At 49.9% G+C, this 230,686-nt stretch carries 212 protein-coding genes, 2 tRNA genes, 1 other RNA gene, 9 pseudogenes and 1 other annotated feature (2 of these 225 running past the window's edge); of the genes and pseudogenes, 104 read left to right on the top strand and 120 right to left on the bottom strand.

The features are described 5' to 3' along the window. From FFT88_RS05565 to FFT88_RS05540, 6 genes and pseudogenes are all read right to left on the bottom strand, one after another. Nucleotides 1-206, bottom strand: partial view of a CDP-alcohol phosphatidyltransferase family protein gene (locus FFT88_RS05565; protein ID WP_135404322.1) — the beginning only. It extends 400 nt beyond the left edge of the window; the window shows 206 of its 606 coding nt (coding positions 1-206); it begins with the start codon at nt 204-206; its stop codon lies beyond the left edge, outside the window. A 73-nt stretch (nt 207-279) separates the two neighbouring features. Next, the gene (gene pdxI, locus FFT88_RS05560; protein ID WP_135404321.1) at nt 280-1,131 is read right to left on the bottom strand and encodes a pyridoxine 4-dehydrogenase; all 852 of its coding nucleotides are present in this window, start codon (nt 1,129-1,131) and stop codon (nt 280-282) included. 207 nt (nt 1,132-1,338) lie between these two features. Then, nucleotides 1,339-7,210, bottom strand: a pseudogene (locus FFT88_RS05555) (autotransporter domain-containing protein). A 483-nt stretch (nt 7,211-7,693) separates the two neighbouring features. Then, the gene (locus FFT88_RS05550; RefSeq protein WP_135404468.1) at nt 7,694-8,017 is read right to left on the bottom strand and encodes a YdbL family protein; all 324 of its coding nucleotides are present in this window, start codon (nt 8,015-8,017) and stop codon (nt 7,694-7,696) included. Between the two features lie 7 nt (nt 8,018-8,024). Next, nucleotides 8,025-8,210 (bottom strand): YnbE family lipoprotein, encoded by a 186-nt coding sequence (locus FFT88_RS05545; protein ID WP_000706310.1) that lies wholly within the window; start codon nt 8,208-8,210, stop codon nt 8,025-8,027. Next, nucleotides 8,207-10,846 (bottom strand): YdbH family protein, encoded by a 2,640-nt coding sequence (locus tag FFT88_RS05540; protein ID WP_135404320.1) that lies wholly within the window; start codon nt 10,844-10,846, stop codon nt 8,207-8,209. The genes FFT88_RS05545 and FFT88_RS05540 overlap by 4 nt, the downstream gene beginning before the upstream one ends. A 207-nt stretch (nt 10,847-11,053) precedes the next feature. On the opposite strand from FFT88_RS05540, the gene ldhA reads away from it, so the two are divergent. Then, entirely contained in the window at nt 11,054-12,043 is a 990-nt protein-coding gene (gene ldhA / locus FFT88_RS05535) for a D-lactate dehydrogenase (protein WP_064527367.1), read from the top strand. 157 nt (nt 12,044-12,200) lie between these two features. Next, nucleotides 12,201-12,623: a heat shock protein HslJ gene (gene hslJ, locus FFT88_RS05530; RefSeq protein ID WP_130208751.1), complete on the top strand. Its 423-nt coding sequence runs from the start codon at nt 12,201-12,203 to the stop codon at nt 12,621-12,623. Here hslJ and FFT88_RS05525 read toward each other — a convergent pair. Continuing rightward, on the bottom strand, nt 12,620-12,886 hold the full coding sequence (locus FFT88_RS05525; RefSeq protein WP_064527363.1) for a DUF333 domain-containing protein: 267 nt from the start codon (nt 12,884-12,886) through the stop codon (nt 12,620-12,622). The two genes, hslJ and FFT88_RS05525, sit on opposite strands and share 4 nt — an antisense overlap. 271 nt (nt 12,887-13,157) lie before the next feature. On the opposite strand from FFT88_RS05525, the gene nifJ reads away from it, so the two are divergent. The 4 genes from nifJ (at nt 13,158) to ttcA (ending at nt 19,852) form a co-directional block, all read left to right on the top strand. Next, nucleotides 13,158-16,682 carry a pyruvate:ferredoxin (flavodoxin) oxidoreductase gene (gene nifJ / locus FFT88_RS05520; protein WP_135404319.1) on the top strand — a complete coding sequence of 1,175 codons (3,525 nt, stop codon included), beginning with the start codon at nt 13,158-13,160 and terminating at the stop codon, nt 16,680-16,682. A 366-nt stretch (nt 16,683-17,048) separates the two neighbouring features. Next, on the top strand, nt 17,049-18,167 hold the full coding sequence (gene ompC, locus FFT88_RS05515; RefSeq protein ID WP_135404318.1) for a porin OmpC: 1,119 nt from the start codon (nt 17,049-17,051) through the stop codon (nt 18,165-18,167). A gap of 139 nt (nt 18,168-18,306) precedes the next feature. Then, nucleotides 18,307-18,741 (top strand): universal stress protein UspF, encoded by a 435-nt coding sequence (uspF, locus tag FFT88_RS05510; RefSeq protein ID WP_130216116.1) that lies wholly within the window; start codon nt 18,307-18,309, stop codon nt 18,739-18,741. A gap of 175 nt (nt 18,742-18,916) precedes the next feature. After that, nucleotides 18,917-19,852: a tRNA 2-thiocytidine(32) synthetase TtcA gene (gene ttcA / locus FFT88_RS05505; protein WP_130216114.1), complete on the top strand. Its 936-nt coding sequence runs from the start codon at nt 18,917-18,919 to the stop codon at nt 19,850-19,852. Between the two features lie 126 nt (nt 19,853-19,978). On the opposite strand, the gene dbpA is transcribed toward ttcA, so the two are convergent. From dbpA to zntB, 3 genes are all read right to left on the bottom strand, one after another. Continuing rightward, nucleotides 19,979-21,352, bottom strand: coding sequence for an ATP-dependent RNA helicase DbpA (gene dbpA / locus FFT88_RS05500; protein ID WP_135404317.1), 1,374 nt, complete (start codon nt 21,350-21,352; stop codon nt 19,979-19,981). Nucleotides 21,353-21,381: 29 nt separating this feature from the next. Beyond that, nucleotides 21,382-21,555 (bottom strand): protein YnaL, encoded by a 174-nt coding sequence (gene ynaL, locus FFT88_RS25810; RefSeq protein WP_276319618.1) that lies wholly within the window; start codon nt 21,553-21,555, stop codon nt 21,382-21,384. Between the two features lie 274 nt (nt 21,556-21,829). Continuing rightward, on the bottom strand, nt 21,830-22,813 hold the full coding sequence (gene zntB, locus FFT88_RS05495; RefSeq protein WP_130208765.1) for a zinc transporter ZntB: 984 nt from the start codon (nt 22,811-22,813) through the stop codon (nt 21,830-21,832). A 256-nt stretch (nt 22,814-23,069) separates the two neighbouring features. Here zntB and FFT88_RS05490 point away from each other — a divergent pair, with 256 nt between their 5' ends. Further along, entirely contained in the window at nt 23,070-24,302 is a 1,233-nt protein-coding gene (locus tag FFT88_RS05490) for a sensor domain-containing diguanylate cyclase (protein WP_135404316.1), read from the top strand. Nucleotides 24,303-24,332: 30 nt separating this feature from the next. Here FFT88_RS05490 and smrA read toward each other — a convergent pair whose 3' ends face one another. After that, on the bottom strand, nt 24,333-24,896 hold the full coding sequence (smrA, locus tag FFT88_RS05485) for a DNA endonuclease SmrA (RefSeq protein ID WP_130208769.1): 564 nt from the start codon (nt 24,894-24,896) through the stop codon (nt 24,333-24,335). Nucleotides 24,897-25,180: 284 nt separating this feature from the next. On the opposite strand from smrA, the pseudogene FFT88_RS25915 reads away from it, so the two are divergent. The 5 genes and pseudogenes from FFT88_RS25915 to uspE form a co-directional block, all read left to right on the top strand. Continuing rightward, nucleotides 25,181-25,273 (top strand): annotated as a pseudogene (locus FFT88_RS25915) (AraC family transcriptional regulator); the annotation flags it as partial. A gap of 274 nt (nt 25,274-25,547) precedes the next feature. Next, nucleotides 25,548-25,678, top strand: a pseudogene (locus FFT88_RS25255) (AbgT family transporter); the annotation flags it as partial. A 27-nt stretch (nt 25,679-25,705) separates the two neighbouring features. Next, nucleotides 25,706-26,221: a methylated-DNA--[protein]-cysteine S-methyltransferase gene (ogt, locus tag FFT88_RS05475; protein ID WP_130208908.1), complete on the top strand. Its 516-nt coding sequence runs from the start codon at nt 25,706-25,708 to the stop codon at nt 26,219-26,221. A gap of 194 nt (nt 26,222-26,415) precedes the next feature. Then, nucleotides 26,416-27,168 (top strand): fumarate/nitrate reduction transcriptional regulator Fnr, encoded by a 753-nt coding sequence (fnr, locus tag FFT88_RS05470; protein ID WP_000611911.1) that lies wholly within the window; start codon nt 26,416-26,418, stop codon nt 27,166-27,168. Between the two features lie 150 nt (nt 27,169-27,318). After that, nucleotides 27,319-28,269, top strand: coding sequence for a universal stress protein UspE (uspE, locus tag FFT88_RS05465; RefSeq protein ID WP_130208771.1), 951 nt, complete (start codon nt 27,319-27,321; stop codon nt 28,267-28,269). Between the two features lie 50 nt (nt 28,270-28,319). On the opposite strand, the gene FFT88_RS05460 is transcribed toward uspE, so the two are convergent. Then, complete coding sequence (locus FFT88_RS05460; RefSeq protein ID WP_135404315.1) at nt 28,320-28,577, bottom strand: DUF2534 family protein; 258 nt, start codon at nt 28,575-28,577, stop codon at nt 28,320-28,322. 243 nt (nt 28,578-28,820) lie between these two features. Here FFT88_RS05460 and ynaI point away from each other — a divergent pair, with 243 nt between their 5' ends. Further along, nucleotides 28,821-29,852, top strand: coding sequence for a low conductance mechanosensitive channel YnaI (ynaI, locus tag FFT88_RS05455; protein ID WP_135404314.1), 1,032 nt, complete (start codon nt 28,821-28,823; stop codon nt 29,850-29,852). A 57-nt stretch (nt 29,853-29,909) separates the two neighbouring features. Here the strand turns inward: ynaI and FFT88_RS05450 are convergent, their stop codons facing one another. The 3 genes from FFT88_RS05450 to mppA all read right to left on the bottom strand — a co-directional run bounded on the left by FFT88_RS05450 (nt 29,910) and on the right by mppA (nt 34,719). Next, complete coding sequence (locus FFT88_RS05450) at nt 29,910-31,835, bottom strand: GH25 family lysozyme (protein WP_135404313.1); 1,926 nt, start codon at nt 31,833-31,835, stop codon at nt 29,910-29,912. A gap of 3 nt (nt 31,836-31,838) precedes the next feature. After that, complete coding sequence (locus FFT88_RS05445; RefSeq protein WP_130216102.1) at nt 31,839-32,825, bottom strand: GH25 family lysozyme; 987 nt, start codon at nt 32,823-32,825, stop codon at nt 31,839-31,841. A gap of 280 nt (nt 32,826-33,105) precedes the next feature. Continuing rightward, nucleotides 33,106-34,719, bottom strand: a complete 1,614-nt coding sequence (mppA, locus tag FFT88_RS05440) for a murein tripeptide ABC transporter substrate-binding protein MppA (RefSeq protein ID WP_130222734.1) — start codon at nt 34,717-34,719, stop codon at nt 33,106-33,108. 182 nt (nt 34,720-34,901) lie between these two features. On the opposite strand from mppA, the gene mpaA reads away from it, so the two are divergent. Continuing rightward, nucleotides 34,902-35,630 carry a murein tripeptide amidase MpaA gene (gene mpaA / locus FFT88_RS05435; protein ID WP_064527321.1) on the top strand — a complete coding sequence of 243 codons (729 nt, stop codon included), beginning with the start codon at nt 34,902-34,904 and terminating at the stop codon, nt 35,628-35,630. On the opposite strand, the gene ycjG is transcribed toward mpaA, so the two are convergent. Next, nucleotides 35,605-36,570 carry an L-Ala-D/L-Glu epimerase gene (gene ycjG, locus FFT88_RS05430; RefSeq protein WP_135404312.1) on the bottom strand — a complete coding sequence of 322 codons (966 nt, stop codon included), beginning with the start codon at nt 36,568-36,570 and terminating at the stop codon, nt 35,605-35,607. The genes mpaA and ycjG overlap by 26 nt on opposite strands. A gap of 118 nt (nt 36,571-36,688) precedes the next feature. Here ycjG and tpx point away from each other — a divergent pair, with 118 nt between their 5' ends. Continuing rightward, nucleotides 36,689-37,195 (top strand): thiol peroxidase, encoded by a 507-nt coding sequence (gene tpx / locus FFT88_RS05425; protein WP_130216094.1) that lies wholly within the window; start codon nt 36,689-36,691, stop codon nt 37,193-37,195. Between the two features lie 44 nt (nt 37,196-37,239). Here the strand turns inward: tpx and tyrR are convergent, their stop codons facing one another. From tyrR to pspA, 8 genes are all read right to left on the bottom strand, one after another. Beyond that, nucleotides 37,240-38,781, bottom strand: coding sequence for a transcriptional regulator TyrR (tyrR, locus tag FFT88_RS05420; protein ID WP_130258940.1), 1,542 nt, complete (start codon nt 38,779-38,781; stop codon nt 37,240-37,242). Nucleotides 38,782-38,927: 146 nt separating this feature from the next. Next, entirely contained in the window at nt 38,928-39,989 is a 1,062-nt protein-coding gene (locus FFT88_RS05415; RefSeq protein ID WP_135404311.1) for a YcjF family protein, read from the bottom strand. Continuing rightward, nucleotides 39,986-41,383 (bottom strand): YcjX family protein, encoded by a 1,398-nt coding sequence (locus FFT88_RS05410; RefSeq protein ID WP_130208791.1) that lies wholly within the window; start codon nt 41,381-41,383, stop codon nt 39,986-39,988. The genes FFT88_RS05415 and FFT88_RS05410 overlap by 4 nt, the downstream gene beginning before the upstream one ends. A 118-nt stretch (nt 41,384-41,501) precedes the next feature. Continuing rightward, nucleotides 41,502-41,816: a thiosulfate sulfurtransferase PspE gene (pspE, locus tag FFT88_RS05405; protein WP_135404310.1), complete on the bottom strand. Its 315-nt coding sequence runs from the start codon at nt 41,814-41,816 to the stop codon at nt 41,502-41,504. A 74-nt stretch (nt 41,817-41,890) separates the two neighbouring features. After that, a complete protein-coding gene (gene pspD / locus FFT88_RS05400) occupies nt 41,891-42,112 on the bottom strand; it encodes a phage shock protein PspD (RefSeq protein ID WP_096839698.1) in 222 nt (73 codons plus the stop codon). An 8-nt stretch (nt 42,113-42,120) separates the two neighbouring features. Beyond that, on the bottom strand, nt 42,121-42,480 hold the full coding sequence (gene pspC / locus FFT88_RS05395) for an envelope stress response membrane protein PspC (protein ID WP_000907386.1): 360 nt from the start codon (nt 42,478-42,480) through the stop codon (nt 42,121-42,123). After that, the gene (pspB, locus tag FFT88_RS05390) at nt 42,480-42,704 is read right to left on the bottom strand and encodes an envelope stress response membrane protein PspB (RefSeq protein WP_001274965.1); all 225 of its coding nucleotides are present in this window, start codon (nt 42,702-42,704) and stop codon (nt 42,480-42,482) included. The genes pspC and pspB overlap by 1 nt, the downstream gene beginning before the upstream one ends. A 53-nt stretch (nt 42,705-42,757) precedes the next feature. Continuing rightward, nucleotides 42,758-43,426 (bottom strand): phage shock protein PspA, encoded by a 669-nt coding sequence (gene pspA / locus FFT88_RS05385; protein WP_000511019.1) that lies wholly within the window; start codon nt 43,424-43,426, stop codon nt 42,758-42,760. Nucleotides 43,427-43,592: 166 nt separating this feature from the next. Here pspA and pspF point away from each other — a divergent pair, with 166 nt between their 5' ends. After that, the gene (gene pspF, locus FFT88_RS05380; RefSeq protein WP_001602351.1) at nt 43,593-44,570 is read left to right on the top strand and encodes a phage shock protein operon transcriptional activator; all 978 of its coding nucleotides are present in this window, start codon (nt 43,593-43,595) and stop codon (nt 44,568-44,570) included. 130 nt (nt 44,571-44,700) lie between these two features. Here pspF and puuE read toward each other — a convergent pair whose 3' ends face one another. From puuE to puuD, 5 genes are all read right to left on the bottom strand, one after another. After that, entirely contained in the window at nt 44,701-45,966 is a 1,266-nt protein-coding gene (gene puuE / locus FFT88_RS05375) for a 4-aminobutyrate transaminase (RefSeq protein ID WP_135404309.1), read from the bottom strand. Between the two features lie 37 nt (nt 45,967-46,003). After that, nucleotides 46,004-47,284, bottom strand: coding sequence for a gamma-glutamylputrescine oxidase (gene puuB, locus FFT88_RS05370; RefSeq protein WP_000134843.1), 1,281 nt, complete (start codon nt 47,282-47,284; stop codon nt 46,004-46,006). 1 nt (nt 47,285) lies between these two features. Beyond that, nucleotides 47,286-48,773, bottom strand: coding sequence for an aldehyde dehydrogenase PuuC (gene puuC / locus FFT88_RS05365; protein ID WP_135404308.1), 1,488 nt, complete (start codon nt 48,771-48,773; stop codon nt 47,286-47,288). 149 nt (nt 48,774-48,922) lie between these two features. Next, a complete protein-coding gene (puuR, locus tag FFT88_RS05360; protein ID WP_001278727.1) occupies nt 48,923-49,480 on the bottom strand; it encodes an HTH-type transcriptional regulator PuuR in 558 nt (185 codons plus the stop codon). A 25-nt stretch (nt 49,481-49,505) separates the two neighbouring features. Beyond that, complete coding sequence (gene puuD, locus FFT88_RS05355) at nt 49,506-50,270, bottom strand: gamma-glutamyl-gamma-aminobutyrate hydrolase (protein ID WP_135404307.1); 765 nt, start codon at nt 50,268-50,270, stop codon at nt 49,506-49,508. 211 nt (nt 50,271-50,481) lie between these two features. Here puuD and puuA point away from each other — a divergent pair, with 211 nt between their 5' ends. The 9 genes from puuA to sapF all read left to right on the top strand — a co-directional run bounded on the left by puuA (nt 50,482) and on the right by sapF (nt 59,563). Further along, nucleotides 50,482-51,900 (top strand): glutamate-putrescine ligase, encoded by a 1,419-nt coding sequence (gene puuA / locus FFT88_RS05350; protein ID WP_130216076.1) that lies wholly within the window; start codon nt 50,482-50,484, stop codon nt 51,898-51,900. 148 nt (nt 51,901-52,048) lie between these two features. Then, complete coding sequence (locus tag FFT88_RS05345) at nt 52,049-52,213, top strand: hypothetical protein (RefSeq protein WP_122992123.1); 165 nt, start codon at nt 52,049-52,051, stop codon at nt 52,211-52,213. Beyond that, nucleotides 52,203-53,588 (top strand): putrescine/proton symporter PuuP, encoded by a 1,386-nt coding sequence (gene puuP / locus FFT88_RS05340; protein WP_000996861.1) that lies wholly within the window; start codon nt 52,203-52,205, stop codon nt 53,586-53,588. Before FFT88_RS05345 ends, puuP begins: the two co-directional genes overlap by 11 nt. Nucleotides 53,589-53,722: 134 nt before the next feature. Continuing rightward, on the top strand, nt 53,723-53,968 hold the full coding sequence (locus FFT88_RS05335; protein WP_130208809.1) for a YmjA family protein: 246 nt from the start codon (nt 53,723-53,725) through the stop codon (nt 53,966-53,968). Between the two features lie 312 nt (nt 53,969-54,280). After that, nucleotides 54,281-55,924, top strand: coding sequence for an ABC transporter substrate-binding protein SapA (gene sapA / locus FFT88_RS05330; RefSeq protein WP_130208811.1), 1,644 nt, complete (start codon nt 54,281-54,283; stop codon nt 55,922-55,924). Further along, nucleotides 55,921-56,886 (top strand): putrescine export ABC transporter permease SapB, encoded by a 966-nt coding sequence (sapB, locus tag FFT88_RS05325; RefSeq protein ID WP_135404306.1) that lies wholly within the window; start codon nt 55,921-55,923, stop codon nt 56,884-56,886. Before sapA ends, sapB begins: the two co-directional genes overlap by 4 nt. Next, nucleotides 56,873-57,763, top strand: coding sequence for a peptide ABC transporter permease SapC (gene sapC / locus FFT88_RS05320; RefSeq protein ID WP_130208813.1), 891 nt, complete (start codon nt 56,873-56,875; stop codon nt 57,761-57,763). The genes sapB and sapC overlap by 14 nt, the downstream gene beginning before the upstream one ends. Next, nucleotides 57,763-58,755, top strand: a complete 993-nt coding sequence (gene sapD / locus FFT88_RS05315) for a peptide ABC transporter ATP-binding protein SapD (protein ID WP_001128856.1) — start codon at nt 57,763-57,765, stop codon at nt 58,753-58,755. The genes sapC and sapD overlap by 1 nt, the downstream gene beginning before the upstream one ends. Nucleotide 58,756: 1 nt before the next feature. Then, on the top strand, nt 58,757-59,563 hold the full coding sequence (gene sapF / locus FFT88_RS05310) for a peptide ABC transporter ATP-binding protein SapF (RefSeq protein WP_000573415.1): 807 nt from the start codon (nt 58,757-58,759) through the stop codon (nt 59,561-59,563). Between the two features lie 52 nt (nt 59,564-59,615). Here the strand turns inward: sapF and FFT88_RS05305 are convergent, their stop codons facing one another. The 5 genes from FFT88_RS05305 to FFT88_RS05285 form a co-directional block, all read right to left on the bottom strand. After that, nucleotides 59,616-60,779 carry a multidrug effflux MFS transporter gene (locus FFT88_RS05305; RefSeq protein WP_130216074.1) on the bottom strand — a complete coding sequence of 388 codons (1,164 nt, stop codon included), beginning with the start codon at nt 60,777-60,779 and terminating at the stop codon, nt 59,616-59,618. Between the two features lie 8 nt (nt 60,780-60,787). Further along, nucleotides 60,788-62,161: a TolC family protein gene (locus FFT88_RS05300; protein WP_135404305.1), complete on the bottom strand. Its 1,374-nt coding sequence runs from the start codon at nt 62,159-62,161 to the stop codon at nt 60,788-60,790. Between the two features lie 3 nt (nt 62,162-62,164). After that, a complete protein-coding gene (locus FFT88_RS05295) occupies nt 62,165-65,272 on the bottom strand; it encodes an efflux RND transporter permease subunit (RefSeq protein ID WP_167851607.1) in 3,108 nt (1,035 codons plus the stop codon). Next, complete coding sequence (locus tag FFT88_RS05290; protein ID WP_135404304.1) at nt 65,272-66,393, bottom strand: efflux RND transporter periplasmic adaptor subunit; 1,122 nt, start codon at nt 66,391-66,393, stop codon at nt 65,272-65,274. Before FFT88_RS05290 ends, FFT88_RS05295 begins: the two co-directional genes overlap by 1 nt. Before the next feature lie 150 nt (nt 66,394-66,543). Continuing rightward, nucleotides 66,544-67,107, bottom strand: coding sequence for a TetR/AcrR family transcriptional regulator (locus FFT88_RS05285; RefSeq protein ID WP_130208821.1), 564 nt, complete (start codon nt 67,105-67,107; stop codon nt 66,544-66,546). A 514-nt stretch (nt 67,108-67,621) separates the two neighbouring features. Here FFT88_RS05285 and fabI point away from each other — a divergent pair. From fabI to FFT88_RS05265, 3 genes are all read left to right on the top strand, one after another. Further along, a complete protein-coding gene (gene fabI, locus FFT88_RS05275; protein ID WP_000506490.1) occupies nt 67,622-68,410 on the top strand; it encodes an enoyl-ACP reductase FabI in 789 nt (262 codons plus the stop codon). A gap of 143 nt (nt 68,411-68,553) precedes the next feature. After that, nucleotides 68,554-69,681, top strand: coding sequence for a CMD domain-containing protein (locus FFT88_RS05270; RefSeq protein ID WP_135404302.1), 1,128 nt, complete (start codon nt 68,554-68,556; stop codon nt 69,679-69,681). 67 nt (nt 69,682-69,748) lie between these two features. Beyond that, a complete protein-coding gene (locus FFT88_RS05265) occupies nt 69,749-71,683 on the top strand; it encodes an exoribonuclease II (RefSeq protein ID WP_135404301.1) in 1,935 nt (644 codons plus the stop codon). Nucleotides 71,684-71,746: 63 nt separating this feature from the next. Here FFT88_RS05265 and FFT88_RS05260 read toward each other — a convergent pair whose 3' ends face one another. Next, complete coding sequence (locus FFT88_RS05260) at nt 71,747-71,869, bottom strand: hypothetical protein (protein WP_130208829.1); 123 nt, start codon at nt 71,867-71,869, stop codon at nt 71,747-71,749. Nucleotides 71,870-71,922: 53 nt separating this feature from the next. Between FFT88_RS05260 and pdeR the strand changes: the two genes are divergently transcribed. The 4 genes from pdeR (at nt 71,923) to osmB (ending at nt 75,558) form a co-directional block, all read left to right on the top strand. Continuing rightward, nucleotides 71,923-73,908: a cyclic di-GMP phosphodiesterase gene (gene pdeR, locus FFT88_RS05255; protein ID WP_135404300.1), complete on the top strand. Its 1,986-nt coding sequence runs from the start codon at nt 71,923-71,925 to the stop codon at nt 73,906-73,908. 148 nt (nt 73,909-74,056) lie between these two features. Then, complete coding sequence (gene yciZ / locus FFT88_RS05250; protein WP_130208833.1) at nt 74,057-74,230, top strand: protein YciZ; 174 nt, start codon at nt 74,057-74,059, stop codon at nt 74,228-74,230. A gap of 93 nt (nt 74,231-74,323) precedes the next feature. Further along, nucleotides 74,324-75,073, top strand: a complete 750-nt coding sequence (locus FFT88_RS05245; protein WP_130216058.1) for a DNA-binding transcriptional regulator YciT — start codon at nt 74,324-74,326, stop codon at nt 75,071-75,073. A 266-nt stretch (nt 75,074-75,339) separates the two neighbouring features. Further along, on the top strand, nt 75,340-75,558 hold the full coding sequence (osmB, locus tag FFT88_RS05240) for an osmotically-inducible lipoprotein OsmB (protein ID WP_000498252.1): 219 nt from the start codon (nt 75,340-75,342) through the stop codon (nt 75,556-75,558). A gap of 125 nt (nt 75,559-75,683) precedes the next feature. On the opposite strand, the gene yciH is transcribed toward osmB, so the two are convergent. From yciH to pgpB, 5 genes are all read right to left on the bottom strand, one after another. Continuing rightward, nucleotides 75,684-76,010: a stress response translation initiation inhibitor YciH gene (gene yciH, locus FFT88_RS05235; protein ID WP_064527234.1), complete on the bottom strand. Its 327-nt coding sequence runs from the start codon at nt 76,008-76,010 to the stop codon at nt 75,684-75,686. Beyond that, complete coding sequence (gene pyrF, locus FFT88_RS05230) at nt 76,010-76,747, bottom strand: orotidine-5'-phosphate decarboxylase (protein ID WP_130208839.1); 738 nt, start codon at nt 76,745-76,747, stop codon at nt 76,010-76,012. Before pyrF ends, yciH begins: the two co-directional genes overlap by 1 nt. A gap of 193 nt (nt 76,748-76,940) precedes the next feature. After that, a complete protein-coding gene (gene lapB / locus FFT88_RS05225) occupies nt 76,941-78,110 on the bottom strand; it encodes a lipopolysaccharide assembly protein LapB (RefSeq protein ID WP_135404299.1) in 1,170 nt (389 codons plus the stop codon). Nucleotides 78,111-78,116: 6 nt separating this feature from the next. Further along, nucleotides 78,117-78,425 (bottom strand): lipopolysaccharide assembly protein LapA, encoded by a 309-nt coding sequence (gene lapA / locus FFT88_RS05220; RefSeq protein WP_130208843.1) that lies wholly within the window; start codon nt 78,423-78,425, stop codon nt 78,117-78,119. Between the two features lie 148 nt (nt 78,426-78,573). Next, nucleotides 78,574-79,338 (bottom strand): phosphatidylglycerophosphatase B, encoded by a 765-nt coding sequence (gene pgpB / locus FFT88_RS05215; protein WP_130222773.1) that lies wholly within the window; start codon nt 79,336-79,338, stop codon nt 78,574-78,576. Nucleotides 79,339-79,507: 169 nt separating this feature from the next. On the opposite strand from pgpB, the gene ribA reads away from it, so the two are divergent. Further along, nucleotides 79,508-80,098, top strand: coding sequence for a GTP cyclohydrolase II (gene ribA / locus FFT88_RS05210; protein WP_064527224.1), 591 nt, complete (start codon nt 79,508-79,510; stop codon nt 80,096-80,098). Nucleotides 80,099-80,160: 62 nt separating this feature from the next. Here the strand turns inward: ribA and acnA are convergent, their stop codons facing one another. From acnA to topA, 6 genes are all read right to left on the bottom strand, one after another. Then, entirely contained in the window at nt 80,161-82,836 is a 2,676-nt protein-coding gene (acnA, locus tag FFT88_RS05205; protein WP_135404298.1) for an aconitate hydratase AcnA, read from the bottom strand. 163 nt (nt 82,837-82,999) lie between these two features. Next, complete coding sequence (gene ymiC / locus FFT88_RS05200) at nt 83,000-83,095, bottom strand: small membrane protein YmiC (RefSeq protein ID WP_130208851.1); 96 nt, start codon at nt 83,093-83,095, stop codon at nt 83,000-83,002. 115 nt (nt 83,096-83,210) lie between these two features. Continuing rightward, nucleotides 83,211-83,402, bottom strand: a complete 192-nt coding sequence (locus tag FFT88_RS25250) for a hypothetical protein (RefSeq protein WP_167851606.1) — start codon at nt 83,400-83,402, stop codon at nt 83,211-83,213. Continuing rightward, nucleotides 83,384-83,524, bottom strand: coding sequence for a YmiA family putative membrane protein (locus tag FFT88_RS05195; protein ID WP_214251104.1), 141 nt, complete (start codon nt 83,522-83,524; stop codon nt 83,384-83,386). The genes FFT88_RS25250 and FFT88_RS05195 overlap by 19 nt, the downstream gene beginning before the upstream one ends. 319 nt (nt 83,525-83,843) lie before the next feature. Further along, nucleotides 83,844-84,818 (bottom strand): HTH-type transcriptional regulator CysB, encoded by a 975-nt coding sequence (cysB, locus tag FFT88_RS05190; RefSeq protein ID WP_064527218.1) that lies wholly within the window; start codon nt 84,816-84,818, stop codon nt 83,844-83,846. A gap of 209 nt (nt 84,819-85,027) precedes the next feature. Next, nucleotides 85,028-87,625 (bottom strand): type I DNA topoisomerase, encoded by a 2,598-nt coding sequence (gene topA, locus FFT88_RS05185; RefSeq protein ID WP_130208855.1) that lies wholly within the window; start codon nt 87,623-87,625, stop codon nt 85,028-85,030. Between the two features lie 379 nt (nt 87,626-88,004). Between topA and FFT88_RS05180 the strand changes: the two genes are divergently transcribed. Continuing rightward, nucleotides 88,005-88,256 (top strand): YciN family protein, encoded by a 252-nt coding sequence (locus tag FFT88_RS05180; protein ID WP_130208857.1) that lies wholly within the window; start codon nt 88,005-88,007, stop codon nt 88,254-88,256. A gap of 35 nt (nt 88,257-88,291) precedes the next feature. Here FFT88_RS05180 and sohB read toward each other — a convergent pair whose 3' ends face one another. Further along, nucleotides 88,292-89,341, bottom strand: a complete 1,050-nt coding sequence (gene sohB / locus FFT88_RS05175; RefSeq protein ID WP_130216044.1) for a protease SohB — start codon at nt 89,339-89,341, stop codon at nt 88,292-88,294. Between the two features lie 218 nt (nt 89,342-89,559). Here sohB and FFT88_RS05170 point away from each other — a divergent pair, with 218 nt between their 5' ends. Beyond that, nucleotides 89,560-90,318, top strand: coding sequence for a YciK family oxidoreductase (locus tag FFT88_RS05170; RefSeq protein ID WP_064527203.1), 759 nt, complete (start codon nt 89,560-89,562; stop codon nt 90,316-90,318). Beyond that, nucleotides 90,315-90,905: a cob(I)yrinic acid a,c-diamide adenosyltransferase gene (gene cobO / locus FFT88_RS05165; protein ID WP_135404297.1), complete on the top strand. Its 591-nt coding sequence runs from the start codon at nt 90,315-90,317 to the stop codon at nt 90,903-90,905. Before FFT88_RS05170 ends, cobO begins: the two co-directional genes overlap by 4 nt. A 51-nt stretch (nt 90,906-90,956) precedes the next feature. Here the strand turns inward: cobO and FFT88_RS05160 are convergent, their stop codons facing one another. From FFT88_RS05160 to rnm, 6 genes are all read right to left on the bottom strand, one after another. Next, entirely contained in the window at nt 90,957-91,265 is a 309-nt protein-coding gene (locus FFT88_RS05160; RefSeq protein ID WP_135404296.1) for a hypothetical protein, read from the bottom strand. A 10-nt stretch (nt 91,266-91,275) separates the two neighbouring features. Then, complete coding sequence (locus FFT88_RS05155; RefSeq protein WP_135404295.1) at nt 91,276-92,277, bottom strand: hypothetical protein; 1,002 nt, start codon at nt 92,275-92,277, stop codon at nt 91,276-91,278. Between the two features lie 169 nt (nt 92,278-92,446). Next, nucleotides 92,447-93,322, bottom strand: a complete 876-nt coding sequence (gene rluB / locus FFT88_RS05150) for a 23S rRNA pseudouridine(2605) synthase RluB (RefSeq protein WP_001291217.1) — start codon at nt 93,320-93,322, stop codon at nt 92,447-92,449. A 212-nt stretch (nt 93,323-93,534) separates the two neighbouring features. Next, complete coding sequence (locus FFT88_RS05145) at nt 93,535-95,418, bottom strand: DUF2207 domain-containing protein (RefSeq protein ID WP_135404294.1); 1,884 nt, start codon at nt 95,416-95,418, stop codon at nt 93,535-93,537. 27 nt (nt 95,419-95,445) lie between these two features. Continuing rightward, nucleotides 95,446-96,066 carry an L-threonylcarbamoyladenylate synthase gene (locus FFT88_RS05140; protein WP_001516499.1) on the bottom strand — a complete coding sequence of 207 codons (621 nt, stop codon included), beginning with the start codon at nt 96,064-96,066 and terminating at the stop codon, nt 95,446-95,448. Beyond that, nucleotides 96,063-96,944, bottom strand: coding sequence for an RNase AM (gene rnm, locus FFT88_RS05135; protein ID WP_001285663.1), 882 nt, complete (start codon nt 96,942-96,944; stop codon nt 96,063-96,065). Before rnm ends, FFT88_RS05140 begins: the two co-directional genes overlap by 4 nt. Nucleotides 96,945-97,081: 137 nt before the next feature. Here rnm and trpL point away from each other — a divergent pair, with 137 nt between their 5' ends. The 6 genes and pseudogenes from trpL (at nt 97,082) to trpA (ending at nt 103,747) form a co-directional block, all read left to right on the top strand. Then, the gene (trpL, locus tag FFT88_RS05130) at nt 97,082-97,126 is read left to right on the top strand and encodes a trp operon leader peptide (RefSeq protein ID WP_001386774.1); all 45 of its coding nucleotides are present in this window, start codon (nt 97,082-97,084) and stop codon (nt 97,124-97,126) included. Then, nucleotides 97,103-97,196, top strand: a sequence feature (Trp leader region). It overlaps the preceding gene by 24 nt. 21 nt (nt 97,197-97,217) lie before the next feature. Further along, nucleotides 97,218-98,779: pseudogene (trpE, locus tag FFT88_RS05125) on the top strand (anthranilate synthase component I). Next, nucleotides 98,779-100,374, top strand: coding sequence for a bifunctional anthranilate synthase glutamate amidotransferase component TrpG/anthranilate phosphoribosyltransferase TrpD (gene trpD / locus FFT88_RS05120; protein ID WP_000763524.1), 1,596 nt, complete (start codon nt 98,779-98,781; stop codon nt 100,372-100,374). The pseudogene trpE and the gene trpD overlap by 1 nt, the downstream one beginning before the upstream one ends. Next, complete coding sequence (trpCF, locus tag FFT88_RS05115; protein WP_171026926.1) at nt 100,375-101,736, top strand: bifunctional indole-3-glycerol-phosphate synthase TrpC/phosphoribosylanthranilate isomerase TrpF; 1,362 nt, start codon at nt 100,375-100,377, stop codon at nt 101,734-101,736. An 11-nt stretch (nt 101,737-101,747) separates the two neighbouring features. Beyond that, nucleotides 101,748-102,941, top strand: coding sequence for a tryptophan synthase subunit beta (trpB, locus tag FFT88_RS05110; RefSeq protein WP_000209509.1), 1,194 nt, complete (start codon nt 101,748-101,750; stop codon nt 102,939-102,941). Then, nucleotides 102,941-103,747, top strand: coding sequence for a tryptophan synthase subunit alpha (gene trpA / locus FFT88_RS05105; protein WP_130258917.1), 807 nt, complete (start codon nt 102,941-102,943; stop codon nt 103,745-103,747). The genes trpB and trpA overlap by 1 nt, the downstream gene beginning before the upstream one ends. A 51-nt stretch (nt 103,748-103,798) precedes the next feature. Here the strand turns inward: trpA and ompW are convergent, their stop codons facing one another. Continuing rightward, a complete protein-coding gene (ompW, locus tag FFT88_RS05100) occupies nt 103,799-104,452 on the bottom strand; it encodes an outer membrane protein OmpW (protein ID WP_135404293.1) in 654 nt (217 codons plus the stop codon). A 201-nt stretch (nt 104,453-104,653) separates the two neighbouring features. Between ompW and FFT88_RS25530 the strand changes: the two are divergent. From FFT88_RS25530 to yciA, 4 genes and pseudogenes are all read left to right on the top strand, one after another. After that, nucleotides 104,654-104,868 (top strand): annotated as a pseudogene (locus FFT88_RS25530) (YkgJ family cysteine cluster protein); the annotation flags it as partial. Between the two features lie 27 nt (nt 104,869-104,895). Next, on the top strand, nt 104,896-105,639 hold the full coding sequence (locus FFT88_RS05095; protein WP_130208877.1) for a YciC family protein: 744 nt from the start codon (nt 104,896-104,898) through the stop codon (nt 105,637-105,639). A gap of 29 nt (nt 105,640-105,668) precedes the next feature. Continuing rightward, nucleotides 105,669-106,208 carry a septation protein A gene (locus FFT88_RS05090; RefSeq protein WP_000808667.1) on the top strand — a complete coding sequence of 180 codons (540 nt, stop codon included), beginning with the start codon at nt 105,669-105,671 and terminating at the stop codon, nt 106,206-106,208. Nucleotides 106,209-106,312: 104 nt separating this feature from the next. Beyond that, nucleotides 106,313-106,711, top strand: coding sequence for an acyl-CoA thioester hydrolase YciA (gene yciA / locus FFT88_RS05085; RefSeq protein WP_130208879.1), 399 nt, complete (start codon nt 106,313-106,315; stop codon nt 106,709-106,711). A gap of 40 nt (nt 106,712-106,751) precedes the next feature. Here the strand turns inward: yciA and tonB are convergent, their stop codons facing one another. Next, nucleotides 106,752-107,471 (bottom strand): TonB system transport protein TonB, encoded by a 720-nt coding sequence (tonB, locus tag FFT88_RS05080; protein ID WP_064528843.1) that lies wholly within the window; start codon nt 107,469-107,471, stop codon nt 106,752-106,754. A 223-nt stretch (nt 107,472-107,694) separates the two neighbouring features. On the opposite strand from tonB, the gene FFT88_RS05075 reads away from it, so the two are divergent. Both FFT88_RS05075 and kch read left to right on the top strand, forming a co-directional pair. Beyond that, the gene (locus FFT88_RS05075; RefSeq protein WP_000967595.1) at nt 107,695-107,991 is read left to right on the top strand and encodes a YciI family protein; all 297 of its coding nucleotides are present in this window, start codon (nt 107,695-107,697) and stop codon (nt 107,989-107,991) included. A 327-nt stretch (nt 107,992-108,318) separates the two neighbouring features. Further along, entirely contained in the window at nt 108,319-109,572 is a 1,254-nt protein-coding gene (gene kch, locus FFT88_RS05070; protein WP_130222791.1) for a voltage-gated potassium channel protein, read from the top strand. A 54-nt stretch (nt 109,573-109,626) separates the two neighbouring features. Here kch and FFT88_RS05065 read toward each other — a convergent pair whose 3' ends face one another. Beyond that, nucleotides 109,627-109,800: a YciY family protein gene (locus FFT88_RS05065; protein ID WP_122983112.1), complete on the bottom strand. Its 174-nt coding sequence runs from the start codon at nt 109,798-109,800 to the stop codon at nt 109,627-109,629. A gap of 142 nt (nt 109,801-109,942) precedes the next feature. Between FFT88_RS05065 and cls the strand changes: the two genes are divergently transcribed. Both cls and FFT88_RS05055 read left to right on the top strand, forming a co-directional pair. Continuing rightward, nucleotides 109,943-111,403 (top strand): cardiolipin synthase, encoded by a 1,461-nt coding sequence (gene cls, locus FFT88_RS05060; protein ID WP_130208884.1) that lies wholly within the window; start codon nt 109,943-109,945, stop codon nt 111,401-111,403. Nucleotides 111,404-111,437: 34 nt separating this feature from the next. Then, nucleotides 111,438-111,767: an HI1450 family dsDNA-mimic protein gene (locus FFT88_RS05055; RefSeq protein ID WP_000366958.1), complete on the top strand. Its 330-nt coding sequence runs from the start codon at nt 111,438-111,440 to the stop codon at nt 111,765-111,767. Nucleotides 111,768-111,819: 52 nt separating this feature from the next. Here the strand turns inward: FFT88_RS05055 and oppF are convergent, their stop codons facing one another. The 6 genes from oppF to ychE form a co-directional block, all read right to left on the bottom strand. Next, entirely contained in the window at nt 111,820-112,824 is a 1,005-nt protein-coding gene (gene oppF / locus FFT88_RS05050; RefSeq protein ID WP_130216026.1) for a murein tripeptide/oligopeptide ABC transporter ATP-binding protein OppF, read from the bottom strand. Next, nucleotides 112,821-113,834, bottom strand: a complete 1,014-nt coding sequence (gene oppD / locus FFT88_RS05045) for a murein tripeptide/oligopeptide ABC transporter ATP-binding protein OppD (RefSeq protein WP_135404292.1) — start codon at nt 113,832-113,834, stop codon at nt 112,821-112,823. Before oppD ends, oppF begins: the two co-directional genes overlap by 4 nt. An 11-nt stretch (nt 113,835-113,845) precedes the next feature. Continuing rightward, nucleotides 113,846-114,754, bottom strand: coding sequence for an oligopeptide ABC transporter permease OppC (oppC, locus tag FFT88_RS05040; protein ID WP_135404291.1), 909 nt, complete (start codon nt 114,752-114,754; stop codon nt 113,846-113,848). A 14-nt stretch (nt 114,755-114,768) separates the two neighbouring features. Then, on the bottom strand, nt 114,769-115,689 hold the full coding sequence (gene oppB, locus FFT88_RS05035) for an oligopeptide ABC transporter permease OppB (protein ID WP_135404290.1): 921 nt from the start codon (nt 115,687-115,689) through the stop codon (nt 114,769-114,771). Nucleotides 115,690-115,774: 85 nt separating this feature from the next. After that, on the bottom strand, nt 115,775-117,406 hold the full coding sequence (gene oppA, locus FFT88_RS05030; protein ID WP_135404289.1) for an oligopeptide ABC transporter substrate-binding protein OppA: 1,632 nt from the start codon (nt 117,404-117,406) through the stop codon (nt 115,775-115,777). Between the two features lie 726 nt (nt 117,407-118,132). Then, on the bottom strand, nt 118,133-118,780 hold the full coding sequence (gene ychE / locus FFT88_RS05025) for an NAAT family transporter YchE (protein WP_000616766.1): 648 nt from the start codon (nt 118,778-118,780) through the stop codon (nt 118,133-118,135). Nucleotides 118,781-119,257: 477 nt separating this feature from the next. Here ychE and adhE point away from each other — a divergent pair, with 477 nt between their 5' ends. Next, a complete protein-coding gene (gene adhE, locus FFT88_RS05020; RefSeq protein WP_135404288.1) occupies nt 119,258-121,930 on the top strand; it encodes a bifunctional acetaldehyde-CoA/alcohol dehydrogenase in 2,673 nt (890 codons plus the stop codon). Nucleotides 121,931-122,248: 318 nt separating this feature from the next. Here adhE and tdk read toward each other — a convergent pair whose 3' ends face one another. Continuing rightward, the gene (tdk, locus tag FFT88_RS05015; RefSeq protein ID WP_130208894.1) at nt 122,249-122,866 is read right to left on the bottom strand and encodes a thymidine kinase; all 618 of its coding nucleotides are present in this window, start codon (nt 122,864-122,866) and stop codon (nt 122,249-122,251) included. A 601-nt stretch (nt 122,867-123,467) separates the two neighbouring features. On the opposite strand from tdk, the gene hns reads away from it, so the two are divergent. Continuing rightward, nucleotides 123,468-123,881, top strand: a complete 414-nt coding sequence (gene hns / locus FFT88_RS05010) for a histone-like nucleoid-structuring protein H-NS (RefSeq protein WP_105289150.1) — start codon at nt 123,468-123,470, stop codon at nt 123,879-123,881. Between the two features lie 143 nt (nt 123,882-124,024). Here the strand turns inward: hns and galU are convergent, their stop codons facing one another. The 3 genes from galU to rssA form a co-directional block, all read right to left on the bottom strand. After that, nucleotides 124,025-124,933, bottom strand: a complete 909-nt coding sequence (gene galU, locus FFT88_RS05005) for a UTP--glucose-1-phosphate uridylyltransferase GalU (protein WP_130208896.1) — start codon at nt 124,931-124,933, stop codon at nt 124,025-124,027. 201 nt (nt 124,934-125,134) lie between these two features. Then, nucleotides 125,135-126,148 carry a two-component system response regulator RssB gene (gene rssB / locus FFT88_RS05000; RefSeq protein WP_130216020.1) on the bottom strand — a complete coding sequence of 338 codons (1,014 nt, stop codon included), beginning with the start codon at nt 126,146-126,148 and terminating at the stop codon, nt 125,135-125,137. Nucleotides 126,149-126,234: 86 nt separating this feature from the next. Next, a complete protein-coding gene (gene rssA / locus FFT88_RS04995) occupies nt 126,235-127,146 on the bottom strand; it encodes a patatin-like phospholipase RssA (protein WP_135404287.1) in 912 nt (303 codons plus the stop codon). Nucleotides 127,147-127,258: 112 nt separating this feature from the next. On the opposite strand from rssA, the gene FFT88_RS04990 reads away from it, so the two are divergent. The 5 genes from FFT88_RS04990 (at nt 127,259) to FFT88_RS04970 (ending at nt 129,150) form a co-directional block, all read left to right on the top strand. Then, nucleotides 127,259-127,717 carry a YchJ family protein gene (locus FFT88_RS04990; protein WP_130208902.1) on the top strand — a complete coding sequence of 153 codons (459 nt, stop codon included), beginning with the start codon at nt 127,259-127,261 and terminating at the stop codon, nt 127,715-127,717. A gap of 49 nt (nt 127,718-127,766) precedes the next feature. Continuing rightward, the gene (gene purU / locus FFT88_RS04985; protein WP_130208904.1) at nt 127,767-128,609 is read left to right on the top strand and encodes a formyltetrahydrofolate deformylase; all 843 of its coding nucleotides are present in this window, start codon (nt 127,767-127,769) and stop codon (nt 128,607-128,609) included. Nucleotides 128,610-128,769: 160 nt separating this feature from the next. Next, nucleotides 128,770-128,854: transfer RNA gene (locus FFT88_RS04980), tRNA-Tyr, on the top strand. A gap of 33 nt (nt 128,855-128,887) precedes the next feature. Then, nucleotides 128,888-128,972, top strand: a tRNA-Tyr gene (locus FFT88_RS04975). 46 nt (nt 128,973-129,018) lie between these two features. Beyond that, a non-coding RNA gene (locus FFT88_RS04970) (RtT sRNA) lies at nt 129,019-129,150 on the top strand. A 25-nt stretch (nt 129,151-129,175) separates the two neighbouring features. Here FFT88_RS04970 and FFT88_RS04965 read toward each other — a convergent pair. The 12 genes and pseudogenes from FFT88_RS04965 to narK form a co-directional block, all read right to left on the bottom strand. Then, a complete protein-coding gene (locus FFT88_RS04965) occupies nt 129,176-130,258 on the bottom strand; it encodes an acyl-CoA desaturase (protein ID WP_135404286.1) in 1,083 nt (360 codons plus the stop codon). Next, nucleotides 130,245-131,369, bottom strand: a complete 1,125-nt coding sequence (locus FFT88_RS04960; protein ID WP_135404285.1) for a sterol desaturase family protein — start codon at nt 131,367-131,369, stop codon at nt 130,245-130,247. Before FFT88_RS04960 ends, FFT88_RS04965 begins: the two co-directional genes overlap by 14 nt. Next, nucleotides 131,362-131,964 carry a phosphatase PAP2 family protein gene (locus FFT88_RS04955; protein ID WP_135404284.1) on the bottom strand — a complete coding sequence of 201 codons (603 nt, stop codon included), beginning with the start codon at nt 131,962-131,964 and terminating at the stop codon, nt 131,362-131,364. Before FFT88_RS04955 ends, FFT88_RS04960 begins: the two co-directional genes overlap by 8 nt. Then, nucleotides 131,961-133,247, bottom strand: coding sequence for a F390 synthetase-related protein (locus tag FFT88_RS04950; RefSeq protein WP_135404283.1), 1,287 nt, complete (start codon nt 133,245-133,247; stop codon nt 131,961-131,963). Before FFT88_RS04950 ends, FFT88_RS04955 begins: the two co-directional genes overlap by 4 nt. Beyond that, nucleotides 133,244-134,050, bottom strand: a pseudogene (locus FFT88_RS04945) (MBL fold metallo-hydrolase). The gene FFT88_RS04950 and the pseudogene FFT88_RS04945 overlap by 4 nt, the downstream one beginning before the upstream one ends. Then, nucleotides 134,028-135,044, bottom strand: a complete 1,017-nt coding sequence (locus FFT88_RS04940; RefSeq protein ID WP_135404282.1) for an NAD(P)-dependent oxidoreductase — start codon at nt 135,042-135,044, stop codon at nt 134,028-134,030. Before FFT88_RS04940 ends, FFT88_RS04945 begins: the two are co-directional and overlap by 23 nt. After that, nucleotides 135,041-136,048, bottom strand: coding sequence for a 3-oxoacyl-[acyl-carrier-protein] synthase III C-terminal domain-containing protein (locus FFT88_RS04935; RefSeq protein WP_135404281.1), 1,008 nt, complete (start codon nt 136,046-136,048; stop codon nt 135,041-135,043). Before FFT88_RS04935 ends, FFT88_RS04940 begins: the two co-directional genes overlap by 4 nt. 235 nt (nt 136,049-136,283) lie before the next feature. Further along, a complete protein-coding gene (gene narI, locus FFT88_RS04930; protein WP_001160110.1) occupies nt 136,284-136,961 on the bottom strand; it encodes a respiratory nitrate reductase subunit gamma in 678 nt (225 codons plus the stop codon). After that, nucleotides 136,961-137,671 carry a nitrate reductase molybdenum cofactor assembly chaperone gene (narJ, locus tag FFT88_RS04925; protein ID WP_000571678.1) on the bottom strand — a complete coding sequence of 237 codons (711 nt, stop codon included), beginning with the start codon at nt 137,669-137,671 and terminating at the stop codon, nt 136,961-136,963. The genes narI and narJ overlap by 1 nt, the downstream gene beginning before the upstream one ends. Continuing rightward, a complete protein-coding gene (gene narH / locus FFT88_RS04920) occupies nt 137,668-139,206 on the bottom strand; it encodes a nitrate reductase subunit beta (RefSeq protein WP_046082940.1) in 1,539 nt (512 codons plus the stop codon). Before narH ends, narJ begins: the two co-directional genes overlap by 4 nt. Next, nucleotides 139,203-142,946 (bottom strand): nitrate reductase subunit alpha, encoded by a 3,744-nt coding sequence (locus tag FFT88_RS04915; protein WP_135404280.1) that lies wholly within the window; start codon nt 142,944-142,946, stop codon nt 139,203-139,205. Before FFT88_RS04915 ends, narH begins: the two co-directional genes overlap by 4 nt. A gap of 394 nt (nt 142,947-143,340) precedes the next feature. Beyond that, entirely contained in the window at nt 143,341-144,732 is a 1,392-nt protein-coding gene (gene narK / locus FFT88_RS04910) for a nitrate transporter NarK (RefSeq protein WP_135404279.1), read from the bottom strand. 338 nt (nt 144,733-145,070) lie between these two features. Here narK and narX point away from each other — a divergent pair, with 338 nt between their 5' ends. Then, nucleotides 145,071-146,867, top strand: a complete 1,797-nt coding sequence (gene narX, locus FFT88_RS04905) for a nitrate/nitrite two-component system sensor histidine kinase NarX (RefSeq protein WP_135404278.1) — start codon at nt 145,071-145,073, stop codon at nt 146,865-146,867. Beyond that, on the top strand, nt 146,860-147,510 hold the full coding sequence (gene narL / locus FFT88_RS04900; RefSeq protein ID WP_000070491.1) for a two-component system response regulator NarL: 651 nt from the start codon (nt 146,860-146,862) through the stop codon (nt 147,508-147,510). Before narX ends, narL begins: the two co-directional genes overlap by 8 nt. Here the strand turns inward: narL and FFT88_RS04895 are convergent. Then, nucleotides 147,511-148,904, bottom strand: a pseudogene (locus FFT88_RS04895) (YchO/YchP family invasin). It abuts the gene before it with no gap. A 184-nt stretch (nt 148,905-149,088) separates the two neighbouring features. Between FFT88_RS04895 and ychN the strand changes: the two are divergent. Beyond that, nucleotides 149,089-149,442, top strand: a complete 354-nt coding sequence (gene ychN / locus FFT88_RS04890; protein ID WP_064528737.1) for a DsrE/F sulfur relay family protein YchN — start codon at nt 149,089-149,091, stop codon at nt 149,440-149,442. Between the two features lie 51 nt (nt 149,443-149,493). Here the strand turns inward: ychN and chaC are convergent, their stop codons facing one another. Then, complete coding sequence (gene chaC, locus FFT88_RS04885) at nt 149,494-150,192, bottom strand: glutathione-specific gamma-glutamylcyclotransferase (protein WP_135404277.1); 699 nt, start codon at nt 150,190-150,192, stop codon at nt 149,494-149,496. Between the two features lie 157 nt (nt 150,193-150,349). After that, on the bottom strand, nt 150,350-150,580 hold the full coding sequence (gene chaB / locus FFT88_RS04880) for a putative cation transport regulator ChaB (RefSeq protein ID WP_130216000.1): 231 nt from the start codon (nt 150,578-150,580) through the stop codon (nt 150,350-150,352). 268 nt (nt 150,581-150,848) lie between these two features. Here chaB and chaA point away from each other — a divergent pair, with 268 nt between their 5' ends. The 3 genes from chaA to FFT88_RS04855 all read left to right on the top strand — a co-directional run bounded on the left by chaA (nt 150,849) and on the right by FFT88_RS04855 (nt 152,999). Further along, nucleotides 150,849-151,949, top strand: coding sequence for a sodium-potassium/proton antiporter ChaA (gene chaA / locus FFT88_RS04875; RefSeq protein WP_064528732.1), 1,101 nt, complete (start codon nt 150,849-150,851; stop codon nt 151,947-151,949). A gap of 408 nt (nt 151,950-152,357) precedes the next feature. Further along, the gene (locus tag FFT88_RS04865; protein WP_064528728.1) at nt 152,358-152,465 is read left to right on the top strand and encodes a type I toxin-antitoxin system toxin Ldr family protein; all 108 of its coding nucleotides are present in this window, start codon (nt 152,358-152,360) and stop codon (nt 152,463-152,465) included. Between the two features lie 426 nt (nt 152,466-152,891). Continuing rightward, nucleotides 152,892-152,999: a type I toxin-antitoxin system toxin Ldr family protein gene (locus FFT88_RS04855; protein WP_016265910.1), complete on the top strand. Its 108-nt coding sequence runs from the start codon at nt 152,892-152,894 to the stop codon at nt 152,997-152,999. Nucleotides 153,000-153,148: 149 nt separating this feature from the next. Here the strand turns inward: FFT88_RS04855 and kdsA are convergent, their stop codons facing one another. From kdsA to hemA, 6 genes are read right to left on the bottom strand one after another with little or no spacing between them, the layout of a single operon-like run. Then, entirely contained in the window at nt 153,149-154,003 is an 855-nt protein-coding gene (gene kdsA / locus FFT88_RS04850) for a 3-deoxy-8-phosphooctulonate synthase (protein WP_000811058.1), read from the bottom strand. Nucleotides 154,004-154,038: 35 nt separating this feature from the next. Further along, nucleotides 154,039-154,848: an invasion regulator SirB1 gene (sirB1, locus tag FFT88_RS04845; RefSeq protein WP_001764444.1), complete on the bottom strand. Its 810-nt coding sequence runs from the start codon at nt 154,846-154,848 to the stop codon at nt 154,039-154,041. A 3-nt stretch (nt 154,849-154,851) separates the two neighbouring features. After that, nucleotides 154,852-155,244: an invasion regulator SirB2 gene (gene sirB2 / locus FFT88_RS04840; RefSeq protein WP_135404276.1), complete on the bottom strand. Its 393-nt coding sequence runs from the start codon at nt 155,242-155,244 to the stop codon at nt 154,852-154,854. Then, complete coding sequence (gene prmC / locus FFT88_RS04835; RefSeq protein WP_130258900.1) at nt 155,241-156,074, bottom strand: peptide chain release factor N(5)-glutamine methyltransferase; 834 nt, start codon at nt 156,072-156,074, stop codon at nt 155,241-155,243. Before prmC ends, sirB2 begins: the two co-directional genes overlap by 4 nt. Then, entirely contained in the window at nt 156,074-157,156 is a 1,083-nt protein-coding gene (gene prfA, locus FFT88_RS04830; RefSeq protein ID WP_130205673.1) for a peptide chain release factor 1, read from the bottom strand. The genes prmC and prfA overlap by 1 nt, the downstream gene beginning before the upstream one ends. A gap of 40 nt (nt 157,157-157,196) precedes the next feature. Beyond that, nucleotides 157,197-158,453, bottom strand: coding sequence for a glutamyl-tRNA reductase (gene hemA, locus FFT88_RS04825; protein ID WP_130205671.1), 1,257 nt, complete (start codon nt 158,451-158,453; stop codon nt 157,197-157,199). Nucleotides 158,454-158,666: 213 nt separating this feature from the next. Here hemA and lolB point away from each other — a divergent pair, with 213 nt between their 5' ends. From lolB to dauA, 4 genes are all read left to right on the top strand, one after another. Continuing rightward, a complete protein-coding gene (gene lolB, locus FFT88_RS04820) occupies nt 158,667-159,290 on the top strand; it encodes a lipoprotein insertase outer membrane protein LolB (RefSeq protein ID WP_130205669.1) in 624 nt (207 codons plus the stop codon). Continuing rightward, nucleotides 159,290-160,141 (top strand): 4-(cytidine 5'-diphospho)-2-C-methyl-D-erythritol kinase, encoded by an 852-nt coding sequence (ispE, locus tag FFT88_RS04815; protein WP_130215991.1) that lies wholly within the window; start codon nt 159,290-159,292, stop codon nt 160,139-160,141. Before lolB ends, ispE begins: the two co-directional genes overlap by 1 nt. A 150-nt stretch (nt 160,142-160,291) precedes the next feature. Further along, a complete protein-coding gene (gene prs, locus FFT88_RS04810; RefSeq protein WP_001298109.1) occupies nt 160,292-161,239 on the top strand; it encodes a ribose-phosphate diphosphokinase in 948 nt (315 codons plus the stop codon). A gap of 124 nt (nt 161,240-161,363) precedes the next feature. After that, nucleotides 161,364-163,043, top strand: a complete 1,680-nt coding sequence (dauA, locus tag FFT88_RS04805; RefSeq protein ID WP_135404275.1) for a C4-dicarboxylic acid transporter DauA — start codon at nt 161,364-161,366, stop codon at nt 163,041-163,043. Between the two features lie 59 nt (nt 163,044-163,102). Here dauA and ychH read toward each other — a convergent pair whose 3' ends face one another. Continuing rightward, nucleotides 163,103-163,381, bottom strand: a complete 279-nt coding sequence (ychH, locus tag FFT88_RS04800; protein WP_064528711.1) for a stress-induced protein YchH — start codon at nt 163,379-163,381, stop codon at nt 163,103-163,105. Between the two features lie 277 nt (nt 163,382-163,658). Between ychH and pth the strand changes: the two genes are divergently transcribed. From pth to FFT88_RS25245, 3 genes are all read left to right on the top strand, one after another. Next, nucleotides 163,659-164,243 (top strand): aminoacyl-tRNA hydrolase, encoded by a 585-nt coding sequence (pth, locus tag FFT88_RS04795; protein WP_000152933.1) that lies wholly within the window; start codon nt 163,659-163,661, stop codon nt 164,241-164,243. A gap of 116 nt (nt 164,244-164,359) precedes the next feature. Beyond that, entirely contained in the window at nt 164,360-165,451 is a 1,092-nt protein-coding gene (gene ychF / locus FFT88_RS04790; RefSeq protein WP_000505866.1) for a redox-regulated ATPase YchF, read from the top strand. Between the two features lie 189 nt (nt 165,452-165,640). Next, nucleotides 165,641-165,817, top strand: coding sequence for a hypothetical protein (locus FFT88_RS25245; RefSeq protein WP_165383448.1), 177 nt, complete (start codon nt 165,641-165,643; stop codon nt 165,815-165,817). A gap of 37 nt (nt 165,818-165,854) precedes the next feature. Here FFT88_RS25245 and dhaR read toward each other — a convergent pair. After that, nucleotides 165,855-167,773: pseudogene (dhaR, locus tag FFT88_RS04785) on the bottom strand (dihydroxyacetone kinase operon transcriptional regulator DhaR). 227 nt (nt 167,774-168,000) lie between these two features. On the opposite strand from dhaR, the gene dhaK reads away from it, so the two are divergent. From dhaK to FFT88_RS04735, 10 genes are all read left to right on the top strand, one after another. Further along, nucleotides 168,001-169,071: a dihydroxyacetone kinase subunit DhaK gene (gene dhaK, locus FFT88_RS04780; RefSeq protein ID WP_130215987.1), complete on the top strand. Its 1,071-nt coding sequence runs from the start codon at nt 168,001-168,003 to the stop codon at nt 169,069-169,071. 10 nt (nt 169,072-169,081) lie between these two features. Next, nucleotides 169,082-169,714, top strand: a complete 633-nt coding sequence (gene dhaL, locus FFT88_RS04775; RefSeq protein ID WP_130259701.1) for a dihydroxyacetone kinase subunit DhaL — start codon at nt 169,082-169,084, stop codon at nt 169,712-169,714. 10 nt (nt 169,715-169,724) lie between these two features. After that, the gene (gene dhaM, locus FFT88_RS04770; protein WP_135404274.1) at nt 169,725-171,143 is read left to right on the top strand and encodes a dihydroxyacetone kinase phosphoryl donor subunit DhaM; all 1,419 of its coding nucleotides are present in this window, start codon (nt 169,725-169,727) and stop codon (nt 171,141-171,143) included. A gap of 121 nt (nt 171,144-171,264) precedes the next feature. Then, nucleotides 171,265-172,962, top strand: coding sequence for an alpha,alpha-trehalase (locus FFT88_RS04765; protein WP_135404273.1), 1,698 nt, complete (start codon nt 171,265-171,267; stop codon nt 172,960-172,962). A gap of 337 nt (nt 172,963-173,299) precedes the next feature. Next, complete coding sequence (locus FFT88_RS04760) at nt 173,300-174,322, top strand: iron ABC transporter substrate-binding protein (protein WP_135404272.1); 1,023 nt, start codon at nt 173,300-173,302, stop codon at nt 174,320-174,322. After that, complete coding sequence (locus tag FFT88_RS04755) at nt 174,322-175,302, top strand: iron ABC transporter permease (protein WP_135404271.1); 981 nt, start codon at nt 174,322-174,324, stop codon at nt 175,300-175,302. The genes FFT88_RS04760 and FFT88_RS04755 overlap by 1 nt, the downstream gene beginning before the upstream one ends. Next, nucleotides 175,299-176,057: an ABC transporter ATP-binding protein gene (locus FFT88_RS04750; RefSeq protein WP_130222833.1), complete on the top strand. Its 759-nt coding sequence runs from the start codon at nt 175,299-175,301 to the stop codon at nt 176,055-176,057. The genes FFT88_RS04755 and FFT88_RS04750 overlap by 4 nt, the downstream gene beginning before the upstream one ends. Nucleotides 176,058-176,066: 9 nt before the next feature. Beyond that, nucleotides 176,067-176,879: a class I SAM-dependent methyltransferase gene (locus FFT88_RS04745; protein ID WP_130215975.1), complete on the top strand. Its 813-nt coding sequence runs from the start codon at nt 176,067-176,069 to the stop codon at nt 176,877-176,879. Further along, nucleotides 176,876-177,730, top strand: a complete 855-nt coding sequence (gene modD / locus FFT88_RS04740; protein WP_135404270.1) for a ModD protein — start codon at nt 176,876-176,878, stop codon at nt 177,728-177,730. Before FFT88_RS04745 ends, modD begins: the two co-directional genes overlap by 4 nt. A 25-nt stretch (nt 177,731-177,755) precedes the next feature. Further along, nucleotides 177,756-179,726, top strand: a complete 1,971-nt coding sequence (locus tag FFT88_RS04735; RefSeq protein ID WP_135404269.1) for a TonB-dependent receptor — start codon at nt 177,756-177,758, stop codon at nt 179,724-179,726. Nucleotides 179,727-179,775: 49 nt separating this feature from the next. On the opposite strand, the gene FFT88_RS04730 is transcribed toward FFT88_RS04735, so the two are convergent. Then, nucleotides 179,776-180,030: a GlsB/YeaQ/YmgE family stress response membrane protein gene (locus FFT88_RS04730; protein WP_000511315.1), complete on the bottom strand. Its 255-nt coding sequence runs from the start codon at nt 180,028-180,030 to the stop codon at nt 179,776-179,778. Nucleotides 180,031-180,227: 197 nt separating this feature from the next. Between FFT88_RS04730 and FFT88_RS04725 the strand changes: the two genes are divergently transcribed. Then, the gene (locus FFT88_RS04725; protein ID WP_130222841.1) at nt 180,228-180,962 is read left to right on the top strand and encodes a flagellar brake protein; all 735 of its coding nucleotides are present in this window, start codon (nt 180,228-180,230) and stop codon (nt 180,960-180,962) included. A 1-nt stretch (nt 180,963) separates the two neighbouring features. On the opposite strand, the gene emtA is transcribed toward FFT88_RS04725, so the two are convergent. Next, entirely contained in the window at nt 180,964-181,575 is a 612-nt protein-coding gene (emtA, locus tag FFT88_RS04720) for a membrane-bound lytic murein transglycosylase EmtA (protein WP_130205637.1), read from the bottom strand. A gap of 99 nt (nt 181,576-181,674) precedes the next feature. Here emtA and ldcA point away from each other — a divergent pair, with 99 nt between their 5' ends. Together ldcA and FFT88_RS04710 are read left to right on the top strand one after the other, a co-directional pair. Then, nucleotides 181,675-182,589, top strand: coding sequence for a muramoyltetrapeptide carboxypeptidase (gene ldcA, locus FFT88_RS04715; RefSeq protein ID WP_135404268.1), 915 nt, complete (start codon nt 181,675-181,677; stop codon nt 182,587-182,589). 94 nt (nt 182,590-182,683) lie between these two features. After that, nucleotides 182,684-184,420, top strand: coding sequence for a potassium/proton antiporter (locus tag FFT88_RS04710; RefSeq protein WP_064528688.1), 1,737 nt, complete (start codon nt 182,684-182,686; stop codon nt 184,418-184,420). A 56-nt stretch (nt 184,421-184,476) separates the two neighbouring features. Here the strand turns inward: FFT88_RS04710 and dadX are convergent, their stop codons facing one another. Then, entirely contained in the window at nt 184,477-185,547 is a 1,071-nt protein-coding gene (gene dadX, locus FFT88_RS04705) for a catabolic alanine racemase DadX (protein WP_135404267.1), read from the bottom strand. Nucleotides 185,548-185,556: 9 nt separating this feature from the next. Continuing rightward, a complete protein-coding gene (dadA, locus tag FFT88_RS04700) occupies nt 185,557-186,855 on the bottom strand; it encodes a D-amino acid dehydrogenase (RefSeq protein WP_135404266.1) in 1,299 nt (432 codons plus the stop codon). Between the two features lie 329 nt (nt 186,856-187,184). Between dadA and FFT88_RS04695 the strand changes: the two genes are divergently transcribed. Then, the gene (locus tag FFT88_RS04695; protein WP_130205627.1) at nt 187,185-188,717 is read left to right on the top strand and encodes a SpoVR family protein; all 1,533 of its coding nucleotides are present in this window, start codon (nt 187,185-187,187) and stop codon (nt 188,715-188,717) included. Between the two features lie 51 nt (nt 188,718-188,768). Here the strand turns inward: FFT88_RS04695 and fadR are convergent, their stop codons facing one another. Further along, complete coding sequence (gene fadR / locus FFT88_RS04690; protein WP_130215962.1) at nt 188,769-189,488, bottom strand: fatty acid metabolism transcriptional regulator FadR; 720 nt, start codon at nt 189,486-189,488, stop codon at nt 188,769-188,771. Between the two features lie 221 nt (nt 189,489-189,709). Here fadR and nhaB point away from each other — a divergent pair, with 221 nt between their 5' ends. Further along, the gene (nhaB, locus tag FFT88_RS04685; protein WP_130215960.1) at nt 189,710-191,251 is read left to right on the top strand and encodes a Na(+)/H(+) antiporter NhaB; all 1,542 of its coding nucleotides are present in this window, start codon (nt 189,710-189,712) and stop codon (nt 191,249-191,251) included. A 145-nt stretch (nt 191,252-191,396) separates the two neighbouring features. Next, nucleotides 191,397-191,927 carry a disulfide bond formation protein DsbB gene (gene dsbB, locus FFT88_RS04680; RefSeq protein ID WP_130215958.1) on the top strand — a complete coding sequence of 177 codons (531 nt, stop codon included), beginning with the start codon at nt 191,397-191,399 and terminating at the stop codon, nt 191,925-191,927. A 45-nt stretch (nt 191,928-191,972) separates the two neighbouring features. Here dsbB and umuC read toward each other — a convergent pair whose 3' ends face one another. Beyond that, nucleotides 191,973-193,241, bottom strand: a complete 1,269-nt coding sequence (gene umuC, locus FFT88_RS04675; RefSeq protein WP_135404265.1) for a DNA polymerase V catalytic protein — start codon at nt 193,239-193,241, stop codon at nt 191,973-191,975. Next, nucleotides 193,241-193,660: a translesion error-prone DNA polymerase V autoproteolytic subunit gene (locus tag FFT88_RS04670; protein WP_130205617.1), complete on the bottom strand. Its 420-nt coding sequence runs from the start codon at nt 193,658-193,660 to the stop codon at nt 193,241-193,243. Before FFT88_RS04670 ends, umuC begins: the two co-directional genes overlap by 1 nt. 906 nt (nt 193,661-194,566) lie before the next feature. Between FFT88_RS04670 and FFT88_RS25525 the strand changes: the two genes are divergently transcribed. Next, nucleotides 194,567-194,713 carry a hypothetical protein gene (locus tag FFT88_RS25525; protein ID WP_240731058.1) on the top strand — a complete coding sequence of 49 codons (147 nt, stop codon included), beginning with the start codon at nt 194,567-194,569 and terminating at the stop codon, nt 194,711-194,713. 668 nt (nt 194,714-195,381) lie between these two features. Here FFT88_RS25525 and FFT88_RS04655 read toward each other — a convergent pair. The 3 genes from FFT88_RS04655 to FFT88_RS04645 all read right to left on the bottom strand — a co-directional run bounded on the left by FFT88_RS04655 (nt 195,382) and on the right by FFT88_RS04645 (nt 196,943). Next, the gene (locus FFT88_RS04655; RefSeq protein ID WP_205712849.1) at nt 195,382-195,828 is read right to left on the bottom strand and encodes a YcgN family cysteine cluster protein; all 447 of its coding nucleotides are present in this window, start codon (nt 195,826-195,828) and stop codon (nt 195,382-195,384) included. Between the two features lie 90 nt (nt 195,829-195,918). Beyond that, complete coding sequence (locus tag FFT88_RS04650) at nt 195,919-196,578, bottom strand: fumarylacetoacetate hydrolase family protein (protein WP_135404263.1); 660 nt, start codon at nt 196,576-196,578, stop codon at nt 195,919-195,921. 71 nt (nt 196,579-196,649) lie between these two features. Further along, nucleotides 196,650-196,943, bottom strand: coding sequence for a YcgL domain-containing protein (locus FFT88_RS04645; protein ID WP_130205736.1), 294 nt, complete (start codon nt 196,941-196,943; stop codon nt 196,650-196,652). 125 nt (nt 196,944-197,068) lie between these two features. Between FFT88_RS04645 and minC the strand changes: the two genes are divergently transcribed. The 5 genes from minC (at nt 197,069) to FFT88_RS04620 (ending at nt 200,008) form a co-directional block, all read left to right on the top strand. Then, nucleotides 197,069-197,764 (top strand): septum site-determining protein MinC, encoded by a 696-nt coding sequence (gene minC / locus FFT88_RS04640; protein WP_130215951.1) that lies wholly within the window; start codon nt 197,069-197,071, stop codon nt 197,762-197,764. A 23-nt stretch (nt 197,765-197,787) separates the two neighbouring features. Beyond that, on the top strand, nt 197,788-198,600 hold the full coding sequence (gene minD, locus FFT88_RS04635; protein WP_064528664.1) for a septum site-determining protein MinD: 813 nt from the start codon (nt 197,788-197,790) through the stop codon (nt 198,598-198,600). A 3-nt stretch (nt 198,601-198,603) separates the two neighbouring features. Then, nucleotides 198,604-198,870 carry a cell division topological specificity factor MinE gene (gene minE / locus FFT88_RS04630; protein ID WP_001185664.1) on the top strand — a complete coding sequence of 89 codons (267 nt, stop codon included), beginning with the start codon at nt 198,604-198,606 and terminating at the stop codon, nt 198,868-198,870. A 454-nt stretch (nt 198,871-199,324) separates the two neighbouring features. Continuing rightward, nucleotides 199,325-199,669, top strand: a complete 345-nt coding sequence (locus FFT88_RS04625) for a YMGG-like glycine zipper-containing protein (protein WP_064528662.1) — start codon at nt 199,325-199,327, stop codon at nt 199,667-199,669. Between the two features lie 3 nt (nt 199,670-199,672). Further along, entirely contained in the window at nt 199,673-200,008 is a 336-nt protein-coding gene (locus FFT88_RS04620) for a YmgD family protein (RefSeq protein ID WP_074399524.1), read from the top strand. A 57-nt stretch (nt 200,009-200,065) separates the two neighbouring features. Here the strand turns inward: FFT88_RS04620 and FFT88_RS04615 are convergent. The 4 genes and pseudogenes from FFT88_RS04615 to FFT88_RS04600 form a co-directional block, all read right to left on the bottom strand. After that, a pseudogene (locus FFT88_RS04615) lies at nt 200,066-200,209 on the bottom strand (autotransporter outer membrane beta-barrel domain-containing protein); the annotation flags it as partial. A 48-nt stretch (nt 200,210-200,257) separates the two neighbouring features. Next, entirely contained in the window at nt 200,258-200,476 is a 219-nt protein-coding gene (gene ymgF / locus FFT88_RS04610) for a cell division-associated protein YmgF (RefSeq protein WP_135404262.1), read from the bottom strand. 130 nt (nt 200,477-200,606) lie between these two features. Continuing rightward, the gene (locus FFT88_RS04605) at nt 200,607-202,130 is read right to left on the bottom strand and encodes a cyclic diguanylate phosphodiesterase (protein WP_135404261.1); all 1,524 of its coding nucleotides are present in this window, start codon (nt 202,128-202,130) and stop codon (nt 200,607-200,609) included. Nucleotides 202,131-202,407: 277 nt separating this feature from the next. Continuing rightward, nucleotides 202,408-202,785 (bottom strand): DUF302 domain-containing protein, encoded by a 378-nt coding sequence (locus FFT88_RS04600; RefSeq protein ID WP_135404260.1) that lies wholly within the window; start codon nt 202,783-202,785, stop codon nt 202,408-202,410. Nucleotides 202,786-203,239: 454 nt separating this feature from the next. Between FFT88_RS04600 and FFT88_RS04595 the strand changes: the two genes are divergently transcribed. After that, entirely contained in the window at nt 203,240-203,569 is a 330-nt protein-coding gene (locus tag FFT88_RS04595; protein WP_130205601.1) for a YkgJ family cysteine cluster protein, read from the top strand. 405 nt (nt 203,570-203,974) lie between these two features. Here FFT88_RS04595 and FFT88_RS04590 read toward each other — a convergent pair whose 3' ends face one another. Then, nucleotides 203,975-204,691 carry a YebC/PmpR family DNA-binding transcriptional regulator gene (locus tag FFT88_RS04590; RefSeq protein WP_130205599.1) on the bottom strand — a complete coding sequence of 239 codons (717 nt, stop codon included), beginning with the start codon at nt 204,689-204,691 and terminating at the stop codon, nt 203,975-203,977. A 332-nt stretch (nt 204,692-205,023) separates the two neighbouring features. Between FFT88_RS04590 and FFT88_RS04585 the strand changes: the two genes are divergently transcribed. Further along, nucleotides 205,024-205,365, top strand: coding sequence for a DHCW motif cupin fold protein (locus FFT88_RS04585; RefSeq protein ID WP_130222855.1), 342 nt, complete (start codon nt 205,024-205,026; stop codon nt 205,363-205,365). A gap of 188 nt (nt 205,366-205,553) precedes the next feature. Here the strand turns inward: FFT88_RS04585 and icd are convergent, their stop codons facing one another. Next, entirely contained in the window at nt 205,554-206,804 is a 1,251-nt protein-coding gene (gene icd / locus FFT88_RS04580) for an NADP-dependent isocitrate dehydrogenase (protein WP_000444487.1), read from the bottom strand. A 171-nt stretch (nt 206,805-206,975) separates the two neighbouring features. On the opposite strand from icd, the gene rluE reads away from it, so the two are divergent. From rluE to roxA, 8 genes are all read left to right on the top strand, one after another. Continuing rightward, a complete protein-coding gene (gene rluE, locus FFT88_RS04575; protein ID WP_135404259.1) occupies nt 206,976-207,629 on the top strand; it encodes a 23S rRNA pseudouridine(2457) synthase RluE in 654 nt (217 codons plus the stop codon). Nucleotides 207,630-207,638: 9 nt separating this feature from the next. Continuing rightward, entirely contained in the window at nt 207,639-208,100 is a 462-nt protein-coding gene (nudJ, locus tag FFT88_RS04570; RefSeq protein WP_000476093.1) for a phosphatase NudJ, read from the top strand. A gap of 53 nt (nt 208,101-208,153) precedes the next feature. Continuing rightward, on the top strand, nt 208,154-209,260 hold the full coding sequence (gene mnmA, locus FFT88_RS04565; protein WP_130222859.1) for a tRNA 2-thiouridine(34) synthase MnmA: 1,107 nt from the start codon (nt 208,154-208,156) through the stop codon (nt 209,258-209,260). Nucleotides 209,261-209,295: 35 nt separating this feature from the next. Continuing rightward, nucleotides 209,296-209,937, top strand: a complete 642-nt coding sequence (hflD, locus tag FFT88_RS04560; RefSeq protein WP_001297479.1) for a high frequency lysogenization protein HflD — start codon at nt 209,296-209,298, stop codon at nt 209,935-209,937. Nucleotides 209,938-209,940: 3 nt separating this feature from the next. Next, nucleotides 209,941-211,311: an adenylosuccinate lyase gene (gene purB / locus FFT88_RS04555; protein WP_135404258.1), complete on the top strand. Its 1,371-nt coding sequence runs from the start codon at nt 209,941-209,943 to the stop codon at nt 211,309-211,311. 162 nt (nt 211,312-211,473) lie between these two features. Next, complete coding sequence (gene phoP / locus FFT88_RS04550) at nt 211,474-212,145, top strand: two-component system response regulator PhoP (protein WP_130205589.1); 672 nt, start codon at nt 211,474-211,476, stop codon at nt 212,143-212,145. Continuing rightward, complete coding sequence (gene phoQ, locus FFT88_RS04545; RefSeq protein WP_135404257.1) at nt 212,145-213,605, top strand: two-component system sensor histidine kinase PhoQ; 1,461 nt, start codon at nt 212,145-212,147, stop codon at nt 213,603-213,605. The genes phoP and phoQ overlap by 1 nt, the downstream gene beginning before the upstream one ends. Before the next feature lie 75 nt (nt 213,606-213,680). Beyond that, complete coding sequence (gene roxA / locus FFT88_RS04540) at nt 213,681-214,802, top strand: [50S ribosomal protein L16]-arginine 3-hydroxylase (protein ID WP_130205585.1); 1,122 nt, start codon at nt 213,681-213,683, stop codon at nt 214,800-214,802. Nucleotides 214,803-214,850: 48 nt separating this feature from the next. Here roxA and pepT read toward each other — a convergent pair whose 3' ends face one another. Next, nucleotides 214,851-216,077, bottom strand: coding sequence for a peptidase T (gene pepT, locus FFT88_RS04535; protein WP_130205583.1), 1,227 nt, complete (start codon nt 216,075-216,077; stop codon nt 214,851-214,853). 249 nt (nt 216,078-216,326) lie between these two features. On the opposite strand from pepT, the gene potA reads away from it, so the two are divergent. Continuing rightward, on the top strand, nt 216,327-217,463 hold the full coding sequence (gene potA, locus FFT88_RS04530; RefSeq protein ID WP_130205581.1) for a spermidine/putrescine ABC transporter ATP-binding protein PotA: 1,137 nt from the start codon (nt 216,327-216,329) through the stop codon (nt 217,461-217,463). Continuing rightward, on the top strand, nt 217,447-218,310 hold the full coding sequence (gene potB / locus FFT88_RS04525; RefSeq protein ID WP_135404256.1) for a spermidine/putrescine ABC transporter permease PotB: 864 nt from the start codon (nt 217,447-217,449) through the stop codon (nt 218,308-218,310). The genes potA and potB overlap by 17 nt, the downstream gene beginning before the upstream one ends. A 233-nt stretch (nt 218,311-218,543) precedes the next feature. Here potB and FFT88_RS04520 read toward each other — a convergent pair whose 3' ends face one another. The 14 genes from FFT88_RS04520 to FFT88_RS04455 all read right to left on the bottom strand — a co-directional run. Next, nucleotides 218,544-219,107 carry a DUF4376 domain-containing protein gene (locus FFT88_RS04520; protein WP_135404466.1) on the bottom strand — a complete coding sequence of 188 codons (564 nt, stop codon included), beginning with the start codon at nt 219,105-219,107 and terminating at the stop codon, nt 218,544-218,546. Then, the gene (locus FFT88_RS04515; protein ID WP_135404255.1) at nt 219,107-220,723 is read right to left on the bottom strand and encodes a prophage tail fiber N-terminal domain-containing protein; all 1,617 of its coding nucleotides are present in this window, start codon (nt 220,721-220,723) and stop codon (nt 219,107-219,109) included. Before FFT88_RS04515 ends, FFT88_RS04520 begins: the two co-directional genes overlap by 1 nt. A 47-nt stretch (nt 220,724-220,770) precedes the next feature. Then, nucleotides 220,771-221,202 (bottom strand): tail fiber assembly protein, encoded by a 432-nt coding sequence (locus FFT88_RS04510; RefSeq protein ID WP_135404254.1) that lies wholly within the window; start codon nt 221,200-221,202, stop codon nt 220,771-220,773. 2 nt (nt 221,203-221,204) lie between these two features. Next, complete coding sequence (locus FFT88_RS25520; RefSeq protein WP_167851605.1) at nt 221,205-222,326, bottom strand: hypothetical protein; 1,122 nt, start codon at nt 222,324-222,326, stop codon at nt 221,205-221,207. Further along, nucleotides 222,313-222,903 (bottom strand): putative phage tail protein, encoded by a 591-nt coding sequence (locus FFT88_RS04500; RefSeq protein ID WP_135404253.1) that lies wholly within the window; start codon nt 222,901-222,903, stop codon nt 222,313-222,315. Before FFT88_RS04500 ends, FFT88_RS25520 begins: the two co-directional genes overlap by 14 nt. After that, nucleotides 222,903-223,985, bottom strand: coding sequence for a baseplate J/gp47 family protein (locus tag FFT88_RS04495; protein ID WP_135404252.1), 1,083 nt, complete (start codon nt 223,983-223,985; stop codon nt 222,903-222,905). Before FFT88_RS04495 ends, FFT88_RS04500 begins: the two co-directional genes overlap by 1 nt. Further along, nucleotides 223,978-224,391: a phage GP46 family protein gene (locus tag FFT88_RS04490; RefSeq protein WP_135404251.1), complete on the bottom strand. Its 414-nt coding sequence runs from the start codon at nt 224,389-224,391 to the stop codon at nt 223,978-223,980. The genes FFT88_RS04495 and FFT88_RS04490 overlap by 8 nt, the downstream gene beginning before the upstream one ends. A gap of 5 nt (nt 224,392-224,396) precedes the next feature. Continuing rightward, the gene (locus tag FFT88_RS04485; protein ID WP_135404250.1) at nt 224,397-224,930 is read right to left on the bottom strand and encodes a phage baseplate assembly protein V; all 534 of its coding nucleotides are present in this window, start codon (nt 224,928-224,930) and stop codon (nt 224,397-224,399) included. Then, nucleotides 224,930-225,985 (bottom strand): phage baseplate assembly protein, encoded by a 1,056-nt coding sequence (locus tag FFT88_RS04480; protein WP_135404249.1) that lies wholly within the window; start codon nt 225,983-225,985, stop codon nt 224,930-224,932. Before FFT88_RS04480 ends, FFT88_RS04485 begins: the two co-directional genes overlap by 1 nt. Beyond that, nucleotides 225,982-227,373 carry a DNA circularization N-terminal domain-containing protein gene (locus FFT88_RS04475; RefSeq protein ID WP_135404248.1) on the bottom strand — a complete coding sequence of 464 codons (1,392 nt, stop codon included), beginning with the start codon at nt 227,371-227,373 and terminating at the stop codon, nt 225,982-225,984. The genes FFT88_RS04480 and FFT88_RS04475 overlap by 4 nt, the downstream gene beginning before the upstream one ends. Before the next feature lie 15 nt (nt 227,374-227,388). Then, nucleotides 227,389-229,338 (bottom strand): phage tail tape measure protein, encoded by a 1,950-nt coding sequence (locus FFT88_RS04470; RefSeq protein ID WP_135404247.1) that lies wholly within the window; start codon nt 229,336-229,338, stop codon nt 227,389-227,391. A gap of 84 nt (nt 229,339-229,422) precedes the next feature. Next, nucleotides 229,423-229,752: a phage tail assembly protein gene (locus FFT88_RS04465; protein ID WP_135404246.1), complete on the bottom strand. Its 330-nt coding sequence runs from the start codon at nt 229,750-229,752 to the stop codon at nt 229,423-229,425. Continuing rightward, nucleotides 229,752-230,108, bottom strand: a complete 357-nt coding sequence (locus tag FFT88_RS04460) for a phage tail tube protein (protein ID WP_001062340.1) — start codon at nt 230,106-230,108, stop codon at nt 229,752-229,754. Before FFT88_RS04460 ends, FFT88_RS04465 begins: the two co-directional genes overlap by 1 nt. Next, nucleotides 230,108-230,686 carry the 3' end of a phage tail sheath subtilisin-like domain-containing protein gene (locus tag FFT88_RS04455; RefSeq protein ID WP_135404245.1) on the bottom strand. It continues 918 nt past the right edge of the window, so the window shows 579 of its 1,497 coding nt (coding positions 919-1,497); the start codon falls outside the window, past its right edge; its stop codon occupies nt 230,108-230,110. The genes FFT88_RS04460 and FFT88_RS04455 overlap by 1 nt, the downstream gene beginning before the upstream one ends.

The raw sequence follows: 230,686 nt of genomic DNA, 5'->3' as shown, positions 1-230,686 counted from the left end.
TTAAGCGCCATTCGGACAAACAATACGACGGGCAGTAGCAGAAACAACATCGGCTGTGGCAGTAGCGTTAACAGCAATCCGGTAAGAAGAGAAAGTGCCAGCGCAGCAAGAGTAATATAATTTGCTGTGACGTGACGCTTATGAAGCCAAAACATTACCGGTCTTAACAACGAATGGAAGAGCGGTTTAACCTGATAGAGCGTCATTATCAATCCTTGTTTTAAACATATGCTCTCCATGCAGTAAAAAAGGGAACCGGAATGTTCCCCCTGTTGTTTGTTAAATACTATCCAACGTAGACAACACTTCCTCAGAAAGATGCAATTTTTCAGCAGCCATATTCTCCCGTAAATGCGCTACAGAAGACGTCCCTGGGATCAACAAAATATTCGGTGAACGCTGTAACAGCCACGCCAGCGCCACCTGCATTGGTGTTGCGCCCTGGCTCGCTGCTACATCCGAAAGAGTGGAGGATTGCAGCGGCGTAAAGCCTCCGAGCGGGAAGAACGGCACGTAGGCAATGCCATCTCGGGCCAAAGCATCAATCATTGCGTCATCAGCACGATGAGCAATGTTGTATTCGTTCTGCACACAGACGATTTCGGCAATCTTGCGCGCCTCTGCAACCTGCGTCGGTGTGACGTTGCTCAGACCAATATGTTTCACCAGACCTTGTTGTTGCATCTCCGCCAGCACGGTCAGGCTGGCTTCAATCGATCCTTCCGCTGGGCCGTGACCATCGCCAAACATTACGCGTAGATTTACTACATCCAGTACGTCCAGGCCGAGATTACGTAGATTATCGTGCACCGCTTTTTGCAGCTCCGCCGGAGAAAATGCGGGCAACCAGGAAGCATCCTCACCACGCCGCGCACCAATTTTAGTGACAATTGTCAGGTCGTCAGAATAAGGATAAAGCGCTTCGCGGATAATCTGATTGGTGACGTGCGGGCCATAAAAGTCGCTGGTATCAATGTGATTGACGCCCAATGCCAGCGCCTCGCGCAGCACAGTTATAGCAACATGGCGATCTCTGGGGGGGCCGAAAACCCCTGGCCCTGCCAGTTGCATTGCGCCATAACCAAGACGGTTAACGGATTTTGTACCGAGAGTAAATGTGTTGCTGCTCATCGCACCCTGCCCTGTAATAAAACGGATTAAGAAAATCAGTATAGAAATGAAAAGAGATAAATAATGCGAAGGCGTAAACAAGATTACTGGATGAGTTGCTCTATTGTCCTGAAAGACACCAAAACAAAACGCGTCAAGCGCCGCATTCGGCAATAAAAAAACCGCAACCTGTATCAGCGTTGCGGTTTATGTATCACATGCTAAAAATTAGAACGTTTTCTTGAAGTTCAGCATCACACCTTTGTCGCTGATGCCGTCCTCTTTCCAGTTGTACGCATCCAGATTCAGTGAACTTTCTTTGCTGCTGTACTTCACGCCGACGCTTGCCAGGCTGTTGATACCGCCGCCCTTCTGCCCGTCATCGACGTTAAAGTGCTGGCTGCCAGCGCCTGCCAGGCTTGCCGTGCGCTGGCTCTTCGCGTAGCTCAGGTTTGGCCCGCCTTCCAGCGTAGCGCTCGCACTCCAGCCGTCTTTTCCTGCGTAGTCCAGTTTCAGCCCGACGATGCTGTCTACCGCCGTTTCGCTGCCGCTGTTCATGCTCAGGTTAAAGTCTCCGGCATTGCGTTCCTTATAGCCACCTTCCAGTGTGTGACGCAGTTTTACACCCGCATATGGTGTGATCTTCAGCCCTTCGCTCGGTTCGAAAGTCTTCGCCCCTTCGCTGCGGAGCTCCAGGTACTGCTGCTTCACGTCGGTATCAGCCGTTTTGTTCGTGTTGCTAAATGCAATCGAACGGCTGCTGTCAAGGTTGTGAACGTCATAACGCAATGCGTTATTCCAGTTCATGCCATTGTCGAAGGACATCTGGTGCTTCAGGCCAAAGAACTGGCTGTAGCCGCCGGTCACACCGTTGTCGCCTGCTTTCTGCGCACCATCGCCATCGAGACGCGCGATACCGTACTCCAGACTCATCGTCTGGCTTTCGCTCAGGTCGATGGTTTTACGCAATGCCAGCATGTCGTATTCGGTATTATTACCTAACTCGGCACGCGGATCGCCTTTCGCTACAACGTTGAACGCCAGACCGTTACCCACTTTCGGCGCGGCATCCGCCAGCATACTAAAGCGGTTGCTTAACACGCGCGCTTCCCGGAATACCGTGGTCGCCTGGCTGCCACTAATTTGCTTAAGTGCGCTGTTCAGTTCGGCAGTCGTGCCGACGTTCAGGCTGGTAAACAGTTCGTTGTTGGTGTAACCCGCATCCAGTGCCTTCGCGACATCATTCACCGAAGAATCAGTTGCTACCTCGGTGTAGGCGTTTTTACTCATGGTGACGTCAACGTTGCCGTTGGCATCGGTGCTGCCCTTAGCGTTCCAGACAACTGTGGAGGAAGTGATATTCTCCACGCCGCTGATATTTTCACCTTTGAAAACATCATCAATCACTACGCTGGTATCAGCAGTACCGGCACTGAATCCAGTATTAACCGTGACGTTGTCACTTATGACCAAATTATTGGCTTTCAGCGTGCCGGAACTTCCGTCACTGTTGGTACCAATGGTGTAATTGGTGAGTTTTTGCTGGGTAACTGACTCAACAGGCGCAGCAGGTACGTTGCCCTGTCCTGGTGTCGCAGAAGCATTCGGTACAGTGATATCAACAGTACCATCATGATCATTTCTCGTCCCTGTTGTATTTGGTGCATAAATATCGCAATCAATATTACACAGCAGGTTGATAATCCCATTATTCACAATCGCTTTAGTCGAGCCACCAAACGCCCATGAATTATCTGCGTAAACATTAATAACGCCCTCTTGAGTATTATTAATCGTCGTTGCAGAACCATTTCCTTTGATACCAATCAGCCCCTCACCATTAGTTCCATCAGCCTGACCCTGCTCGGTGCCGACATTAATCGTACCACTGTTCACCAACTGGACAGTATAACTGGTCGTTCCGCCGCTAATAGCAACTGCCCCATCACCCTGAATATTGATTACCCCGGCATTTGCGAAATTATACCCACGGCCTAAATCAATCAACGGAGCATCTGGATTAATACCATTAATAACACCTGTTTCCGTATTCCAGATCCATTTACCGTTACTGTTTGATCCTGTACTTGCTGTTTTAATAGCACTGTAACCGTTAGTGGCGGTAATCGTGCCACGGTTAACCTGCGCAAGCGAGTCATTGGGGCGAGTCACATTAACAATGGTGTTTTCACCTCCTGCAATAGCATTTCCGCTATTACTGAGCGTTGAATCTGCTTCGTTATACAGTACGAAACTGCCATTCATTAATGATTTACCATCAGCAGTAACTGCCATTTCGCCAGTGTTGACAATGTTTTGTCTGTAACTGGTTCCCTCAATAACACCGCTGAATTTCCCTTCGTTGTAGAAATTAATTCCACCATTCAGGGTCAGCAGATCAGTTGTCATGCTTGCTGTCGCACGATTGTAAATACTGGCGTTGGCATTAATGGTATCAGAATCCAGCACTCCGCTGTTTTCCAGCCCTTGTACAATATTCAAATCACCATTAATTGTCAGACTGGCATTATCTTCATTGTAAAGCCACTTCGTTGCTTTTAAATCGCTGTTAATAGTTTCATTGCCGTAATTGGCTAATGAATTTGTAGTAATAAATCCATCTCTGGCTGATGTCTTCGTGACCGATTCACCACTATCACTCAACTCTGTTAATAGATCGCTATTGTCTGTTGCCGCGCCCATATGCGGATCAGTTTCATCTATTGGAGTACCGAACAGATTAATAGAACCGTAATTCATAATTGTGCCAGTGCCATCGTTATAGAATGCCTGGCCGCTATCAACATTAATATTAATAATGCCTGTCTGGTCATTAATGGCAGTACCATTATCATAAACAGCCATCCCTACCAGGGTATTTGCTCCCAGAGAATCATCATAATATCCATTTTTCTCCAGGTTAATCGTACCCTGGTTAATAACAGTATTACTGATCCCATAGGCCGCCATACCTGCCCCAGCATTATAAATAGTAATAATGCCGTCCAGTTTGTTGATTGCTGTTGAATTTTTCCCTGGTGAAGGATAGCTATCAGTACCAACGGCCATACCTGTACCGAAATCAATAGCGCTGCTGGTCGCGATATCATCTCGCAGTACAGTCGTGTCGTTTGCATCTACCCACAGAGAATCCAGTGTAATTTTACCCTTATTTTCCGCTGTTGATTCTATCATAGCGAGCATGCCGACACTTCCACGCCCATATAAATCAATAATGCCACTGTCACTATTAATAACTGTGCTATTTGATTGAGCAACCAATCCTGTCAGGCTACTGACATCATTATTGAAGATATTTTGGTTAGATGTACCTGTTAAAAATTTATTAAATACACTGTGCTGCTCCATTACCTTACCAGTAATGGTGCCTTCATTAGTGGCACTACTATTATTGGTGGCCAGTAAAACAAAAGGTGATGGTGTTGGATCTTCATCATTTTGTAATAACAAGATCGTACCACTATTTATACCTGTTGTGTTTTCACCATTAACAAATGCAAAACCTAGATTCTGAATTTCCACAGTGCCTTTATTAACAATTTTCGCACCAGATTCAGCATATATAAGTTCCGGCGTTCTTGTCGCATAATGCTCAAAACTGTCAATATCCTGCATTTTTAACGTAGCACCACTGCCAATTTCCAGTAGCGCTTTATTATATAACTGGATAACGCCAGCGTAGCCCAGAGGAAATTCTCCGCTGATTGTTGTATCACCATTTAGATAAACTGATGATTCACCATTAACGACAATAAGGCCAGTAAAACTATAGCCCGTGCGCAAGGACGCAATCTGCGAACCATCCGTAAGCGCATTTTTCTCCCCTATCAGCTCAATACCGCCATTCATATTAACGGTATTGCCATTGCCACTGACAATCAGACCTGACGCTTCCTCTGCACTGCCATCAAATGCATTATTCTTACGAGAAGTCAGTTCGCTGTCTGAAACAACCGTTAACTTACCGTCCAGTGTTACAGTATTATCATGGCCATAGACATTAATACCCACGGATGGATCGTAGAAATAATCTGCCGCATTGTCTGCAGTTTGATCTTTATCAACCAGAACGTTACCCGTGATATTCAGCGTATTTGCATTACCTGAAACGTTCACACCCGTCGCTTTCTGCCCGATTACATTTAGATCTTTTGTCGCCAACGTCACGCTGTTACTATTGCCGTTAAGATTGACGCCGGTCGAGAAATCGCCAACCTGCATACTCCCTGCGAGAGTAATATTCCCTTCATCAGTTTTGAAATTAAACCCGGTAGCCGAATTACTGACATCAACATTGCCCGTATTGGCAAACGTTGCTTTGTCTCCGTCAATAAATATGCCAACCGAATCCTGATCCGTAACGGTAATATTGCCTTTGTTATCCACCGTCGCGCTGTCACCGATGATATCAATGCCGTGAGCGCCGCCACTGACATCCAGATCGCCGTCCTGAATAACGGTGCCGTTATTACCGTTGATTTCCGTGCCGGTGGAATCCTTGCCATCAACGGTGTTTTTACCGCCGTTATTCGCCGTGGCGCCGTCACCGTTAATCTGTGTGCCGGTGCCACCGTTGGTGATGGTGCTGTCGCCTTCGTTATTGACAACCGCCTGGTCGCCGTCAATCTGGATACCGATGGACTCCGGATCGGTAACGGTCATGKGCCGTTGTGTCCACCGTCGCGCTGTCGCCGGTGATATCAATCCCGTGTGCGCCGCCGCTGACGTCCAGATCGCCGTCCTGGATAACCGTGCCGTTATTGCCGTTGATTTCTGTACCAGTGGCGTCTTTACCGTCAACGGTGGTTTTGCCGCCGTTATTCGCCGTGGTGTCGTCACCGCCGGTGCCACCGTTGGTGATGGTGCTGTCGCCTTCGTTATTAACAACTGCCTGGTCGCCGTCGATCTGAATACCGATGGATTCCGGATCGGTCACGGTCATAGTGCCGTTGTTGTCCACCGTCGCGCTGTCGCCAGTAATATCAATGCCGTGACCGCCGCCACTGACGTCCAGATCGCCGTCCTGGATAACTTTCCCGTTATTGCCGTTGATTTCCGTACCGGTGGAATCCTTGCCATCAACGACTGTTTTGCCGCTGTTGTTAGCGGTGGCGTCGTCACCGTTAATCTGTGTGCCGGTGCTGCCGTTGGTGATGGTGCTGTCGCCTTCGTTATTGACAACCGCCTGGTCGCCGTCAATCTGGATACCGATGGACTCCGGATCGGTAACGGTCATGGTGCCTTTGTTATCTACCGTCGCACTGTCGCCGGTGATATCAATGCCGTGACTGCCGCCGCTGACATCCAGATCGCCGTCCTGAACAACTTTCCCGTTATTACCGTTGATTTCCGTACCGCTGGAGTCTTTACCGTCAACGGTGGTTTTGCCGTTGTTATTTACTGTGGCATTATCACCCGTAATAATGAGTTCACCATTGTGATTATATTGCCACGTTATTGCGCCATCTGCGCTCACCCCTTCAAGGGCTACGGTATTATTTGCTTCATTAATCTGCCAAAGATCAATCGTTGCCTTACGCCCATTGCTATCTTGCAGAGAAATAGTCCCATCGGCATTCTCGCTATAAGTAAAAACGGTATCGCGAATCGTTAACGTTTTTGCTGTTTTATCGAAGATAACGTCATTATTAAACGAAATGGGTTTGGGGGGCTGCGGGGGATCATCTTGACCATCGTCCGGGATTATATCATCTCCGCCAGGCGTTGGGGGTACTGGAGTATCGCCTGAATCATCATCGGGTGGTGTCGGCGGTACAGGGGCATTGTTGCCATGATGATGATTACCATCGTCGTTTAGTTCGACGACCGCCAGCGCGGTGATTAACGCAAAGGCACCAGAGGCAACCCACGGCATAAGGTTTTGTTGTACTTGTGGAGAACATTCGGGAGGGATTTGCTTTAACGCTTCCGGAGTCAGCTTGTCAGGGTCTGCCGGACAAGTCACATTGGTATTTTTCTTTTCGCCTGTGGCCGTTTCTGTCTCTGTAATATCAGCCGCCCAACCCTGACCACTCAGAGCTAATGCAATACAGGCTGATAATAGGGTTTTCCTTTGCATAATAAATCCTTCTGACAAATATAAAGAATGCCAGAATTCATAAAGATCATTGAAATCAACAACCCTTACAAATATCTGACTGTAAAATATTCAAAAAATATATGAGAGGCATTCTATATTGTCAGCAGTACATTATTCAACCTATTTTGTTGGCATTACCTAAATATAGATACAGTGAATATATAACAACATAAGAACAATATTTATATATGATTAAAAATCTTCTCAATACAATAATGATTTCGATATTAAATTCACGTAGAGAATATTATTAATGTTGATTATTTGTTGGGATTATTTATTTGATGAGCAGCAATTCACTAGAGTTGCGAACGCCTCTCTTTTAAGACATTCATCTTTTTCTCAGGAATGCCGGTGTAATCGGTGTTTTCCTTTGCAGCAACACCTGCACTATGATCTTGTGAACTAATACCGTATTTTTCACCGACTACGACCAAATGGTGTTTGAACTACCGTTGCATGTTATTTCCGTATCCACATACCATTTATGCCCTGCACGTATTCACCGAGTTTTGCCTTTTCCACCAGCTTCGCCCCTGCCAGATTTGCCACTTCTTCCAATGGGATATTATGGCTTTCAGCGAGCTTCTGATAACTCTCTTTCCGTGCCTGGTTGATATTTGCTACCAGCTCGCGTGTTTCCGGATCAGGGCTTATAGCCGCAAGGTAGCCATTATGCCTTTCACCTACCCGCCCCTGACTTCTGGCTTCATTCAGGGTTAATGCCATCGCACTACTGCTCACCAGGCCAATAATCCATACCGCTATGAGTAATGTTCTTTTCATCATTACCTCAAAAAAGATCGCTACGGGTTTTGAGCAAATCTTCAACATCTTTGTCCGCCTTGATGATGATCTCATGCTCAATTTTAACGTTCATATTAATGGTGATTGGCTCTTTCGGTGCAGCCACTTCAATGCGCGGCGTACAACCAACCAACATAAAAGAGGACGCGAACGCGGCTATCACTATTTTCATTGTTTTTCCTCACACTCTTTTCCTGATGGGCAGCCAGTTTCCGGGAGTCGGGCATTCTGTTCCAGCCATGCCTGGAGATTATCGCCAAAGCGTAAACTGCGCCACAGCGTGAAAATATTCTCTTCATGGCTGTAATTGAGATTTACCGTACCGGTTTTACCATCGACGCGACTATTACCACTGATCGTCGCCTGCATGGTTAACACGCCGAGATTATCTAAATTAATTTTTGTCGATGAACGGCTAATTTCCATATAGCGCAACCAGTTGATGGCAGTTCCAGCGGTCATATTGTCTTTTGCTACTGCATCGGCGGTGTCTTTATCCAGGCGCAAAGTCATGGGACCTGCGTTTGCCAGCCAGCCATCTTTCACAATCCATTTTTCATTATTAAGCCATAGCGGCAATGCACCACTAAATGCCCCTGACATAGCGAATTGCTTCGGATTGACGGCGCTAACCAGCTCACTGGAAGAGAGATTATTCAGTCGCAACAGCGCCGGATCGTGTTGCGGCATACGTAATTGTTTCATCAGCACGTTACCGCCCAAAACATCAACACTCACATCGGTCAGTAACAAGGGTTCGTCTTCGGTCCACGGATAACGGCCCTGAAGATCGGCAGTGATATTTTTTGCCGTCACCAGGTTAACCACCTCAGCAATACGTAATGACACAGGCCGCCGCGTTCCCAGGTGCCACGCACCGTCGGCAAAACGAAATGGCAAAACAAAGTCGACACCGTTGACCTGGTTGTCTGGCATCCACGCGCTGCCACCTTTCAACACGCCATGCCCACCCGCACGGAAACCCTGCTCAGGCGCAGCAGAAAATGCCACCTGGGCATACAACTCGCCATCACGTAAGTTCATCTTCCAGTCTGGTGGCACCAGCGGCTGGAATACGGTCAGTGATTGTTTTGGCCACCAGGCGTTGCCGCGCAGGCGAATACCGTCCCAGCGACCATTCACCCGTACCGGACCAATCTCACCAGCATGTAAATCCCCTTTGAAGAGGAAATACGTCGGATCGCGTCCATCGACACTAAATTTTAAAGTTGATGGCGGTAACACACTACCGCCCGTGAAAAGTGTTTGTCCTGCATCCAGCGAAAGCGCCCCTCGAAACGAAGGTTTCTGTGGGTCACGTACCCAGACGACGGGCTCGTCGAGAATCAATCGCGGATTTTCTACCGTCATTGTGCCATATTGCAACTGATCGAAACCGGTCGAGAGGTCGGTCAGCGTAATCGTGCTGTCCTGCCACTCACCTTTTCCTGCAACATCCCAGGTGGCGTGCATTGGGGTAAAACTGCCCTTGCCCCAGTAACGCCACTGCCAGCGGCCTGCGTCAGGGAGAAAATCATTCGCCAGCCCATCCATATGCAGCACAAAGTCGCCCAATTCATTTTCATGAGCCTGCAAAATGGCCTGCAAGCGACCGTCCACACCACGTTGTGTCACTTTAACACCTGCTAACGGCCAGCGGATTTCGTCAATGTCCAGCGAATCGATGACTCTCCCTTTAGAGCGTAATAATGCGCCCGGTTCAAAGGCCAGCGTTGGGTCAGCCAGACTTCCACTTAAGTGAGCAGGTAAGCGAGCATATAAAATGAGATCTGCCTGTTTCGCTTCACCGGTCAGTTGCAGCGGCATCTGACTGTTATCCATGCTTAATTTTCCTGGGCCGAAATTAAGCACCGCGTTACCCTTACCCGCTTGCCCCTGGGTCAGCACACTCAGTCGACCACTAACCAACGCGTTCTCAAGCCCTGCCTGCCAGTTGTCGACTTTGATACCCAGCCGCCCACTCAGGGGAAAACCTTCATACGGCCAGCTCCAGCGACCATCGCTAACGGTCAACTGTTGACGGGTAATTTCCCACGGCAAATCGAGCAACGGATCGCCGTTATCTCGAGCCATTACAATCAATTGCCCACTATTTTCCTGCCACTCCAGCTCGGCATCCACCAGTGACGGCTCCTGCGGCAGGTTCAACGTTGCTGTAGCATGACCACTTACCGGAAGCCCATCCGGCACAAGCGGCATGGTAAATTCTCCCACCAGTTTTACTGGCGGCTGATTTGCAAAGGCGGCAACATCCAGTTCACTGACCGTGAGTTGCTGCCCTTTAAGTTGGCCTTGAAATTTAACTTTTTCGCCCTGATAACGGAGTTGCTGGATATCGGAGGTCAACGATAGAGAGAGTTTTCCCTGCCATTCCTGCCAGGGTGAAAAAATCAGTTTATCAATATTGATCCAGGTGTTAGGCAGCATGGATTGCCACTGCGCAAGAGTTTTCGGCGCGGCTGGCGAGGGTTCTTCCTGTGGCAATTTCGCCAGGCAAGTGGAGTCAAGTTCTACTGTACCGACGTTCAATAACCAGCGGCTGGGATGCGAAAGGCTGGCATCGGTGATATGTGCCAACTGGCAATCCGCCACCAAATAACGAAGATCGGGAATAATTAAACCTTTACGCGTAATGCGTGGACTTTCATCCAATGCAATGCGTGTACCAAGCGGTAGCCAGATACCCGCCAGCGTGGGAACCCACAGCCCGAGCGTCATCAGCAGCGTCAACGGCACAAGAATAATCAGTAATAGTAGCGCGAGAACGGCTTTATATTTACCCAACATGGGTAGTTAATATCCTGATTTAGCGAAAAATTAAGCAGTCAATACAGGTATTGTGGCATGTTTAACCGTTCAGTTGAAGGTTGCGCCTACACTAAGCATAGATGTTCCTGGAATTTTCAATATCGCCATAACTTTCAATTAAATTTTAAATTTTGTAAAATATTTTTAGTAGCTTAAATGTGATTCAACATCACTGGAGAAAGTCTTATGAAACTCGCCGTATATAGCACAAAACAGTACGACAAAAAGTACCTGCAACAGGTGAACGAGTCCTTTGGCTTTGAGCTGGAATTTTTTGACTTTCTGCTGACGGAAAAAACGGCAAAAACCGCCAATGGTTGCGAAGCAGTATGTATTTTCGTAAACGACGACGGCAGCCGTCCGGTGCTGGAAGAGCTGAAAAAGCACGGCGTTAAGTATATCGCCCTGCGCTGTGCCGGTTTCAATAACGTCGACCTCGACGCGGCAAAAGAACTGGGGTTTAAAGTGGTGCGTGTCCCGGCTTACGATCCGGAAGCCGTCGCTGAACATGCGATTGGTATGATGATGACGCTGAACCGTCGTATTCACCGCGCGTATCAGCGTACCCGTGACGCCAACTTCTCTCTGGAGGGGCTTACTGGTTTTACTATGTACGGTAAAACGGCGGGGGTGATTGGCACCGGTAAAATCGGTGTGGCAATGCTGCGTATACTGAAAGGTTTTGGTATGCGTCTGTTGGCATTCGATCCGTATCCAAGTGCGGCGGCGCTGGAACTCGGCGTGGAATATGTCGATCTGCCGACCTTGTTCTCTGAATCAGACGTTATCTCCCTGCACTGCCCGCTGACGCCGGAGAACTACCACCTGCTGAATGAGGCGGCGTTCGATCAGATGAAAAATGGCGTAATGATCATCAACACCAGCCGTGGTGCGCTGATTGATTCACAAGCCGCGATTGAAGCACTGAAAAACCAGAAAATTGGCTCGCTGGGAATGGACGTGTATGAGAATGAACGCGATCTGTTCTTTGAAGATAAATCCAACGATGTGATTCAGGATGATGTTTTCCGTCGTCTGTCAGCCTGCCATAACGTACTGTTCACCGGACACCAGGCATTCCTGACGGCAGAAGCCCTGACCAGTATTTCCCAGACAACGCTGCAAAACTTGAGCAATCTGGAAAAAGGCGAACCCTGCCCGAACGAACTGGTTTAATCTCACCGCTCCCCTGTCATACAGGGGAGCTTATTCAGATAATCCTCAAAGATATTTGATCTTCTATTCTTAAAATATGTTTTAAGGACGGATAAGACGCAATCAGCGTTGCATTCGGCAAACAGCACCAAATTTATACCTTAAGTAGAGAACTAAAATGAAGAAAGTTGCCGCGCTAGTCGCGCTAAGCCTGCTGATGGCGGGATGTGTAAGTAATGACAAAATTGCTGTAACGCCAGAACAGTTACAGCATCACCGTTTCGTACTGGAAAGTGTAAATGGTCAACCTGTTGCCAGCGAGAAAAACCCGCCAGAAATCAGCTTTGGTGAAAAGATGATGATTTCTGGCAACATGTGCAACCGCTTTAGCGGCGAAGGTAAACTTTCGGACGGAGAACTAAAAGTTAAAGGACTGGCAATGACTCGTATGATGTGTGCCAATCCACAGCTTAACGAACTCGATAACACCATCCGCGAAATGCTGAAAGAAGGTGCGCAAGTGGATCTGACCGCGAATCAGTTAACGCTGGCGACCGCAAAACAGACATTAACGTATAAGCTGGCGGATTTAATGAATTAATAACTGCCACAACTTCCGGCGGCAAGCGACTGTTCGCTACAGCGTTTGCCGTTGGGCAATGCACACATCCCGATCGCTGTACCATCCAGTTGACGGGCAACGGAAAGCGAACCGCCAATCATTGCACAATTTGCCTCTCCACTACTCGACATTGACGCTTTTAAACCTGGGGCCACATGCGCCGCGGTCGCCTGCTGAACAGGTTCACTACTACACGCCGACAACAATAAAACGGCAGCCCCTACGCACAACATTACTCGCATCTTTACTTCCTCAAATCTTTAAGTCCAACGAAACCGCCGTAATAATAGGCAGCTCAGGCGGCTACGTCGAGAACTGTATGTGAATTGCAACGTTTTTTTACTATTTTGTGGCTATTTTTTTGCCCGGGATTTGATCAAAACATTCATTACGCTGATATAGAGAACACAAAAGCGAAAATGCAGCAGAAAGCCATTTGCTAAAATTAAAAGATTATTACTGGGCGCGCAGCTTTTTCGTGCGCCCCTCATTTGCGCAATGTAAGGGTGTCGTATGATCACAATTGACGGAAATGGCGCGGTAGCTTCGGTGGCATTTCGCACCAGTGAAGTTATCGCCATTTACCCTATTACCCCGAGTTCCACGATGGCTGAACAGGCTGATGCCTGGGCCGGAAACGGCCTGAAGAACGTATGGGGAGATACACCTCGTGTGGTTGAAATGCAGTCAGAAGCTGGCGCTATCGCAACTGTGCATGGTGCTTTGCAAACAGGCGCTCTTTCGACATCATTTACATCGTCGCAGGGTTTACTGCTGATGATCCCGACGCTGTATAAACTGGCAGGTGAGCTGACGCCGTTTGTACTGCATGTGGCAGCGCGTACTGTGGCCACTCATGCGCTCTCTATTTTTGGCGATCATTCAGATGTGATGGCGGTACGTCAGACTGGCTGCGCCATGCTGTGTGCAGCAAACGTGCAGGAAGCCCAAGATTTTGCTCTCATTTCGCACATCGCAACGCTGAAAAGCCGCGTACCATTTATTCATTTCTTTGATGGTTTCCGCACTTCCCACGAAATCAACAAAATTGTCCCACTGGCCGACGACACTATTCTTGAGCTAATGCCCCAGGCAGAAATTGATGCTCATCGCATTCGCGCACTTAACCCGGAACATCCGGTAATCCGCGGTACGTCGGCTAATCCGGACACTTACTTCCAGTCACGTGAGGCCACTAACCCGTGGTACAACGCGGTCTATGACCATGTTGAACAGGCGATGGCTGATTTCGCTGCCGCTACAGGTCGCCAGTATCAGCCGTTTGAATATTATGGTCATCCGCAAGCGGAACGGGTAATTATCCTGATGGGGTCGGCCATCGGCACCTGTGAAGAAGTCGTGGACGAATTGCTGACCCATGGCGAAAAAGTGGGCGTACTAAAAGTGCGACTTTACCGCCCTTTCTCCGCCAGACACTTACTGCAAGCATTGCCGAACTCTGTACGTACTGTGGCGGTGCTGGATCGCACCAAAGAGCCTGGTGCGCAGGCAGAACCCCTGTATCTGGATGTAATGACGGCGCTGGCTGAAGCCTTTAATAATGGCGAGCGCGAAACACTGCCACGCGTCATTGGCGGGCGCTATGGTCTTTCATCCAAAGAATTTGGCCCAGACTGTGTACTGGCGGTATTCGCCGAACTCAACGCAGCTAAACCGAAAGCGCGCTTTACGGTTGGTATTTATGACGATGTGACCAATTTGTCGCTGCCATTGCCGGAAAATACTCTGCCGAACTCCGCAAAACTGGAAGCTCTCTTTTACGGGCTGGGTAGCGACGGCAGCGTTTCCGCAACTAAAAACAATATCAAAATTATCGGTAATTCCACGCCGTGGTACGCACAGGGCTATTTTGTTTACGACTCCAAAAAGGCGGGCGGCCTGACGGTTTCTCACCTTCGCGTGAGCGAGCAGCCGATTCGTTCCGCTTATCTCATTTCCCAGGCTGATTTTGTTGGCTGCCACCAGTTGCAGTTTATCGACAAATATCAAATGGCTGAGCGTTTAAAACCTGGCGGCATTTTCCTGCTCAACACGCCGTACAGCGCAGATGAAGTGTGGTCGCGACTGCCGCAAGAAGTTCAGGCTGTGTTGAATCAGAAAAAAGCGCGTTTCTATGTGATTAACGCGGCGAAAATCGCCCGTGAATGTGGGCTGGCAGCTCGCATTAACACCGTCATGCAGATGGCTTTCTTCCACCTGACGCAAATTCTGCCTGGCGACAGCGCCCTCGCAGAATTGCAGGGCGCCATTGCCAAAAGTTACAGCAGCAAAGGCCAGGATCTGGTTGAACGCAACTGGCAAGCTCTGGCGCTGGCGCGCGAGTCCGTTGAAGAAGTACCACTGCAACCGGTAAATCCGCAAAGTGCCAACCGTCCACCAGTGGTATCTGATGCCGCACCTGATTTTGTCAAAACGGTTACCGCTGCGATGCTCGCCGGACTTGGCGACGCCCTCCCCGTTTCAGCGCTACCACCAGACGGCACCTGGCCGATGGGAACTACTCGCTGGGAAAAACGCAACATTGCCGAAGAGATCCCTATCTGGAAAGAGGAACTCTGTACTCAATGTAACCACTGCGTCGCCGCTTGCCCACATTCCGCCATTCGCGCGAAAGTCGTACCGCCCGAAGCGATGGAAAACGCTCCGACCAGCCTGCATTCACTGGATGTGAAATCTCGTGATATGCGCGGGCAGAAATATGTGTTGCAGGTCGCACCGGAAGATTGCACCGGTTGTAACCTGTGCGTAGAAGTTTGCCCGGCGAAAGACCGACAAAATCCAGAGATCAAAGCCATCAATATGATGTCGCGTCTGGAACATGTGGAAGAAGAGAAAATCAATTACGACTTCTTCCTGAATTTACCAGAAATCGACCGCAGCAAACTGGAACGTATTGATATTCGTACTTCGCAGTTGATCACTCCGCTGTTTGAATATTCTGGCGCTTGCTCCGGTTGTGGTGAGACGCCGTATATCAAATTGCTCACTCAGCTCTATGGCGATCGGATGTTGATTGCCAACGCTACTGGTTGTTCTTCTATTTACGGCGGCAACCTGCCCTCCACGCCATATACCACTGATGCCAACGGTCGTGGACCGGCATGGGCGAACTCGCTATTTGAAGATAATGCCGAATTCGGCCTTGGTTTCCGCCTGACGGTCGATCAACACCGTGTCCGCGTGCTGCGTCTGCTGGATCAATTTGCCGACAAAATCCCTGCTGAGTTACTGACTGCGTTGAAATCAGACGCCACGCCAGACGTTCGTCGCGAACAAGTCGCTGCTCTGCGCCAGCAACTCAAAGATGTGGCTGAAGCGCATGAACTGCTGCGTGACGCAGATGCGCTGGTGGAGAAATCAATCTGGCTGATTGGTGGTGACGGCTGGGCTTACGACATCGGCTTTGGCGGTCTGGATCATGTGTTGAGTCTGACGGAAAACGTCAACATCCTGGTGCTGGATACGCAATGCTATTCCAATACCGGTGGTCAGGCGTCGAAAGCTACCCCGCTTGGCGCGGTAACTAAGTTTGGTGAACATGGCAAACGCAAAGCACGCAAAGATCTTGGTGTTAGCATGATGATGTACGGTCATGTTTATGTCGCGCAGATTTCTCTGGGCGCACAACTCAACCAGACGGTGAAAGCGATACAGGAAGCGGAAGCGTATCCGGGGCCATCGCTGATTATTGCTTACAGCCCATGTGAAGAGCACGGTTATGACCTGGCATTAAGTCACGACCAGATGCGTCAACTCACCGCAACGGGCTTCTGGCCGCTGTATCGCTTTGATCCGCGTCGAGCCGATGAAGGTAAACTGCCGCTGGCGCTGGATTCCCGCCCGCCTTCAGAAGCTCTGGAAGAAACGCTTCTTCATGAGCAGCGTTTCCGCCGTCTGAACACGCAACAGCCGGAAGTGGCAGAACAGTTATGGAAAGATGCCGCCGCTGATTTGCAAAAACGTTATGACTTCCTGGCACAAATGGCCGGAAAGGCGGAAAAAAATAGCACCGAGTAACCTTTCTGGATAACTATTATCCAATTAAAAAAAAAAGCCCGAACGAAAGTTCGGGCTTGTCTTTTTATTCGTTGGAAAAACATTAGTAATGCAATGACCCAACCGAAAATAAAATCTGTGACAATAAAGGCATATAACCCGCGCAGAATAACCCATGCTTTATTAAATGTATAATTTTTATTTTGCATGATTCCCCAGCAACACATTCATCAAACTTATTACTATTTCCATAGAATTATTTGATTAAGGTTTTACTTAAGGCGTAACAAATGATATTTATCTGCTAACTGAACTTCTCCTTTAGGATGTTTTCATTCCCCAAACAGGGGAAATTAAGTCAAATAAAATAACTAAAGGATTTATTCAATGAAAAGCAAAGTACTGGCGCTCTTAATCCCTGCCCTGCTCGCCGCAGGTGCTGCACATGCAGCAGAAATTTATAATAAAGACGGCAATAAATTAGACCTGTACGGCAAAGTCGATGGCCTGCATTATTTTTCTGATAATGCGAATAGTGATGGCGATCAAACTTATGTACGTTTTGGTTTTAAAGGCGAAACTCAAATTACCGATCAACTGGTTGGTTATGGTCAATGGGAATATAACGTTCAGGCTAATGGCTCTGAAAATGATAAAGGCGACTCCTGGACTCGTCTGGCATTTGCCGGTCTGAAATTTGGTGACTTCGGTTCATTTGACTATGGTCGTAATTATGGTGTGATGTACGACATCGAAGGCTGGACAGATATGCTGCCTGAATTCGGTGGCGACTCTTATACCAAAGCCGATAACTATATGACCGGTCGTGCAAACGGCGTCGCGACCTACCGTAACACCGATTTCTTCGGTCTGGTTGATGGCCTGAACTTTGCGTTACAGTATCAGGGAGCGAACGAAAACCAGGTTAGTCATGAGCAAGAAGGTACTGCAAACGGTGGCAGTCGTAATATTAAGAATGCCAATGGCGACGGTTTCGGTATCTCCTCTACCTACGACTTAGGTATGGGGGTGAGCATTGGTGCTGCGTATACCAGTTCTGATCGTACCAACCAACAGGCTGAATTCTCTACTGCAAAAGGCGATAAGGCTGACGCATGGACGGCAGGGGCAAAATACGATGCTAACAATATCTACCTTGCAACCATGTACTCTGAAACCCGTAACATGACGCCTTACGGCAATTCAGCAAATACGATTGCCAACAAAACCCAGAACTTTGAAGTTACTGCCCAGTATCAGTTTGATTTTGGCCTGCGTCCGGCTGTCTCCTTCCTGATGTCTAAAGGCAACGATTTGGTCGGTACTGATGGCGATAAAGATCTGGTTAAATACGCCGACGTTGGCGCAACATATTATTTCAACAAAAACATGTCCACCTATGTTGATTATAAAATCAACCTACTAGATGAGGATGACAGCTTCTACGCTGCGAACGGTATCTCTACCGATGATATCGTTGCTTTAGGTCTGGTATACCAGTTTTAATCTTGCCTGCCCGCCGTTTGGCGGGCATTTTCTTCATATTTATCCTCCCTTGATCTAAATTAAAAATGTGAACTCCGTCATTACACAAAATGAGTCATCTGGCGTTACACTTTATGCGGATACTAAAACAGGAGGTTTTATGAACAGAACGATTCTTGTCCCTATCGATATTTCAGATTCAGAATTAACTCAACGTGTGATTAGCCACGTTGAGGCAGAGGCAAAGATTGATGATGCAGAGGTTCATTTCCTGACGGTAATACCTTCGCTACCCTACTATGCCTCTCTGGGATTAGCGTATTCCGCAGAGTTACCGGCAATGGATGACCTGAAAGCGGAAGCCAAATCGCAACTGGAAGAAGTCATTAAAAAATTCAAACTGCCGACTGACAGAGTGCATGTCCATGTTGAAGAAGGTTCGCCAAAAGACCGTATTCTGGAAATGGCGAAAAAAATCCCTGCTCACATGATAATCATTGCTTCTCATCGACCGGATATCACCACCTACCTGCTCGGCTCTAACGCCGCTGCCGTAGTACGTCACGCAGAGTGCTCAGTGCTGGTCGTGCGCTAACACTAACGCCCGCAGACCGCTGCGGGCTTTTTGATTCATTTCGCAAATGTGCTGACATTTTCCCCTCTAATCCGTACCATACACGCCACAGTTTTTATATCAGATTTCTTATGCTGGGCGTTCCGGCATGACGCATACTTTTCTGATGCCATATAACGAATTGAGTCGCTATTAAATGTCGCAAAATCAAGAAATTAGTAAGAAAGAACAATACAATCTCAACAAATTGCAAAAACGTCTGCGTCGTAACGTGGGCGAAGCCATTGCTGACTTCAATATGATTGAAGATGGCGACCGCATTATGGTTTGCCTCTCCGGGGGCAAAGACAGCTATACCATGCTGGAGATCCTGCGTAATTTGCAGCAAAGCGCGCCAATCAATTTCTCGCTGGTTGCCGTTAACCTCGACCAGAAACAGCCAGGTTTCCCGGAACACGTCCTGCCGGAGTATCTCGATAAGCTGGGCGTTGAGTATAAGATTGTTGAAGAGAATACTTACGGGATCGTAAAAGAGAAAATCCCTGAAGGAAAAACCACCTGCTCGCTCTGCTCTCGTCTGCGTCGCGGTATCCTTTATCGCACCGCAACAGAACTGGGAGCCACGAAAATCGCACTGGGTCACCACCGCGACGATATCCTGCAAACGCTGTTCTTAAATATGTTCTACGGTGGCAAGATGAAGGGGATGCCACCGAAACTGATGAGCGATGATGGCAAACATATCGTGATTCGTCCGCTGGCCTACTGCCGCGAAAAAGATATTCAGCGTTTTGCCGATGCGAAAGCGTTCCCGATTATTCCATGTAACCTGTGCGGTTCACAGCCTAACCTGCAACGTCAGGTGATTGCCGATATGCTCCGCGACTGGGATAAGCGTTATCCGGGACGTATCGAGACCATGTTCAGCGCGATGCAGAATGTGGTGCCGTCTCATCTGTGCGATACCAGTCTTTTCGATTTCAAAGGCATTACCCACGGTTCAGAAGTGGTTAACGGCGGTGATCTGGCGTTTGATCGCGAAGAGCTCCCACTACAACCGGCGGGCTGGCAGCCTGAAGAAGACGAAAATCAGCTGGATGAACTGCGCCTGAATGTGGTTGAAGTGAAATAATCAGAATAGCGCCCGATACGCAAGCTTATCGGGCTACTCATGTAGGCCGGATAAGACGCGGTCCGCGTCGCATCCGGCAATGCCGAAGAAGATGTTTATCCTTGCATCAGGCAATTCAACATTTCGTTATTTTAACAGCCGTACCCGGCAAGTTTTTCCTTTAATCTTGCCGCCCTGTAACTGCTTCCATGTCTTATGAGCAACCGCCTGTCGCACTGCGACATAGACATGCGCTGGGTGCACGGTGATTTTGCCAATATCCGCACCATCAAGCCCGATATCTCCTGTCAGCGCGCCTAATACATCACCCGGACGCATTTTGGCTTTTTTCCCGCCATCGATACACAACGTTGCCATTTCTGCCTCCAGCGACACAATGTCCCTGCTGGCTGGTAACGTTTGCCAGTTAAGTTTCATCTGCAACATGTCGGCAATGATATTGGCGCGCTGTGCTTCTTCTGGCGCACAGAAACTGATTGCCAGACCGCTATTCCCGGCACGCGCCGTACGCCCGATACGATGCACATGAACTTCAGGATCCCACGCCAGCTCAAAGTTCACCACCAGCTCAAGCGATTTAATATCCAGACCACGCGCAGCGACATCGGTCGCTACCAGCACACGAGCGCTACCGTTGGCAAAACGAACCAACGTCTGGTCGCGATCGCGCTGTTCCAGATCGCCATGTAACGACAATGCACTTTGCCCTACTTCATTCAGCGCGTCACACACAGCCTGGCAATCTTTTTTGGTGTTACAAAACACCACACAAGACGCTGGCTGATGCAAACTTAATAACCGTTGCAACAACGGAATTTTGCCCTTGCTGGATGTCTCATAAAATTGTTGTTCAACAGGCGGCAGAGCATCTGTTGTGTCTATTTCAATCGCCAGGGGATCTCGTTGTACACGACCGCTAATCGCGGCGATCGCTTCCGGCCAGGTGGCAGAGAAGAGAAGCGTCTGGCGAGAAGTTGGCGCAAAACCGATGACTTCATCAATTGCGTCGCTAAACCCCATATCCAGCATACGGTCGGCTTCATCCATGACCAACGTATTCAATGCATCTAACGAAACAGTGCCTTTTTGCAGGTGATCCAGCAAACGCCCCGGCGTTGCCACGATGATATGCGGCGCGTGTTGCAGTGAATCGCGCTGAATGCCAAACGGCTGACCGCCGCATAAGGTCAAGATCTTGGTATTTGGTAGAAAACGCGCCAGCCGACGTAACTCCCCTGCGACTTGATCCGCCAGTTCACGAGTCGGACACAGCACTAAAGCCTGAGTCTGAAACAGCGACGCATCAATTTGCTGTAACAACCCGAGGCCAAATGCCGCGGTTTTTCCGCTGCCGGTTTTCGCCTGCACGCGAACATCTCTTCCAGCAAGGATCGCCGGAAGTGCGGCGGCCTGCACCGGTGTCATGGTTAAGTAACCCAACTCATTAAGGTTAGTGAGCTGGGCGGGAGGGAAAACGTTCAGGGTAGAAAAAGCGGTCACAATCTATTCTCGTGGTCATCAGCGCAAAGTTAGCAGGCGCGTATCCTCGCAGATCTACGCTCACGTTGCGACAATTTAATCGGTTCTTCATCGGGCGGCGGGTCGGGCATAGGTTGTGGACGAGGGATTGGATCGGGGACTGGGACGGGATCGCCAGGAATCGGTTCAGGGACAGGAATTTGCAAATAAATGAGTGTCATCATATTTCCCTTTGGTCATTGGGTAGACTCTTAAAGGGTAGACGTTGACAGATAACAGACAAAAAAAAGCCGACTTATCTAAGTCGGCGTCGTACGAATCAATTGTGCTATGCAGTAATTCAAAAAAGGAAGTAAGACAATATGGAGCGCAACGCCCATCGCTTGACGTTGCATTCACCTGCGTGAAAGATATTGCCCTGAATGGGTAGAGAGTTTATTGACCTCGCTCAAATTTTACGGCGTTTTTGTATACAGAAACCCGGTGAAATTGCTTTTGTTACAACCATTTACTACGATGCAACCATAAAGCAACACCACCAATAAGAACAACTAACAGAATACAAAAAAGCGAAAAACCAAATTGCCATCCTCCACCTGGAATACCGCCGAGGTTAACGCCAAATAACCCGGTTAAAAATGTACTGGGTAAAAAGACCATTGCCATCAATGACATTGTGTAAGTACGGCGGGCTAAATTTTCCTGCATCACTTGGGCGATTTCGTCCGCCATCACGCCAGTTCTCGCAATGCACGCGTCAATCTCATCCAGACCGCGCCCAAGACGGTCAGCAATATCCTGCATTCGGCGCCGTTGATCGTCATTCATCCAGGGCAGGCGCTCACTGGCAAGGCGAGCATAAACATCTCGCTGCGGCGCCATATAGCGACGCATAACAATGAGTTGTTTCCGTAGTAGTGCCAGGAAACCGCGCGGCGGAATTTGTTGATCAAGTAAATTATCTTCCAGGTCGATAATTTTATCGTGCAGTTGCTCTATAAACTCATTGGAGTGATCGGTTAATGCATCACACACATCCACCAGCCAGCCTCCGCAATCAGTCGGGCCGGTCCCCTCTTCCAGATCGCTAACTACATCGTCTAACGCCAGTACTTTACGTTGTCGGGTCGAGACAATGAACCGACCGTCCATATAAACACGCATGGCAACCAGCTGGTCGGGACGTTCATCAGTACTGCCATTAATGCAGCGCAACGTAATCAACGTCCCTTCACCAAGACGGCTGACTCTGGGCCGCGTGCTTTCCCCTGCCAACGCGTCACGCACGTTATTTGGGAGCAATGGCGTCGTTGCCAGCCACTGCGCGCTGTCATGGTGCACATAATTAAGGTGGAGCCAGCAGGGATGCTCTTCATCTATCTCATCTGTATTTTCCAGCGGTTTAACGCCGCCTTTACCATCCAACATCCAGGCAAATACTGCATCCGGTACATTTATGTCCGCTCCCTTAATCGTTTCCACAGTGCCTCCATTATCAATGCTTTATTTTGTAGTCTAGTCTTCTGGTTATCTTACGCAACATCTCCTCACCCCATTACCCTGAAATGATTAATAAAATCCTGTCAAAACTAAATACAGAAAGCAAAATACTTTTCATGATTAGAAAAGGGGTAAAGTGTTAAATAGCGTCTATCATTATCAGAATTATCTGATCATTTGTGGTGGCATTTTTGCGATCAGATAACAATAGAAAATTGATAAAAATAACGGGATTTCAATGACTACGCACAACTTCAATACCCTGGACTTATTAACCAGTCCTGTCTGGATCGTTTCCCCCTTCGAGGAACGGTTAATTTATGCCAATAGCGCTGCGCAACTGTTGATGCAAGAACTCACTTTTAGTCAGCTACGAACCGGCCTCTATTCCGTCTCCTCCCAAAACGAACTACCAAAATATCTCGTAGACCTGCATAACCAACTCGATATTGTAGAAATTCTCACGGTCAAGCGTAATGGTGAAGAGACAGCACTAAGCTGTCGGTTAACCCTCAAAGAGATTAGTGATACTGGGGAAGTGATCATATTTGAAGGGATGGAGACACCCGCAAGTCTGGGCTTAAAAGCCAGCCGATCTGCAAATTATCAGCGTAAAAAACAAGGGTTTTATGCGCGTTTTTTTCTGACTAATTCCGCGCCAATGCTGTTGATAGATCCCTCGCGTGATGGCCAAATTGTCGACGCCAATGTGGCCGCACTCAATTTCTATGGCTATAACCATGAAACAATCTGTCAGAAACACACCTGGGAAATTAATATTCTTGGGCGTCGCGTGATGCCTGTCATGCATGAAATTTCACGTTTACCCGGCGGACATAAACCTCTTAACTTTGTCCATAAGCTGGCAGATGGTTCCACTCGCCATGTGCAAACTTATGCCGGGCCAATTGAGATTTATGGCGACAAGTTAATGTTATGCATCGTGCATGACATTACCGAGCAAAAAAGGCTGGAACAACAACTGGAACACGCGGCTCACCATGACGCGTTGACGGGGTTACTTAACCGCCGACAATTTTATCACATCACCGAGCAAGGCCAGATGCAGCATCTCGCAATCGCTCAGGATTACAGTTTGCTGCTTATCGACACCGATCGTTTTAAGCATATTAATGACCTGTACGGTCACCAGAAAGGTGATGAAGTTTTATGCACTCTGGCTCGTACGCTCGAAAACTGCGCTCGCAAAGGCGATATGGTGTTTCGATGGGGAGGTGAAGAGTTCGTCTTGTTATTACCCAGAACTCCGCTGGATACCGCAATTTCTCTCGCTGAAACTATCCGATTGAGCGTGGCAAAAGTGAGTATTTCTGGCTTACCGCGTTTTACGGTCAGCATTGGCGTGGCACATCACGAAGGCAATGAAGGCATCGATGAACTGTTTAAACGCGTAGATGATGCGTTGTATCGGGCGAAAAATGACGGACGCAACCGCGTACTGGCGGCTTGATATTTTCAATAGCGCGGAAGCGTCAATGAATTATCGACTGCGTTTAGCGTGACGCTCCCAGTTTTCTTGTTTCGCCTGCGCTGTTTTACGCAGTGCAACGTAACACGCCCCGCTGCCGCCATGATGCGGTAGCGCGGTGCAATAAGCCTGTACATCATCAAACTCTGTCAGCCAACGTGCGACATAACTACGGACAATGTTGGCGTGAGACTTATCTTCTCTGCCTTTGCCGTGAATAATAAGTACATTACGCAAACCATCCGCCCGCGCCTGATGAATAAAACTAAACACCATTTTGCGGCACTCTTCCACCGACTGGCGAAGTAAATTCAGGCTAGCCTGTTGCGGATATTTGCCGCTGCGTAGCTTATCGATCACCCCATGTTGCAAACCTTCCCGACGAAATTCCAGGGGCTGATTTAGCGGGATGATGTCGAGAAATCCTGTGGTGAGGAAATTATCAAGTTGCAGCGTGTCTATACGCTGTGGCGCGCGTTGGTTACGCACAGGATGCCAGTGGACATCAGTAGCGCGTTTCAGTGGTTGGACATCTTCCATGGCGTCAAGAAACAGCGATTTGTCGTCAAGGTTCATGTAACCTCCTATGTACCTTCGCACGTCGTGATCCAGACGGGTTAATTGTTCATATATCTGATGCTTGCTGCATTGTTCACTTCGCAAGTTGAAGCAACATCTTGCTCCATACAGGCTAGTGTCCCCGCAGGCGGGGCATTTTATACCAGCCTGGTTGCAGTATCGAACAGTTTAGGCCGGGAGTGAGCCTGCACAGGCCCTAATTAAGGCGATTTGTCCATCAAAGCAACCAATATATGATGACGGTAATTTGTTGCACGTCGCCTGAAATATACTTAAGCACGTCATTCTGCAATATGTTTAAACGCCGCACAGGTTAATCACCCGCTAAATTCACCTGTCGATTAACGATGCATGATTATTCAATCACGAGATGAACGTTTTAACTTATATTTTCGTGAAATCTGTCACTGAAGAAAATTGGCAACTGATGGGCAAAACCGTTATAACACTGTCACCGGCTGACAGGAAGCAGGCCGGATTCAAGACGCGGATGCACTGCTGTGTGTACTGTAGAGTCTGGCGGATGTCGACAGACTCTATTTTTTTATTCATTTGTCTGCATTGCAGAAAACCACATTCTCGCTGGTGTCGGGAGAAGTAACGAAGCGGCAGACGCATTTAGCCCGGAAATCCACTTCAGCGCTATCGTTCAAACCGGAAACTAATCCAGGTACCTACTATTCATTAGTCGTACCGTACCCTCTTATCTTCTTGTGGTATGGCTGCTAATGTTGCTTGCGTGGTATCTTGTCGGTCTGCTGATTTGTCCGGGGGTGTTTACCCATATTTATCTTAAGAGAGAACGGATGCTGAGATTACTTGAAGAAAAAATTGCCACGCCACTGGGTCCTCTGTGGGTTATTTGCGATGAACAATTTCGTCTGCGGGCGGTTGAGTGGGAAGAGTATAGCGATCGCATGGTGCAATTGCTGGACATCCATTATCGCAAAGAAGGTTATGAGCGTATTTCCGCCACCAATCCCGGCGGGTTAAGCGATAAACTTCGTGATTATTTTGCCGGTAATCTAAGCATTATTGATTCCCTACCCACTGCCACCGGCGGTACGCCATTTCAACGGGAAGTATGGAAAACGCTACGCACTATCCCGTGTGGACAGGTAATGCATTACGGTCAACTGGCAGAACAACTAGGCCGCCCAGGGGCCGCGCGTGCCGTCGGCGCAGCCAACGGTGCAAACCCGATCAGTATTGTGGTGCCTTGTCACCGGGTCATTGGCCGAAACGGCACGATGACAGGATATGCAGGCGGAGTGCAGCGAAAAGAGTGGCTATTGCGCCATGAAGGTTATCTTTTACTGTAAACATTAAGCAATTTGTGCCTGCGTGTTCACAGTTTTACGTAAAGTTACCCTTAACAATCTAAGGTTTTTCAATTAGATAGACATAAATTTACATCTATTATCGGAATTCTCCGCTGTTAAGGTTTGCTTAGACTTACTTGCTCCCTAAAAAGATGTTAAAATTGACAAATATCAATTACGGCTTGAGCAGACCTATGATCCCGGAAAAGCGAATTATACGGCGCATTCAGTCTGGCGGTTGTGCTATCCATTGCCAGGATTGCAGCATCAGTCAGCTTTGCATCCCGTTCACACTCAACGAACATGAGCTTGATCAGCTTGATAATATCATTGAGCGAAAGAAGCCTATTCAGAAAGGCCAGACGCTGTTTAAGGCTGGTGATGAACTTAAATCGCTTTATGCCATCCGCTCCGGTACGATTAAAAGTTATACCATTACAGAGCAAGGCGACGAGCAAATCACTGGCTTTCATTTAGCAGGCGATCTGGTGGGTTTCGATGCCATAGGCAGCGGTCATCATCCAAGCTTCGCCCAGGCGCTGGAAACCTCGATGGTGTGTGAAATTCCGTTCGAAACGCTGGACGATCTGTCCGGTAAAATGCCTAATCTGCGCCAACAGATGATGCGTCTGATGAGCGGCGAAATTAAAGGCGATCAGGACATGATCCTGCTGTTGTCGAAGAAAAATGCCGAAGAACGTCTGGCCGCGTTTATCTATAATCTGTCCCGTCGTTTTGCCCAACGCGGCTTCTCCCCTCGTGAATTTCGCCTGACGATGACTCGTGGCGATATCGGTAACTATCTGGGCCTGACAGTTGAAACCATCAGCCGTCTGCTGGGGCGCTTCCAGAAAAGCGGCATGCTGGCAGTCAAAGGTAAATATATCACCATCGAAAATAACGATGCGCTGGCCCAACTAGCCGGTCATACACGCAACGTCGCCTGATTTTTCCGCATAACTCACTATCCTTCTGTCATATCATTAAATTTTTCTCATTTATTGATCTGGCAGAAGGTTCATCACTGTTTCATTCACCAGATCTAGGTTACTCTTTTAATACAAACTGCATTGACAGTTGTTGTAAGGAGACTCTGTATGGCTATGTATCAGAACATGCTTGTTGTTATCGATCCTAATCAGGACGATCAACCCGCATTACGGCGAGCTGTTTATTTGCATCAACGGATTGGTGGCAAAATTAAAGCCTTTTTGCCTATTTATGACTTCTCTTACGAGATGACTACCCTACTCTCTCCGGACGAGCGGACCGCCATGCGTCAGGGCGTCATTAGTCAGCGTACTGCGTGGATCCACGAGCAGGCGAAATATTATCTTAACGCTGGCGTTCCCATTGAAATTAAAGTGGTCTGGCATAACCGTCCTTTCGAAGCCATCATTCAGGAAGTACTTAGCGGTGGGCACGATCTGGTGCTAAAAATGGCGCACCAACATGACCGCCTGGAAGCGGTGATTTTTACGCCAACAGACTGGCACCTGTTACGCAAATGCCCGAGCCCGGTGTGGATGGTGAAAGACCAACCGTGGCCGGAAGGGGGTAAGGCACTGGTGGCGGTGAATCTCGCCAGCGAAGAGCCGTATCATAATGCGCTCAATGAAAAACTGGTGAAAGAGACGATCGAACTGGCGGACCAGGTCAACCACACCGAGGTACATCTGGTTGGTGCTTATCCAGTAACCCCCATCAATATTGCGATTGAACTGCCGGAATTTGATCCAAGCGTTTATAACGATGCTATTCGCGGGCAACATTTACTGGCGATGAAAGCCCTGCGGCAGAAATTCAGCATTGACGAGAAAATGACGCATGTCGAAAAAGGTCTACCGGAAGAAGTGATTCCCGATTTAGCGGAGCATTTACAGGCAGGGATTGTGGTTCTGGGAACCGTAGGACGCACTGGTATTTCTGCGGCATTCCTTGGCAATACGGCGGAACAAGTGATTGATCATCTTCGCTGCGACCTGCTGGTGATTAAACCCGACCAATACCAGACACCTGTCGAACTGGATGACGAAGACGACGATTAATCGTTCGTCACTTGCTTTCAAGGCCCGAAGTTACGGGCCTTTTCTTTTACTTACTTTTCCTCTCCACCGAGGAAATAAATACCCAGCGGGATTGCCAGTAATACGGTAAAGACCAGACTATAGACAAAAATCATCGATGACTGAATCACATACATTGATGTCGTCCATTCGGACAGCGGGATATTGTATTGTTCAATAACACCACCGATAGTCGCGCGAGTCACTACCGACGCCGCAATAATGAAAACCGCCAACAAACCTATGAGAAACTTTCTCCCCTTCGCTGACTTCAGTTTCGCCATGACCATAATATAATCCTTTTGCAGATAAACCATTTGTTACTTGTGTGTAACAATACCATGACATTTTGGTGTTGTCTGCCCTGAAAGCAATAGATTGTCGCGTAACATATCATCAACTCGTTGATAAATTAGCTAATATTGCTACTTCCTTCCCTGTCTATTGATGATATGCATGAATTATCGCGATAAAATAACCCCGCCAGGGGTTTCCGGCATGACGTCAACAATCTGGAGGAGCCTGATAAAACAATGATCGCTGAACTGTTTACAAATAATGCGCTTAATCTGGTCATTATTTTCGGTAGCTGCGCAGCATTGATTCTTATGAGCTTTTGGTTTCGCCGTGGAAATCATAAAAGAAAAGGATTCTTATTCCACGCAGTGCAATTTTTAATCTACACCATAATTATCAGTGCTGTCGGTAGCATCATTAATTATGTCATTGAAAATTACAAACTCAAATTTATCACACCGGACGCTATTGATTTTATCTGTACGTCCCTGATAGCCCTTATCCTGACGGTTAAGTTATTCCTTCTAATCAATCAGTTTGAACGGAAGCAGATTAAAAAAGGCCGCGATATTACCAGTGCACGGATTATGTCGCGTATCATTAAAATCAGCATCATCGTCGTCATTGTTCTGCTCTATGGCGAACATTTCGGCATGAGCCTTTCAGGCTTGCTGACTTTTGGTGGTATTGGTGGCCTTGCAGTGGGTATGGCCGGCAAGGATATTCTGAGCAACTTCTTTTCCGGCATTATGCTCTATTTTGATCGCCCCTTTAGTATTGGCGACTGGATCCGTTCTCCTGATAGAAATATCGAAGGAACGGTGGCAGAAATTGGCTGGCGAATGACTAAAATCACCACATTTGATCATCGTCCGCTGTACGTGCCGAACTCACTGTTTTCGTCTATCAGCGTTGAAAACCCCGGTCGAATGACCAACCGTCGTATTACTACGACCATTGGTTTACGTTATGAAGATGCGGCTAAAGTGGGCGCTATTGTCGAAGCGGTACGCGAAATGCTTAAAAATCATCCCGCCATCGACCAGCAGCAAACCCTATTGGTTTATTTCAACCAGTTTGCCGATTCGTCGCTAAATATTATGGTTTATTGTTTTACCAAAACCACGGTTTGGGCCGAATGGCTTGCCGCCCAGCAGGACGTATATTTGAAAATTATCGATATTGTACAGTCGCATGGTGCGGATTTTGCGTTCCCCAGCCAGACGCTGTATATGGATAATATTACACCTCCCGAACAGCTTAAATAACACTCAACAAAACCGGATGACGATAATAATATTCGACATCCGGTTTTATTTATTACCTCAATTTACCGCAGCCAGAGCGACATTATTCTCACCCGCTTTAAACTGGGCATACTGTTCTTCAGTACCAAAGAAAACTTCTGACTCTGTGCTGTGACCAATGCCCGGCACCTTTTCGTTTCCTGAATATTGCCAAAGTGTCCAGGGATTACGCCCCTCGAGTTTCACACCAGCTTGTCCCCAATACCCCATCCACACCATATACTGGTCGAACCGACTATCCATGAAATGGGACAAATTATTATGATTGCCATAAAATATTGGTATTTTATGGTAATTTTTATACATCAGGGCAGCAAAACGTAAAATATCATTCCGTGCATTCACCATTCCAGATTTTTTAAAACAAGCCAGTTGGGTTGAATCTTCACCTTCTGGATTCACCAGTAAAATACCGGGAGGCAACATTTTCGGGTCTTCAGGCAGCAGGCTTTTTGCTGTTTCCAGTTGCGCCTCAGGAGTGCGGCAAAAATCAAATTTAAAATAGCCTCCGCGATCAAATTTTGAATCTGCTAATTGCTTCCAGTGAGCCTTAAACGACGGGTCTGGCCCTCTCCAGCCAACCACTCTCACGTAGACAAAACGCGCAGGTGATTTCTCCTGAAACAATTTCCAGTCGATTTCGCCATCGTTAGACGAGATATCATGGCCACTGATCGGGTAAATATCCGGTGTTTTGAAGATACGGATATCAGGTCGGTTGGGAATTGCACTCACGGGGCCATAAGGAATTTCAATAGGAGTTATATCTTTGTTCTTCGGTTCATCTGGCGCAGTAGGCGGTTCTTTAATAGAATATGCGGTCTTATCAACATTCGTAAATTCATCTGCATTCCCGGCTGATAATTGTGTTTTTTTATCCAGACGACTGGCCGCAGGATCGTTAATAAAGAAGAATCCACCCGGTCCGGCTGGTTTTTCTGTTGCTCCTATCCAGGCATCACTGAGATGTATTCCTCTCCCTTCCTCGTCCAGTTTTTCATTGATTTTTATATATTGGTCGTTCACATAGATAAACAAACTTAATGTTCGGGTAATGCCCGCGTAGTATTCCTTTTTACCATCAATTTTTACCATATACGATTTCCCGAAGCGTTCATCGGCAACGCCATCAGCAACTCCTTTTATAAGGGTATCAAAAAATACACTGCCTTTGTCTTTTTCAAGGGAATAAACTTCTGTTTTATCATCACCAGCGGCTATCGCATACGCACCTGGTTTACTATACGCGTTTGAATTCCCGGCGCCATCTGTCATGCCAAAAAGACCTGAACCAAAACAAGCATTGACTAAAGTCAAAATATGGAAATAACGCTTTGCCAGAATGTTGAGTTGAGCATTCAAAGCTGGCATTTCATACATCCCTTTTGAACCATCGATATCCGTAGCATTACTCAAAACAAATGCCGGTGCCTTATCAGAATTACCATTTTGAGTGCCAAATCGCCCATGACCTGAATAAGCAATTAACAAACGAGCTTTCTTATCAAACATCATCCCTCTGGCAGGGAGATATTCCTTTAAAAAATAATTAATATTATCTAATGAAGCTTCCTGATCTCTCAGTAAAATAACCTCATCAAACTTCTGTCCGTTGATCAGAAATTCAGCCATTCTTTGTCCATCCACCGCGGCTGCCGGAATATCTGCGTGTAATAGTGGATATTTTGAAATTGCAATAATCAACCCGATGGAACGCGTTTTCGCTGCATCCTGATCGGGTATTTTTAACGCATCACTGATCCGGATATCCAGTTTCCCTGGGTTCTCTGGCCCATAGTGGACAAAAAAATGACAATATTCATCAGGGACCATTGCGCCATTTTTGCAAATGTCATCTGCGCGGACATCATTCATTCCCAGTGATATTCCTGCAATTAACAGCCCCAGGACCGTTTTACATAAATTTGGCCATCGCCTGTTCATGATTTAAAACTCCTGCACACCCAGAGTGGAATAAAACTCAGCGGTCGGGCCCTTGTATATACTGGCATCGAATTTCTGACTTGATCCCAAATTAAGCTGCGCAGCATCGGTAAACTGCCAGATTGCCCATTTTGTCTGGTTAATTGAACGCGGCGTTTCGCTGGCCTGTGCCTGATTAGAATAATCAGCCAGCCACAGATTATGTTCTGCAACCTGGGCAAAACTTTTTTCTCCGCCGACGGCATCTTTCCACCACGCCCGCGCAGTGTAGATAACCGGTTTACGCCCTAAATCGGCTTCTACCTGCGCGGTGAATGCCTTGATCATCGTGATTATTTCAGTGGGTTTACGCTTCTGCCAGCGGTCCTTACCTGTTGATGAATCTACATCCCACTCAACATCCACCGCCGGTGGCATATCTGTCGCCCTTAACCCACCGTTGGCTTTAATAACTTTAACAAACGTCATTGCCTGCTTGCGTCCCCACAATTCCGCGTCGTCTGCCGGTGTGCCACTGGAAAGAAAGTGGTAGGCCCCACGGTGAAGTTTTATCCCTCGCTCAGTATCCCCAGCCCGCTGCCAAAAACCGGCGAATTCAGGATCAACATAACGCGTTCCTTGACTGGACTTCATATACAAGAACACAGACTTATTTTTTGCCAACAGTTCGATCGGGAAGTTTTTACCGTTATGATGGCTGATATCCACACCAAATAAAGAACTGGGTCGTGGTTGATTCAATACCGAATCGTAAGCGACATCAGCCGGAAATTTAAAATATTTTTTTACCGCAAAGGAATCAAACTCTTTATCACGAGATGGATCCGATTCCAGTATTTTTACAAACAATTCTTGTCGTGAGAGATCATTCGTTAAGTTTTCCAGCCCCAACGACGTGGCATCGGGCAGTGATTCTGCGGCCAGGCTTAAAGAAGGATAATGAAGGAGTAATAACGAGATAACTAAAGGAATAGCTAAGGATTTTTTCATTTTACCACCCCATTTTAGCTGTGTGTCTGTTTGCGAATGAAAATTTTTACAAGGAACGCAATACGTCTTGCGTTGTAAAGAAAAGTAAAGCACAGCTTATATTGGGAGTATGTAATACACCTTTTAAATAAAATATTTGATTATTATTTATGCTGGACATTGGCAGAAAAATTCAAATAATTATCTTGGGTGTGATTTTTATAGGGGGGATTTAAAAAAAGAAGGTATTTTATCGGGGTTGTTAAATCTGGCGCGCATAAACGCGCCAGATGACATCATATTAATGCTTCACAATATACATTGTGCGGCTATAGGCCACATCTTCCGGGTTATTAATTGGATAACCTTTCAACCACGGTTTGATTAATCTCCCATTGGTATACTGGTAAATCGGTGCAATAGGCGCTTGTTCTATGAGAATTTTCTCTGCCGCGTTGTAATCGGCATTGCGCGCTTTAACGGTATTTTCAGTCGATGCCTGGGCCAGCACTTTATCGTATGCCGGATTATTAAACCGTGAAATATTTCCCGAGTGCGTTGACGTTAACAGCGTCAGGAAGGTAGACGGTTCATTATAGTCCCCTACCCATGATGCGCGGATAACGTCAAAATTACCGGTGTTACGGCTATCGATATAGGTTTTCCATTCCTGATTTTGCAATTTGACGTCCACACCAAGATTCTTTTTCCACATCGACGCTACGGCAATCGCAATTTTCTGATGGTTTTCTGAAGTGTTATACAAAAGCGTCAGCTTCAGCGGTTTTTGCGGACCATAACCGGCTGCGCTCAACAAAGTTTTTGCCTGCGCATTCAGTTCTTCCTGACTCATTTGTTCAAACGGCGAAGGCTCCGGCGTAAATCCGGCAGTAACATCTGGCGTAAAATGCCATGCTGGTTTTTCACCGGTGCCTAATACTTTTTCCGTCATCAGGCGGCGGTCAATCGTCATACTTAATGCTAAACGAACGCGTTGATCTGCTGTCGGCCCTTTTTGCGTATTGAAGGCATAATAATAAGTCCCCAACTGCGGCGGTGTATAAACCTGCCCAGGAATATCCTTCAACAGCTTTTGGTACATATTTTTCGGGAAGGATTCAGTGATATCAATATCACCTGCAAGATAACGTTTCGTGGCAGCGGACTCCTGGTTAATCGGCAGGAAAGTCACTTTTTGCAGTACCGTTTTTGCGTTATCCCAATAATGGGTATTCGGTACAACCACCAGCTTTTCATTCACCACGCGTTCTTTAAGCACATATGCGCCGTTGCCGATAAGTTTCCCTGGTTTTGTCCAATCTTTACCGCTTTCAACGTTGGCTTTTTGCACCGGGAAGAAGGCAAAGTTGGCCGTCAAATTAACAAACCACGGCAATGGCTTATCAAGCTGGATTTTCAGGGTATGGGCATCAACGGCAGTGACGCCAAGTTGGTCAGGCGTGGCTTTACCATCAATAATCGCCTGAGCATTGTTTACCCCCGCCAGCGCGGCAAACCAGGCAAATGGGGACAACGTTTTCGGGTCTACCAGACGTTGCCAGCTATAGACAAAATCCTGCGCTGTAACCGGTGTGCCATCTGCCCATTTAGCATCATCGCGCAGGGTAAAGGTCCAGATACGGTTGTCATTACTTTTCCACCGGGTGGCGACGCCGGGGACAATCTCCCCTTTTTCATTCTGATTCACGAGTCCTTCAAACAAATCGCGAATCACCTGAATCTCCGGCAAACCAACCGCTTTCGCGGGATCCAATGATGCAGGCTCATCCTTAATATGACGCACCAGCTCCTGCTTGTCTGCCAGTACTGTGCCGCTCGGAACATCAGCAGCATACGAAAGAGAAATGCTGCTGACTAACAGCGCACAACAAGTTACTGAAACAGAGTGCTTCATAAGTTACCCTCAAACCGACGTTAATATTGATGCGTAATTATTTGTTTCTCCTTGAAGAAATGCAAATAACTTCCGGCAAAAAAGTGATAAAAGATCGATAACATATCGTTGTCGAAAAGGATTTGATAATCCACAAAATTTGCACAACACTGCCTGTAATACTTCTATTGTCAGAGACGATTATGACCGTGACTCGCCCACGCGCCGAACGGGGCGCTTTCCCCCCAGGAACTGAACATTACGGACGTTCATTATTGGGTGCGCCGCTGCTCTGGTTTCCCGCCCATGCCGCCAGTAGCGAAAGTGGTTTGATTCTTGCTGGTACCCACGGCGATGAGAATTCTTCCGTCGTCGCCCTCTCCTGCGCATTACGCACATTAACACCGTCTCTGCGCCGCCATCATGTTGTGCTGTGTGTGAATCCCGACGGTTGCCAGTTGGGTCTACGTGCCAATGCCAATGGTGTGGATTTAAACCGAAACTTTCCCGCCGCCAATTGGAAGGAAGGAGAAACGGTATATCGCTGGAACAGCGCCGCCGAAGAGCGCGACGTTGTTTTGCTGACCGGAGATAAACCAGGCTCCGAACCTGAAACCCAGGCGTTATGCCAGCTCATTCATCGCATTCAACCCGCCTGGGTCGTCTCGTTCCACGATCCTCTGGCATGCATTGAAGATCCCAGACACAGCGAATTAGGTGAATGGCTGGCCCAGGCGTTTGAATTGCCGCTAGTAACCAGCGTCGGCTACGACACCCCCGGTTCCTTTGGCAGTTGGTGTGCAGACCTGAACTTACACTGTATCACTGCAGAGTTTCCCCCCATCTCCGCCGATGAGGCCAGCGAAAAATATCTTTTTGCGATGGCGAATTTACTGCGCTGGCATCCTAAAGATGCAATTCGCCGGTCGTAAACTGAAGAGCCGGTTCCACATCCACCGCCAGCCAGGTCGGCCCGTCGAGATCGGCGAAGCTGACCTGCGGCGCCAGCGGTAATGCCGCGCTAATGGCGCGTGAGGTGCATAACATGCAGCCCAACATCAGGCTGAAACCTTGTGCACGCGCTTCTGTTGCCAGCGCCAACGCTTCCGTCAGGCCGCCGGTTTTATCAAGCTTGATATTAACCATCTCATAGCGCCCTTTAAGCGCCTTCAGGTTGCTACGGGTATGACAACTTTCATCTGCGCAAATGGGCAATGGATGAATAAAATTCTCCAGCGCCGCATCGTCCTGAGCCGGCAGCGGTTGCTCCAGCATTGCGACGCCTAAATCGGCCAGTAGCTGGCATCGCGCCGCCAGTCCTTCCGCACGCCAGGATTCATTAGCATCAACAATTAACGTCGCATCCGGTACTGCCGCGCGAATCGCCACCATCCGCTCGCTGATAAGATGATTATCCAACTTCACTTTTAGCAATTTCGCGCCTGCCTGCCAGAGTGTTGATGCACTATTGGCCATCTGATCAGGCGTACCGATCACTACGGTCTGCGCAGTGGTGATCGTTTCAGGAAGAGAGATACCGGTAAATACAGCCAGCGTCTGCTGCTGTTGTCTTGCGGCCAGATCCCACAGCGCACAATCCAGCGCATTACGCGCCGCACCGGCAGGCAGAACTTTTTGCAACTCTGCGCGCGTCAGCCCTTTTTCCAGTTGTGGGACTACGCTCATTATTTGCGCCATAACTGAGGCATCACTTTCGCCATAGCGCGGATAAGGCGTACATTCGCCCGTACCTTTGACGCCATCTTCTTCCAGTTCAACCACCACCACGCGCGCTTCACTGCGGCTTCCCCGCGCAATAACAAACGGGGTATGTAACGGCCAGGCTTCCTCAAATACCTTAACGGTTCTCATCTTTACTCCTTGTTGCCGCGGTGGTCTGCGGATTAAGCGCAAATAGCGATTGCTGTGTTATTGACAGTTAGCATAAACTAGGCGTGACGTTAACTATATGTAAACAGGAAAGATAATCATGTCACAAATCGTTCATTTCCAGGGCAACCCGGTTACAGTCGCCAATTCCATCCCGCAAGCGGGTAGCAAAGCGCAGACTTTTACTCTCGTGGCAAAAGATCTGTCTGACGTCACCCTCGGTCAGTTTGCAGGTAAACGCAAAGTGCTGAACATTTTCCCGAGCATTGATACCGGTGTTTGCGCCGCATCAGTACGTAAGTTTAACCAACTGGCAACCGAAATCGACAACACGGTTGTGCTGTGCATCTCCGCCGATCTGCCGTTTGCCCAGTCTCGTTTCTGCGGCGCGGAAGGTCTGAACAACGTTATCACTCTCTCCACTTTCCGTAACGCTGAATTCCTGCAAGCTTACGGCGTTGAGATCGCTGAAGGTCCACTGAAAGGTCTGGCGGCACGTGCGGTTGTCGTAATTGATGAAAATGATAATGTGATTTTCAGCCAGCTGGTAAATGAAATCACCACCGAGCCGGATTACGAAGCAGCTCTCTCGGTATTGAAAGCGTAAATTATTATGCCTGATGGTATTGCGCCATCAGGCATTTATCTCACTTATTCTTCGTTCTTCTTCTGGCTCAATCCATATTCCCGCAATTTATTGGCAATCGCGGTGTGTGAAACGCCCAAACGTTTTGCCAGTTTGCGCGTACTGGGGTAATTGCGATAAAGCTGGGTTAATACCGAACGTTCAAAACGGCTGGTGATTTCGTCCAGCGAACCTTCCATTGCATCTTCACCAACGGCTACAGTTGCAGCGTCATAATCCGGCAGCAAAATATCCTGCGGACGCAGTTCATAACCTTCCAGTTGCGTCAGTGCGCGGTAAATGGCGTTTTTCAACTGCCGCACGTTACCCGGCCATGCATAACGTGTAAGCACGGTATTCAGGTCAGCGGCCAGTTTCGGACGCGGCACGCCCTGCTCGTCGGCAAAGCGTGCGACGAACAGCTCGGTTAACGGCATGATGTCCTGCGGACAGTCACGTAGCGGCGGCAGATTTAACGTCAGCACGTTCAGACGATAATAGAGATCTTCGCGGAACACGCCTTTTTGCACCAGCTCGACCAGATTCTTCTGCGTCGCGCAAATTACCCGCACATCCACATGCACTTCGTGGTCTTCCCCTACGCGACGGAAAGTGCCATCGTTGAGAAAACGCAATAATTTTGCCTGCATTCGTGGCGACATCTCGCCAATCTCATCCAGCAAAACCGAACCGCCGTTCGCCTGTTCAAAGAATCCTTTTTTCCCCTCCGGCGCATGCCCGAAGAGTTCGCTCTCAACAGCATCTTCTGGAATAGAAGCACAGTTCAGCGCCAGATAAGGTTTACTCGCACGCGGGCTTGCCTGATGACAAGCGTAAGCAAAGAGATCTTTACCTGTGCCGGTATCACCCGTGATCAGCAGCGGTGCGCTTAACATTGCTAACTTTTGCGCCTGCTCTACCGCATGCTTCATTTTAGGACTGATGGCGACAATCTGACTGAAGGCGCTGACATCCTGGGCGGCCACATTTTGCAACTGACGGCCCATACGGATTGTTGAGCGCAGCATCACTACCGCACCGGTCAGGACATGCTGGTCGTTTTCATCCTGAAGATAGACTGGCGTTATCTCCATCAGAAAATTTTGTCCATTAATCACTACATGTTCGTTATGTGAATCCTGCGGGTCGCTCTCAAGCCAACGTAAAAAATTAAATCCGTTAATCAATTGCGCAGCGGTATGATTGCGTAAGCGATCCAGTTTTTGCCCGAATAGCTGACAGCTCGCCGGGTTTGCCATGTCCACCTTGCTTTTCATATCGACAGAAAGCACGGGTTCAGGCAATGCTTCAAGCAATGCGCTCAACGCCTGATGTTCTCGCTCGGAAGGCATCCACGGCACAGTGCGCACATCGGTAACGCCCGCAATACGGCGTATTTCCGCCATCAAACTGCTGAAACTGTCAAAATCCAGTTCGGCAAAATTCAGGTAAATCCGCCCGATTGGGTCAATCTCAATACCGCGTAAATCGATGCCTCTTAACACCAGTAGGTCGAGCAATTCGCGGGTCAGACCGAGTCGGTCTTCACAAAAGACTTCCAGACGCATGGGAACCTTCACATGAAAAAGAACAATAAATATGATGATATGACACTATTCGAGTAGCAGGAAGGTTTCTGTCAACAAACATTGACACAACGATGGATAAACGGGCACTTCGGCGTAAAGCTATCCGATCAGCGCCCGAATGTGCACTATTTTTCGCCGGACGTTTTGCTCTTTTGTAACGTCTCTTTTACCTGACCGATGAGCTGACGACGGAAATCACCCAAACGTGGTTTGTCATTGTCAATCCACGGCAGCGGGCGGCAAAGTTCCATCGCTTTGATCCCCAGTCGTGCGGTCAGTAACCCGGCACCTATTCCCTGAGCGGCGCGAGTAGACAAGCGCGCGGCGAGATCCTGCGACATCCAGTCCATCCCCACTTCACGCACCAGTTCGCTGGCACCCGCGAAAGCGATATTCAGCAAGACCAGTTTAAACAGGCGCAGGCGGCTGTAATAGCCAAGCTCGATGCCATACAAAGTGGCGATGCGATTAATCAAACGCAGATTGCGCCAGGCGATGAAGGCCATATCCACCAGCGCCAGCGGGCTGACCGCAATCATCAACGTCGATTCCGCCGCCGAACGGCTGATTTCGCGCCGCGCCTGGGCATCTAAAATCGGCTGGACCAGGTGAGCATACAAACTAACCACTTCACGATCGTTCTGCGTTTCATGGATTGAGGCATACCAGCGTTGCAGCGCCGGATGTGACTGATCGATTCCCGCCTGCTGCGCCAGTTTTTCGCAAAATGCGCGGCCTTTACCCGTGCCGTGGCTGTGCAACAAATCGCGCGCTTCGTCGCGTTCATGAGCACGCTGGCGCAAGCGCCATAAGCGCCGCCATTCTGTTACCACAGAACCCACGCCAGCGCCGATAATCAATGCCCCAGCGGCACAACCGCCCAGCGCCACCCAGTCCTGAGTTTGCCAGGCGTTCATCGTCCACTGCACACCCTGACCAACAACGCTTGCGCCAAACAGCGCCAGCCCGCCCATCACCATTTTGCGCCACAGACTGCGTTTCGGACGTAACGCGGCGTCCATTACCGCTTCAACTTGCCCCTCTTCTTCCTGCGCTTCGTCGAGCGTGGCCGGGGCAAAATTTTGCGCCTGACTTTCGTCAAAGGTCTGCTGCGCCCTGAATTTTGGACTCTGATCGACCTCCAGCGGACCGTCGAAATCAATACGTGGTTTTAACGGTTCGGTCATCGCAATTTATCTCCTATTAAAAATTCCAGCGCAGCATCAAGACGAATATGCGGTAGCGGTTTGTCGACATCCATTACCTGCGGACGAAACGCTTCAAACTGGAAGCCTTGCTTATCCCAGAACGCCTGACCGGGCAAACGTGCGGGAACTTCGCCAGGATAAACAGTGAGCGGTGCGCCATCGCTGAGTCGATTACCGCGCAGCGCCGGGATTTTCTCACCGTTAACATCAATAATGCCGCTGGTGGTCGCCTGAACTGACGCCAGCCCCAGGCAGTCCATGCTGATCCCTTCGAACGCCGCATTTTGCCAGGCATCCTGAATCAGTTGTTGCAGTAATGAAACCATATTGGCGTGCTGATCGATGGTCACATGGTCCGCTTTAGTGGCAGCAAACAATAGCTTATCGATAACCGGCGAAAACAAACGCCGGAACAGGGTACGCTGCCCGTAGTGGAAACTTTGCATCAGCTGCGTCAGCGCCAGACGCATATCATTAAATGCCTGTGGCCCACTGTTGAGAGGTTGCAGGCAATCCACCAGCACAATCTGGCGGTCAAAGCGCAGAAAATGATTCTTATAGAACCCTTTCACCACCTTCTCACAGTAATAATTAAACCGCTCGCGCAGCATTCCGGCGTTGGTGTGTTTATCGGCCTGCGCCAGTTTGGACTCTCCCCAGGCATCGACATCTGGCCATGGGAAGAATTGCAGCGCGGGCGCTCCTGCCATATCGCCAGGCAAAACAAAGCGCCCTGGCTGAATAAAGTGCAGCCCCTGCTGTTTACACTGGTGGAGATAATCGGTCCACGCGGCGGCAATGTCTGCCAGTCGGTTTTCGTCGGCAGGCGCTAACGGATCCAGCCCTTCGCACATCATTCGCCATTTCGCCGACCATTCGCCGCGCTGACCATTAAGTAAGCCCGTCATCTGGCGCGACCAACTTAAGTAATCCTGCGCCAGCATCGGCAGGTCGAGCAGCCATTCGCCGGGATAATCCACAATCTCCAGATACAGCGTAGAGGTATCTTTGAAGTGACGCAGCAGTGAATCATTCGATTTAAAACGTAGCGCCAGGCGGATTTCACTGACGCCGCGCGTTGGCGTCGGCCAGGCGGGAGGATCGCCATATAACTGCGCCAGCCCTTCATCATAGGTGAAGCGCGGAATGCCAAAGTCACGCTGGGGAATGCGTTTTACGCCCAGCAGGCGCTCTTCACGCACCGCACTTAATAGCGGCAAACGTGCTCCGGCATGAATATTGAGCAACTGATTTACCATCGCGGTAATAAACGCCGTTTTGCCACTGCGGCTAAGTCCGGTTACAGCGAGGCGCAGATGTCTGTCGACACCCCGATTCACCAGCGCATTAAGTTCATTTTTAAGTCGCTTCATTGCTGTCCTGTGCCAGAAAGCCGTAGAAAGGATTAGATACTGGAGATAATAATGTGGGTTAATTTTGATTTATCAAATGAATAAGCGGCGTTATTTACACCGCTCAGGCAATAATTTATTAACCGTTGACCTTCGGCATTTCGATATCTTTCAGGCCACCGACGTTCTCAACGTGGGTATATCCCATCTCGTTGAGGATCTCTTTTGCCTGCCCGGACTGGCGTCCGGCGTTGCAATACACTTTCACGGTGTCGTTTTTATCCGGAACGGCGGTGGCAATGCGCTCTTTCACTTCCTTCAGGGGAATATTGATGGCCCCCTGAACGTGCTCTTGCTGATACTGCTCTGGAACACGAACATCTATCCAGTGTTCAGCGGCGAAAACAGGCAGTGAAAACACCAGAGTCAGAGCAAGTAAGCCTTTTTTAAACATATAAGTATCCTTCTATGGATGAAAATTGCCATCCATTATACGCCTGAGATCTAACAATTTTTGCGGAACTCCCCTCACCTTTTATAACGCTGCGCCAGTTTATTGGCAGCCCGACTTAACAGCGGTTCCAGCGCCACAGCCAGCAACATTTTCAGCGGTCGGCGAGCAACTGATTTTATCGCCCAACCAGCCACACCCGCCGGGCCATAGCGCAGTGCGGTAAGAAGTACCAGCTTGCCTGCTAATTTGAAACCAGGCTTCATCTTTTGCCCGGCCTGTTGCCAGCGAGTATTCATAACTTTCCTCACAGTTGACGGAAACGGCTACGTAACGTGAAAGTATCGGAAGTGACATAACGTTCCATCTCGCGTAAACGCGTTTCACTGGCCGCCAGTTCACGGTCGACGTCATCCAGCAATTCGCTGCTGGAAGGTAGCTGCTCACCAAAGGCCATGTTGTCAGGCATTGGATCAAGCGCAAATGACAAAATGATGTAAGCAACCAGGGTAAACAGCGCCAGGCCGAAGAAAATCGACAGCACCACCAGAATACGAACCAGTTTTACCGGTACATCAAAATAGTTAGCAATCCCGGCACAGACCCCGCGAACCATGCCCTGTTGTGGAATACGCCATAATTTTTTATTGAGATTAATACCCGCCATTAGCGATCCCTCCAGTTCGGATGTTCAGCATCAAGAATGGATTCCAGCGCCTGAATACGCTCGCGCATCCGTTTTGCTTCATCAGCCAGTTGCGCTAATCGCTGTTGTTCGCTTTGCGAAAGCTCTCCACGACTGGAGCGGTTGCTGTAATGCAGCCATAACCAAATCGGTAAAACAAACAGCACAAAGATGGTTAACGGAATAGCCAGAAATAGCGCGCTCATAAGTACTCCTTAAGGGATGAGCGGCGGCGTGTTCGGACGCCGCCTGGATGTTATTATTGATTGTCTTGCTTCATTTTGGCTTTTAATTGTGCCAGTTGCTCGCTGATTGCATCATCAGCTTTCAGCTCGGCAAACTGATCATCCAGCGATTTTTGTTTGCCGAAACTGTGGCTTTCCGCTTCGGCTTCCATCTGGTCGATACGGCGCTCGAAAGATTCGAAACGGGCCATCGCTTCATCCAGTTTGCCACTGTCCAACTGACGACGCACATCGCGCGACGAGTTTGCGGCCTGATGACGCAACATCAATGCCTGCTGGCGAGCACGAGTTTCGCTCAATTTGTTTTCCAGCTCGCCAATCTCTTTCTTCATACGCACCAGCGTATCGTCCACCAGCGTCACTTCATGTTCCAGGGACTTAATCAGATCGGTCAGTTTCTGTTTTTCAATTAACGCCGCACGCGCCAGGTCTTCTCTATCTTTCAGCAGTGCCAGTTCGGCTTTTTCCTGCCACTCAACTTCACGCGCCGACGCTTGTTCAATACGGCGAGTCAGCTGTTTCTTTTCCGCCAGCGCACGTGCCGAAGTAGAACGCACTTCAACCAGCGTGTCTTCCATTTCCTGGATCATCAGACGCACCAGTTTCTGCGGATCTTCCGCTTTCTCTAACAGAGCGTTGATGTTGGCATTCACGATGTCGGCAAAGCGAGAAAAAATACCCATAATGTTGTCCTCTTGATTTCTTCGTTCAGGATTGTCCTGCTGAACTGTTAATACAATTTGCGTGCCAATTTTTTATCTTTTTGATTTATAAAGATCTGATTGAAGAATCAACAGCAACATGCCAGGATGAATTAGCGAATTACACTAACAAGTGGCGAATTTCATCATGGCAGAATACAAAGATAATTTACTCGGTGAGGCGAACAGCTTTCTCGAAGTGCTGGAACAGGTTTCGCATCTCGCACCGCTGGACAAACCGGTGCTCATCATCGGCGAGCGCGGCACCGGTAAAGAGCTGATCGCCAGCCGTCTGCATTATCTCTCCTCCCGTTGGCAAGGGCCGTTTATTTCCCTTAACTGCGCGGCGTTAAATGAAAATCTGCTGGATTCCGAACTGTTTGGTCACGAAGCTGGTGCGTTTACCGGTGCGCAAAAACGTCATCCAGGGAGATTTGAACGTGCCGACGGCGGTACGCTATTTCTTGATGAACTCGCTACAGCACCGATGATGGTGCAGGAAAAATTATTGCGCGTGATTGAGTACGGTGAACTGGAGCGCGTTGGCGGCAGCCAGCCATTGCAGGTGAATGTGCGGTTGGTATGCGCGACGAATGCCGATCTCCCGGCGATGGTCAATGAAGGTACTTTTCGCGCGGATCTGCTTGACCGCCTGGCTTTCGATGTAGTGCAACTGCCACCACTGCGCGAGCGCGAAAGCGACATTATGTTGATGGCAGAACACTTTGCCATCCAGATGTGTCGGGAAATCAAGCTGCCTCTGTTCCCGGGTTTTACCGAGCGCGCCAGAGAAACGTTGCTGAACTATCGCTGGCCGGGAAATATTCGCGAATTGAAAAACGTGGTGGAACGTTCGGTGTATCGCCATGGCACCAGCGATTATCCGCTTGATGACATCATTATTGATCCCTTTAAACGGCGCCCGCCTGAAGAAGCCATCGCCGTTTCAGAAACCACCTCGCTTCCGACGCTACCGCTGGATTTACGTGAGTTTCAGATGCAGCAGGAAAAAGAGTTGCTGCAACTCAGTTTGCAACAGGGGAAATATAACCAGAAACGCGCGGCTGAATTGCTGGGGTTAACCTATCATCAGTTCCGCGCGTTGTTGAAAAAGCACCAGATTTAGCGGAGTTGGGCAATACAACTTGCCGGATACAGCGTGAACGCCTTATTCGGCCTACATAATCAATACGTCGTTTGTAGGCCTGATAAGCGCAGCGCATCAGGCCTTATTGTGTTGACCCTGCTTATGCGTATTAATCTCTCAGCGCATCCTGCAAAATTTTCATTGCCGCATCGAATTGCGCATCCGGGATGGTTAGCGGATACAGGAAACGAATCACGTTGCCATACGCGCCGCAGGTCAGCAGTAGCAGCCCCTGCGCCAGCGCGCGTTGCTGGATTTTCTGTGCAATTGCCGCGGACGGTTCGCCCGTTTGCGGATCGTTAAACTCTGCCGCAATCATCGACCCCAGACCGCGTACCGCCGCGATGGCCGGAACGGTTTCTTTGGCATCAATCAGCGTTTGCGTCAGGCGCTGGCCCAGGTGATTCGCGCGTTCGCAAAGGGATTCTTTGTCGATAATGTTGAGCACCGCATGCGCGGCAGCCACCGCCAGCGGGTTACCGGCGTAGGTGCCGCCAAGCCCGCCCGGCGCGGGCGCGTCCATAATATTCGCGTTACCGACCACGCCCGAAAGCGGCATGCCACCCGCGAGGCTTTTCGCCATCGTCATTAAGTCTGGCTTATCGGCGTAATGATCCATCGCAAACAGCTTACCGGTACGCGCAAAACCGCTTTGCACTTCATCGGCAATCATCACAATGCCATGCTCGTCGCACAGGCGGCGAATGGCGGCAACTAGCTCTTTTGGTGCAACGTTGAAACCGCCCTCGCCCTGCACCGGTTCGAAAATAATCGCCGCCACCTGCTTCGCTTCAATGTCCGATTTAAATAAGCGTTCGATGGCGTCGAGGGAGTCCTGCGTTGAAACGCCATGTAAATCTGACGGATAAGGCACGTGATACACCGAACCGGGGAACGGGCCGAAGCCGATTTTGTACGGCGCGACCTTTCCAGTTAACGCCATAGTCATATACGTACGACCGTGGAAGCCGCCGCTAAACGCAATCACGCCAGGGCGTCCGGTATGGGCGCGGGCAATTTTCACCGCGTTTTCCACCGCTTCCGCACCGGTGGTGAAGAACGCGGTTTTAGCCTGCCCGCTCACCGGGGCAAGGGCGTTAATTTTCTCCGCCAGGGTGACGTAGCTTTCATACGGCACAATCTGGTAAGCGGTGTGGGTAAACTGTTGCAGTTGCTGCTCCACCGCCGCGACCAGTTCAGGGTGGCGATGCCCGGTATTCAGCACCGCAATGCCTGCGGCGAAATCGATGTATTCGTTGCCTTCAACATCCTTCAGCGTGGCGTTTTCAGCCGACTGGGCGAAGAAGTTACACATCACGCCAACCCCGCGCGGGGTGGCAGAAAGACGACGCTGATGGAATTCATTGTTGCTCATGTTTCACACCTTTTGACTCTTCACTGTTAATCGGAAATTAAACGCCCAGACGATCGCGCAGGCTATAATAAGCCGCGCCCATCGCGGTAAACGGCACGCGCAGCGTGCGCCCGCCGGGGAACGGGTAATGCGGCAGATTGGCGAAGGCGTCGAAACGCTCGGCGTCGCCGCGCAGCAGTTCGGCAATCAAACGCCCGGCGAGATGGGTACAGGTCACACCGTGGCCGCTGTAGCCCTGCATGTAATAGATGTTGGTATCGAGGCGACCAAACTGCGGCATACGCGACAGGGTCAGCAGGAAGTTGCCCGTCCAGCGGTAATCAATTTTCACGCCCTTCAGCTGCGGGAAGGTTTTCAGCAGTTTCGGCACCACAAGACGCTCAACGTCATCCGGGTCGCGCGCGCCGTAGACCACGCCGCCGCCGTACAGCAGGCGGTTGTCGGCAGTCAGACGGTAGTAATCAAGCAGATAGTTACAGTCTTCAACGCAGTAGTTTTTCGGGATCAGCGAACGGGCTAAATCTTCTGACAGCCGCTCGGTGGTGATCACCTGCGTACCGCACGGCATGCTGCGTTTCGCCAGCTCCGGCTCCACTTTATCGCCCAGGTACGCATTCCCGGCGACAATCACATACTTCGCCGTTACCTGGCCTTTGGCAGTGCGCACAACGGCTGGCGTGGTGTGCTGGATCTGCGTCACCGCAGAAAGCTCATACACGCGCCCGCCGTTCAAACGAATAGCGTCGGCTTCACCAATGGCGAGGTTCAGCGGGTGAATATGCCCACCGCTGTGATCCAGCAGCGCACCGGTATAGCGATCGCTGGCGACTTCACGACGAATGGCGTTGGCATCCAGCAGCTCCAGCTGTTTATTGCCGTAACGTTCCCAGTTCTCTTTCTGCTCTTCCAGAGTCGCGAGCTGTTTATCATTCATCGCCACAAACAGGCCGCCGGGGCGGTAGTCGCAGTCAATCTGATAACGTTTGATGCGCTCGCGAATGATCTCCCCGCCTTCAAACATCATGCTGCCGAGCATACGGGCAGTGTCCATGCCATAGCTTTTTTCGATGACGTCGATGTCGCGGCTGTAGGAGTTCACAAGCTGCCCGCCGTTGCGCCCGCTGGCGCCGAAGCCGATGCGTGAGGCTTCGAGAACCACCACGTCAAAGCCCGCTTCTGCCAGATGCAGCGCGGAGGAAAGCCCGGTATAGCCGCCGCCGACCACGCAAACGTCGCAGGAAATCGACTCATTCAGCGTGTCGAAAGGCGCATATTTATTCGCACTGGCGGCGTAATAACTGCTGGTATGTTCGGTCATTTCAGGCCTCCAGGCTTATCCAGATGGTTTTCAGTTCAGTGAATTTTTCAAGGGCATGCAGGGATTTATCGCGACCGTTGCCGCTCTGCTTATAGCCGCCAAACGGCACGGTCATATCGCCGTCGTTGTAGTTATTGACGAAGACGGAACCGGCTTTCAGGCGGCGGCTCATGCGGTGCGCGCGGGAGAGGTCGCGCGTCCACACCGCCGCGCCGAGCCCGTACTGGCTGTCGTTGGCAAGCTGTAGCGCCTGGTCTTCTGATGTGAAACGCGTGACCACCAACACCGGGCCGAAAATCTCTTCGCGACTTAAGGACGCATTCGGGTCTACATCCACAAAAATGGTCGGGCCGATGGCAGCAGCCAGTTCGGCATTACGACCATCCAGCAGCAGTTGCCCTTTACCTTCGCCTTCACGAATAAAGGTGTGTACCGAGTCGGCGTGAGCGCTGTCGATTAAGGTGCCCATGGTGGTCGCGGGATCAAGCGGATGGCCCGGCTGCCAGTTTTGCGCCTGCTGTTTTAACAGGGCTAAGAATTCATCGGCGATGCTCTCTTCCAGCAACAAACGCGTTCCAGCGATGCACACCTGGCCCTGGTTGTAGAAGATACCTGCGGCTGTTGCGCTCGCGGCTTTTTGCAGATCCGGGCAATCAGCGAAAACGATGTTGGCGCTTTTGCCACCTGCTTCCAGCCAGACGCGTTTCATGTTGCTGTCGCCAGCATCTTTCAGCAGCTGTTTCCCGGTGCGGGTTGAACCAGTAAAGGCAATGGCGTCGATATCGTTATGACGCGACAGCGCCTGCCCCGCTTCATGACCAAACCCCGTCACCACGTTCAGCACGCCATCCGGCAGACCTGCTTCTTTCGCCAGCCCCGCGAGACGAATCGCACTGAGCGGTGATTTTTCAGATGGCTTTAGAATCACGCTGTTTCCCGCCGCCAGCGCCGGGCCAAGCTTCCAGCAAGTCAGCAACAACGGGAAGTTCCACGGCACAATGGCGGCAATTACGCCGACCGGTTCACGCACGATCATCGCCAGCTCATGGCTACTGGTGGTCGCCACTTCGCCATACACTTTGTCGATTGCCTCGGCGTACCAGCGAATGGAGCGCGCCGCGCCGGGAATATCATCACGCAGACTGTGACGAATCGGTTTGCCGGTATCGAGAGTTTCCAGCAGTGCCAGCTCTTCGGCGTGGGCTTCCATTAAATCGGCGAGTTTATTCAGTACCGCTTTACGTTTAGCCGGAGAAGAGAGTGACCAGTCGCCGCGTTCAAATACGCCGCGTGCAGCGCTCACCGCACGGTCGATATCGGCGCTCTTGCCGCGCGCGATATTCGCCAGCGGTGCCTGGGTGACCGGATCAACGGTTTCAAAGGTTTCATTTTCCGCCGCAGCGGTATATTCACCGTTAATAAATAAGCGGGTTTCAATGGCGAGACTTAACGCTTTATCCTGCCAGTAAGCCAGATGATGAAAATTCATTATGACTCCTGTTTCACGTCTATCAGATATATGCAGTTTGTGAACGTCAGGGCGCAGAGATCCCCGGGCCGCATGCCCGTTTATTTCTGGCGACATTCTTTATGGATTGCCGGGCGCATTGCGCTTACCCGGCTTACAGAACAAAAAGATTAAAACGTGGTGGGCGTATGGGCGCTGATAATTCGGCAAATGCCTGCCGACGTATTACTGAAACTGTGCGGGATGCCGGTATTAATGGCATAACTTTGCCCCGCGACGAGGTGGTAATCCTGACCATTAATGGTCAGAACAATTTCACCTTCCAGTACAGTGCCTATTTCCTCACCCTGATGCTTAATTCTTTCCCCAGTGGTTGTGCCCGGCTGGTACGTTTCAAAGATCATCGCCAGCGTGCGATTCGGGTTACCGTTATGCACCAGCTTCATCGACACACCCTGACTGCCCATTTCAATTAAGTCGTCCTGATTAATGACGACCTGCGGTTCATCAGGTTTTTCCGGCTCGGAAAAGAATTCCGAGAGTGACAGACCATACACCTTCAGCAGCTTTTGCAGCGTACTGATGGCAGGACTGACTTTATCTTGTTCTATCGTACTGATAGCACTGTGAGTCAGCCCGGAGAGTTCGGCGGCACGACGTTGTGAAAGCCCCTGCTGCTGGCGGATTTCTGACAAGCGTTTTCCTGGCGCCAGTCCCTCATCACTCATATTTGCATTTCCTTAACTGTAGTGGTCAGAGTCGCTGTTTTTCAGCGATATGGTTCTGACAAGCGGTGATAAAGCCCTCGAACAATATACGCGAAAGCGCGTACCCGCTACTGTTCCATTCCGGGTGCCACTGTACGCCCAGCGCGAAAGGATGATTGATGACGCTCACCGCCTCAACCAGGCCATCCGGCGAGCGAGCTTCAACACGCAACTGCGGGCTAACGACCTTCGCCCCTTGTCCATGCAGAGAGTTTACCCAAAAGTTGCTACATTCAGGTAACAATGCAGACAGTAATCCCCCCTCTTCAACCTGAACTTCGTGCGACGGCGCATATTGCTGCTCCACCGGCAGTTCGGGATCTTCACGATGTTCCAGCAATTCAGGCTGTTCGCACAGTTTGCGATGCAACGAACCACCGGTTGCTACCACCAGTTCCTGTAACCCCCGGCAGATGGCGAAAATGGGGATGCGCCTTTCGAGTGCGGCATTAATTAACGCCATGCTCAGAAGATCACGCCCGGGATCGGCGTCAGGCTCATCGCCGTTTTCACCATATAGGTGCGGCTGCACATTGCTGGGACTACCTGGAAGATAAATGCCATCGAGTTTAGGCAGCAGTTCTTCAAGTAATGACGGTTCCGCCAGCGCATGTGGCAGCGCAATCGGCAAACCGCCCGCGTGGATGATGGCATTCAGGTACTTTTCTTGCAGAGTCTGGGTCGTATGACCCTTAAGCCTGTTCCTGCACATTACGACACCGATAACAGGATTGTTCATTATATTTTCCATGCTCAATCTCACAAAGTGGACTAAATTATCGCCATTACTGCGGTTTAAATGACCTTTATGTTCAATATTTTTTCAATCTAGCAGTGGGTTTTCATTTTTGCAAACTCGATTTAACATTTGACAAACATTTAGTTTGCATACAGATTCGAATAGTGGTCATTATATTTTACGCTTTGCTAACGAGCGGAAAACAAACCAAAGGCGAAGAATCATGGAAACCAATATCGTTGAAGTAGAGAACTTTGTTCAGCAGTCAGAAGAGAGGCGGGGTAGCGCCTTTACGCAGGAAGTGAAACGCTACCTGGAGCGCTACCCGAATACGCAATATGTTGATGTTTTACTTACCGATTTGAATGGTTGTTTCCGTGGGAAACGCATTCCTGTTTCAAGTCTGAAGAAGCTGGAGAAAGGGTGTTATTTTCCGGCTTCGGTGTTTGCAATGGATATTCTGGGCAATGTAGTAGAAGAAGCGGGCCTGGGTCAGGAAATGGGTGAACCAGATCGTACTTGTGTGCCAATACTCGGTACCTTAACCCCTTCTGCCGCCGATCCAGAGTTTATCGGTCAGATACTCCTGACCATGGTCGATGAAGATGGCGCTCCCTTTGACGTTGAGCCGCGGAACGTACTTAACCGCCTGTGGCAGCAGCTACGCCAGCGCGGATTGTTCCCGGTTGTAGCGGTAGAGCTGGAGTTCTATTTACTGGATCGTCAGCGCGACGCTGAAGGGTATCTGCAACCGCCCTGCGCGCCCGGCACCGATGACCGCAATACACAAAGCCAGGTTTACTCGGTTGATAACCTCAACCACTTCGCCGATGTGCTCAATGATATTGATGAACTGGCGCAGTTACAGTTAATTCCCGCCGACGGTGCGGTCGCCGAAGCCTCGCCGGGTCAGTTTGAAATCAACCTTTACCATACCGATAACGTGCTGGAAGCCTGCGATGATGCGCTGGCGCTAAAACGCCTGGTGCGCCTGATGGCAGAAAAGCATAAGATGCACGCCACTTTTATGGCGAAGCCGTATGAAGAGCACGCGGGCAGCGGGATGCATATCCATATCAGTATGCAAAATAATCGTGGCGAGAACGTGCTTTCTGACGCAGAAGGCGAAGATTCGCCGCTGCTGAAAAAGATGCTCGCCGGGATGATCGACCTGATGCCGTCATCAATGGCGTTGCTGGCGCCGAACGTGAATTCCTATCGCCGCTTCCAGCCAGGCATGTATGTGCCAACGCAGGCGTCGTGGGGCCATAACAACCGCACCGTCGCCCTGCGTATTCCGTGCGGCGATCGTCATAACCACCGCGTGGAATACCGCGTGGCGGGTGCCGATGCCAACCCATATCTGGTGATGGCGGCGATTTTTGCCGGTATTTTGCATGGCCTTGATAACGAACTGCCGTTGCAGGAAGAAGTAGAAGGCAACGGGCTGGAGCAGGAAGGCTTACCCTTCCCGATTCGCCAGAGCGATGCCCTGTGGGAGTTTATCGAGAACGATCATTTGCGCCGCTATTTAGGCGAGCGTTTTTGCCATGTGTATCACGCCTGTAAAAATGATGAGTTGTTGCAGTTTGAGCGCCTCATCACAGAAACCGAAATTGAGTGGATGTTGAAAAACGCATAGTACCCCTTGCGGGGTTGTTTCATCGGCCTGAGCGGAGCCAGGCCTGACATTTGCTGGTAATCCAGACATTTCCCGGATGTCGCGTTATGGAGCGCAGGCGGCAACGGGCTTCCGTTAACGATTAAGACTGTGACGAGGAAATGAGATGATGCCGATGATTAAATCCCCGCATGGCGAGGGAGGCTGCGTGTGCGCCCTCCCTGCGACTGACTGGACTCCGCCCCCTTTGCTTCCCTTGCTAAACAGGTTTGATTTCAGGTCGACACGACCGCAAACCTTATTACGCAGGGGAGGCAGCAATTATGGCTATTAATTCACCACTGAATATTGCTGCGCAACCTGGCAAAACCCGTCTGCGAAAATCACTGAAGTTGTGGCAGGTGGTGATGATGGGTCTGGCCTATCTCACGCCAATGACCGTGTTCGATACGTTTGGCATCGTTTCCGGTATTAGCGACGGTCACGTTCCGGCATCTTATTTGCTGGCACTGGCGGGCGTACTGTTTACCGCTATCAGCTACGGCAAACTGGTTCGCCAGTTCCCGGAGGCCGGTTCGGCCTATACCTACGCGCAAAAGTCGATTAACCCGCACGTCGGTTTTATGGTCGGCTGGTCATCGCTGCTGGATTACCTCTTTTTGCCGATGATCAACGTCTTGTTGGCGAAGATCTATCTCTCCGCCCTCTTCCCGGAAGTGCCACCGTGGGTGTGGGTGGTGACGTTCGTCGCCATTTTAACCGCCGCGAACCTGAAGAGCGTTAACCTGGTCGCCAACTTCAATACCCTTTTTGTGCTGGTGCAAATCTCCATCATGGTGGTGTTTATCTTCCTGGTGGTTCAGGGGCTGCATAAAGGAGAAGGCGTTGGCACCGTCTGGTCGCTACAGCCGTTTATCAGCGAGAACGCGCATCTGATTCCGATTATTACCGGGGCGACGATCGTCTGCTTCTCTTTCCTTGGTTTCGATGCAGTGACCACACTTTCGGAAGAGACACCAGACGCCGCACGCGTGATCCCGAAAGCCATCTTCCTGACGGCGGTATACGGCGGCGTTATCTTTATCGCTGCGTCGTTCTTTATGCAACTGTTCTTTCCCGATATCAGCCGTTTTAAAGACCCGGACGCCGCACTGCCTGAAATTGCGCTGTACGTCGGCGGCAAGCTGTTCCAGTCGATATTCCTCTGCACCACGTTTGTGAACACGTTAGCGTCTGGCCTTGCTTCACATGCCAGCGTGTCGCGTCTGCTGTATGTGATGGGGCGTGACAATGTGTTTCCGGAGCGCGTGTTTGGCTATGTGCATCCGAAATGGCGGACTCCGGCACTGAACGTCATTATGGTCGGAATTGTCGCGATGTCGGCGCTGTTCTTCGATTTAGTTACCGCCACAGCGTTAATTAACTTCGGCGCGTTGGTAGCGTTTACCTTCGTTAACCTGTCGGTGTTCAATCACTTCTGGCGGCGTAAAGGAATGAATAAAAGCTGGAAGGAACACTTCCACTATTTATTAATGCCGCTGGTTGGCGCGCTGACGGTAGGCGTGCTGTGGATTAACCTCGAAGCCACCTCGCTGACGCTGGGTCTGGTATGGGCTTCGTTAGGCGGCGCATATTTGTGGTATCTGATCCGCCGCTATCGCAAAGTGCCGCTGTACGAAGGTGACAGAACGCCGGTGAGCGAAACGTAATATCCAGGATGCGTGGCGCATTATCCTGCCTGAGGGTAATGCGCCGCGCCATTAACTATAAAAAGATGTATGACCCGGATCACGAGTGCTATCATCCGCCCTTATGCTTAGCGCATTAACTCCAGGGGCAAACAATGAACCACGATATCCCATTAAAATATTTCGATATTGCCGATGAATACGCGACTGAATGCGCAGAACCTGTCGCCGACGCAGAACGCACACCGCTGGCCCACTACTTCCAGTTACTACTCACCCGTTTGATGAACAATGAAGAGATCAGCGAAGAAGCCCAGCATGACATGGCCGCTGAAGCGGGGATTAATCCCGCGCGCATTGATGAAATCGCAGAGTTTTTGAATCAATGGGGTAATGAATAATTATTTAATTGCAGACGCTCGGTCTGTATCGTTGCCCGGATAAAGCGTTCACGCCGCATCCGGCTAAAAATGACACGCACTGCAGCCTGCTTTAATGGGTTTCTCACGATCGTACCGCTCTGCTCTTCGCTAAGTTGTTCTGTGAGTTATAGTTATAGAGAAATCACGGGTACGAATGTTGAACAGATGGCGACGCCACCTGTTCAACGACCAACCACACGGCCCTCATTACGACCCCTGAACACAAACGGTAATGGCAAATGTCATTAAATATTAGTAAGATAGCCTCTTTACATAAAATCCCTTAATATTATGCGCCAGGTATTATCGTCTCTTTTGGTGATTGCTGGACTTGTGAGTGGTCAGGCAATAGCCGCGCCTGAATCCCCCCCGCATGCTGATATCCGCGACAGCGGTTTTGTCTATTGCGTCAGCGGGCAAGTCAACACCTTTAACCCATCCAAAGCGAGCAGTGGGTTAATTGTCGATACCCTTGCCGCCCAGTTTTATGATCGACTGCTGGATGTCGATCCGTATACCTATCGCCTGATGCCGGAACTTGCCGAAAGCTGGGAAGTGCTCGACAACGGCGCGACCTATCGCTTCCACCTGCGTCGCGATGTCCCGTTTCAAAAAACCGCCTGGTTTACTCCCACTCGCAAAATGAATGCCGATGATGTGGTGTTTACCTTCCAACGGATTTTTGACCGCAATAACCCGTGGCATAACGTCAACGGCAGTAACTTCCCCTATTTCGACAGTCTGCAATTTGCCGATAACGTTAAAAGTGTCCGCAAGCTGGATAATCACACCGTTGAGTTCCGTCTCGCCCAGCCGGATGCATCCTTCTTATGGCACCTGGCGACCCATTATGCGTCGGTAATGTCTGCCGAATACGCCCAGAAATTAGAGAAAGAAGATCGCCAGGAACAACTCGACCGTCAACCGGTCGGTACCGGGCCGTATCAATTGTCGGAATACCGCGCCGGGCAATATATTCGCTTACAACGTCATGATGAGTTCTGGCGTGGCAAACCGTTGATGCCGCAGGTGGTGGTGGATTTAGGCTCCGGCGGTACCGGACGATTGTCGAAACTCCTGACCGGTGAATGCGACGTTCTGGCCTGGCCTGCCGCCAGCCAGTTATCCATTTTGCGCGACGACCCGCGTTTGCGTTTAACGCTGCGCCCGGGGATGAACGTCGCCTATCTGGCATTTAACACCGCCAAACCGCCACTAAATAATCCAGCTGTCCGCCATGCGCTGGCACTGGCGATCAATAACCAGCGCCTGATGCAATCCATCTATTATGGTACGGCTGAAACTGCGGCCTCTATTTTACCGCGCGCCTCGTGGGCTTATGACAACGAGGCTAAAATTACTGAATACAACCCAGCGAAATCGCGCGAACAACTGAAAGCGTTGGGGCTGGAAAACTTAACGCTGAAACTGTGGGTACCGACACGATCGCAGGCATGGAACCCCAGTCCGCTGAAAACCGCCGAACTGATTCAGGCGGATATGGCGCAGGTTGGCGTGAAAGTGGTGATTGTGCCGGTAGAAGGTCGTTTTCAGGAGGCGCGGTTGATGGATATGAGCCATGATCTGACGTTATCTGGTTGGGCGACGGACAGTAACGACCCGGACAGTTTCTTCCGTCCGTTACTGAGCTGCGCGGCTATTCACTCGCAAACCAACCTTGCCCACTGGTGCGATCCGAAATTCGACAGCGTGTTGCGTAATGCCCTCTCCTCGCAGCAACTGGCGGCGCGTATTGAAGCTTATGATGAAGCGCAAAGCATTCTGGCGCAGGAACTGCCCATTCTGCCGCTGGCCTCATCACTGCGCTTGCAGGCCTACCGTTACGATATTAAAGGTCTGGTACTGAGCCCGTTCGGTAACGCCTCCTTCGCGGGGGTGTATCGCGAGAAGCAAGAAGAGGTGAAAAAACCATGATTATCTTCACCTTACGTCGTATTTTGTTATTAATCGTCACCTTATTCCTGCTGACCTTTGTTGGCTTCAGTTTGAGCTATTTCACGCCACACGCGCCGTTACAAGGCGCGTCACTGTGGAATGCCTGGGTGTTCTGGTTTAATGGCCTGATCCACTGGGATTTTGGTGTTTCCAGCATTAACGGCCAGCCTATTGCCGAACAGTTAAAAGAAGTCTTTCCGGCAACGATGGAGTTGTGCATCCTCGCTTTCGGTTTTGCGCTGATTGTCGGGATCCCGGTGGGCATGATTGCCGGGATTACACGCCATAAGTGGCAGGATAACTTGATCAACGCCATCGCCTTGCTGGGCTTTTCCATCCCGGTGTTCTGGCTGGCGCTTCTGTTGACGCTGTTTTGTTCACTCACGCTAGGTTGGCTGCCCGTTTCAGGGCGTTTCGATCTGCTCTATGAAGTGAAACCGATTACCGGCTTTGCGTTAATTGATGCCTGGCTTTCGGCCTCACCGTGGCGGGACGAAATGATCATGAGCGCACTTCGCCATATGGTGCTACCGGTGATTACCCTGTCGGTTGCGCCAACAACTGAAGTGATCCGATTGATGCGTATCAGCACCATCGAAGTCTATGACCAAAACTATGTGAAAGCGGCGGCGACTCGCGGTTTGTCGCGCTTTACTATTTTGCGTCGCCACGTGCTGCATAACGCGTTACCTCCGGTTATTCCTCGCCTGGGCTTGCAGTTTTCCACCATGCTGACGCTGGCGATGATCACCGAAATGGTTTTTAGCTGGCCGGGTTTAGGGCGCTGGTTAATTAACGCCATCCGCCAGCAGGATTACGCAGCCATTTCCGCCGGAGTGATGGTGTGCGGTTCATTGGTCATTATTATCAACGTGATATCTGATATTTTGGGTGCCATGGCTAACCCTCTGAAACATAAGGAATGGTATGCCTTACGATAGCGTATACAGCGAGAAGCGCCCGCCGGGCACGCTGCGTACTGCCTGGCGCAAATTCTATGGAGACGCCGCTGCGATGGTCGGCCTGTACGGCTGCGCGGGGCTGGCGGTGCTGTGTATTTTTGGTAGCTGGTTTGCGCCTTACGGCATCGACCAGCAATTTCTTGGTTATCAATTGTTGCCGCCGTCATGGTCACGCTATGGCGAAGTCTCGTTTTTCCTTGGGACCGACGACCTGGGACGCGACGTTTTAAGCCGTTTATTGAGTGGCGCAGCACCTACCGTGGGGGGCGCATTTGTGGTGACGCTCGCCGCGACGATTTGTGGTCTGGTACTTGGCACCTTCGCCGGGGCAACGCACGGCCTACGCTCAGCGGTGCTTAACCATATTCTGGATACTTTGCTGGCGATTCCGTCCCTGCTGTTGGCGATTATCGTAGTAGCATTTGCCGGACCGAGTTTATCGCACGCCATGTTTGCCGTCTGGTTGGCACTGCTGCCGCGTATGGTACGTTCGATTTACAGCATGGTTCATGACGAACTGGAAAAAGAGTACGTTATCGCCGCCCGTCTGGATGGCGCAACGACGCTGAATATTCTCTGGTTTGCGGTGATGCCTAACATCACCGCCGGACTGGTCACCGAGATCACTCGCGCATTGTCGATGGCAATTCTCGATATCGCCGCGCTGGGCTTTCTTGACCTCGGCGCGCAACTCCCCTCGCCTGAATGGGGCGCGATGCTTGGTGATGCGCTGGAACTGATTTATGTCGCCCCGTGGACCGTAATGCTTCCTGGCGCGGCAATTATGATTAGCGTGTTGTTGGTTAACCTCCTTGGCGACGGCGTTCGTCGTGCGATTATTGCGGGGGTGGAATAATGCCATTATTGGATATTCGTAACCTGACCATTGAATTTAAAACCGGTGATGAGTGGGTTAAAGCCGTCGACCGCGTGAGTATGACCTTAACCGAAGGCGAGATTCGCGGTCTTGTTGGCGAATCCGGCTCCGGCAAAAGTTTGATTGCGAAAGCGATTTGTGGGGTGAATAAAGATAACTGGCGTGTTACCGCTGACCGAATGCGTTTTGATGATATCGATTTGCTGCGTCTCTCCGCACGCGAACGGCGCAAATTGGTTGGACACAACGTGTCGATGATTTTCCAGGAACCGCAATCGTGTCTTGATCCATCGGAACGTGTGGGTCGCCAGTTGATGCAGAACATCCCGGCCTGGACCTATAAAGGCCGTTGGTGGCAGCGTTTTGGCTGGCGCAAACGTCGCGCCATTGAGTTGCTACACCGCGTGGGGATTAAAGATCATAAAGATGCGATGCGCAGTTTCCCGTACGAGTTGACCGAAGGTGAATGCCAGAAAGTGATGATTGCCATCGCACTGGCGAATCAACCGCGTCTACTGATTGCCGACGAACCGACCAACTCGATGGAGCCAACAACGCAGGCGCAAATTTTCCGCCTGTTGACGCGTCTCAACCAAAACAGCAACACCACTATTTTGCTTATCAGCCATGACTTACAAATGCTTAGCCAATGGGCGGATAAAATCAACGTGCTTTATTGTGGCCAGACAGTGGAAAGCGCGCCAAGTAAGGAGTTGGTGACAATGCCGCATCATCCTTATACCCAGGCACTAATCCGTGCAATACCGGACTTTGGCAGTGCGATGCCGCATAAAAGCCGCCTCAATACCCTGCCGGGCGCAATCCCGCTGCTGGAACAATTACCGATTGGTTGTCGTCTGGGACCGCGTTGCCCTTATGCACAACGAGAATGCATTGTAACGCCGCGTCTGACGGGAGCGAAAAATCATCTCTATGCCTGTCATTTCCCGCTGAACATGGAGAAAGAGTGAGATGATAGAAACTCTGCTCGAAGTGCGTAATTTAAGCAAAACGTTCCGCTACAGGACCGGTTGGTTTCGCCGTCAGACAGTCGAAGCGGTAAAACCCTTGAGCTTTACGCTGCGTGAACGCCAGACACTGGCGATTATTGGTGAGAACGGTTCCGGTAAATCGACGCTGGCAAAGATGCTGGCAGGAATGATTGAGCCAACCAGCGGCGAGTTATTGATTGACGATCATCCGCTGCATTTTGGCGATTATTCCTTCCGCAGTCAGCGTATTCGCATGATTTTTCAGGATCCGTCGACTTCATTGAATCCACGTCAACGTATTTCGCAGATCCTTGATTTTCCACTGCGTTTGAACACAGACCTGGAACCGGAACAGCGCCGCAAACAGATTATTGAAACAATGCGTATGGTTGGGCTGCTACCGGATCACGTCAGTTACTATCCGCATATGTTGGCCCCCGGGCAAAAACAGCGTCTTGGTCTGGCGCGCGCGCTGATATTGCGCCCAAAAGTGATTATTGCCGATGAAGCCCTCGCCTCGCTGGATATGTCGATGCGTTCGCAGCTAATTAACCTGATGCTGGAGCTACAAGAGAAACAGGGTATTTCTTATATTTATGTTACCCAGCATATCGGGATGATGAAGCACATCAGCGACCAGGTTTTGGTGATGCATCAGGGTGAGGTTGTCGAACGCGGTAGCACCGCGGATGTGTTGGCATCGCCGCTGCACGAACTCACCAAACGGCTAATTTCCGGCCACTTTGGCGAAGCATTGACGGCGGATGCGTGGCGTAAAGATCGTTAGTATTCGGTACCTCATTCTGACAGGGGAAATCCCCGTCAGAATGAGGTATTCATTACTTTTGATTGTCGATTCTGGTGAGAGCAACCAGCAATGCCAGCGTATAACATACCGTAATTGCCAGGCTCATTTTTAACAGTGTTTCTCCGCCAAGCCCCGACAATGGCGCGGCTATACCGCCGAAGACAAACATGCTCATCCCCATCAACGCAGACGCCGTTCCAGATTCTTGCGTCCCTACTGCACTCATAGCCTCTGCCCCGCCAACAGTGCCGATGCCGCTACAAAATGCGATGGTGAAAAATAATGCCACCAGTGCCGGAATGGGCAATTGTATCCATGCGCATAAGACCGTGAGCAATGCACACAAAATTGCCGCTATCAGGCCACCTCTCAGCAATGTCATCGCGTTAATCCGTCGCGCCAGGCGCGAGAAGATCCATGAAGCAATGATAAGTCCGATGCCGTTAAGGCCAAACACCAGGCTAAATTGCATTGGACTAAAGCCAAATTCCTTCTGCAACACGAACGACGAAGAGCCGATGTACGCAAACAAGCCTGCCAGCATAAAACTTTGAATCAGGCAAAGGCGCGTAAAACGGCGGTTCTGCACCACGCTTCGTCCGGTTAATAGCAATGATGAGCCCCTTTTATTTTCTGGCAATGTCTCATTGATAAATAACAGGCAGCCCAGCAACAGTACGGTGCTAATTTCAGCCATCACCCAGAATAAAGTGCGCCAGTCAAACGTGCTGACAATATAACCACCCAGCACTGGCGACAACACCGGTGCCAGGCCATTCACCGTCATTAACAGCGCAAAGAACTGGGTCAGCGTTACTCCTTGATATTTGTCACGAGCAATAGAACGAGAGAGCACCGAACCACCCGCCCCCGCGATCCCTTGAATAAAACGCCAGACCACCAGCCAGTAAATATTGTTCGTTGTCGCGCACAAAATGGAAGAAACAATAAACAATAGCAACGACAAGATTAACGGACGTTTACGCCCTATTTTGTCGCTCAGAGGGCCAAATAACAGTTGTCCGACGCCAAGACCGATCAGTGATGCGGTCAGGGTTAATTGCGTTATGGTCGTGGTTGCCGCCAGTTGCTCAGACATCTCCGGCAATGCCGGCAAATAAAGATCGGTACACATCGGGCCGATACCGGCTAAAAGACCAAGAATCAACGCCCATGAAAGAGAGACTCTAGCCATACTATTCCTTACTTGAGTGATGACATGCCGCCGCCCAGCGACTGCCAGATCGTGATCCGGTTCGTAAAATCAGTCAGTTGCAATGCCAGCAGCTCCTGCTGTGCGCTCCACAAGCTGCGCTGTGCCGTCAACACGGTCAGGTAATCACCAACACCCGCCTGATAGCGACGCAGGCCAACATCGACCGTTTGTTGTTCAGCTTTAACATACTGGCGCTGTGCATCCAGTTGCTCCTCAAGCGTGGTCCGCCGCGCCAGTGCGTTAGCGACATCTTTAAATGCGCTCTGAACGGTTTTCTCATAGGTGGCAATGAGCCCGCGCTTTTGTGCTTCTGCGTAACGAAGCTGCGCCAGATTACTTCCGCCGGTGAACAGCGGTAATGTTACCGATGGCGCAAATGACCAGACCTGCATTCCGTGGCTGAACAGCGATGACAATGCGTCACTGCCAACACCAGCGCTGGCAGTCAGCGAAATCGTCGGGAAAAAGTTAGCCCGCGCGGCGCCAATATCGGCATTGGCGCTCTTCAGATTATGTTCCGCTTCCTGGATATCCGGGCGACGCAGCAGAACGTCAGATGACACTCCCGCAGGAACCAGGCTTATCATCTGTTCCGGCAGGCTTTCCAGTGTTCCCGGTAGCAGATTTTCCGCAAGCGTTGTACCTGCCAGTAAGTTCAGTGCATTTTTATCCTGCATCACTTGTGTCTGATAGCTGGCAACGCTGGCGCGCGCTTGCTGATAAACACTCATCGCCTCACTGACATCTGTCGCTGCCGCCGTGCCAACCTGTTGCTGGCGCTGGATAATTTTCAATGAGTTTTCTGCACTGGCCATCGTTTCTTTTGCCAGGGCCAGGTTGCTGTTATCGGCCGCCAGGGTCAGCCAGGCGGTGCTGATTTCAGCAATCAGCGTTAAACGAGTGTTCTGGGCTGTAAATTCACTGGCAAGCCAGGTTTCTCGCGCCGCCCGAGATAAACTCTGATTACGACCAAACAGATCTAACGTATAACTGGACACCGTGCCGTCAGCCTCGGCAGTGGCTCCCGTACCATTCGCCAGCGAACGACTGCGGGTCGAACTTAAGGCCGCATTCACCGTCGGGAATAACGACGCATTAGTTTGCCCATAGAGCGCCCGTGCTGAGTCAATATCAGCTATCGCTTTTTGCACATCGCGGTTACTGTTCAGAGCAATGGTCACCACCTGCTGCAATCGGGGATCGTGAATCACCTGCTGCCAGTCATGGCTGATTGCCTTTCCCTGGCCCTGTGCTCCCGGCAAGGTCGCCGGGATTGGGGATTCAGGCGTGCTGTAGTGGGGATCGAGCGAGACACATCCCGCACTCAACAGCACCAGAAAAATAAGAGAACGACGCAACATAACTTACTCCTGACGGCGCGGTTTACTGGCAAACAAACGTTTCACCAGTACAAAAAACAGAGGAACAAAGAAAATAGCCAGCAACGTAGCGGTCAGCGTACCGCCAATAATGCCCGTACCAATGGCGATGCGGCTGTTCGCACCTGCTCCGGTCGCCATCGCCAGCGGCATTACCCCCGCAATAAACGCCAGCGAGGTCATGATGATTGGGCGTAGACGAGTCTGCGCCGCGCGTAATGCCGCCCGACTCAGGGAATGGCCCTCAGCAACTGCCGCTTCAGCAAATTCCACAATCAGAATGGCGTTTTTCGACGACAAGCCGATAGTGGTCAATAGCGCCACCTGGAAGTAAACATCGTTGTTTAAATCACGCATCCAGGCCGCCAGCGCCGCGCCAAGAAGCCCCAGTGGGATCACCAGAATGACCGAGAACGGGACTGACCAGCTTTCGTACAGAGCTGCAAGACAGAGGAAAACCACCAGAATAGAAACTGCATACAGACTTAATGCCTGACCACTGGCCAGTTTCTCCTGCAATGACAAACCACTCCAGGCCCAGGTCGTTCCCGCAGGAAGACTGTTTGCCAGTTCCTCCATTTTTGTCATTGCATCGCCGGAACTAAAGCCAGTCGCGTTTTCGCCCTGAATTTCATAGGCCGCAGAACCGTTGTAGCGCACCAGTTTTTCCGGGCCATAGATCCAACGCGTAGTGGCAAAAGCAGAGAACGGTGTCATGGCGTTATCGCTACCGCGCACAAACCATTTTCCTAAATCTGACGGCGCAGAACGAAATTCACTGTCGCCCTGAATGTAGACTTTCTTCACACGACCACGGTCAATAAAGTCATTCACATAAGTACCGCCCCACGCGCTTGCCAGCGTGTCGGTGACATCACTTAAGCTCAACCCCAGCGATACGGCTTTATTGTTATCGATATCTACCTGCAATTGCGGCATTTGCGGCAGGTCATTGGCACGTACAGAAATCAGCTCAGGGCTTTGATTAGCCTGCTCAATCAACTGATTACGCATTTTAAGCAAGGTTTCGCGGTCAGTCGCACCACTTGCCATTAATTCAAACGTAAAGCCATTGCTATGCCCCAGACCATCAACTGCAGGCGGCGTCATGGCAAATACCGTAGCATCACGAATTGCCCCCAACTCTTTGGTTGCCCGTAAGGCGATAGCCTGGGCGGTATTTTCTGCCCCTTTACGTTGTGACCAGTTTTTCAACGAGACAAACGCCATCCCGGTATTCTGTCCGCTGCCACTAAAACTGAAACCATCAACGGTAAAGATGACATCGGTATTTGCTTTCTCGTTAATCAGGAACCAGTCAACAATCTGGCGATTCACTTCTGCTGTACGAGCTGCGGTCGCCCCAGCTGGCAACGTGTACTGCACCATGATTTCGCCCTGGTCTTCAGTGGGTAAGAAACTGCCCGGCAGTTTCCCCATCATCAGGGCCATTCCACCACCCAGCACGACATAAACACCCATTGTTCGGGCTGCACGGCGCAGGACATAAATTACGCCTCGCTGATATTTATCTTCAGTACGGCGGTAAAAGCGGTTAAATGCGCCGAAAAAGCCTTTTTTATGTGGCGGAACATGCTGGAGGACGGAACCGCACAGGGCGGGAGTCAAGGTCAATGCCACCACCACGGAAAGCAGCATTGCGGAGATGATGGTGATGGAGAACTGACGATAAATTACTCCCGTAGATCCCCCAAAGAAGGCCATCGGCAGGAATACGGCTGACAACACCAGCGCAATGGCAACCAGTGCGCCAGAAATCTCGCCCATTGATTTTTCCGTGGCTTCACGCGCGGGCAACCCTTCGTCACGCATAATGCGTTCGACGTTCTCCACCACCACAATGGCATCGTCCACCAGCAAGCCGATCGCCAGCACCATTGCAAACAACGTCAGGGTATTAATCGAATAGCCAAACAACGCAAGAACGCCGAATGTGCCCAGCAAAACAACGGGGACAGCTAACGCCGGAATCAGCGTGGCGCGCAGGTTTTGCAGGAATAAATACATCACGCAAACCACCAGTACGATGGCTTCAAACAGCGTCTGAATTACGTCCTCTACGGAGATTTTAATAAATTCAGTGCTGTCTTTCGGGTATGCGACGGCGTACCCCTGCGGCATATTGCGCTGGAATTCGGCAATCTTATCCTTGACCAGCGTCGCCGTATTCAGCGCATTCGCACCGGGCGAAAGCATTACAGCAACCCCGGCAGACGGGTGACCGTTAAGTTTGCCGATAGCGGTATAATCTTCACTGCCCATCTCAACGCGAGCCACATCTTTTATGCGAACAACTGCGCCGTCTGACTGGCTTTTCACGATAATATTTTTGAACTGATCCACCGTCTGCAAACGAGACTGCGCACGTACTGTCGCCGTCAGTTGCTGAGTATTCGGTGAAGGCAATGCCCCTATTTTCCCGGCAGTAACCTGCACGTTTTGCGCTTCAATAGCACTCTGCACGTCTGAAGGCATCAGCGAGTAAGACGCCAGTTTGGCCGGGTCAAGCCAGATGCGCATAGCGTATTCTGCGCCAAAGACTTGCAGACTCCCCACACCTTCAACGCGCGCCAGCGGGTCCTGAACGTTACTGACCAACCAGTCGGCGATATCCGAACTGGAGGCTTTGTCAGTGGTGTCATACACGGCAGCAATCAGCAAAAAGTTGCTTTGTGATTTTTCCACTGTGACGCCAGTTTGCTGCACTTCACTCGGTAAGCGCGACTCCGCCTGCTGAATTTTATTCTGCACCTGAACCTGTGCAGTGTCGGGATCGGTACCTTGTTCAAACGTCACATTAATACTGACCGAACCATCAGAGCTGCTGGTTGAGCTGAAATAGAGCAAATTATCCAGTCCGGTGAGTTGCTGTTCGATAACCTGGGTCACGCTGTTCTCCAGCGTTTCGGCTGAAGCACCGGTATAAGTGGCTGATATTTTAATGGTCGGCGGCGCAACGTCAGGATATTGCGCGACGGGTAATGTGCGAATGGCCAGAATACCCGCCAACATAATCAAAATGGCGATAACCCAGGCAAAGACCGGACGGCGAACAAAAAAGCGCGAAAACATCAGGCGTTGCCTCCATTAGCCTGAACTTCAACAGCCTTGACGGTCTGCCCTGAAGTGACTTTGGCGGAACCTTCAACAATCAGTCGGTCGCCGTTATGCAGGCCGTTCAGCACCAGCCATTTATCACCATACGTTTCTCCCGTTTCGAGCGTTCGCTGCTCTACTTTATTGTCTTTATTCACCACCAGCGCAGTTGCATTGCCTTTAGCATCGCGCGTGACGCCCTGTTGAGGCGCGAGAATAGCGTCTTCCATCACGCCTTCATCGACACGAGCGCGAACAAACATGCCTGGTAATAACTGTTGTTGTGGATTGGGGAAAATCGCCCGTAATGTCACCGAGCCGGTAGACTCATCCACAGCGACTTCGGTGAGTTCCAGACGCCCTTTTTCGCTGTAGGTTGTGCCATCTTCCAGAATAAGTGAGACGCTCATGGTGTCACTGTTGGTCGCCAGTGACTGTTTGCGCAGACGTAATAAATCGGCACTGGAGCGAGTGAGGTCGACATACATTGTATCCAGACCACGAATAGTCGTTAACGCTGTATCCTGCGACGCGGTCACCAGGGCGCCAGGGGTCACCGACGAAATGCCAATACGCCCAGAAATCGGCGCGGTTACCGTGGTCCAGTCAAGATTAATGCGCGCGGTTTCCAGTGCGGCTTTTTTCGCTTCAACACTGGCTTTATCTTGTGCGCAGGTAGACTGAGCATCATCAGCATCCTGTTGTGACACACCGTTATCTTTCACCAGTCGGGCATAACGCTGCGCTTTCTGGCAATCGGCTTTTACCAGTGCCTGTGCCTGTTGTAATGCTGCCTGGGCTTCATTCCATGCCGCCCGATAACTGGCCGCATCAATTTGGTACAATGGTTGTCCGGCCTTAACTAAATCGCCTTCAGTAAATAGGCGTTTCTGGATAATTCCCCCAACCTGCGGACGTACTTCAGCACTGAGTGCCGCACTGGTGCGTCCGGTTAATTCACTGACTACCGAAACCGGTTGAGATTTGAGCGTAACAACGCCCACTTCTGTTTCCGACGGGGATGAATTGTTATTTTGCGTATTATCACAACCAGATAAAAGCAGCATTGCCACTACAGACGTTGCTATATACTTCATTATTTTCTCCAGGGTGAACAATACCCTCCTCATTAAAATCAATGAGGATATGCCAGGGATATTCAGATATAACGACCCGCATCGCGAAATGAATTTCGCAATGAAATAAGGAGGATTAATATCCCCCACTATCGGTTAATTCTTTTCTTATTAATTTATCAACATGCTAACAATGTCCTGATATATTTTTTGCAGACGTTGGGGATCGCTTTTTTGCGGTGTTAAGCGACGATAAACCGTACCTTCCATCATGGTGGCAAGCACTTCAACGCAGCAACGAATGTGCTCGTCGCTAAGATGGGGATGCATTCTTTTCATATGCGCACAACCGTTAGCGAACATTCTGGCATCAGCTTCCTCGAGCATCGCCATCACCCGTGGGTTGCGTGTGGCTTCTGCAGCCACTTCCAGCATCAACGCGTCGTCGTCCTCATTTAAGGATTTCCGCAAAGCAAGAACTTCCGGGAAGTGATCGGTACGCGCGTCAATGTCCATCTGGGCAATACGAAAGTCGATGATACGGCGAACCATCTCTTCAATAATGGCGTCTTTATTGGCGAAGTAACGATATATCTGACCCACGCTAAGCTGAGCTTCGCTGGCAATTTGCGACATACTGGCGGCGTGAAAACCGCAGCGACGAAAACACCGACGGGCGGCATTAATGATTTCATCCTGACGCTGTTTGTGACGTATCTCCAGCTTGCTGGTCATTTCTGTCTCCTGGCCTTCCACTTAGTGAGAACGATCATTCTCATTTTGGCTAATTATACATTCCTCCAAAGTGAGGGAAAGTATTTTTATCTTATTCATGGTGTATATTCTGATAATGAAGAGATTGTGGAGATTCTGTGAAGATAGTTGACAATATTAAATTGGAGGCTATTTGTCAGAGATAAGACAGCGACTGATTGGCGCCAGATTATTAATCGCCGATGACACAACAAACGCCGGACCTGATAAATCCGCGTCTGTTTTATCATCAAACTTACCGGAAGTAATACGAATAGTTTTAAAGCCAGACGCTATAAGATATTTCCACAACCGGCCCCTTGCAGGCGTCGCAAAATGCTCTGGACCGCTGATTCTCTCCGGTACAGAAAGCGCAACTATAGCCACCCACAGCCAGGTTGATTATAATAACCGTTTATCTGTTCGTACTGTTTACTAAAACGACGAATCGCCTGATTTTCAGGCACAACAAGCATCAACAATAAGGATTAAAGCTATGGGTTTTCTTTCCGGTAAGCGCATTCTGGTAACCGGTGTTGCCAGCAAACTGTCCATCGCCTACGGTATCGCTCAGGCGATGCACCGCGAAGGAGCTGAACTGGCATTCACCTACCAGAACGACAAACTGAAAGGCCGCGTAGAAGAATTTGCCGCTCAATTAGGTTCTGACATCGTTCTGCAGTGCGATGTTGCCGAAGATGCCAGCATCGACACCATGTTCGCTGAACTGGGTAAAGTTTGGCCGAAATTTGACGGTTTCGTACACTCTATTGGTTTTGCACCTGGCGATCAGCTGGATGGCGACTATGTTAACGCCGTAACTCGTGAAGGCTTCAAAATTGCCCACGACATTAGCTCCTACAGCTTCGTTGCAATGGCAAAAGCTTGCCGCTCCATGCTGAATCCGGGCTCTGCTCTGCTGACCCTTTCCTACCTGGGCGCTGAGCGCGCTATCCCGAACTACAACGTTATGGGTCTGGCAAAAGCGTCTCTGGAAGCTAACGTGCGCTATATGGCTAACGCGATGGGGCCGGAAGGTGTGCGTGTTAACGCCATTTCTGCAGGTCCGATCCGTACGCTGGCCGCTTCCGGCATCAAAGACTTCCGTAAAATGCTGGCACACTGCGAAGCCGTTACGCCGATTCGTCGTACCGTTACCATCGAAGATGTGGGTAACTCCGCAGCGTTCCTGTGTTCCGATCTCTCTGCCGGTATCTCCGGTGAAGTGGTCCACGTTGACGGCGGTTTCAGCATCGCGGCAATGAACGAACTGGAACTGAAATAATCGTTCTGTTGGTCAAGATGGGCGGCGTTCTGCCGCCCATTTTCTCTGTTATACCTTTCTGATATTTGTTATCGCCGATCCGTCTTTCTCCCCTTCCCGCCTTGCGTCAGGATAACGATTTCCGTTATGACCAAGGAGCGCCCATGGAACAACGCCATAGTTCAGGCAAAAGCCACTGGTATCATGAAATCCAATCCAGCACTTCAGAGCATAACGTTCTGCCACTTGTACCCGAAGCCGCAAAGGTCAACGACCCTTTTTTGCTCGACGTGATTCTTGAGGAACAAACGCTGGCCCCCTTTCAGTCATGGCTGGCACCCGCACGTGCACTCGCTGGAGCGTTGTTCCCGGATCAGCTAACCGTGACCCGCTTGCAGACATTCACCGCTTATGAACGCCTGTCTACAGCCCTGACTGTTGCCCAGGTCTGCGGCATTCAGCGGTTGTGCAACTACTATTCCGCGCGCCTGACACCACTTCCCGGACCGGATTCCTCCAGGGAAAGTAATCATCGGCTGGCGCAAATCACACAATATGCCCGCCAACTGGCCTTCTCTCCATCTATTATCGACGGTCGGTCCCGTGAGCATCTTAAAGATGTCGGCCTTACCACCTGGGACTGTGTGTTCATTAACCAAATTATTGGCTTTGTCGGTTTTCAGGCACGAGTGATTGCCACATTGCAGGCTTATCTCGAGCAACCAGTTCGTTGGCTACCCGGTCTGGAGATGCAAAACTACGCCGATGCCTCACTGTTTGCGAATGAATCAACTCGCTGGCGTACCTGCTACGCCGTAGAAAAATTACCTGAAGATACGGTGAATAGTTCGTCGGTTGAACTCAGCCAACTGACCGAAATACTCAATCTTCACCCCGCTCTACTTTCACGCCTTGAGGAGCTATTCGCCAGCACATTGGTTAGCGCCAAAACCAACCATCAACTTGCGACGTTGTTAACCGCGCGGATTAATGGCAGCGCCGCTTGCTTCGCTAGCCAAACATATTCAACAGCAGAATATAAAGAGGCAATCCTCATTCTACGTCAGGGCGAAAATGAAATTAATCGGTGGGCTGATAGCCATTGTGTTGAGCGTGCTACCGTTCAGGCGATACAATGGCTGACCCGAGCACCCGATCGCTTTAGCGCCGCCCAGTTCAGCCCATTACTCGAACACGAAATATCATCAACGCAGGTTATTAATTTGTTGGTATGGAGCGGGCTTTGTGGCTGGATCAATCGCTTAAAAATCGCGTTGGGTGAAACATATTAACCTTGCTGCGTCAGACAGAATCGCGTAAAACTGTCAGCCGCTCTAATGGCCACCAAAATAGACAATTATGTTTCAGGACAACCCGCTGCTAGCGCAGCTTAAACAGCAACTGCATTCCCAGACGCCCCGCGCTGAAGGGGTGGTAAAAGCCACTGAAAAAGGCTTTGGCTTCCTGGAAGTCGATGCACAGAAAAGTTATTTCATTCCGCCGCCGCAAATGAAAAAAGTGATGCATGGCGACAGAATTATCGCAGTCATCCACAGCGAAAAAGATCGTGAATCTGCCGAACCAGAAGAACTGGTTGAACCTTTTCTAACCCGCTTCGTGGGTAAAGTTCAGGGCAAGAATGACCGTCTGGCCATTGTCCCTGATCATCCATTATTGAAAGATGCCATTCCTTGCCGCGCAGCCCGTGGCCTGACACATGAATTTAAAGAAGGCGACTGGGCAGTTGCCGAAATGCGCCGTCATCCATTGAAAGGCGATCGTTCTTTCTATGCAGAACTCACGCAGTACATCACTTTTGGCGACGATCACTTCGTGCCGTGGTGGGTAACTCTGGCACGTCATAACCTGGAAAAAGAAGCGCCGAACGGCGTTGCTACTGAAATGCTCGACGAAGGTCTGGTGCGCGAAGATCTGACTGCACTGGATTTTGTCACCATCGATAGCGCCAGCACGGAAGATATGGATGACGCCCTCTTCGCGAAGGCGCTCCCGGATGACAAACTGCAACTGATCGTGGCGATTGCCGATCCAACCGCGTGGATTGCAGAAGGTAGCAAACTGGACAAAGCGGCAAAAGTTCGTGCATTCACCAACTATCTGCCAGGTTTCAACATCCCAATGCTGCCGCGTGAGCTTTCCGACGATCTCTGCTCACTGCGCGCCAATGAAGTTCGCCCGGTACTGGCGTGTCGGATGACGCTCTCCGCAGATGGCACCATTGAAGACAATATCGAGTTCTTTGCCGCGACTATCGAGTCCAAAGCGAAACTGGTTTATGACCAGGTTTCCGACTGGCTGGAAAACACCGGCGACTGGCAGCCAGAAAGTGAGGCCATTGCCGAACAAATTCGCCTTCTGGCGCAAATTTGCCAGCGTCGCGGCGAGTGGCGCCATAACCATGCACTGGTGTTTAAAGATCGCCCGGATTACCGTTTTATTCTCGGTGAAAAAGGTGAAGTGCTGGATATCGTCGCCGAGCCTCGTCGTATTGCCAACCGTATCGTCGAAGAAGCGATGATTGCTGCTAACATTTGTGCTGCCCGCGTACTGCGCGATAAGCTCGGTTTTGGTATCTATAACGTGCATATGGGCTTTGATCCAGCAAATGCTGAAGCGCTGGCAGCATTGCTAAAAACGCACGGTCTGCATGTCGATGCTGAAGAAGTGCTCACGCTGGATGGTTTCTGCAAGCTGCGTCGCGAACTGGATGCGCAACCAACCGGTTTCCTCGACAGCCGTATTCGTCGTTTCCAGTCCTTTGCCGAAATCAGCACTGAACCAGGCCCTCACTTTGGCCTCGGCCTGGAAGCGTATGCCACCTGGACCTCACCGATCCGTAAATATGGCGACATGATCAACCATCGTCTGCTGAAAGCGATCATTAAAGGCGAAACGGCGACGCGTCCGCAGGATGAAATCACCGTCCAAATGGCAGAGCGTCGTCGTCTCAACCGGATGGCGGAACGTGATGTCGGTGATTGGTTATACGCACGCTTCCTGAAAGACAAAGCCGGGACCGATACCCGTTTTGCGGCGGAAATTGTCGATATCAGCCGTGGCGGCATGCGTGTGCGTCTGGTTGATAACGGCGCTATCGCTTTTATTCCTGCGCCTTTCTTACACGCTGTGCGTGATGAACTGGTTTGCAGTCAGGAAAATGGCACCGTGCAAATTAAAGGTGAAACGGTTTACAAGGTAACCGATGTTATCGACGTCACTATTGCCGAAGTTCGTATGGAAACTCGCAGCATTATTGCTCGTCCGGTAGCGTAATATTCTTTTGCGGCCCATTCATTACGGATGGGCCGTTTACTTTACTCGTCTCCGCATTCGTTTTTATCCCCCCAGATTTTTTTCACAGACTTTCGTTTGTAAACTGGCGTTTTTCCAAAACTGGATTACAAATAAATATATAAATAAAACAATACGTTTAGCCGTCGCTAATTTTATGTAATTCATGTTGGACCTTTCTTTTAATCGCGAACTCCGCTGTTAACCGGAAGACACGCTTCATGAAAACAGTTAGGGAGTCCACAACGTTGTACAACTTTCTCGGATCGCACAACCCATACTGGCGTTTATCGGAAAGCAGCGATGTTTTGCGCTTTTCCACCACCGAAACCACAGAACCTGAACGTACTTTGCAGTTATCTGCCGAACAGGCTGCTCGCATCAGGGAAATGACGGTCATCACTTCCAGCTTGATGATGAGTCTGACCGTCAATGAGAGCGATCTTTCTGTGCATCTGGTTGGACGAAAAATCAATAAGCGCGAATGGGGCGGCAACGCGTCTGCATGGCATGACACACTGGCAGTAGCCCGCGATTTATCGCATGGACTCTCTTTTGCTGAACAGGTAGTGTCTGAAGCTCATTCCGCGATAGTCATTCTTGACAGCCGGGGAAATATCCAACGGTTTAACCGATTATGTGAAGAATACACAGGTTTCAAAGAGCACGATGTCATTGGGCAGAGCGTATTTAAGCTGTTTATGAGTCGTCGTGAAGCTGCAGCATCCAGCCGCAATAACCGTGGCTTTTTTCGCAGTGGTAACGCTTATGAAATTGAGCTCTGGATACCAACGCGCAAAGGTCAACGGCTATTTCTGTTTCGCAACAAATTTGTGCACAGCGGTAGCGGCAAAAATGAGATCTATTTAATCTGTTCCGGCACCGATATTACCGAAGAGCGTCGCGCCCAGGAACGACTTCGCATACTGGCAAATACCGACAGCATCACTGGACTACCGAATCGTAACGCCATGCAGGCGTTAATCGATCATGCCATTGTTCAAGCTAACGACTGCAAGGTTGGTGTTGTATATCTTGATTTAGACAATTTTAAAAAGGTAAACGACGCTTACGGGCATTTATTTGGCGACCAGTTATTACGTGAGGTGTCACTGGCCATTTTAAGCTGCCTTGAACAAGATCAGGTGCTGGCGCGTCCTGGCGGGGATGAGTTTCTGGTACTGGCACCCAATACTTCACAAAGCGCACTGGAAGCGATGGCATCGCGTATTTTAACCCGACTTCGCCAACCCTTCCGCATTGGTTTAATTGAAGTCTATACCGGCTGTTCAGTCGGTATTTCACTTTCGCCACAACATGGTATGGACAGCGCTGCCATTATTCGCCATGCCGATACCGCAATGTACACCGCAAAAGAAGGTGGGCGCGGACAGTTCTGTGTTTTTTCGCCAGAAATGAACCAACGGGTTTTCGAATATCTTTGGCTTGATACCAACCTGCGTAAGGCGCTGGAAAACGATCAGTTAGTGATACATTATCAACCGAAAATCACCTGGCGCGGTGAAGTACGAAGCCTGGAAGCGTTGGTGCGCTGGCAGTCGCCTGAACGCGGACTCATTCCCCCGTTAGACTTTATTTCCTATGCAGAAGAGTCTGGACTAATTGTTCCATTAGGACGTTGGGTGATTCTCGATGTGGTGCGTCAGGTGGCAAAATGGCGTGATAAAGGCATTAATCTGCGGGTAGCGGTGAACATCTCTGCGCGCCAGTTTGCCGATCAAACTCTTTTTACCGATCTGAAGCAGGTTCTTCAAAAACTGAATTTTGAATACTGCCCTATTGATATCGAGTTAACTGAAAGCTGTCTGATAGAAAATGATGAACTCGCCCTCTCCGTTATCCAGCAATTTAGTCAGTTAGGCGCACAAGTGCATTTGGATGATTTTGGCACTGGCTACTCTTCGCTTTCGCAACTGGCCCGCTTTCCCATTGATGCGATTAAACTTGACCAGGCTTTTGTCCGTAATATTCACAAACAACCTGTCTCGCAGTCATTAGTGCGCGCGATTGTCGCCGTCGCCCAGGCATTGAATCTGCAAGTCATCGCCGAAGGCGTGGAAAGCACAAAAGAAGATGCCTTTTTAACCAAAAATGGCATCAATGAGAGGCAGGGATTTTTGTTTGCCAAACCAATGCCTGCCGCGGCCTTCGAGCGCTGGTTTAAACGTTATCTAAAGCGGTCATAAAGAGACGGATATAAACATTTAACGATACATAATCTCATTATTTATCACATTTCCGAATGATAATTAGCCTTTGCCACTATACGCTTCTCTTTTAGTGGCAATTTTTGCATTATTCATTTTTGCCTTTATTTGCCATAAGGATGCCCTCATGTCTGAATTTGATGCCCAGCGCGTTGCCGAACGTATTGATATTGTGTTAGATATCCTTGTGGCGGGCGATCACCACTCTGCGATCCATAATCTCGAGATACTTAAAGCAGAACTCTTGCGCCAGGTTGCTGCATCTACGCCAGACATCCCGAAGGCACCGTGGGAGATTTAACAGTCGTGCTTTCAGGCTTTCCATTTAGCAGAAAAGGATGCCAGGCGCGTCAGCTTTTTTATTAAATATTATAACGTTATAAGAATTACAGCGATGAATTCCCGACAACAAACAATTCTACAGATGGTCATTGACCAGGGTCAGGTTAGCGTAACCGAACTGGCAAAAGCCACGGGTGTTTCTGAAGTTACTATTCGCCAGGATCTCAACACCCTCGAAAAACTGAGTTATCTGCGCCGCGCGCATGGTTTTGCAGTTTCGCTTGATAGCGATGATGTTGAAACCCGGATGATGAGTAATTATACGTTGAAGCGTGAACTTGCCGAGTTTGCGGCCTCTCTGGTTCAGTCAGGTGAAACTATCTTTATTGAAAATGGCAGCAGCAATGCCCTTCTGGCTCGCACGTTAGGCGAACAGAAGAAAGATGTTACCATCATTACGGTTAGCAGCTACATTGCGCATTTGTTGAAAGACGCACCCTGTGAAGTCATTCTACTTGGTGGCGTGTACCAGAAAAAAAGCGAAAGCATGGTTGGCCCTCTGACACGTCAGTGTATCCAGCAGGTTCATTTCAGTAAGGCATTTATTGGTATTGATGGCTGGCAACCTGAAACTGGATTTACTGGACGCGATATGATGCGTACCGACGTAGTCAATGCCGTGTTGGAAAAAGAGTGCGAAGCAATCGTTCTGACGGACAGCTCAAAATTTGGTGCCGTACATTCTTACTCCATCGGCCCTGTTGAGAAAATCAAACGGGTCATTACCGACTCGAAGATACCTGCCAGCCACCTGTTGCATCTTGAGCATAATAGACTGACGGTTCACGTCATCAACAATTAATTTCCCCTCCTCTACGGATGATTTGCACTTTCGCAAATCATCCGCTCTAAGATGATTCCTGGTTGTTAATTAAGACTATTTACCTGTCCTTAAAACTTCAAAGTTGTAAACTTAACATTAGCGATATAACAGGAAGTGACTGTCACCTGCGTGATATAACCCTGCGCGAGAGGATTTCACGGAAAATAACTTTTTCAGAAAGCGTCTTAACTATTATAGTTAAAGAGAGCTTACTTCCGTGAATCATAAATTCAGGAGAGAGTATTATGTTTGTAACGAGCAAAAAAATGACCGCGGCTGTTCTGGCGATTACGCTGGCTATGTCTCTGAGTGCCTGTTCTAACTGGTCTAAACGAGATCGTAATACCGCAATCGGTGCGGGTGCAGGTGCTTTAGGTGGCGCAGTACTAACTGATGGCAGCACGCTGGGTACGTTAGGCGGTGCAGCAGTCGGTGGTATTATCGGTCACCAGGTCGGTAAATAATCGTAAATAAATGTCGATTAGCGACTCGCAATTATAATACGCTTAACTCTGTTCAGTACGAAATAACTGAATAATACACACAGTAAAATAAACGAAAGCCACGAATATTTTCGTGGCTTTTTTTGTTAACCGCCTGCGAGTTTTACCTTCATGCCTTTCGCTTCAAGCATTGATTTTAATAAATCACGCTTATCACCCTGAATTTCGATAATTCCTTCTTTTACTGACCCTCCGCAGCCGCATTTTTTCTTCAGTTCTGCCGCTAGCTTTATCAGTTCAGCTTCATCGAGATCAACACCTGTAATCAGGCAAACACCCTTACCTTTGCGGCCGCTGGTTTGACGTTGAATACGCACAACGCCATCACCTTTAGGGCGTACAGGGGCTACTTTCGGTTCATCGATACGTCCAGTCTCCGTTGAATAGACCAGACGGCTGTTGGAATCACTCATTATGCACTCCGCTGTAACGAGGCGTTGATCGCTTTCAGCGTTTGCGCTGGATCCGCAGATTGCGTCACCGGGCGACCAATCACCATATAATCAACCCCAGCTGCCAGCGCCTGTTCTGGCGTCATAATACGGCGCTGGTCTCCAGCATCACTCCCCTGCGGACGAATACCCGGCGTAACCAGTTTGAAGTCCTGACCAAACGCTTGTTTAAAACGAACGGCTTCCTGGGCAGAACACACCACGCCATCAAGACCACATTTTTGTGTCAGCGCCGCCAGACGCTCTGCATAATCCGCTGGTGACAGTGTCACGCCGAGATCCGCCAGATCGCTTGATTCCATGCTAGTCAGCACAGTTACCGCTATTAACAACGGCGCGTCTTTGCCAAACGGAACCAGCGCCTCACGAGCAGCGGTCATCATACGCGCCCCGCCAGAGGCATGAACATTCACCATCCACACACCTAAGTCAGCCGCTGCGGCCACGGCGTGCGCTGCTGTGTTGGGAATGTCGTGAAATTTCAGGTCAAGGAAGATATCAAAACCACGCTCTTGCAGTTCACGGACAAACTGTGGCCCAAACAGCGTAAACATCTCTTTGCCAACTTTCAGACGACAATCGCGTGGGTCGATTTTGTCGACAAATGCCAGCGCAGCATCACGATTATTATAATCAAGGGCAACAACGACGGGAGAACGCGTAACAGCGCGGGAAGAAGATGAAGCAGTTAACGTCATGACCAGACCTTCTTGATGATGGGCACCGGAAGTGGCGCGAAAAAGGTAAACGGCGTGCATTCTACCCGTGGAAATAAAAAATTAACAGTTGCGATTTCTCCCCTGTCAGGCTTTTCCATGCAGGCGTTACCGAAGCACATTTGTTGATAACAACCATTAGTATGTTGTAACTAAAGTCGATTTTTTTTAAAAACTACAGGCCGTCCAGACCACGAATTGGTTTAATGGTCGACCAGGCCCGACAGGACGGACAATGCCAGTAGAGGGTATAAGCGGTAAAACCACACTTCTGGCAGCGATAACGCGGCTTACTGCGTACCTTCTCACCAACCATATCGCGCAGCACCATCAGGCTCTCTTTTGCACGCCCTTCTTCCGCTTCATTGAGGTGGTAATCCATCAATTTGTGGAACACGCGCATGGTTGGGTGACGTTGCAACTGGCGCGTAATATAAACCTGAACTGCATCGCTCCCGTCACGCGATTCAATGATGTCAGCAAGCATCAGTTCAGCATCAGCACCCGTATTTTCTTCCACCGCTCGCTGGAGAAACTCTGCCCATTCGGCAGTTTTACCCAGTTGCTGATAGCAGGTTTGCAGCATTTCCAGCGTTTCGCTGACCAGTTCTCTGTCCTGAGAAATAACGCGTTGCAGGCTTTCGACGGCTTTGCCGTACTCGCCTTTGGCCATAAACACACGCCCCATCATGATGGATACGCGCGCGCTGTTTTTGTCGGCCGCCGCCCCTTTTTTCAGCAAGGTCATGGCACGATCGAGATCGTCGCTGGCAATGTATTGAAGAGCTAATTCACAATAGAAATGAGCTATTTCGACCCGCTGTTTATCTTTACCCAGTTTAACCAAACGTTCGGCGACATCGATCGCCTTTTGCCATTCACTGGTGGCCTGGTAGATTTGCAGGAGTTGTTGCAAAGCGCCAACACGGAAGTCAGTTTCATCAGTCAATTGATTAAACATATCTTCCGCACGATCGTACAACCCGGCAGCCATGTAATCACGACCCAGTTGCTGAATTGCCAACAGGCGCTGTTCATAGGTCAGCGAGGCGCTTTCCATTAAGGTTTGGTGGATGCGAATTGCGCGATCGACTTCGCCACGGGATCGGAACAAGTTTCCGAGCGTAAGGTGGGCTTCAACGGTGCCAGTGTCCTCTTTGAGCATATCAAGGAACAGGTCCACCGCTTTATCTTGTTGATTGCTAAGCAGAAAGTTAACCCCCGCCACGTAATCACGTGACAGGCGGTTGGCTTCATCTTGCTTGTTTTGTTGCGCACTTCTGCGGCCCATATACCAGCCATAGGCAGCGGCTACAGGCAAAAGCAGAAACAACAACTCCAGCATAGAAGGTTATTCCTTCGCCACTGACGCATGCGGCGCTACCGCCACATCAGTCGCGGGTGAAAGCTGGTTTTCCAGTCGCTTTATTTTACGTTCAGCACGCGCCAGAGAAACACGAACTCGCAGCCAGAACAGTCCGCAAATTAACCAACCGATAGCAAAGCCCGCAGCAAACAATACCGCCAGCAAAGTAGAGATACGATACTCCCCTTGCGCTAACAGATAGTTAAACGTCACCTGTTGATCGTTCTGCGCACCTAACGTGACCGAAATCACGAAAATCGCCAACACCAATAAGAAAATGAGTAAATATTTCACATTACTTCCCGTTATGTGGTTAGAGCGCATAAATTATGGTCAACTTACCGCAATAGCCCTTTAAAGTACCATTTTCACGCCGACTGCGAAATGGCAACTACGTGCATTGTTGGTGATTTAAGGGCGAAAATCAGAAAATCAACCAGCGTTAACTTTCTTCTTCTCGTTGCGCTATCTCACGATTTTCTTCCGGAGGTGGTGTTAATGGCCCACAAATTCGTTGTGCAAGCCAGGTTGCCACCGCCACCAGCGCCCACGAAATCAATGTAGCCACCACCAAATCACGCGGCCAATGCATCCCGAGCAGTAGGCGGCTTCCCATGACTCCCGTGGCCCAAACCAGCAAGAGTGCAATGGTGAAAGTTCGCCGACGCGGCCACAGTAACCCAACGGCCAGCAGCGCCCAACTGGCAGCAAACATCGTGTGACCGGAAGGAAAGGCAAAACCCGTCTCTTTCTGCCAGTGAGAGCGTAAATAGCCCGGTATATTATTTTCTGCAGCCAACTGTTCTTTCACTAAACTTCCGCGTTCCGCACGCTTTAAAGTGTAGAACTCCTCAACCGGAATATGATGTGTTTTTTCCAGCCATATCACAAAGGGGCGCGGCTCCTGAACTTTATCTTTTATCCAGGATTTCACGCCTTGTCCAATGAGGATCGCCGCAGCCAGAATGGTAAACAGCATAATTGCGGCTTTGAGGCGAAAACGCAGACACCAGAGAAACCAAGCGAATAAAATCAGATGTGTAATGACGCCCCAAGGCTGAGTAACGGTTTCAGTGACCCAAAAGGCCGCTTTTAACAGCCAACTTTGATCTCCTGGTTGCCAACGCCAGCCAGAAATCCATACAGCTACCGGCATTACAAGTAATAGTGCAGCTCCCACTGCGGTACGTCTGGCAATCGAACGCATGGCCTCTCCTTTTTTATAATTCCCACAATCATAACTGAAAATGCCTGCTCCAGTAAAAATTGACAGATTTGTGCCATTCAGTGAACGATTGGCGCGTCGCGATTAGGAGAACCCCTTCGCGTTATGGCAAAATAAGCCAATACAGAACCAGCATTATCTGGAGAATTTCATGCAGCTTAAACGTGTGGCAGAAGCCAAACTGCCAACCCCATGGGGCGATTTCCTGATGGTGGGATTTGAAGAACTGGCAACCGGACACGATCATGTCGCGTTAGTTTATGGCGACATTTCAGGACATACTCCTGTCCTGGCACGCGTCCATTCTGAGTGTCTGACCGGTGATGCCCTGTTCAGCTTGCGCTGCGATTGTGGCTTCCAGCTTGAAGCGGCACTGACGCATATTGCCGAAGAAGGCCGTGGTATTTTGCTGTACCACCGTCAGGAAGGACGTAACATCGGTTTGTTGAATAAAATCCGTGCTTATGCGTTACAGGATCAAGGTTACGATACTGTAGAGGCCAATCATCAGTTAGGTTTCGCCGCTGATGAACGTGATTTCACCCTCTGCGCCGACATGTTCAAGTTACTGGGCGTCAATGAAGTCCGTCTGTTAACCAACAACCCGAAAAAAGTCGAAATTCTGACCGAAGCAGGTATCAACATTGTTGAGCGCGTGCCGTTGATTGTTGGCCGTAACCCAAATAATGAACACTATCTCGATACTAAAGCCGAGAAAATGGGCCATTTGCTCAACAAATAACCCTGTTCGCTACAGACTTAGTATATTTGCCGGATGATCCACATCCGGCAAATAAAGCTGGATTACTTCAACATATTACGAATGACATAATGCAAAATACCGTCGTTCTGGTAATAGGTTAATTCTGTTGCAGTGTCGATGCGACAACGGCACGGCACAACGTCCTGCACACCACCAGCTCGCGTTAGTGTCACAGGAACCGTAGCGCCAGGTTGCAGATTTTGCAGATCGGCAATATCAATCTTCTCTTCCCCCGTCAGCCCTAACGATTTACGCGTCACACCTTGCGGGAACTCCAGCGGCAAAATACCCATGCCGATTAAATTCGAACGGTGAATACGTTCAAACGATTCTGCAATCACCACGCGAATACCGAGCAGACGCGGGCCTTTTGCCGCCCAGTCTCGACTCGAACCTGACCCATATTCTTTCCCGGCAATTACCGCCAGCGGTGTTTTCTCTTGCTGATAGCGCATCGCCGCATCATAAATAGAGATAACATCATTGCCTGGTAGATGGCGCGTCATCCCCCCTTCAACACCAGGCACCATTTCGTTACGAATGCGAATATTGGCGAACGTGCCGCGCATCATCACTTCATGGTTACCACGACGCGAACCGTAGGAGTTAAAATCTTTACGCTCAACACCACGACCTTGTAGATATCGACCCGCGGGGCTATCAGGCTTAATGCTGCCTGCCGGAGAGATATGGTCAGTGGTAACCGAATCACCCAGCATTGCCAGAATTCGCGCGCCGTGAATATCTTCCACTGGCGCAGGGGTTGCCTGCATTTCATCAAAGAAAGGCGATAAGCGAATGTAGGTCGAATCATCCTGCCATCCGTAGGTATCTGATCGTACAACCTTAATCTCCTTCCACTCCGCAGTCCCTTCGAAAACTTCCGCGTACTCCTTACGGAACATTTCAGTGGAGACTTGCGCAACAGCGCGAGCAATCTCTTGAGCCGATGGCCAGATATCTTTCAGATATACCGGATCGCCTTTACGATCGTGCCCCAGAGGTTCGGAAGCCAGGTTGATATTCATATTGCCCGCCAGTGCATAGGCAACCACCAGCGGCGGCGAAGCCAACCAGTTGGTTTTAACCAGCGAATGAATACGTCCTTCAAAGTTACGGTTGCCAGACAGTACCGCGCCAACGGTTAAATCGCCCTTTTTGATCGCGGTTTCGATAGGATCGGGCAACGGACCAGAGTTACCAATACAGGTGGTACAACCATAGCCCACAAGGTTAAAGCCCAGTTCATCAAGATACGGCGTCAGTTTGGCTTTTGCCAGATAGTCAGAAACCACTTTCGAGCCAGGCGCGAGAGACGCTTTGACCCACGGTTGTCGTTTCAGCCCCAGGGTGACGGCTTTTTTCGCCAGTAATCCGGCCGCCATCAGCACGCTGGGGTTAGAGGTATTGGTACACGACGTTATCGCAGCAATAACCACTGCACCATCAGGCAACTGATACTGATGCCCGTTCATAACATAATCTACCGGCTGGCGATCTTTATGCGTGGCGTTGACTTCCAGTTCGTTACTGGCGGCAAAAGCTTTTGGCACATCAGGCAGCGCAACACGATCTTGTGGACGCTTTGGACCGGCAAGACTAGCGACTACGTCGTTCATATTCAATTCAAGCGTACTGGTAAACACCGGTTCATCACCTGCGTTCCGCCACATACCCTGCGCTTTAGCATATTTCTCAACCAGTTCAACCTGGTCTTCACTACGGCCGCTTAACCGCATGTAATCGAGAGTGACAGCATCGATTGGGAAGAAGCCGCAGGTCGCACCATATTCCGGCGACATATTGGCAATGGTTGCACGATCCGCCAGTGGCAGTGAATCCAGACCATCACCGTAAAATTCGACGAATTTACCTACTACGCCATGTTTACGTAGCATCTGAGTAACGGTCAGCACCAGGTCGGTGGCGGTAATACCTTCACGCAGTTTACCGGTGAGTTTAAAGCCCACCACATCAGGAATAAGCATGGAAACTGGCTGACCTAACATCGCCGCTTCCGCTTCGATTCCACCAACGCCCCAGCCCAACACACCAAGACCGTTAATCATGGTCGTGTGCGAGTCGGTGCCGACGAGCGTATCCGGATAAGCAATCCATTCCCCCTCCTGCAATTCACTCCACACCGCTTTGCCGAGATATTCAAGGTTCACCTGGTGGCAAATCCCAGTGCCTGGTGGCACAACGCTAAAACGACTGAACGCCTGTTGCCCCCATTTCAGAAACACATAACGCTCGTGGTTGCGCTCCATTTCCAGGCGTACGTTTTCCTCAAATGCCTCATCATCGCCAAAGCGATCGACGGTAACCGAGTGGTCAATCACCAGATCGACCGGTGAGAGCGGATTCACCTTTGCGGTATCGCCACCGAGACGTTTTACTGCTTCCCGCATCGCCGCAAGATCAACAACAGCAGGTACGCCGGTAAAATCCTGCATCAGCACTCTGGCTGGACGGTAGGCAATTTCGCGATCGGCATGGGCATTTTTCAGCCATCCCGCCAGCGCATGAATATCTTCTTCGGTGACCGAATTGCCATCCTGCCAGCGCAGCAGGTTTTCGAGCAGAACTTTGAGTGACTTGGGCAGACGGGTGATATCGCCCAGTGATTTGGCAGCAAGCGGCAGGCTGTAGTAGTGGTAAGTTTTATCTTTGGCCTGCAACGTGTCCTTACTGGCTTCTCGTAGGGTTGACGACATAGCTCCTCCTTAATAACAGGGTTGCGATGCCCTGATTCTCTTCAGGGTGAATATTAAAGATAACACAAACATCGCGTAACGATTTGATAACAACCCAAATTGATAAAAGAGGAGAAACCTTGTGGCAACGCAAAAGAAAACCCCGCCGCAGCGGGGTCAGGGATCAGTGAGTAACGATCCAGAGGAGTTCGGCCCAGAAGAGCATCGACAGAGAAAATGCGCCCATCCAGGACCAGTATTTCGTATTTGTAGTGATCATAGGCTACACCCTTAACTGTTATTACTTTATGTTGAGATAACTCAACCTGTTATTGCTGTGGTGTATTAAAAGCCGTTATATTCATTAATATATTGGGTAACAAGAATGATGATAATTATTGTTTCTGCTGAACATCTTCAGCAAACATCTCTATAAAGGCTTGCTGTTGCGGTGTTAGTTTCCAGCTATGGGGTATAACGACTGAACAATCCCGTTTCGTTTCCGTTGCATTGTCATTCTGCTGACATAATGGTGACGGTTCCTGATGTTGCTCCTGAACGACCATAGTTATCCCCACACTTTCCAAATCAGCAGTGCGACAACCACCCAAAAGAGCGCAGAACCAAGAAATACCGCAAGCCAGGCTTTGCGTTTTAATTCAGGGTCCCGGCGGGGGGCCTGATTTCCAGAAGGCATTGCTAACCTCATATAATCGCCATCACTTATCAGCAAGACGCTAAACGATTGGTATAATTAATCAAATGATAGGACAAATCCTAATGAAACTTTAGTCAAAAATCCAGCGAATTTACGAATCGTTTCCAGTGAATAATTCAATCTTTTGACCTGAAATAGATATTTGAAGAGTGGAGTTTGCAACGCGGATAAATAGACACTACTTTATGCTCGATTTGCCATAAATTTTTTGTGGATATTTATATTGTGAGCGACTAACAAATAAAAAGGAATAGAGAATATATTCCGGCACCTTTGTCACATAAAAAGATGCCGGAAATAACGTGGGTAATTATTTTTCTGGCAATTTGATATCTTTGAACATGACTTCAATTTCTTCATTGGAACGCAGTGCAACGGCGGCATCAACGACGTCTCGCGTTAAATGCGGCGCAAAACGCTGAATGAAATCATACATATAGCTGCGTAAAAACGTACTACGGCGAAAACCAATTTTAGTTGTGCTGTGGCTGAAGATATCATGTGCATCGACACGCACCAGATCGGGGTCTGAAACCGGATCGACCGCCATGCTGGCAATGACCCCTACTCCCAGCCCAAGACGAACGTAGGTTTTAATGACGTCAGCATCAGTTGCTGTGAAGACAATTCGCGGCGTCAGTCCTGCGCGGTTAAAGGCTGTGTCCAGTTCGGAACGGCCGGTAAAGCCGAAGGTATACGTTACTAGCGGATACTGCGCCAGTTCCTCAATCGTGATTTCCTTTTTACCCGCCAGAGGATGATCCGGGGTTACCACAATGGCCCGGTTCCAGTGGTAGCACGGCAACATCACTAAATCTTCATATAAATGCAGGGCTTCCGTGGCAATTGCGAAATCAGCATTACCTTTAGAGACTGCATCAGCAATTTGTGTCGGAGAGCCCTGATGCATATGCAAAGAAACGCGAGGATAACGCTCGATAAAGCCTTTAATGACATTTGGCAGCGCATAACGTGCCTGAGTATGGGTAGTGGCAATATACAGCGAACCTTTATCAGGCCAGGTGTGTTCACCGGCTACCGATTTAATGGCGTCGACCTTTGACAACACTTCACGAGCAATACGGATAATTTCCTGCCCTGCGGGGGTTACCTGCGTCAGGTGCTTACCGCTACGGGAAAAAATTTGAATGCCCAGTTCATCTTCCAACATTCTGACTTGCTTACTGATCCCGGGTTGTGATGTGTAAAGTCCTTCAGCCGTTGAGGAGACATTCAGGTTATGATTGACTACCTCAACAATATAGCGAAGTTGTTGTAATTTCATGTTAAACCATCCAATTAGACGCCATCAGAACATCGTTTTTTCGCCACACCTGGCGGGTGACTAATACGATTTAATAATAAAAAAAGTGATAACTATAACCACTATATCATTTATAGCTTTAGTGTATAGGTGTGTAGAAAAAATAATATGCAATGAAAAAGGGCCGCTTTTGCGACCCTTTGTTTATAAAAACCTGACAGGCTTAAAGGTTATTTTTTCCCTTCAACCCATTTGCCATCAACATAAAATGCTGACCAGCCAGTTGCCTTTCCGTCTTTTTCCGAAGAGACATATTGCTGTTTGGTTTTACGGCTAAAGCGAACCATTGTCTTATTACCGTCTGGATCTTGCTGCGGAGCCTCCGCCAGATAACGCAGTTTTTCCGGCAGACGGTCGCGGAAGCGATAAAGCTCTTCAACCAACGGCGCACGCGTTTCACGAGATTTCGGGAAGGTGTTGGCAGCCAGGAACACTCCAGCAGCGCCGTCACGGAGCACGAAATAAGCATCCGATTTTTCGCACGCTAATTCTGGCAGCGGAACCGGATCTTCTTTCGGTGGTGCCACTTCGCCGTTACGTAAAATCTTACGCGTATTTTTGCACTCTTCGTTGGTGCAGGCCATGTATTTACCGAAACGCCCCATTTTCAGGTGCATTTCAGAGCCACATTTTTCACACTCAACGATCGGGCCGTCATAACCTTTAATGCGGAATTCGCCCTCTTCGATCTCGTAACCATCGCAGGTTGGGTTATTACCACAAACATGCAACTTACGTTTTGGATCGATGAGATAGCTGTCCATCGCCGTGCCGCATTTCGGGCAACGACGTTTGGCGCGCAGGGCGTTAGTTTCAGCGTCTTCGCCTTCCAGTACGTTCAGTACTTCGTTTTCCGGCACCAGGTTAATGGTGGTTTTGCAACGCTCTTTCGGCGGCAGCGCATAGCCAGAACAGCCAAGGAATACCCCGGTGCTCGCTGTACGAATACCCATTTTGCGACCACAAGTCGGGCAGTCAATGCTGGTCAGAACCATCTGGTTCGGGCGCATACCGCCCTCTTCCGGATCTTTTTCCGCTTTATCAAGCTGCTGGGTGAAATCCGAGAAGAAGTGATCCAGTACGGCTTTCCATTCCGCTTCGTGATTTGCCACCTGGTCGAGACTGTTTTCCATCTGCGCGGTGAAGTCGTAATTCATTAATTCGCGGAAATTTTCTTCCAGGCGATCGGTTACGATTTCACCCATTTTTTCCGCATAGAATCGACGGTTTTCCACACGCACATAGCCACGATCCTGAATGGTCGAAATAATCGACGCATAGGTAGACGGACGACCAATACCGCGTTTTTCCAGTTCTTTAACCAGCGAGGCTTCGCTGAAACGGGCTGGCGGCTTGGTAAAGTGCTGTGCCGGAGTCAGTTCAACAAGCGACAGGGAGTCGCCTTTATCGACCGCCGGTAAAATACGATCTTCATCGCCTTTACGCAGCGCAGGCATTACTTTCGTCCAGCCATCAAAGCGCAGAATACGTCCGCGTGCTTTCAGGCGGAAATCGCCCGCACCAACGGTCAGCGTCGTGGAGTCATATTTCGCCGGGGTCATCTGACAGGCAACAAACTGACGCCAGATTAACTGGTAAAGTTTCTGTGCGTCCGCTTCCATATCCTTCAGCGATTCCGCCATCACATTGACGTCAGAAGGACGAATCGCTTCGTGCGCTTCCTGTGAGTTTTCTTTGCTGGCGTACTGATTCGGACTTTCCGGCAGATATTTATTACCAAAGTTATCGCTGATATAACCGCGAACCATATTTACCGCGTCCTGACTCAGGTTAGTGGAGTCGGTACGCATGTAAGTGATATAGCCTGCTTCATACAGACGCTGCGCCATCATCATGGTCTTTTTCACGCCAAAACCAAGACGGGTGCTGGCAGCCTGTTGCAGCGTAGAGGTAATAAAAGGAGCGCCAGGTTTACTGGTGGTCGGTTTGTCTTCACGTTCCAGCACGCTATAGCGCGCTTTTTCCAGCAGACTTACCGCAGCCTGAGTTTGTTCTTTATTGACCGGACGGAACGGTTTGTCATTCTGATGGGTCACCTGCAAAGCCAATGCCTCGCCGGATGGCGTGGTCGTGCTGGCATCCACTTCCCAGAACTCTTCCGGTACGAACGCTTTAATTTCACGCTCACGTTCAACCACCAGGCGGACCGCCACCGACTGCACACGCCCGGCAGACAGACCACGAGCAATTTTTTTCCACAGCAGCGGAGAAACCATATACCCCACCACGCGGTCCATAAAGCGACGCGCCTGCTGGGCATTAACACGATCGATATTCAGCTCACCTGGCTTGTTAAATGCCTGACGAATCGCGTTTTTCGTAATTTCGTTAAATACCACTCGGCTATAGCGCGCATCATCACCACCAATCACTTCCCGCAGGTGCCATGCAATGGCTTCCCCTTCGCGGTCAAGGTCGGTTGCGAGATAGATGTGGTCGGCTTTTTCAGCCAGTTGTTTCAGTTCAGAGACGACCTTCTCTTTACCTGGCAACACTTCATAGTGCGCCTCCCAATTGTGCCACGGGTCAACCCCCATACGGTTGACGAGAGCGCCACGTTCATCCTTTTTAGGCTTTTTAGCCGTCTTGGTGGAGGTAGAGTCGGCACTCTTTTTGGCTGCTGAGCCACTGGTCGGCAAATCGCGGATGTGACCGACACTGGATTTCACCACGTAGTCACTACCCAGATACTTGTTGATCGTTTTGGCTTTTGCCGGGGACTCAACGATGACAAGAGCTTTACCCATATTCACCTTACCTAATTTGATTCTTCCAGGAATGCGTCGCACATTGATAAACCTTCCACTGGCAACGAGTTACCGATATGGACTCGCTCTCTGCGGATATCAACCCCTTGTCGTGACTCTGTTCACGATAATTCAGGTGACTGAGTTAACAGGTCTTGGCCTACAGGCGCTATAGCACGACGTAATTTTGGTCGAATGTCAAGCAAATCTATTGCCAGATTGACGAAAGCGTCACACTGTACCTGATAAAATCCGTTACGCAACTTTATTAGCATGCAAAATCCAAAGTTGCCAGTAAGGCGCTCTTGCCGTCAGCGTGGTATATTTGTCTGCAAGCCATGCCTGGCGTAGACTAATGTCCTTGTTTAAGGAGTAAATAATGAACAAAGAGACACAACCCATCGACCGCGAAACGCTGTTGAAAGAGGCTAACAAAATCATACGTGAGCATGAGGATACGCTCGCAGGGATTGAAGCCACCGGCGTCACGCAGCGTAATGGCGTGCTGGTGTTTAGCGGCGATTATTTTTTAGATGAACAAGGATTGCCGACAGCGAAAAGCACCGCGGTGTTTAATATGTTCAAACACCTGGCCCATGTACTCTCGGAAAAATACCATCTGGTCGATTAAAGAAAAACGCGAGGTTTTACCCTCGCGTTTATCTTTTACATCAACGGTTTTTGCCCGCGTTGCCACCAGCGTAGCAACAACCGGTCGGCGCTCTCTGCCGCGCTGCCAGTGAATCGATCGATCAACCGTTTACGCTGCATATAGCGTACATTGACCACTTCACGACCTTCCATCAGGCTAAGGATCACTTCATCACTGGTGTTGATTTCGTCAACCAGGCCTTTCTCCACCGCCTGTTGTCCGTACCAGTGTTCACCGGTTGCCACCATTTCAATGTCCAGAGACGGACGCATACGCTTCACAAAATCTTTAAATAACTGATGCGTTTCGTTCAGTTCTTCGCGGAATTTCTCGCGCCCTTCTTCGGTGTTTTCACCCAGCACTGTCAGCGTGCGCTTATACTGCCCGGCAGTGTGCAGTTCGATATCAATATCTTTGCTTTTCAGGAAGCGGTTAAAGTTGGGCATTTGCGCCACAACACCAATAGAGCCAACAATTGCAAACGGCGCTGAAACAATTTTATCCGCCACACAGGCCATCATGTAACCGCCGCTGGCAGCCACTTTGTCTACCGTAACGGTTAAAGGAATATTTTTATCGCGCAGGCGCTGCAACTGTGAAGCCGCCAGGCCGTAACCATGTACCATGCCACCGGGGCTTTCCAGACGCAGAACGACCTGATCCTGCGGTTTAAATGCCGCGAGTACCGCAGTGACCTCTTCACGTAGCGCGTTCACTTCATGGGCGTCCATGCTGCCTTTGAAATCCAGCACCCAGACTCGAGGCTTGCTTTCGGCTGTCACCTCGCCCAGTTTGGCTTTTGCTTTCGCTGCCTTCGCTTCTTGCTTGTGCTTTTTCTTCTGCGCTTTGTGCCACTGTTTTTGCTGATGTGGATCCATCAGCGCAGCAGCCAGTTCTTCTTTCATCTCCTTATACTGTTCGCTGAGATTGTTGACCCGTAACTCGCCACGCTGGCGTTTATTACGTTGAGCAACATTGACAATAATGGCGGCAATAGCCGCAATCGCCACCACAACGGTGACGATTTTCGCCAAAAACAAACCATATTCAGACAACAATTCCACGAGTCCCACCTTGGTTAAACAACGCTTTGGCTCACAGTTTACAACAGGCATGTTAAGCCGTCTCGCAGAGATGTTATTGCAGCGAAAGTATGACAAAGTATTCATTTTACGGCGTTATCGCCCCAGGCTGATTGAAATGCCCTCCTGTTTCAGGCATAAAACCCCAAAGTCATAAAGTACACTGGCAGCGCGACTGTTGATGTCGTCGGGGAGTAGCCATGCATTACCAACCAAAACAAGATTTACTCAATGATCGTATTATCCTGGTAACAGGCGCCAGCGACGGCATTGGTCGTGAAGCCGCTTTAACTTATGCACGCTATGGCGCGACGGTCATTCTGCTGGGCCGGAACGAAGAAAAATTACGTCAGGTGGCCCAGAGCATGTTCGAAGAGACAGGACGCCAGCCGCAATGGTTTATTCTCGATTTGCTGACCTGTACGTCTGAAGACTGCCAACAACTGGCACAGCGTATTGCTGTTAATTATCCGCGTCTGGACGGCGTGCTGCATAACGCCGGATTGCTCGGCGATGTTTGCCCAATGCGCGAACAAAATCCGCAGGTCTGGCAGGACGTCATGCAGGTCAACGTTAATGCCACCTTTATGCTCACCCAGGCACTGCTTCCTTTATTACTCAAATCGGACGCGGGTTCGCTGGTCTTTACCTCATCAAGCGTTGGACGTCAGGGACGAGCCAACTGGGGCGCATATGCGGTGTCGAAATTTGCCACCGAAGGAATGATGCAAGTGCTGGCCGATGAATACCAGCAGCGCCTGCGTGTGAACTGTATTAACCCAGGTGGTACACGTACTGCAATGCGTGCCAGTGCTTTCCCCACCGAAGATCCACAGAAACTCAAAACACCCGCCGATATCATGCCACTCTATTTATGGCTGATGGGCGATGACAGCCGCCGTAAAACCGGCATGACCTTTGACGCCCAACCGGGCCGCAAACCAGGAATTTCCCAATGAGTGATGAACGCTACCAACAGCGTCAGCAGCGTGTTAAAGAGAAAGTTGATGCTCGCGTGGCGCAAGCGCAGGATGAGCGTGGCATTATCATCGTCTTTACCGGCAATGGAAAAGGCAAAACCACCGCGGCATTTGGTACCGCAACTCGCGCGGTTGGCCATGGCAAAAAAGTGGGGGTCGTGCAGTTTATTAAAGGTACCTGGCCTAACGGCGAGCGCAATTTGCTGGAGCCGCATGGCGTCGAGTTTCAGGTGATGGCAACGGGCTTTACCTGGGATACGCAAAATCGCGAGTCTGATACCGCCGCCTGTCGTGAGGTCTGGCAACATGCCAAACGGATGCTGGCAGATTCCTCAGTGGATATGGTTTTGCTCGATGAGCTGACGTATATGGTGGCGTATGACTATTTGCCACTGGAAGAAGTGGTGCAGGCGTTAAATGAACGTCCACATCAACAGACGGTGATTATCACGGGTCGTGGTTGTCATCGGGACATACTCGAACTGGCGGATACGGTAAGTGAGTTACGCCCCGTGAAACATGCGTTTGATGCTGGCGTAAAAGCGCAGATAGGGATTGACTACTAAGTGAAAGCACCTCAAAAGAAGCCTCTTGAGGTGCTTTAATCATAATTATATTCAAGCGGCAATAGCGAAATTCAGAATACGTGTAATCTCATTCAAATGTCCCTGATATGCTTCATGATTCTCAGCGTCAACATCTTCAATAAATAATATCAGTTCAGTAATTAACGCATTAGCATCGTCATAATTTATCCCGGCTAACTCTGGCGAAGTTTCAGTACCATAGTTAATCGTCAGGTTGTTCATAACTGTGAGGATATGGATAAAATATTTATGACAAACATTGCATGTGGTTTTATTACCCAAAGTATTATACAGCATATCAAGTAATACCAGTATTCTACGATTTTGCACATCGTTCATAAAAAGCCTCCTATAACATTATTCCGCTGGCAATAAGTAATTTTGCCAGCCCCTCAGACGCCTTTAACCCACTAATGACCTGTGCGCGTAATATTTCATTTAATCTTTTTTGTTCAGCTGCCGTGCGTGTTTTATTAACGTATAAGCTTTTCAGATAATCACCCTTATCTATAAAGGCATTTAAAGCCTCAATCGCAGGCATGGCAGGTGCCGATGCCTGTAGTCTGGTTTCATTCACATTGATTACTGAACTTAGAAACTCCTTCCTGTTTTTCAGCGTGTTAAACTCTGTATTCTTAGAGTTTTTAGATGCCGTATTATAATAAAACATATTATCATGCACATTCGCAAAGGTATAATTTTCAATCTTATTGCTTTTTGTATAAATATCATTGCGCAAAACTGCCATGTTCTTTATAAGTCTTACCCAGTTTTCATCTACCGTTTTGCCTATTTTTCCAGAATTGACTTTAATTATATATAACTCATTGAAATAATTTACCAAATCTTTAACCGCTGCTGCAGATTGAGCTAAATCTTTGCTATGTGAAACACCAAGTAGTGTTTGTGCGTTGTTTGCGTGCTCCAGAGCCTGTTTAAGTAATGCCACTTGCTGACTTTCCGTAGTTGCCATATCCTCTGTCAGAAGTTCCACATAAGCGCTCATGCTATTAATGACTTCCATTGAAGCCAGTAATTTTTCTTTCTCGAAAGGGACTAATTGTACTTGTTTTGTATTTGGCCCTGAACGCTGGCATAATTTTCCGCCATTCCCATCACCGCCTATATCAATGGTATAATCAGGTCGTAGGGCACAATCCGGATTAGTCGCGTAGAAATTAACAAGGAAGTTTTCACGAGAAGCATAGTATTGTTTAAAGAAACTTGCATTCGCCGCTACTGCTTTGTTACCCGCAGTAATAACAGTTTCAGCTTGTTCGTTTTTCAATGTTTCAGTTGCACAACCTGAAAGCATTAACAGCGATAGAAATATTCCACTATATCTAATCATAACCCACCTCTTGACGTTGAGTTTATCTCAGATAATTAAATAGTAATGTGGCTATTTCCGGGTATTATTCATAAGCAAGTATGAAATTAAATTAAAATACTGCGACTATTTATCATGCTTCAAATGAAGAAAAGGCCCCGTAGGGCCTTTATTTTATACTTATCTTAAATTAACCGTTATTATTACGTCCGCCAGAACGACGACCGCCGCTGACCTGGCTATGACGTTTCACCGCACGTCGAATTTGATTTGCCTTCATGCGACGACGATCTTTTTCTACAGCGACTTTAGAGCTGGTTTCTGGCGGCAGTTCCACCAGTTCACGCAGATAGTTAGTCTGGGCGAGATCCAGCTCTGTCCAGCCGCCGCGTGGCAGACCTTTCGGCAGTGGAATATCACCGTAACGCACACGGATCAGGCGACTTACCTGCACACCAACCGCTTCCCAAAGACGACGAACCTCACGGTTACGACCTTCGGTCAGAGTCACGTTGTACCACTGGTTAATCCCTTCACCACCGCTGAACTTGATGGTTTTAAAGGCTGCCGGACCATCTTCCAGTTGCACGCCACGACTTAAATCGCGCAGTTTCGCGTCGTCAACCTGACCAAATACACGCACGGCATATTCACGTTCAACTTCACGGCTGGGGTGCATTAAACGGTTTGCCAGTTCACCATCGGTGGTAAACAGCAACAGACCGCAGGTATTAACGTCCAGACGACCCACGGCAATCCAGCGCGCACCGCGCAGCTTCGGCAGACGATCAAACACGGTCGGACGCCCTTCCGGGTCATTACGTGTACACAACTCACCTTCCGGCTTGTAATAGGCCAGAACGCGACAAATTTGTTCAGCGGACTCACGTACCGAAATCAGATGACCATCGATACGGATTTTCAGCCCAGGGGTAACTTCAACGCGATCGCCGAGTTTAGCAATTTTGCCATCGACACTCACACGACCGGCTTCAATAATAGATTCGATTTCACGGCGAGAACCGTGGCCGGCACGCGCCAGCACTTTCTGTAACTTTTCGCTCATTGAGCTTCCTTTTGGTGTCGCCTTCCCAGGCGTCTGATATGCTTTTGTGCAACAATGAGTCAGAACTTACATCTGACTCACTGATAGTAAAGTCTGTTTGAACTCTTCAGGCCTTAAGTAAACGACTCGACGTTTTAACTGGCCTGGCTTTGAGGCGCAACATACTACACTATCTTTATGGTTAAAGCTTGTTTCGATTAACGTCGATTTGGTTACCAACCACCACCGCCACCAGCGCCAGAACCACCACCGGAATAGCTCCGCCCCAACAAACTGGTATAGGCCCCGCAACTCAGGTGCGTCTGTAATGAGAATAAAACGCCGTTACGGGCAATCTCTGGAGCGCAAATCGCCGAAGAAAGCGAAGGGGCGATGCGTAACGCCCATTCCCTCCCCAAATTTGCCGATATAGCCCAACCTAACAACGCGTAATCCAGTTTCCGTGTTTCCCCTTTCCGCCGCCGCCCACTGTGTGTTGCCGCCTCTTTACGCGCAAGATAGTTAACGATAGCTTCACCGTGGGCGTAACGTTGCTGCCCAGTTTGAGTAAACTTTGGCAGAAAAATATACCCCATGCCAGTGAGATAACCGGTCAGGAAAACAGCGCTAAAATAACCCGCTGGCATATACCAGTAAAAGAATACATCTCCGACATTGATGTAGAGAGAATAGAAGGCCACGCCTGAACAAATCAGTGGTAAAAACAAAGTGATGATTACACGATTAACGCAAGGCTTGTCATCATCGCGGGCAAACAAAAGCTCAAGGGAACAAAATAAAAAAGGAAGAAGCCAGCAGATCATAATAAACATATCGCCCACCAGACTCATTCCTGCCCAACCTACGGGACTCAGGTTACCATAGAGAATGACCGCCAATATCGCCATTCCCCCCCATTGCAAAAACGCATCAGGTCGGTAAAACGAAGACTTTTTACGCGGCAGATACAATTTCTGCATCCGTAAAAATGCCCTGCGTAAGACGCTGTTGCGTCTCCCCGTAAGAACGACCTTATCGCCTTTACGAAATAACGCTTCCAGTAATAACTGCTCTGCGGGCAGTAATACCGCATTATTTCTGGTGGCGCCTTCATTAACACGAATCAGGATTTGCTGGTTCTTGTCATACTGATCTTCCAGATGAATTTTTCCTTTCACAATCAGATTTACGATATCGGCACAAAAACCTTTATCGTCGTAAACCAGCTTCGCATCGAGACGTAACATGCCGGGCGTGTAATCTGGCGGAATGATATCGGTTTCAATCACATCTACCGGCGTAAATTGCGGCCTGCGCTTCCAGAGATATAACCATCCACACGCCAGGAGCAAACACGGTAACCAAATGATAAGAGACGATGTTGAGGGCCAAAAAAGATGGCTAAAAATATTCGTCGTGTGTTGTGCCGGGGCATTATCCAGCAAGGCATGAGGCCAGCGGTAGAGAACCGTGAAGTCTTCACGATAAAACGGATCGCGGGATTCAATTCTTCCGTCCTCAAGGATGCGGCCATTTCGATATGTGTCGCCCTCATCTCCGGTAAAGAGATCGATTTCACTAAATGGATTACCCGCAATATTAGAGAACTTGAGTGAAAATCGGGTCTTATAGATTTCAAACGACCAGTTGTTACCGGTCACGTTCCAGATTAGCAGGTCAGAATCATCCTCGCGCAGGAAAGCATTTTTAACCTGATAATGAATTTGATAATGATAGTCGCCTTGAGGCAAGAAACGTTGTTTATCGCCCACGACAATACTCATTAACCCGATATGCCAGTCAAGATGCCAGGGTTCAGGAACGCCGTCACGGGTAACGCCAACAATACGATAGTTCAGCAGTGCAGCGTCCCCATTAGACTGCATCCATAGTCGTGGTAAATCACGAGAAAATCCGTGCTTAATCTGCTGATTTCGCGCCTGAAAATAAATGTTCTCTTTGATGTCGAGCACCCCATCCGGTTGCAGAGTGGCTTCAACATCAAAGAGCGAGATCCCTTCTTCATATGAAGGGATCTCCGTGTTTTTCGCATAACTCAACGAAGAGAAAAAAAGCCCAACTATCAACAGCAAAATGCAGCGATATATCCCTGCCATAGTCTTCCATCCGTGGAACGCAATTTGTTATAAGAAAGGCTTCACATCACCCACGCCTTCACGCACCACGACCGGCGTATCATCGGTAAGATCAATGACCGTTGTCGGTTTCTGCCCGAGATAGCCACCGTGAATAATCAAATCCACCTGTTTTTCCAGACGGTCTTTAATTTCTTCCGGATCGGATTCGGTAAACTCGCTGCCCGGTAGCATCAGCGATGTGGAAAGCATCGGTTCGCCCAATACTTCAAGCAACGCCTGCGCAATCGGGTTAGAAGGCACACGCATCCCAATGGTTTTGCGTTTTTCCTGCAACAAACGGCGCGGCACTTCTTTCGTCCCTTTCAGGATGAAGGTGTAGTTACCCGGCGTGTTGTTTTTCATTAAACGAAACGCAACGTTATCCACGAATGAATAGGTCGAAAGTTCAGAAAGATCGCGACACATCAGGGTAAAGTTGTGACCGTCCGGCAGCTGGCGAATACGACAAATACGCTCCATCGCGTTTTTATCTTCAATTTTACAGCCGAGTGCGTAGCCGGAATCGGTTGGATAAACAATCACCCCGCCTTTACGCACGATCTCCACCGCCTGGTTGATCAGACGTTGCTGCGGGTTATCAGGATGAATATAAAAAAACTGGCTCATAATTCCCTCTCTGTGGTGTTCTGCGGCTGTTCCCATAGCTGCCAGACGCCTTCAACGCCTGCGGGCAGCCAGAGTTTACGACCCAGTTCGATCCACGGGCATGGCTGATGAAAATCAGATCCTTGTGATGCCCATAAATGATGCTGACGCGCAAGTGTCGCCAGCTGGGTGCGTTCATTGGGCGATTGCTGGCACTGCGCGACTTCCATCGCGTCGCCGTGGTGTTCGGCAAAATGCGCAACCAATCTTTTCAGCCATTTAGCACTAAGATTGTACCGCCCAGGATGAGCTAGCACCGCCTTACCGCCAGAATGATGAATGACATCAATAGCTTGTTCTATTGTACACCACTGTGGCGGAACGTATCCGGTTTTCCCGCGCGCCAGATACTTTTTAAAGACATCCGCCATTGAACTGGCTTTGCCGCACTCCACCAGGAAACGAGCAAAATGACCGCGCGTCACCGCGCCGCCCTGCGCCAGTCGTTGCGCGCCTTCCAGCGCCCCTGGTATTTGCGCTTTTTCAAGTCTTTCGGCAATTAGCTGCGCCCGCTGATTGCGCCGTTCTGTCTGCTGCGCGAGGAACTCACACATTAGCGGATGAGTAATATCAATATTCAGCCCGACAATATGAATTTCATGATTTTCCCAGACCGTGGAAATTTCCACGCCGGGGATAAGATTCAGCGCCAGTCCCGAACGTGAAATTTCCTCTCTTGCTGGCGCGATTGCAGCTGTGGTGTCATGGTCGGTGATCGCCAGGGTGCCAACGCGCATCTCGACTGCACGGTGCACCAATGCTTCTGGCGTCAGGCAGCCATCGGAAGCTGTGGTGTGGCTGTGCAGGTCGTAAATCACTGCGTAATTCGTGTCGCTCAAGGCGCACTCCCGTTTTGGATAATGTTTTTGGCAGCGACATCATAACGGTTCTGGCAAATATTCTGAAATGAGCTGTTGACAATTAATCATCGAACTAGTTAACTAGTACGCAAGTTCACGTAAAAAGGGTATCGACAATGAAAGCAATTTTCGTACTGAAAGCTTGGTGGCGCACTTCCTGAAACGGGCAGTGTATTCACCATGCGTAAAGCAATCAGATACCCAGCCCGCCTAATGAGCGGGCTTTTTTTTGAACAAAATTAGAGAATAACAATGCAAACACAAAAACCGACTCTCGAACTGCTAACCTGCGAAGGCGCTTATCGCGACAATCCCACCGCGCTTTTTCACCAATTGTGTGGGGATCGTCCGGCAACGCTGCTGCTGGAATCCGCAGATATCGACAGCAAAGATGATTTAAAAAGCCTGCTGCTGGTAGACAGTGCGCTACGCATTACAGCTTTAGGTGACACTGTCACAATCCAGTCCCTTTCCGGCAACGGCGAAGCCTGCTGACACTACTGGATAACGCCCTGCCTGCGGGTGTGGAAAATGAACAATTACCAAACTGCCGTGTGCTGCGCTTCCCCCCTGTTAGTCCACTGCTGGATGAAGACGCTCGCTTATGCTCCCTTTCGGTTTTTGACGCTTTCCGCTTATTGCAGAATCTGTTGAATGTACCGAAGGAAGAACGAGAAGCAATGTTCTTCGGCGGCCTGTTCTCTTATGACCTTGTTGCGGGGTTTGAAGATTTACCGCAATTGTCAGCGGAAAATAACTGCCCTGATTTCTGTTTTTATCTCGCTGAAACGCTGATGGTGATTGACCATCAGAAAAAAAGCACCCGCATTCAGGCCAGCCTGTTTGCTCCGAATGAAGAAGAAAAACAACGTCTCACTGCGCGCCTGAACGATCTTCGCCAGCAACTGACCGAAACCGCGCCACCGCTGCCGGTGGTTTCCGTGCCGCATATGCGTTGTGAATGTAACCAGAGCGATGAAGAGTTCGGTGGCGTAGTGCGTTTGTTGCAAAAAGCGATTCGCGCCGGAGAAATTTTCCAGGTGGTGCCATCTCGCCGTTTCTCGCTGCCCTGCCCTTCACCACTGGCGGCCTATTACGTGCTGAAAAAGAGTAATCCCAGCCCGTACATGTTTTTTATGCAGGATAATGATTTCACCCTGTTTGGCGCGTCGCCGGAAAGTTCGCTCAAGTATGATGCCACCAGCCGCCAGATTGAGATCTACCCGATTGCCGGAACACGCCCGCGCGGTCGTCGCGCCGATGGTTCACTGGACAGAGATCTCGACAGCCGTATTGAACTGGAAATGCGTACTGACCATAAAGAGCTGTCTGAACATCTGATGCTGGTTGATCTCGCCCGTAATGATCTGGCACGCATTTGCACCCCTGGCAGCCGCTACGTCGCCGATCTCACCAAAGTTGACCGTTATTCCCATGTGATGCACCTCGTCTCTCGCGTAGTCGGCGAACTGCGTCACGATCTTGACGCCCTGCACGCTTATCGCGCCTGTATGAATATGGGGACGTTAAGCGGTGCGCCGAAAGTACGCGCTATGCAGTTAATTGCCGAGGCGGAAGGTCGTCGCCGCGGCAGCTACGGCGGCGCGGTAGGTTATTTCACCGCGCATGGCGATCTCGACACCTGCATTGTGATCCGCTCGGCGCTGGTGGAAAACGGTATCGCCACCGTGCAAGCCGGTGCTGGCGTAGTCCTTGATTCTGTTCCGCAGTCGGAAGCCGACGAAACCCGTAATAAAGCCCGCGCTGTACTGCGCGCTATTGCCACCGCGCATCATGCACAGGAGACTTTCTGATGGCTGACATTCTGCTGCTCGATAATATCGACTCTTTTACGTACAACCTGGCAGATCAGTTGCGCAGCAATGGTCATAACGTGGTGATTTACCGCAACCATATTCCGGCGCAGACCTTAATTGAACGTCTGGCGACCATGAGCAATCCGGTGCTGATGCTTTCTCCGGGGCCAGGGGTGCCGAGTGAAGCGGGATGTATGCCAGAACTGCTCACCCGCTTGCGTGGCAAGCTGCCAATCATTGGCATTTGCCTCGGACATCAGGCGATTGTCGAAGCTTACGGGGGCTATGTCGGTCAGGCGGGCGAAATTCTTCACGGTAAAGCGTCGAGCATTGAACATGACGGTCAGGCGATGTTTGCCGGATTAACAAACCCGCTGCCGGTGGCGCGTTATCACTCGCTGGTTGGCAGTAACATTCCGGCAGGTTTAACCATCAACGCCCATTTTAATGGCATGGTGATGGCGGTGCGTCACGATGCGGATCGCGTTTGCGGATTCCAGTTCCATCCGGAATCCATTCTCACTACCCAGGGCGCTCGCCTGCTGGAACAAACGCTGGCCTGGGCGCAGCAGAAACTAGAGCCAACCAACACGCTGCAACCGATTCTGGAAAAACTGTATCAGGCGCAGACGCTTAGCCAACAAGAAAGCCACCAGCTTTTTTCAGCGGTGGTGCGTGGCGAGCTGAAGCCAGAACAGCTGGCGGCGGCGCTGGTGAGCATGAAAATTCGCGGCGAGCACCCAAACGAAATCGCCGGAGCAGCAACCGCGCTACTGGAAAACGCCGCGCCGTTCCCACGCCCTGATTATCTGTTTGCCGATATCGTCGGCACCGGCGGTGACGGCAGTAACAGTATCAATATTTCTACCGCCAGTGCGTTTGTCGCCGCGGCCTGTGGGCTGAAAGTGGCGAAACACGGTAACCGCAGCGTCTCAAGTAAATCCGGCTCGTCGGATCTGCTGGCGGCGTTCGGTATTAATCTTGATATGAACGCCGATAAATCGCGCCAGGCGCTGGATGAGTTAGGCGTCTGTTTCCTCTTTGCGCCGAAATATCACACCGGATTCCGCCACGCGATGCCGGTTCGCCAGCAACTGAAAACCCGCACCCTGTTCAACGTGCTGGGGCCATTGATTAACCCGGCGCATCCGCCGCTGGCGTTAATTGGTGTTTATAGTCCGGAACTGGTGCTGCCGATTGCCGAAACCTTGCGCGTGCTGGGGTATCAACGCGCAGCGGTGGTGCACAGCGGCGGGATGGATGAAGTTTCCTTACACGCGCCGACCATTGTTGCCGAGCTGCACGATGGTGAAATTAAAAGCTATCAACTGACCGCTGAAGATTTTGGCCTGACGCCCTACCACCAGGAGCAACTGGCAGGTGGAACACCGGAAGAAAACCGTGACATTTTAACACGCTTGTTACAAGGTAAAGGCGACGCCGCCCATGAAGCAGCCGTCGCGGCGAATGTCGCCATGTTAATGCGCCTGCATGGCCATGAAGATCTGCAAGCCAATGCGCAAACCGTTCTTGAGGTACTGCGCAGTGGTTCCGCTTACGACAGAGTCACCGCACTGGCGGCACGAGGGTAAATGATGCAAACCGTTTTAGCGAAAATCGTCGCAGACAAGGCGATTTGGGTAGAAGCCCGCAAACAGCAGCAACCGCTGGCCAGTTTTCAGAATGAGGTTCAGCCGAGCACGCGACATTTTTATGATGCGCTACAAGGCGCGCGCACGGCGTTTATTCTGGAGTGCAAAAAAGCGTCGCCGTCAAAAGGCGTGATCCGTGATGATTTCGATCCGGCACGCATTGCCGCCATTTATAAACATTACGCTTCGGCAATTTCGGTGCTGACTGATGAGAAATATTTTCAGGGGAGCTTTGATTTCCTCCCCATCGTCAGTCAAATCGCCCCACAGCCGATTTTATGTAAAGACTTCATTATCGATCCTTACCAGATCTATCTGGCGCGCTATTACCAGGCCGATGCCTGCTTATTAATGCTGTCGGTTCTGGACGATGAACAATATCGCCAGCTTGCTGCTGTCGCCCATAGTTTGAAGATGGGTGTGCTGACCGAGGTCAGTAATGAAGAGGAACTGGAGCGCGCCATTGCATTGGGGGCAAAGGTCGTTGGTATCAACAACCGCGATCTGCGTGATTTGTCGATTGATCTCAACCGTACCCGCGAGCTTGCGCCGAAACTGGGGCACAACGTGACGGTAATCAGCGAATCAGGCATCAATACTTACGCTCAGGTGCGCGAGTTAAGCCACTTCGCTAACGGTTTTCTGATTGGTTCGGCGTTGATGGCCCATGACGATTTGAACGCCGCCGTGCGCCGGATGTTGCTGGGTGAGAATAAAGTGTGTGGCCTGACTCGCCCACAAGATGCCAGAGCCGCTTATGACGCGGGCGCGATTTACGGTGGATTGATATTTGTTACAACGTCACCGCGTTGCGTCAGCGTTGAACAGGCGCAGGAAGTGATGGCTGCGGCACCGTTGCAATACGTTGGTGTGTTCCGCAATCACGATATTGCTGATGTGGTGGACAAAGCTAACGCGTTATCGCTGGCAGCAGTGCAACTGCATGGTAATGAAGATCAGCAATATATCGACGCACTGCGTGACGTGCTGCCCGCAAACGTTGCCATCTGGAAAGCATTGAGCGTCGGTGAAACTCTTCCCGCGCGCGATTTTCAGCACGTCGATAAATATGTTTTCGACAACGGCCAGGGTGGAAGCGGGCAACGTTTCGACTGGTCACTGTTAAACGGTCAATCGCTTGGCAACGTCCTGCTGGCGGGTGGCTTAGGCGCAGATAACTGCGTGGAAGCGGCACAAACCGGCTGCGCCGGGCTTGATTTTAATTCTGCTGTAGAGTCGCAACCGGGCATTAAAGACGCACGTCTTTTGGCCTCGGTTTTCCAGACGCTGCGCGCATATTAAGGAAAGGAACAATGACAACATTACTTAACCCGTATTTTGGTGAGTTTGGCGGCATGTACGTGCCACAAATCCTGATGCCTGCTCTGCGCCAGCTGGAAGAAGCTTTTGTCAGCGCGCAAAAAGATCCTGAATTTCAGGCCCAGTTTAACGACCTTTTGAAAAACTATGCCGGGCGCCCAACCGCGCTGACCAAATGCCAGAACATTACGGCTGGCACGAACACCACGCTGTATCTGAAGCGCGAAGATTTGCTGCACGGCGGCGCGCATAAAACCAACCAGGTGCTGGGCCAGGCTTTACTGGCGAAGAGGATGGGTAAAACCGAAATCATCGCCGAAACCGGCGCCGGTCAGCATGGCGTGGCCTCGGCACTTGCCAGCGCCCTGCTCGGCCTGAAATGCCGTATTTATATGGGTGCCAAAGACGTGGAGCGCCAGTCGCCTAACGTTTTTCGTATGCGCTTAATGGGTGCGGAAGTGATCCCGGTGCATAGCGGTTCCGCGACGCTGAAAGATGCCTGTAATGAGGCGCTACGCGACTGGTCCGGTAGTTACGAAACCGCGCACTATATGCTGGGCACCGCGGCTGGCCCGCATCCTTATCCGACCATTGTGCGTGAGTTTCAGCGGATGATTGGCGAAGAAACGAAAGCACAGATTCTGGAAAGAGAAGGTCGCCTGCCGGATGCCGTTATCGCCTGTGTTGGCGGCGGTTCGAACGCCATTGGCATGTTTGCTGATTTCATCAACGAAACCGACGTCGGCCTGATTGGCGTAGAGCCTGGTGGTCACGGTATCGAAACCGGCGAGCACGGCGCACCATTAAAACATGGTCGCGTGGGCATTTATTTCGGTATGAAAGCGCCGATGATGCAAACCGAAGACGGGCAGATTGAAGAATCATACTCCATCTCCGCCGGACTGGATTTCCCGTCCGTTGGTCCACAACATGCGTATCTCAACAGCATCGGTCGCGCTGATTATGTTTCAATTACCGATGATGAAGCACTGGAAGCCTTTAAAACGCTGTGCCTGCACGAAGGGATTATCCCGGCGCTGGAATCCTCCCACGCGCTGGCCCATGCGCTGAAAATGATGCGCGAAAACCCGGAAAAAGAGCAGCTACTGGTGGTTAACCTTTCCGGTCGCGGCGATAAAGACATCTTCACCGTTCACGATATTTTGAAAGCACGAGGGGAAATCTGATGGAACGCTACGAATCTCTGTTTGCCCAGTTGAAGGAACGCAAAGAAGGCGCATTTGTTCCTTTCGTCACACTCGGTGATCCGGGCATTGAGCAGTCGCTGAAAATTATCGATACGTTGATCGAAGCAGGTGCTGATGCTTTGGAGCTAGGCATCCCCTTCTCCGACCCACTGGCGGATGGCCCTACGATTCAAAACGCTACACTGCGTGCCTTTGCGGCGGGTGTGACCCCGGCGCAGTGCTTTGAGATGCTGGCACTGATTCGTCAAAAACATCCGACCATTCCTGTTGGCCTGCTGATGTATGCCAACCTGGTGTTTAACAAAGGCATTGATGAGTTTTACGCTCAATGTGAAAAAGTCGGCGTCGATTCGGTGCTGGTTGCCGATGTGCCAGTTGAAGAGTCCGCGCCCTTCCGCCAGGCCGCGTTGCGTCATAATGTCGCACCTATCTTTATCTGCCCGCCGAATGCTGATGATGATTTGCTGCGCCAGATTGCCTCTTACGGTCGTGGTTACACCTATTTACTGTCGCGTGCGGGCGTGACCGGAGCGGAAAACCGCGCGGCATTACCGCTCAATCATCTGGTCACGAAGCTGAAAGAATACAATGCTGCGCCTCCATTGCAGGGCTTTGGCATTTCCGCCCCAGACCAGGTAAAAGCAGCGATTGATGCAGGGGCCGCAGGCGCGATTTCTGGTTCGGCCATTGTTAAAATCATCGAGCAACATATTAATCAGCCAGAGAAAATGCTGGCGGCACTGAAAGCTTTTGTACAACCGATGAAAGCGGCGACGCGCAGTTAATACGAGACAAACCGCCAGAAAACATCTGGCGGTTTATTGACGGGCAAATAATTAAAAACGATAACCCGCAGAGAACATAAATACCCACGGGTCGAGGCGTACGTTGTCTGAATAACGCCCTGCAGGCAACACTGCGCCATTGGATTTATATTTCACCTCAGTGTCGATATCCATGTACCAGACCGACATATTAAGCAACCAGTCACGGTTGATGAGATAATCCACACCTACTTGTCCCGCCACGCCCCATGAATCCTTCAGACTAAGATCGGATAAGCCAAGACCTTCACCGGTGTCATTGAAGTCATTATTAAAAAAGGTGGTGTAGTTAATACCCGCACCAATGTAAGGACGGAATTTACTGCCGGAATCGCCAAAATACCATTGTGCCATCAGTGTTGGCGGTAAATGGTGGACTGTCGCAATATCCCCGGTTGTGGCTGTGCCAACTTTATGACGAAACGGCGATGCCGCCAGCAATTCCACACCGATGTTATCGGTCGCCATATAAGTGAAGGTCAGGCCCAGTTGGGTGTTATTGGTCACGCTAAAGCCACCCAGACTTCCCAGAGTTCCATCCGCGCCTTCCGTTGGACGCACCGTTGCCGAACCTGCACGAATGAAAAACTCGCCTGCCTCATGCGCAAAGGCAGTGCCAGAGAGAAGAGTTGTTACTGCCAATGCCGCCACTGTTAATTTTTTCATGTTCGCTCCGTCGTTATGGTTATAAAAACGTGACGAATATACCTACATTGGAGTAACAAATGATCCTACATAGATCACACTCCATTCGCTAAATGACCATTTATTGATCTGGATTAATTTAGAAGTTGTATCGCAAATCCTGGTTAATGCGATTCAAATCAATTTGAATGCTTTTCATCTCCGAAAGTATTCTTTTGCTACCTTATTGGCCTTTTAAGCAGGCGGTAAGTTGCGGTATTTATGCATACAGCCCTTCTGCTTGTCAGGAATTTGTCGTGTCCGGAGAAAGCAATGGATCCTGTGATCGCACCCACGCACGCTGTGGATTACCTGCGCTTTACAAAGATATGCTTTTCCATACAGGTCGTGATGCTGCCACTGAAGGGATAACCAGGGTACAATTGCCCGCTAATTAACACCTGCATAAAACTCAAGGAGAGTGCATGTCTATCACGGCGCAGTCCGTATACCGTGACACCGGAAATTTCTTCCGTAATCAATTTATGACCATTCTGTTGGTATCGTTGCTTTGTGCATTTATCACAGTGGTGTTAGGACATGTTTTCTCACCCAGTGACGCACAGCTTGCGCAGCTCAATGACGGCGCGCCCGTTAGTGGCGGCGGTGGGTTGTTCGATCTGGTGCAAAATATGTCCCCGGAACAGCAACAAATTTTGCTGCGTGCTTCCGCTGCGTCCACTTTTTCAGGATTAATCGGTAACGCCATACTCGCCGGAGGCGTAATATTAATCATCCAACTGGTGTCCGCGGGTCAGAGAGTCAGTGCGCTACGCGCTATTGGTGCCAGTGCGCCGATATTGCCAAAGTTATTTATTCTGATTTTTCTGACTACCCTTTTAGTACAGATTGGCATCATGCTGGTGGTCGTTCCGGGAATTTTAATGGCCATTTTACTGGCACTGGCGCCGGTGATGTTGGTGCAGGATAAAATGGGCGTTTTCGCCTCTATGCGCAGCAGTATGCGGCTGACATGGGCGAATATGCGTCTGGTGGCACCTGCAGTACTAAGCTGGTTACTGGCAAAAACACTGTTGCTGCTGTTTGCCTCTTCGTTTGCCGCATTAACCCCGGAAATTGGTGCCGTACTGGCGAATACCTTAAGCAACCTGATTTCAGCCGTATTGCTTATCTATCTGTTCCGCCTGTACATGTTGATTCGCCAATAACCTGAAGTATTTGATTACGGAATCGTAAAATGAAGCAGTTTCTTGATTTTTTACCGCTGGTTGTCTTCTTCGCGTTCTACAAAATTTATGACATCTATGCGGCAACTGCGGCGCTCATCGTCGCCACGGCAATTGTGCTTATTTATAGCTGGGTTCGCTTCCGGAAAGTTGAGAAGATGGCCCTGATCACCTTCGTTCTGGTGGTTGTTTTCGGTGGTCTGACTCTGTTCTTCCACAATGATGAGTTTATTAAATGGAAGGTCACTGTCATCTACGCTCTGTTTGCCGGTGCTTTGTTGGTTAGCCAATGGGTAATGAAAAAGCCGCTGATTCAGCGCATGCTGGGTAAAGAACTCACTCTACCGCAGCCGGTGTGGTCGAAACTGAATCTGGCCTGGGCAGTCTTCTTTATTCTTTGTGGGCTGGCGAATATCTACATCGCATTCTGGCTACCGCAAAATATTTGGGTCAACTTCAAAGTGTTCGGTCTGACCGCCCTCACCTTAATCTTCACACTGTTAAGCGGTATTTATATCTACCGCCATATGCCGCAGGAAGATAAATCATAATCTGTCTGCCGGCCCTTCTGGGCCGGCGCTGCATATCCTCTGTTCTCATTTGGAAAATCATAGTAGCATCGCGCCTGTGATTTTCCTTTTATGTCGGTTTTACCATGTCTACAACACCTAACGTCCCTCAGGGCGATCTTGTTTTACGTACTTTAGCCATGCCTGCCGATACCAATGCCAATGGCGATATCTTTGGTGGTTGGTTGATGTCGCAGATGGATATTGGCGGTGCCATTCTGGCAAAAGAAATTGCCCACGGTCGCGTCGTGACCGTGCGGGTTGAAGGAATGACTTTCTTACGACCAGTTGCGGTTGGTGATGTGGTGTGCTGCTATGCGCGCTGTCTCCAAAAAGGGACGACATCAGTCAGCATTAATATTGAAGTATGGGTGAAAAAAGTGGCGTCTGAGCCGATTGGGCAGCGCTATAAAGCGACGGAAGCGTTATTTAAGTATGTTGCCGTCGACCCTGAAGGAAAGCCTCGTGCCTTACCTGTAGAGTAATAGTCAAAAGCCTCCAGGTTGGAGGCTTTTGATTTTCAGGTTATTGAATTTCGGTGGTGCCGTTAATTTTAAACAGGATATTCACCACAATCCCACTTCCGGGTTTGCCCGGCTCATAACGCCATCTGCGCATCGCGTTTTTCACTTCGCGCTCAAACATGTTCGCTGGTTTGGCTGAAAGAATTTGTACGTTATCCACGCGACCATCCGGTGTGACGTCAAATTTAACTTTAACCTGCCCTTCAATGCGTAGTGCCTGCGCGCGCGCCGGATACTGCGGTTGATTACGGCTTAATGCCCGTGGACCAGACGCGACACTTGTGACCGGTTTGCTGGTTGCAGCCGTTGCCGTACTTGATGTCGGGCGAGCTGGTGCCGTATTTTCAAACGGTGACGCCGGACGTGACTCTACCGGTTTGACATCGCGTTTTGGCTGCTCCTGTACCTTTTTCACCGGCTTCGGTTTTGGCTTAGGTTTCGGCTTCGGCTTTTCAATGACTACCGGTGCTTCTTTTGGCGGTTCTGGTATCGGCTCAGGCTCCGGTTCTGGCTCCACCACTGGTTCCGGCGGCGGTTGAACGGCTTGTGGCGGCTCAAGTTCGGCCGGGGCAACCATGGTGACAGAAATCGGCTGCGCGGGCGCAGGTAGTTCAATAACCTGATGTACCGAGGTATAGAGTAGACCCGCCACAACAGCACCATGAATGCAGACAGAAAGTAACGTCGGCCAGGGGAAGCGGCGAGGTAAATCAAGGGTCATTGAAGTCATAATCGTTTCAGTAAAAAAACCAGGCCTCGATTTTAAATGCAAATAGCAATCATATTCAATAAGGCAAGACGATCAGGATCAGTGAAAACGCAATTTTTGGCGCTGTTAACCTTACTTTTAGTGACGCCTTAACAAAGACATCATCTTTCCGTTGCAGATCTTCGCCCTTTCAAATAACGTACTTTATAACTTTTCCGAACAAGGAGTTGTGCCCGTGTTGTATGTTATTTACGCTCAAGACAAAGCCGATAGCCTCGAAAAGCGCCTTTCCGTTCGTCCGGCACATTTAGCGCGTTTGCAGTTACTGCATGATGAAGGGCGTCTGCTGACCGCCGGTCCAATGCCAGCGGTAGACAGTAACGATCCAGGCGCCGCAGGATTTACTGGCTCAACCGTTATTGCTGAATTTGAATCGCTGGAAGCAGCCCAGGCCTGGGCAGATGCCGATCCGTACGTGGCAGCGGGAGTCTATGAGCACGTTTCCGTGAAACCGTTTAAGAAAGTGTTCTGAATATCAACATCCAGGGGCGCGGTGACAGAAACCGTGCTCTTGTTTTTTCTTTATATTTACCGATGCCCCCAATCCACATATTTACCGATGCCCCCAATCCACCACCACAAACAGATAATAACTTTATCTGTATCTCCCTATATACCCTCGGCATCTCCGTCTAAAAATGACAAAATTTCTCTGTCTGACTCGGTTTTGATCAATCAAAACCTTTGATTGCTGCGGATAAAGTCATCTACTATGGTTTAACACATTCACGTGCCGCATGTTTTTCACATTCTGTACGCGTGAAGATAATTAAACAAAATTGTGGTTACAGAGGTATCAGTGAGTCACTGGGCTACATTCAAGCAAACAGCGGTAAATTTATGGGTGACCCTGCGGCACGATGTTATCGCGCTGGCGGTCCTTTCAAATGGATTGCTTATTTTTAAAACAATTTATGGCATGTCGGTCAATCTGCTCGATATTTTCCATATCCAGGCGTTTTCAGAACTTGACCTCTCCTTGCTGGCCAATGCGCCACTGTTTATGCTCGGCGTCTTTCTTGTTTTGAACTCGATCGGCTTGCTATTTCGGGCAAAGCTGGCATGGGCTATCAGTATCATTTTATTGCTGATAACGCTGATTTACACCCTGCACTTTTATCCCTGGCTTAAATTCAGCATTGGTTTTTGCATCTTTACCTTGATAATTTTGTTGGTGCTGCGTAAAGACTTCTCTCACAGTAGTGCTGCGGCCGGGACAATTTTTGCTTTTATTAGTTTTACGACGTTACTGTTTTACTCTACCTACGGCGCCCTTTATTTAAGCGAAGGTTTTAATCCGCGAATAGAGAGTCTAATGACCGCGTTCTATTTTTCGATAGAAACTATGTCAACCGTGGGCTACGGCGATATCGTCCCGGTTTCTGAATCAGCGCGCCTGTTTACTATTTCGGTCATTATTTCCGGTATTACCGTTTTTGCCACCTCCATGACCTCGATTTTCGGTCCGCTTATCCGCGGAGGATTCAATAAACTTGTGAAAGGAAACAATCATACAATGCGTCGTAAAGATCACTTTATTGTTTGCGGGCATTCCATTCTGGCAATCAACACGATTCTGCAACTGAATCAACGCGGACAAAATGTCACGGTTATCAGCAACCTGCCAGAGGATGATATAAAACAGCTTGAACAAAGACTCGGTGACAATGCCGATGTTATCCCCGGTGACAGCAATGACAGTTCAGTACTAAAAAAAGCGGGAATTGATCACTGTCGGGCTATTCTGGCGTTAAGTGATAATGACGCCGATAATGCTTTTGTCGTTCTGTCGGCTAAAGATATGAGCAAAGATGTTAAAACCGTGCTTGCCGTTAGTGATAGCAAAAACCTGAATAAGATTAAGATGGTGCATCCGGATATTATTCTTTCACCGCAGCTATTTGGTAGCGAGATACTGGCGCGTATTCTCAATGGGGAAGAAATTAATAATGATATGCTCGTCTCGATGTTGCTGAACTCCGGGCATGGCATTTTCAGCGATAACAATGACGACGAAGCCAAAACTGACAACAATGAATCTGCGCAAAAATAGATTTTCACGGCGGAAAGATAATCTTAATGGGCACCGCGTTGGTGCCCAGAACATTTAGATATTGTAGATCGCAAACAATAACGAGTTTCGCTGTTTGTTTAGAAGGCACTTCCTGATGCTGTGGATACGCATATTTCGGCGTGACTGCCCCTCAAGCCAACGCGATTTCCGTCGGCTAGCCTGACGCTGCATGCGCCAGCGCCCCACTTCCGTTCTACTCCGCTTCATGTTAACTACTCTATGCAATAACAGAGCGGTCATTATACCCCCGGTCCCGACGCTGACCAGTGCTTTTACCGCGTTTTTATTTGCCAGATGAATCCATATGCGTAAACTCATAACAATGCGCTTTCAAAAGGATTTCTAATCTATGACAACCGTTTATACGTTGGTGAGTTGGTTGGCCATTCTGGGATACTGGTTGCTCATTGCAGGCGTAACTTTACGCATTCTAATGAAACGACGCGCAGTTCCCTCCGCCATGGCCTGGCTGTTGATCATTTACATTCTGCCATTGGTCGGAATTATTGCTTATCTGGCCGTTGGCGAACTCCATTTAGGCAAACGCCGTGCCGAACGCGCCAGAGCGATGTGGCCTTCCACGGCGAAATGGCTTAACGATCTTAAAGCCTGTAAGCATATTTTTGCTGAAGAAAATAGCAGCGTCGCTGGACCGTTATTCAAGCTCTGTGAGCGTCGTCAGGGGATCGCCGGGGTCAAGGGTAACCAACTGCAACTGATGACCGAGTCTGATGATGTGATGCAGGCGTTAATCCGCGACATTCAACTCGCTCGCCATAACATTGAGATGGTGTTTTATATCTGGCAACCAGGCGGTATGGCAGACCAGGTGGCAGAATCTTTGATGGCCGCAGCACGACGCGGTATTCATTGCCGATTAATGCTCGACTCTGCGGGGAGTGTTGCTTTTTTCCGTAGCCCGTGGCCAGAGTTAATGCGAAATGCCGGTATCGAAGTGGTCGAGTCCTTAAAGGTTAACCTGATGCGCGTATTCTTACGCCGCATGGACCTGCGCCAGCACCGCAAGATGATCATGATCGATAACTACATCGCCTACACCGGTAGCATGAATATGGTCGATCCGCGCTTCTTCAAACAGGATGCGGGCGTAGGACAATGGATTGATCTAATGGCTCGCATGGAAGGCCCTATCGCCACCGCGATGGGAATTATCTACTCTTGCGACTGGGAGATTGAGACGGGAAAACGTATTTTACCACCACCGCCTGATGTCAATATTATGCCGTTCGAGCAGGCCAGCGGTCATACGATTCATACCATCGCTTCCGGCCCTGGATTCCCGGAAGACCTGATCCACCAGGCTTTGCTGACTGCGGCTTATTCAGCTCGTGAATATTTAATCATGACGACGCCCTACTTCGTCCCCAGCGATGATTTACTTCACGCAATCTGCACGGCGGCGCAACGCGGGGTTGATGTCAGTATTATTTTGCCGAGGAAAAATGACTCAATGCTGGTAGGCTGGGCCAGTCGCGCATTCTTTACAGAACTACTTGCTGCTGGGGTTAAGATTTATCAGTTTGAAGGTGGGTTACTGCATACCAAGAGCGTGCTGGTCGATGGCGAATTAAGTCTGGTTGGCACCGTTAACCTCGACATGCGTAGTCTGTGGCTGAATTTTGAAATCACGCTGGCTATTGACGATAAAGGTTTTGGTGCCGATCTGGCTGCCGTTCAGGACGACTATATTTCTCGTTCGCGTCTGCTCGATGCGCGGCTGTGGTTAAAACGTCCACTCTGGCAACGTGTCGCCGAGCGACTGTTTTACTTCTTCAGCCCGTTGCTGTAAAACGTCGCCAACAGAGATTAAACAGGTAGTGACTATGGATATGGATTTAAACAATCGCCTGACTGAAGATGAAACGCTTGAGCAGGCCTACGATATTTTTCTCGAACTGGCCGCTGATAATCTCGATCCGGCTGATGTTCTGTTGTTCAATCTGCAGTTTGAAGAGCGCGGTGGTGCAGAGTTATTTGATCCGGCGGAAGACTGGCAGGAACATGTTGATTTCGACTTAAACCCGGACTTTTTTGCCGAAGTGGTGATTGGTCTGGCAGACAGTGAAGATGGCGAAATCAACGATATTTTCGCCCGTATTTTGTTATGCCGCGAAAAAGATCACAAACTTTGCCATATTATCTGGCGGGAATAAATAATCGCTTTTGGCGTGATAAAGGGCTGACAACTGTCAGCCCTTTTTGTTTTTAAAGCGGATCGACTTTCAGGCAAGAAACGGCATGCCTGAAACTCCCCTCCAGCACAGGTCGTGTTTTGGCACACTCCGGACCGGCAATCGGGCAACGAGTGCGGAACACACAACCAGAAGGCGGGTTGATGGGCGACGGTAATTCCCCTTCCAGTAACTGGATAGATTTATTCCTCTCCAGATCAGGGTCTGGAATGGGGACTGCCGACATCAATGCTTTGGTATAGGGATGCAACGGATTGTGGTAGACCTCATCATACGTCCCCAACTCTACCGCATGGCCGAGATACATCACCAACACGCGATCGGAAATGTGTTTTACCACGGCCAGATCGTGAGCGATAAAAATTAATGACAATCCCATCTCACGTTGCAACTGCTGGAGTAAATTCACCACCTGCGCCTGGATTGACACGTCCAGCGCCGACACCGGTTCGTCGCAGATAATCAGCTTCGGTTCGAGGATTAGCGCACGCGCAATCCCGATACGCTGACACTGACCGCCGGAAAACTCATGCGGATAACGGTTAATCAGGTTAGGTAGCAAGCCGACTTTCATCATCATCACCTTCACGCGCTCGCGAACTTCCTGGCGTGACATTTTCGGATGATAGGTACGCAGCGGTTCAGCGATGATCTCGCCGATGGTCATACGCGGGTTTAGCGATGCCAACGGGTCCTGGAAAATCATCTGAATATCACTGCGAACGGCACGCCATTCATCGGGCTTCATGCCCAGCAACTCTTTACCTAACCAGGCAACATGACCGTCGGTAGCTTTGACCAAACCGATGATGGCACGGGCAAAGGTGGACTTTCCACAACCTGATTCCCCTACGACGCCCAACGTTTCCCCTTCATATAACCTGAGCGTCACACCATCAACGGCCTTAAGGGTTTTCGGCGGTTGCCAGAACCACTGTTTGCCATCTTTGATCTCAAAGTGCACTTTCAAATCGGCAATTTCGAGGAGGACTTTTCTTCCTTCGGTTACAGCATTCATAACAGTTCCTCCACCGGTTTAAAGCAGGCACGCAGTCGGCCTGGCGTGAACTCTTCCAGCGGCGGCGCGCTACTGCAAATCTCCATCGCATACGGACAACGCGGCTGGAACGGGCAACCTTTCGGCAAACGTAGCAGGTTTGGCGGGTTACCCGGGATGGTCAACATAGTTTCACCTTCCGCATCAAGACGCGGCACCGCATTGAGTAAACCGATAGAATAAGGATGAACGGGTTCATAAAAGACATCGCGCGCGTTGCCATATTCCATCGTGCGCCCAGCGTACATCACCAGAACTTTGTCACAGATCCCCGCGACCACACCGAGATCGTGGGTGATCATGATAATGGCAGTATTAAATTCCCGCTTCAGTTCATTCAATAGCGTCATGATCTGCGCCTGTACTGTCACGTCCAGCGCAGTAGTCGGTTCATCGGCAATCAGCAATTTAGGTCGACACAGCAACGCCATCGCAATCATCACACGCTGACGCATGCCGCCAGAAAACTCATGAGGGAACATCTTCATGCGCTTACGCGCTTCTGGCATTTTCACCGCATCGAGCATTCGTACCGATTCTTCAAACGCTTCGGCCTTGCCCATACCTTTATGCAGCATCAGCACTTCCATCAACTGCTCGCCGACGCGCATGTATGGATTTAACGAGGTCATCGGATCCTGAAAAATCATCGAGATTTGTTCAGCGCGCAGTTTATTAAGTTCACGTTCTGGCAGATTGAGGATTTCGCGCCCATTAAAGGTTGCCGATCCACCAATGCGTCCGTTAGCCGCCAGCAGCCCCATTAAAGCAAACGCGGTTTGCGACTTACCGGAGCCAGATTCGCCAACGATACCCAGCGTTTCCCCGGCACGCAGGGAAAAATTTAAATCATTGACCGCCGTGACGTCACCGTCCGGGGTACTAAATGTCACTCGCAAATCTTTCACGTTCAGCAGTGCGTGAGCCTGTTGCTGTGCGAGCGGCACGGTTGCAGTTTCAATTACGCTCATGGCTGCACTCCTTAACGATCTTTCGGGTCGAGGGCATCACGCAAGCCATCGCCGATAAAGTTGAAACAAAACAGTGTCACCACAAGGAAACCTGCCGGAAATAGCAGCAACCACGGAGAGACTTCCATCGAGTTCGCACCATCACTGAGCAATGCGCCCCAACTACTTAATGGCTCTTGCGTACCCAGTCCCAGGAAGCTAAGAAAAGACTCAAAGAGGATCATGCTGGGTACCAGCAGAGAGGCATAGACCACCACCACACCAAGCACGTTCGGCACAATGTGGCGAATCACAATGCCGGGCGTAGATACACCGCCAACTTGTGCCGCCTCAATAAACTCTTTGCGCTTCAGACTAAGGGTTTGACCACGCACGATACGTGCCATGTCCAGCCAGGAAACCATCCCAATCGCTACGAAAATCAGCAGGATGTTTTGACCGAAAAAGGTCACCAGCAAAATGACGAAGAACATGAACGGAAAGGAGTTGAGGATTTCCAGCAGGCGCATCATTACGGAATCCACCTTGCCGCCAAGATAACCGGAAAGTGAACCATAAAATGTTCCTACGACTACTGCCACCAACGCTGCAGCAACACCAACCATTAATGAGATGCGCCCACCAATTGCAACGCGCACCAGCAGATCGCGACCGGAAGAGTCGGTACCAAAGTAGTGACCAGATTCCATATCCGGGGCGCTGGACATCATCGCCCAGTCGGTGTCGTCATAGGCAAATTGCGAGAGCATCGGCGCCAGGATAACAAACAGTGCAATAAGCACCAGTACAATCAGACTGGCCACTGCTGCACGGTTATGCATAAAACGTCGACGTGCGTCCTGCCATAAACTGCGGCCTTCGACCTCCAGCTTTTCACTGAAATTCTCCAGCGTCTCGCTGTTTTTCTTACTTAACATCATCGCGAGCTCCAGTATCAGTAACGGATTTTCGGGTCGATAACCGCATATAGCACATCGACAATGGCATTGAACAAAATGGTTAAAGCACCAACCAGAATGGTCAGGCTTAACACCAATGAATAGTCACGGTTCAAGGCACCATTAACAAACAATTGTCCGATGCCCGGCAAACCGTAAATGGTTTCGATAACCATAGAACCGGTGATAATGCCAACAAATGCGGGTCCCATATAAGAAAGCACCGGTAGCAACGCGGGCTTTAATGCGTGGCGGAAAATAATGCGCCGCATGGGCAGCCCTTTTGCGCGTGCGGTACGAATGAAGTTGGAGTGTAAAACTTCAATCATCGATCCACGGGTGATACGCGCAATACTGGCGATATAAGCCAGTGATAAGGCAACCATCGGCAGGATCATAAATTTCAGCGCCCCACCATTCCAGCCACCGCCCGGTAGCCAATGCAAAATGATCGCGAATATCATGACTAATAATGGCGCAACAACAAAGCTTGGTATAACCACTCCCGTCATAGCAAATCCCATGACGGTATAGTCCCATTTGGTGTTTTGTTTTAATGCGGCAATAACGCCAGCACTAACGCCCAGTACCACTGCGAGGAAAAATGCAGCAGCGCCCAGTTTTGCTGAAACGGGAAAACTGGATGCGACCAGGTCATTGACCGAATAATCTTTATATTTAAATGAAGGACCGAAATCGCCATGAGCCAGTTGTTTCAGATAGCTGAAATACTGCGTCATGATGGGATCATTAAGATGATATTTCGCTTCAATATTGGCCATTACTTCTGGCGGTAACGTACGTTCGCCGGTAAAGGGACTTCCCGGCGCGAGGCGCATCATAAAGAACGAAATAGTAATAAGAATAAATAGCGTCGGAATCGCTTCCAGACAGCGACGTAGAATAAATTTTAACATTGCCGTACCTTCTGGCCTGTGCCTTCTGTAATGCGATAAAAAGCAGACACCGTGGAGCAGGATACACCTGCCCCACGCATTGCCATTAGTGCTTCACAATGTACATATTTCGGGTGTAGGTATTATCCAACGGATCTTTACCGGTATAACCCCCAACCCACGGTTTTACCAGACGCGCGTTCACGTAGTAATAAACCGGAACAATGGCCGAATCTTTATCCAACTGTTGCTCTGCTTTCGTGTACAGCGCCGTGCGCTGTGCCTCGTCTGTAGCTTTCAGGGTTTCCGCCATAATGTTGTCAAAGGCCGGACTCTTATAATGAGCGGTGTTCATCGAACTGTTCGACAACATGGTGTTCAGGAAGGAAGTTGGTTCATTATAGTCTGCACACCAGCCTGCACGGGCCACATCAAAAGTACCCTGGTGGCGGGTATCGAGGAATGTTTTCCATTCCTGGTTAACCAGTTTAACGTTCACGCCGATATTTTTCTTCCACAGTGAAGAGGCGGCAATCGCCAGCTTTTTATGCAGATCGGACGTGTTATATAACAGATTAATCGTTAGCGGTTTGTCTGCGGTATAGCCCGCTTCTGCCAGCAGTTTTTTCGCTTCTTCGTTACGTTTTTCCTGGCTCCAGCCAAACCATTCTGGTTGCGTCAGTTTTGCGCCATCGGTATATGGCGGTGTGTAACCATAGGCCGGCATATCGCCCTGCGCTTTGACTTTATTAACAATGATATCGCGATCCATACCCAGTTTCAGTGCGGTACGCACACGCACATCATTGAATGGCGGTTTCTGGTTGTTAATCTCGTAATAGTAAGTGCACAGGTATGGATCAACGTGAACTTCGTTCGGGATTTCTTTTTTCAGTTTCTGGAACAGTTCGATCGGCATGTTGTTATAAGTCATATCGATTTCGCCGCTACGATAGCGGTTAACATCAGTGACTTCAGACGCGATCGGTAAATAGGTCACCTGGTTAATTACCGTTTTAGCGTTATTCCAGTAGGTCGGGCTGCGCTCAAGAACGATACGTTCGTTAACAACCCAATCTTTTAATGTATAGGCGCCGTTAGTAACGATATTGCCTGGCTGGGTCCATTTTTCGCCAAATTTCTCAATAGCGGCTTTTGGCACCGGGGAAGTAGATGGGTGAACCAGTAACTTATAGAAGTACGGAACAGGTTCACTTAAGGTGACTTCTAATGTGTGGTCATCGAGGGCTTTAACACCGAGATCGGTAATTGGTTTCTTCCCCTCCAGTATTTCATCAATACCCGCAATATGCCCGTATTGTAAGTAGCTTGCGTAGGGGGAAGCGGTGTTCGGATCAACAGAACGTTGCCAGCTATACACAAAGTCTTGTGCCGTGACTGGCGTGCCGTCAGACCATTTCGCATCTTTACGCAGGTGGAACGTCCAGACTTTAGCGTCTTTGTTATCCCAGGATTCAGCCACGCCAGGGGCCGGATGACCATCAAGATCGCTAACCAGCAAACCTTCAAACAGGTCACGGCTGATATTAGACTCGGGAACCCCTTCAATTTTGTGCGGATCTAATGACTGAACTTCAGAACCATTGTTGCGTACCAGCGTTTGTTTTTCCGCTAGTGTGACTCCTGCGGGTACATCAGCTGCCAGTGCGATATTCCCTGCCATAAGCGCAGCCAGAACGCCTGCTGCCACTAAACTTCTCTTGGTGATGTTGGTCATTGTGTTTTGGACTCCCTCATTATAATTACTGGTTTTTACCAGCATGTGTAATCCCGGATTAGGATACCTGTACAGCTCGGAGACTTTTTGCTGCCAGGTTGCTTTATCGTTACTAATTGCTATCACCGACTTTATTTATTCTGGTGATTCAGATGACCACCTTATGTCGATTCTTACTGTGTCTCCCCTGTCGAGACACATTATTTTTTGCAGCGTCTTTTAATCGCAAATCATTCTCATTGCCAATAAAAATCGCCAAACGGTTGGCCGAAAAGTATCAAATGCCCTTCTTGCCCGCCAATACATTTTGCAAAATTGTTACGCAATTCTCTTTTCTAACCATACCAGTACGTATAGCCCTCGTTATCCAATCAATAAAATAATTTAAAAACAAAGAGATAGAAGTACAGGAAGCAATACTGACTTTTCCGGTTATAGTCCCGATAGAAATACGCACAATAATTTAACAATTGAATGCTATTTAGCACTTTTCTCTGCCAAAGGCAGTAGAATTACTAATATCATTTCAATTATTCTTCAGCAAGGCCCAGGATTATGATGTGATGAAAATAACATGATGATGCGGATCGCCAGATAAGGATAGTCTTATAACCATCTGTAAAATTGGAAAAAAATTATCTATTTCTTTTGTTAACTGCTTTGGGTTGCAGTAAAAATAATGATGAAAGAAACGGAGCATCATGACTCCGTTTCATATGAAAGGAATTAATTGAGCAGACCAGGGAAAATCCCTTTGATACCATTGACGATAAATTCAATCCCTAATGCCATTAGCAATAACCCCATAATCCGGGTAATGACGTTGATGCCAGTCTGACGCAGAACCCTCACCAGCCAGGGTGCCATGCGGAATAACCCCCAGCAACATAAAGCGAACAACGCGATTGCTACAAAAAAACCGAACAGATAACCAATGCTGTGATAACGCGTTCCCCATACGATGGTTGAACTGATTGCCCCTGGTCCTGCCATCAGAGGTAATGCGAGCGGTACAACGCCAATGCTTTCACGAATTGCGGTTTCTGATTTTTCTTGTTTGTTCTGTTTATCCTCGCCAAGCTTACCGCTGATCATCGACATTGCAATTGTCACGACCAGTATGCCGCCCGCGATGCGGAACGAATCAATAGATATTCCAAAAAGTTGCAGAATCGTGTCGCCGAGAAACAGTGCGATCCACAAAATAATGGCTACAGACAAGTTGGCGGTCAGATTTGTTTTGTTTCTCGCTGCCGCAGTCTGATAGCTGGTCATACTGATGAACACGGGGATGATCCCTACCGGGTTAACCAGCGCAAATAACCCGATGAAAAACTTAAAATAAACGGGAAAATCAAAAAGTGTCTGAATCACGGTTAGCTCCGAAGCAAAAGCCGGATAATGTTATCTTTAAACAAGGGTAAAAATACGTGCTGACAATACGCCTTTTGTCAGCATTTTTCACCTCCTAACTATCTAAAATTACTATCATTCATTATTGTTATCTAGTCGTACAAAACATGCTAAGGTAGCCAACAATTAATACTACAATTTATTAACTATTAGCTATTATGGCTAAAAGCGGAGCTGAAAGGTGTCAGCTTCGCGAAATCTTGATCTGGATCACTTAATCGGTACCCAGAAGTGAGTAATCTTGCTTACGCCACCTGGAAGTGACGCATTAGAGATTAATGACTCTAATGTTTAAACTCTTTTAGTAAATCACAGTGAGTGTGAGCACGAGTAAGATTTTGATTTTCAAAGGTTAAGCAAATCATCATCGCACTGACTATACTCTCGTATTCGAGCAGATGATTTACTAAAAAAGTTTAACATTATCAGGAGAGCATTATGGCTGTTACTAATGTCGCTGAACTTAACGCACTCGTAGAGCGTGTAAAAAAAGCCCAGCGTGAATATGCCAGTTTCACTCAAGAGCAAGTAGACAAAATCTTCCGCGCCGCCGCTCTGGCTGCCGCAGATGCTCGAATCCCACTCGCAAAAATGGCCGTTGCCGAATCCGGCATGGGTATCGTTGAAGATAAAGTGATCAAAAACCACTTTGCTTCTGAATATATCTATAACGCCTACAAAGATGAAAAGACCTGCGGTGTTCTGTCTGAAGACGACACTTTCGGTACCATCACTATCGCTGAACCAATCGGTATTATCTGCGGTATCGTTCCAACAACTAACCCGACTTCAACCGCTATCTTCAAATCTCTGATTAGCCTGAAGACCCGTAACGCCATCATTTTCTCACCACACCCGCGTGCTAAAGATGCAACCAACAAAGCTGCTGATATCGTTCTGCAGGCTGCTATTGCTGCTGGTGCACCAAAAGATCTGATTGGCTGGATCGATCAACCGTCTGTTGAACTCTCCAACGCACTGATGCACCACCCTGACATTAACCTGATCCTTGCGACCGGTGGTCCAGGCATGGTTAAAGCTGCATACAGCTCCGGTAAACCGGCGATCGGCGTAGGCGCAGGCAACACCCCAGTTGTTATTGATGAAACTGCTGATATCAAACGTGCAGTTGCATCCGTACTGATGTCCAAAACCTTCGACAACGGTGTAATCTGTGCTTCTGAACAGTCTGTTGTTGTTGTTGATTCTGTTTATGATGCTGTACGTGAGCGTTTTGCCACCCACGGCGGCTACATGCTGCAGGGCAAAGAGCTGAAAGCTGTTCAGGACGTTATCCTGAAAAATGGCGCGCTGAACGCAGCTATCGTTGGTCAGCCAGCTTATAAAATTGCTGAACTGGCAGGCTTCTCTGTACCAGAAAACACTAAGATTCTGATCGGTGAAGTGACTGTTGTTGATGAAAGCGAACCATTCGCTCATGAAAAACTGTCCCCGACTCTGGCAATGTACCGTGCGAAAGATTTTGAAGACGCGGTAGAGAAAGCAGAGAAACTGGTTGCTATGGGCGGTATCGGTCACACATCTTGCCTGTACACCGACCAGGATAACCAGCCGGCACGCGTTTCTTACTTCGGTCAGAAAATGAAAACTGCCCGTATCCTGATCAATACCCCGGCTTCTCAGGGCGGTATCGGTGACCTGTACAACTTCAAACTCGCGCCTTCCCTGACTCTGGGTTGTGGTTCCTGGGGTGGTAACTCCATCTCTGAAAACGTTGGTCCGAAACACCTGATCAACAAGAAAACCGTTGCTAAGCGAGCTGAAAACATGTTGTGGCACAAACTTCCGAAATCTATCTACTTCCGCCGTGGCTCTCTGCCAATCGCGCTGGATGAAGTGATTACTGATGGCCACAAACGTGCGCTCATCGTGACTGACCGCTTCCTGTTCAACAACGGCTATGCTGACCAGATCACTTCTGTACTGAAAGCAGCTGGCGTAGAAACTGAAGTGTTCTTCGAAGTTGAAGCTGACCCGACTCTGAGCATTGTTCGTAAAGGTGCAGAACTGGCGAACTCCTTCAAACCAGACGTGATTATCGCGCTGGGTGGTGGTTCCCCGATGGATGCTGCGAAAATCATGTGGGTTATGTACGAACATCCAGAAACTCATTTCGAAGAACTGGCGCTGCGCTTTATGGACATCCGTAAACGTATCTACAAGTTCCCGAAAATGGGCGTGAAAGCGAAAATGATCGCAGTCACCACAACTTCCGGTACCGGTTCTGAAGTTACACCGTTCGCGGTTGTAACCGATGACGCAACTGGCCAAAAATATCCGCTGGCAGACTATGCTCTGACCCCGGATATGGCGATTGTTGACGCCAACCTGGTTATGGATATGCCGAAGTCCCTGTGTGCTTTCGGTGGTCTGGACGCAGTAACTCACGCCATGGAAGCATATGTTTCTGTACTGGCTTCTGAGTTCTCTGATGGTCAGGCTCTGCAGGCGCTGAAACTGCTGAAAGAATATCTGCCAGCGTCCTACCACGAAGGGTCTAAAAACCCGGTAGCGCGTGAACGTGTTCACAGTGCGGCAACTATCGCAGGTATCGCGTTTGCTAACGCCTTCCTGGGTGTATGTCACTCAATGGCACATAAACTGGGCTCTCAGTTCCACATTCCGCATGGTCTGGCAAACGCCCTGCTGATTTGTAACGTTATCCGCTACAACGCGAATGACAACCCGACCAAGCAGACTGCATTCAGCCAGTACGACCGTCCGCAAGCACGTCGTCGTTATGCTGAAATTGCAGACCATCTGGGTCTGAGCGCTCCGGGCGACCGTACTGCTGCTAAGATTGAGAAACTGCTGGCATGGCTGGAAACGCTGAAAGCTGAACTGGGTATTCCTAAATCTATCCGTGAAGCTGGCGTTCAGGAAGCAGACTTCCTGGCAAACGTTGATAAACTGTCTGAAGATGCATTCGATGACCAGTGCACCGGCGCTAACCCGCGTTATCCGCTGATCTCCGAGCTGAAACAGCTCCTGCTGGACACCTACTACGGTCGTGATTACGTAGAAGGCGCAACCGTTGCTAAAGAAGCAGCTCCGGCTAAAGCAGAGAAAAAAGCGAAAAAATCCGCTTAATCGGTAGCTCTGTATAACATCATAAACGGTCCCATTCGGGGCCGTTTTTTTGTTTCAGACAAAGAACGGCTATGTAAACTCAAATAATCCAGCTGTATTAATTCATCATGTTTGCATTGTCGGAAAACGAGCACAAAGCGAGATTGTCGACAAATAACTCTACCTCGTAGGTAATGAGGCATCGACGCACTAAAATCGTTCTGTGGTACGTTGAGTGATGATTAAGAATAGAGAAAGGATGATGACTCGGAAGAAGTTAGTAAAACGGACTGACAGGATAAAAGCGCCCTATTCACCCTGTCAGTAAAGAAAAATTTATTAGTCGTGCCGATGATTGTCCTGAATCGCCGTCAAAGAGCCAATCTCTAACGCTTCTTTATAGTGTTTACGGCAAACCGAGACGTAACGCTCATTACCACCAATAACCACCTGCTCACCTTCGTTATAAGGTCTACCCGCCAGATCAAGACGTAGCACCATGCTTGCTTTGCGGCCACAAAAACAAATAGTTTTTAATTCGACCAGTTTGTCTGACCATGCCAGTAAGTATTGGCTACCAACAAACAATTCACCGCGAAAATCGGTACGCAAACCATAACAAAGTACGGGTATATCGAGTTGATCGACAACCTCCGATAATTCATATACTTGTTGTCTGGTTAAAAACTGGCATTCATCAACAAGTACGCAATGAATTGTCTGCTGTTCGTGTTCCGCACGAATCTCATCAAATAATGATGAATTTTGGTTAAATAATTTTGCAGGTGATGACAAACCTATACGCGAGCTGACTTTCCCTGCCCCGAAACGATCATCAATTTCCGCCGTATATACGACAGTGCGCATACCGCGTTCCTGGTAATTGTATGAAGATTGCAACAATGCCGTAGACTTACCCGCATTCATTGCGGAATAGTAGAAATATAGCTGCGCCATCAGCCACAGGCCCTCAATGATATGAAATAAAGTTGGCAGGAGTTTATCATAATTCGTCAGTTTTACAGCGTAACAGTGCGCACAGAAGTAGTATATTCGTCATCCATTACGAATGGCTGGCATAATCCTTCAGAGCTATCTTTACCACGGCCTTGCTTGTTATAAACGCGTAAATGACTCTTGGTAACTATTCACAATCTTTAACCTGTTGCGCACGTAATAACCCCTGTTGGCCTCCAGGAAAGAGCAATACGAAGTCCTTGCACTTATTGCGACTGTTCTACTTTTCATCATTCGCTTAATAGGGGATTTTCATAAACAGGGCTAATACCCAAGAGTGAAAAGGCTCCAGCGCATGTTAATCTCCACATAAAATGTGACATGAATCAGGAAGTTTTAACCTTAAGTGATGCGAAAGCATCGATGTAAATAGGGCTATATGCCACGTCATTTCTGGCTAATTTTATGAAAAGATATTTATTGTCGGTACGAAATAAAGAACATTTTTGAATTCCTTACATTCCTGGCTATTGCACAACTGAATTTAAGGCTCTATTATTACCTCAACAAACCACCCCAATATAAGTTTGAGATTACTACAATGAGCGAAGCACTTAAAATTCTGAACAACATCCGTACTCTTCGTGCGCAGGCAAGAGAATGTACACTTGAAACGCTGGAAGAAATGCTGGAAAAATTAGAAGTTGTTGTTAACGAACGTCGCGAAGAAGAAAGCGCAGCTGCTGCTGAAGTTGAAGAGCGTACTCGTAAACTGCAGCAATATCGTGAAATGCTGATCGCTGACGGCATTGACCCGAACGAACTGCTGAATAGCATTGCTGCTGTTAAATCTGGCACCAAAGCTAAACGCGCACAGCGTCCGGCTAAATATAGCTACGTTGACGAAAACGGCGAAACCAAAACCTGGACTGGCCAGGGCCGTACTCCAGCTGTAATCAAAAAAGCAATGGATGAGCAAGGTAAATCCCTCGACGATTTCCTGATCAAGCAATAATCTTTTCTTGATTCTGTTTGCTTAAAATCCCGCCATTGGCGGGATTTTTTATTGTCCGTTTTAAGACTCTCTGATAAGAATACGCTATAAAAAAACGGCATTGATCACTCAATGCCGTTTCGTAGAAAACATCGTGCTAGATGTTACTTCTTAATGCCTATCTCTTCTTCAAGCCAGGCTTTAAATTCAGTACCCAGAGTGTTGTGACGAATACCGTATTCAACGAAGGCCTGCATGTAACCTAATTTATTACCGCAGTCATGGCTCTTCCCTTTCATATGATAGGCTTCAACCGTTTCTTTTTCGATCAGCATATCAATCGCGTCGGTGAGCTGAATTTCATCACCTGCTCCCGGAGGGGTTTTTGCCAGCAGCGGCCAAATATCAGCACTGAGAACATAACGGCCGACAATAGCAAGATTAGACGGCGCTACATCTGCTTTCGGTTTTTCTACCACACCGACCATCGGTACACTTTCGCCAGGCGCTAAATCCACACCTTTGCAATCCACAACACCATATGCCGTCACATCAGCAACAGGCTCCACCATTATCTGGCTGTGGCCAGTTTCATCAAAGCGACGAATCATCTCTGCAAGGTTATCCTGCGATAAATCGGATTCATATTCATCCAGAATAACGTCAGGCAAAATAACAGCCACAGGTTCATCACCAACTACCGGATGGGCACACAATACTGCGTGTCCCAAACCTTTCGCCAGTCCCTGACGAACTTGCATAATAGTCACGTGTGGTGGACAAATGGACTGCACTTCATCAAGCAACTGGCGTTTTACACGTTTTTCCAGCATTGCTTCCAGTTCAAAACTGGTATCGAAATGGTTTTCAATAGAGTTTTTAGATGAGTGAGTGACCAGCACAATTTCAGTAATGCCAGCCGCAATACATTCATTCACGACGTATTGAATTAATGGCTTATCGACAAGCGGCAGCATCTCTTTCGGGATAGCTTTCGTCGCCGGCAACATCCTGGTTCCTAATCCCGCAACGGGGATAACGGCTTTTTTGACTTTCGTATTAATGGCAGCCATTTAAATTCTCCTGGACTGTTCGTGTATTGAACGTGTTCATATTTCTGTGTCGCATCCCAGTATATCAGTACCCTGACGAGGCCTGGTTCTGAAAAGGAGGCGAGTTAACATAATTAAGACAATTACTTAAACGAATGGCGACGATAGTACCACCAGCCGACACCAGCGCGTAATGCAATTTTATCCCATATAATCGTTTGCTCATTCCGCAGACAACATCAAGCGCAGTCTTCCACCTGTTCCCCAAATTTGACATTGCCAGGCATCACATCGCTGGCTCAATTGATTCAAATAGGCGTTGCCTAATGTTCCTAACGGAACGCCATTACTGATTTGAATCTGGTGTTCACCAGCATTTAACGTTGCATTCAGACCAGCGGAAACCAAAATGAGATTTTTTAATTCACGATGATAATAGCCGACTAATAGCGGGAACTGACCAGGCAGATTGGCCTGCCGCAGTAAATGATTTACCTGCTTCAATAACGCACCCAACTCTGGCAAACGCTGATTTTGGTGGGCAATCTGTTCCTGTAATAACCCATTAAACAGCGCGCGTAATAACAAGGCGGCAAGGACACCATTATGTCCGGCGCGAGTTACATCGAGACAATAAAAAGCCAGATCGTTTTCCGAAAGAGCTGCAATATCAAGCACCAGCCCCGGTTTATCAACGGCCACCAGTTGGCGATAATTAACCCGGCAATGGGAAATCACCTGCTGAACCGGAGGTTGTAATTCTTGCAATAATTTAGCAGCCGCGGTGGGATTATCCACCATCGCATCCCAGTCGCGAAAAAGCCTTTCTTCTTCCTCTACACGCGAATTAAACATGCTGGGATAGAGACACGCAAAAACCATCTCGCGCAGACGGTTGAGATCTTTAACTGGTTTTAACAAAACATCTTCCACGCCCAGACGTAACGCTTTCGCGATATCTGCCATGTTTTCCGTAGCGGAAATCACCAGGACAGGTGTTTGGTCACCCCGGTTGCGAATATGTTCCAATAGTTTCAGGCCGTTCATTCTCGGCATTGCAATATCACATATCATTAGATCGGGTGTGAAACCGCCCAGTAGCTCAAGGGCATCCACCCCATCAGCCGCCAGTACCGTTGTCGCTCCCAATGAGGAAAACCACGAATCCAGAAGCGAGCGAAATACCGCCTCATCTTCAACTATGAGAATCTGTTTTCCGACCAATGGCTGCGTCATGTTCTCTCCCCTGACTGGCTTTATTCAATAGTGGCATGCTATTGCCATCAGTGCCTGTCAGAATTAACTTAAGTGTAGATAAAAAATCAGGTCAAAACGTTAGTTCGAACTAGCGGTAAAAGCTCATCCATTTTCTTCTCAACCGCCAATTGTCCTGCCGAAATGGCAGCCTGCGCACGATGAAAATCGAGCGTGGAAATCTGTGGGCAAACGGGTTGAATCAGAATATCAGGCGGGTCCCCTGCCATACGGTTTCTTTTAAGGCGGTTTTCCAATACCTGAATAGAGGTCGTCATAATCTCTGTTGCTGTCGGTGCCGTGACGCCTCGACGCGCAGTAATACTACTTAGCCGCTCTTTCAGCCGCGCATGCCAGGGTAGATCATCTTCATTCTCGCCATTTTCAGCACTGACATTAAATGAAAGAAGATCTTGCTGCATTAAGTGAGCGTCGTGCTGGAGATCAACCGCAATTACAATATCTGCGCCCAACGCACGAGTAAGAGAGATAGGAATGGGATTAACGACTGCACCATCAACAAGCCAGTAGCCGTTATGTGCGACCGGCGCCATCAGGCCAGGAATACTGCAGGATGCACGAATAGCGAGATGGAGATCACCTTCGGTAAACCATAATTCACGCCCTGTGCTTAGATTGGTGGCGACTGCAGCAAAGCGGCGTGAACAATTCTCGATTTCTGTTTCTGGCATTATTTCACGATATCGATTGAACACACGCTCGCCGCGCAGCAGTCCACCGCGCTGCCAGGAGAGGTCCATCAGTCGTAAAACATCCCAATAGCTAAAAGAGGTAACCCACTCTTCCAGCGCAGATAATCGGCCACAGGCATAGGCTGCGCCTACCAGCGAACCAATTGAACATCCTGCGACGATATCAATTTCAATGCCCATTTTTTTAAGCGCGTTAATGACGCCAATATGCGACCATCCTCGTGCAGCACCGGATCCCAGCGCCAGCCCTATTTTTACTTTTCTCATTGTTCCTGAAAGCGTCCCCTGGAATGCAGCCGTAGCCACATCGCTACCGCTCGGTTAACATAGTGCTACTCCGGCGGTTAAAACGCCGTTATTGTTTCCAGGGAGATTATTTGTGTCTAAGCTTTGTCCCTGTGGTAGTGCTGTCGAGTATAGCCTATGTTGCCACCCTTATGTGTCTGGTGAAAAGGTTGCACCAGATCCCGAACGTCTCATGCGTTCGCGTTACTGCGCTTTTGTGATGCACGACGCAGATTATTTAATTAAAACCTGGCATCCATCCTGTGGCGCCTCGGTGTTACGTGCTGAATTAATTGCCGGATTTGCACATACCGAATGGTTAGGTTTGACCGTATTTGAACGTTCATATCACGAAGGTGACGACGTAGGTTATGTCAGTTTTGTCGCTCGTTTTACTGAGAAGGGTAAATCCGGGGCGATTATTGAGCGTTCGCGATTTTTGAAAGAAAACGGTCAATGGTACTATATTGATGGTACACGTCCGCAGTTTGGTCGCAACGATCCCTGCCCTTGTGGTTCAGGTAAAAAATTTAAAAAGTGCTGCGGCCAATAAAGGTTGACGGTACGGTTTAGCAAACACTCTCAACAAGGTTTTTCCAGCAATGCATTCACTCCAACGTAAAGTTCTGCGTACTATTTGCCCGGATCAAAAAGGTCTGATCGCGCGTATTACTAATATTTGCTACAAGCACGAGTTAAATATCGTGCAGAACAATGAATTTGTTGACCACCGTACCGGGCGCTTTTTTATGCGCACGGAACTGGAGGGTATTTTTAATGATTCCACCCTGTTGGCGGATCTCGATAGCGCTTTGCCAGAAGGTTCGGTGCGTGAACTGAATCCCGCAGGTCGCCGCCGCATAGTCATTCTGGTGACCAAAGAAGCGCATTGCCTGGGCGATTTGCTGATGAAAGCCAACTACGGTGGACTGGATGTTGAAATCGCTGCGGTTATTGGTAACCACGAGACTTTACGTTCTCTGGTGGAACGTTTTGATATTCCGTTTGAATTGGTGAGCCATGAAGGGTTAAGCCGCAACGAGCACGATCAGAAGATGGCGGATGCCATTGAAGCACATCAACCTGATTATGTGGTGCTGGCGAAATATATGCGCGTGCTGACGCCGGAGTTCGTGGCGCGCTTCCCGAACAAAATTATCAACATTCACCATTCATTCCTGCCAGCGTTTATCGGCGCACGTCCCTATCATCAGGCTTATGAACGCGGCGTGAAGATTATTGGCGCAACAGCACACTATGTAAATGACAATCTGGATGAAGGTCCAATCATCATGCAGGATGTCATTCATGTGGATCACACTTACACTGCCGAAGACATGATGCGTGCAGGTCGTGATGTTGAGAAAAACGTATTAAGCCGCGCGCTTTACCAGGTTTTGGCACAGCGTGTATTTGTTTACGGTAACCGGACGATTATTCTTTAATCGCTGGCAAAATAGAACTGGTTGGCTTTAATCCGTTACGGATGAAAATTACGCAACCAGTTCATTTTTCTCAACGTAACCCTTTACAGCGGCGTGTCATTTGATATGATGCGCCCCGCTTCCCAGTGAGGGAGCAGGCCAGTAAAAAGCATTACCCCGTGGTGGGGTTCCCGAGCGGCCAAAGGGAGCAGACTGTAAATCTGCCGTCATCGACTTCGAAGGTTCGAATCCTTCCCCCACCACCATCTTAAGCATTACCTACAATATGAATTACCCCTGGTGGGGTTCCCGAGCGGCCAAAGGGAGCAGACTGTAAATCTGCCGTCATCGACTTCGAAGGTTCGAATCCTTCCCCCACCACCATCACTTCCTGATAAAACTCATTTCAAACTTATCGATATCGTTTCATATTCTGCCCATGCGGGGAAGGATGAGAAGCTTCGACCAAGGTTCGACTCGAGCGTCAGCGAGAGAGCGTTGCCGCAGGCAACGACCCGAAGGGTGAAGCGCGCAGCGCTGAGTAATCCTTCCCCCACCACCATCTCTTAATTCGTTTCTCAATCAATCTATTTCTCCCCCATTCGCCGTAAAAACTGCTGCTGTAGCCTCAGCAAATCCGCTAACGTCAACAACTGATAATCCAGACCTTGCTGGCTGGCAATTTGCGCGATAATGCGGCTTAACGCCGGATAATGGCGATGATGCCAGTGAGGAAAAAGATGATGGGTAAGATGCAAATTAATTCCGCCCAGCCAGTAGCCAAGCCATGCAGGTTGCGGCGTCCAGTCAAAGGTAGTGGCGAAGGTATGCGCCAACCGGCCCACGGCCATTTTGCCCTCTTCTGGCGGCAATTGCGTATGCCCCTTCGCCCAGTGCGTTCCGATAATCAACATCACAAAGATCAATGACGCCAGCAGCTGGCTAAGCAGATAAGTCAGCAGGATGGTCATAAAACTAAAATCAGACAAAAGCCAGGGAAGTATCAGACACAGCGCGCAATGCGCCAGTTTCCCGGCTAAGAAATACCCCCAGCCAGCAAAACCCCTCAGGGCCAGATGCCGTGTTACCGGCGTATACCCGGCGCGATCGAGCCAGTCCACCACCCAGATATACCAGGGAAAGGTGAGCGCCGCGACCAGCGGCCAGTAGCGATGTTGCTGGCGCATAAAAGGTCGCCACTGCTGCCACGGAGTCTGGCGAAGAATGCCATTTTCTGCAGTATCCGGATCGTAAAATTCAATATTGGTAAAGCCGTGATGAAAGCGAACGTGGCGCACCCGCCAACAGTCCGGATCAAGCCCCATTGGAAAAGCAACCCACCGGTTAAGCCACGCATTGGCCTTTTTACCACGCAAAAACGCATCATGCGAAGCGTCATGCACTACATTGACCGCTAACAGCATGGCGCAAATCATCATCGCCAGATACCACAACAAATACAGCCCCCACTGGCTTTGAGACAACGCCAGTGAATAACAGAACAGACAGGTAATAATCAGTGCCGCCATTTTGGTGAATGCCCAGCCGTCGGCATAACGATGATCGCCTACTTTTGCGAGGTACGATTTCGTACCATTCTGTAACTGTTTGACCAGTTGCGGATCATCAGCAGGAAAAGTGATCAACCTGTCGGGATTAAACAGATTCATAGCGTTGCCTTAGCGACTTACGTCCCACACCGATTAGGAATAACACGCAATGGGCCAGCAAAATGCCTGCTAATCCCTTCCAGAGCAGAGTGCTCCATGAACACATATAAAGAATAAAATAGAGCAGTGACAACGTCACAGAGCACCACAAAATCATTCCCCAACGCTGCCCGTCGCTCATGCCCCCCAGCGCAATGGAGCCTGCCACCAGCAGAACAAATAATACGGCTTGCTCACTGGTAATAAACTCGATGCCATAGCCATATTGTTGAATGTAGCCAAGCACCAACATAAACAGCAGGATCACCCCTGCCCCCACTGCCCACGCGGAACTTTGGTAGCGACGTTCAATCGCTTTGCCAAATGAGCGAAAGCCCACTAAGCGTAAAAATGGCAGGTTACTCTCGCGCATCGGGTTACAGGACAAGCGACTATTTTTTACGCCATAGGCCACGTCATGATCCGGCCCGGCGCTATAAGAACCGAAAATTTTATCCCACAACAGAAAGGTGCCGCCGTAATTGGTATCGGCATATTGCTTTTCATTCAGATGATGGACGCGATGATGCGAAGGCGTGATCAGCACTTTTTCCAGCCAGCCCAGTTTCGGCGTTAGCGCGTTATGGTTAAAAAATTGCCAACTATAGTGAATAATAGAAACTGCCAAAAAGACCTGTAACGGCACACCAAGCAGCGCCAGCAGCATAAAAAATGGAATTGAGGTTAACGAGGAATACCACGAGTTCCGCACGCCTAATGACAGGTTGTAGTGTTCACCCTGATGATGCACCACATGTACCGCCCACAGCGGGCGCATTTCGTGATGCCAGCGATGCAACCAATAAAAACCGAAATCCCACGCCAGCAAAGTAAACAACCAAAGCAGGATCACCGGCGCATTATCAAACAGCCCAAGACTAAAGTGATTGACCACCAGGCCATAGCAGAGCACTTCCAGGCAGCGAAATAACCACAGCATCATATGACCGGAGTTGATATTAAAAATCACGTCCAGCCAGTCCACTTTTTGCCGCCCGGTGATTTGCAACACGCCGGCTTCGGCTAACACCAACAGCACCATCAAAATGATGGGAAACAGTAAATCACTCATATTGCGTCTTCCTTTTCTCGCATATTGCGCATATCCAACCGCAAATCGACGCCAGCAACGCGCCGCCTACTAAATCGATAAATAAATGTCTGCGTAATTGCAGAATCGAAAAGGCGATCGCTATCGCCCAGACTACGCTCATTAGCGTCAGCCAACGGTTCCCCTTTTTGGCAATCGCCCATACCGCCAACAGCGTGAGCGCCGCATGTAAAGAGGGAAAACAGTTCTGACTTGAGTCAATGGCGATCAGCCCGTTTAATGCACCCGTTGAGATCCCCGACTGCACAAACGGGGGATATTGCATAGTTGTGGGCCAGAGAAGATAAAACAAGCCAGCTACAAGTGCCGAAAGTTGCATTGCGCGGGCCAGCCAGCGCAGGTGGCAAAGTGGTATGGATAAATAACCTAACGGCACAATTAAAAAAAACGAGAGATACAGCCACACGGCAGAGGGTGAAAACGCAATCAGATTATCAATTACTGACGGCGTTAATTGATATCCCTGACCTTGCAGGTAGTCGCTAAAGTTATAGATAACCCCAACGGTTCCCCAGCCCAGCAGCATCTGTTTCAGGCGTAGTAGTAGATTGCTCATTCCCGCCCCCACTCACGCACAATTCGCCGCCGCTTGGCTGTAAAAGCAACTGGCACTGGTTGCGACTCAAGGAACCATATCAAGTGCTCCACTGCGATATTCTGGCGCATAAACAAAGCATTCAACGCTTCCCGGCACTGCTCCAGCATCCCCGGTTCGCAATCTGCTATTAGCGTTAGCTGTGCTGCCCCGGTTTGTAGCAGGCGATAATCAGCGGTTAACGGCAGCGTCATCGCCAGCACCCGACTACAGGCATCGGCAAAAACGGTCTGCATATCGCCAGATCTTGTCGGCAGTTGCAGTTGATCGTCCTGCCGCCCTTCGATACGCGCAATCGCCATTGCCGCACTGCCACAAGGGCATGGCTGTTCACTTGCCACCAGCACATCATCAAGTCGATAACGCACCACCGGCTGCGTGGTGCGGGTAAAGTCTGTGACGATCGGCACGAAACGGTGCTCATCCAGCCATTGCGGTTCAATGTGAACAAATTCTTCGTTGAGATGTAACGTGCCACACCGGCAGGTAGAGGCGAGAAAGCCTTCTGTCGCCTGATAAATCTCGCCCACATTGTTGAACACGCTTCGCAGTAATTCCCGATCCTGCGACTCCAGAACTTCCGCTACCGAGATCACTTTTTTGACCTTTAGCGTTAGCTCTCCGGCAATCACCGCCAGCGCCAGTGCGCGTAATACCTGAGCTGGCGCGACAATAATCGTCGGCGCTCGCTGTTCCAGTTGTTTGAGTTGCGCCTGAAATGGCGCCAGCAGATCGTAAAAGTCGAGACTTAACCAGCGGTTATTCACGCTTTGATAGAGGTTGTTGTCCGCGCGCAAAAACAGTGCCACCCGCTCTCTGGCAAATAAACCGTCGGGTAACACTTTTGCCAGCACACCGGCGGCCCAAATCTGTTGCTCGTGCGGGCTAACAACAAAAAGCCCACGACGCCCCGATGTACCTGATGAAAGCCCGACGCTGAACTTGCCCACGCTGGGTTTGAAATCACGGCTCTGCTCACTGCGCATTGCACAGGCGAGAAGCTCGTCGCGCTTTAAACCAGCGGTATTCATCTCATCGAAGTGCGTCATCATTAACGCTTTGTCCATCAACGGCCACTGGTTAAAGGGCAAGGCCAGATAACGCTGAAACCACGGGCTTTTAGATAAGACATTTTGCCGGAACTGATGCAGCCTTTTTGCCTGCCAGTATTCCAGCGCCTGGCGATCGGTGAAATGCAGCCTGCGGGTACGAAAGTAGCGCCAGAGTAAAGCCAACGGGATCATAAATCCCCCTCGTGGCACAAACGAATGTCCACTGCGCCGTTTTGCCAAAGCTGATGTAATTGCCCAAGCGTGCGGTAGTAGGCGCGGCTGTCGGACATCACCAGATGCGCCAGTGGTGAAGGCCCTCGCTGCTCCTGATAGTTAGCTGGTGCCCATGCCGCATCCCCAGCCAGTAAAGTCCAGCCATCGTCTGTTTGCACAAACGCACCGATATGTCCGCCAGCATGTCCGGGAAGCGGCACGAGGATAATTTCGCCATTGCTTTCTGGCAGCAAATAGCCACTCTCAAACGGTGCCAGTTCAGGAGGCATATTCACCGATGCGAAACTTTCAATAAAGCGCAGTGAAGAGTCAAAATTCTCCGGGATCAGCCCTGGCACAAAGGCCTGACGCAATGCGGCTATGCCACGCAGCGTTCTTACCTGCTGCCAACCTTCACCAGAACAGATACAGGCGACATCAGGGAAATCGCGCAGGCCAGCAATATGATCGGCGTGAAAATGCGACAGAATAATCGCATCAACATCTTTTGCCGCCAGTCCGTGTGCGGAAAGTTGCCGCACTAGCGCCTGTTGTGGATCGAAATAAACCGGCGTGACCTGGCGATAAAGACGAAATACGCCGGATTGCGTGTAGTGTTCGAATCACGATGAATAGCCGGTGTCCCACAGCCAGCGTTTATCCCCCACTTCCAGCAGCCAGGCGCGGGCGGGGAACTTACACACTTTCAGCCCCGCCCCTTTCAGCGCAATACAGCCAATATGGGTACACCAGCCCGTTTCAAATACGGTTATTTTTGCCATGTTCCCTCAGCCATTGTCCCGTGATTGCAATACCTTGCTCCATCGAAAAGCGCGGGTGATATCCCAGCTCTGTAATGGCCTTTTGCGCACTCAGCGTCATATCAAAACAGAGTGTTCCGGCGCTGTAACGTGTGATAACAGGTTCCTGATTAACGTATTTCCCGTACAGCTCCAGGCCGCGCGCGACCAGAGAAAGCAGCGGCCAGGGAACGGCTGCAATGCGGTAACTCAAGCCCAGTTGCTGGCGCAGTAAGGCGTCAAGCATTACAGATAATTTCTGCGGCTGATGATTGGTAATGTTGTAAATACTGCCAGAGCGTAATCCTTCAACCTGCGTTGCCAGTTGCATGGCATACACCACGTTTTGCACGAACGTGAGATCCAATAACGCGTCGCCCCCGCGCGGCAAACGTAAGCAACCGCCGCCCTGTAGCAATTGCTGCATCAGACGGGGAACAATTACCTGGTCATGAGGACCAAAAAGTCCACGGGGGCGCAAAAGAATAAATCTCGTGGCAGGGTATTGCGAAACGGCCCCGGCGATAACCTGCTCAGCGGCATATTTACTGCTCGCATAATGGCTGGAGAATGCTCGCGCAAGATAAGTTTCTTGCAGGTCATAGTGATGTTGAAAATCAAAGTAAACCGCAGGCGTGGAGATATGAATAAACCGGGGAATGTTCAGCCTGCCTGCCGCCTGTGCCAAAGTGTAGGTCGCTTTGACATTAGCAAGCCAGAATGCCGTTTTGTCTCCCCAAGGCGAAGACTTTGCCGCACAGTGCCAGACGGCATCGCAGCCTTCCATCAACCGGGCGCAGTCATCCTCAGTTGCCTCGGTTAAATCGAGAGCCACAAACTGTGCACCTGCGCTTACGAGAACTTTGCCAACCTCGCGATTTCGCCCTGTTGCAACAACCGAAACACCCGATTGCAACAAATATTGCACAGCATTTCGCCCCAGGCCGCTGGTCGCCCCCGTCACGAGAATTTTCACGGTAAAAGCACCATGCCTGCCAGCGTTAATCCCGCCGCCGTGCCAATCAACATTGCAGGTTTATTCGCAGCAAAACGACCGCTAATCATCGCTTCATGCAGCGCTGTGGGTATAGACGCAGCGACCTGATTACCGTAGAAACGGTAGACATCAATAAGCGCAGATTCCGGCACTCGCAGCCGTTTACGCATATGTTCAAGGGAAAGATGACTGGCCTGATGCGGAACGACCGTACCGATATCAGCCAGTTGCAGACCGCTTTTTTGCAGTAAGCGCGAAAAATAATCTTCAATAAGTGAAGAGGCAAAACGAAACAGCGGTTTCCCCTGCATATGAAAAAGGAAGTCGCTATCACTGACGCCTGAACGAGGATTACACCGCGTGCCGCCAGCGCGAATTTCACACAGCTCGTTACCTTCGGGATACATTTCGATCAGGCTGGCGATAATCCCGCTGCGACCATCGCCCCGCTCAACAATCGCGCACGCAGCACCATCACCAAAAATGAGTGACGACTCTTCATGATTCCAGTCGATACCACGTGAAGCAATATCTGCCGAGACGATGGCAATGCGCCGATATGCTCCACAGTTTAATAATCCGGTAGCAACTTCCAGAGCGGAAATAAAGCTGACACAGCTACTGTTGATATCAAATCCGGCAACGCCTGCGGGCATAGCAGCGGCTTTAAGAATATGAATTGCGCTACAGGGTAATGCCTGTACGGCAATGGCTGACGCACAAATTAACAGATCAATATCAGAAGGTTTTAAGGCAGCCGATGCTAACGCATTATGCAAAGCCTCTGCCGCCAGTTCGGCCTGGCTGGCGTCGTTGCTGGCAAAATAGCGCCAGCAAATGCCGGAACGTCGCTCAACGTAGCCCGCAGGTTTATTTAACTGAACATCCAGTTGTTGAGAGGTAATTTTATCAGGCGGTAAGGCGATCCCCGTGGCGATTATTTTTAATGCCGCAGAGATCGTCGATTGATTAGGTTGATCCACGGTCAGTGCTCCTTCACTGCTCCATAGGTGGGCCAATCATATCGATGAGGTTCGTTTCTCTACAATCTGAAATATCGACAATGTGTAACTGATGATTTCAGCAGGCTGACAACGTGCGTTACGTTATGCCGGATGCGGCGTGAACGCCTTATCCGGCATATATATCACGTAATATCAATGAATTGTATGACTCTGTAGGCCTGATAAGCGCAGCGCATCAGGCACTATGTCGTGCTTAGTGGCGAGCGCGCACCAGCTGATACTTACGTGTCAGATACTCCACCGGTACGCTCCAGATGTGTACCAGACGCGAGAACGGGAACAGCAGGAATAACGTCATCCCCAGCACCAGGTGCAGACGGAAGATAAACGCCACACCATCAAGGTGTTGAGAAGCACCACCGTGGAAGGTCACTACCGACTGCGCCCAGCCAACCAGTTTCATCATCTCGCTACCGTCCATATGCTGGGCGGAGAACGGAATGGTCAACAGGCCCAGCGCGCACTGGATAACGAGCAGCGACAGGATCAGGATATCCGCTCCGGTAGTGGTTGCACGCACGCGTGGGCTGAACAGGCGACGCTTCAGCAACAGCACGCCACCAATCAGACACAGCACGCCGCTGGCACCACCAGCAAACATCGCCATTTTTTGTTTCACTTCAATCGGCAACCACGCTTCATACATCCAGTGCGGCGTCAGCATACCGAAGAAGTGACCGACGAAAATCCCCAGAATCCCGATATGGAACAGGTTCGACGCCAGGTTCATTCCTTTACGGTCCAGCATCTGGCTGGATGCCGCGCGCCAGGTGTACTGCCCGTAGTCATAACGCAGCCAACTACCAATCAGGAAGACCGCCCCGGCAATGTACGGGTAGATATCAAAGAAGAACATATTCAGGAATTGCATTAGTGCTGTCCTCCGGTGGTGATATTCAGATATTGCGGCGCGACGGCACCGGCAAAGCGACGCTGATGAGCAGTGATTGCTGAATCACCGCAGCCTTTGTCAGCAAAGAATTTAACCTGCTCTTCTTCCCAGACAGCATCCAGCGCCTGCGGCGTATCGTCGCGCGCTTCATCGGCAATTTTTTCCGCCACTTTGTCGCTGTCGATAGCGGTATTCGCCAGTTTCAGCAGCAGGTCAAACAGCACGGCATAACGGCTTTCACGCTGTTGCAGACGCGCGCTCAGCAATGCCAGAATCGGCGCAATGTCTTTCAAACCCTCCACGGCTTCGCTTTGCGGCAGCTGCGCCAGGTATTCCAGATACAGCGGCAGATGGTCCGGCAATTCGCGGCTGTTTAACTGCAAGCCGTGCTGCTCGTACTGCGCCAGTAAATCCACCATTGCCTGACCACGATCGCGGGATTCGCCGTGAACATGTTCGAATAGCAACAGTGATGTGGCGCGACCACGGTCGAACAGTTCGCTGTACTGCGCCTGGGCATCCAGCGGATCCATCGCCGTTAAATCGCGCAGGAAAATGCCCAGCGCATGGGCATCTTCTTTCGACAAATTTTCCGACGCGGCAATCGCCTCGAACATCTCCTGTTGATGCTGCCATAAGGCAGCATCCGGATATTCAAGGAGACGCGATACAATCACGAGTTCGATCATGGATGCGGCTCCGTTTTGCTGGTCACATCGATGGCATCGATACGACGGCTGTTGAACAGATTGAATTTGGTATCTGAACCGTGGCAGCCGTCACCAAAGGTAAAGCCGCAGCCATTTTTCTCCGGGAAGGCTTCCCGCGCCAGTTCACGATGACTGCTCGGCACCACAAAGCGATCTTCGTAGTTGGCAATCGCCAGATAACGATACATTTCCTGTGCCTGGGCTTCGGTCAGACCGACCTCTTCCAGCGCACGGGTATCGACTTTACCGTCAACGGTTTCAGCACGTTTGTAATGACGCATTGCCAGCATGCGTTTCAGCGCACGCAGTACCGGTTGGGTGTCGCCTGCGGTCAGCAGGTTCGCCAGATACTGTACCGGGATACGCAGGCTTTCGACGTCTGGCAAAATACCGTTGCTGCCCAACTCGCCAGCGTCTGCTGCAGACTGAATCGGAGACAAAGGCGGCACGTACCAGACCATCGGCAGTGTGCGATATTCCGGATGCAGCGGCAGCGCCAGTTTCCATTCCATCGCCATTTTATAAACCGGCGACTGCTGTGCAGCTTCAATAACGCTCAGCGGGATACCATCTTTAATCGCCTGCTCGATGACCTTCGGATCGTTCGGATCGAGGAACACGTCCAGCTGACGCTGGTAGAGATCTTTTTCGTTCTCGGTGCTGGCCGCACGTTCAATGGCGTCCGCATCGTACAGCAGCACGCCGAGATAACGGATACGACCGACACAGGTTTCTGAACACACCGTCGGCTGACCCGCTTCAATACGCGGATAGCAGAAGATGCACTTCTCAGACTTACCGCTCTTCCAGTTGAAGTAGATTTTTTTGTATGGGCATCCGGTGATGCACATACGCCAGCCACGGCATTTGTCCTGGTCGATCAGGACGATGCCATCTTCTTCACGCTTGTAAATCGCACCGCTCGGGCAGGTCGCCACACATGCCGGGTTCAGGCAGTGTTCGCACAGGCGCGGCAAATACATCATGAAGGTGTTTTCGAACTGGCTATACATCGCCTTCTGGATGTTGTCGAAGTTCTTGTCTTTCGCCAGCTTGTCAAACTCACCGCCCAGGTCATCTTCCCAGTTCGGTCCTTTTTCGATTTTCGCCATCCGTTCACCGGTAATCAGCGAACGCGGACGGGCAATCGGCTGCGATTTGCTGCCTTCCGGCGCGGTATGCAGGTTCTGATAATCAAAATCGAACGGCTCGTAATAATCGTCGATACCCGGCAGATGCGGGTTAGCAAAGATTTTACCCAGCAGCATGGCGCGGTTACCCATGCGCGGTTGCAGCTTGCCGTTGATTTTACGGATCCAGCCACCTTTGTATTTTTCCTGGTTTTCCCAGTCGGTCGGGAAGCCCTGGCCCGGCTTGGTTTCAACGTTGTTGAACCACGCGTATTCCACGCCTTCGCGGCTGGTCCAGACGTTTTTACAGGTAACTGAACAGGTGTGGCAGCCGATGCACTTATCGAGATTCAGCACCATGCCGACTTGTGAACGAATTTTCATTTTACGCTCTCCTGTACCTGGTCATTGCCTTCGCCATCTAACCAGTCAATGTTCTTCATCTTACGCACTACAACAAACTCATCGCGGTTAGAACCTACAGTGCCGTAGTAGTTAAAGCCGTATGCCAGATGGGCATAGCCGCCGATCATATGCGTCGGTTTCGGCGTGATACGGGTGACCGAGTTATGGATACCACCACGCTGTTGGGTAATTTCCGAACCAGGCAGGTTAACGATACGTTCCTGCGCGTGGTACATCATGGTCATCCCTGCCGGAACACGCTGGCTGACAACCGCACGTGCAGTCAGAGCACCGTTGCTGTTGAAGACTTCAATCCAGTCGTTATCGGCGATACCCAGATCTTTGGCATCGGCTTCACTCAACCAGACCACCGGACCACCGCGACCTAAAGTCAGCATCAGCAAGTTGTCGCTGTAGGTGGAGTGGATACCCCACTTCTGGTGCGGCGTCAGGAAGTTGAGCGCTTTTTCCGGGTTGCCGTTGGATTTCTGGCCCATCACTTCTTTCACCGAACGGGTGTCGATCGGCGGACGATAAACCAGCAGGCTTTCACCGAAATCACGCATCCACTGATGATCCTGATACAGCTGCTGACGACCAGAGAGCGTACGCCACGGGATCAGCTCGTGAACGTTGGTGTAACCGGCGTTGTAAGAAACGTGTTCATCTTCCAGACCAGACCAGGTCGGGCTGGAGATAATTTTGCGCGGTTGTGCCTGAATATCGCGGAAGCGGATCTTCTCGTCTTCTTTATTCAGCGCCAGATGCGTATGGTCACGACCGGTAAACTCGCTCAGGGCAGCCCAGGCTTTCACGGCTACCTGACCGTTGGTTTCCGGTGCCAGTGTCAGGATCATCTCTGCCGCATCAATGGCGGTGTTCAGCATCGGCTGGCCTTTCGCCGGACCTTCCGCTTTGGTGTAGTTGAGCTTACGCAGCAGATCCATCTCGCTCTGGGTGTTCCAGGCAATCCCTTTACCGCCGTTACCGATTTTCTCCATCAGCGGGCCGATAGAGGTAAAGCGTTCGTAAGTTGCCGGATAATCGCGCTCTACGACCATAATGTGCGGTGCGGTTTTACCTGGGATCAGGTCGCATTCGCCTTTTTTCCAGTCTTTTACATCCAGCGGCTGTGCCAGTTCAGCGGCAGAGTCGTGCTGGATAGGCAGCGTGACGATGTCGGTTTCTTTACCCAGATGGCCGACGCACACTTCGGAGAATTTCTTCGCGATGGCTTTGTAGATTTCCCAGTCGCTTTTCGCTTCCCAGGCCGGATCAACCGCCGCAGACAGCGGGTGAATAAACGGATGCATATCCGAAGTATTCATGTCGTCTTTTTCGTACCAGGTAGCCGTCGGCAAAATGATGTCGGAATAGAGACAGGTGCTCGACAGACGGAAGTCCAGCGTCACCACCAGATCCAACTTGCCTTCCAGACCGTTGTCCTGCCAGTCCACTTCTTCCGGCTTCACGCCGCCCTGCTGCCCCAGGTCTTTGCCCTGGATACCGTGTTCTGTCCCCAGCAGGTACTTGAGCATAAACTCATGACCTTTACCGGAAGAACCGAGCAGGTTAGAACGCCAGATGAACAGGTTACGCGGGTGGTTTTTACCGTTTTCTGGTTGTTCTGCCGCAAAACGGATGGAACCGTCTTTCAGGGATTTCACGGTGTAATCTACCGGATTCATCCCGGCTTTTTCTGCTTCGCCAGCGATAGTCAGCGGGTTAGTGCCTAACTGCGGCGCAGACGGCAGCCAGCCCATGCGTTCTGCACGGACGTTGAAGTCGATCAGGTGTCCGGTATAGCGGGATTTATCCGCCATCGGCGACAGCAGTTCTTCCGCAGTCACGGTTTCATAACGCCACTGGCTGGAGTGGTTATAGAAATAAGAGGTGCTGTTCATGTGACGCGCCGGACGCTGCCAGTCAAGGGCAAACGCCAGCGGCTGCCAGCCGGTTTGCGGACGCAGTTTTTCCTGACCTACATAGTGCGCCCAGCCGCCCCCGCTCTGACCGACACAACCGCAGAAAATCAGCATGTTGATCAGACCACGGTAGTTCATGTCCAGGTGATACCAGTGGTTCAGACCCGCACCGACGATAATCATCGAACGACCGTGCGTCTTGTCAGCGTTATCGGCAAATTCACGGGCGATGCGGATAATCTGACTGCGAGAAACACCGGTAATCTGCTCAGCCCAGGCCGGGGTGTAAGCTTTCACGTCGTCATAGCTGGTTGCACAGTTAACGTCGTTCAGGCCACGTTCCAGACCGTAGTTTGCCAGCGTCAGATCATAAACGGTGGTCACCAGGGCGGTGCTGCCGTCAGCCAGTTGCAGGCGTTTCACCGGCAGTTTGTGTAGCAGAATGTTTTCCAGTTCTACTTTGTTGAAGTGTTCCGTGCCGTCGCCACCAAAGTACGGGAAGCCCACTTCAGCGATCTCATCCTGGCTACCCAGCAGGCTCAGTTGCAGCTCGGTTTCTTCGCCAGTTTTGCCGTCGCGCTGTTCAAGATTCCATTTGCCCTTCTCGCCCCAGCGGAAGCCAATAGAACCGTTCGGCGCAACCATTTCGCCATTGGTATTAAAGGCGACAGTTTTCCATTCCGGATTGTTTTCCTGGCCCAGCGCATCCACCAGATCGGCAGCGCGCAGCATACGACCCGCGGCGTAGTAACCGTCGCGTTCTTCCAGCATCACCAGCATCGGCATGTCGGTGTAGCGACGCACATAGTCGGTGAAATACTGGCTTGGGTTGTCGAGGTGGAATTCACGCAGCATTACGTGGCCCATCGCCAGCGCCATTGCCGCATCGGTGCCCTGTTTCGGTGCCAGCCACAGATCGCACAGTTTGGCGATTTCAGCGTAGTCCGGCGTGACGGCAACGGTTTTGGTGCCTTTGTAACGCACTTCAGTAAAGAAGTGAGCATCCGGGGTACGCGTCTGCGGCACGTTTGAACCCCAGGCGATGATGTAGCTGGAGTTGTACCAGTCAGCGGATTCCGGTACGTCAGTTTGCTCGCCCCAGGTTTGCGGAGACGCAGGAGGCAGGTCGCAGTACCAGTCGTAGAAGCTCAAGCAAGTACCGCCAATCAGCGAGAGATAGCGTGCACCCGATGCGTAAGAAACCATCGACATTGCCGGAATTGGCGAGAAGCCAGCGACACGGTCCGGGCCGTAGTTTTTGATGGTGTAAACGTTAGAGGCGGCGATCAGTTCGTTCACTTCCTGCCAGGAAGAACGAACAAAACCACCGCGTCCACGCGCCTGCTTAAAACTTTTCGCTTTATCGGCGTCTTCAATGATAGAAGCCCATGCCTCAACCGGATCGCTATGCAGCGCCTTCGCTTCACGCCACATTTTCATCAGGCGTTTGCGCATCATCGGGTATTTCAGGCGGTTGGCGCTATAGAGATACCAGGAGTAGCTGGCGCCGCGCGGGCAGCCGCGAGGTTCATGGTTTGGCAGGTCCGGACGGGTACGCGGATAGTCAGTCTGCTGGGTTTCCCAGGTCACCAGACCGTTTTTAACGTAGATTTTCCAGCTACAGGAGCCGGTGCAGTTTACCCCGTGGGTAGAGCGGACGATTTTGTCATGCTGCCAACGCTGGCGATATCCATCCTCCCAGTCACGGTTGGTATTGAGAAGCTGGCCATGCCCATCGGCAAAGGTTTCGCCCTTCTGCTTGAAGTAGCGAAACCGGTCCAGGAATTTACTCATCGGTTTTCTCCTGTGGGAGCCTGTCGGCTCTCTGATAAATCGACATTGCTAATGTTTAAAGGCAAGGTAACGCTCTGAAACAACGTGGGAATTGATAACGATCAAGAGTGATGGGGATGAAAAATAAAGTAAATTCCTAAGATACTCCTTAAGGGTAATTAAGGGTTTATATCTAACGGACTGTAAATTAATGGTTTTTATGCTATCTCACATTTATACACTTCGGATTTTTATACAGGTGGGTATTAAGGAGTATCCCCCAAGGATGACATATTAATGGTGCTTAATTGACGCAATTGAAAATAATTATCGTCCTTAAAGTATGTTGTAACTAAATGACAAATAAAAAAAAGCGCGACATTACGCCGCGCAAAGGATAATCAAATATTACGATTTATTTTTTAGAATGCCGACCGTATACCGCCCAGGTAATCACCACGCAGGCGATATAGAAAATCAAAAATACTTTCATTGCACCGACTGGCGAACCCGTTAATGCCAGTGAGCTACCAAACGCTTTCGGGATAAAGAAGCCACCGATAGCGCCAATCGCAGAGATGAAACCCAGCGCCGCCGCTGTGTCGGTTGCCGCTTCACGCATAGCACGTTCGTCAGAACCGCCTTCTGCTTTCACGCGATCCATCGTCAGTTTACGGAAGATCACGGAAATCATCTGGAAGGTGGAGCCGCTACCCAGCCCTGCGGTCAGGAACAGTGCCAGGAAGACCGCAAAGAACGCCATAAAGCTTCCGCCCTGTCCGTCAGTCGGTAAGGTGAGGAACAGCAGGCCGCTGAAAATCGCCATCAGGATAAAGTTCACCAGTGTGACACGCGTGCCGCCCAGACGGTCAGATAATGCACCACCAGCAGAACGCGCCAGCGCACCAATAAATGGCCCGAAGAAGGCGTACTGCAAAATCTGCACATCCGGGAACTGCGTTTTGGACAGCATGGCAAAACCTGCTGAGAAGCCAATAAAGGAACCGAAGGTTGCCAGATACAGCAGGCTCATAATCCACAGATGCCCACGTTTGAGTACCGGTAACTGCTCCTTGATGGAGGCTTTCGAGGTAGCAAGGTCGTTCATGCCAAACCACGCCGCGATGGTGAAGATGGCGAGGAACGGCACCCATATCCAGGACGCGTTCGCCAGATACAGCTCGGTGCCATCAGGCTGTGTTACACCCTGGCTACCAAATGCAGCAAAAATTGACAGTGATACCACCAGCGGAGCAACTAGCTGCATGACGCTGACACCCATGTTGCCCAGACCACCATTCAGGCCCAGCGCGCCACCCTGCTTCTGCTTCGGAAAGAAGAAGCTGATGTTTGCCATACTGGAGGCGAAGTTCGCGCCAGCAAAGCCGCACAGCAGAGAGATGATGATGAAGACGCTATAAGGCGTGGAGGTATCCTGAACGGCAAAACCCAGCCAGACGCAAGGAATAATCAGAATACCGGTGCTGAATGCCGTCCAGCGACGACCACCGAAGATTGGCACCATAAAGGAGTATGGAACACGTAATAATGCGCCAGAAACTGAAGGTAGCGCGGTCAGCATAAATAGCTGATCGGTCGTAAAATTAAAGCCGACTTTCGGTAGGTTCACCGCAACGGCACTGAATAACATCCATACGCAAAACGCCAGAAGCAGGCAGGGAACGGAAATCCACAGGTTACGGCTGGCGATGCGTTGACCGCGTTGTTGCCAGAACGCAGGATCTTCCGGTCGCCAATCTGTAATGACTGCTCCAGTAGCCCTTTCGGGGGCGGATGAGTGACTCATAGACACCTCTGATACTCGTTTCGATGTCTGCCACCTTAGTGTCTGTAGCCAAAGGCAATTTGATGTAAATCAAACGACAATATAACTTTATCTATCATTGATATTTATCATTACCCATAGTGAGTACAGAGATTTCATAAAAATTTTGAGATTTTTCACGACACTGTAAAATCCCTACCCTTACTGACGTAAAGCGACTAACCACACGGCAAATAAGGAGTAACTCTTTCCGGGTATGGGTATACTTCAGCCAATAGCCGAGAATACTGCCATTCCAGAATGTATCGTCACATTCATTAAGGTTATTGCTCATTCAAAGCCTGAAGGAAGAGGTTTATATGCTTAAACGTTGTCTCTCTCCGCTCACCCTGGTTAATCAGGTTGCGCTGATTGTTTTGCTTTCTACCGCCATTGGACTGGCGGGGATGGCAGTTTCTGGCTGGCTGGTGCAAGGCGTTCAGGGCAGCGCCCATGCGATCAACAAAGCGGGATCGCTGCGCATGCAAAGTTACCGTCTGCTGGCGGCTGTGCCATTAAGCGAGAATGACAAGCCCTTAATCAAAGAGATGGAACAAACGGCATTTAGCACCGAGTTAACTCGTGCGGCAGAACGAGACGGGCAACTGGCGCAATTACAGGGGCTACAGGATTACTGGCGCAATGAATTGATTCCTGCGCTGTTGCGTGCACAAAACCGCGAAACGGTGTCGGCAGACGTCAGCCAGTTTGTTGCCGGGCTTGATAAGCTGGTTTCTGGTTTCGATCGCACCACCGAAACGCGTATTGAGACAGTTGTGCTGGTCCACCGGGTAATGGCGGTCTTTATGGCGCTCTTACTGGTGTTTACCATTATCTGGTTGCGAGCGCGTTTGCTTCAACCGTGGCGACAATTACTGGCAATGGCCAGCGCCGTCAGTCATCGCGATTTTAGTAAGAGAGCGAATATCAGCGGACGCAACGAGATGGCGATGTTGGGAACTGCACTGAACAATATGTCTGCTGAACTGGCGGAAAGTTATGCCGTGCTTGAGCAGCGGGTACAAGAGAAAACTGCCGGACTGGAGCATAAAAATCAGATTCTCTCTTTTTTGTGGCAGGCCAACCGCCGTTTGCATTCCCGCGCCCCGCTGTGTGAACGCCTGTCGCCTGTGCTTAACGGTCTACAAAATTTAACTCTGTTGCGTGATATCGAACTACGGGTATATGACACGGAAGATGAAGAGAACCATCAGGAGTTCACCTGTCAGCCAGATATGAGTTGCGATGATAAAGGCTGCCATCTCTGCCCACGCGGCATTTTACCCGTTGGCGATCGCGGCACTACGTTGAAATGGCGGTTAGCGGATTCTCATATGCAGTATGGTATTTTGCTGGCTACCCTGCCGCAGGGGCGTCATCTTAGCCATGATCAACAACAACTGGTGGATACCCTGGTTGAACAGCTCACCGCCACACTGGCGCTGGATCGCCATCAGGAGCGCCAGCAGCAGTTTATCGTGATGGAAGAGCGTGCCACCATTGCGCGCGAACTGCATGATTCTATTGCTCAATCGCTCTCTTGCATGAAAATGCAGGTAAGTTGTTTACAGATGCAAGGCGACGCGCTGCCAGAAAGCAGCCGCGAACTGTTAAGCCAGATCCGTAACGAACTGAATGCGTCCTGGGCGCAGTTGCGTGAGTTACTCACCACATTTCGTTTACAGCTCACCGAACCAGGGTTACGTCCCGCACTGGAGGCGAGCTGCGAAGAGTACAGCGCCAAATTTGGCTTCCCGGTGAAGCTGAATTACCAATTGCCGCCACGTCTGGTGCCTTCACATCAGGCAATCCATCTGTTGCAAATTGCCCGTGAGGCATTAAGTAACGCCCTCAAACATTCGCAAGCAAGTGAGGTGGTGGTTACGGTGGCGCAAAACGATAATCAGGTAAAACTGACCGTTCAGGATAATGGCTGCGGCGTGCCTGAAAATGCCATCCGCAGCAATCACTACGGCATGATAATAATGCGCGACCGTGCGCAAAGTTTACGAGGCGATTGCCGCGTCCGCCGTCGTGAATCAGGTGGCACCGAAGTGGTGGTCACCTTTATTCCCGAAAAAACTTTCACAGACGTCCAAGGAGATACCCATGAGTAATCAGGAACCGGCTACTATCCTGCTGATTGACGATCATCCGATGCTGCGAACTGGCGTGAAACAGCTTATCAGTATGGCACCGGATATCACGGTGGTTGGCGAAGCGAGTAATGGCGAACAGGGTATTGAACTGGCGGAATCTCTTGATCCCGATCTGATCCTGTTAGATCTCAATATGCCCGGCATGAACGGTCTGGAAACGCTGGATAAACTGCGCGAAAAGTCCCTCTCCGGCCGTATTGTGGTGTTCAGCGTCTCTAACCATGAAGAGGACGTGGTAACCGCATTGAAACGTGGTGCAGATGGCTATCTGTTAAAAGATATGGAGCCAGAAGATTTACTGAAAGCATTGCATCAGGCTGCCGCTGGCGAAATGGTCTTAAGCGAAGCGTTAACCCCTGTTCTGGCCGCCAGCCTGCGCGCTAACCGCGCTACGACTGAGCGTGATGTTAACCAGTTAACGCCACGTGAACGCGACATTCTAAAACTAATAGCCCAGGGCTTACCGAATAAGATGATTGCCCGTCGCCTGGACATCACTGAAAGCACGGTTAAAGTGCATGTGAAACACATGCTGAAAAAAATGAAGCTCAAATCTCGTGTAGAAGCTGCGGTATGGGTGCATCAGGAACGTATTTTCTGATTACGGTTCCCAGATCGGTTCGTCGTTCGACATTGCGTCGAAAGGTTCGGCAAGCGTTAGCGTGATCTCATTGGAGGAGACACGCTGCCCCTGGTTATCCTCCACCACTACCGACAATCGCCATTGATTGCGCGCCCCTTCCCCACTTTGCCAGTCCGGCATGATCAACGTCCAGCCATCCGCACTATTGGCTGTCGCTCCCGATGTCAGACTTAACATCTGCGTATCTCCCTGCCAGATCAATTGCCGAATACCGTAATGACTGCGAATTTGTAATTTCAGTGGCACGGTTTCACCAGGTTTAAGATCCCAGGGCGGCGTCGCCAGAAATACCGTTAAGGTTTTACGCTGCCGATACTCAATAGTCGGCAGATTATTTCGCTGCGGATTGTCATAGCGACTGCCGCGTAGCGACTGGCTTTCAGCAACTTCGCCAGCAGAAAGCTGTTTGTTGAGTGGCACGCCAAAACGGTAGTTAATATTCAGTCCGAGGTTATTTTGCCTTTCTCCACTTTCCCCCTGTTTATGCAGGGCGGTTACTGTAACGAGTGGGACCGGTGTGTAATTTAGTCCAAGACTCAAGGCGACGGGATTGTGATAACCCGTGCCGGTGTTAAACAAATCAACACTCTGACCAAAATATTGTTCGAGGCTAACGCTGGTGTTGATATGCTGGTAAAACGGCATCCGCATCCGGGCCGTCAAGTCGTAACCACGCGCCATTCGTTGCTCGAGCGTAGCGGTCTGTTCACGCCAGGAGGCAAAAGGCTGATAATAATTTGCAGACAGGCGCAGATATTCGCCCCAGGCTTCAGCGCCAAATCCAGCACGCTGGAGATTTTCGTCCAGCAAGTTGTCATAAAAAGTGTTATATCCCACCAGCCAGTTGCCACGCGCCCAGCGTTGGCCTGCGCCAAGGTTACTGACCAGACCATCATCCTGCTGAGTGAGCCCAATCTGGCTCCATGTAAGATAACGTTCGTTATCCTGTAGCGGTACAAACCAGCTCCCCCGGCTACCGGTAAAATGCCCTTCGTTATCCACTTTGACGTCGACACTGGCGTTCCCCCACGGCGATAGCAGGATTCCACGTGCTGATTGACCTGCTGGCTAAGCGCATCGCGGACTTTTCCCAACGCAAAAGCTCTCGCCTGCTCGCCAGTGTCCTGACCGTTATCAGTCATACTGGTTTCACCAAAATCTTTCACAATTTCAGCAAAATGTTTTTCACCGTCATGATTTTCCGCTGCCATTCCTAAGTCAGGAAGACCATCACTGTCGTTATCAAAAGGATTTGCCGCTTGCTGCTTAAAAGAGGACTGTGCGCTAGCTATACCGCCTGCCAGCAGCAAGAGTAAACAAATTGCGATAATGCGGGGGACGAAACGGCTCAAAACGTCAGTAATTTCCAATAAAAATGAACAGCTACAGCTTTATAGAATAACGATTACTGGCAATTTTTCTTGTACTTTTGCATGCTTTATCACAAATCCTAAAAAATGTGACGGATTGGTCAGACAGCACACAAGCTGTAAGATAGAAACTGAACATCTAATTCCCTGAATACAGGAGTAAATAATGCAAAGAATCGTGATCGTTGCCAATGGCGCCCCCTACGGGAGCGAATCCTTATTTAACAGCCTGCGGCTGGCCATTGCGCTACGAGAGCAGGAAAGCTACCTGGATCTGCGTCTATTCCTGATGTCTGATGCGGTCACTGCCGGATTGCGCGGACAAAAACCTGGGGAAGGCTATAACATTCAGCAAATGCTGGAGATCCTCACGGCGCAAAATGTGCCAGTGAAATTGTGCAAAACCTGCACCGATGGTCGTGGCATCAGCACACTTCCACTGATTGATGGAGTGGAAATTGGTACTCTGGTAGAACTGGCGCAATGGACGCTGCTTGCCGATAAAGTGCTCACATTTTAACGTAAGTATGGGGCGCTCAAGATAATAGAGATGCCCCACTGCTAAAATGTTTTATCGGGCAAACCCAGGCCGTAACACACCATCCGGGAAATTTTCCGTCAGAAGTTTTTTCACCGACACCAGTAAATCACTCAGCCCGTCATCCTGCATCCCCAGTTTGTTAAGCGCTTGTTCCAGGGAAAACAAGTACTGTGCGTTGGTTCCTAATGGCCCACTCGCCGCAGCAATCAACGGGGCAATCACCTGAGCGCGGGTATCGGACTCATACTCAGGATGACGCGGGTCCATAATGAACACCAGCGCATTGACGGTGCGGCCATCGTCAAGATGAAGCTGACACCAGGACGGCAGATAGCAGCCAGTAATCATCTCACGCTTCCACAGTAAGGTCAGCTCCTGCTCCAGAGACTCTTCCGGCAGACGATACGCAACGCCCGTGGTACGCCCGCCCTCTTTCAGTGCAAGCATCCTCCCCGGCTGGTGCGCAGTCCCCCGCCCGGCAGTAAGCCGCAAACAGAAAGCACGATGCCACCCAACCAGCGTACCGGTGCACGACTCGGTAAACTCCAGCGCCGGATTCCACATTAATGATCCATAGCCGAAGATCCACACCGGTCCCTCATCAGGTCGACAAGACAGCGTCGCCGCCAGCGAGGCCGCCCGTTGTTCTGCCGACCATAAGAGTGATTCTTCAATGGCACCAAATGCCGTTTTACAATCGGCATTCATCAAGAAATCACGCGTTATCACCTTACACCTCCGCCACTGCATACTTCCCTGCGACAACTTTTTGGTGTCTTCCGGACATTTTTACTGCTCATTTTGAAACCACTATTGGGACAATATGCAATCCACAGACCACTTGCAAGGCAACACCGCACGAATAGCTTTCACTTGCCGCTGAGTTTTACGATTTTTTATGCCATTTATCATCATCGCCTTTGGCATATTCATGTTTCACCGCGGCCCAGGCCACTTTATGCGCTGTCTCTTCGCGACTGGCATCATCACGTCGGTCTTCTTTATCTTTATATTGCTCCCAGGCGCTGTTGAATGCTTCTTTATAGATATCCTGGGCATGAGTGGGTAAAACGTGTTTTACGCTTTCCGGCAGGTCGCTTTTCGTTTTATACGGCATTGTTGACTCCTTTATTAAAATTGAACATTAAGTGTGGTCAACAATATCCCCTCTTGCCAAAACATAAGAACTCTCACATCAGACTATTCTCAAGAGACGCTAATACAAACATTGTCTAAACACGTAGCTTGTTTTTATACTCCAAAGAGTAAAAAAACGACTACGGGGTAAAATTTCGTAAAATGTTACCGATATCCTGACACTTTCTGTTATTTTTCCTGCCTATTTATTACATTTCCGACAAATTCATCTGCAAAGGATAACCATAATGACAAATGCTCACGAGGCGGTAAAAACCCGCCACAAGGAGACTTCGCTTATTTTCCCGGTTCTGGCGCTGGTAGTGCTGTCCCTGTGGGGAAGCAGCCAAACACTACCAGTGGTTATTGGCATCAACCTTCTTGCTCTTATTGGTATTTTAAGCAGTGCTTTTAGTGTTGTCCGTCATGCGGACGTACTAGCCCATCGTCTGGGTGAACCTTACGGTTCGCTTATTCTTAGCCTTTCCGTCGTTATTCTTGAAGTCAGTTTGATTTCCGCCTTAATGGCGACCGGCGATGCAGCGCCGACGTTAATGCGAGATACGCTCTATTCAATCATTATGATTGTTACCGGCGGGCTGGTTGGTTTTTCATTACTGCTGGGTGGACGTAAATTTGCTACCCAATATATGAATCTGTTTGGTATTAAACAGTATTTAATTGCCCTGTTCCCATTAGCCATAATCGTGCTGGTATTTCCGATGGCGCTGCCTGCGGCAAATTTTTCGACCGGTCAGGCGTTACTTGTGGCATTAATTTCCGCAGCGATGTACGGCGTATTTTTGCTAATTCAGACCAAAACGCATCAAAGCCTGTTTGTCTATGAGCATGAAGATGACAGCGATGATGACGATCCGCATCATGGCAAACCGTCTGCTCATAGCAGCCTGTGGCATGCCATCTGGTTAATTATCCATCTAATTGCCGTTATTGCAGTCACCAAAATGAACGCCAGCCCGCTGGAAACATTGCTCACCAGCATGAATGCGCCGGTGGCCTTTACCGGTTTCCTGGTAGCGCTATTGATTCTGTCGCCGGAAGGTTTAGGCGCGTTAAAAGCAGTTTTAAGCAACCAGGTCCAGCGCGCGATGAATCTGTTCTTTGGTTCGGTATTGGCGACTATCTCACTTACCGTACCTGTTGTAACGCTTATCGCCTTTATGACAGGTAATGAATTACAGTTTGCTCTGGGCGCACCAGAGATGGTGGTAATGGTAGCCTCTTTAGTACTGTGCCATATTTCATTTTCAACTGGCCGTACCAACGTACTCAACGGCGCGGCGCATCTGGCACTGTTTGCAGCTTATTTAATGACAATATTTGCCTGACATTTATATCTCCTCCGATGGCGGAAATCGGAGGAGATAATAAAAATTATCTGCTTATAGTATTTCTTCATACTACCTGAACAGATCGTTAATCAGATTTGCGAGCCTGTACCACAACCTGCACGAAACCACTGCAACAGCTGATGAAAAGCCGGAACGCGTACAGCATTGCGCACATTTCAGGGATGAAGTGAATATAAATTGAGCCGTAGTATCCACACCAAGCCGGAGTTATCCGGTGAGGCGCAATGTTGTGGGGGCTTTATCCCTGGCGGCATTGGTTGCTGGAAAGAGAAAACCCCCGCACGTTGAGAGGTCAAACCTGACAACAGAACGGGGGCTAATCTTGAACCAGAACAATTCAAGAATAGCCGCGAAATGTTGTCATTACAACAAAAAGGCGGTTATATGACGCTCGCGCAGTTTGCCGTGATTTTCTGGCACGACCTGGCAGCACCGATCCTTGCGGGAATTATTACCGCAGCGATTGTCAGCTGGTGGCGTAGCCGGAAGTAAGGTGAAAACGGGCGTCAGGCTGCCGTAATGGCAATATGCGCCCGAAACCGGCCGCAGGGTTAACAGCCTGCGGCCTTTTTTGTATTTATCTCTTCCACAAGTAGACACTGGCAACCAGATCTGGAAGCTCATCCAGTGCACTCATGAAACGACTGCAACAGCTGATGAAAAGCCGGAACGCATACAGCATTGCAAACATTTCAGGGATGAAGTGAAGATGAATTGAGACGTAGTATCGACACCAAGCCGGAGTTATCCGGTGAGGCGCAATGTTGCGGGGGCTTTATCCCTGGTGGCATTGGTTGCTGGAAAGAGAAAACCCCCGCACGTTGAGAGGTCAAACCTGACAACAGAACGGGGGCTAATCTTGAAACCAGACACTTCAAGAATAGCCGCAAAATGTTGTCATTACAACAAGGCGGCTATATGACGCTCGCGCAGTTTGCCGTGATTTTCTGGCACGACCTGGCAGCACCGATCCTTGCGGGAATTATTACCGCAGCAATTGTTGGCTGGTGGCGTAGCCGGAAGTAAGGTGAAAACGGGCGTCAGGCTGCCGTGATGGCAATATGCGCCCGAAACCGGCCGCAGGGGTAACAGCCTGCGGCCTTTTTTGTCTTCTTTGACCATGAAAAAAGCCCTACCGTAGAACGATAAGGCCTTTGTTTTCAAAGCAGAAAAGATTACTTGCTGGTATCCAGCTCTTCGAAACCTTTAACCAGATCATCAATTGCTTTCATCTGCTTGAGGAACGGCTCCAGTTTAGCCAGCGGCAGCGCGGATGGACCGTCACATTTCGCATGTTCCGGATCCGGATGCGCTTCAATAAACAGACCAGCCAAACCTACAGCCATACCGGCACGTGCCAGTTCGGCAACCTGGGCGCGGCGACCACCAGAAGCTGCACCAAACGGATCGCGGCATTGCAGTGCGTGGGTAACGTCGAAAATTACCGGGGAGTTGCCAGAGACTTTCTTCATTATGCTGAAGCCCAGCATATCAACGACCAGGTTGTCGTAACCGAAGTTAGCGCCACGGTCACAAAGAATCACTTTATCGTTGCCGCCTTCTTTGAATTTATCAACGATATTACCCATCTGGCCTGGGCTCACGAACTGTGGTTTCTTGACGTTAATTACCGCGCCAGTCTTCGCCATCGCCTCCACCAGGTCAGTCTGGCGAGCAAGAAACGCTGGCAACTGAATAACATCTACCACATCAGCAACAGGCTGTGCCTGGCTTGGCTCGTGAACGTCAGTGATAATTTTTACGCCAAATGTCTGTTTCAGTTCCTGGAAGATTTTCATCCCTTCTTCCAGTCCTGGTCCACGATAAGAGTGGATGGAGGAACGGTTGGCTTTGTCAAAAGAGGCTTTGAACACGTAAGGGATACCCAGTTTCTGGGTTACGGTTACGTAGTGTTCGCAAATGCGCATCGCCAGATCGCGAGATTCCAGCACGTTCATACCACCAAACAGCACGAACGGCAGGTCATTTGCTACGTTGATGTCGCCAATGCTAACCACTTTTTGTTTCATAGGATCGCCTTAATCTTAAGTAAAGTGTCGATTAATTAATGCAGCACAATATGTTTATGCGCGATGTTGTTAATTTGCGCACGTATCATTTCGCTGATCGGGTCTTCCGGACACTGTTCAACGAAATAATTTAAATCATTCAACGCAACGTGTTCGCAATCCAGTTGCGCGTAAATCAACCCACGATCGCGAATTTCATACGGATCTTCCGGGTTAAATTGTAATAAGGCCTCGCTGGTGCGTAACGCCAGTTCCATCTGATTTTCTTCCATCAGCGACGCTTTCAGCGTATCCAACAGTTTACGGATAACCTCAATGTTATCGGCTTCATCCAGGTCTTCATAAAACAGTTCCGCAGACGGGCTGATATTTCCCTTTAACCACACATCCAGCATATGTTCGCTTAATGATTCACCGTTAAAAGGGTTAATCAGCCAGATTTCTCCGTCCGGGCATTCTATGCGCAATATAAGCTGCGTCGGGAATATCACCGGCAATAGCGGCAAATCGAGACGATTAGCAACCCACAATAAAACGGCGCCTAACGATACCGCACTGCCCTGCCGATTTTTTAGCACTTGATCAAGCCATAATGCATCGGAAAGACGATAAACACCACGTGAGGCTTTAAACCCCCATTCGCCGTAAAACAGCGCGATTAATTTTTCCAGCTGCTCTTCTAATGGCAGAAGCTGGCTAATTTCTTCCTTCGCCAGACTAACGAGACGCTCCAGTTCGTCGTAAACATCTTGCGAGGGAAAATCGCGGCGGATTGCTTCGCAAGCCAGGATCATGCCTTCGCACAGCGGCGCTTTATTAAATTCGAAATCAGCTAACGATCTCATGACTTACCCCAGTAACGGTACTTTTGTGGTGGCGAGTTTAATGATGATGTACAGCACCACCAGCGCCAGCGGGAAGGCAATAATGCGCGCCTGCTGACTGTGCATCCGACGATAATCGAGTGCAATAAAACCCAAAACGATATAAATGATAACTCCAAACAGCTTTTCAGTCAGCCATTCAGCCTGCCCGGAAAATGGCAGGATGTGCGCTTTAGCCATCAGCGCGATGCCGCTAAGCAATAACACCGTGTCGACAACTGGCGGCACAATGCGCGTCCAACGAGCGAATGCCTGTGGATGCTTCTGGTAACGTAGCCAGAATCGTAGGGTTAAGAGCCCAACAGAAAGCACGATGCTAATGAGATGAACGCTAAGCAGCGTAGTAAAGCTTATCATCGATAATAGCGACCGAGCGTTACGCGCTCGTTATCACCATAGTCCCGACAGGTTTCGACTTCATGATATCCCGCGTGGATAAATGCCTGTCGCACAGCTTCGCCCTGCTGCCAGCCATGTTCCAGAAGCAGAAAGCCGCCGGATACCAGCGCGTTACGCGACTGTTCGATGATATGCACGATGTCTGCCATTCCGCTGTCTGCCGCAACCAGCGCAGTGAGTGGCTCAAAGCGAACATCGCCTTGTTGAAGATGTGGATCCTGCTCGTCGATATACGGTGGATTGCTGACAATCATCGTAAACTGCTGTCCGACAAGCGCACTAAACCAGTCGCTTTGCAGGATGTGGATATTTTTGATTGCCAGATTTTGCGCATTGCGCTTCGCAAGAGCGACAGCGTCAGGCATTCGGTCAACCGCCGTAACATCGCAATCCGGGCGTTCGCTGGCCAATGCCAGCGCAATTGCCCCAGTGCCAGTACCAAGATCGAGAATACGGCAAGGTTGTTCAGGCAATCGCGCCAGTGCCTGCTCCACCAGACATTCCGTATCCGGGCGCGGAATTAAGGTCGCTGGCGAAACAAATAATGGCAACGACCAGAATTCACGCACACCGGTTAAATGAGCAATAGGTTCACCGGCACGACGACGAGCTAAAAGCGCGTCGAGTTGCTCACATTGCTCTTCAGTCAACTGCGTTTCACCAAAGGCGAGAATATAAGTGCGCCCCTTGCCGGTAACATGCTCCAGCAGGATTTCAGCATCGCGCCGCGGGCTTTCGCTCGCCTGAAGTTGGCTTATTGCTTCACGTAACCAGTGTTGATATTCCATTATTCCTGCTCGGACAACGCCGCCAGTTGGTCGGCCTGATGTTCCTGGACGATCGGTTCTATCAGCATATCCAGTTTACCTTCCATTACTTCATCCAGACGGTAGAGCGTCAGGTTGATGCGGTGATCGGTAACACGCCCCTGCGGGAAGTTATAGGTACGGTTACGATCGCTGCGATCGCCGCTACCCAGCAAGTTGCGACGGGTGGAAGCCTCTGCCTGCTGGCGTTTTGCCATTTCCGCCGCATGGATACGAGCACCAAGCACTGAAAGTGCCTTCGCTTTGTTTTTATGCTGCGAACGTTCGTCCTGACATTCAACAACAATACCGGTCGGCAAGTGAGTAATACGAATTGCCGAATCGGTGGTGTTGACGTGCTGACCACCTGCGCCTGAGGAACGGAAAGTATCGATACGCAAATCTGCCGGGTTAATATCCGGCAGTTCCGCTTCCGGCAGCTCCGGCATTACCGCTACGGTACAAGCGGAAGTATGAATACGCCCTTGCGATTCCGTCGCAGGAACACGCTGCACGCGATGACCGCCAGATTCGAATTTCAAACGACCATACACACCATCACCGCTAATTTTGGCGATGATCTCTTTATAACCGCCATGTTCACCCTCGCTGGCGCTCATGATTTCTACACGCCAGCGGCGGGCTTCGGCGTAGCGGCTGTACATACGGAACAGATCGCCAGCGAACAGCGCCGCTTCATCACCACCAGTTCCGGCACGCACTTCAAGGAAGGCGTTACGTTCGTCATCGGGATCTTTTGGCAGCAAAAGAACCTGTAACTGTTGCTCCAGTTGCTCGCTTTTTTCTTTAGCTTCACGCAGCTCGTCCTGCGCCATCTCGCGCATTTCCGGATCGTCGAGCATCATCTGCGCGGTTTCGATATCTTCCTGAACCTGTTGCCAGTCGGTAAAACAGCGCGAAACATCACTTAACTGCGCATATTCACGAGATAATGCGCGAAAACGTTCCTGGTCGGCGATGGTTTGCGCATCACCCAGCAGTGCCTGAACTTCTTCATGGCGTTCATGCAGGGCTTCCAGTTTGGCAACGATAGAAGGCTTCATAGGCGTAAATGCACCCTGTAAAAAAGAAAATGATGTACTGCTACTCCAGCCCGAGGCTGTCGCGCAGAATATTCAGGCGTTCGTTATCCCCGTCACGGGCGGCCTGTTGAAGTGATTTCGTTGGCGCATGGATCAGGCGGTTAGTCAGTTTCCATGCCAGATCCTGCATTATGGCTTGCGCGTCGCCGCCCTGCTCAAGAGCGGCTAATGCTTTGGCGGTTAACTCATCGCGAACTTGTTCAGCCTGGCTGCGATAATCGCGAATGGTTTCGCTGGCGCTTTGTGCGCGTAGCCACGCCATAAATTCGCTGGTTTCCTGAGCAACGATAGTTTCCGCCTCAACTGCGGCGGCTTTACGTTGCGCCAGGTTGTGCGAAATAATGCTTTGCAGATCATCAACGCTGTAAAGGTAGGCATTCGCCAGTTTGCCAACTTCTGGCTCAACATCGCGTGGAACGGCAATATCGACCAGCAGCATCGGTTGGTTGCGACGACTTTTTAATGCGCGCTCCACCATGCCTTTACCGATAATCGGCAGCGGACTAGCGGTGGAACTGATGATGATATCGGCTTCGCACAGACGCTCGTCGATATCGCTCAGGGCAATCACTTCCGCGCCGACTTCATCTGCCAGAATTTGGGCACGTTCGCGAGTACGGTTGGCGATAATCATCTTCTGTACTTTGTGTTCGCGCAGATGACGTGCCACCAGCTCGATGGTTTCGCCCGCGCCAACCAGCAATACGGTCACCGTAGAGAGCGATTCAAAGATCTGCCGCGCCAGCGTACAAGCCGCAAATGCAACAGATACCGCACTGGCGCCAATATCCGTTTCAGTGCGAACGCGTTTCGCCACGGAGAAAGATTTCTGGAACATTCGCTCCAGTTCGCTGGCCTTCATATGGCCTTTTTGCGAATCGGCAAAGGCTTTTTTTACCTGACCGAGGATTTGCGGCTCGCCCAATACCAGTGAATCCAGACCACTGGCAACACGCATTAAATGGCTGACCGCATCGTTATCCTGATGCCAGTAGAGGCTATTACGCAGATCTTCTTCGTTGAGATTATGGTAATCGCACAACCAGCGAATGAGCGCCTCTTGCAGGTTATCCTGCTCTTCAACGCTAAGATAAAGTTCTGTGCGGTTACACGTCGACAGCACCACGCCGCCCTGCACCATCGGCTGCGCAAGCAGGCTGTCCAGCGCCTGATCGAGCTTGTCCGGCGAAAACGATACACGTTCTCGCAGCGATACAGGTGCCGTTTTATGGTTGATACCGAGTGCTAAAAGGGTCATGTCTGCGGGAAATAATACCAACGTTGATATGGTTAGTCTGCTCGCATCATACAGGATGCGCGGGATCAATAAAAGAGAGCGCCCCCTTTTGGAGTAATTGCCTAAACCCGTTAGATTCTGGCAATTAAGACAACTTGAACATAGACGATGGCTGACGGTAACGCTAGCATTAAGGGTTATAACTGCAACGTATCTCAAGGACTTGTCATTATTATGCCCCTGCCCGATTTTCGCTTTATCCGCCTGCTACCGCTGGCTGCTCTCGTGCTCACGGCCTGTTCCGTTACGACGCCGAAAGGTCCAGGCAAAAGCCCGGATTCGCCACAGTGGCGTCAGCATCAGCAAGACGTGCGCAACCTGAATCAGTACCAGACACGCGGTGCATTTGCCTATATTTCTGACCAACAAAAAGTGTATGCCCGTTTCTTCTGGCAGCAAACTGGCCAGGATCGCTACCGTCTGCTGCTGACTAACCCATTGGGTAGCACTGAACTGGAGTTGAATGCCCAGCCGGGTAATGTGCAGTTAGTGGACAATAAAGGCCAGCGTTACACCGCCGATGACGCCGAAGAGATGATTGGCAAATTGACCGGAATGCCGATTCCGCTCAACAGTTTGCGCCAGTGGATTTTAGGTTTGCCAGGTGATGCAACCGACTACAAACTGGACGACCAGTACCGCCTGAGCGAAATTACCTATAGTCAGAACGGTAAAAAATGGAAAGTGGTATATGGCGGTTATGACACTAAAACGCAACCTGCGATGCCTGCCAATATGGAACTCACCGAAGGCGGTCAGCGCATCAAGTTAAAAATGGATAACTGGATAGTGAAATAATGCGGACTCAGTGGCCCTCTCCGGCAAAGCTTAATCTGTTTTTATACATTACCGGTCAGCGTGCGGACGGCTACCACACGCTGCAAACGCTGTTTCAGTTTCTGGATTACGGCGACACTATCAGCATTGAACTTCGCAACGATGGGGAAATCCGCCTGTTAACGCCAGTTGAAGGTGTGGAACACGAAGATAACCTGATTGTTCGCGCGGCACGGTTGTTGATGAAAGCAGCCGCCGCCAGTGGGCGTCTTCCGAAAGGAAGTGGTGCAGATATCAGCATTGACAAGCGTTTGCCTATGGGTGGTGGTCTGGGCGGTGGTTCATCCAATGCCGCAACAGTTCTGGTCGCTTTAAATCATCTGTGGCAATGCGGACTGAGTGTTGATGAGTTGGCAGAAATCGGTCTGACGCTGGGCGCAGATGTTCCGGTTTTTGTCCGTGGTCATGCTGCTTTTGCCGAAGGGGTCGGCGAAATATTAACGCCGGTGAATCCACCAGAGAAATGGTATCTGGTTGCGCACCCTGGCGTGAGTATTCCTACGCCAATGATTTTTAAAGATCCCGAACTCCCGCGCAACACGGCGAAAAGGTCAATAGAAACGTTGCTAAAATGTGAATTCAGCAATGATTGCGAGGTTATCGCAAGAAAACGTTTTCGCGAGGTTGATGCGGTGCTTTCCTGGCTGTTAGAATACGCCCCGTCGCGCCTGACTGGGACAGGGGCCTGTGTCTTTGCTGAATTTGATACAGAGTCTGAAGCCCGCCAGGTGCTAGAGCAAGCCCCGGAATGGCTCAATGGCTTTGTGGCGAAAGGTGTCAATCTTTCCCCATTGCACAGAGCCATGCTTTAAGCCGGGCAAGCTGAGTTTCGGTGACAACGTCACCTTGTTCCAGACGTTGCATCGCGCTCTTTAATACACCGCCTGGAAAGAATATTGCCTGGCCCGCACAGTTTTCGGCAGATTCTTTCCACCAATGGACGCATGCCTGAGGTTCTTCTCGTGCCTGATATGAAGCTTTTTGCTGGTAACGCCACCCCGGAACTAGCACAACGTATTGCCAACCGCCTGTACACTTCACTCGGCGACGCCGCTGTAGGTCGCTTTAGCGACGGCGAAGTCAGCGTACAAATTAACGAAAATGTACGCGGTGGTGATATTTTCATCATCCAGTCCACTTGTGCCCCTACTAACGACAACCTGATGGAATTAGTCGTGATGGTTGATGCCCTGCGTCGTGCTTCCGCAGGTCGTATCACCGCTGTTATCCCCTACTTTGGCTATGCGCGCCAGGACCGTCGCGTCCGTTCCGCTCGTGTACCAATCACTGCGAAAGTGGTTGCAGACTTCCTCTCCAGCGTCGGTGTTGACCGTGTGCTGACAGTGGATCTGCACGCTGAACAGATTCAGGGTTTCTTCGACGTTCCGGTTGATAACGTATTTGGTAGCCCGATCCTGCTGGAAGACATGCTGCAGCTGAATCTGGATAACCCAATTGTGGTTTCTCCGGACATCGGCGGCGTTGTGCGTGCCCGCGCTATCGCTAAGCTGCTGAACGATACCGATATGGCAATCATCGACAAACGTCGTCCGCGTGCGAACGTTTCCCAGGTGATGCATATCATCGGTGACGTTGCTGGTCGTGACTGCGTACTGGTCGACGATATGATCGACACTGGCGGTACGCTGTGTAAAGCTGCTGAAGCTCTGAAAGAACGTGGTGCTAAGCGTGTATTTGCGTACGCGACTCACCCGATCTTTTCTGGCAACGCGGCGAACAACCTGCGTAACTCTGTAATTGATGAAGTCGTTGTCTGCGATACCATTCCGCTGAGCGATGAAATCAAATCACTGCCGAACGTGCGTACTCTGACCCTGTCAGGTATGCTGGCCGAAGCGATTCGTCGTATCAGCAACGAAGAATCGATCTCTGCCATGTTCGAACATTAATCGAACCCGGCTCAAAGACCCGCTGCGGCGGGTTTTTTTGTCTGTAATATCCATTTGTATGACCTATGCCTCCTTCACCTGCCATTTAGTTGACAGATGATGCGCTCACGGATGAAACATTATTGTGAACAAAATATTTTCCTCACATGTGATGCCTTTCCGCGCTCTGATCGACGCTTGCTGGAAAGAAAAATACACTGCCGCACGGTTTACCCGTGACCTTATTGCCGGGATAACCGTTGGGATTATTGCTATTCCTCTGGCGATGGCGTTGGCAATTGGCAGTGGTGTGGCTCCTCAATACGGTTTATATACCGCTGCCGTTGCGGGGATTGTCATAGCTCTGACGGGTGGGTCGCGCTTTAGCGTTTCCGGTCCGACTGCAGCATTTGTAGTAATTCTCTATCCCGTTTCGCAACAGTTTGGACTGGCAGGCCTGCTGGTTGCGACGTTGTTGTCGGGGATCTTTTTGATCCTGATGGGTCTGGCGCGCTTTGGTCGTCTGATTGAATATATTCCGGTTTCCGTCACCTTAGGTTTTACCTCGGGTATCGGGATCACCATCGGTACCATGCAGATTAAAGATTTTCTCGGTCTGCAAATGGCTCATGTCCCGGAACATTATCTACAAAAAGTCGGCGCATTATTTATGGCACTGCCGACCATTAATGTGGGTGATGCTGCTATTGGTATCGTGACGCTGGGCATTCTGATTTTCTGGCCACGTCTGGGTATTCGTTTACCTGGCCACCTTCCGGCCTTGCTGGCTGGTTGCGCGGTGATGGGGATTGTTAACCTGCTTGGCGGACATGTTGCTACCATCGGATCGCAATTCCACTACGTTCTGGCCGATGGTTCTCAGGGTAACGGTATTCCGCAACTGCTGCCGCAACTGGTGCTGCCGTGGGACCTGCCTAATTCAGAGTTCACACTAACCTGGGATTCTATTCGCACCCTGCTGCCTGCGGCATTCTCAATGGCAATGCTCGGCGCAATCGAATCACTGCTCTGCGCCGTGGTGCTGGATGGTATGACCGGGACGAAACACAAGGCGAACAGCGAACTGGTCGGTCAGGGGCTGGGGAATATTATCGCTCCGTTCTTTGGTGGTATTACCGCTACAGCTGCCATCGCGCGTTCTGCCGCTAACGTCCGTGCCGGGGCAACTTCCCCTATCTCGGCGGTGATCCACTCTATTCTGGTTATTCTCGCCCTGCTGGTACTGGCACCACTGCTCTCCTGGCTGCCGCTGTCCGCCATGGCAGCCCTGCTGTTGATGGTGGCGTGGAACATGAGTGAAGCGCACAAAGTGGTCGACTTGCTGCGTCATGCGCCGAAAGATGACATCATCGTCATGCTGCTGTGTATGTCACTGACCGTGCTTTTTGATATGGTTATTGCCATCAGCGTGGGGATTGTTCTGGCATCGTTGCTGTTTATGCGCCGTATCGCCCGTATGACTCGTCTGGCGCCGGTGGCAGTAGACGTTCCTGATGATGTGCTGGTCTTGCGTGTTATTGGCCCGCTGTTTTTCGCGGCGGCTGAAGGTCTGTTCACCGACCTGGAATCACGTATGGAAGGAAAACGGATTGTTATTCTGAAGTGGGATGCCGTTCCGGTGCTTGATGCCGGTGGTCTTGATGCGTTCCAGCGTTTTGTGAAGCGCCTGCCTGAAGGGTGTGAACTGCGCGTGTGTAACGTGGAATTCCAGCCTCTGCGTACAATGGCCCGATCCGGTATTCAACCGATTCCGGGACGTCTGGCGTTCTTCCCGAATCGCAGCGCAGCGATGGCTGATCTGTAAGAAAGGCATTAAATTGACCAGTCAGCGCAAACTGACTGGTCAGCAAACTACTTTAGTTGTTAGCTATGACGGCGATTATCGCTACGGCGGCAACGTTTGTCATAGTGGCGAACCCACCAGTAACGGTCGCACACCTGTTCATGCCCGCCAACACGGGCTCCCGCCAGCCAGAGAATGGCACCGACGAAAATACTCAGCACTGCACCATGTGCGAAATACTGGGGCATATCAAACTGTGGTAATTGGTTGAGGATTGAATACCCCACGCCGACCACCATCACCACCAGACCCAACCCCATAAGCACGTTACCGAGTAACGAAGCGTTTTTGCGTTTCATGTGTCACCTCCGGAACTTTCTGGGTTGTAACAGGGAATACCCCTCTTCCTTATGTGTAAAGTATAGACAACACCCTGTGGCTTATGTGCGGGCGTGATCACAATTACAACCCTTATTTCAACAAAACTTTACAAATAACCGTCTGAACACCTTGACTTTCTAATAGTCGACACTGGCAATTATTATGTTATCTGCGTTTAACACGCTGTTTTTTGTCAAGCGGGGCCGCAACCAGTAAACTACGCGCCAGTTATGTACTCACTCAGGACAAAAAAACGTGACGATTAAATTGATTGTCGGCCTGGCGAACCCCGGCGCTGAATACGCCGCAACGCGACATAATGCTGGCGCCTGGTTCGTTGACTTACTGGCGGAGCGTTTACGCGCTCCCCTGCGCGAAGAGGCTAAATTCTTTGGTTATACCTCGCGAGTTACCCTCGGAGGCGAAGATGTCCGCCTGTTAGTCCCGACTACATTTATGAATCTCAGCGGCAAAGCCGTCGCAGCGATGGCCAGTTTTTTCCGCATTAATCCGGACGAAATTCTGGTGGCTCACGACGAACTGGATCTGCCTCCGGGCGTCGCCAAATTTAAATTGGGCGGTGGCCACGGTGGTCACAATGGACTGAAAGACATCATCAGTAAATTGGGTAATAACCCTAACTTTCACCGTTTACGCATCGGAATCGGTCATCCGGGCGATAAAAACAAAGTTGTCGGGTTTGTGTTAGGCAAACCACCTGTTAGTGAACAGAAGTTAATTGATGAAGCCATCGACGAAGCGGCGCGTTGTACTGAAATGTGGTTTACAGATGGTTTGACCAAAGCAACGAACCGATTGCACGCCTTTAAAGCGCAATAAGTCGTTGTCTGCGGCATTTTTGCCGAGTGCCGTGTATAATAGGCAAAGTTATTTCCATTTCTGCAATCTGTTTGTGATAACAGGTTGATTATTAAGATATTAAGGTGATTTAAATCATGGGATTCAAATGCGGTATCGTCGGTTTGCCCAACGTCGGGAAATCTACCCTGTTCAACGCGCTGACCAAAGCCGGTATTGAAGCGGCCAACTTTCCATTCTGTACCATTGAGCCGAACACAGGCGTCGTACCAATGCCTGACCCTCGCCTGGATCAACTGGCTGAAATCGTAAAACCGCAGCGTACGCTTCCCACGACCATGGAATTTGTCGATATCGCCGGTCTGGTAAAAGGCGCGTCGAAAGGTGAAGGTCTGGGTAACCAGTTCCTGACCAACATTCGTGAAACCGAAGCAATCGGCCACGTTGTTCGCTGCTTTGAGAATGACAATATCATTCACGTTTCCGGCAAAGTAAACCCGGCGGACGATATTGAAGTTATCAACACCGAACTGGCGCTGGCGGATCTCGACACCTGCGAACGTGCGATTCACCGCGTACAGAAGAAAGCCAAAGGTGGCGATAAAGACGCGAAAGCCGAGCTGGCAGTACTGGAAAAATGCCTGCCACAGCTGGAAAACGCAGGCATGCTGCGCGCGCTGGATTTAAGCGCTGAAGAGAAAGCGGCGATTCGTTACCTGAGCTTCCTGACGCTGAAACCAACGATGTACATCGCCAACGTCAACGAAGACGGTTTTGAAAACAACCCGTATCTTGACCAGGTGCGTGAAATCGCGGCGAAAGAAGGTTCTGTTGTGGTTCCGGTTTGTGCTGCTGTTGAAGCTGACATTGCCGAACTGGACGACGAAGAACGTGACGAGTTTATGCAGGAACTGGGGCTGGAAGAACCAGGCCTGAACCGTGTGATCCGTGCAGGTTATAAACTGCTGAATCTGCAAACTTACTTCACCGCTGGGGTGAAAGAAGTGCGTGCATGGACCATTCCGGTTGGTGCAACTGCGCCACAGGCTGCTGGCAAAATCCACACCGATTTTGAAAAAGGCTTTATCCGCGCACAAACCATCTCGTTTGAAGATTTCATCACTTACAAAGGTGAACAAGGTGCGAAAGAAGCGGGTAAAATGCGTGCAGAAGGTAAAGACTACATCGTTAAAGATGGCGATGTGATGAACTTCCTGTTCAACGTCTAATTCCGCGTAATATCCTGGCGGTTAATAACGAGCCATTATGTGAGTCGCACATAATGGCTTTTTTACACCTGCTACGCTGCTTTTTTCAATTCTGAGTTACCGAAACTCATAATCAGACTCCTGGCAATATTAACAATACGGCTTTTATGTGATAACAATCACAGTGCATTAACCGTTCAAGAGTTTGTCATGAAAAAAACATTTACCTTCAGTCTGTTAGCAATTGTCTTCGCAAGCCTGTTAAGTGCTTGTGTTCCTCACCATCATCACCGCCACAACGATGGCCCGCGTGGTCCTGCGGCTTCCGGTAAGCCAATGCCACCTTCAAATGGTGGGCCAAATCATGGCAGTCATGGTCGCTATTAATTAGCAAGTCATACGCGGGAGAGTGCCTACTTTCCCGCTATCCACGACGCTTAAACTGACTTGCATCAATGCCGTATTGCTTCATTTTTCGCCACAGCGTAGTGCGACCAATCCCGAGTAAAACCGACATTTCCTGAATACGTCCACCAGTCACCTGGGCCGCGTTAATAATCGCCTCTTTTTCAACCTCCGCGAATGACAGACTGGTAGAAAGGCGTGTAGCGCTGGCATCATCTGTCGCCTGTTCAGTAAACAGGTGTTCCGGCAAATCACTGACACGAATGCGTCCGTTGTCGCTACTCAGCGCAAGATTCTCGATGACGCTGTAAAGTTCAAAATCATTGCCGGGCCATGCGCAAGAAACCAGGCGAGTAAGCGCATCGTCATCAATTTTCAGACGCGTAGAGAAGCGTTTTTCAAGACTGCGCAATTTGTTATTCACCAGCGCCGGAATACTGTCGCGCCGCATCCGCAAAGGCGGAATGGTAATTTCAAATGCATGAAGCGCGTAATAAAGCTGGCGACTAAAGCGATTTTGCTCCACCAGCATCGCCAGATCCGCTGTTGTAGTGGCAATCACTTTGACATCAATGGGTATTAAACGCCGCGCATCCAGTCTTGTGATGACGCCTTGTTTGATAACCTGGAGCAACGCAGACTGTAACTCTGCCGCCAGATATTCAATCTTTTCAAGGAACAACGTGCCGCCATGTGCCAGTTCCAGTCGACTCAGACGACCATTTTCATTCTCCGTTCGATCGCCACCAATAAATTCTTCCGCCAGCGCCGCGTCGCCATATAACTCGCAATTAACCGCGATATAGGGACCCGCCGCACGCTCGCTTTCATTGTGAATGGCCTGGCTTAAAAGTGCTTTGCCAACGCCTTCTTCTCCGCAGAGTAACACCGGGAAACTGCTGCGCGCCGCCTGGCGGCCAAAATGGATCAACCGGCGGGTTTGCGGATCGTCCTGTGGCATATGAGCGAAGGTATGGCTGACTTTTCCTAATTGACTGGTCATCAACTGCCGCATCTGTTCTACCGGATGGAGCAACAGAATAAAGCTGGTCCCTTGCGTTTCAATTATCGGTTTAAGGGTAATGACCGCATCAATAAACTGGTGCTGACTTTCAAAAGTCGCTTCCACATGTTTGAGGGGATGAGCTTGCTTTATTGCCTGTTGCAATACGGTTGGTAGCGTTAATAGCTCAGTGATCGCCCTTCCCTGACTTGCCGTCGCGTCCAGACACAAAACACGCGCCGCCTGGGCATTGATAAATTGCAAATTACCCTGCTCATCCCAGCTAATCACGCCATCGTCCATACTTTCCAGCAAGGCGTTAAGCTGATTTAAATGCCGATTTGTTTCAGCCAGTAAACTGTCTGTCAGCAGTAAATTTCCTACCTCGCGCGCAATTGCCAGCGTCAACGGCAAATCGCTGCGGTGGTTTGCTCAACCGGACACGCCAGCGCTATCGTTCCCGTTAATCGGCCCTTGCTGTCAAACAGTGGCGTTGCACAAAATGCCCAATCCCATAGCGCCTGCTTGAAATGTTGATCGGCCATCGTTTTCACTGCCTGACCGGAGATAGCCGCTAACGATAGCGCACAAGTACCAATAATTCCCTCTGCGCAATACGTGCCGTCATTGAATCCCAGGACACTAAGCTGGTGCAACGTTTGTGGATCGCCATAACGACTAAGGATGCAGGCGGTTTCATCAAGGATGAACAGTCCGCACGCCCGCGATTCCATATATTCCCAGGCATCTTCCAGTGCCGCTTGCCCGAGTGCCAGCATCGCTTCCTTACGCCGATAGATAGAAGCAAATGTCACGCCCCGAGCCTGATGCGGTACGCTCCATGACTCCCGTTTCATCAGCTTGCGGCATCGCTCCCAGGATGCTGCTATCAAGGGAGATACGCTCTGTTGCTGGTTGTTAAAACCGTCATTCATATTTGCTGCCCTTATGACAAAAAGGTGTTCCGCATCGCAAATTTACTTATCCAGATTCGGCATGGTTCCATTATGGAACATTTATTAAAGCATATGTTTCATTATGAAACATAATTTGGATTAATTTTCTTTTCCCCTCCCTGATGCACAATGGATTTACCGGCAGTCAGTGGTCGCCGTGTCGTTGAACATCATCCATGCCCTACCCTAATTGCTGGAGCAAAATAATGAAAAAATTGATCAATGATGTGCAAGACGTACTGAACGAACAACTGGCGGGACTGGCGAAAGCGTATCCTTCGCTGGCACTGCATCAGGATCCGGTGTATGTCACCCGAGCCGATGCGCCAATTGCAGGGAAAGTGGCGTTATTGTCGGGCGGCGGCAGCGGACACGAACCAATGCACTGTGGTTATATTGGCCAGGGTATGCTCTCAGGGGCGTGTCCGGGCGAAATTTTCACCTCACCGACGCCCGATAAAATTTTTGAATGTGCCATGCAAATCGATGGTGGCGAAGGTGTACTGCTGATTATCAAAAATTATACCGGCGATATTCTTAACTTCGAAACAGCGACCGAATTACTGCACGATAGCGGCGTAAAAGTGACCACCGTGGTCATTGATGACGACGTTGCAGTAAAAGACAGTCTTTATACCGCCGGGCGGCGCGGCGTCGCCAATACAGTATTAATTGAAAAAATTGTTGGCGCAGCGGCAGAACGCGGCGACTCGCTGGAGGCTTGTGCACAACTGGGGCGTAAGTTGAACAATCAGGGCCACTCTATTGGTATCGCCCTCGGTGCCTGTACCGTTCCTGCTGCAGGCAAACCTTCTTTTACGCTGGCAGATAATGAAATGGAATTTGGTGTCGGCATTCATGGTGAGCCGGGTATTGACCGCCGCCCCTTCTCCTCTCTTGATCAAACTGTCGATGAAATGTTCGACACGCTGCTGGAAAATGGCACATACCACCGCACGCTGCGCTTCTGGGATTATCGACAAGGTAGCTGGCAGGAAGAGACGCAAACTAAACAACCGCTTCAGTCTGGCGATCGAGTGATTGCGCTGGTCAACAATCTTGGCGCGACACCGCTTTCTGAACTGTATGGCGTCTATAACCGCCTGACTACGCGTTGCCAGCAAGCTGGCTTGACTATCGAGCGCAATTTAATCGGTGCATATTGCACCTCACTGGACATGACCGGTTTTTCCATCACCTTGCTGAAAGTTGATGACGAAACGCTGGCGTTATGGGACGCCCCGGTCCACACCCCGGCGCTTAACTGGGGTAAATAAGGAGATAACCATGTCACTGAGCAGAACTCAAATTGTTACCTGGCTCACTCGCTGTGGAGAAATTTTCAGCAAAGAGAGCGATTATCTTACTGGGCTGGATCGTGAAATTGGCGACGCTGACCACGGGCTGAATATGAATCGTGGCTTTAGCAAAGTGGTGGAAAAACTCCCTGCCATCGCGGATAAAGACATCGGTTTCATTCTCAAGAATACCGGCATGACGTTACTTTCCAGCGTCGGCGGTGCCAGCGGCCCACTGTTCGGTACGTTCTTTATCCGTGCGGCACAGGCAACTCAGGCACGTCAAAGCCTGACGTTGATAGAGCTTTATCAGATGTTTCGTGATGGCGCAGACGGCGTAATCAGTCGGGGGAAAGCAGAACCAGGCGATAAAACCATGTGCGATGTCTGGGGGCCGGTGGTTGAGTCGTTACGCCAGTCCAGTGAGCAAAACCTTTCTGTTCCGGCGGCGCTCGAAGCCGCCAGTCGCGTCGCGGAATCTGCCGCACAAAGCACGATTACGATGCAAGCCCGCAAAGGCCGCGCCAGTTATCTCGGTGAACGCAGTATTGGTCACCAGGATCCTGGTGCAACCTCCGTGATGTTTATGATGCAAATGTTGGCGTTAGCCGCAAAAGAGTAAGGAATTGGTGATGGTAAACCTGGTCATAGTTTCACATAGCGCCCGACTGGGAGAAGGTGTCGGTGAATTAGCTCGCCAGATGTTAATGGGCGATAGTTGTAAAATCGCCATTGCCGCAGGAATTGACGATCCACAGAATCCCATCGGTACAGATGCCGTCAAAGTGATGGAAGCCATCGAATCCGTTGCCGATGCCGACCATGTGTTGGTCATGATGGATATGGGGAGTGCGTTATTGAGTGCAGAAACCGCACTGGAATTGCTTGCGCCAGAGATCGCCGCGAGAGTACGTTTGTGCGCTGCACCGTTGGTCGAAGGAACGTTAGCAGCCGCCGTCAGCGCAGCCTCGGGGGCGGATATCGACAAAGTCATCCATGACGCCATGCATGCGCTGGAAGCCAAACGAGAACAACTGGGTTTACCATCATCCGCCACTGAAATCTCCGACATATGCCACTCGCACGATGAAGAAGCCCGTTCTCTGGCAGTGGTGATTAAAAACCGTAACGGACTCCACGTCCGTCCAGCCTCCCGACTGGTCTATACCTTATCGACATTTAATGCAGACATGTTGTTGGAGAAAAACGGTAAGTGCGTAACACCGGAGAGTATTAACCAGATTGCGCTGTTACAAGTCCGCTGTAACGATACGCTGCGCCTGATTGCAAAAGGGCCAGAGGCTGAAGAGGCGTTGGTCGCTTTTCGCCAGTTGGCTGAAGATAACTTTGGTGAAATGGAAGAGATAGCACCGCCAACTCTGCGTCCAGTTCCGCCTGTCACAGGCAAAGCCTTTTATTACCAACCGGTTTTATGCACAGTACAGGCGAAATCATCACTGAGTGTGGAAGAAGAACAGGAACGGTTACGCCAGGCAATTGACTTCACGTTGTTAGATCTGATGACGTTAACGGCAAAGGCAGAAGCTAGCGGGCTCGACGATATCGCAGCAATTTTTTCCGGTCACCATACACTATTAGACGATCCTGAACTGCGGGTAGCGGCAAGCGAACTCCTTCAGCATGAACATTGCACGGCGGAGTATGCCTGGCAGCAGGTTCTTAAAGAACTTAGCCAGCAATACCAGCAGATTGATGATGAATATTTGCAGGCTCGCTATATTGATGTGGACGATCTTCTGCATCGCACCCTGCTCCACCTGACACAGACAAAAGAAGAACTCCCTCAATTTAGCGCGCCAACCATTTTACTGGCGGAGAACATTTATCCCTCCGCGGTACTTCAGCTGGATCCGACAGTCGTGAAAGGCATCTGCCTTAGTGCCGGAAGTCCGGTATCCCACAGCGCTCTAATTGCCCGTGAACTGGGCATTGGCTGGATTTGCCAGCAGGGAGAGAAGCTGTATGCGATTCAACCTGAAGAGACGTTAACGCTGGACGTAAAAGCACAACGCTTCAGGCATCAGAGTTAAATCAGATTTGTCTGTCAGTTCGCAGAAAAAGATTTCAATCATGCTCTTACGGCGATCCTGAACTAAGGTTTTCTGATACTTGAATACCGTTTTGTTCGGTATCGCCAAAGGAGAATGATTGATGAAACCACTTGTCCCTCGTCGCTCGCAGAAAGTGGCGTTAATACCTGCTGCCGTATTATTGTGTGCCGCCGCGCTATCTGCACAGGCAGAAGAAACACCGGTGATGCCACAATCGCCTGATATTTTGTTAGGCCCTCTGTTTAACGATGTGCAAAACGCCAAACTTTTTCCTGATCAAAAAACTTTTGCCGATGCCATTCCGAACAGCGATCCATTAATGATCCTCGCAGACTACCGGATGCAGCAGAATCAGAGCGGGTTCGATCTGCGCCATTTCGTTAACGTCAATTTCACCCTGCCGAAAGAGGGAGAGAAATATGTGCCTCCAAAGGGGCAGTCACTGCGCGAACATATAGACGGACTTTGGCCGGTGTTAACCCGTTCTACCGAAAGTACCGAACAATGGGATTCTCTGTTGCCGTTGCCGAAACCCTATGTCGTGCCGGGAGGTCGTTTTCGCGAAGTGTATTACTGGGACAGTTACTTCACCATGCTGGGGCTTGCCGAAAGCGGTCACTGGGATAAAGTGGCGGACATGGTGGCCAACTTTGGTCATGAAATAGATACTTATGGGCATATTCCAAACGGTAACCGCAGCTATTATTTGAGCCGATCGCAGCCGCCCTTTTTTGCCTTGATGGTGGAGTTACTCGCGCAACACGAAGGTGACGACGCGTTGAAACAATATCTGCCGCAACTGCAAAAAGAGTATGCGTACTGGATGGACGGTATTGAAAACCTGCAGGCCGGACAACAGGAAAAGCGCGTTGTTAAACTCAAGGATGGCACTATTCTTAACCGCTACTGGGATGACCACGATACGCCACGCCCGGAGTCGTGGGTAGAAGATATTGCCACCGCCAAAAGCAATCCGAACCGCCCTGCCACTGAAATTTACCGCGATCTGCGTTCTGCCGCCGCATCTGGCTGGGATTTCAGCTCACGCTGGATGGACAACCCGCAGCAGTTAAATACATTACGCACCACCAGCATCGTACCGGTCGATCTCAATAGTCTGATGTATAAAATGGAGAAAATCCTCTCCCGCGCCAGTAAAGCAGCCGGGGATAACGCGATGGCCAGCCAATATGAAACGCTCGCCGATGCCCGTCAGAAAGGGATCGAAAAATACCTGTGGAACGATCAACATGGCTGGTATGCCGACTACGACCTGAAGAGCGATAAAGTGCGCAATCAGTTAACTGCCGCCGCCCTGTTCCCGCTTTATGTCAATGCAGCAGCAAAAGATCGCGCGATCAAAATGGCTACCGCCACTAAAACACATCTGTTGCAACCAGGCGGACTGAACACCACATCGGTGAAAAGTGGACAGCAATGGGATGCGCCAAATGGCTGGGCTCCCCTGCAATGGGTGGCGACTGAAGGGTTGCAAAACTACGGGCAGAACGAGGTGGCGATGGACATTAGCTGGCACTTCCTGACCAATGTTCAGCACACTTATGACCGGGAGAAGAAACTGGTCGAGAAATATGATGTCAGTACCACCGGAACAGGTGGCGGCGGTGGCGAATACCCGTTGCAGGATGGCTTTGGCTGGACCAATGGCGTCACGCTGAAAATGCTCGATTTGATCTGCCCGAAAGAGCAACCGTGTGACAACGTTCCGGCAACGCGTCCGACCAGTAAATCAACCACACAGCCGGTTAAACAAAAAGAGGCGGAACCTACGTCTTAACTTTACTGTATATCGGGCAATGCCATTGTGCGCATAAAATTGGCATTGCTCTTTTTTTCCACGAAAAACCAAATTTCGATTATTATACGATCTATGTCTTAATTTTCTTATATCAGAGAAGATATTAATTTTACATTATCATTTTATTAATCATTACTCTTCTATTTATATTTTCCCGCCACTCACGCATTCTCCCTGACAATTTTCTTGTTGAACAAAGCGTTGTTTAGCAAATAAGCAGATCATTCTGTTTCTTTAGACAAATCTTGATATCAAACATGATCTTTACCGATATATATGTAAATATATAGCGGTTTTAATTGTCAGGATATTACTTATGTCACTAACCAGACGGATGTTTACGCAGGCTCTTGCGTCTACCTTGTTCCTGCATCATCTGCCGTCCTTTGCACAATCAGTTAAATTCTGGGCCTCATTGACGCTTCCTGAAGCCAAAAAAATTACGCGTATTGTCAGTGCCGGTGCGCCTGCCGATCTGCTTTTGCTGGCTGTCGCGCCAGAAAAACTGGTCGGTTTTTCTTCTTTTGACTTTGCTCGCGAGGCGGCAATTCCATTAACTCCGGCAATACGTCATTTACCTAAACTTGGACGACTCGCCGGACGCGCCAGTTCGCTTTCAATGGAAGGGCTTATGGCATTGCAGCCCGATTTGGTCGTTGATTGCGGCAATACGGATGAAACCTGGCTCTCCCAGGCACGGCAGGTTAGCGAACAGACACAAATCCCCTGGTTATTGCTTAACGGAAAACTGGAGCAATCGGCAGAACAGTTAACAACGCTGGGCAAAACGTTAGGCGAAGAGCACCGCGCCGCAGAACAAGCCAATCTCGCCAGCCGCTTCGTTGGTGAAGCTCAGGCATTCGCCACCTCACCCGCCGCTAACCTCCGCTTTTATGCTGCACGCGGTCCCCGAGGGCTGGAAACGGGCTTACAGGGTTCGTTGCATACCGAGGCGGCGGAATTATTAGGTTTGCACAACGTCGCGCAAATAGCCGATCGCCACGGCCTGGCACAGGTTTCCATGGAAAATCTACTGCGCTGGCAGCCGGATATTATTCTGGTTCAGGATGCTGTGACTGCAAACTTTATCCGTAACGATCCTCTCTGGCAGGGCGTAAAAGCCGTTGCGGAACGTCGCATCCTGTTTTTGAGTGGCTTGCCTTTCGGCTGGCTGGATGCCCCGCCGGGAATCAACCGTCTTCTGGGATTGCGCAGACTCCACGCCTGGCTGGATCCCGCAGTCAACAGTCAGTTTAAAAACGATATGCAACGTTACGCTCAACTGTTCTGGCATTGCCCATTAAGTGACGCCGACTATCAAAAAATGGTGGCGAGCTAATGAGAACCGCGAACGGATGTATTCTGCTGCTGGCAGCTATCAGTATCACTTTTGCCGCCGTAAATGGGGCTTATCATCTCGATATGCAGCAACTGCTGGCGCTAATTCTTCGTCAAGAAGATGTTCCTGTGCAGGAACAAATTGTCTTCTGGCAAATCCGCGTGCCGCGCATTCTGGCGGCGTTGTTACTGGGCGCTGCGCTGGCAGGCGCCGGAACCACCTATCAGGGTATGTTCCGTAATCCCTTAGTTTCACCGGATATTTTAGGCGTCTCCGCCGGTGCCGGACTTGGTGCCTGCGCGGCAATCCTGTGGGGATTATCGATAGCTTACATCCAACTCTATGCATTTTGCGGCGGTCTGCTGGTGGTCGCGGGCGTCTGGCTGATTACATGTCGGGTGACTCGTCACGATCCGGTGCTCACGCTGGTGCTGGTCGGCATTGCGTTAGGGACGCTGTGCGGAGCGGGGATATCGCTAATTAAAACGCTGGCCGATCCCTATACCCAGTTGCCCTCGATTACCTTCTGGCTACTCGGTGGCCTGTCTACGGTGACCTTACGCGACCTTTACTACGCGGCACCGCTCATTCTGGCTGGCTCCGTTCCTTTGCTGTTCCTCCGCTGGCGCATGAATTTACTCACGCTTTCTGATGACGAAGCCCGCTCGCTGGGGCTGAATGTTGCGCGTCTGCGATTAGGATTGATTGTCTGCGCCACACTAATCACCGCCAGCACGGTAGCAATAGCGGGCATTATTGGTTGGGTTGGTCTGGTCGTTCCGCACATTGCCCGCTTGTTGACCGGTCATAACCATCAGCAACAGTTGCCCATGGCAATGTGTACTGGCGCGATTCTGCTCCTGCTCACCGATACGCTGGCGCGCAGCATTGGGACAACAGAAATCCCGCTCGGCATTCTGACCGCTTTTGTTGGCGCACCGTTTTTCCTGCTTTTGTTGTTACGCGGAGGTCGCCAGTGACTTTGCTTGCCGTCCGTCATGCGTCTCTGGGTTACTCCCGCCATCCGGTGCTAAGTGACGTTTCCTTCGCCCTGTCGCAAGGAACTATTTGTTGTCTGCTTGGTGCCAATGGTTGCGGCAAAACCACGCTCATGCGCTCCATTCTTGGCGTTATACCGTTATTAAAGGGCGAGATCTTACTGGATAGCATCCCTGTTCAGACACTTAACCATCGCCAGCGCGCGCAAGCAATTGCCTGGGTACCGCAGGCGCACGACGGTATTTTTGCTTTCAGTGTGCTGGATATGGTGTTGATGGGCCTGGCCCCCACCATAGGCGCTTTTTCCGTTCCCGGTAAGCAAGAACGCCTGAAAGCAACGGAACAACTGGAAAAGCTGGGTATTTTGCATCTGGCGACAAGACGCTGGAATACCCTTAGCGGCGGTGAACGCCAGCTGGCTTTAATCGCCCGTGCACTCGTCCAACAACCGCGCTTGTTGTTACTGGATGAGCCCGCCTCCAGCCTCGATTTCGGTCATCAGATCCAACTTCTGGACACGCTGGCGCAGCTAAAAAATAACGGCATGACAATGTTAATGTCGACTCACCATCCGCTCCATGCCAACGCCATTGCCGACAGCATTATCCAGGTAGAGCCAGATGGACGAGTAACACAAGGCTTACCGACCGAACAGTTAACAACGAACAAACTGGCGGCCCTGTATCGGGTTTCTGCCGACCAAATTCATCATCACCTCTCTGCAATTAGCCGCTAAGGAACAATCATGCTCATTGATGATATTGATTTTGCAGACCTTTATCTGCAGCAACTCAAACTGGCTCACCGCACAGAAAAAACACCGGATCACTGGGATCAACGGGCGGAAAAAATGGCGGAAAATTGCGCCTCGCCAACGGACAGCTACCTGCAACAACTGATCGCTAAAATTGACCTGCAAGGCGCGCAGACCTTATTCGATATGGGCTGCGGACCAGGTACCGTATCGCTGGCGCTGGCTGACAAACTCACTACGGTTTATGGCGTTGATTACAGTCAGGGGATGCTGAACGTTGCCGCCCGCCGCGCCGCCGCGCTGAAGGCAGACAATGTCCACTGGATCCAGCGCGCCTGGGAAGAGGACTGGAGTGACCTGCCACGCTGCGATATTGCCGTGGCTTCCCGATCCACACTGGTGGCTGATATGCGCCAGGCAATGAGCAAACTGAATAATCAGGCACGGCTGCGCGTCTACACCACCCATCTGGTCAGCACCTCGTTCGTCTCCCCGGCCATTCAGCGGGCGGCAGGTCGGGAAGTGATCGAATTACCCAACTATATCTTTGCGCTCAACGTCCTGTATCAAATGGGAATTTATGCTCACGTCGATTTTATCCGTGGACAAAATTGCCAACAGGATAACAGCACCTGGGAACGTTTTGAGCAGAATGTCAGCTGGAGTCTTGGCACGCTTAACGACGATGAGCGTGAGCGGTTATATCGCTGGTATCAACAACAAGATGCTCGTACCCTCGCCCCTGCCAGCCGCGACTGGGCGCTCATCTGGTGGGATAGCGTGCCGCCGGAGGCACTGCGATGATCTTCATTTCTCAGGCACAAATCGATGCGTTACTTCTGGAAGATATCCAGGGCGGTGACCTGACCACGCGGGCATTAAATATTGGACACCAGCCTGGCTATATTGCGTTTTTTCACCGCCAGGGCGGCTGCGTCAGCGGCGTTTCTGTCGCGTGTAAGATGTTAACCACGCTGGGGTTAACCATTGATGACGCGGTCAGCGACGGTTCACAAGCGGATGCAGGTCAGCGGCTGATCCATGCTCACGGCGACGCTGCTGCACTTCATCAGGGATGGAAAGCGGTCCAGAACGTACTGGAGTGGAGTTGCGGCGTCTCAGATTATCTCGCTCAAATGCTGGCGTTGCTTCGTGAACGTTATCCTGACGGCAATATCGCCTGCACCCGAAAAGCTATCCCTGGAACCCGGTTGCTGGCAACACAAGCTGTCATTGCCGCTGGCGGGCTGATTCACCGTGCCGGATGTGCGGAAACCATATTATTGTTCGCCAACCACCGTCATTTTCTTGCTGACAATCAGGACTGGTCGGGCGCAATCGCTCAGTTACGTCGCCACGCCCCCGAGAAGAAAATTGTTGTTGAAGCCGAAACGCCGAAAGAGGCTATCGCCGCGTTACACGCGCAACCAGACGTACTTCAGCTCGACAAATTTAGTCCGCAGCAGGCAACTGAAATTGCGCAAATAGCGCCGTCGCTGGCTCCCCACTGTACGCTGGCTCTGACCGGCGGAATTAATCTGACGACACTCAAAAATTACCTCGACTGCGGCATTCGCCTTTTTATTACTTCCGCGCCTTATTACGCGACACCGGCTGACATCAAAGTCAGTCTGCAACCCGCAGCCTCTATTTAATTCTTTGTTAAACGGAATTTATTCTATGAGACTCAAAAAACGTTATCTCTGCACAGCATTATCACTTGCCTTTACCCAGCAGGCCGTAGCCGCTCAGGAGAGCGACACGCTGACCGTATGGTCCAGCCCCGTATCATCGACGACGACCACCGTTCTCGATCAACCCACCATGAAGGCCCTGGATAAACAGAATGTCGCTAAGGCATTAAGCGTCGTCCCTGGCGTAGTGCTGCAAAAGTCAGGCAGCCGCAACGAAGAACAGGTCAAAGTTCGTGGTTTTGATAGCCGTCAGGTACCGGTCTATTTCGACGGTGTGCCGATTTATGTTCCCTATGACGGCAACCTCGATCTGGCACGGATTCTGACCAACAATCTGGGCGCGGTCGAAGTTTCCAAAGGGTATTCGTCGCTGCTTCAGGGGCCTAATCAGATGGGCGGAGCCATTAATATCACCACCCAGAAGCCAACGAAACCTCTGGAAGCAAATCTGGGATATCGCCAGGGATGGAGCCGTAGCCAGGACAATGCCTACGATATGCATGCTTCATTTGCCGCCAGCAGCGATCTGGGGTATTTGCAAGTCAGCGGTAGCCAGCTAAAGCAGGATTTTCTCGGCCTGCCGCATGGTGTGAATAACGATATTGCAGGCAAACACGGCAAGATGATTAACTCATCGGCTGATGATAAACGCGGCATTGTGAAGCTCGGTTTTACACCACGCGAAAACGATGAATACACACTGACTTACATTAAGCAGGATGGTGAAAAAGATAACCCGCCATACAGCGGAAACAGTGGTCAGAAATCACGCTACTGGCAGTGGCCGGAGTATGACAAAGAAAGTTTTTACTATCAGGGAACGACCCAGCTAAACGAGCGTTTTACTTTGAAAAGTCGGCTGTATCGCGACACCTTTGAAAATACGCTGATGATGTACAACTCGCTGGCTGATTTGAAAAATAAAAAAGGCAGCTACAGCCATTATTCCGATTACAGCGACGGTGCCGGGTTACAACTGGCAGCCGATGTGCGTGAAAACGATCTGCTGTCGTTTGCCGTTAACTGGAAAAATGACGTACACCGGGAAAAAGGTGCGCCGCACGCCGCTTACGATCGCTATGAAGATCGCACCTGGTCGCTCGCCAGTGAATATCAATGGGCTGCCGCCGATAATGTCGATGTCGTGGCGGGAATCAGCTATGACTGGCGCGATAGCGTAGAAGCGAAAAAACATGAGAACGATGGCAGCATCACCCATTATGACGACAACAATCAGTCAGCTTTTAACTGGCAGGTAATGGGGAAATACCACTTTGCCAATGAAGACACGCTGGCACTTTCGTACTATGACCGCACTCGCTTTCCGACGCTGAAAGAACGCTATACCACGTCCAAACCAGCGTATAACCAGATAGCGATTGTTAACCCACAGCTCAAACCGGAACGCGCGCGCGGGGTAGATTTAACCTGGAATGGTGCCTTCACGCGCGACTGGGGATTTGAGGTCAGCGTTTACTATAACCGGGTGAGTGATGCCATCCTCTCGCACAATATCGATGCCGATACCATTCAAAACCAGAACAGCGGCACGGTGGATTACAGCGGTCTGGATGCCGGTATTAAGGGGAAAATCAGCAATATACTGGATGTAGGATTGAGCTACGCCCTGATCCACGCTGACGCTAAACGCAAAGACATCGGCAAGATAACCGATCTGCCAACGCAGACCATGACCGCATGGATGACTCTCAAACCGTGGGAGCCGTTAAGCATAACACTGTCGGAAGAGGCGCGTTCCTCCAGCTACAGCAACAGTGACGGTTCACAAAAAGCCGCCGGTTTTGCGGTGACCCACATTCGAGCTGATTACGCCTTAGGTCATGGTTTCAGCGTCAATGCGTCGGTCAATAACCTGTTTGATACCCAATATGCCTACAGTGAAGGGTTTATTGAAGAAGGTCGCAATTTCTGGGCAGGTGTCGAGTATACGTTCTGATGTGAAAGCGGATAGCGGCATCTGTATCGCTATCCGCCTTATGAAAATCTTATTCTCTTCGCAGGAGGCGGAATACGCCCAGAACGAGAATAGCTCCCACCACCGCCACCAGGAAGCTGTGCAAATTAAAACCGCTGATGGAGCCGCCAATGCCAAACATGGTCGCCAGCCAGCCGCCGACAACCGCACCGACTATCCCGAGAATACAGGTCAGGAAAAATCCACCACCATCACGCCCCGGCATGATTAGCTTGGCGATAATGCCGGCTATCAGGCCAAAAATAATCCAGGCAATAATTCCCATGTTCAGGCCCTCGTTTCTATGAACAGGACGCAAGAAATGCTTACGTCAACGCTCTAAGTATAGGCAAGGGTAAGTTTGATGTCGGGCGTCTGGTGGTTGATTTGCAGTCGACATGTAAAAAAAATCGCATTTGTATAAAGTTTTGTTAATCGCCACCGATAAACCAAAGACAGTTTGTCGGTCAGGAGTTTTTCCGCGTGAGTCACTACCATGAGCAGTTCCTGAAACAAAATCCTTTAGCAGTACTGGGCGTTTTACGCGATTTGCATAAAGCCGCAATTCCCTTACGTATCAGTTGGACTGACGGTCAACTGATCAGCAAAATACTGGCAATAAGCCCGGATAAACTGGTGCTGGATTACGGCAGTCAAGCAGAAGACAACAATGCTGTGCTTAAGGCGCAGCACATTACCATAACCGCCGAAACTCAGGGTGCGAAAGTCGAGTTTACTGTTGAACAATTACAGCAAAGTGAATACCTGCAGCTTCCGGCCTTTATTACCGCACCGCCTCCCACCTTATGGTTTGTACAACGACGCCGATATTTCCGCATCTCCGCCCCGCTCCATCCGCCTTATTTTTGCCAGACCAAACTGGCGGATAACAGCACGTTACGTTTTCGCCTGTATGATTTGTCGTTAGGCGGCATGGGCGCATTACTGGAAACGGCAAAGCCTGCCGGATTGCAAGAAGGCATGCGCTTCGCACAGATTGAAGTCAACATGGGACAATGGGGCATTTTTCACTTTGATGCCCAGTTACTGACGATCAGCGAGCGTAAATTGATTGATGGTAAAAATGAAACCGTCTCCACTCCCCGTCTGAGCTTTCGTTTTCTTAACGTCAGCCCGACGGTGGAGCGGCAATTACAGCGGATTATTTTCTCACTCGAGCGGGAAGCCCGTGAGAAAGCGGACAAAGTACGCGACTGAGTTACATTGCGTCCAGAGCCTGCTCGAGTTTGTAGATATAGCGTGGAGCCTGCGGCGCGGGGTGATTTCTCGCGACGTGATCGAGGAACTCGTCAGCGTCCAGATCGTTGATTTTGCTGATCGCCTTTTTCCGATCTGAGGAGAAAGTCCGTAACAGTGCGCCTGCCCCGTTAGCGTATGACACCACCAGCGCATATTGCAGTACTTTCGGATCTTCAATACCTGCCAGCGGGCCGGTTTCCAGAATATTCAGGTAAGCTGCCCCCATTGAGATATTACGCTCTGGATTTTTCAGCTCACTGGTCGTTGGTTCGCCGCTCCAGCCCATGCGACGGTAAACATCGCGTCCGGACGTGGAGGCTTTTAACTGCATCAGACCAATCGCATTCGACTTACTCACCGCGTTCGGGTTACCGCCCGACTCGATAGCGATAATCGCCGTGATCAATTGTGGATCGACACCCCAGGCCGCACCGGCTTTCTGACTTATTGGCATCCACTTCATTGCACGTTGTACCGGAACTTTCGCATTCCACGGAGGGTTCGTATAGTCATGTTTTGATGAACAACCCGCTAATAACACAATCAAAAAGGCAAACCATCTCAATTTCACTTCATCTATCCTTATAGCCTGGAATCGCCGTTGAGGTGACAACGGCACACCTAATCGGCATGATATACAATTCGTTTCTGTTGTCAGCAAGGAATTGCCATGTCTCAGTTTCACTTAATCGCCCCGTCGGGTTACTGCATTAATCAGCACGCCGCGCAGCGCGGTATTCAACGCCTGATGGATGCGGGTCATCAGGTCAATAACGTAGAGGTCATTGCCCGTCGCTGTGAGCGGTTTGCAGGTACGGAAACGGAGCGTCTGGCGGATATTAATTCTCTTGCAGGGCTGACATCACCCAACACTATCGTACTGGCGGTTCGCGGCGGTTACGGTGCCAGCCGCTTACTGGCGGATATTGACTGGCAGGCGCTGGTTGCTCGCCAACAACATGATCCGTTGCTGATCTGCGGGCATAGCGATTTCACAGCCATCCAGTGTGGACTGCTGACCCAGGGTAATGTCATCACCTTTAGCGGCCCGATGCTGGTGGCGAATTTTGGCGCGGAAGAGATGAACGCCTTTACCGAGCACCATTTCTGGCTGGCATTACGCAATGAAACATTCACCATTGAATGGCAAGGGGAAGGCCCGACGTGTCGGACCGAAGGCACGTTGTGGGGAGGCAATCTCGCGATGCTGATTTCGCTGATTGGTACGCCGTGGATGCCGCAAATTGAGAACGGTATTCTGGTGCTGGAAGATATTAACGAGCACCCTTTCCGCGTCGAACGTATGCTGTTACAGCTCTATCATGCCGGAATTTTACCGCGTCAAAAGGCGATTATCCTCGGTAGCTTCAGTGGTAGCACGCCCAATGATTATGACGCGGGTTACAACCTGGAGTCGGTGTACGCGTTCTTGCGTTCCCGCCTGTCTATTCCACTCATAACTGGCCTCGATTTTGGTCATGAACAACGCACAGTTACGCTGCCGTTGGGCGCACATGCCACGCTTAATCACACCCAGGAAGGCACACAGTTGACGATTAGTGGTCATCCTGTTCTTAAAGTGTAAAAAAATCACGTTTCAGGGCTAAGTAAAACGCTGTTTCTGCCGCTAATATGGTAGGGTTTATATAAGAGACAGCGTAATCAGGAGTAACCGACCGTTGGATGCCACAACAATAATTAGCCTTTTCATCTTAGGATCCATCCTTGTCACCAGCAGTATTTTACTTAGTTCATTTTCTTCCCGTCTTGGCATTCCCATTCTGGTTATTTTTCTGGCGATCGGCATGCTGGCGGGGGTTGATGGCGTCGGCGGCATCCCGTTTGATAATTATCCTTTTGCTTACATGGTAAGTAACCTCGCGCTGGCGATTATTTTGCTCGACGGTGGGATGCGTACCCAGGCCAGTTCATTTCGCGTGGCGTTAGGCCCGGCGCTGTCATTGGCGACGGTGGGCGTGCTGATTACTTCTGGTTTAACCGGCATGATGGCGGCGTGGCTGTTTAATCTCAATTTGATTGAAGGCTTATTAATCGGCGCTATTGTCGGTTCCACGGATGCCGCTGCGGTATTTTCTCTGCTTGGCGGCAAGGGGCTTAACGAACGTGTTGGCTCGACGCTGGAAATTGAATCCGGCAGTAATGATCCGATGGCCGTGTTTCTGACCATTACCCTGATTGCGATGATCCAGCATCATGAGAGCAATATTAGCTGGATGTTCATTGTCGATATTCTGCAACAATTTGGTCTGGGCATTGTAATAGGTCTTGGCGGCGGTTATTTACTGCTGCAAATGATCAACCGCATCGCCCTGCCCGCCGGATTATATCCATTGCTGGCATTAAGTGGCGGTATTCTGATTTTCTCATTAACTACTGCACTGGAAGGTAGCGGTATTCTGGCGGTGTATCTGTGCGGTTTTCTGCTGGGTAATCGCCCTATTCGCAACCGCTACGGCATTCTGCAGAATTTCGACGGCCTCGCCTGGCTGGCGCAAATCGCCATGTTCCTGGTGCTTGGGCTGTTGGTTAACCCAAGCGACTTACTGCCTATTGCCATTCCGGCGCTCATTTTGTCCGCATGGATGATTTTCTTCGCTCGTCCCCTTTCGGTATTTGCCGGATTGCTGCCGTTCCGTGGCTTCAATTTGCGCGAGCGCGTATTTATCAGTTGGGTCGGACTGCGCGGCGCGGTGCCGATTATCCTGGCGGTGTTCCCGATGATGGCGGGCCTGGAGAATGCGCGTCTGTTCTTTAATGTCGCCTTCTTCGTGGTTCTGGTTTCGCTGTTGTTACAGGGAACGTCGCTCTCGTGGGCGGCGAAAAAAGCCAAAGTGGTGGTTCCGCCCGTCGGACGCCCGGTATCACGCGTTGGCCTTGATATTCATCCGGAAAACCCGTGGGAACAGTTTGTTTATCAGTTGAGTGCCGATAAATGGTGCGTGGGCGCGGCGCTGCGCGATCTGCATATGCCAAAAGAGACGCGTATTGCGGCACTGTTTCGTGATAACCAGTTGCTTCATCCCACTGGCAGCACCCGACTGCGTGAAGGCGACGTCTTGTGCGTGATTGGTCGGGAACGCGATCTCCCGGCGCTCGGTAAACTGTTCAGCCAGTCACCGCCAGTCGCGCTGGATCAACGTTTCTTTGGTGACTTCATTCTTGAAGCCAGTGCCAAATATGCCGATGTGGCGCTGATATATGGTCTGGAAGACGGTCGGGAGTATCGCGATAAACAGCAAACGCTGGGGGAAATTGTCCAGCAATTGTTAGGCGCGGCTCCGGTTGTCGGTGATCAGGTGGAGTTTGCCGGGATGATCTGGACGGTGGCCGAGAAAGAAGATAATGAAGTACTGAAGATTGGCGTTCGGGTAGCGGAGGAAGAAGCCGAATCTTAAGTTTGATCCGTCTTGTATCGCCGGATGCGACGCTGGTCGCATCCGGCTACAGCAAGTTACACCGTCACAACAGGCACACGTAACGCCAGCGCGCACATCAATTCATAGCCAACAGTTCCGGCAGCGGCGGCGACATCATCAATTTTGATCTCTTTGCCCCACAGCTCAACCGGGGTACCAATACCCGCCTGCGGGCAAGGCGTTAAATCGACCGCCAGCATATCCATCGAGACAGTCCCTACCGTCATGGTGCGTACGCCGTCGACTAAAACAGGGGTACCGGTTGGCGCATGCCGCGGATAACCGTCAGCGTATCCGGCGGCGACAATGCCGATTCGCTGTTCATCACGCGCGGTATAGCGACCGCCATAGCCCGCGCGCTCTCCCGCTTTCAGCGTCTGGACACCAATAATCTCGCTACTTAACGTCATTACTGGACGTAATCCGGTATTGGCGATATCGCGCCACTGACCGGACGGTGATGCACCATACAAAACAATTCCCGGACGCACCCAGTCAAAATGCGCTTCCGGATGCCACAGCGTCGCCGCCGAGTTAGACAACGAGCGTCGACACTCCAGCCCTTCCGCCGCCTGGTCAACACGCGCCATCGCCTCGGTAATCCCATCAGGATGCTCGGCCTCGGCAAAATGCGACATCAGGGTCATTTCGCCAACATTCGCCATCGCCCGCAGTTGCTGCCAGACGGTGGACACGCGATCGGGCAGGAAGCCCAGCCGATTCATTCCACTGTTCACTTTAAGATAAATATCCAGGGGTGCTTTTAGTCGCGCGTTTTGCAACGCTTTGAGCTGCCAGTTACTGTGAACGCAGGTAGTCAGGCGATACTGGTCATAAATCTCCAGATCCTGGGCGTGGAAAAAACCTTCCAACATGAGGATCGGTCCTTTCCAGCCGCGCTCACGTAGGGTAATGGCCTCTTCCAGATTAAGTAAGGCAAAGCCATCAGTCGCCCCGAGCGCACTCCAGATACGCTCAATACCGTGCCCATACGCGTTCGCTTTTACCACCGACCAGACGCGCGCGTGCGGCGCGGCCTGGCGGACAATGTTCAGATTCTGTTTTAATGCCTGTAGATCGAGGCTGGCCTGTATCGGTCTGGTCATCTCGATTCCTTAGCTGTGCGCGCCATGTAAATGGCCCGGGCGTGATGGCGTAAATCCACGGCTGTAGCGCGCTACGTTTAAATCCTCATACGGGATAGCGGGCGTGCGCCCCGAGAGCAGATCGCTTAACAACTGACCGGAACCGCAAGCCATCGTCCAGCCGAGCGTGCCATGACCGGTATTCAACCACAGATTTTTAAAGCGTGAACGACCAACAATCGGCGTGCCGTCTGGCGTCATCGGGCGCAGGCCGGTCCAGAAAGTAGCCTGCTCGACATGACCGCCGCGCGGATAGAGATCGCGAACGACCATTTCCAGCGTTTCACGACGCGGCTGTAACAGTTCAGTGTTAAAGCCAACAATTTCCGCCATCCCGCCAACGCGGATACGGTTATCGAAACGGGTAATGGCGATTTTGTAGGTTTCATCAAGAATGGTGGATACCGGCGCGCCATCTTCCTGCGCAATTGGAATGGTCAGGGAATACCCCTTCAGCGGATACACCGGAATATCAACAATGCCTTTAAGCATTGCCGTCGAGTAAGAACCAAACGCCATCACATACGCATCGGCCTTAATCACTTCATCACCACACTTCACGCCGTAGATTTGCTCGCCGTCACAAAGTAGCTGATCAACGGGCGTATTAAAGCGGAATTTAACCCCCGCCTGCTCCGCCATTCGCGCCAGATTCTGGGTAAAGAGCTGGCAGTCTCCGGTTTCATCATTGGGCAGTTGCAGACCGCCGGTCAGTTTATGCGCCACTTCTGCCAGCGCGGGCTCCACTTCCGCCAGGCGGCTGGATTCCAGTAATTTGTACGGCACACCAGCATCTTCCAGCACGGCGATATCGCGAGTGGCATTTTCATACTGTTGTTCGGTACGGAACAGTTGCAGCGTCCCGCCCTGCCGACCTTCATACTGGATATTTGTCTCTGCGCGTAATGCTTTCAGGCAATCACGGCTGTATTCCGCCAGGCGCACCATCCGCCCTTTATTTTCCATATAGTGGCTGGTGTCGCAGTTACGTAACATTTGCCACATCCATTTCAACTGGAACTGCGTACCGTCGAGACGAACGGCCAGCGGCGCATGGCGCTGAAACATCCATTTAATCGCTTTTAAAGGCACGCCTGGTGCTGCCCACGGCGCGGCATAGCCGGGGGAGATTTGCCCGGCATTCGCTGCGCTGGTTTCAAGAGCCGCCCCCGGTTCCCGATCAATGACGGTGACCTCATGTCCTGCCTGATTCAGATACCAGGCGCTGGCAACGCCTACCACACCACTTCCCAGTATGACAACTCGCATAGCCACTCCGATAACGGTAGATACAGTAAAAGAATAATAATCTAATTACATCTTGATAACTCAGTTGAAAATATTATTCAACATATGGGTTTTTTATGGTGAGCCAGCTCACATCTCCCTGACACAGCGGGAATATACTGTCTTTGGCATCTCCTGCTGAACGTGCTTTTTATCCAGCAGAAAATTCCGTTGAGAAGCTAATTATTGGCACTCCGATAATAAGAAATCGCAAAGAAAAAAATTCTCCGGCGACGCGGTTTTTAACAGGTGTTCTATGCTTGAAATGAGGTGCTCCACACAGAGAGCGCCGACAACAATGAGGTGCGCGTATGGCGACGATCGATTCTATGAATAAGGACACCACACGTTTGAGCGATGGACCCGACTGGACGTTCGACCTGCTGGATGTTTACCTTGCAGAGATAGACCGGGTGGCGAAACTCTATCGGCTGGATACCTACCCGCACCAGATTGAAGTGATCACTTCGGAACAGATGATGGATGCCTACTCCAGCGTCGGCATGCCGATTAACTATCCGCACTGGTCATTCGGTAAAAAGTTTATCGAAACCGAACGTCTGTATAAGCACGGTCAACAAGGGCTGGCCTATGAAATTGTCATTAACTCTAACCCGTGTATCGCTTACCTGATGGAAGAGAACACCATCACCATGCAGGCGCTGGTGATGGCACATGCCTGCTATGGTCACAACTCTTTCTTCAAAAACAATTATCTGTTTCGCAGCTGGACCGACGCCAGTTCCATTGTCGATTACCTGATTTTTGCCCGTAAATATATTACCGAGTGCGAAGAGCGTTATGGCGTTGATGAAGTAGAAAAGCTGCTGGACTCCTGTCATGCCCTGATGAACTACGGTGTAGACCGTTACAAACGTCCGCAAAAAATCTCTCTCCAGGAGGAAAAAGCCCGGCAGAAAAGTCGCGAGGAGTATCTGCAAAGTCAGGTCAACATGCTGTGGCGTACCCTGCCGAAGCGCGAAGAAGAGAAAACAGTCGCCGAAGCGCGCCGCTATCCTTCCGAGCCGCAAGAAAACCTGCTTTATTTTATGGAGAAAAATGCCCCACTACTGGAATCATGGCAGCGTGAAATTCTGCGTATTGTGCGTAAGGTGAGCCAGTATTTTTATCCGCAAAAACAGACTCAGGTGATGAACGAAGGCTGGGCGACCTTCTGGCACTACACCATCCTTAACCATCTGTACGATGAAGGAAAAGTGACCGAACGCTTTATGCTGGAGTTTTTGCACAGCCACACCAATGTGGTTTTCCAGCCGCCCTATAACAGCCCGTGGTACAGCGGAATAAATCCGTATGCGCTTGGTTTCGCCATGTTCCAGGATATTAAACGGATTTGTCAGTCGCCGACGGAAGAAGACAAATACTGGTTCCCGGATATCGCCGGTTCTGACTGGCTGGAAACATTGCATTTTGCGATGCGTGATTTCAAAGATGAGAGCTTTATCAGCCAGTTCCTGTCACCGAAAGTGATGCGTGATTTTCGCTTCTTCACCGTTCTGGACGACGATCGCCATAATTATCTGGAAATTTCTGCCATTCATAATGAGGAAGGTTATCGGGAGATCCGTAACCGATTATCGTCGCAATATAACTTAAGTAATCTGGAACCAAACATTCAGATCTGGAACGTGGATTTACGCGGCGACCGTTCACTGACGCTGCGCTACATTCCGCATAACCGCGCTCCGCTGGATCGGGGGCGCAAAGAAGTGCTGAAGCATGTGCATCGCCTGTGGGGATTTGATGTGATGCTCGAACAGCAAAACGAAGACGGCAGCGTCGAGTTGCTGGAACGTTGCCCGCCGAGAATGGGAAATCTGTAAAAACAACAAAAAACCCCTCGTTTGAGGGGTTTGCTTTTTAAACGGAAGGGATTATCGCCCCTGAATGGCTAAATCACCCGGCAGATTTTTCTGCATCCGGTGCCATATCTCGCCACTCTCATGCCCATAGCGGCGCACTGTTTCGTAAACCTGATCATGCGCGCCTTCAGTGCACAATGCCGATAGCTTGTGATAGAAGCCCAGTGCCAGACTGCGCGCCTCCGGATTAGCGAAATAGTGACGACCAATTCGCGTATACAGCCCTTTCATCCCGTTGAGGATCAGACCGTAAATTGGGTTACCGGAAGCAAACGCCAGACCGCGGAAAATGTTGTAATCCAAGTCAGCAAAGGCGTCGGCGTGATCGGCCACTTCATTGGCGGTTGCCAACACTTCTTGCGCTTTATCAGGATGCTGACGAAATGCAGTGCGAATAAAAATTGTCGAAATATTGGTACGCACTGACAGCAAATTATCAATAAGCTGCGGCACACTTTCGTGATCCAGTCGCGCCAGCGTCTCAAGAATATTCAACCCGGAGGTTTCCCAGAAATTATTCACCTTCGTCGGTTTGCCGTGTTGAATAGTCAGCCAGCCATCTCGCGCCAGGCGCTGCAACACTTCACGTAACGTAGTACGCGTTACGCCAATTAATTCTGAAAGTTCACGTTCTGCGGGCAAAATAGTCCCGGGCGGGAAGCGGTTATTCCAGATACTTTCAATGATGTACTCTTCCGCGAAACCCGCCGGGCTTTGCGCCTTAATGACCATAGTGAGATTTCCATAACACAGCAAAACAAAGTTGCACTCATCATACCAGAGGGCTAATCACGCTGATAGCAGACAAAAAGAAGAAAAAAGGGATCAAGGCTTCATTTTCTGCATCTCTTTCTCCTTGATCATCAATACTTGCCTCACTCCTGCACGACCGTTAAGCTTTGCGCTTAAACATAAAAACATCATTGATTATTACTAAGGTAAGGGAAACCATCATGGAAATCTCCTGGGGCCGCGCGTTATGGCGCAATTTTTTAGGCCAGTCACCTGACTGGTACAAACTTGCCCTCATCATTTTTTTAATTATTAATCCGCTAATTTTTCTCATCAGTCCTTTTGTTGCTGGCTGGCTGCTGGTAGCGGAATTTATTTTCACGCTGGCAATGGCCCTGAAATGCTACCCGCTGCTCCCCGGCGGTCTATTGGCTATCGAAGCCGTCTTCATCGGCATGACCAGCGCGAAACATGTCCGTGAAGAAGTGGCGGCAAACCTTGAAGTCTTGCTGTTACTGATGTTTATGGTGGCGGGCATCTATTTTATGAAACAGCTGTTGCTGTTCATTTTTACTCGCTTGCTGTTAAGCATTCGCTCCAAAATGCTGCTATCGCTCTCTTTTTGCATTGCGGCAGCGTTTCTCTCCGCGTTCCTCGATGCTTTAACCGTCGTGGCGGTGGTGATCAGTGTTGCAGTAGGCTTTTATGGCATTTATCACCGCGTAGCCTCTTCCCGTACCGAAGATACCGACCTGCAAGACGATAGTCATATCGACCAGCATTACAAAGTTGTTCTGGAGCAGTTCCGTGGGTTCCTGCGTAGTCTGATGATGCACGCTGGCGTCGGTACCGCATTAGGTGGCGTAATGACCATGGTGGGTGAGCCGCAAAACCTGATTATCGCCAAAGCCGCTGGCTGGCATTTTGGCGATTTCTTCCTGCGCATGTCACCAGTGACCGTTCCGGTTCTGGTTTGCGGTCTGTTAACCTGCCTGTTGGTGGAGAAGCTGCGTTGGTTTGGCTACGGTGAAACGCTGCCGGAGAAAGTCCGCGAAGTGCTGCAACAGTTTGACGATCAAAGCCGCCACCAGCGTACCCGTCAGGATAAAATTCGTCTGATTGTCCAGGCGATTATCGGCGTCTGGCTGGTGACTGCGCTGGCGTTGCATCTGGCGGAAGTTGGCTTGATTGGTTTGTCGGTCATTATTCTGGCGACATCATTGACCGGTGTCACCGATGAACATGCCATCGGCAAAGCCTTCACCGAATCTCTGCCATTCACCGCACTGTTGACCGTCTTTTTCTCGGTAGTCGCAGTCATTATCGACCAGCAGCTGTTCTCCCCGATTATCCAGTTTGTGCTGCAGGCATCGGAACATGCACAGCTTTCGCTGTTCTATATTTTCAACGGTCTGCTGTCATCCATTTCGGATAACGTCTTCGTGGGGACGATTTATATCAACGAAGCGAAAGCGGCAATGGAGAGTGGCGCGATTACGTTGAAGCAATACGAACTTCTGGCAGTTGCCATTAATACCGGGACCAACCTGCCCTCCGTCGCCACGCCGAACGGCCAGGCTGCATTCTTGTTCCTGCTGACTTCCGCACTCGCGCCATTGATTCGCCTCTCTTATGGCCGCATGGTGTGGATGGCCCTGCCTTATACCCTCGTACTGACTCTCGTCGGACTGCTCTGCGTCGAGTTTACTCTTGCCCCTGTAACCGAATGGTTTATGCAGATGGGCTGGATAGCAGCGCTTTGATAACAACTGACCGGGCATATTGATGCCCGGTTTGCCTTTTCGCCCGATAATTGTTCGATTACGATCGATTTTTGATTCCCCCTGGTGGCGCAGCGAATGAATTGGTTTAAACTGCGCATTCTATGCATATTGCAGGGATATTATTATGTTGCGATTTTTGAACCAATGTTCACAGGGTCGGGGTGCGTGGCTGTTGATGGCGTTTACCGCTCTGGCACTGGAACTGACGGCGCTGTGGTTCCAGCATGTGATGTTACTAAAACCTTGCGTGCTCTGTATTTATGAACGTTGTGCGTTATTTGGCGTTCTGGGCGCTGCACTCATTGGCGCCATCGCCCCGAAAACTCCGCTACGTTATGTAGCAATGATTATCTGGTTATACAGTGCGTTCCGCGGTGTACAGTTAACTTACGAACACACTATGCTTCAACTCTATCCCTCACCGTTTGCGACCTGTGATTTCATGGTTCGCTTCCCGGACTGGCTGCCGCTGGATAAATGGGTGCCACAAGTGTTTGTCGCCTCTGGCGATTGTGCCGAGCGTCAGTGGGAATTTTTAGGTCTGGAAATGCCACAGTGGTTGCTCGGTATTTTTATCGCTTACCTGATTGTCGCGGTGCTGGTGGTGATTTCCCAGCCGTTTAAAGCGAAAAAACGTGATCTGTTTGGTCGCTAATCTATTCGGCGCTCCTGCGGGAGCGTCTTTTTCCTGCCGCTATGTTTATTTGACCCGCAGTAAATCAGAACTTCGTGTTGTATAACGTGGTGAAAGCATGGCTCGCTTCATCTGCCATTGTTGCTGGATCCCCTGCCCTGCAAAATAGAGTGTTCCCCTGCCATCCTTAGCATTCAGCATATCCATTACCGCCATCAATTGTTCACTACCGGGACGCGGTGCGTTGTTATCGAACAAATTTAGTTGTGCCACTCCCTGACTAAAGAAATCACCCAGCATCACGCCCGCTTTTTGGTAGCGATGGCCCGCTTGCCAGATGGCGTCCAGAGATCGCGTAGCCGCGTTAATAATGTCTCTGCTGTCCTGGGTAGGCGTCAGCAGTTTTACCGACGCATTATTGCCGTAATAGGATTCATTGAGCGCAAATGGCGACGTTTTAATAAACGTGGAGATAAACCGACAATATTGATGCTCACTGCGGAGTTTTTCTGCCGCCCGGGCGGCGTAACTACAAATGGCCTGCCGCATCGATTCATAATCCGTGATACGTTCGCCAAACGAGCGGGAACAGATAATTTCCTGCTTCGTCGGTGCAAACTCTTCCAGCTGCAAACAGGGTTCGCCGCGCAGTTCACGCACCGTTCTTTCGAGAACCACATTAAAGTGTTTACGAATAAACCGGATATCTGTATCCGCCAAATCCAGAACGGTTTTGATACCCATCGCGTTCAATTTTTTGCTGATGCGCCGTCCAATTCCCCAGACTTCATCTACGGGTAAAGCGGCCATTAATTTACGCTGGCGTTCCAGATTGGATAAATCCACCACCCCACCGGTCTGCCGCTGCCATTTTTTTGCCGCATGATTGGCAAGTTTTGCCAGCGTTTTGGTCTGAGCGATACCCACCCCCACGGTGAGATGCGTGCGTTGCAGTACCGTTGCGCGAATTTCTCTGCCAAAGTCAGTGAGATCGCGGCAGTTACGTACCCCCGTCAAATCGCAGAACGCTTCATCAATACTGTAAATCTCCACGCGAGGAGACAGCTCTTCCAGCGTCGACATCACCCGATTGCTCATGTCTGCGTAAAGCTCATAATTGCTGCTAAAGCAGACAACGCCACAGCGACGAAACAGATCTTTTTGTTTGAACCAGGGATCGCCCATTTTAACGCCCAGCGCCTTTGCCTCAGCGTTTCGGGCAATAACGCAACCGTCATTATTCGATAGCACAACCACCGGTTTACCCCATAAATCAGGGCGAAACACCGCTTCACAACTGGCATAAAACGAGTTCACATCGCAAAGGGCAAACATCAGCGCATCGCCTTTATTACATGGACAACTACGCCAAAGACATCCAGCGTATCCTCGCTGCCGAGGGTAATCGGCGAGTACGCGCTATTCATGGGAATAAGCTGTACCGTCGGGCGCAACTGCAATTTTTTCACCGTAAACTCGCCATCGACAGCAGCGATGACGATATCACCGTGGCTGGCGGTAATAGCGCTATCGACAATCAATAAATCACCGTCACTAATCCCACCGTCAATCATGGAGTCTCCGCTCGCTTTGACGAAGTAAGTCGCGCTGGGATGCTGAATAAGCAATTGATTCAGATCGATACGCTGTTCAACGTAATCCGCTGCCGGTGAAGGAAAGCCACACTGAACAAGATCGCTAAATAGCGGAAAAGTCACAATTTCGCGGAGATCCGCAGGCTTGATAAACAACATAATAATCTGCCTGAAGCTGTACTGTTTTTATATACAGTAGTCTGTTCTTACCAGCAGATCAATACTGATTCAGGCTATCAATATCTGTCGCTGCGTAGGCTGATCCTTAAGGATTGCCGCCCCACTGTTAACCGTCTGAACGCGGTATGGATATGTCGGTAAGCATTACCTAAAAATACGGTTAATTTTATAGTTTAAACCTTTTTTAGTTATTAGTAAGATACCTGTGCTTCCAAAAAAGCTGGGAAATTCAACGACTCTTGGAAATTTTTGGACCTTGTCCCGCGGCTACAATCCGACAGCCGCGTTTCTTTTTACTATCTACCCCACCGTAAACCTACGGACCTTGCTCTACGGCTCATCCTGTACCCGTGTGATCCTGGCCACGTAATGAATGGATAGCAGTGAGTTATCCGGTTACGACATCAACCAGTTCTTTGGTTTCATCACTTTGGACTCTGCCCACCACAATAAATCTGAGAAGATGGACAACGAGAGCAATAACACTGACCATAAATAAGCCTCAAAAAAATAATAAAAGAAGCCATTTGTTTTATTAACAACGAAGATTTAATGATCAATAGAATTACAGATGTTTTAGTTAATGGGATATCTTCGATATTAAAATGATATAAAGAGTAGTTATTGTTTTCCTGACACATTGTTCCCGGGGGGGGCCTTCAAGATGGTCATTGATAATGATCAAGTCAATAATACCTTCCGATATTTATATTTTTATCGTGAAGCGTTTTTAATATAGCGCTAAAGTTTATCGTTCAACTAAAGACACGTTACCGTAGATTAACAGTATGAACGGAGTTTTTTCAGCACGGCGTGATATTAATCATTTCGAGTTGGATGATGAAAAGCAATATGACAGACGAGACGTTAATGCAGGACTTTTCCATGAGTGGAGGGCGTTGCGTAACGTTGGATATTTATGCTCAGGAAGATGGGTGTGTTTATTATGTTGAAAATCATGGAGAAGATCAGGATATTGCTGTGGTTTATCCTGCTCAGGCAGTAGCATTCTACGGCGAATCCATCGCCTGATGGCGCTTCTTTGCCCACTGTCATTTGCATGATTGTAGAGTAAACATAGACTGGAATTGAACAGTCTCACGTAATCAGAATCACCCATATAGCGGATGATTCTCAGTTTCAACCGCCAGTGCATAGCGCTAAATAAAACTAACAATATAAAAGGACTTTATGAATTTTTTCGCATATTCTACATGCATATTCACGAGTATTTTTATATCAACTACCTGTAGATCGGATATATAACGAAATCGTTTGATGTCCGAATTTACCGTCTTTCGCTTTATACCCACCAGAACACCTGAGGAGAATAAGCATGCATGTTCAGGCGGTCTAATGAATGTCTCCATTGGTTACGGCATTTGAATCATTGTCATACCGTAGATTATCTTTTTTCGCGTGCTGCAATTTACTTAGAAACAGCGATGACGCTCTCACTTTTTAGCTCGAGAATTTTTTGCAGGATTCAGGATTAATACGTCAGCCCACCAGTACAAAATATTTCATACTTCCAATATACCGCCAGCCCAAACTTCATTGCGGCACTCTGGCGACACGTCTGGAAAATCGGGGGCATTTCTTTCCGGGTAGCAAATCGCTAATACACTGTGCGCCAGACCTTGTTATTGATGACCAGAAAACCGCAAGGACCATTTTCGCTGCGGCTTGACTGATGCGGATTATTGCGCCCAGTCAGGTTTATTTAAGATATGGTCCTGCCAGTCAATCACTTCCGACTCTTTCACCGCGATATGGCGCACTGAAATGCGTTCGCCATGCATGGCTGCTTTTGAACCGGTAAGTAACGGATGCCACACAGGTAAATCTTTACCCTCCGCCAACAAGCGATAAGCACAAGTCATCGGTAGCCATTCGAACGTGGGCAGATTTTCACGAGTTAACTTAATGCAGTCGGGTTCAAACTCGAAGCGGCGTTCGTAGTTCCGACATTGACAGGTTTTAATATTGAGCTGACGGCAGGCAACGTTAGTGAAGTAGATTTCGTCGGTGTCTTCATCCATCAGTTTATGCAGGCAGCACTGACCACAACCATCACACAACGACTCCCATTCTGCATCGCTCATTTCGTCCAGGGTTTTACTTTGCCAGAAAGGTATATCGCTCATCAGGTGTTCCACCATTACGTTAAAACGCACCTTATAACCAGTCTGGCACGGCGATGCAAGCTTTGCCGCCCCTTTCAGGCGGCAAAAGTATTACAAAACGCGAGTTGTCAAAGAATGACCGCCGAAAGTAACCGTCAATTCATCGCCACTGTGCAGCGGACCAACACCATCAGGCGTGCCTGTCAGCACAACGTCACCGGCCTTAAGGGTAAAAAACTTGCTCATATAAGCAATCAGTGGAACGATTTTGTGGATCATGTCCGCAGTCGTACCTTGTTGGCGTTGTTCACCGTTTACACTTAGACCCAGCGACGTATTTTGTGGATCACCGCTGAACTCTGCTGCAGGAATAAACCCGGAAAGTGGGCACGAGTTATCAAACCCTTTGGCCTTTTCCCACGGCTGTCCGGCTTTCTTCATTTTTCCCTGAACATCACGTAATGTCAGATCGAGCGCCACACCGTAACCTGCAATAGCTTTGCGCACATGCTCTTCCGTGGCCTGACGTAGCGTCGCGCCAATCAACACCGCCAGTTCAACTTCATGATGAACCGAGCCGAAATCAGAGGGGATAGCCAGGGGCTGGCGCAGATCACACAGTGCCGTTTCAGGTTTAATAAACAACACGGGCTCTTCGGGCACTTCACTCCCCATCTCTTTAATATGTTTGGCATAGTTACTGCCAACACAGACGACCTTACTCACCGGATAATCCAGCAGCGCACCTTGCCAGTTGTGATGTTGATACATAACGTTCCTCTCACTTCATCGTGGTTCTTAAAACCCGCTCCAACGAATATGATGCCACCGCCGGATATCGGTTATTTGTCAGTACTGTCTGTATTTTTCGCCATCACAGAAAGATGTTGTTTAAGCAAATCTTCAGGTGGTGGTGGTAACTGGAGATAATAACCTTGCTCGGCTAATGCCTGTTTAACTTTCTCAATATCGGCATTTACCAGTTTTTTCCGCCCATCCAATGGCAGAATCATCGCGAGTTGAGGTTGGCCAAACCCTTTCATCAGCTCCTCTGGAACACGCGAAAAATCGTCTTTTTTTTCGACATATAAATAGGTCTGGTCACGTTTGCTACTTCGATAGATCACACAAAACATAATTTTACTCTGAATAAATGTGGGGGTGACTTGCCTCAATATAATCCAGACTATAACATGCCTGATAGTCTTCGTAATATCATCGCTCGCTGATGATGATAATTAGCTAATTGAGTAAGGCCAGGATGTCAAACACGCCAATCGAGCTTAAAGGTAGCAACTTCACCTTATCAGTGGTTCATCTGCATGAGGCAGAGCCTAAGATTATTCATCAAGCGCTGGAAGACAAAATCGCTCAGGCCCCCGCATTTTTAAAGCATGCCCCCGTCGTACTCAATGTCAGTGGCCTCGAAGAACGGGTCAACTGGTCAGCAATGCACAAAGCTATCTCAGCAACTGGCTTGCGGATAATTGGCGTCAGCGGTTGTAAAAATGCGAAATTGAAAGCTGAAATAGAAAAGATGGGGCTACCAATCCTGACTGAAGGAAAGGAAAAAGCGCCACGTTCAGCTCCCGTTCCCCAGGCACCAGCGCAAAATACGATCCCGGACACAAAAACACGTTTAATAGATACGCCTGTGCGTTCCGGTCAGCGCATTTATGCTCCACAATGTGATTTGATTGTTACAAGTAATGTAAGTGCAGGAGCAGAATTGATCGCGGATGGTAACATTCATGTCTATGGCATGATGCGCGGTCGTGCGCTGGCGGGAGCAAGTGGTGACCGGGAAGCGCAAATATTTTGTACTAACCTGATGGCCGAACTAGTATCTATTGCTGGTGAATACTGGCTGAGTGATAAAATCCCAGTAGAATTTTATGGCAAAGCGGCACGGCTGCAATTAGTCGAAAACGCTTTGACCGTTCAATCGTTAAATTGATCCCTTTTTAACAAGGAATTTTTATGGCACGCATTATTGTTGTTACTTCGGGGAAAGGGGGCGTTGGAAAGACCACCTCCAGCGCGGCCATCGCCACTGGTTTGGCCCAGAAGGGAAAGAAAACTGTCGTGATCGATTTTGATATCGGCTTGCGTAACCTCGACCTGATTATGGGTTGTGAGCGTCGGGTCGTGTACGATTTCGTCAACGTCATTCAGGGCGATGCAACGCTAAATCAGGCGCTAATTAAGGATAAGCGTACTGATAACCTCTACATTCTCCCGGCATCGCAAACTCGCGATAAAGATGCCCTCACCCGCGAAGGGGTGGCCAAAGTTCTTGATGACCTAAAAGCGATGGACTTTGAGTTTATCGTTTGTGACTCACCGGCGGGTATTGAAACCGGTGCATTAATGGCTCTTTATTTCGCTGATGAAGCCATTATTACCACGAACCCGGAAGTCTCATCAGTTCGTGACTCTGACCGTATTTTAGGTATTCTGGCGTCGAAATCACGTCGCGCAGAAAACGGCGAAGAACCCATTAAAGAGCACCTGTTGTTAACGCGCTATAACCCTGGTCGCGTGCACAGAGGAGACATGCTGAGTATGGAAGACGTGCTGGAAATCCTGCGCATCAAACTCGTCGGTGTGATCCCAGAGGATCAATCCGTATTGCGCGCCTCTAACCAGGGTGAACCGGTCATTCTCGACATCAATGCCGATGCGGGTAAAGCCTACGCAGATACCGTAGAACGCCTGTTGGGTGAAGAACGCCCTTTCCGCTTCATTGAAGAAGAGAAGAAAGGCTTCCTCAAACGCTTGTTCGGAGGATAAGTTATGGCATTACTCGATTTCTTTCTCTCACGGAAGAAAAACACGGCCAACATTGCAAAAGAACGGCTGCAGATTATTGTTGCTGAACGTCGTCGCAGCGATGCAGAACCACACTATCTGCCGCAGTTGCGTAAAGATATTCTTGATGTCATTTGTAAATACGTACAAATTGATCCCGAGATGGTAACCGTACAGCTCGAGCAAAAGGATGGCGATATTTCCATTCTTGAGCTTAACGTGACCTTACCAGAAGCAGAAGAGCTAAAATAAGCTGTATTAGCTCAAACCTGATCTGACAGTTACCGGTTGTTTATACTGGTATCTGTCAGGTTGCATTTGGTCTAAATTTTGTTCTCCCCCTTCTATTGTCAGCTCAAATCGCCGGTAATTCACACTATTGCCATCAGAGCGAAATTACTTACCTTGCCTTTTTTGATAAATATTTTTTACATTTAAATCACACAACAATATTGATATTTCAGATCGCCTAACCTTTACAATATCATGTTAACACCTGATGACATTTCTTGAAGAAAATATTTCAAATCAATGAGTTAATCCTTATTTAAGATTATTCCCATTCAAGCATAAAACACAATTACTATTATACCATTCGCGCTCATTTTGAATTATCTGAATAATAGCGAGCGTTCTTTAGTTAAGTGAATATTAATTAAAGACGAAATTATTGTGTGTGCAACTTACTTAATACCGGACATCTAAGTTGAAGAAAAAAATACTCGCCTTCGGGCTTATCTCAGCATTGTTCTGCTCCGCACCAGCAATGGCGGATATGAATCGCACCACGAAAGGTGCGCTGTTAGGTGCAGGCGTAGGTTTACTGACTGGCAATGGCGTTAATGGTGTGCTGAAAGGCGCTGCTGTGGGCGCTGGTGTTGGTGCAGTAACTGAAAAAGGTCGTGACGGTAAAAATGCCCGCAAAGGTGCGAAAGTGGGTGCTGCCGTTGGTGCAGTCACTGGCGTGTTGACCGGCAATGGTCTGGAAGGCGCGATTAAAGGTGCTGTAATTGGCGGCACAGGTGGTGCCATTCTGGGTAAAATGAAATAAGGAATGATGATGAAAAAATTTGCATTACTGGCTGGTCTGTTTGTTTTCGCACCAATGAGCTGGGCGCAGGACTACAATATTAAGAACGGTTTGCCGGCAGAAACCTATATTACTTGTGCTGAAGCTAACGAAATGGCAAAAACTGACAGCGCACAGGTTGCAGAAATTGTGGCTGTAATGGGTAACGCCAGCGTTACGAGCCGTGATTTAAAAATCGAGCAATCTCCGGAACTCAGTGCCAAAGTGGTAGAAAAACTGAACCAGGTTTGTGCTAAAGATCCGCAAATGCTGTTAATTACCGCCATTGATGACACCATGCGTGCCATTGGCAAAAAATAATCATTAATGCAGTACCGCGCCGATTGATTCGGCGCGTTTTTTTAGCAGGCGAAGGAATCAGAACTTATATTTAAATCCCACCATCACTGCGGTGTCATTGTAGCCATTATCACCGAGTTGAACGCCAACATTTCCCCAGACGCTGGCCGCTGGATTCAGATTGCCATTTACGCCAGGTTTAATTTCCCCCAGATTACGCGCACTGCCAGCAACTCATTTAGCCGTTTTCTGACAGTGATCACAGAAGGATTAAGACTGATCCCTATGGCTAACGAGTTTTCCTCTTAACCGATTAACCACATTGATCGCCAACCAAACCAACGCATTTAGCAAATTTATAGTAACAAGCACTTCTCCCAACCAGGTGCTGGGTTTGGCAAAAAGGATAACCAGGAAAGTGATTAGCATAAATGCAATGGAGAAAATGATATATAAAGTAAAATAATCCAGATTATTACTCTTGTTCATGCTACTGATGGTAATCCTGTCAAAAATTTCAGACAATTATAGCAAACAAAATAATGAACAATAGTAACAAGACGAAACGAGCTAATTAGCTGTCTATAATTACGTCACCTCACGCTCAAGCGATCGTTTTTCACTCAACCACCACTTTCACCTTCGGTTTTGAGAGAATAATTTTGACCAGCTCAATATATGTCACCGGTTTATAGAAATAGTATCCCTGTTGGAACGTGATGTTGTTTTGGTTCAGGTAATCGAGCTGCTCCTTCGTCTCAACACCTTCAGCAACAATACTGATAGAAAGTTTGCGCGCCAGATCCAGCACGCAGTCCAGGATCCGGGTGGAATCGGGATCTGCGTTGACCCGCCCGACAAAGCTGTGATCAATCTTAATATAATCAATATGTAGATCATGGAGATAAGAAAGCCCCGAGTATCCAGTACCAAAATCATCCAGTGCGATGACAAAACCATTTTCATGCAAAATGTTTAGTCGCTGGACCAGACTTTCATCAACATGCAAAGGCTCACGCTCAGTGACTTCAAGCACGAGATTCAAATCACGGCGCGTGAAGCTGTCCTTGTATTTCAGGCATTCTTCAACAAATGTCGGCGAAATAATATGCGAGGCGCTGAAATTTATCCCAACGTGAAAACCTTCTGGCAGTTTACTTTCGATCGCATTCATTTGTTTGGCGACCTGGCTCATCAAACTTTGGGTGAGCGGAACTATCAACCCTGATTTTTCAGCAAGAGGAATGAAAGCCGCAGGAGAGATATATCCTCCCCGAGGTTGTTTCCAGCGGGCAAGGACTTCCACGCCGCGTAACGTCCCTTCCCGCCCATTTACCACTGGTTGATAAAAAGGCACAATTTCACCGTTATGTATTGCCCGCCGCAGGATCTCTTCCGGTGTCGCGCTTTTGTTGAAATATTTATCAAGCAGGAAGGCAACGGCGCAGGAAATTAACAAAATGAATATCAAAATCCCCAGACCTTTATCGATAAGTCTGCTAAAGCTAAATAGAGGCGGCTGGTTATAAATAATACTGAAATGATATTTTGTGGAACTGACTCGCCCAGAAAAATGATTTTTACCATTGAGAGCTGTCACATCTCCCGACGGGCCAATAATGCTACCGCCAACGAGTAAAGTATATTTCGCCCCCTTCAACGGCACATTGAGCGCGCCACGAATATGTTGATCGCTAATAGTCACCAAAACTCGGGTATCTGCGAACTGATTCTGATAAAGCAAAATGGGCATTTTATTAACAGTATCGATTGCCGGAGCTAGCAGTAAATTGCTTTCAGGAATCACGGGTATACGTGATAGCAGTACGCGGTTCCCCGGCAATGAAGTACACCAGACCGCATCTTGTTTGAGAATGATGATCGTACGCAGATGTGGCTTGAGCGCTGCTTCTGTACCTAGTTGATATTGTTCATCCAGATCACACCCTTTTCTGGCTATTTCCTGTGCCGTTTGAGTCGCCTGTGACGCTTCCTCAAGTATATAATTGATATTGTTTGTGGCATATCTCGCCCCTGCCAGGCTCTCCGCTTTTGCGGAATACCAGAGCTGGATGTTCAAAATAGAGACGCCGGTAATAAACAGGCAAACCGCAGCGAGGATAGGGATAAGTGTATTGCGCATCTGCGTGTCCCTGACAACAGGTTAATAGAGGGGGTTGACATTCATTCGCTCAATCTGGCGTCTACAGAGAGCATGGTCGAGAGAATCAGAAATATCCACGCATCAGATGAAATTTTGCCCAACATGCCGCAAGTCTTTCAATGACTGATGAAAAACTAATGTTCGCGCTGATCAATGGGTCTTTAAGCAGACAAGAGTCATGGGGTAATAATTCGGGAACAAAAATACAGGTTGAGCACGTTTCTGTTTAGCTTTAACTTTCGCCTTTATGCATATGTTAATCAATAGGTTGAATGTATTTCTGTACCAGCAATTCCAGCTTTTTCAACGTTTGTATCGCCGTTGAGTCAAGTCCATAACATTTCAATTCTTCTGCCGAGTGAAATCTAACGTTGACCTGACCTCCGAGTAACTGGCGAAGGAGTACCCTGAAAGGTAAATCCAGAGCGAGGTCTGGATGTTCCAACATCAAAGGCGTTCCCTTTTCAGGATTACCAAATACCAGAACAGTCGTTGGCGGCATTACAAGCCCTGCATTACGGGCAGCTTTTGCGTGGTCAAACTCGCCAAATAAAACCAGACCATTATCTGATACCGCCTTAAGAAGACGTGTTCTGGTATGCTCGAAGTCAAATGCACTATTGAATTGAATCATAACGTTTTTACCATTAACACAATAATCAAAGTGAACGATGAGACAACCGTAATATAAATACATAATATTATAACCTGAACTTGCTCATATTTTTGAACATCAGAGAAATAACATTCTCTGATGAGTCCCTTTAATCAACCAGAATTAAAACAATCGCAATATCCACTATGTTTATAAAATCACCCTATGCTAACAAGATAATGTAGACTCTGATTCCATAAAGCACTCCCTTCCGAAACTCTGCAGTTACAAATTGTAAAGATTAATTTACTTTGTTTATATTTTGACTGTCTGGTTATATCTCAGTGGATATGTAAAATTAATAACAGCTGGTGATCATTCAGTAGTTGACTATAGAAAATTCGCCAGCCGGTCACAGACACGCATCTTTACAGGGCGTGTCTGCATTTTTTGTTATGATGTATTGTGATGTATATAGTAGTACTGGTGAATTATGAGCAATCTGAATCCATGCCTGGCGTGTGGTGCCTGTTGTGCATTTTTCCGCGTCTCTTTTTACTGGGCCGAAGCAGATGATGCAGGCGGCACTATCCCGGCTCATCTTACTGAGCAAATATCCCCTTACCACCGATGTATGAGCGGTACTAACCAGAAGGATCCACGTTGTGTCGCCCTGGCAGGAACGCCTGGAAAAAACGCATGTTGCACCATATATAAGAATCGCTCATCGACATGTCGAGAATTCGCCATGTCTGGCGAGGATGGGAAGATTAATGAGGCATGTAATCGCGCCCGCGCAAAATATGGGCTGCCTCCAATTTAAAAAGCACTTTTCATTTTTAATGGGCGCTATAAAACTGCGTATCCATGATTATATTCTGATGTAACATGCCCATTGCCCGAGTATCAAGAATACAATGCCATATGTTCCTGGTACCGGGCAACATTTTGGTGAAAACTGCCATTTTAAAAATTCAATTCTTGATGATCATTCTTGATATTTTACGTAACAATTAACAGGCATTACATTCTGATATTTCGACTGTAAACCATTACGTTTTTCGCGCAATTACCCCCCATCGGATGATCCTTTGCCGTTAATCATGAGATAGTTACAATCAGTAATTTCGATTAGTCTTATTTTTTAGATGAGAGTCTTTTTATATGTTTTTTAACATTCTTTAAGAATAAGAAATCTGCCATAAAGACAGATTTCTTTTATTTATAATTAGAGATTTGCAACGTTATGATATACTTTTTGAACATCGTCGTCATCTTCGAGGGCATCAATAAGTCCTTCAAAGATTTCTAAATCTTCTGGTGAAAGCTCAACTTCTGATTGCGCAATCATTTCTAATTCTGTTGTTGAGAACTCAGTAATTCCAGCTGCTTTTAGAGCTGCAATTCCTTTGTGAAGGTCTGTAGGCTCAGTATAAATAACGATGTTTCCTTCTTCTTCGGTCACATCACGGACATCCACTTCAGCTTCAAGCAAAATTTCAAAAATACGGTCAGGGTCAGTTCCTTTAAATACAATCACGCCAGTATTGTCAAACATATAGCTGACAGAACCTGCCGCGCCAATGTTACCGCCTTTTTTATTGAAAATTGTACGAACGTTAGCAATCGTACGGTTAACGTTTGAAGTCAACGTTTCAGCGATAATCATTGAACCATTGGGTCCAAAGCCTTCATAACGTCCTTGTACGAACGTTTCGTCTCCGCCACCTTTGGCTTTATCAATAGCTTTATCAATAACGTGTTTTGGAACTTGCGCCTGCTTCGCGCGTTCAATAACGAACTTTAAAGAAGTGTTTAATTCTGGGTCTGGTTCACCTTGTTTAGCCGCAGCATAGATTTCCACACCGAATTTTGCATATACTTTAGACGTTGCCCCGTCTTTAGCCGTTTTTTTAGCTACGATATTGGCCCATTTACGTCCCACTGGAATAATCTCCTCGAAATTTATTTACATCAATAACAGGTTGATAACCTGCGATTTTCGTCATATTATATCATAACATGGAAAATTTCGTCTATGAGAATTAGAAATAAGATAAATGTATAGCGACAGTTTAATTCTCCATTATTTAAATAATGTTACCAGATTATTTTTCGGATTTAGTTTTAGCTTTTTGCTCTTAATTATTGAAACGCTATAATAATACCTAAGGCAAAAAATAATGTGTTGATATATAAATTATTTTTTCTTATGTTAATGTTAATTCATTCCAACCTGAGCTCAAGCACTCTTTCTTAACAACGAAAGGCCATAAAATGAATATCGAAGCATTTGCTTTTGGCACCACCAACTGGGGTGAAGTCGAAAAAACAGAACATCCCGGGGAAACAGGCATGGCCTACTGGCGCACACAATTTTTTGGTCACAAGCCGAACCAAATCCGTGTGCGAATGGTTGAATATACCCCAGGTTACCTGGCGGATCATTGGTGCAGTAAAGGTCATATCCTTTTATGCATAGAGGGAGAACTCGAAACACAGCTCGCAGATGGCCGCAAATTCACTTTAACTGCGGGGATGAGTTATCAGGTTGGTGATAACGCAGAGCCACATCAGTCCAGAACGGAGACAGGAGCAAAACTCTTTATTGTGGACTAACGGATTCGTCGTTGTTGCGATTGCGACGTCCGATTCTGGCACAGAATTGGAACCTGGCAGTAGAACAACCATCTGACCATCCCCCAACTACCTGGGGGTTTTGATAACTTATTTTGATAACCGTTAGCATCCTGACAAAAATAACGGGAGCGTAACGCTCCCGTTATTGGATTTAATAAATTACCGAATTACATATTCTTGATGATCGCATCACCAAACTCTGAACATTTCAGCAGCTTAGCGCCTTCCATCAGACGTTCGAAGTCATAGGTTACGGTCTTCGCGTTGATTGCGCCTTCCATACCTTTAACAATCAGGTCTGCGGCTTCAGTCCAGCCCATATGGCGCAGCATCATCTCAGCGGAAAGGATGATAGAGCCTGGGTTAACTTTGTCCTGACCGGCATACTTCGGCGCAGTACCGTGGGTAGCTTCAAACAGGGCGCATTCGTCACCGATGTTTGCGCCAGGGGCGATACCGATACCGCCAACCTGCGCTGCCAGGGCGTCAGAAATGTAGTCACCGTTCAGGTTCATACAGGCGATAACATCATATTCAGCCGGACGCAGCAGGATCTGTTGCAGGAAGGCGTCAGCAATCACGTCTTTAATGACGATCTCTTTGCCGGTATTCGGGTTTTTAACTTTCAGCCACGGGCCGCCGTCGATCAGTTCACCGCCAAACTCTTCACGCGCCAGCTGGTAGCCCCAGTCTTTAAACGCGCCTTCGGTGAACTTCATGATGTTGCCTTTGTGCACCAGGGTCACAGAGTCACGATCGTTAGCAATTGCGTATTCGATCGCGGCACGAACCAGACGTTTGGTGCCTTCTTCCGAACACGGCTTAATACCGATACCGCAATGTTCCGGGAAGCGAATTTTCTTCACGCCCATCTCTTCACGCAGGAATTTAATTACTTTCTCAGCGTCGGCAGAGTCTGCTTTCCATTCGATACCTGCATAAATGTCTTCCGAGTTTTCACGGAAGATAACCATATCGGTCAGTTCAGGGTGTTTAACCGGGCTTGGGGTGCCCTGATAGTAACGTACCGGACGCAGGCAGATGTAAAGATCCAGTTCCTGGCGCAGGGCAACGTTGAGAGAACGAATACCGCCCCCAACCGGAGTGGTCAGCGGGCCTTTAATGGCAACGCGATATTCACGAATCAGATCAAGGGTTTCAGCAGGCAGCCAGACATCCTGACCATAAACCTGTGTGGATTTTTCACCGGTGTAAATTTCCATCCAGGAGATTTTACGCTCGCCTTTATAGGCTTTCTCGACCGCAGCGTCGACCACTTTCAGCATGGCTGGGGTTACATCTACACCGATTCCATCACCTTCAATGTAAGGGATAATCGGATTTTCAGGAACGTTGAGTTTGCCGTTTTGCAGGGTGATCTTCTTGCCTTGTGCCGGAACAACTACTTTACTTTCCATTCACCTCTCCTTCGAGCGCTACTGGTTTGCTCGTCTGCCACCACGTTGCATATGCGTTTGCGTCCTGCGATACGGATGCTTTAGAGCAATTTTTTGTTAATGATTTGTAATTGGCTTGTCAATACTACCCTATTGTTTGCCGTCATGAAAGATGCGCGTTATTAGGCTATAATGCGGCAATTCATAATCTCTGAAAATACCATGCAAAAAACTTCTTTTAGAAATCACCAGGTTAAGCGATTCAGCTCGCAACGCACTAACAAACGCAAGCCAGAAAACCAGCCCACGCGTGTGATCCTGTTCAATAAACCTTACGATGTCCTGCCACAGTTCACCGATGAAGCCGGGCGCAAAACATTAAAAGAATTCATCCCGGTTCAGGGCGTTTATGCAGCAGGTCGTCTTGACCGCGATAGCGAAGGGTTACTGGTGCTGACCAATAATGGTGCGTTGCAGGCGCGTTTAACCCAGCCGGGCAAACGCACCGGAAAAATCTATTATGTGCAGGTGGAAGGTATTCCTACGCAAGACGCACTTGAAGCCTTGCGCAATGGCGTAACCTTAAATGATGGCCCTACCCTGCCCGCAGGCGTGGAGCTGGTTGAAGAACCAGCGTGGTTATGGCCGCGGAATCCACCAATTCGTGAACGCAAAAGTATTCCCACCAGCTGGCTGAAGATCACCTTATATGAAGGACGTAATCGCCAGGTGCGCCGCATGACCGCCCATGTTGGTTTCCCCACGCTGCGACTGATTCGCTATGCGATGGGGGATTACACTTTGGATAATCTTGCTAATGGCGAATGGCGAGAAGTGACAGATTAAGGATGCAAAATGTTTAAACCGCACGTTACCGTTGCTTGCGTGGTGCACGCAGAAGGCAAATTTTTAGTCGTTGAAGAGACGATTAATGGTAAAGCGTTATGGAACCAACCGGCGGGGCATTTGGAAGCGGATGAAACCTTAGTGGAAGCCGCCGCCCGTGAGCTGTGGGAAGAAACCGGCATCAGCGCGCAGCCGCAACACTTTATTCGTATGCATCAGTGGATTGCGCCAGATAAAACGCCATTTTTGCGTTTCCTGTTTGCCATCGAGCTTGAGCAAATATGCCCGACCCAGCCTCATGACAGCGATATCGACTGCTGCCGTTGGGTCAGCGCCGAAGAAATTTTACAGGCGTCAAATCTTCGTTCGCCGCTGGTGGCGGAAAGTATTCGTTGTTATCAAAGCGGGCAACGCTATCCGCTGGAGATGATTGGCGATTTTAACTGGCCTTTTACAAAGGGTGTCATCTAAAAGGCTGCGTGATAGAATACGCCGCCTTGAAGTTCAATGTCGTGAGTAATCCAATGTCTGAAACCGCAAAAAAAGTGATCGTCGGCATGTCCGGCGGTGTCGATTCCTCCGTTTCTGCCTGGCTGTTGCAACAACAGGGATATCAGGTCGAAGGCCTGTTTATGAAGAACTGGGAAGAAGACGACGGTGAGGAATATTGCACAGCGGCAGCGGATCTGGCTGATGCCCAGGCGGTCTGCGATAAGCTCGGCATTGAACTGCACACCGTTAACTTTGCTGCCGAGTACTGGGACAACGTCTTCGAACTGTTCCTTGCTGAATATAAAGCCGGTCGCACGCCGAATCCGGATATTCTGTGCAACAAAGAGATCAAATTTAAAGCCTTCCTCGAATTTGCCGCCGAAGATTTAGGTGCCGATTATATCGCTACCGGTCATTACGTGCGTCGGGCAGATGTCGATGGCAAGAGCCGCCTGCTGCGTGGTCTGGACAGCAATAAAGACCAGAGCTACTTCCTTTATACGCTCGGCCATGAGCAGATTGCGCAAAGCCTGTTCCCGGTCGGCGAACTGGAAAAACCGCAGGTGCGTAAGATTGCTGAAGATCTCGGTCTGGTCACCGCGAAGAAAAAAGACTCTACCGGCATTTGCTTCATTGGCGAACGTAAATTCCGCGAGTTCCTGGGCCGTTATCTCCCGGCGCAACCGGGCAAAATCATTACTGTTGACGGCGATGAAATTGGTGAGCACCAGGGGTTGATGTATCACACCCTCGGTCAGCGTAAAGGTCTGGGTATCGGTGGCACCAAAGAAGGCACCGAAGAACCGTGGTATGTGGTCGATAAAGACGTCGAAAACAACATTCTGATTGTTGCGCAGGGCCATGAACACCCGCGTCTGATGTCTGTCGGTCTGATTGCCCAGCAGCTACACTGGGTCGATCGCGAACCGTTCACCGGCACTATGCGTTGCACGGTAAAAACCCGCTATCGCCAGACCGACATTCCGTGCACCGTCAAGGCGCTGGACGACGATCGCATTGAAGTGATTTTCGATGAGCCCGTTGCCGCCGTGACGCCGGGCCAGTCTGCCGTCTTCTATAACGGTGAAGTGTGCCTCGGTGGCGGTATCATTGAGCAGCGTCTACCGCTGCCGGTCTGATTATTGTCTTTAATTACAACAAGGAAGCAGTGAACGTGGCAAAGAATTACTATGACATCACCCTCGCCCTGGCCGGTATTTGTCAGTCGGCACGCCTGGTGCAACAACTCGCTCACCAGGGGCATTGTGATGCCGATGCGCTACACGTCTCACTCAACAGTATTATTGATATGAACCCCAGCTCGACGCTGGCGGTTTTTGGCGGTAGCGAAGCCAACCTGCGCGTCGGGCTGGAAACCCTGCTCGGCGTGCTCAATGCCAGCAGTCGTCAGGGCTTAAACGCTGAGCTAACCCGCTACACGCTAAGCCTGATGGTGCTTGAGCGCAAACTTTCCTCAGCGAAAGGTGCGCTCGATACTCTGGGCAACCGGATCAACGGCCTGCAACGCCAGCTCGAACACTTCGATTTACAGTCCGAAACGCTGATGAGCGCGATGGCCGCCATCTATGTTGATGTGATAAGCCCGCTTGGCCCGCGCATTCAGGTCACCGGCTCCCCTGCCGTACTGCAAAGCCCACAGGTGCAGGCGAAAGTTCGCGCAACCCTGCTGGCAGGCATTCGCGCCGCCGTGCTCTGGCACCAGGTCGGCGGCGGACGTCTGCAACTGATGTTTTCTCGTAATCGCCTGACCACTCAGGCAAAACAAATTCTTGCTCATTTAACCCCGGAGTTGTGATCTATGGAATTATCCTCACTGACCGCCGTTTCCCCTGTCGATGGACGCTACGGCGATAAAGTCAGCGCGCTGCGCGGGATTTTCAGCGAATACGGTTTGCTGAAATTCCGTGTACAAGTTGAAGTACGTTGGCTGCAAAAACTGGCCGCGCACGCAGCGATCAAGGAAGTTCCTGCTTTTGCTGCCGACGCAATCGGTTACCTTGATGCAATCGTCGCTAATTTCAGTGAAGAAGATGCATTGCGAATCAAAACCATCGAGCGTACCACTAACCACGACGTTAAAGCGGTTGAGTATTTCCTGAAAGAAAAAGTGGCGGAGATCCCGGAACTGCACGCGGTTTCTGAATTCATTCACTTTGCCTGTACTTCGGAAGATATCAATAACCTCTCCCACGCGTTGATGCTGAAAACTGCGCGTGATGAAGTGATCCTGCCATACTGGCGTCAACTGATTGACGGCATTAAAGATCTCGCCGTTCAGTATCGCGATATCCCGCTGCTGTCCCGTACCCACGGTCAGCCAGCCACGCCGTCAACCATCGGTAAAGAGATGGCAAACGTCGCCTACCGTATGGAGCGCCAGTACCGCCAGCTTAACCAGGTGGAGATCCTCGGCAAAATCAACGGTGCGGTCGGTAACTATAACGCCCACATCGCCGCTTACCCGGAAGTTGACTGGCATCAGTTCAGCGAAGAGTTCGTCACCTCGCTGGGTATTCAGTGGAACCCGTACACTACCCAAATCGAACCGCACGACTACATCGCCGAGCTGTTTGATTGCGTTGCGCGCTTTAACACCATTCTGATCGACTTTGACCGCGACGTCTGGGGTTATATCGCCCTTAACCACTTCAAACAGAAAACCATTGCTGGTGAGATTGGTTCTTCCACCATGCCGCATAAAGTTAACCCGATCGACTTCGAAAACTCCGAAGGGAACCTGGGGCTTTCCAACGCGGTGTTGCAGCACCTGGCAAGTAAACTGCCTGTTTCCCGCTGGCAGCGTGACCTGACCGACTCCACCGTGCTGCGTAATCTTGGCGTGGGTATCGGTTATGCGCTGATTGCTTACCAGTCCACCCTGAAAGGCGTGAGCAAACTGGAAGTGAACCGTGATCATCTGCTGGATGAACTGGATCACAACTGGGAAGTGTTGGCAGAACCGATCCAGACGGTAATGCGCCGTTACGGGATTGAGAAGCCATACGAGAAGCTGAAAGAGCTGACTCGCGGTAAACGCGTTGACGCCGAAGGCATGAAGCAATTTATCGACGGTCTGGCGCTGCCAGAAGAAGAAAAAGCACGCCTGAAAGCGATGACCCCGGCTAACTATATTGGTCGTGCCATCACTATGGTTGATGAGCTGAAATAAGCCTCGAATCAGTGCCGGATGGTGATACCGTCCGGCCTGTTTATTAAGATAATCCGCTTTTCTATTTACACCTCCCTTCCCCACTGGTTTATTTAATGTTTACCCCCACAACCACATAATCGCGTTACACTATTTTTATAATTAAGACAGGGAGAAATAAAAATGCGCGTACTGGTTGTCGAAGACAATGCGTTGTTACGTCACCATCTTAAAGTTCAGATTCAGGACGCTGGTCATCAGGTCGATGACGCAGAAGATGCCAAAGAAGCCGATTATTATCTCAACGAACATTTACCGGATATTGCGATTGTCGATCTCGGTTTGCCTGACGAAGATGGTTTGTCGCTGATCCGTCGCTGGCGTAGTAATGATGTTTCACTGCCAATTCTGGTTTTAACCGCCCGTGAAAGCTGGCAGGACAAAGTTGAAGTATTAAGCGCCGGTGCTGACGATTACGTGACTAAACCCTTTCATATTGAAGAAGTGATGGCACGAATGCAGGCATTAATGCGGCGTAATAGCGGCCTGGCTTCACAGGTTATTTCGCTGCCGCCGTTTCAGGTTGATCTCTCCCGTCGCGAATTATCCATTAGTGACGAAGTCATCAAACTGACCGCATTTGAATACACCATTATGGAAACCTTGATCCGTAACAACGGCAAAGTGGTCAGTAAAGATTCATTGATGTTACAGCTCTACCCGGATGCCGAACTGCGGGAAAGTCATACCATTGATGTTCTGATGGGCAGGCTGCGCAAAAAAATTCAGGCGCAATACCCGCACGAGGTGATTACCACCGTTCGCGGCCAGGGTTATCTTTTCGAATTGCGCTGATGAAAAAATTACTGCGTGTTTTTTTCCCGCTCTCGCTGCGGGTACGTTTTCTGTTGGCGACGGCCGCGGTAGTACTGGTGCTTTCACTTTCCTACGGTATGGTTGCCCTGATCGGTTATAGCGTTAGTTTCGATAAAACGACGTTTCGTCTGTTACGCGGCGAGAGCAATTTATTCTATACACTGGCGAAATGGGAAAACAATAAGCTACATGTTGAACTGCCGGAAAATATCGACAAGCAAAGTCCCACGATGTCTCTGATTTATGACGAGAACGGCAAACTATTGTGGGCGCAGCGTGACGTTCCCTGGCTGATGAAAATGATCCAGCCTGACTGGCTGAAATCCAATGGTTTTCACGAAATAGAGGCTGACGTGAACGATACCAGCCTGCTACTGAGTAACGATCTCTCTATTCAGCAGCAGTTGCAGGAAGTTCGGGAAGACGACGACGATGCAGAAATGACCCACTCGGTAGCCGTTAATGTCTATCCGGCAACGGCGCGAATGCCAAAACTCACCATTGTGGTGGTCGATACCATTCCCGTAGAGCTTAAAAGTTCCTATACGGTATGGAGCTGGTTTCTCTATGTACTCCTGGCCAACCTGTTGTTAGTGATCCCGTTACTGTGGATCGCCGCCTGGTGGAGCTTACGCCCTATTGAAGCCCTGGCGCGAGAAGTCCGCGAACTGGAAGAACACCACCGTGAACTGCTCAACCCTACAACGACGAGAGAACTGACCAGCCTGGTGGGTAACCTGAACCGACTTTTAAAAAGCGAGCGTGAGCGTTACGACAAATACCGCACTACGCTCACTGACCTGACTCACAGCCTGAAAACGCCTCTGGCGGTGCTACAAAGTACGCTACGTTCTTTGCGAAGTGAAAAGATGAACGTCAGTGAGGCGGAACCGGTGATGCTGGAACAAATTAGCCGTATCTCGCAACAAATTGGTTACTACCTACACCGAGCCAGTATGCGTGGCGGGACATTACTTAGCCGCGAACTACATCCAGTGGCCCCGTTGTTGGACAATCTCACATCGGCACTGAATAAAGTTTATCAGCGTAAAGGCGTCAATATTTCCCTCGATATCTCGCCAGAAATTAGCTTTGTCGGCGAGCAGAACGATTTTGTTGAGGTAATGGGCAATGTACTGGATAACGCCTGTAAGTATTGCCTCGAGTTTGTCGAAATCTCCGCAAGGCAAACTGACAAACATCTCTATATCGTGGTCGAAGATGATGGACCGGGGATCCCGCAAAGCAAGCGTGAGGTGATTTTCGACCGTGGTCAGCGTATTGATACTTTACGCCCCGGGCAAGGCGTGGGGCTGGCGGTCGCTCGTGAAATTACTGAACAGTACGACGGAAGAATCATCGCCGGAGAGAGCATGCTCGGCGGTGCGCGAATGGAGGTGATTTTTGGTCGCCAGCATTCCTTGCCGAAAGATGAATAAATATGTCCTTTGTTCACGCATTACAGTATGCATCCGTTATAATCGGTTGCAGATACCCGCCTATGGACGCTTAATATGGAATACCAACTCACCCTTAATTGGCCCGATTTTCTTGAACGCCACTGGCAGAAACGTCCCGTGGTGTTAAAACGCGGCTTTAATAATTTTATTGATCCTATTTCTCCCGACGAGCTGGCGGGCCTGGCGATGGAAAGTGAAGTCGACAGTCGGCTGGTCAGTCATCAGGATGGCAAATGGCAGGTCAGTCACGGGCCATTCGAAAGCTATGACCATCTGGGCGAAACCAACTGGTCATTGCTGGTCCAGGCGGTTGATCACTGGCATGAACCGGCCGCCGCGCTGATGCGTCCGTTCCGTGAATTACCGGACTGGCGCATTGACGACCTGATGATCTCGTTTTCCGTGCCTGGAGGCGGCGTCGGTCCGCATCTCGATCAGTACGATGTGTTTATTATTCAGGGTACAGGTCGCCGTCGCTGGCGGGTAGGTGAAAAACTGCACATGAGGCAGCACTGCCCTCACCCGGATCTGTTACAGGTTGATCCGTTTGAAGCGATTATTGATGAAGAGCTGGAGCCAGGCGATATTCTTTATATTCCGCCAGGGTTCCCGCACGAAGGCTACGCGCTGGAAAATGCGATGAACTATTCCGTTGGTTTTCGTGCGCCGAATACGCGGGAACTGATCAGCGGATTTGCCGATTACGTGCTGCAACGTGAGCTGGGCGGTAATTACTACAGCGATCCGGATGTCCCACCTCGCGATCATCCGGCAGACGTTCTGCCGCAGGAGATGGATAAACTGCGTGAGATGATGCTTGAGTTGATCAACCAGCCAGAACACTTTAAGCAGTGGTTTGGCGAGTTTATATCCCAGTCACGTCATGAACTGGATATCGCGCCGCCGGAGCCGCCTTATCAGCCAGATGAAATCTACGATGCGCTGAAACAAGGTGATGTGCTGGTGCGCCTGGGTGGTCTGCGCGTATTGCGCATCGGCGACGATGTTTATGCCAATGGTGAGAAAATTGATTCCCCGCACCGTCCGGCGCTGGAGGCACTCGCCAGCAATATTGCACTGACCGCTGAGAATTTTGGCGACGCACTGGAAGATCCGTCATTCCTCGCGATGCTCGCGGCGCTGGTCAATAGCGGGTATTGGTTCTTCGAAGGGTAAATTTGAATTGAAGCCGGATGCGGCATCATATGCCGCATCCAATTTCGCTTACTTCCGTTTCGCCGTTAACTCGGCAATACGCACAATCACTTGCACCGCTTTTTCCATTCCTTCCAGAGTGACAAACTCATGTTTGCCATGATAGTTATAACCGCCGGTAAACAGATTCGGACACGGTAATCCCATAAACGACAACTGCGCACCGTCAGTACCACCACGGATCGGTTTCAGGTCTGGTTCAATATCGCAATCGCGCATCGCCTGCTGGGCAATATCAAGAATATGCGGATGCTCAACGACTTTCTCGCGCATGTTGTAGTAACTGTCTTCAATCACCAGTTCAATGTAGCAATCCGGGTGTAACCCTTTGCCCACCTTCTTGGCAATTTCCATCATTTTACGTTTACGCGCTTCAAACTGTTTACGGTCGAAATCACGGATGATGTAGTGCATATCGGCGCGCTCAACAGTGCCTTTCATGCTTGTCAGGTGATAGAAACCTTCATAACCTTCCGTAGCTTCCGGGCTTTCATCTGCCGGTACTTCCGCATGAATGCGTGCCGCCAGCGACAGCGCATTCACCATCACACCTTTTGCCGTACCTGGGTGAACATTGTTGCCGACGATTTTGATATTCACCGAAGCAGCGTTGAAGTTTTCAAACTCCAGTTCACCTACGCCACCACCATCTACGGTGTAAGCCCAGCGGGCATCAAAGGCTTCAACATCAAAATGTTTCGCCCCTTTACCCACTTCTTCATCTGGCGTAAAGGCAACACGAATATCGCCATGCGGAATATTTTTCTGCTGCAATACCGCCAGCGCGGTCATGATTTCTGCAATACCTGCTTTGTCGTCAGCACCCAACAATGTTTTACCGTCAGTGGTGATCAGCGTCTGTCCCAGCAGTTGATGCAGTACCGGGAACATGACCGGTGACAGGACTTCGTCGCCGACGCCCAACGCAATGTCGCCGCCACGATAGTTTTCAACAATCTGCGGGTTCACATTTTTACCGCTGCAATCCGGTGAGGTATCCACATGAGAAATAAAGCCAATCGCCGGAATATCGCCAGGAACGTTAGCCGGTAGCGTCGCCATCAACGTTCCTTTCTCACTTAAGGTCACATTGATAAGACCCATTTCTTCCAGCTGATCTTTCAGCAGATGCAATAATTTCCACTGGCCTTCCGTGCTGGGAACTTGTCTCACCCCCGCTTTTGATTGGGTATCGAGAGACACGTAGTTCAAAAAACGCTCAAGTAGTTTATCCATGTAGTCACCCTCACTTTTCGTGACAACATTATTAAGAAGCAGGAAAAGACAAATATTGCGTCAGGTCACTTTTACCCCTGCAATCGGGAATATTTATCAACATTACCTTAATGAATATAAAGCTAAGCCAGTAATTCACAACAAGGATTGGCGATCCAAGTAGTTTGCCGTAGAATTACGGCCCTCTTTAAGAGTCACCAAGGTGGTTAACCACAAACCCCGCTTCGGTAAGCCATCCGTTGCGTTTACATGGGACAGAGTAAAAAATTGAATAAACAACCGAGTTCGCTTTCACCGCTGGTGCAATTGGCGGGAATTCGCAAATGCTTTGATGGTAAAGAGGTCATTCCCCAGCTGGATCTGACTATCAACAATGGCGAGTTCCTCACGCTGCTTGGCCCTTCTGGCTGCGGTAAAACAACCGTTCTTCGCCTGATTGCGGGTCTGGAAACTGTTGATTCTGGACGCATCATGCTGGATAACGAGGACATCACCCACGTTCCGGCGGAAAACCGCTATGTGAACACCGTTTTCCAAAGCTACGCGCTATTTCCCCACATGACCGTATTCGAAAATGTGGCCTTTGGTTTGCGTATGCAAAAAACCCCTGCTGCTGAAATTACGCCTCGCGTGATGGAAGCTTTGCGGATGGTGCAACTGGAAAGCTTCGCTCAACGCAAACCTCATCAACTCTCAGGCGGTCAACAGCAACGCGTCGCCATTGCCCGCGCGGTGGTTAACAAGCCTCGCCTGCTGCTGCTTGATGAGTCGCTCTCGGCGCTGGATTACAAACTTCGCAAGCAAATGCAGAACGAGCTGAAAGCGTTACAGCGTAAGCTTGGTATTACCTTCGTCTTTGTCACTCACGATCAGGAAGAAGCGCTCACCATGTCAGACAGGATTGTGGTGATGCGCGAGGGTCGTATTGAGCAAGATGGTACACCGCGCGAAATTTACGAAGAGCCGAAGAATTTATTTGTTGCCGGATTCATTGGCGAGATCAATATGTTCAACGCCACGGTGATCGAGCGACTCGACGAGCAGCGCGTACGGGCTAACGTTGAAGGTCGCGAGTGTAATATCTACGTTAACTTCGCCGTTGAACCGGGGCAAAAACTGCATGTTCTGCTGCGCCCGGAAGACTTACGTGTTGAAGAGATTAACGACGACAACCACGCAGAAGGGCTGATTGGTTACGTTCGCGAGCGTAACTACAAAGGCATGACGCTGGAGTCGGTTGTTGAACTGGAAAATGGCAAGATGGTGATGGTCAGCGAATTCTTCAATGAAGACGATCCTGACTTTGACCACTCTCTCGACCAAAAAATGGCCATTAATTGGGTAGAAAGCTGGGAGGTCGTACTGGCTGATGAAGAACACAAGTAAGTTCCAGAATGTAGTGATTGTCACTATTGTCGGTTGGCTTGTGTTGTTTGTCTTTCTGCCCAACCTGATGATCATTGGCACCAGCTTTTTGACCCGCGACGACGCCAGTTTCGTCAAAATGGTCTTTACGCTGGAAAACTACGCACGTCTGCTCGATCCGCTCTATTTTGAAGTGCTATTGCACTCGCTGAATATGGCGCTGATCGCCACCCTCGCCTGCCTGGTTCTGGGCTATCCGTTTGCCTGGTTTCTGGCGAAGCTGCCGCACAAGGTGCGTCCGCTGCTACTTTTTCTGCTGATTGTTCCCTTCTGGACCAACTCACTGATTCGCATCTACGGGCTGAAAATTTTCCTCAGCACCAAAGGCTATCTCAACGAGTTTTTGCTCTGGCTGGGCGTTATCGACACACCAATTCGTATCATGTTCACGCCCAGTGCGGTGATTATCGGTCTGGTTTACATTCTGCTGCCGTTTATGGTGATGCCGCTGTACTCCAGTATCGAAAAACTGGATAAGCCGTTGCTTGAGGCGGCGCGCGATCTCGGTGCCAGCAAGTTACAGACTTTTATCCGCATCATTATTCCACTGACGATGCCGGGAATTATTGCCGGATGTCTGCTGGTGATGCTGCCAGCGATGGGCCTGTTCTATGTGTCCGACCTGATGGGCGGTGCGAAAAACCTGCTGATCGGTAACGTCATCAAGGTCCAGTTCCTTAATATTCGTGACTGGCCGTTTGGTGCAGCCACCAGCATTACGCTGACTATCGTAATGGGCCTGATGTTGCTGGTTTACTGGCGTGCTTCTCGTTTGCTGAATAAGAAGGTGAGCGAATTAGATGATTAATCCTTTATATTCAATGAAATAAGTGCACTTTTTAATATCTTTATTGTTTAAAGCAACGATGTTGTGGATTTCATCAGAATCAATCAGTTGCGTTCTAGTTTTGGAGAATGTTTTTTTGGGCTTTTGTTAAAACTTGTTATGCATAGCCTCAATTAATAACCATTGCCCCGCCGCCTCTCCCCGACAATTCCAATAGTCGGGGAGAGCTTCGAACGCCAGTTGCAGCTAATCTATTAGCAAACACCAAATGCTCGAATAGAACTCAAATCATCCAGGTTATTCAGTTCTTCCTTCATCTCCCGCTGGCGTTGATAAATCTCATCGTTGCGATCGACCTGTGCCTGCGCCATTGCTGTCGCCAGTTCTTCCAGTTCCGGCATTGACAGTTTCACCTGTTGATTATCAGCGTCGCCCCACGCAAGGGCGGTTCGTGCTGTATCAGATTTCGCAGCCATTACCACCGGATAGAGACGGGCCAGTGAGTCGGGGTCAGCATTCCATGTGTGACCGTTCCATTCGAACGTGAACGGCTGCGCCTCCTGTTCTGTGCGCCATGCCTCAATTTCTCGTTTTTTGGCATCCTTTGCCGCTGCGATAAGTTCAGGTGTAATGGTGAACGGGGCGATTTCGCCCCATTTGCCACTTTGTAGTTCCTGCCAGATGTGCTGGCCTGTCTCTGCTGTATCTTCTGCCGTGGCTGTGTAGGGGATGGGGTCATCCATCCCTTCAAAAAGCACCTCGCAGTCAATCGCACCGGATTCGGTGTAGCGGGGATTTGTGATTTCTTTCACTTGCATCATGCAATCCTCATGAATAGCGCCACAAAAGCCTGGTCGCTGTATGTTGTGGGTGCTCCAGACAGTGAAATATAGGTTCCGGGGAGTGATTTGCTCTTGCAGCCGGTAATATAGAATCGCGGTGTTGCCGCATACGTACCAGACGGGGTGAACGGGCACTCTATCGCCACAGGTGCAAGTCGTGAGCCGGGGTAAGTCTGACCACGGGATACTTTAATATTTGTGTCGCCGTCAGCGGTTCCCTGGTATGACGCCAGAATTAAACCTCCCAGTTCCGGGTCTCGCCACTCCCTGTTATAATTATTGTAAATATACGAATACAACATCTGCCGGACATCCAGCAGTGATGCGAGTTTACGCCAGCTTATTTTCGAGTTGCTCTGAGCAATACGTCTGCCGATGTGCAAGTATCCGTCATCATCGTAAAAAGCCAGTATCTTCAGAACCTTCGAAGCATCGTTATATCCGCTGCCATTAAGCCACAGCAAATCAACAATCCCCCACCTGTCTCCTTCAGGTGCGAGGTATTCTTTATCACTGGCGCTGACGTAATAACGACCAGGTTTCGCCCACTGTGACCACCACGACGCCGTATAGCCCTCATTAAAATTTATTCGCCCCTGGCTTTGGTCTTCAAATGTGTAGCCAAATCCGTAAGCCCCGGCGAGTGGCAGATGCACCCTTTGTTCATACTCAGTTCTGGATGGCCATGTATAAGGGGTGGTAATTACCTGTTTATTTTTCACCCCGGAAATCTGTAAATTCCATTGGGCCTGAGCCAGTGCTGACGGGCCAGCATCAACAATTTCCTGAAAGTTGTTTTTTATCTTGAGATAGCCGCCATCCAGAATTTCGTCAATTTCGCCTTTGGCGTTCTCTGCTGATTCTGCGGCGGTCGCTGCATCCTGCGCATATTGTTTGGTCTGCTGCTCGTGTTGCTCAGCTTTCTGCGCGTGTTTTTGTGCGTTCTGTTCGCTCAGTGCCGCATTGTCAGCACTGTTTTTCGAATCTGTGGCATTGTCAGCAGAATCCTTTGCTGCCTGCTCCGCCTTTTTTACCGCATCAGTAACGCTCTGCACGCCCTGCTGCACCTGCCCGGCGTTCAGCCCAACTTCTGATGCCAGCTGTTCAACTTGCTGTTTGCTGGCTGCTACAGCTTCTGCATTCTTCTGTACGTTATCCGCCAGCGTCTGGCAATCACCCTTAATCTTCTGCGCATCAGCTGCGTGTTGCCCGGCCTGTCGTTCGCTTTCCGCTGCCGCTTCCGTGCTCTGCTGCGCCTGCGTCACCAGTGCTTCGAACCGCTTAACAACATCTGGCTTCAGGTCGCCTTCATCGAGAGCAGTCAGAAAGTCGTTCAGCGTGCCGGGCCGCGAGTCATCGTATACAGCAATGTCGCCAACACAGTGCTCGTCTCGCCAGTCCTGTCTCAGATAAACGCAGTATTTTCCGACCTGCGCCTCGAACGAATATTCACCGTTATTTCCGGTCACCACATCAGCCTTAGTGCACATCACTACTTCTGAGGTGTTTACCCGGGATTTCAAAATAATGTGGTACCCGGACATGGGGATGCCTGCGCCATCAATCAGCGCACCATTGATTAATACAGACATAGAGCCTCTGAACTGAAAACGGTCTCCTGGAAGCGACCGTTATTGTTTTACATGACTGGTTTTTCCGTCCACGGAATTAAATCAAAGGATGGCTCATCACTGACCTTGCTTAAATCCAGTGCCTTCAGTGATTTGATATATGCCATCCATTGTGTCAGACGGGCTTTATCTACATCGCTGATGATTCCCAGCTCTAGCTCGGTTTTCCAGTCGGAGATGACGTCCTTTGCTTCAGCCAGCAGACATTGGCGTTGCATTTCTGCTTTCTGCTGCCAGTTAATTACGGGTTCTTTTAATACCGGATATCCGTCTTCATCTGACAGAATAATAAGCCCGGAGGCCTGACCATCCAGCAAATTCAGATAATCGGCATCAGCAATTTCTTTTAAATCATCCGGCCACGCTCCAGCGTTTTCATAATCGCCCTGAAGGTCAGAATTATAAAAACCGTTTGTTGATGGACTGAAATAAATCGCCATTATTAATATCCCACCGCTGTCCAATACATATGCCCGTTGTTTTCGCTGTAAAACGTTGCACCTGTATTTGACAGCGAGTTCAACGCAATACTGTAATTTGCACGTGTGTGTGCGTTAGTTATGGTAATGCTGGCGCATGCTGACGGAAACGCTATCGGAAAAGTCAGGCCGGATGAGGCGTTTGACAGATACCCCCATTGCATAATGACGCCCGTGGCCTCATCCTTAAACCAGCCATTTGCTGCTTTTGATGCGGTGTTTCTTATCTGCTGATAACGAGCATCGAAATTGCTGTAGTCTGTCGGAACCACTTGTCCACCAACATTTAATCCATGCCCCATAGTTATGCGACCAGTTCTGAGGTCAATCGAAAATGGTCGTAGCGGCCCAATATCACCATTTTCCCCTTCGTTTTCTCGTGTGGGAATGATATGCAGGCTGTCTTCAGAACGGCGAAAAATGGCGCCAAAAGATGAATTAAATATCCTCAGTGCATTGAGTGTAGATATTTTTACTTCACTACTGAAAAGGGCTTTAACAAGAACATACAGCGCATCCCACTTGAGATTCATCAGGTCCGTGGTTGTAGTTCCATACTTACTCCGCCACTTGAAATATTCGTTTCCATTATCTCCCGCTTCAAACCACAGATATGAATCGGTGTCTGAATCCGAATCATTTTTAAACCCAATCTTTGCCCAATCTGTATTTCGAATCCACGCAAGTATTGCGTCATTTTCAAACGTCAAATCACCACTCATGGTGTCACCATCGCGCTGAACGGCATTTTTTGCCTTTTCGACCGTGGGTTTTAATCCGAGGTTTTCAACAGCCTTATTCTTGTTTTTCACATCCGAAAGATTATTTTTGATCAGCAATGCCTCTTCGTTAATTGCACCGCCCACCAGTAATAATATGGCTTTATAGAGCTGATCGTGTTCTTCTTTATTCAGTTCTATCCCTGCCTTCTCAATGACACCACAGATTTCCTCCTGAATGGCATCCCACATGGCACTGTTCAGCCAGGTGGCAAGACGTCCTGTGCGAAGATTTCCGTCAGTAAATCCGTTCTTGCCCGGACCAAACTTATCTTTTACCGCTGTCAGCGTATCAATCCTGTGCATCTTCATCCTCATCTGGATAGGAAAATAAAACGACGGTATGCGACGGACATAATTTATTAATCACGCACTCCGCAACCGTATCGCCCCACGTCCGGATCGGTGTGTTGCAGGCATCCGTGCATGTCTGCCACTGAGCACCGGCATCCACCGGCAACGTCACGCGCCAGAAATAACGCCAGCGATCTCCCCATTCCGGATCGGGGCTTGCATCCAGGTGCTGGAATTGTTCGATCTTCACGTCGGTATATCCCAGTGCCTCAAGCTGATCCAGGAAGAACTGCTCATTTATGCCACCAGCCACATTAGCTTTTGCTTCCAGCCGTTGCTGGCGCTGGCGTAATGTCTGAGTCCCGACAGGGGAGCAGGAATCAGGTAAACCATACAATTCTTCATAACGCTCAATCAGCTCTGTTGACTGACCGGGATCGATTTCAATCACCAGTTCATCAGCCCGCTGATGTACACGCACAAGCGACGGCGCCAGACCGTCAAGTACACCGTCGGTATCTGACCATGCAGGTCCCGGCGGCATCAGGCCATACAACAATTTTGTATAATCATCCTGTAACGAATCCATTATTTACTCCTTACCGGGTCATAAGCCTGCCATGTGATCTCCCCGAGTACCGGAAGTTCGGTTTCCCCAAGATCAATATCCGATGAAGGGGCGATTAACCGGTGGGCCACCTCGCCTGCAGATAAACTGATGGCCTCGCTGATTCTGGACAGATACATGCGCCCTTCCGGTACACCATCCCGGAACATCAGCGCATTCAGTTCTGCTTTTATTGCAGTCCTGATCTGCGGTGTGTCTTTCGATAACGCAATCGTCATCGGGATGACTTTCTCTGTTGCACCGAATACATACAATCCGCTTCCGGCAACAGGTGCCAGGGGAAGAATATGCTCCCTGACTGCGTTAATGACGCTTTCATCCGGGGCCGGATGTTCCGGATCGTTCGTCGCCACCATCACCCCAACCGTTCCAATACCTTTCCAGTGCCTGAAGGTCCATGCACGATTAATACCCTGAACTTCTTTCGCCCAGATAACATAATCTGGATCTGCGCCTCCCTGTGGAATGTAGTAATAACGTTCCATAACGCGGGCACGCCATATTTCCAGATTTTCAATATCTTCACCGTCTGTAATGGTGTCTGCGTACCCTGTGGACGGCAGACCACTGACGGGGGTCCCCAGTTGCATGGCAATACCGTCATCTGTATTCCCCGCCAAACCCGGTTCGTCTGCCACAACAGGCACCCGGAGAAGACCATCGACTGCGGTCACCGTCGCCGTCGTGGTGAAGGTCACCTGATCGTCACGCTGGATCTGCGTTCCCGCTGGCAATACCGGTGTCCCTTCAACGCCATCCCAGCGCACAAATCCCCGGGCTGCCACGGCATCTTTTCGCGGGCAGCGTTTGATTCTGGCGTGCCGGTACAGCCAGTCTTCATCACACATGTCCGGCAACAGATTTCTGGCAAGATAATCGATATACCCGTACAACGTGTGCACGGCTGCGGCCTGCACACGGGCATACACTTCCGCATCCATACGACGAAGCAGCGTATCCTGTTCAAAGCGGGTTAATAAATCGCTCCGGATCATAGAAATAAGTTGCGGGAGGCCGGGGCGATAAAACTGACTGTCAGCCATTCAGTTCACTCCAGATATCATCAAAAATAATGTTGTGAATATTGCCGTCACGCTGGTAAATGGTAATGGCAAGTGCCAGCGAGTCTGTCCCGGTCCGGACGGCGTTAATATCAAGACGGGCGGCGACCCCATCTTCCACCATCCACGCCAGCGCCTCACGGGCATAATCTCTGGCAAGCTGCGGGGTTTTATTTGTCAGCTTGCTGCGTCGCAACAGATACAGACGTGACCCCGTGCGATCATTCTGAACCGCAGGCCAGGTATCCCCCCACCAGCCAAATATCTGCGGTGCATCATCATCCCGCCCGGCACGCCGCCAGGTAAAAAGCGAAATAATCACAGCACGCGTCAGAAGGTCGATCGAAGCCCCGGTCGACACGTGTCGCCCGTTAACATTAATCATCATGATTTTCAGCCCATCGGTTGATCCGGCGCGTCAGTGATCCCGCCACCATCACCATTTTCGGTGTGTTTGTGGGCATTGTAGGTCTGCCGCATTTGCTGCATGCTGAGTCCGCCACTGTCGCAATTGTCAGTAATATCGGCGGTGGATTCGACAGGCATTTCAAAGCGTGCTTTAGGCGCGTTTTTAAAAATAATAGGCTTCCCGCCCCCGTTCACCACAATACCGGAACGGGTCAGGATAACCGACTGCCCCTGATCGTCATAAAGCGCCACTTCCCCACGTTTCAGTCCTTTCAACCGGTAACGCCTGTCAGCCACGACCACAACTACGCCATGAGAACGATCGCCCGCCGGGAATAAAGCAACGCCCTCAGCACCGTTCTGTGCGGCAGATGTAAAACCATAAGGTTCAAGATGCTCAACGTGTTGTTTCTGATCTCCGGCTATCATTTTCAACCCTACAGACTGACACTTTCTGGCGGAATCCACCGCCGTGATGACAGCCCGGGAAATCAGATTGCGAAGAGAAAAGCCGTTCATCAGAAATCCTCCTCAACATTTTTTTTCTTTCTGGTGGTAACAGGCTCGGGGAGATAAGCATCTGCCGGGCCAACCCGTAATTCAGTCGTTGTGCCCCGGTCGTCATGGTTATAGGTAACTTCTGCGATCACCAGTTCATCATTATCAAAATTATTCAGCGGATCGAAAACGATGACAGATAATCCCGGACGCCATAACGCGCCATTGCCCTGTCGCCAGCCCTGAACCGTATATGTTGTCTCACGGGTAAGCGCAGCCCGTTGGCGCGCTTCAAATTCACAACGGGCCTTACAGGTTGCTGTCGTTGCTGTACCTGACTGCTGAATCAACAAAGGGCGATAACGGGTCACGCCACTGTCCTGAATGGTCTGACGTATTGCGGCAATGGTGGCCTCACCAAAATCATCGTCGTTGCCCGGGCGCTGCCCACTGACCTGATATTCAGAAAACCGCTCTCTGATGCTTCTTTCCGTGTCACAGGAAAGAATATTCTCTCCCAGCACCAGTGCTGTCGCCGCTTTGCCTGCTCCGGGTTTCCCCAGGACCAGTCGCCCGCATTCATCGTCATAAGCCAGGGTCTGAACCTGCCCCAGCAACCGGTTAAGACAATCAGCAACGGTTTCGCCGTGTTCCGGCTGGGCATCAATCACCGCTGTCTGCGGCACGCCAGCATCAACAACGGTGATGCCAAATGGTGCAGCCAGTTCACTGACTATTCTGAGCAGGTTTTTTCCGCTCTGCTGGAGTGGCAAAGCAGAACAGTCAACCAGATCGGCTGTTTTGCTTCGCCCGACAATCCCCATGCTGACACTGCTGGCGTCATAACGAAGCGGTAGCGCCTCCACATATCCGTTAAGCACGGGATCATCACCAATAAGCACTTCAACCAGGTCACCATTTTTTATCCGGGGTTGATAATCCCGGCTGCCGGGCCAGCGGGTGGTGATGGCAACATTAAAATCCCGGGCAATACGGTTAATGCCCGCACTGATACGGACGGATGTCCAGCCGCCCCATTCGCGACCGGAAACCCGAAGTAAAACGGTATTATTCATCTGACGGGTACCCTTAATGCCCTGACCGGAACAAAGCCCGGATGGGAGATGGCATTTCGATCCAGGATATCAGTTTCACGGGACGCATCGTCGTACCATGACGCAGCCAGAACAAGCGCAGGCAGAACTTCCGCTGGTGTTCGCTCTGCGGTTTCCTCCGTCTGAACCAGTCGCGCCTGAATATCCCGGTTCAGTTCTGTACGTAATGACGTCAGCTGAAAAAACAGCCTGTCATCCGCCGTGCGCCTGAGCTCCTGCTCAATCGCCGCGTTCAGCGATTCGCGTATGATGGTGAGATTTTCCCGCGTGGGTGGTTGTGCTGTCTCATTCTGCTCTGTACTGGCAGCCACACTATCAAGTGCCGGATGTGAAACATGAATAATATCAGACTGACGCTCAGCAGAGCCGCCAACAGCCACAACTGCCTGCTGATTTTTCACCAGACTTCCGGGTTGCGGCAGCGCAGTGACCGCCCTTGCAGCCTCGCTGATTGCCGTCGTCCGGATGACTGCAGCCACCAGATTTGTCTGCTGTTTTTGCCTGACAACCGATGCGGAATCTGTGGGCCACACCGCACGCGGTGCCAATCCTGGATCCAGCGTAATACCGGACATTGTTGTTATGGACTGCACCAGATCCTGTGTGTTATCCGCCAGTCTGGTTCCTGCCCGCCAGGTATCCTGCAACATATGCACAAAATCACTGGCAACCGACGGCGGCATCAGAATGACGGATAAATCGCCCTGCATCAGCCTCATTCCGGCAGAAACAGCCGAATTAACCATTTTGAAAGCTGTCTGAACGGTTCCCAGCATATCGGTTGCCCGGGCAATAACATCGTTCTGAATAAAGTCCGGTATTCCCGCGAGATCAAAATCGCCGAACATGTCTTCAATCAGTTCATCCAGGAAGCCGGACGACTCTTCCAGTTTTCTGGCGGTTGCGGCTCCGGCGACCGGAAATGACAGTTCCCCGCTTTCAACAAACTGAAATGAAACCCGGCACATACGGCCTTCAGTGTTGGAGTGAGAAACGGTCACCTGTCCGTCAATACAGCCCTGCATTTCACCGAACTGCGGATGGATCAGCGTCCCCGGCCCGGCGGTTTCAATCGCTGTAATCAGCCGATCGCGCTGCTCTGCGTAATCATCACCAACGAGATACGCATTAATCGTCAGCCGTCGCGTGGCACGCCCGAGATCCTCCGTGTACGGTTTATCACGGTTTGGGTATTCATGGACCTGAACGCGGCGTCCGAACGAACCCTCGTCGCTTTCCACCGAAAACGGAACGCCACGAAATGACGCGTCGTAAAGATTATCGCGCCAGGTCGTTCCGGAAGATGAAGAAAACAAAGAGGGCAAAGAAGGTAAGGAAGGGAAATCCATTCTGATACCTCATTATTAACGCCTGAAAGGTGAATACCCAACGTCATGGGTGATTTTCATAAAGGGATCGCCTGTTTTCGGCAAATCGATGACACGCATTCCCGGCGGCGCGTTGTCAAACGTCACCTTAAGTTCGCTGCGGGTTGCCGGTGACGATGAAAGGCTTAACAGTTGATTCCTTTCCAGTGATACATTTGGGGTGTAGCGTTTATCTGGAGATAAATACCCATCACCACGTGGCATCTGCCATCCGGTCATGTCATAGACAAAATCATGGAACTGTTTGCCCCACTCGTCGAACTTATCATTCAGACCAAATCCACTGTTCAGTGCATCAGCCACAAAATTTTTAACAAGCCAGGGATGTTCTTTTTCAAACTCCTGCGCCATCATGCCGAGCTCAAGCAATCCCCCAATGAGGCTGATCTTTCCGAGGCCCTTTAATTTCAGGGATGTTTTACCTGCCGCCGCTGTCCATTGATTCTGAGCGGCTATTGCTGCACGAATGCTTGCCACCGCCTTCACACCAATATACAGGGCAGAAACAGTTGCAATTGTTTTTACAGCCTGTTCCCATCCCCCCATCGCCCTGACAACCTGATCAACTTCCCGCCAGACCTTTTTCACAATCGGTCCGACAGTATCCCAGTTATCAATAATGAGATACGCGCCTGCCACCAGTAACGTAATGAGCCCCTTTGCCGGCGTCATATTCATCACACCACTAAGGATTTTTCCCATCCGCGACAGCGAGCCAATGGCAACACCAAATGTCAGCAGTGCCAGCCCCGTTTTAGCAATGGTTTTTACGACCTCAGGATTTTCTCTGACAAACGTGCGCACTTCTTCCAGAAAAGGTTTCATCTCTTTTATGCCTTCATTGAGTGAAGGCAGGAAGGTTTCCCCCAGCGTGGAAGAAATCGCTTTTGTCTGGTTTTGCAGCAGCAACAACTGGTTTTCCGTCGTCGCGGCACGGGCGGCATATTCTTTCTGCATTGAGCCGCCATACTGCTGCGCATCCGCCACACGATTAAAATTGGTTCGCAACAAATCCAGATTCGTGAGCAACGGCGCGATGGCTCCCAGAGATTCCTTCCCGAACAGCGCATTCAGCACTGCAGCCTGTTTTTCTTTCGGCACTTTCGCCAGAGAATCCAGTACGTGCAGCATGGCCCCACGGGCGTCTTTCTGCATATCCGCCGCCAGTTTTTTCGGGTCAATGCGCAACAGGCGAAGCGCTTTTTTCTGCGATTTGGTGGCAGAATTCCCCGCTGTCAGCGACAGCATAAAATTCTTTATCCCCGTCGCCGCAATTTCTGATTCCACCCCCATTCCGGCAATAGTTGCTCCCATTGCGGCAATTTCTCCGGAGGCCACACCCGCAACACCGCCTAAAGGGCCAATACGGGTCACGATATCAGAAATCTTTTTCGCACTTGCAGGACCGGTATTACCAAGATAGTTAATCTTGTCCGCAAGTCCTGCCACCTCTCCCTGTGTCAGTTTAAAGGCAGTGCGCCACTGTGCCATCATCTGACCGGATTCTTCCGCCGTGGTGTCAAAGGCCACCCCCATCTTCACGGCGTCGTCAGTAAACTGCATCAGCTCGTCACGGGCTATGCCAGCCTGACCACCCGCCGCCACGATTTCGGCGATACCTTCCGCCGACATGGGCAGTTCTGTTGACAGGTCGCGCACCTGTTCCGTCATTGCCTTAAACGCTTCCGGCGTATCCAGACCATCCACCACTTTCCGGACATCCGCCATTTTGGATTCAAGGGCAATGGCAGATTTGACCGGGAGCGCCAGCGCCCCCAGTACTGCGGTTCCGGCACCCGCTGCGCCCAGAGACAGGCTGGCAAACTCCTTTTTAAAGCCTTTCAGCTGGCGCTGCATCCCCTTCAGCGGTGCCGATACCTTATCCACGGCAGTGATGATCGCCTTCAGCTGAAAACTGTCAGCCATGCTTCATCTCCTCGTTAATGCGGACGGCCTCGGCTTCCAGTTCTGTAAACTGCGAAATAGCCACCCGTCGCAGCTCCAGTGGATTCAGTTTCCAGAACCAGGCAACATTGTAGAGTCGTTTCCGGAGGTGCTTCCCGTCTCCGACTGGGTAAAAAAACGCAGGATCTGCATGCTGGTCTTAAAAATATCCAGTTTTGCCATCTGCGCCGCCGATGAACGCGGGATCCCCGCCAGCAGCGGGATATATTTCAGTGCCACCTGGCTGTCCAGTTTAATACTGCCCTCACCGGAAATAATGAAAGGAAAACCCAGCGCCTCGATTTCGTCATACGTGGGTTCACGCAACTCCAGCACATACAGCGTTTCGTTATGCGCTGTCACCGGTTTTTTTAAAACAATTTCTGTCACGCTCATTACTGATATCCTCCCTCTTCGCCGTGGAATTCAAGATCTGCCGTGCCTTCTTCGGCATTATGGTTAGCCTCTCCGTGCAGCCATGCCGCCGAAAGCACATACACCATGCCGTTTGCCAGCTCAGCGGTAATCGTCATCTGGTCTGAGGTGGTAATTTTGTCGACCGGAAAATTTTTGGGCACTTTAAACGTGCCCTTAACGTAAGGTGACCGCCAGGTCTCCTTGTAATCCACATCCCCTGCCATGCCGACGACATCATCCCGGACATTGGTGTTCATCGGCACTTCAATGCCACCTGTCAGCGATAACTGCTGACCATCCACTTTAAAAAAACAGGTTCCGGCGATCTTTGCCATTATGCTGACTCCTCTGAATACTGGAGACGGAACTGGTTAACCACCGCAAAGACACGTAACTGGTTAACATAATCCGGCGGGAACAGCGTGTTCAGTCGGTTCGGGTTATCCGCATCACGCTCAACTATCAGATACTGTTTAAACAGATCGTAATTTTCCACAATACCGGCACGCTCCATCTGACGATATGTCGCCAGAAGCTCCCCTTTGATAACGGCAGGAGTAACAATCGCCTGCCCCGGACCAAAACGGGTACCATCATTTGCCAGCTTGTGGCGTCCGTACTTGCCTGTGATGACCGATTTCAGTTTGCGAAGAACGTATGCGCTGGTATGCAGTGTTTCACTGTCCAGATAGCTGTTATCTGCCACGCCATATGCATTCTTTTTGTAGGTGGTTACGGAACGCTGGATCCGCAACGTGCCGCCTTCCACATAAGCCGTCGCCACGCCGTGAGATAAAAGGGTCTGCTGCTCTGTCATGATGAATCGCTTACCTTTCGGTGCCGGAAGCATCCCCACCAGTTCCCCCGTCTGTGTCGGACGGGCCGGGTCATTGCGGATAAATACCGCTTCACG

The organism is Escherichia sp. E4930 (assembly GCF_005845405.1).
In the GTDB taxonomy this organism is placed as follows: domain Bacteria; phylum Pseudomonadota; class Gammaproteobacteria; order Enterobacterales; family Enterobacteriaceae; genus Escherichia.
The sequence above is the reverse complement of the archived record's forward strand: the minus strand, read 5'-3'. Positions and strand labels throughout refer to the sequence as shown.

Bases quoted from the DNA above. Each gene is read 5' to 3' on its own strand.
- pdxI (WP_135404321.1), bottom strand. From the start codon at position 1,131: ATGAGCAGCAACACATTTACTCTCGGTACAAAATCCGTTAACCGTCTT.
- FFT88_RS05550 (WP_135404468.1), bottom strand. From the start codon at position 8,017: ATGAAAAGAACATTACTCATAGCGGTATGGATTATTGGCCTGGTGAGC.
- FFT88_RS05545 (WP_000706310.1), bottom strand. From the start codon at position 8,210: ATGAAAATAGTGATAGCCGCGTTCGCGTCCTCTTTTATGTTGGTTGGT.
- FFT88_RS05540 (WP_135404320.1), bottom strand. From the start codon at position 10,846: ATGTTGGGTAAATATAAAGCCGTTCTCGCGCTACTATTACTGATTATT.
- ldhA (WP_064527367.1), top strand. From the start codon at position 11,054: ATGAAACTCGCCGTATATAGCACAAAACAGTACGACAAAAAGTACCTG.
- hslJ (WP_130208751.1), top strand. From the start codon at position 12,201: ATGAAGAAAGTTGCCGCGCTAGTCGCGCTAAGCCTGCTGATGGCGGGA.
- FFT88_RS05525 (WP_064527363.1), bottom strand. From the start codon at position 12,886: ATGCGAGTAATGTTGTGCGTAGGGGCTGCCGTTTTATTGTTGTCGGCG.
- nifJ (WP_135404319.1), top strand. From the start codon at position 13,158: ATGATCACAATTGACGGAAATGGCGCGGTAGCTTCGGTGGCATTTCGC.
- ompC (WP_135404318.1), top strand. From the start codon at position 17,049: ATGAAAAGCAAAGTACTGGCGCTCTTAATCCCTGCCCTGCTCGCCGCA.
- uspF (WP_130216116.1), top strand. From the start codon at position 18,307: ATGAACAGAACGATTCTTGTCCCTATCGATATTTCAGATTCAGAATTA.
- ttcA (WP_130216114.1), top strand. From the start codon at position 18,917: ATGTCGCAAAATCAAGAAATTAGTAAGAAAGAACAATACAATCTCAAC.
- ynaL (WP_276319618.1), bottom strand. From the start codon at position 21,555: ATGATGACACTCATTTATTTGCAAATTCCTGTCCCTGAACCGATTCCT.
- FFT88_RS05490 (WP_135404316.1), top strand. From the start codon at position 23,070: ATGACTACGCACAACTTCAATACCCTGGACTTATTAACCAGTCCTGTC.
- smrA (WP_130208769.1), bottom strand. From the start codon at position 24,896: ATGAACCTTGACGACAAATCGCTGTTTCTTGACGCCATGGAAGATGTC.
- ogt (WP_130208908.1), top strand. From the start codon at position 25,706: ATGCTGAGATTACTTGAAGAAAAAATTGCCACGCCACTGGGTCCTCTG.
- fnr (WP_000611911.1), top strand. From the start codon at position 26,416: ATGATCCCGGAAAAGCGAATTATACGGCGCATTCAGTCTGGCGGTTGT.
- uspE (WP_130208771.1), top strand. From the start codon at position 27,319: ATGGCTATGTATCAGAACATGCTTGTTGTTATCGATCCTAATCAGGAC.
- FFT88_RS05460 (WP_135404315.1), bottom strand. From the start codon at position 28,577: ATGGTCATGGCGAAACTGAAGTCAGCGAAGGGGAGAAAGTTTCTCATA.
- ynaI (WP_135404314.1), top strand. From the start codon at position 28,821: ATGATCGCTGAACTGTTTACAAATAATGCGCTTAATCTGGTCATTATT.
- FFT88_RS05450 (WP_135404313.1), bottom strand. From the start codon at position 31,835: ATGAACAGGCGATGGCCAAATTTATGTAAAACGGTCCTGGGGCTGTTA.
- FFT88_RS05445 (WP_130216102.1), bottom strand. From the start codon at position 32,825: ATGAAAAAATCCTTAGCTATTCCTTTAGTTATCTCGTTATTACTCCTT.
- mppA (WP_130222734.1), bottom strand. From the start codon at position 34,719: ATGAAGCACTCTGTTTCAGTAACTTGTTGTGCGCTGTTAGTCAGCAGC.
- mpaA (WP_064527321.1), top strand. From the start codon at position 34,902: ATGACCGTGACTCGCCCACGCGCCGAACGGGGCGCTTTCCCCCCAGGA.
- ycjG (WP_135404312.1), bottom strand. From the start codon at position 36,570: ATGAGAACCGTTAAGGTATTTGAGGAAGCCTGGCCGTTACATACCCCG.
- tpx (WP_130216094.1), top strand. From the start codon at position 36,689: ATGTCACAAATCGTTCATTTCCAGGGCAACCCGGTTACAGTCGCCAAT.
- tyrR (WP_130258940.1), bottom strand. From the start codon at position 38,781: ATGCGTCTGGAAGTCTTTTGTGAAGACCGACTCGGTCTGACCCGCGAA.
- FFT88_RS05415 (WP_135404311.1), bottom strand. From the start codon at position 39,989: ATGACCGAACCGTTAAAACCACGTATTGATTTCGACGGTCCGCTGGAG.
- FFT88_RS05410 (WP_130208791.1), bottom strand. From the start codon at position 41,383: ATGAAGCGACTTAAAAATGAACTTAATGCGCTGGTGAATCGGGGTGTC.
- pspE (WP_135404310.1), bottom strand. From the start codon at position 41,816: ATGTTTAAAAAAGGCTTACTTGCTCTGACTCTGGTGTTTTCACTGCCT.
- pspD (WP_096839698.1), bottom strand. From the start codon at position 42,112: ATGAATACTCGCTGGCAACAGGCCGGGCAAAAGATGAAGCCTGGTTTC.
- pspC (WP_000907386.1), bottom strand. From the start codon at position 42,480: ATGGCGGGTATTAATCTCAATAAAAAATTATGGCGTATTCCACAACAG.
- pspB (WP_001274965.1), bottom strand. From the start codon at position 42,704: ATGAGCGCGCTATTTCTGGCTATTCCGTTAACCATCTTTGTGCTGTTT.
- pspA (WP_000511019.1), bottom strand. From the start codon at position 43,426: ATGGGTATTTTTTCTCGCTTTGCCGACATCGTGAATGCCAACATCAAC.
- pspF (WP_001602351.1), top strand. From the start codon at position 43,593: ATGGCAGAATACAAAGATAATTTACTCGGTGAGGCGAACAGCTTTCTC.
- puuE (WP_135404309.1), bottom strand. From the start codon at position 45,966: ATGAGCAACAATGAATTCCATCAGCGTCGTCTTTCTGCCACCCCGCGC.
- puuB (WP_000134843.1), bottom strand. From the start codon at position 47,284: ATGACCGAACATACCAGCAGTTATTACGCCGCCAGTGCGAATAAATAT.
- puuC (WP_135404308.1), bottom strand. From the start codon at position 48,773: ATGAATTTTCATCATCTGGCTTACTGGCAGGATAAAGCGTTAAGTCTC.
- puuR (WP_001278727.1), bottom strand. From the start codon at position 49,480: ATGAGTGATGAGGGACTGGCGCCAGGAAAACGCTTGTCAGAAATCCGC.
- puuD (WP_135404307.1), bottom strand. From the start codon at position 50,270: ATGGAAAATATAATGAACAATCCTGTTATCGGTGTCGTAATGTGCAGG.
- puuA (WP_130216076.1), top strand. From the start codon at position 50,482: ATGGAAACCAATATCGTTGAAGTAGAGAACTTTGTTCAGCAGTCAGAA.
- FFT88_RS05345 (WP_122992123.1), top strand. From the start codon at position 52,049: ATGCCGATGATTAAATCCCCGCATGGCGAGGGAGGCTGCGTGTGCGCC.
- puuP (WP_000996861.1), top strand. From the start codon at position 52,203: ATGGCTATTAATTCACCACTGAATATTGCTGCGCAACCTGGCAAAACC.
- FFT88_RS05335 (WP_130208809.1), top strand. From the start codon at position 53,723: ATGAACCACGATATCCCATTAAAATATTTCGATATTGCCGATGAATAC.
- sapA (WP_130208811.1), top strand. From the start codon at position 54,281: ATGCGCCAGGTATTATCGTCTCTTTTGGTGATTGCTGGACTTGTGAGT.
- sapB (WP_135404306.1), top strand. From the start codon at position 55,921: ATGATTATCTTCACCTTACGTCGTATTTTGTTATTAATCGTCACCTTA.
- sapC (WP_130208813.1), top strand. From the start codon at position 56,873: ATGCCTTACGATAGCGTATACAGCGAGAAGCGCCCGCCGGGCACGCTG.
- sapD (WP_001128856.1), top strand. From the start codon at position 57,763: ATGCCATTATTGGATATTCGTAACCTGACCATTGAATTTAAAACCGGT.
- sapF (WP_000573415.1), top strand. From the start codon at position 58,757: ATGATAGAAACTCTGCTCGAAGTGCGTAATTTAAGCAAAACGTTCCGC.
- FFT88_RS05305 (WP_130216074.1), bottom strand. From the start codon at position 60,779: ATGGCTAGAGTCTCTCTTTCATGGGCGTTGATTCTTGGTCTTTTAGCC.
- FFT88_RS05300 (WP_135404305.1), bottom strand. From the start codon at position 62,161: ATGTTGCGTCGTTCTCTTATTTTTCTGGTGCTGTTGAGTGCGGGATGT.
- FFT88_RS05295 (WP_167851607.1), bottom strand. From the start codon at position 65,272: ATGTTTTCGCGCTTTTTTGTTCGCCGTCCGGTCTTTGCCTGGGTTATC.
- FFT88_RS05290 (WP_135404304.1), bottom strand. From the start codon at position 66,393: ATGAAGTATATAGCAACGTCTGTAGTGGCAATGCTGCTTTTATCTGGT.
- FFT88_RS05285 (WP_130208821.1), bottom strand. From the start codon at position 67,107: ATGACCAGCAAGCTGGAGATACGTCACAAACAGCGTCAGGATGAAATC.
- fabI (WP_000506490.1), top strand. From the start codon at position 67,622: ATGGGTTTTCTTTCCGGTAAGCGCATTCTGGTAACCGGTGTTGCCAGC.
- FFT88_RS05270 (WP_135404302.1), top strand. From the start codon at position 68,554: ATGGAACAACGCCATAGTTCAGGCAAAAGCCACTGGTATCATGAAATC.
- FFT88_RS05265 (WP_135404301.1), top strand. From the start codon at position 69,749: ATGTTTCAGGACAACCCGCTGCTAGCGCAGCTTAAACAGCAACTGCAT.
- FFT88_RS05260 (WP_130208829.1), bottom strand. From the start codon at position 71,869: ATGAATTACATAAAATTAGCGACGGCTAAACGTATTGTTTTATTTATA.
- pdeR (WP_135404300.1), top strand. From the start codon at position 71,923: ATGAAAACAGTTAGGGAGTCCACAACGTTGTACAACTTTCTCGGATCG.
- yciZ (WP_130208833.1), top strand. From the start codon at position 74,057: ATGTCTGAATTTGATGCCCAGCGCGTTGCCGAACGTATTGATATTGTG.
- FFT88_RS05245 (WP_130216058.1), top strand. From the start codon at position 74,324: ATGAATTCCCGACAACAAACAATTCTACAGATGGTCATTGACCAGGGT.
- osmB (WP_000498252.1), top strand. From the start codon at position 75,340: ATGTTTGTAACGAGCAAAAAAATGACCGCGGCTGTTCTGGCGATTACG.
- yciH (WP_064527234.1), bottom strand. From the start codon at position 76,010: ATGAGTGATTCCAACAGCCGTCTGGTCTATTCAACGGAGACTGGACGT.
- pyrF (WP_130208839.1), bottom strand. From the start codon at position 76,747: ATGACGTTAACTGCTTCATCTTCTTCCCGCGCTGTTACGCGTTCTCCC.
- lapB (WP_135404299.1), bottom strand. From the start codon at position 78,110: ATGCTGGAGTTGTTGTTTCTGCTTTTGCCTGTAGCCGCTGCCTATGGC.
- pgpB (WP_130222773.1), bottom strand. From the start codon at position 79,338: ATGCGTTCGATTGCCAGACGTACCGCAGTGGGAGCTGCACTATTACTT.
- ribA (WP_064527224.1), top strand. From the start codon at position 79,508: ATGCAGCTTAAACGTGTGGCAGAAGCCAAACTGCCAACCCCATGGGGC.
- acnA (WP_135404298.1), bottom strand. From the start codon at position 82,836: ATGTCGTCAACCCTACGAGAAGCCAGTAAGGACACGTTGCAGGCCAAA.
- ymiC (WP_130208851.1), bottom strand. From the start codon at position 83,095: ATGATCACTACAAATACGAAATACTGGTCCTGGATGGGCGCATTTTCT.
- FFT88_RS05195 (WP_214251104.1), bottom strand. From the start codon at position 83,524: ATGAGGTTAGCAATGCCTTCTGGAAATCAGGCCCCCCGCCGGGACCCT.
- cysB (WP_064527218.1), bottom strand. From the start codon at position 84,818: ATGAAATTACAACAACTTCGCTATATTGTTGAGGTAGTCAATCATAAC.
- topA (WP_130208855.1), bottom strand. From the start codon at position 87,625: ATGGGTAAAGCTCTTGTCATCGTTGAGTCCCCGGCAAAAGCCAAAACG.
- FFT88_RS05180 (WP_130208857.1), top strand. From the start codon at position 88,005: ATGAACAAAGAGACACAACCCATCGACCGCGAAACGCTGTTGAAAGAG.
- FFT88_RS05170 (WP_064527203.1), top strand. From the start codon at position 89,560: ATGCATTACCAACCAAAACAAGATTTACTCAATGATCGTATTATCCTG.
- cobO (WP_135404297.1), top strand. From the start codon at position 90,315: ATGAGTGATGAACGCTACCAACAGCGTCAGCAGCGTGTTAAAGAGAAA.
- FFT88_RS05160 (WP_135404296.1), bottom strand. From the start codon at position 91,265: ATGAACGATGTGCAAAATCGTAGAATACTGGTATTACTTGATATGCTG.
- FFT88_RS05155 (WP_135404295.1), bottom strand. From the start codon at position 92,277: ATGATTAGATATAGTGGAATATTTCTATCGCTGTTAATGCTTTCAGGT.
- rluB (WP_001291217.1), bottom strand. From the start codon at position 93,322: ATGAGCGAAAAGTTACAGAAAGTGCTGGCGCGTGCCGGCCACGGTTCT.
- FFT88_RS05145 (WP_135404294.1), bottom strand. From the start codon at position 95,418: ATGGCAGGGATATATCGCTGCATTTTGCTGTTGATAGTTGGGCTTTTT.
- FFT88_RS05140 (WP_001516499.1), bottom strand. From the start codon at position 96,066: ATGAGCCAGTTTTTTTATATTCATCCTGATAACCCGCAGCAACGTCTG.
- trpD (WP_000763524.1), top strand. From the start codon at position 98,779: ATGGCTGACATTCTGCTGCTCGATAATATCGACTCTTTTACGTACAAC.
- trpCF (WP_171026926.1), top strand. From the start codon at position 100,375: ATGATGCAAACCGTTTTAGCGAAAATCGTCGCAGACAAGGCGATTTGG.
- trpB (WP_000209509.1), top strand. From the start codon at position 101,748: ATGACAACATTACTTAACCCGTATTTTGGTGAGTTTGGCGGCATGTAC.
- trpA (WP_130258917.1), top strand. From the start codon at position 102,941: ATGGAACGCTACGAATCTCTGTTTGCCCAGTTGAAGGAACGCAAAGAA.
- ompW (WP_135404293.1), bottom strand. From the start codon at position 104,452: ATGAAAAAATTAACAGTGGCGGCATTGGCAGTAACAACTCTTCTCTCT.
- FFT88_RS05095 (WP_130208877.1), top strand. From the start codon at position 104,896: ATGTCTATCACGGCGCAGTCCGTATACCGTGACACCGGAAATTTCTTC.
- FFT88_RS05090 (WP_000808667.1), top strand. From the start codon at position 105,669: ATGAAGCAGTTTCTTGATTTTTTACCGCTGGTTGTCTTCTTCGCGTTC.
- yciA (WP_130208879.1), top strand. From the start codon at position 106,313: ATGTCTACAACACCTAACGTCCCTCAGGGCGATCTTGTTTTACGTACT.
- tonB (WP_064528843.1), bottom strand. From the start codon at position 107,471: ATGACCCTTGATTTACCTCGCCGCTTCCCCTGGCCGACGTTACTTTCT.
- FFT88_RS05065 (WP_122983112.1), bottom strand. From the start codon at position 109,800: ATGAAGCGGAGTAGAACGGAAGTGGGGCGCTGGCGCATGCAGCGTCAG.
- cls (WP_130208884.1), top strand. From the start codon at position 109,943: ATGACAACCGTTTATACGTTGGTGAGTTGGTTGGCCATTCTGGGATAC.
- FFT88_RS05055 (WP_000366958.1), top strand. From the start codon at position 111,438: ATGGATATGGATTTAAACAATCGCCTGACTGAAGATGAAACGCTTGAG.
- oppF (WP_130216026.1), bottom strand. From the start codon at position 112,824: ATGAATGCTGTAACCGAAGGAAGAAAAGTCCTCCTCGAAATTGCCGAT.
- oppD (WP_135404292.1), bottom strand. From the start codon at position 113,834: ATGAGCGTAATTGAAACTGCAACCGTGCCGCTCGCACAGCAACAGGCT.
- oppC (WP_135404291.1), bottom strand. From the start codon at position 114,754: ATGATGTTAAGTAAGAAAAACAGCGAGACGCTGGAGAATTTCAGTGAA.
- oppB (WP_135404290.1), bottom strand. From the start codon at position 115,689: ATGTTAAAATTTATTCTACGTCGCTGTCTGGAAGCGATTCCGACGCTA.
- oppA (WP_135404289.1), bottom strand. From the start codon at position 117,406: ATGACCAACATCACCAAGAGAAGTTTAGTGGCAGCAGGCGTTCTGGCT.
- adhE (WP_135404288.1), top strand. From the start codon at position 119,258: ATGGCTGTTACTAATGTCGCTGAACTTAACGCACTCGTAGAGCGTGTA.
- tdk (WP_130208894.1), bottom strand. From the start codon at position 122,866: ATGGCGCAGCTATATTTCTACTATTCCGCAATGAATGCGGGTAAGTCT.
- hns (WP_105289150.1), top strand. From the start codon at position 123,468: ATGAGCGAAGCACTTAAAATTCTGAACAACATCCGTACTCTTCGTGCG.
- galU (WP_130208896.1), bottom strand. From the start codon at position 124,933: ATGGCTGCCATTAATACGAAAGTCAAAAAAGCCGTTATCCCCGTTGCG.
- rssB (WP_130216020.1), bottom strand. From the start codon at position 126,148: ATGACGCAGCCATTGGTCGGAAAACAGATTCTCATAGTTGAAGATGAG.
- rssA (WP_135404287.1), bottom strand. From the start codon at position 127,146: ATGAGAAAAGTAAAAATAGGGCTGGCGCTGGGATCCGGTGCTGCACGA.
- purU (WP_130208904.1), top strand. From the start codon at position 127,767: ATGCATTCACTCCAACGTAAAGTTCTGCGTACTATTTGCCCGGATCAA.
- FFT88_RS04965 (WP_135404286.1), bottom strand. From the start codon at position 130,258: ATGAATCTGTTTAATCCCGACAGGTTGATCACTTTTCCTGCTGATGAT.
- FFT88_RS04960 (WP_135404285.1), bottom strand. From the start codon at position 131,369: ATGAGTGATTTACTGTTTCCCATCATTTTGATGGTGCTGTTGGTGTTA.
- FFT88_RS04955 (WP_135404284.1), bottom strand. From the start codon at position 131,964: ATGAGCAATCTACTACTACGCCTGAAACAGATGCTGCTGGGCTGGGGA.
- FFT88_RS04950 (WP_135404283.1), bottom strand. From the start codon at position 133,247: ATGATCCCGTTGGCTTTACTCTGGCGCTACTTTCGTACCCGCAGGCTG.
- narI (WP_001160110.1), bottom strand. From the start codon at position 136,961: ATGCAATTCCTGAATATGTTCTTCTTTGATATCTACCCGTACATTGCC.
- narJ (WP_000571678.1), bottom strand. From the start codon at position 137,671: ATGATCGAACTCGTGATTGTATCGCGTCTCCTTGAATATCCGGATGCT.
- narH (WP_046082940.1), bottom strand. From the start codon at position 139,206: ATGAAAATTCGTTCACAAGTCGGCATGGTGCTGAATCTCGATAAGTGC.
- FFT88_RS04915 (WP_135404280.1), bottom strand. From the start codon at position 142,946: ATGAGTAAATTCCTGGACCGGTTTCGCTACTTCAAGCAGAAGGGCGAA.
- narK (WP_135404279.1), bottom strand. From the start codon at position 144,732: ATGAGTCACTCATCCGCCCCCGAAAGGGCTACTGGAGCAGTCATTACA.
- narX (WP_135404278.1), top strand. From the start codon at position 145,071: ATGCTTAAACGTTGTCTCTCTCCGCTCACCCTGGTTAATCAGGTTGCG.
- narL (WP_000070491.1), top strand. From the start codon at position 146,860: ATGAGTAATCAGGAACCGGCTACTATCCTGCTGATTGACGATCATCCG.
- ychN (WP_064528737.1), top strand. From the start codon at position 149,089: ATGCAAAGAATCGTGATCGTTGCCAATGGCGCCCCCTACGGGAGCGAA.
- chaB (WP_130216000.1), bottom strand. From the start codon at position 150,580: ATGCCGTATAAAACGAAAAGCGACCTGCCGGAAAGCGTAAAACACGTT.
- chaA (WP_064528732.1), top strand. From the start codon at position 150,849: ATGACAAATGCTCACGAGGCGGTAAAAACCCGCCACAAGGAGACTTCG.
- FFT88_RS04865 (WP_064528728.1), top strand. From the start codon at position 152,358: ATGACGCTCGCGCAGTTTGCCGTGATTTTCTGGCACGACCTGGCAGCA.
- FFT88_RS04855 (WP_016265910.1), top strand. From the start codon at position 152,892: ATGACGCTCGCGCAGTTTGCCGTGATTTTCTGGCACGACCTGGCAGCA.
- kdsA (WP_000811058.1), bottom strand. From the start codon at position 154,003: ATGAAACAAAAAGTGGTTAGCATTGGCGACATCAACGTAGCAAATGAC.
- sirB1 (WP_001764444.1), bottom strand. From the start codon at position 154,848: ATGAGATCGTTAGCTGATTTCGAATTTAATAAAGCGCCGCTGTGCGAA.
- sirB2 (WP_135404276.1), bottom strand. From the start codon at position 155,244: ATGATAAGCTTTACTACGCTGCTTAGCGTTCATCTCATTAGCATCGTG.
- prmC (WP_130258900.1), bottom strand. From the start codon at position 156,074: ATGGAATATCAACACTGGTTACGTGAAGCAATAAGCCAACTTCAGGCG.
- prfA (WP_130205673.1), bottom strand. From the start codon at position 157,156: ATGAAGCCTTCTATCGTTGCCAAACTGGAAGCCCTGCATGAACGCCAT.
- hemA (WP_130205671.1), bottom strand. From the start codon at position 158,453: ATGACCCTTTTAGCACTCGGTATCAACCATAAAACGGCACCTGTATCG.
- lolB (WP_130205669.1), top strand. From the start codon at position 158,667: ATGCCCCTGCCCGATTTTCGCTTTATCCGCCTGCTACCGCTGGCTGCT.
- ispE (WP_130215991.1), top strand. From the start codon at position 159,290: ATGCGGACTCAGTGGCCCTCTCCGGCAAAGCTTAATCTGTTTTTATAC.
- ychH (WP_064528711.1), bottom strand. From the start codon at position 163,381: ATGAAACGCAAAAACGCTTCGTTACTCGGTAACGTGCTTATGGGGTTG.
- ychF (WP_000505866.1), top strand. From the start codon at position 164,360: ATGGGATTCAAATGCGGTATCGTCGGTTTGCCCAACGTCGGGAAATCT.
- FFT88_RS25245 (WP_165383448.1), top strand. From the start codon at position 165,641: ATGAAAAAAACATTTACCTTCAGTCTGTTAGCAATTGTCTTCGCAAGC.
- dhaK (WP_130215987.1), top strand. From the start codon at position 168,001: ATGAAAAAATTGATCAATGATGTGCAAGACGTACTGAACGAACAACTG.
- dhaL (WP_130259701.1), top strand. From the start codon at position 169,082: ATGTCACTGAGCAGAACTCAAATTGTTACCTGGCTCACTCGCTGTGGA.
- dhaM (WP_135404274.1), top strand. From the start codon at position 169,725: ATGGTAAACCTGGTCATAGTTTCACATAGCGCCCGACTGGGAGAAGGT.
- FFT88_RS04765 (WP_135404273.1), top strand. From the start codon at position 171,265: ATGAAACCACTTGTCCCTCGTCGCTCGCAGAAAGTGGCGTTAATACCT.
- FFT88_RS04760 (WP_135404272.1), top strand. From the start codon at position 173,300: ATGTCACTAACCAGACGGATGTTTACGCAGGCTCTTGCGTCTACCTTG.
- FFT88_RS04755 (WP_135404271.1), top strand. From the start codon at position 174,322: ATGAGAACCGCGAACGGATGTATTCTGCTGCTGGCAGCTATCAGTATC.
- FFT88_RS04745 (WP_130215975.1), top strand. From the start codon at position 176,067: ATGCTCATTGATGATATTGATTTTGCAGACCTTTATCTGCAGCAACTC.
- modD (WP_135404270.1), top strand. From the start codon at position 176,876: ATGATCTTCATTTCTCAGGCACAAATCGATGCGTTACTTCTGGAAGAT.
- FFT88_RS04735 (WP_135404269.1), top strand. From the start codon at position 177,756: ATGAGACTCAAAAAACGTTATCTCTGCACAGCATTATCACTTGCCTTT.
- FFT88_RS04730 (WP_000511315.1), bottom strand. From the start codon at position 180,030: ATGGGAATTATTGCCTGGATTATTTTTGGCCTGATAGCCGGCATTATC.
- ldcA (WP_135404268.1), top strand. From the start codon at position 181,675: ATGTCTCAGTTTCACTTAATCGCCCCGTCGGGTTACTGCATTAATCAG.
- dadX (WP_135404267.1), bottom strand. From the start codon at position 185,547: ATGACCAGACCGATACAGGCCAGCCTCGATCTACAGGCATTAAAACAG.
- dadA (WP_135404266.1), bottom strand. From the start codon at position 186,855: ATGCGAGTTGTCATACTGGGAAGTGGTGTGGTAGGCGTTGCCAGCGCC.
- FFT88_RS04695 (WP_130205627.1), top strand. From the start codon at position 187,185: ATGGCGACGATCGATTCTATGAATAAGGACACCACACGTTTGAGCGAT.
- fadR (WP_130215962.1), bottom strand. From the start codon at position 189,488: ATGGTCATTAAGGCGCAAAGCCCGGCGGGTTTCGCGGAAGAGTACATC.
- nhaB (WP_130215960.1), top strand. From the start codon at position 189,710: ATGGAAATCTCCTGGGGCCGCGCGTTATGGCGCAATTTTTTAGGCCAG.
- dsbB (WP_130215958.1), top strand. From the start codon at position 191,397: ATGTTGCGATTTTTGAACCAATGTTCACAGGGTCGGGGTGCGTGGCTG.
- umuC (WP_135404265.1), bottom strand. From the start codon at position 193,241: ATGTTTGCCCTTTGCGATGTGAACTCGTTTTATGCCAGTTGTGAAGCG.
- FFT88_RS04670 (WP_130205617.1), bottom strand. From the start codon at position 193,660: ATGTTGTTTATCAAGCCTGCGGATCTCCGCGAAATTGTGACTTTTCCG.
- FFT88_RS25525 (WP_240731058.1), top strand. From the start codon at position 194,567: ATGAGTGGAGGGCGTTGCGTAACGTTGGATATTTATGCTCAGGAAGAT.
- FFT88_RS04655 (WP_205712849.1), bottom strand. From the start codon at position 195,828: ATGAGCGATATACCTTTCTGGCAAAGTAAAACCCTGGACGAAATGAGC.
- FFT88_RS04650 (WP_135404263.1), bottom strand. From the start codon at position 196,578: ATGTATCAACATCACAACTGGCAAGGTGCGCTGCTGGATTATCCGGTG.
- FFT88_RS04645 (WP_130205736.1), bottom strand. From the start codon at position 196,943: ATGTTTTGTGTGATCTATCGAAGTAGCAAACGTGACCAGACCTATTTA.
- minC (WP_130215951.1), top strand. From the start codon at position 197,069: ATGTCAAACACGCCAATCGAGCTTAAAGGTAGCAACTTCACCTTATCA.
- minD (WP_064528664.1), top strand. From the start codon at position 197,788: ATGGCACGCATTATTGTTGTTACTTCGGGGAAAGGGGGCGTTGGAAAG.
- minE (WP_001185664.1), top strand. From the start codon at position 198,604: ATGGCATTACTCGATTTCTTTCTCTCACGGAAGAAAAACACGGCCAAC.
- FFT88_RS04620 (WP_074399524.1), top strand. From the start codon at position 199,673: ATGATGATGAAAAAATTTGCATTACTGGCTGGTCTGTTTGTTTTCGCA.
- ymgF (WP_135404262.1), bottom strand. From the start codon at position 200,476: ATGAACAAGAGTAATAATCTGGATTATTTTACTTTATATATCATTTTC.
- FFT88_RS04605 (WP_135404261.1), bottom strand. From the start codon at position 202,130: ATGCGCAATACACTTATCCCTATCCTCGCTGCGGTTTGCCTGTTTATT.
- FFT88_RS04600 (WP_135404260.1), bottom strand. From the start codon at position 202,785: ATGATTCAATTCAATAGTGCATTTGACTTCGAGCATACCAGAACACGT.
- FFT88_RS04595 (WP_130205601.1), top strand. From the start codon at position 203,240: ATGAGCAATCTGAATCCATGCCTGGCGTGTGGTGCCTGTTGTGCATTT.
- FFT88_RS04585 (WP_130222855.1), top strand. From the start codon at position 205,024: ATGAATATCGAAGCATTTGCTTTTGGCACCACCAACTGGGGTGAAGTC.
- icd (WP_000444487.1), bottom strand. From the start codon at position 206,804: ATGGAAAGTAAAGTAGTTGTTCCGGCACAAGGCAAGAAGATCACCCTG.
- rluE (WP_135404259.1), top strand. From the start codon at position 206,976: ATGCGGCAATTCATAATCTCTGAAAATACCATGCAAAAAACTTCTTTT.
- nudJ (WP_000476093.1), top strand. From the start codon at position 207,639: ATGTTTAAACCGCACGTTACCGTTGCTTGCGTGGTGCACGCAGAAGGC.
- mnmA (WP_130222859.1), top strand. From the start codon at position 208,154: ATGTCTGAAACCGCAAAAAAAGTGATCGTCGGCATGTCCGGCGGTGTC.
- purB (WP_135404258.1), top strand. From the start codon at position 209,941: ATGGAATTATCCTCACTGACCGCCGTTTCCCCTGTCGATGGACGCTAC.
- phoP (WP_130205589.1), top strand. From the start codon at position 211,474: ATGCGCGTACTGGTTGTCGAAGACAATGCGTTGTTACGTCACCATCTT.
- phoQ (WP_135404257.1), top strand. From the start codon at position 212,145: ATGAAAAAATTACTGCGTGTTTTTTTCCCGCTCTCGCTGCGGGTACGT.
- roxA (WP_130205585.1), top strand. From the start codon at position 213,681: ATGGAATACCAACTCACCCTTAATTGGCCCGATTTTCTTGAACGCCAC.
- pepT (WP_130205583.1), bottom strand. From the start codon at position 216,077: ATGGATAAACTACTTGAGCGTTTTTTGAACTACGTGTCTCTCGATACC.
- potA (WP_130205581.1), top strand. From the start codon at position 216,327: ATGGGACAGAGTAAAAAATTGAATAAACAACCGAGTTCGCTTTCACCG.
- potB (WP_135404256.1), top strand. From the start codon at position 217,447: ATGAAGAACACAAGTAAGTTCCAGAATGTAGTGATTGTCACTATTGTC.
- FFT88_RS04520 (WP_135404466.1), bottom strand. From the start codon at position 219,107: ATGCAAGTGAAAGAAATCACAAATCCCCGCTACACCGAATCCGGTGCG.
- FFT88_RS04515 (WP_135404255.1), bottom strand. From the start codon at position 220,723: ATGTCTGTATTAATCAATGGTGCGCTGATTGATGGCGCAGGCATCCCC.
- FFT88_RS04510 (WP_135404254.1), bottom strand. From the start codon at position 221,202: ATGGCGATTTATTTCAGTCCATCAACAAACGGTTTTTATAATTCTGAC.
- FFT88_RS25520 (WP_167851605.1), bottom strand. From the start codon at position 222,326: ATGCACAGGATTGATACGCTGACAGCGGTAAAAGATAAGTTTGGTCCG.
- FFT88_RS04500 (WP_135404253.1), bottom strand. From the start codon at position 222,903: ATGGATTCGTTACAGGATGATTATACAAAATTGTTGTATGGCCTGATG.
- FFT88_RS04495 (WP_135404252.1), bottom strand. From the start codon at position 223,985: ATGGCTGACAGTCAGTTTTATCGCCCCGGCCTCCCGCAACTTATTTCT.
- FFT88_RS04490 (WP_135404251.1), bottom strand. From the start codon at position 224,391: ATGATGATTAATGTTAACGGGCGACACGTGTCGACCGGGGCTTCGATC.
- FFT88_RS04485 (WP_135404250.1), bottom strand. From the start codon at position 224,930: ATGAACGGCTTTTCTCTTCGCAATCTGATTTCCCGGGCTGTCATCACG.
- FFT88_RS04480 (WP_135404249.1), bottom strand. From the start codon at position 225,985: ATGAATAATACCGTTTTACTTCGGGTTTCCGGTCGCGAATGGGGCGGC.
- FFT88_RS04475 (WP_135404248.1), bottom strand. From the start codon at position 227,373: ATGGATTTCCCTTCCTTACCTTCTTTGCCCTCTTTGTTTTCTTCATCT.
- FFT88_RS04470 (WP_135404247.1), bottom strand. From the start codon at position 229,338: ATGGCTGACAGTTTTCAGCTGAAGGCGATCATCACTGCCGTGGATAAG.
- FFT88_RS04465 (WP_135404246.1), bottom strand. From the start codon at position 229,752: ATGAGCGTGACAGAAATTGTTTTAAAAAAACCGGTGACAGCGCATAAC.
- FFT88_RS04460 (WP_001062340.1), bottom strand. From the start codon at position 230,108: ATGGCAAAGATCGCCGGAACCTGTTTTTTTAAAGTGGATGGTCAGCAG.